Origin of the sequence: Xenorhabdus bovienii SS-2004 (assembly GCF_000027225.1) — a bacterium.
Lineage (GTDB): Bacteria > Pseudomonadota > Gammaproteobacteria > Enterobacterales > Enterobacteriaceae > Xenorhabdus > Xenorhabdus bovienii_C.
Map to the genome: position 1 here is coordinate 3,805,764 of NC_013892.1, position 230,686 is coordinate 4,036,449.

Annotated in this window: 215 protein-coding genes, 8 tRNA genes, 3 rRNA genes, 10 pseudogenes and 1 riboswitch (2 of these 237 only partly in view); of the genes and pseudogenes, 77 read left to right on the forward strand and 159 right to left on the reverse strand. The window is 45.9% G+C overall.

Annotation, left to right across the window (positions count from 1 at the left end; translation table 11 throughout):
- The 14 genes from XBJ1_RS16750 to XBJ1_RS16815 all read right to left on the reverse strand — a co-directional run.
- Positions 1–700, reverse strand: partial view of a host specificity protein J gene (locus XBJ1_RS16750; RefSeq protein ID WP_012990223.1) — the start only. It extends 2,486 nt beyond the left edge of the window; the window shows 700 of its 3,186 coding nt (coding positions 1–700); it begins with the start codon at positions 698–700; its stop codon lies off the left edge, out of view.
- 51 nt (positions 701–751) lie between these two features.
- Positions 752–1,327, reverse strand: a complete 576-nt coding sequence (locus XBJ1_RS16755; RefSeq protein WP_012990224.1) for a tail assembly protein — start codon at positions 1,325–1,327, stop codon at positions 752–754.
- Between the two features lie 58 nt (positions 1,328–1,385).
- Positions 1,386–1,847 carry a YebO family protein gene (locus XBJ1_RS16760; RefSeq protein WP_012990226.1) on the reverse strand — a complete coding sequence of 154 codons (462 nt, stop codon included), beginning with the start codon at positions 1,845–1,847 and terminating at the stop codon, positions 1,386–1,388.
- A gap of 69 nt (positions 1,848–1,916) precedes the next feature.
- Complete coding sequence (locus XBJ1_RS16765; RefSeq protein WP_012990227.1) at positions 1,917–2,618, reverse strand: C40 family peptidase; 702 nt, start codon at positions 2,616–2,618, stop codon at positions 1,917–1,919.
- Between the two features lie 65 nt (positions 2,619–2,683).
- Positions 2,684–2,992, reverse strand: coding sequence for a hypothetical protein (locus XBJ1_RS16770; RefSeq protein WP_012990228.1), 309 nt, complete (start codon positions 2,990–2,992; stop codon positions 2,684–2,686).
- Positions 2,993–3,054: 62 nt separating this feature from the next.
- Entirely contained in the window at positions 3,055–3,795 is a 741-nt protein-coding gene (locus tag XBJ1_RS16775; protein ID WP_012990229.1) for a phage minor tail protein L, read from the reverse strand.
- An 11-nt stretch (positions 3,796–3,806) separates the two neighbouring features.
- Entirely contained in the window at positions 3,807–4,139 is a 333-nt protein-coding gene (locus XBJ1_RS16780; protein WP_012990230.1) for a phage tail protein, read from the reverse strand.
- A complete protein-coding gene (locus XBJ1_RS16785; RefSeq protein WP_012990231.1) occupies positions 4,136–7,444 on the reverse strand; it encodes a phage tail tape measure protein in 3,309 nt (1,102 codons plus the stop codon). The genes XBJ1_RS16780 and XBJ1_RS16785 overlap by 4 nt, the downstream gene beginning before the upstream one ends.
- A 227-nt stretch (positions 7,445–7,671) precedes the next feature.
- Positions 7,672–8,019, reverse strand: coding sequence for a phage tail protein (locus XBJ1_RS16790; RefSeq protein WP_012990233.1), 348 nt, complete (start codon positions 8,017–8,019; stop codon positions 7,672–7,674).
- A complete protein-coding gene (locus XBJ1_RS16795) occupies positions 8,016–8,483 on the reverse strand; it encodes a hypothetical protein (RefSeq protein ID WP_012990234.1) in 468 nt (155 codons plus the stop codon). Before XBJ1_RS16795 ends, XBJ1_RS16790 begins: the two co-directional genes overlap by 4 nt.
- A 21-nt stretch (positions 8,484–8,504) precedes the next feature.
- On the reverse strand, positions 8,505–8,909 hold the full coding sequence (locus XBJ1_RS16800) for an HK97-gp10 family putative phage morphogenesis protein (protein WP_012990235.1): 405 nt from the start codon (positions 8,907–8,909) through the stop codon (positions 8,505–8,507).
- On the reverse strand, positions 8,902–9,294 hold the full coding sequence (locus XBJ1_RS16805) for a hypothetical protein (protein ID WP_012990236.1): 393 nt from the start codon (positions 9,292–9,294) through the stop codon (positions 8,902–8,904). The genes XBJ1_RS16800 and XBJ1_RS16805 overlap by 8 nt, the downstream gene beginning before the upstream one ends.
- Complete coding sequence (locus XBJ1_RS16810; RefSeq protein ID WP_012990237.1) at positions 9,281–9,607, reverse strand: phage head closure protein; 327 nt, start codon at positions 9,605–9,607, stop codon at positions 9,281–9,283. The genes XBJ1_RS16805 and XBJ1_RS16810 overlap by 14 nt, the downstream gene beginning before the upstream one ends.
- Before the next feature lie 9 nt (positions 9,608–9,616).
- The gene (locus tag XBJ1_RS16815; protein WP_012990238.1) at positions 9,617–9,919 is read right to left on the reverse strand and encodes a head-tail connector protein; all 303 of its coding nucleotides are present in this window, start codon (positions 9,917–9,919) and stop codon (positions 9,617–9,619) included.
- Between the two features lie 85 nt (positions 9,920–10,004).
- On the opposite strand from XBJ1_RS16815, the gene XBJ1_RS21925 reads away from it, so the two are divergent.
- On the forward strand, positions 10,005–10,211 hold the full coding sequence (locus XBJ1_RS21925) for a hypothetical protein (RefSeq protein WP_162467458.1): 207 nt from the start codon (positions 10,005–10,007) through the stop codon (positions 10,209–10,211).
- A 25-nt stretch (positions 10,212–10,236) separates the two neighbouring features.
- On the opposite strand, the gene XBJ1_RS16820 is transcribed toward XBJ1_RS21925, so the two are convergent.
- The 15 genes from XBJ1_RS16820 to XBJ1_RS16890 all read right to left on the reverse strand — a co-directional run bounded on the left by XBJ1_RS16820 (position 10,237) and on the right by XBJ1_RS16890 (position 20,948).
- Positions 10,237–11,241, reverse strand: coding sequence for an IS110 family transposase (locus XBJ1_RS16820; RefSeq protein WP_012987226.1), 1,005 nt, complete (start codon positions 11,239–11,241; stop codon positions 10,237–10,239).
- Positions 11,242–11,346: 105 nt separating this feature from the next.
- Positions 11,347–12,570, reverse strand: coding sequence for a phage major capsid protein (locus XBJ1_RS16825; RefSeq protein WP_012990239.1), 1,224 nt, complete (start codon positions 12,568–12,570; stop codon positions 11,347–11,349).
- A 9-nt stretch (positions 12,571–12,579) separates the two neighbouring features.
- Positions 12,580–13,179, reverse strand: coding sequence for an HK97 family phage prohead protease (locus XBJ1_RS16830; protein ID WP_012990240.1), 600 nt, complete (start codon positions 13,177–13,179; stop codon positions 12,580–12,582).
- Complete coding sequence (locus tag XBJ1_RS16835; RefSeq protein ID WP_038199412.1) at positions 13,172–14,401, reverse strand: phage portal protein; 1,230 nt, start codon at positions 14,399–14,401, stop codon at positions 13,172–13,174. Before XBJ1_RS16835 ends, XBJ1_RS16830 begins: the two co-directional genes overlap by 8 nt.
- A complete protein-coding gene (locus XBJ1_RS22065; RefSeq protein WP_012990242.1) occupies positions 14,391–14,552 on the reverse strand; it encodes a hypothetical protein in 162 nt (53 codons plus the stop codon). The genes XBJ1_RS16835 and XBJ1_RS22065 overlap by 11 nt, the downstream gene beginning before the upstream one ends.
- Positions 14,549–16,279 carry a terminase large subunit gene (locus tag XBJ1_RS16845; RefSeq protein WP_012990243.1) on the reverse strand — a complete coding sequence of 577 codons (1,731 nt, stop codon included), beginning with the start codon at positions 16,277–16,279 and terminating at the stop codon, positions 14,549–14,551. The genes XBJ1_RS22065 and XBJ1_RS16845 overlap by 4 nt, the downstream gene beginning before the upstream one ends.
- Complete coding sequence (locus XBJ1_RS16850; protein ID WP_012990244.1) at positions 16,276–16,770, reverse strand: phage terminase small subunit P27 family; 495 nt, start codon at positions 16,768–16,770, stop codon at positions 16,276–16,278. Before XBJ1_RS16850 ends, XBJ1_RS16845 begins: the two co-directional genes overlap by 4 nt.
- Positions 16,771–17,018: 248 nt before the next feature.
- Entirely contained in the window at positions 17,019–17,600 is a 582-nt protein-coding gene (locus XBJ1_RS22680; RefSeq protein WP_012990245.1) for a hypothetical protein, read from the reverse strand.
- Entirely contained in the window at positions 17,597–17,947 is a 351-nt protein-coding gene (locus tag XBJ1_RS16860; protein ID WP_038199413.1) for an HNH endonuclease, read from the reverse strand. The genes XBJ1_RS22680 and XBJ1_RS16860 overlap by 4 nt, the downstream gene beginning before the upstream one ends.
- A gap of 4 nt (positions 17,948–17,951) precedes the next feature.
- A complete protein-coding gene (locus tag XBJ1_RS16865; RefSeq protein ID WP_012990247.1) occupies positions 17,952–18,311 on the reverse strand; it encodes a hypothetical protein in 360 nt (119 codons plus the stop codon).
- Positions 18,312–18,398: 87 nt separating this feature from the next.
- The gene (locus XBJ1_RS16870; RefSeq protein ID WP_012987272.1) at positions 18,399–18,764 is read right to left on the reverse strand and encodes a hypothetical protein; all 366 of its coding nucleotides are present in this window, start codon (positions 18,762–18,764) and stop codon (positions 18,399–18,401) included.
- Positions 18,765–19,711: 947 nt separating this feature from the next.
- A complete protein-coding gene (lysC, locus tag XBJ1_RS20275; RefSeq protein WP_038199422.1) occupies positions 19,712–19,897 on the reverse strand; it encodes an Rz1-like lysis system protein LysC in 186 nt (61 codons plus the stop codon).
- Positions 19,860–20,240, reverse strand: a complete 381-nt coding sequence (locus tag XBJ1_RS21050; protein ID WP_012990251.1) for a hypothetical protein — start codon at positions 20,238–20,240, stop codon at positions 19,860–19,862. The genes lysC (XBJ1_RS20275) and XBJ1_RS21050 overlap by 38 nt, the downstream gene beginning before the upstream one ends.
- Complete coding sequence (locus XBJ1_RS16885; RefSeq protein ID WP_012990252.1) at positions 20,237–20,635, reverse strand: M15 family metallopeptidase; 399 nt, start codon at positions 20,633–20,635, stop codon at positions 20,237–20,239. Before XBJ1_RS16885 ends, XBJ1_RS21050 begins: the two co-directional genes overlap by 4 nt.
- Positions 20,622–20,948 carry a phage holin, lambda family gene (locus XBJ1_RS16890; RefSeq protein WP_012990253.1) on the reverse strand — a complete coding sequence of 109 codons (327 nt, stop codon included), beginning with the start codon at positions 20,946–20,948 and terminating at the stop codon, positions 20,622–20,624. Before XBJ1_RS16890 ends, XBJ1_RS16885 begins: the two co-directional genes overlap by 14 nt.
- 141 nt (positions 20,949–21,089) lie before the next feature.
- Between XBJ1_RS16890 and XBJ1_RS16895 the strand changes: the two genes are divergently transcribed.
- A complete protein-coding gene (locus XBJ1_RS16895; protein WP_012990254.1) occupies positions 21,090–21,383 on the forward strand; it encodes a DUF1883 domain-containing protein in 294 nt (97 codons plus the stop codon).
- Here XBJ1_RS16895 and XBJ1_RS16900 read toward each other — a convergent pair.
- The 9 genes from XBJ1_RS16900 to XBJ1_RS16945 all read right to left on the reverse strand — a co-directional run bounded on the left by XBJ1_RS16900 (position 21,372) and on the right by XBJ1_RS16945 (position 27,424).
- A complete protein-coding gene (locus tag XBJ1_RS16900; RefSeq protein WP_012990255.1) occupies positions 21,372–21,539 on the reverse strand; it encodes a hypothetical protein in 168 nt (55 codons plus the stop codon). The genes XBJ1_RS16895 and XBJ1_RS16900 overlap by 12 nt on opposite strands.
- Before the next feature lie 205 nt (positions 21,540–21,744).
- Positions 21,745–22,008, reverse strand: coding sequence for a hypothetical protein (locus XBJ1_RS16905; protein WP_012990256.1), 264 nt, complete (start codon positions 22,006–22,008; stop codon positions 21,745–21,747).
- 59 nt (positions 22,009–22,067) lie between these two features.
- Positions 22,068–22,143: transfer RNA gene (locus XBJ1_RS16910), tRNA-Phe, on the reverse strand.
- Positions 22,144–22,252: 109 nt separating this feature from the next.
- On the reverse strand, positions 22,253–23,032 hold the full coding sequence (locus XBJ1_RS16915) for an antitermination protein (RefSeq protein WP_012990257.1): 780 nt from the start codon (positions 23,030–23,032) through the stop codon (positions 22,253–22,255).
- Positions 23,033–23,034: 2 nt separating this feature from the next.
- A complete protein-coding gene (locus tag XBJ1_RS16920) occupies positions 23,035–23,889 on the reverse strand; it encodes a hypothetical protein (RefSeq protein WP_012990258.1) in 855 nt (284 codons plus the stop codon).
- Positions 23,889–24,869, reverse strand: coding sequence for a DUF7146 domain-containing protein (locus XBJ1_RS16925; protein ID WP_012990259.1), 981 nt, complete (start codon positions 24,867–24,869; stop codon positions 23,889–23,891). Before XBJ1_RS16925 ends, XBJ1_RS16920 begins: the two co-directional genes overlap by 1 nt.
- Positions 24,866–26,497: a DEAD/DEAH box helicase gene (locus XBJ1_RS16930; RefSeq protein ID WP_012990260.1), complete on the reverse strand. Its 1,632-nt coding sequence runs from the start codon at positions 26,495–26,497 to the stop codon at positions 24,866–24,868. Before XBJ1_RS16930 ends, XBJ1_RS16925 begins: the two co-directional genes overlap by 4 nt.
- A 419-nt stretch (positions 26,498–26,916) precedes the next feature.
- Complete coding sequence (locus tag XBJ1_RS16940) at positions 26,917–27,171, reverse strand: hypothetical protein (protein ID WP_012990262.1); 255 nt, start codon at positions 27,169–27,171, stop codon at positions 26,917–26,919.
- Positions 27,172–27,187: 16 nt separating this feature from the next.
- Positions 27,188–27,424, reverse strand: a complete 237-nt coding sequence (locus XBJ1_RS16945; RefSeq protein WP_012990263.1) for a hypothetical protein — start codon at positions 27,422–27,424, stop codon at positions 27,188–27,190.
- A gap of 117 nt (positions 27,425–27,541) precedes the next feature.
- On the opposite strand from XBJ1_RS16945, the gene XBJ1_RS16950 reads away from it, so the two are divergent.
- The 19 genes and pseudogenes from XBJ1_RS16950 (at position 27,542) to zur (ending at position 36,377) form a co-directional block, all read left to right on the forward strand.
- Entirely contained in the window at positions 27,542–28,285 is a 744-nt protein-coding gene (locus tag XBJ1_RS16950; protein ID WP_012990264.1) for a S24 family peptidase, read from the forward strand.
- Between the two features lie 246 nt (positions 28,286–28,531).
- On the forward strand, positions 28,532–28,735 hold the full coding sequence (locus XBJ1_RS16955) for a hypothetical protein (protein WP_012990265.1): 204 nt from the start codon (positions 28,532–28,534) through the stop codon (positions 28,733–28,735).
- Entirely contained in the window at positions 28,722–29,096 is a 375-nt protein-coding gene (locus XBJ1_RS16960; RefSeq protein WP_232503293.1) for a hypothetical protein, read from the forward strand. Before XBJ1_RS16955 ends, XBJ1_RS16960 begins: the two co-directional genes overlap by 14 nt.
- On the forward strand, positions 29,093–29,401 hold the full coding sequence (locus tag XBJ1_RS16965) for a hypothetical protein (RefSeq protein WP_012990267.1): 309 nt from the start codon (positions 29,093–29,095) through the stop codon (positions 29,399–29,401). The genes XBJ1_RS16960 and XBJ1_RS16965 overlap by 4 nt, the downstream gene beginning before the upstream one ends.
- 28 nt (positions 29,402–29,429) lie before the next feature.
- A complete protein-coding gene (locus XBJ1_RS16970) occupies positions 29,430–29,834 on the forward strand; it encodes a hypothetical protein (protein ID WP_012990268.1) in 405 nt (134 codons plus the stop codon).
- Between the two features lie 79 nt (positions 29,835–29,913).
- Positions 29,914–30,252 carry a hypothetical protein gene (locus tag XBJ1_RS16975; protein WP_012990269.1) on the forward strand — a complete coding sequence of 113 codons (339 nt, stop codon included), beginning with the start codon at positions 29,914–29,916 and terminating at the stop codon, positions 30,250–30,252.
- Positions 30,249–30,485 carry a hypothetical protein gene (locus XBJ1_RS16980; RefSeq protein WP_012990270.1) on the forward strand — a complete coding sequence of 79 codons (237 nt, stop codon included), beginning with the start codon at positions 30,249–30,251 and terminating at the stop codon, positions 30,483–30,485. Before XBJ1_RS16975 ends, XBJ1_RS16980 begins: the two co-directional genes overlap by 4 nt.
- The gene (locus tag XBJ1_RS16985) at positions 30,478–30,666 is read left to right on the forward strand and encodes a PerC family transcriptional regulator (RefSeq protein ID WP_012990271.1); all 189 of its coding nucleotides are present in this window, start codon (positions 30,478–30,480) and stop codon (positions 30,664–30,666) included. Before XBJ1_RS16980 ends, XBJ1_RS16985 begins: the two co-directional genes overlap by 8 nt.
- On the forward strand, positions 30,666–31,157 hold the full coding sequence (locus tag XBJ1_RS16990; RefSeq protein WP_012990272.1) for a hypothetical protein: 492 nt from the start codon (positions 30,666–30,668) through the stop codon (positions 31,155–31,157). The genes XBJ1_RS16985 and XBJ1_RS16990 overlap by 1 nt, the downstream gene beginning before the upstream one ends.
- Before the next feature lie 10 nt (positions 31,158–31,167).
- A complete protein-coding gene (locus XBJ1_RS16995; RefSeq protein WP_012990273.1) occupies positions 31,168–31,956 on the forward strand; it encodes an ORF6N domain-containing protein in 789 nt (262 codons plus the stop codon).
- A gap of 10 nt (positions 31,957–31,966) precedes the next feature.
- Positions 31,967–32,209, forward strand: a complete 243-nt coding sequence (locus XBJ1_RS17000; RefSeq protein ID WP_012990274.1) for a hypothetical protein — start codon at positions 31,967–31,969, stop codon at positions 32,207–32,209.
- Positions 32,182–32,799 (forward strand): hypothetical protein, encoded by a 618-nt coding sequence (locus XBJ1_RS17005; protein ID WP_143827698.1) that lies wholly within the window; start codon positions 32,182–32,184, stop codon positions 32,797–32,799. Before XBJ1_RS17000 ends, XBJ1_RS17005 begins: the two co-directional genes overlap by 28 nt.
- On the forward strand, positions 32,796–33,023 hold the full coding sequence (locus tag XBJ1_RS22685; RefSeq protein WP_012990276.1) for a hypothetical protein: 228 nt from the start codon (positions 32,796–32,798) through the stop codon (positions 33,021–33,023). Before XBJ1_RS17005 ends, XBJ1_RS22685 begins: the two co-directional genes overlap by 4 nt.
- Complete coding sequence (locus tag XBJ1_RS22690) at positions 33,013–33,237, forward strand: hypothetical protein (RefSeq protein ID WP_041573282.1); 225 nt, start codon at positions 33,013–33,015, stop codon at positions 33,235–33,237. The genes XBJ1_RS22685 and XBJ1_RS22690 overlap by 11 nt, the downstream gene beginning before the upstream one ends.
- Positions 33,237–33,585 (forward strand): annotated as a pseudogene (locus tag XBJ1_RS23075) (KilA-N domain-containing protein); the annotation flags it as partial. The gene XBJ1_RS22690 and the pseudogene XBJ1_RS23075, both read left to right, overlap by 1 nt.
- A gap of 241 nt (positions 33,586–33,826) precedes the next feature.
- A complete protein-coding gene (locus XBJ1_RS17025) occupies positions 33,827–34,144 on the forward strand; it encodes a hypothetical protein (protein WP_012990278.1) in 318 nt (105 codons plus the stop codon).
- A 5-nt stretch (positions 34,145–34,149) separates the two neighbouring features.
- Positions 34,150–34,413, forward strand: coding sequence for a pyocin activator PrtN family protein (locus XBJ1_RS17030; RefSeq protein WP_012990279.1), 264 nt, complete (start codon positions 34,150–34,152; stop codon positions 34,411–34,413).
- A gap of 827 nt (positions 34,414–35,240) precedes the next feature.
- Positions 35,241–35,540, forward strand: a pseudogene (locus XBJ1_RS17035) (DUF2628 domain-containing protein); the annotation flags it as partial.
- Positions 35,541–35,864: 324 nt separating this feature from the next.
- Complete coding sequence (gene zur / locus XBJ1_RS17040) at positions 35,865–36,377, forward strand: zinc uptake transcriptional repressor Zur (protein ID WP_038199451.1); 513 nt, start codon at positions 35,865–35,867, stop codon at positions 36,375–36,377.
- Positions 36,378–36,521: 144 nt separating this feature from the next.
- Here the strand turns inward: zur and lexA are convergent, their stop codons facing one another.
- Entirely contained in the window at positions 36,522–37,136 is a 615-nt protein-coding gene (lexA, locus tag XBJ1_RS17045; protein WP_012990285.1) for a transcriptional repressor LexA, read from the reverse strand.
- A 118-nt stretch (positions 37,137–37,254) separates the two neighbouring features.
- On the reverse strand, positions 37,255–37,626 hold the full coding sequence (locus XBJ1_RS17050) for a diacylglycerol kinase (protein ID WP_012990286.1): 372 nt from the start codon (positions 37,624–37,626) through the stop codon (positions 37,255–37,257).
- Positions 37,627–37,764: 138 nt separating this feature from the next.
- Between XBJ1_RS17050 and plsB the strand changes: the two genes are divergently transcribed.
- Complete coding sequence (gene plsB / locus XBJ1_RS17055) at positions 37,765–40,233, forward strand: glycerol-3-phosphate 1-O-acyltransferase PlsB (RefSeq protein ID WP_012990287.1); 2,469 nt, start codon at positions 37,765–37,767, stop codon at positions 40,231–40,233.
- A gap of 51 nt (positions 40,234–40,284) precedes the next feature.
- Here plsB and ubiA read toward each other — a convergent pair whose 3' ends face one another.
- From ubiA to pgi, 3 genes are all read right to left on the reverse strand, one after another.
- Positions 40,285–41,139: a 4-hydroxybenzoate octaprenyltransferase gene (gene ubiA, locus XBJ1_RS17060; RefSeq protein WP_038192634.1), complete on the reverse strand. Its 855-nt coding sequence runs from the start codon at positions 41,137–41,139 to the stop codon at positions 40,285–40,287.
- Positions 41,140–41,152: 13 nt separating this feature from the next.
- Positions 41,153–41,680, reverse strand: a complete 528-nt coding sequence (gene ubiC, locus XBJ1_RS17065) for a chorismate lyase (RefSeq protein WP_012990289.1) — start codon at positions 41,678–41,680, stop codon at positions 41,153–41,155.
- Between the two features lie 273 nt (positions 41,681–41,953).
- A complete protein-coding gene (pgi, locus tag XBJ1_RS17070; protein ID WP_012990290.1) occupies positions 41,954–43,600 on the reverse strand; it encodes a glucose-6-phosphate isomerase in 1,647 nt (548 codons plus the stop codon).
- A gap of 265 nt (positions 43,601–43,865) precedes the next feature.
- Between pgi and lysC (XBJ1_RS17075) the strand changes: the two genes are divergently transcribed.
- From lysC (XBJ1_RS17075) to XBJ1_RS17085, 3 genes are all read left to right on the forward strand, one after another.
- Entirely contained in the window at positions 43,866–45,239 is a 1,374-nt protein-coding gene (gene lysC / locus XBJ1_RS17075; RefSeq protein ID WP_012990291.1) for a lysine-sensitive aspartokinase 3, read from the forward strand.
- A gap of 306 nt (positions 45,240–45,545) precedes the next feature.
- Positions 45,546–46,376, forward strand: a complete 831-nt coding sequence (gene iclR / locus XBJ1_RS17080; protein WP_012990292.1) for a glyoxylate bypass operon transcriptional repressor IclR — start codon at positions 45,546–45,548, stop codon at positions 46,374–46,376.
- 154 nt (positions 46,377–46,530) lie between these two features.
- Positions 46,531–47,172 (forward strand): bifunctional 4-hydroxy-2-oxoglutarate aldolase/2-dehydro-3-deoxy-phosphogluconate aldolase, encoded by a 642-nt coding sequence (locus XBJ1_RS17085; protein ID WP_012990293.1) that lies wholly within the window; start codon positions 46,531–46,533, stop codon positions 47,170–47,172.
- On the opposite strand, the gene XBJ1_RS17090 is transcribed toward XBJ1_RS17085, so the two are convergent.
- The 10 genes from XBJ1_RS17090 to XBJ1_RS17135 all read right to left on the reverse strand — a co-directional run bounded on the left by XBJ1_RS17090 (position 47,173) and on the right by XBJ1_RS17135 (position 59,379).
- Positions 47,173–47,733 carry a hypothetical protein gene (locus XBJ1_RS17090; protein ID WP_012990294.1) on the reverse strand — a complete coding sequence of 187 codons (561 nt, stop codon included), beginning with the start codon at positions 47,731–47,733 and terminating at the stop codon, positions 47,173–47,175. It lies immediately after the preceding gene.
- A 260-nt stretch (positions 47,734–47,993) separates the two neighbouring features.
- Positions 47,994–49,715, reverse strand: coding sequence for a bifunctional isocitrate dehydrogenase kinase/phosphatase (gene aceK, locus XBJ1_RS17095; RefSeq protein ID WP_038199449.1), 1,722 nt, complete (start codon positions 49,713–49,715; stop codon positions 47,994–47,996).
- Between the two features lie 79 nt (positions 49,716–49,794).
- Positions 49,795–51,102 (reverse strand): isocitrate lyase, encoded by a 1,308-nt coding sequence (gene aceA / locus XBJ1_RS17100; protein WP_012990296.1) that lies wholly within the window; start codon positions 51,100–51,102, stop codon positions 49,795–49,797.
- A 48-nt stretch (positions 51,103–51,150) separates the two neighbouring features.
- Complete coding sequence (aceB, locus tag XBJ1_RS17105; RefSeq protein ID WP_012990297.1) at positions 51,151–52,749, reverse strand: malate synthase A; 1,599 nt, start codon at positions 52,747–52,749, stop codon at positions 51,151–51,153.
- A 307-nt stretch (positions 52,750–53,056) separates the two neighbouring features.
- The gene (gene metA / locus XBJ1_RS17110) at positions 53,057–53,986 is read right to left on the reverse strand and encodes a homoserine O-acetyltransferase MetA (RefSeq protein WP_012990298.1); all 930 of its coding nucleotides are present in this window, start codon (positions 53,984–53,986) and stop codon (positions 53,057–53,059) included.
- Positions 53,987–54,220: 234 nt separating this feature from the next.
- A 5S ribosomal RNA gene (gene rrf / locus XBJ1_RS17115) occupies positions 54,221–54,336 on the reverse strand.
- Between the two features lie 84 nt (positions 54,337–54,420).
- Positions 54,421–57,330, reverse strand: a 23S ribosomal RNA gene (locus tag XBJ1_RS17120).
- 162 nt (positions 57,331–57,492) lie between these two features.
- Positions 57,493–57,568 (reverse strand) — tRNA-Ala (locus XBJ1_RS17125).
- A 125-nt stretch (positions 57,569–57,693) separates the two neighbouring features.
- A tRNA-Ile gene (locus XBJ1_RS17130) sits at positions 57,694–57,770 on the reverse strand.
- 65 nt (positions 57,771–57,835) lie between these two features.
- Positions 57,836–59,379: ribosomal RNA gene (locus XBJ1_RS17135) — 16S ribosomal RNA — on the reverse strand.
- Together the 16S, 23S and 5S rRNA genes with 2 tRNA genes alongside form the textbook arrangement of a ribosomal RNA operon.
- A gap of 598 nt (positions 59,380–59,977) precedes the next feature.
- Between XBJ1_RS17135 and purH the strand changes: the two genes are divergently transcribed.
- Both purH and purD read left to right on the forward strand, forming a co-directional pair.
- Entirely contained in the window at positions 59,978–61,567 is a 1,590-nt protein-coding gene (purH, locus tag XBJ1_RS17145; protein WP_012990300.1) for a bifunctional phosphoribosylaminoimidazolecarboxamide formyltransferase/IMP cyclohydrolase, read from the forward strand.
- A gap of 15 nt (positions 61,568–61,582) precedes the next feature.
- Positions 61,583–62,866, forward strand: a complete 1,284-nt coding sequence (gene purD, locus XBJ1_RS17150) for a phosphoribosylamine--glycine ligase (RefSeq protein ID WP_012990301.1) — start codon at positions 61,583–61,585, stop codon at positions 62,864–62,866.
- A 46-nt stretch (positions 62,867–62,912) separates the two neighbouring features.
- On the opposite strand, the gene XBJ1_RS17155 is transcribed toward purD, so the two are convergent.
- The 6 genes from XBJ1_RS17155 to nudC all read right to left on the reverse strand — a co-directional run bounded on the left by XBJ1_RS17155 (position 62,913) and on the right by nudC (position 67,442).
- A complete protein-coding gene (locus XBJ1_RS17155; RefSeq protein WP_012990302.1) occupies positions 62,913–63,566 on the reverse strand; it encodes a DUF1481 domain-containing protein in 654 nt (217 codons plus the stop codon).
- Between the two features lie 50 nt (positions 63,567–63,616).
- Positions 63,617–63,889 carry a nucleoid-associated protein HU-alpha gene (gene hupA / locus XBJ1_RS17160; RefSeq protein ID WP_012990303.1) on the reverse strand — a complete coding sequence of 91 codons (273 nt, stop codon included), beginning with the start codon at positions 63,887–63,889 and terminating at the stop codon, positions 63,617–63,619.
- A gap of 184 nt (positions 63,890–64,073) precedes the next feature.
- Positions 64,074–64,664, reverse strand: a complete 591-nt coding sequence (locus XBJ1_RS17165) for a YjaG family protein (RefSeq protein WP_012990304.1) — start codon at positions 64,662–64,664, stop codon at positions 64,074–64,076.
- 76 nt (positions 64,665–64,740) lie between these two features.
- Positions 64,741–65,448: a deoxyribonuclease V gene (nfi, locus tag XBJ1_RS17170; RefSeq protein ID WP_012990305.1), complete on the reverse strand. Its 708-nt coding sequence runs from the start codon at positions 65,446–65,448 to the stop codon at positions 64,741–64,743.
- 4 nt (positions 65,449–65,452) lie between these two features.
- Positions 65,453–66,517, reverse strand: coding sequence for a uroporphyrinogen decarboxylase (hemE, locus tag XBJ1_RS17175; RefSeq protein ID WP_012990306.1), 1,065 nt, complete (start codon positions 66,515–66,517; stop codon positions 65,453–65,455).
- 154 nt (positions 66,518–66,671) lie between these two features.
- Positions 66,672–67,442, reverse strand: coding sequence for an NAD(+) diphosphatase (gene nudC, locus XBJ1_RS17180; protein ID WP_012990307.1), 771 nt, complete (start codon positions 67,440–67,442; stop codon positions 66,672–66,674).
- 289 nt (positions 67,443–67,731) lie between these two features.
- Here nudC and XBJ1_RS17185 point away from each other — a divergent pair, with 289 nt between their 5' ends.
- From XBJ1_RS17185 to thiH, 7 genes are all read left to right on the forward strand, one after another.
- Complete coding sequence (locus tag XBJ1_RS17185) at positions 67,732–68,394, forward strand: HAD family hydrolase (RefSeq protein ID WP_012990309.1); 663 nt, start codon at positions 67,732–67,734, stop codon at positions 68,392–68,394.
- Between the two features lie 441 nt (positions 68,395–68,835).
- Positions 68,836–68,960: riboswitch (TPP riboswitch) on the forward strand.
- Positions 68,961–69,117: 157 nt separating this feature from the next.
- Positions 69,118–71,091 carry a phosphomethylpyrimidine synthase ThiC gene (thiC, locus tag XBJ1_RS17190; RefSeq protein ID WP_012990310.1) on the forward strand — a complete coding sequence of 658 codons (1,974 nt, stop codon included), beginning with the start codon at positions 69,118–69,120 and terminating at the stop codon, positions 71,089–71,091.
- Positions 71,075–71,749, forward strand: a complete 675-nt coding sequence (gene thiE / locus XBJ1_RS17195) for a thiamine phosphate synthase (protein WP_012990311.1) — start codon at positions 71,075–71,077, stop codon at positions 71,747–71,749. The genes thiC and thiE overlap by 17 nt, the downstream gene beginning before the upstream one ends.
- Entirely contained in the window at positions 71,743–72,552 is an 810-nt protein-coding gene (locus XBJ1_RS17200; protein WP_012990312.1) for a HesA/MoeB/ThiF family protein, read from the forward strand. Before thiE ends, XBJ1_RS17200 begins: the two co-directional genes overlap by 7 nt.
- Positions 72,549–72,749, forward strand: coding sequence for a sulfur carrier protein ThiS (gene thiS, locus XBJ1_RS17205; protein WP_012990313.1), 201 nt, complete (start codon positions 72,549–72,551; stop codon positions 72,747–72,749). Before XBJ1_RS17200 ends, thiS begins: the two co-directional genes overlap by 4 nt.
- A 2-nt stretch (positions 72,750–72,751) precedes the next feature.
- Positions 72,752–73,519: a thiazole synthase gene (locus XBJ1_RS17210; protein ID WP_012990314.1), complete on the forward strand. Its 768-nt coding sequence runs from the start codon at positions 72,752–72,754 to the stop codon at positions 73,517–73,519.
- The gene (gene thiH / locus XBJ1_RS17215; protein WP_012990315.1) at positions 73,516–74,658 is read left to right on the forward strand and encodes a 2-iminoacetate synthase ThiH; all 1,143 of its coding nucleotides are present in this window, start codon (positions 73,516–73,518) and stop codon (positions 74,656–74,658) included. Before XBJ1_RS17210 ends, thiH begins: the two co-directional genes overlap by 4 nt.
- Positions 74,659–74,726: 68 nt before the next feature.
- Here thiH and XBJ1_RS17220 read toward each other — a convergent pair whose 3' ends face one another.
- The 6 genes from XBJ1_RS17220 to malT form a co-directional block, all read right to left on the reverse strand.
- A complete protein-coding gene (locus XBJ1_RS17220) occupies positions 74,727–75,323 on the reverse strand; it encodes a DUF1349 domain-containing protein (protein WP_012990316.1) in 597 nt (198 codons plus the stop codon).
- A 14-nt stretch (positions 75,324–75,337) separates the two neighbouring features.
- Positions 75,338–76,495: an MFS transporter gene (locus tag XBJ1_RS17225; protein ID WP_419184856.1), complete on the reverse strand. Its 1,158-nt coding sequence runs from the start codon at positions 76,493–76,495 to the stop codon at positions 75,338–75,340.
- Between the two features lie 126 nt (positions 76,496–76,621).
- Positions 76,622–77,260 carry an HAD family hydrolase gene (locus tag XBJ1_RS17230; RefSeq protein WP_012990318.1) on the reverse strand — a complete coding sequence of 213 codons (639 nt, stop codon included), beginning with the start codon at positions 77,258–77,260 and terminating at the stop codon, positions 76,622–76,624.
- Between the two features lie 13 nt (positions 77,261–77,273).
- Positions 77,274–78,335 carry a zinc-dependent alcohol dehydrogenase gene (locus XBJ1_RS17235; protein WP_012990319.1) on the reverse strand — a complete coding sequence of 354 codons (1,062 nt, stop codon included), beginning with the start codon at positions 78,333–78,335 and terminating at the stop codon, positions 77,274–77,276.
- On the reverse strand, positions 78,335–79,585 hold the full coding sequence (locus XBJ1_RS17240; RefSeq protein WP_012990320.1) for an aspartate aminotransferase family protein: 1,251 nt from the start codon (positions 79,583–79,585) through the stop codon (positions 78,335–78,337). Before XBJ1_RS17240 ends, XBJ1_RS17235 begins: the two co-directional genes overlap by 1 nt.
- A 203-nt stretch (positions 79,586–79,788) precedes the next feature.
- A complete protein-coding gene (gene malT / locus XBJ1_RS17245) occupies positions 79,789–82,518 on the reverse strand; it encodes an HTH-type transcriptional regulator MalT (RefSeq protein ID WP_038199456.1) in 2,730 nt (909 codons plus the stop codon).
- Positions 82,519–82,540: 22 nt separating this feature from the next.
- On the opposite strand from malT, the gene XBJ1_RS17250 reads away from it, so the two are divergent.
- The 3 genes from XBJ1_RS17250 (at position 82,541) to malQ (ending at position 87,483) form a co-directional block, all read left to right on the forward strand.
- Positions 82,541–82,819, forward strand: coding sequence for a hypothetical protein (locus XBJ1_RS17250; protein ID WP_012990322.1), 279 nt, complete (start codon positions 82,541–82,543; stop codon positions 82,817–82,819).
- Positions 82,820–82,957: 138 nt separating this feature from the next.
- Positions 82,958–85,366 carry a maltodextrin phosphorylase gene (gene malP, locus XBJ1_RS17255; RefSeq protein WP_012990324.1) on the forward strand — a complete coding sequence of 803 codons (2,409 nt, stop codon included), beginning with the start codon at positions 82,958–82,960 and terminating at the stop codon, positions 85,364–85,366.
- 8 nt (positions 85,367–85,374) lie between these two features.
- Positions 85,375–87,483, forward strand: coding sequence for a 4-alpha-glucanotransferase (gene malQ, locus XBJ1_RS17260; RefSeq protein WP_012990325.1), 2,109 nt, complete (start codon positions 85,375–85,377; stop codon positions 87,481–87,483).
- A 72-nt stretch (positions 87,484–87,555) separates the two neighbouring features.
- On the opposite strand, the gene malG is transcribed toward malQ, so the two are convergent.
- The 3 genes from malG to malE all read right to left on the reverse strand — a co-directional run bounded on the left by malG (position 87,556) and on the right by malE (position 91,356).
- Positions 87,556–88,446 (reverse strand): maltose ABC transporter permease MalG, encoded by an 891-nt coding sequence (malG, locus tag XBJ1_RS17265; protein WP_012990326.1) that lies wholly within the window; start codon positions 88,444–88,446, stop codon positions 87,556–87,558.
- A gap of 12 nt (positions 88,447–88,458) precedes the next feature.
- On the reverse strand, positions 88,459–90,021 hold the full coding sequence (gene malF, locus XBJ1_RS17270; RefSeq protein WP_012990327.1) for a maltose ABC transporter permease MalF: 1,563 nt from the start codon (positions 90,019–90,021) through the stop codon (positions 88,459–88,461).
- A 135-nt stretch (positions 90,022–90,156) separates the two neighbouring features.
- Positions 90,157–91,356 (reverse strand): maltose/maltodextrin ABC transporter substrate-binding protein MalE, encoded by a 1,200-nt coding sequence (malE, locus tag XBJ1_RS17275; RefSeq protein WP_012990328.1) that lies wholly within the window; start codon positions 91,354–91,356, stop codon positions 90,157–90,159.
- A gap of 396 nt (positions 91,357–91,752) precedes the next feature.
- On the opposite strand from malE, the gene malK reads away from it, so the two are divergent.
- Genes malK through malM form a run of 3 tightly spaced genes read left to right on the forward strand, consistent with a single transcriptional unit; the run spans position 91,753 to position 95,165 of the window.
- The gene (malK, locus tag XBJ1_RS17280) at positions 91,753–92,862 is read left to right on the forward strand and encodes a maltose/maltodextrin ABC transporter ATP-binding protein MalK (protein ID WP_038199458.1); all 1,110 of its coding nucleotides are present in this window, start codon (positions 91,753–91,755) and stop codon (positions 92,860–92,862) included.
- Positions 92,863–92,895: 33 nt separating this feature from the next.
- Complete coding sequence (locus tag XBJ1_RS17285) at positions 92,896–94,173, forward strand: maltoporin (protein WP_012990331.1); 1,278 nt, start codon at positions 92,896–92,898, stop codon at positions 94,171–94,173.
- A 23-nt stretch (positions 94,174–94,196) separates the two neighbouring features.
- Positions 94,197–95,165: a maltose operon protein MalM gene (malM, locus tag XBJ1_RS17290; protein WP_012990332.1), complete on the forward strand. Its 969-nt coding sequence runs from the start codon at positions 94,197–94,199 to the stop codon at positions 95,163–95,165.
- 220 nt (positions 95,166–95,385) lie between these two features.
- Here malM and XBJ1_RS17295 read toward each other — a convergent pair whose 3' ends face one another.
- From XBJ1_RS17295 to fkpA, 18 genes are all read right to left on the reverse strand, one after another.
- Positions 95,386–96,639: a polysaccharide deacetylase family protein gene (locus XBJ1_RS17295; protein ID WP_012990333.1), complete on the reverse strand. Its 1,254-nt coding sequence runs from the start codon at positions 96,637–96,639 to the stop codon at positions 95,386–95,388.
- A gap of 93 nt (positions 96,640–96,732) precedes the next feature.
- A complete protein-coding gene (gene rpoC, locus XBJ1_RS17300; protein WP_012990334.1) occupies positions 96,733–100,959 on the reverse strand; it encodes a DNA-directed RNA polymerase subunit beta' in 4,227 nt (1,408 codons plus the stop codon).
- Between the two features lie 130 nt (positions 100,960–101,089).
- Positions 101,090–105,118: a DNA-directed RNA polymerase subunit beta gene (rpoB, locus tag XBJ1_RS17305; RefSeq protein WP_012990335.1), complete on the reverse strand. Its 4,029-nt coding sequence runs from the start codon at positions 105,116–105,118 to the stop codon at positions 101,090–101,092.
- A 337-nt stretch (positions 105,119–105,455) separates the two neighbouring features.
- Positions 105,456–105,821 carry a 50S ribosomal protein L7/L12 gene (rplL, locus tag XBJ1_RS17310; RefSeq protein ID WP_012990336.1) on the reverse strand — a complete coding sequence of 122 codons (366 nt, stop codon included), beginning with the start codon at positions 105,819–105,821 and terminating at the stop codon, positions 105,456–105,458.
- Between the two features lie 63 nt (positions 105,822–105,884).
- Positions 105,885–106,382: a 50S ribosomal protein L10 gene (gene rplJ / locus XBJ1_RS17315; protein WP_012990337.1), complete on the reverse strand. Its 498-nt coding sequence runs from the start codon at positions 106,380–106,382 to the stop codon at positions 105,885–105,887.
- 338 nt (positions 106,383–106,720) lie between these two features.
- Positions 106,721–107,422: a 50S ribosomal protein L1 gene (gene rplA, locus XBJ1_RS17320; RefSeq protein ID WP_012990338.1), complete on the reverse strand. Its 702-nt coding sequence runs from the start codon at positions 107,420–107,422 to the stop codon at positions 106,721–106,723.
- A 3-nt stretch (positions 107,423–107,425) separates the two neighbouring features.
- Positions 107,426–107,854 carry a 50S ribosomal protein L11 gene (gene rplK, locus XBJ1_RS17325; RefSeq protein ID WP_010848553.1) on the reverse strand — a complete coding sequence of 143 codons (429 nt, stop codon included), beginning with the start codon at positions 107,852–107,854 and terminating at the stop codon, positions 107,426–107,428.
- A gap of 169 nt (positions 107,855–108,023) precedes the next feature.
- Positions 108,024–108,569, reverse strand: a complete 546-nt coding sequence (gene nusG, locus XBJ1_RS17330) for a transcription termination/antitermination protein NusG (protein ID WP_012990339.1) — start codon at positions 108,567–108,569, stop codon at positions 108,024–108,026.
- A 3-nt stretch (positions 108,570–108,572) separates the two neighbouring features.
- Positions 108,573–108,956, reverse strand: a complete 384-nt coding sequence (secE, locus tag XBJ1_RS17335) for a preprotein translocase subunit SecE (RefSeq protein WP_012990340.1) — start codon at positions 108,954–108,956, stop codon at positions 108,573–108,575.
- Between the two features lie 309 nt (positions 108,957–109,265).
- The gene (gene tuf, locus XBJ1_RS17340) at positions 109,266–110,450 is read right to left on the reverse strand and encodes an elongation factor Tu (protein WP_012990342.1); all 1,185 of its coding nucleotides are present in this window, start codon (positions 110,448–110,450) and stop codon (positions 109,266–109,268) included.
- A 69-nt stretch (positions 110,451–110,519) separates the two neighbouring features.
- Complete coding sequence (gene fusA, locus XBJ1_RS17345) at positions 110,520–112,628, reverse strand: elongation factor G (RefSeq protein ID WP_012990343.1); 2,109 nt, start codon at positions 112,626–112,628, stop codon at positions 110,520–110,522.
- Between the two features lie 80 nt (positions 112,629–112,708).
- Entirely contained in the window at positions 112,709–113,179 is a 471-nt protein-coding gene (gene rpsG, locus XBJ1_RS17350; protein ID WP_012990344.1) for a 30S ribosomal protein S7, read from the reverse strand.
- Between the two features lie 98 nt (positions 113,180–113,277).
- Positions 113,278–113,652: a 30S ribosomal protein S12 gene (gene rpsL / locus XBJ1_RS17355; RefSeq protein WP_004246896.1), complete on the reverse strand. Its 375-nt coding sequence runs from the start codon at positions 113,650–113,652 to the stop codon at positions 113,278–113,280.
- A 188-nt stretch (positions 113,653–113,840) separates the two neighbouring features.
- A complete protein-coding gene (gene tusB / locus XBJ1_RS17360; protein ID WP_012990345.1) occupies positions 113,841–114,128 on the reverse strand; it encodes a sulfurtransferase complex subunit TusB in 288 nt (95 codons plus the stop codon).
- A 19-nt stretch (positions 114,129–114,147) separates the two neighbouring features.
- Positions 114,148–114,507 (reverse strand): sulfurtransferase complex subunit TusC, encoded by a 360-nt coding sequence (gene tusC, locus XBJ1_RS17365; RefSeq protein WP_012990346.1) that lies wholly within the window; start codon positions 114,505–114,507, stop codon positions 114,148–114,150.
- Between the two features lie 26 nt (positions 114,508–114,533).
- Positions 114,534–114,929, reverse strand: a complete 396-nt coding sequence (gene tusD, locus XBJ1_RS17370; protein WP_012990347.1) for a sulfurtransferase complex subunit TusD — start codon at positions 114,927–114,929, stop codon at positions 114,534–114,536.
- Complete coding sequence (locus XBJ1_RS17375) at positions 114,929–115,651, reverse strand: helix-turn-helix transcriptional regulator (RefSeq protein ID WP_012990348.1); 723 nt, start codon at positions 115,649–115,651, stop codon at positions 114,929–114,931. The genes tusD and XBJ1_RS17375 overlap by 1 nt, the downstream gene beginning before the upstream one ends.
- Positions 115,652–116,036: 385 nt before the next feature.
- Positions 116,037–116,795 carry an FKBP-type peptidyl-prolyl cis-trans isomerase gene (gene fkpA, locus XBJ1_RS17380; protein WP_012990349.1) on the reverse strand — a complete coding sequence of 253 codons (759 nt, stop codon included), beginning with the start codon at positions 116,793–116,795 and terminating at the stop codon, positions 116,037–116,039.
- 238 nt (positions 116,796–117,033) lie between these two features.
- Here fkpA and XBJ1_RS17385 point away from each other — a divergent pair, with 238 nt between their 5' ends.
- A complete protein-coding gene (locus tag XBJ1_RS17385; protein WP_012990350.1) occupies positions 117,034–117,252 on the forward strand; it encodes a SlyX family protein in 219 nt (72 codons plus the stop codon).
- Between the two features lie 98 nt (positions 117,253–117,350).
- Here XBJ1_RS17385 and slyD read toward each other — a convergent pair whose 3' ends face one another.
- From slyD to kefG, 4 genes are all read right to left on the reverse strand, one after another.
- Positions 117,351–117,887 carry a peptidylprolyl isomerase gene (gene slyD, locus XBJ1_RS17390; RefSeq protein WP_012990351.1) on the reverse strand — a complete coding sequence of 179 codons (537 nt, stop codon included), beginning with the start codon at positions 117,885–117,887 and terminating at the stop codon, positions 117,351–117,353.
- A 145-nt stretch (positions 117,888–118,032) separates the two neighbouring features.
- Entirely contained in the window at positions 118,033–118,236 is a 204-nt protein-coding gene (locus tag XBJ1_RS17395; protein ID WP_012990353.1) for a YheV family putative zinc ribbon protein, read from the reverse strand.
- Between the two features lie 15 nt (positions 118,237–118,251).
- Positions 118,252–120,060 (reverse strand): glutathione-regulated potassium-efflux system protein KefB, encoded by a 1,809-nt coding sequence (kefB, locus tag XBJ1_RS17400; protein ID WP_012990354.1) that lies wholly within the window; start codon positions 120,058–120,060, stop codon positions 118,252–118,254.
- A 2-nt stretch (positions 120,061–120,062) separates the two neighbouring features.
- A complete protein-coding gene (kefG, locus tag XBJ1_RS17405; protein WP_012990355.1) occupies positions 120,063–120,611 on the reverse strand; it encodes a glutathione-regulated potassium-efflux system ancillary protein KefG in 549 nt (182 codons plus the stop codon).
- A gap of 118 nt (positions 120,612–120,729) precedes the next feature.
- Between kefG and XBJ1_RS17410 the strand changes: the two genes are divergently transcribed.
- A complete protein-coding gene (locus XBJ1_RS17410; RefSeq protein ID WP_012990356.1) occupies positions 120,730–122,682 on the forward strand; it encodes an ABC transporter ATP-binding protein in 1,953 nt (650 codons plus the stop codon).
- A 343-nt stretch (positions 122,683–123,025) separates the two neighbouring features.
- Here the strand turns inward: XBJ1_RS17410 and XBJ1_RS17415 are convergent.
- From XBJ1_RS17415 to XBJ1_RS20285, 3 genes and pseudogenes are all read right to left on the reverse strand, one after another.
- Positions 123,026–124,008, reverse strand: a pseudogene (locus XBJ1_RS17415) (IS30 family transposase).
- An 85-nt stretch (positions 124,009–124,093) separates the two neighbouring features.
- Positions 124,094–124,984 carry a LysR family transcriptional regulator gene (locus tag XBJ1_RS17420; protein WP_012990357.1) on the reverse strand — a complete coding sequence of 297 codons (891 nt, stop codon included), beginning with the start codon at positions 124,982–124,984 and terminating at the stop codon, positions 124,094–124,096.
- A gap of 875 nt (positions 124,985–125,859) precedes the next feature.
- Positions 125,860–126,111: pseudogene (locus tag XBJ1_RS20285) on the reverse strand (IS1 family transposase); the annotation flags it as partial.
- A gap of 205 nt (positions 126,112–126,316) precedes the next feature.
- Between XBJ1_RS20285 and murQ the strand changes: the two are divergent.
- Both murQ and murP read left to right on the forward strand, forming a co-directional pair.
- Positions 126,317–127,219, forward strand: coding sequence for an N-acetylmuramic acid 6-phosphate etherase (gene murQ, locus XBJ1_RS17430; RefSeq protein WP_012990361.1), 903 nt, complete (start codon positions 126,317–126,319; stop codon positions 127,217–127,219).
- A 29-nt stretch (positions 127,220–127,248) separates the two neighbouring features.
- On the forward strand, positions 127,249–128,697 hold the full coding sequence (gene murP / locus XBJ1_RS17435; RefSeq protein WP_012990362.1) for a PTS N-acetylmuramic acid transporter subunit IIBC: 1,449 nt from the start codon (positions 127,249–127,251) through the stop codon (positions 128,695–128,697).
- Between the two features lies 1 nt (position 128,698).
- Here the strand turns inward: murP and XBJ1_RS17440 are convergent, their stop codons facing one another.
- Positions 128,699–129,304, reverse strand: coding sequence for a LysE family translocator (locus XBJ1_RS17440; protein ID WP_012990363.1), 606 nt, complete (start codon positions 129,302–129,304; stop codon positions 128,699–128,701).
- A 172-nt stretch (positions 129,305–129,476) separates the two neighbouring features.
- Here XBJ1_RS17440 and XBJ1_RS17445 point away from each other — a divergent pair, with 172 nt between their 5' ends.
- From XBJ1_RS17445 to XBJ1_RS22790, 4 genes are all read left to right on the forward strand, one after another.
- Positions 129,477–129,695: a YheU family protein gene (locus XBJ1_RS17445; RefSeq protein WP_012990364.1), complete on the forward strand. Its 219-nt coding sequence runs from the start codon at positions 129,477–129,479 to the stop codon at positions 129,693–129,695.
- A 101-nt stretch (positions 129,696–129,796) separates the two neighbouring features.
- Positions 129,797–130,666, forward strand: a complete 870-nt coding sequence (locus XBJ1_RS17450; protein ID WP_012990365.1) for a phosphoribulokinase — start codon at positions 129,797–129,799, stop codon at positions 130,664–130,666.
- Between the two features lie 561 nt (positions 130,667–131,227).
- Positions 131,228–131,860: a cAMP-activated global transcriptional regulator CRP gene (gene crp, locus XBJ1_RS17455; protein ID WP_012990366.1), complete on the forward strand. Its 633-nt coding sequence runs from the start codon at positions 131,228–131,230 to the stop codon at positions 131,858–131,860.
- A gap of 15 nt (positions 131,861–131,875) precedes the next feature.
- The gene (locus XBJ1_RS22790; RefSeq protein ID WP_268987547.1) at positions 131,876–132,004 is read left to right on the forward strand and encodes a hypothetical protein; all 129 of its coding nucleotides are present in this window, start codon (positions 131,876–131,878) and stop codon (positions 132,002–132,004) included.
- Between the two features lie 144 nt (positions 132,005–132,148).
- Here the strand turns inward: XBJ1_RS22790 and XBJ1_RS17460 are convergent, their stop codons facing one another.
- Positions 132,149–132,724 (reverse strand): aminodeoxychorismate synthase component II, encoded by a 576-nt coding sequence (locus tag XBJ1_RS17460; RefSeq protein WP_012990367.1) that lies wholly within the window; start codon positions 132,722–132,724, stop codon positions 132,149–132,151.
- 303 nt (positions 132,725–133,027) lie between these two features.
- Complete coding sequence (gene ppiA / locus XBJ1_RS17465; protein ID WP_012990369.1) at positions 133,028–133,594, reverse strand: peptidylprolyl isomerase A; 567 nt, start codon at positions 133,592–133,594, stop codon at positions 133,028–133,030.
- Positions 133,595–133,932: 338 nt separating this feature from the next.
- Here ppiA and yihA point away from each other — a divergent pair, with 338 nt between their 5' ends.
- Both yihA and XBJ1_RS21930 read left to right on the forward strand, forming a co-directional pair.
- A complete protein-coding gene (gene yihA, locus XBJ1_RS17470; protein WP_012990370.1) occupies positions 133,933–134,556 on the forward strand; it encodes a ribosome biogenesis GTP-binding protein YihA/YsxC in 624 nt (207 codons plus the stop codon).
- 81 nt (positions 134,557–134,637) lie between these two features.
- Positions 134,638–134,844 (forward strand): hypothetical protein, encoded by a 207-nt coding sequence (locus XBJ1_RS21930; protein WP_162467458.1) that lies wholly within the window; start codon positions 134,638–134,640, stop codon positions 134,842–134,844.
- A gap of 25 nt (positions 134,845–134,869) precedes the next feature.
- On the opposite strand, the gene XBJ1_RS17475 is transcribed toward XBJ1_RS21930, so the two are convergent.
- The 4 genes from XBJ1_RS17475 to XBJ1_RS17490 all read right to left on the reverse strand — a co-directional run bounded on the left by XBJ1_RS17475 (position 134,870) and on the right by XBJ1_RS17490 (position 141,242).
- On the reverse strand, positions 134,870–135,874 hold the full coding sequence (locus XBJ1_RS17475) for an IS110 family transposase (protein ID WP_012987226.1): 1,005 nt from the start codon (positions 135,872–135,874) through the stop codon (positions 134,870–134,872).
- Positions 135,875–136,418: 544 nt separating this feature from the next.
- Positions 136,419–139,217 carry a DNA polymerase I gene (gene polA, locus XBJ1_RS17480; RefSeq protein WP_012990371.1) on the reverse strand — a complete coding sequence of 933 codons (2,799 nt, stop codon included), beginning with the start codon at positions 139,215–139,217 and terminating at the stop codon, positions 136,419–136,421.
- 409 nt (positions 139,218–139,626) lie between these two features.
- Positions 139,627–140,250 (reverse strand): thiol:disulfide interchange protein DsbA, encoded by a 624-nt coding sequence (gene dsbA / locus XBJ1_RS17485; protein WP_012990372.1) that lies wholly within the window; start codon positions 140,248–140,250, stop codon positions 139,627–139,629.
- Positions 140,251–140,267: 17 nt separating this feature from the next.
- Positions 140,268–141,242 (reverse strand): serine/threonine protein kinase, encoded by a 975-nt coding sequence (locus XBJ1_RS17490; RefSeq protein ID WP_038199481.1) that lies wholly within the window; start codon positions 141,240–141,242, stop codon positions 140,268–140,270.
- Positions 141,243–141,508: 266 nt separating this feature from the next.
- Between XBJ1_RS17490 and mobA the strand changes: the two genes are divergently transcribed.
- The 3 genes from mobA to XBJ1_RS17505 all read left to right on the forward strand — a co-directional run bounded on the left by mobA (position 141,509) and on the right by XBJ1_RS17505 (position 143,858).
- Complete coding sequence (gene mobA, locus XBJ1_RS17495; protein WP_012990374.1) at positions 141,509–142,096, forward strand: molybdenum cofactor guanylyltransferase MobA; 588 nt, start codon at positions 141,509–141,511, stop codon at positions 142,094–142,096.
- The gene (gene mobB / locus XBJ1_RS17500; protein ID WP_012990375.1) at positions 142,093–142,626 is read left to right on the forward strand and encodes a molybdopterin-guanine dinucleotide biosynthesis protein MobB; all 534 of its coding nucleotides are present in this window, start codon (positions 142,093–142,095) and stop codon (positions 142,624–142,626) included. The genes mobA and mobB overlap by 4 nt, the downstream gene beginning before the upstream one ends.
- Positions 142,627–143,381: 755 nt before the next feature.
- Positions 143,382–143,858, forward strand: coding sequence for a VapA/VapB family virulence-associated protein (locus XBJ1_RS17505; RefSeq protein WP_012990376.1), 477 nt, complete (start codon positions 143,382–143,384; stop codon positions 143,856–143,858).
- Positions 143,859–144,488: 630 nt separating this feature from the next.
- Here the strand turns inward: XBJ1_RS17505 and lsrG are convergent.
- The 4 genes and pseudogenes from lsrG to XBJ1_RS21060 form a co-directional block, all read right to left on the reverse strand.
- On the reverse strand, positions 144,489–144,788 hold the full coding sequence (lsrG, locus tag XBJ1_RS17510) for a (4S)-4-hydroxy-5-phosphonooxypentane-2,3-dione isomerase (RefSeq protein WP_012990378.1): 300 nt from the start codon (positions 144,786–144,788) through the stop codon (positions 144,489–144,491).
- Between the two features lies 1 nt (position 144,789).
- The gene (gene lsrF / locus XBJ1_RS17515) at positions 144,790–145,674 is read right to left on the reverse strand and encodes a 3-hydroxy-5-phosphonooxypentane-2,4-dione thiolase (protein ID WP_012990379.1); all 885 of its coding nucleotides are present in this window, start codon (positions 145,672–145,674) and stop codon (positions 144,790–144,792) included.
- Positions 145,675–145,704: 30 nt separating this feature from the next.
- Positions 145,705–146,046, reverse strand: a pseudogene (locus XBJ1_RS17520) (autoinducer 2 ABC transporter substrate-binding protein LsrB); the annotation flags it as partial.
- Positions 146,037–146,452 (reverse strand): annotated as a pseudogene (locus XBJ1_RS21060) (ATP-binding cassette domain-containing protein); the annotation flags it as partial. The pseudogenes XBJ1_RS21060 and XBJ1_RS17520, both read right to left, overlap by 10 nt.
- Positions 146,453–146,599: 147 nt before the next feature.
- On the opposite strand from XBJ1_RS21060, the gene lsrR reads away from it, so the two are divergent.
- From lsrR to XBJ1_RS17545, 3 genes are all read left to right on the forward strand, one after another.
- Positions 146,600–147,661 carry a transcriptional regulator LsrR gene (gene lsrR, locus XBJ1_RS17535; RefSeq protein WP_080515985.1) on the forward strand — a complete coding sequence of 354 codons (1,062 nt, stop codon included), beginning with the start codon at positions 146,600–146,602 and terminating at the stop codon, positions 147,659–147,661.
- 71 nt (positions 147,662–147,732) lie between these two features.
- The gene (gene lsrK, locus XBJ1_RS17540) at positions 147,733–149,325 is read left to right on the forward strand and encodes an autoinducer-2 kinase (protein ID WP_012990382.1); all 1,593 of its coding nucleotides are present in this window, start codon (positions 147,733–147,735) and stop codon (positions 149,323–149,325) included.
- Positions 149,326–149,503: 178 nt separating this feature from the next.
- Positions 149,504–149,776: a hypothetical protein gene (locus XBJ1_RS17545; protein WP_012990383.1), complete on the forward strand. Its 273-nt coding sequence runs from the start codon at positions 149,504–149,506 to the stop codon at positions 149,774–149,776.
- Positions 149,777–149,951: 175 nt separating this feature from the next.
- On the opposite strand, the gene gorA is transcribed toward XBJ1_RS17545, so the two are convergent.
- The 6 genes and pseudogenes from gorA to XBJ1_RS20310 form a co-directional block, all read right to left on the reverse strand.
- Positions 149,952–151,304, reverse strand: a complete 1,353-nt coding sequence (gene gorA / locus XBJ1_RS17550; RefSeq protein WP_012990384.1) for a glutathione-disulfide reductase — start codon at positions 151,302–151,304, stop codon at positions 149,952–149,954.
- Positions 151,305–151,460: 156 nt separating this feature from the next.
- Positions 151,461–152,303 (reverse strand): 23S rRNA (adenine(2030)-N(6))-methyltransferase RlmJ, encoded by an 843-nt coding sequence (locus tag XBJ1_RS17555; RefSeq protein ID WP_012990385.1) that lies wholly within the window; start codon positions 152,301–152,303, stop codon positions 151,461–151,463.
- 236 nt (positions 152,304–152,539) lie between these two features.
- Positions 152,540–152,800: a helix-turn-helix domain-containing protein gene (locus XBJ1_RS17560; protein WP_038199485.1), complete on the reverse strand. Its 261-nt coding sequence runs from the start codon at positions 152,798–152,800 to the stop codon at positions 152,540–152,542.
- Positions 152,801–153,297: 497 nt separating this feature from the next.
- Positions 153,298–154,374: a phage tail protein gene (locus XBJ1_RS22695; RefSeq protein WP_012990389.1), complete on the reverse strand. Its 1,077-nt coding sequence runs from the start codon at positions 154,372–154,374 to the stop codon at positions 153,298–153,300.
- A 381-nt stretch (positions 154,375–154,755) separates the two neighbouring features.
- Positions 154,756–155,259 (reverse strand): annotated as a pseudogene (locus XBJ1_RS23080) (phage portal protein); the annotation flags it as partial.
- Positions 155,260–155,283: 24 nt separating this feature from the next.
- A pseudogene (locus tag XBJ1_RS20310) lies at positions 155,284–155,391 on the reverse strand (DUF1240 domain-containing protein); the annotation flags it as partial.
- A 58-nt stretch (positions 155,392–155,449) separates the two neighbouring features.
- On the opposite strand from XBJ1_RS20310, the gene XBJ1_RS21070 reads away from it, so the two are divergent.
- Positions 155,450–156,144 (forward strand): IS1 family transposase gene (locus XBJ1_RS21070; RefSeq protein ID WP_143827693.1). Its coding sequence is split into 2 segments (ribosomal slippage): positions 155,450–155,705 and positions 155,705–156,144, totalling 696 coding nucleotides; the frame shifts between segments, so codons are not numbered across the junction.
- A gap of 261 nt (positions 156,145–156,405) precedes the next feature.
- Complete coding sequence (locus tag XBJ1_RS17580; protein ID WP_012990392.1) at positions 156,406–156,837, forward strand: carboxymuconolactone decarboxylase family protein; 432 nt, start codon at positions 156,406–156,408, stop codon at positions 156,835–156,837.
- A gap of 4 nt (positions 156,838–156,841) precedes the next feature.
- Here XBJ1_RS17580 and XBJ1_RS17585 read toward each other — a convergent pair whose 3' ends face one another.
- Complete coding sequence (locus XBJ1_RS17585; RefSeq protein WP_012990393.1) at positions 156,842–157,912, reverse strand: PLP-dependent aminotransferase family protein; 1,071 nt, start codon at positions 157,910–157,912, stop codon at positions 156,842–156,844.
- A 133-nt stretch (positions 157,913–158,045) separates the two neighbouring features.
- Here XBJ1_RS17585 and XBJ1_RS21075 point away from each other — a divergent pair.
- Together XBJ1_RS21075 and XBJ1_RS21935 are read left to right on the forward strand one after the other, a co-directional pair.
- Positions 158,046–158,818 (forward strand): annotated as a pseudogene (locus XBJ1_RS21075) (IS5 family transposase); the annotation flags it as partial.
- 38 nt (positions 158,819–158,856) lie between these two features.
- Positions 158,857–159,063, forward strand: coding sequence for a hypothetical protein (locus XBJ1_RS21935; RefSeq protein ID WP_162467458.1), 207 nt, complete (start codon positions 158,857–158,859; stop codon positions 159,061–159,063).
- A gap of 25 nt (positions 159,064–159,088) precedes the next feature.
- Here XBJ1_RS21935 and XBJ1_RS17600 read toward each other — a convergent pair whose 3' ends face one another.
- On the reverse strand, positions 159,089–160,093 hold the full coding sequence (locus XBJ1_RS17600; protein ID WP_012987226.1) for an IS110 family transposase: 1,005 nt from the start codon (positions 160,091–160,093) through the stop codon (positions 159,089–159,091).
- 245 nt (positions 160,094–160,338) lie between these two features.
- On the opposite strand from XBJ1_RS17600, the gene XBJ1_RS17605 reads away from it, so the two are divergent.
- Positions 160,339–161,295 (forward strand): IS110 family transposase, encoded by a 957-nt coding sequence (locus XBJ1_RS17605; RefSeq protein WP_012987297.1) that lies wholly within the window; start codon positions 160,339–160,341, stop codon positions 161,293–161,295.
- A gap of 82 nt (positions 161,296–161,377) precedes the next feature.
- On the opposite strand, the gene XBJ1_RS20320 is transcribed toward XBJ1_RS17605, so the two are convergent.
- The 5 genes from XBJ1_RS20320 to rsgA all read right to left on the reverse strand — a co-directional run bounded on the left by XBJ1_RS20320 (position 161,378) and on the right by rsgA (position 168,401).
- A complete protein-coding gene (locus XBJ1_RS20320) occupies positions 161,378–161,719 on the reverse strand; it encodes a GntR family transcriptional regulator (protein ID WP_012990394.1) in 342 nt (113 codons plus the stop codon).
- Complete coding sequence (locus XBJ1_RS17610) at positions 161,716–162,921, reverse strand: MFS transporter (RefSeq protein ID WP_012990395.1); 1,206 nt, start codon at positions 162,919–162,921, stop codon at positions 161,716–161,718. Before XBJ1_RS17610 ends, XBJ1_RS20320 begins: the two co-directional genes overlap by 4 nt.
- A gap of 12 nt (positions 162,922–162,933) precedes the next feature.
- The gene (gene mscM / locus XBJ1_RS17615; RefSeq protein ID WP_012990396.1) at positions 162,934–166,278 is read right to left on the reverse strand and encodes a miniconductance mechanosensitive channel MscM; all 3,345 of its coding nucleotides are present in this window, start codon (positions 166,276–166,278) and stop codon (positions 162,934–162,936) included.
- Positions 166,279–166,304: 26 nt separating this feature from the next.
- Positions 166,305–167,228, reverse strand: a complete 924-nt coding sequence (gene asd / locus XBJ1_RS17620; RefSeq protein WP_080516013.1) for an archaetidylserine decarboxylase — start codon at positions 167,226–167,228, stop codon at positions 166,305–166,307.
- A gap of 102 nt (positions 167,229–167,330) precedes the next feature.
- A complete protein-coding gene (gene rsgA / locus XBJ1_RS17625) occupies positions 167,331–168,401 on the reverse strand; it encodes a small ribosomal subunit biogenesis GTPase RsgA (protein WP_012990398.1) in 1,071 nt (356 codons plus the stop codon).
- A 111-nt stretch (positions 168,402–168,512) separates the two neighbouring features.
- Here rsgA and orn point away from each other — a divergent pair, with 111 nt between their 5' ends.
- From orn to XBJ1_RS17640, 3 genes are all read left to right on the forward strand, one after another.
- Entirely contained in the window at positions 168,513–169,058 is a 546-nt protein-coding gene (orn, locus tag XBJ1_RS17630; RefSeq protein ID WP_012990399.1) for an oligoribonuclease, read from the forward strand.
- Between the two features lie 229 nt (positions 169,059–169,287).
- Positions 169,288–169,363 (forward strand) — tRNA-Gly (locus XBJ1_RS17635).
- A gap of 497 nt (positions 169,364–169,860) precedes the next feature.
- Positions 169,861–170,394 carry a hypothetical protein gene (locus XBJ1_RS17640; protein ID WP_012990402.1) on the forward strand — a complete coding sequence of 178 codons (534 nt, stop codon included), beginning with the start codon at positions 169,861–169,863 and terminating at the stop codon, positions 170,392–170,394.
- Between the two features lie 44 nt (positions 170,395–170,438).
- Here the strand turns inward: XBJ1_RS17640 and XBJ1_RS17645 are convergent, their stop codons facing one another.
- Positions 170,439–170,720 (reverse strand): DUF1090 family protein, encoded by a 282-nt coding sequence (locus XBJ1_RS17645; protein ID WP_012990403.1) that lies wholly within the window; start codon positions 170,718–170,720, stop codon positions 170,439–170,441.
- Positions 170,721–170,968: 248 nt separating this feature from the next.
- Here XBJ1_RS17645 and XBJ1_RS21665 point away from each other — a divergent pair.
- Positions 170,969–171,211: pseudogene (locus XBJ1_RS21665) on the forward strand (IS1 family transposase); the annotation flags it as partial.
- A gap of 81 nt (positions 171,212–171,292) precedes the next feature.
- On the opposite strand, the gene XBJ1_RS20330 reads toward XBJ1_RS21665, so the two are convergent.
- From XBJ1_RS20330 to recQ, 4 genes are all read right to left on the reverse strand, one after another.
- A complete protein-coding gene (locus XBJ1_RS20330) occupies positions 171,293–171,472 on the reverse strand; it encodes a DUF805 domain-containing protein (protein ID WP_419184857.1) in 180 nt (59 codons plus the stop codon).
- 441 nt (positions 171,473–171,913) lie between these two features.
- Positions 171,914–172,714, reverse strand: a complete 801-nt coding sequence (gene yigL / locus XBJ1_RS17650) for a sugar/pyridoxal phosphate phosphatase YigL (protein WP_012990408.1) — start codon at positions 172,712–172,714, stop codon at positions 171,914–171,916.
- A gap of 21 nt (positions 172,715–172,735) precedes the next feature.
- A complete protein-coding gene (gene pldB, locus XBJ1_RS17655; RefSeq protein ID WP_012990409.1) occupies positions 172,736–173,746 on the reverse strand; it encodes a lysophospholipase L2 in 1,011 nt (336 codons plus the stop codon).
- A 27-nt stretch (positions 173,747–173,773) separates the two neighbouring features.
- Positions 173,774–175,600 carry an ATP-dependent DNA helicase RecQ gene (gene recQ / locus XBJ1_RS17660; RefSeq protein WP_012990410.1) on the reverse strand — a complete coding sequence of 609 codons (1,827 nt, stop codon included), beginning with the start codon at positions 175,598–175,600 and terminating at the stop codon, positions 173,774–173,776.
- 404 nt (positions 175,601–176,004) lie between these two features.
- On the opposite strand from recQ, the gene XBJ1_RS17665 reads away from it, so the two are divergent.
- Positions 176,005–176,490 (forward strand): thioesterase family protein, encoded by a 486-nt coding sequence (locus tag XBJ1_RS17665; RefSeq protein ID WP_012990412.1) that lies wholly within the window; start codon positions 176,005–176,007, stop codon positions 176,488–176,490.
- Positions 176,491–176,643: 153 nt separating this feature from the next.
- Here the strand turns inward: XBJ1_RS17665 and XBJ1_RS17670 are convergent, their stop codons facing one another.
- Both XBJ1_RS17670 and XBJ1_RS23085 read right to left on the reverse strand, forming a co-directional pair.
- A complete protein-coding gene (locus XBJ1_RS17670; protein ID WP_012990413.1) occupies positions 176,644–177,810 on the reverse strand; it encodes an MFS transporter in 1,167 nt (388 codons plus the stop codon).
- An 82-nt stretch (positions 177,811–177,892) separates the two neighbouring features.
- The gene (locus tag XBJ1_RS23085; protein WP_080515987.1) at positions 177,893–178,069 is read right to left on the reverse strand and encodes an IS1 family transposase; all 177 of its coding nucleotides are present in this window, start codon (positions 178,067–178,069) and stop codon (positions 177,893–177,895) included.
- A 507-nt stretch (positions 178,070–178,576) separates the two neighbouring features.
- Here XBJ1_RS23085 and rarD point away from each other — a divergent pair.
- Positions 178,577–179,467, forward strand: a complete 891-nt coding sequence (gene rarD, locus XBJ1_RS17675; protein ID WP_012990415.1) for an EamA family transporter RarD — start codon at positions 178,577–178,579, stop codon at positions 179,465–179,467.
- 37 nt (positions 179,468–179,504) lie between these two features.
- On the opposite strand, the gene corA is transcribed toward rarD, so the two are convergent.
- The 7 genes from corA to lptM all read right to left on the reverse strand — a co-directional run bounded on the left by corA (position 179,505) and on the right by lptM (position 186,212).
- Positions 179,505–180,455, reverse strand: a complete 951-nt coding sequence (gene corA / locus XBJ1_RS17680; RefSeq protein WP_012990416.1) for a magnesium/cobalt transporter CorA — start codon at positions 180,453–180,455, stop codon at positions 179,505–179,507.
- 91 nt (positions 180,456–180,546) lie between these two features.
- On the reverse strand, positions 180,547–182,721 hold the full coding sequence (gene uvrD / locus XBJ1_RS17685) for a DNA helicase II (RefSeq protein ID WP_038199494.1): 2,175 nt from the start codon (positions 182,719–182,721) through the stop codon (positions 180,547–180,549).
- Between the two features lie 56 nt (positions 182,722–182,777).
- Positions 182,778–183,494 (reverse strand): 5-amino-6-(5-phospho-D-ribitylamino)uracil phosphatase YigB, encoded by a 717-nt coding sequence (gene yigB / locus XBJ1_RS17690; RefSeq protein ID WP_012990418.1) that lies wholly within the window; start codon positions 183,492–183,494, stop codon positions 182,778–182,780.
- Entirely contained in the window at positions 183,494–184,408 is a 915-nt protein-coding gene (gene xerC / locus XBJ1_RS17695) for a tyrosine recombinase XerC (protein WP_012990419.1), read from the reverse strand. The genes yigB and xerC overlap by 1 nt, the downstream gene beginning before the upstream one ends.
- Entirely contained in the window at positions 184,405–185,109 is a 705-nt protein-coding gene (locus XBJ1_RS17700; RefSeq protein ID WP_049778834.1) for a DUF484 domain-containing protein, read from the reverse strand. Before XBJ1_RS17700 ends, xerC begins: the two co-directional genes overlap by 4 nt.
- 48 nt (positions 185,110–185,157) lie before the next feature.
- Positions 185,158–185,982 (reverse strand): diaminopimelate epimerase, encoded by an 825-nt coding sequence (gene dapF, locus XBJ1_RS17705; protein ID WP_012990421.1) that lies wholly within the window; start codon positions 185,980–185,982, stop codon positions 185,158–185,160.
- Between the two features lie 47 nt (positions 185,983–186,029).
- Positions 186,030–186,212, reverse strand: a complete 183-nt coding sequence (gene lptM / locus XBJ1_RS17710; protein ID WP_012990422.1) for an LPS translocon maturation chaperone LptM — start codon at positions 186,210–186,212, stop codon at positions 186,030–186,032.
- 79 nt (positions 186,213–186,291) lie between these two features.
- On the opposite strand from lptM, the gene cyaY reads away from it, so the two are divergent.
- The gene (gene cyaY, locus XBJ1_RS17715) at positions 186,292–186,609 is read left to right on the forward strand and encodes an iron donor protein CyaY (RefSeq protein ID WP_012990423.1); all 318 of its coding nucleotides are present in this window, start codon (positions 186,292–186,294) and stop codon (positions 186,607–186,609) included.
- A gap of 375 nt (positions 186,610–186,984) precedes the next feature.
- Here the strand turns inward: cyaY and XBJ1_RS17720 are convergent, their stop codons facing one another.
- A complete protein-coding gene (locus tag XBJ1_RS17720) occupies positions 186,985–189,585 on the reverse strand; it encodes a class I adenylate cyclase (RefSeq protein WP_071822530.1) in 2,601 nt (866 codons plus the stop codon).
- A gap of 638 nt (positions 189,586–190,223) precedes the next feature.
- On the opposite strand from XBJ1_RS17720, the gene hemC reads away from it, so the two are divergent.
- Genes hemC through hemY form a run of 4 tightly spaced genes read left to right on the forward strand, consistent with a single transcriptional unit; the run spans position 190,224 to position 194,318 of the window.
- Positions 190,224–191,165, forward strand: coding sequence for a hydroxymethylbilane synthase (gene hemC, locus XBJ1_RS17725; RefSeq protein WP_038199496.1), 942 nt, complete (start codon positions 190,224–190,226; stop codon positions 191,163–191,165).
- Positions 191,162–191,902 carry a uroporphyrinogen-III synthase gene (gene hemD / locus XBJ1_RS17730; protein WP_012990427.1) on the forward strand — a complete coding sequence of 247 codons (741 nt, stop codon included), beginning with the start codon at positions 191,162–191,164 and terminating at the stop codon, positions 191,900–191,902. The genes hemC and hemD overlap by 4 nt, the downstream gene beginning before the upstream one ends.
- A gap of 20 nt (positions 191,903–191,922) precedes the next feature.
- Complete coding sequence (gene hemX, locus XBJ1_RS17735) at positions 191,923–193,110, forward strand: uroporphyrinogen-III C-methyltransferase (RefSeq protein ID WP_038199498.1); 1,188 nt, start codon at positions 191,923–191,925, stop codon at positions 193,108–193,110.
- A 2-nt stretch (positions 193,111–193,112) separates the two neighbouring features.
- The gene (gene hemY, locus XBJ1_RS17740) at positions 193,113–194,318 is read left to right on the forward strand and encodes a protoheme IX biogenesis protein HemY (RefSeq protein WP_012990429.1); all 1,206 of its coding nucleotides are present in this window, start codon (positions 193,113–193,115) and stop codon (positions 194,316–194,318) included.
- Between the two features lie 726 nt (positions 194,319–195,044).
- Here hemY and XBJ1_RS17745 read toward each other — a convergent pair.
- The 19 genes from XBJ1_RS17745 to trxA form a co-directional block, all read right to left on the reverse strand.
- Positions 195,045–195,121, reverse strand: a tRNA-Pro gene (locus tag XBJ1_RS17745).
- A 43-nt stretch (positions 195,122–195,164) separates the two neighbouring features.
- Positions 195,165–195,251, reverse strand: a tRNA-Leu gene (locus XBJ1_RS17750).
- Positions 195,252–195,266: 15 nt separating this feature from the next.
- Positions 195,267–195,342: transfer RNA gene (locus tag XBJ1_RS17755), tRNA-His, on the reverse strand.
- Between the two features lie 96 nt (positions 195,343–195,438).
- Positions 195,439–195,515, reverse strand: a tRNA-Arg gene (locus tag XBJ1_RS17760).
- A 153-nt stretch (positions 195,516–195,668) separates the two neighbouring features.
- A complete protein-coding gene (gene thrP, locus XBJ1_RS17765; RefSeq protein ID WP_012990430.1) occupies positions 195,669–197,048 on the reverse strand; it encodes a bifunctional threonine/serine APC transporter ThrP in 1,380 nt (459 codons plus the stop codon).
- A 281-nt stretch (positions 197,049–197,329) separates the two neighbouring features.
- Positions 197,330–198,067, reverse strand: a complete 738-nt coding sequence (gene wecG, locus XBJ1_RS17770; RefSeq protein ID WP_012990431.1) for a lipopolysaccharide N-acetylmannosaminouronosyltransferase — start codon at positions 198,065–198,067, stop codon at positions 197,330–197,332.
- A complete protein-coding gene (gene wzyE / locus XBJ1_RS17775; RefSeq protein WP_012990432.1) occupies positions 198,064–199,482 on the reverse strand; it encodes an ECA oligosaccharide polymerase in 1,419 nt (472 codons plus the stop codon). Before wzyE ends, wecG begins: the two co-directional genes overlap by 4 nt.
- Positions 199,482–200,561, reverse strand: coding sequence for a TDP-N-acetylfucosamine:lipid II N-acetylfucosaminyltransferase (locus XBJ1_RS17780; protein ID WP_038199501.1), 1,080 nt, complete (start codon positions 200,559–200,561; stop codon positions 199,482–199,484). The genes wzyE and XBJ1_RS17780 overlap by 1 nt, the downstream gene beginning before the upstream one ends.
- Positions 200,558–201,808: a lipid III flippase WzxE gene (gene wzxE, locus XBJ1_RS17785; protein WP_012990434.1), complete on the reverse strand. Its 1,251-nt coding sequence runs from the start codon at positions 201,806–201,808 to the stop codon at positions 200,558–200,560. Before wzxE ends, XBJ1_RS17780 begins: the two co-directional genes overlap by 4 nt.
- Before the next feature lies 1 nt (position 201,809).
- The gene (gene rffA, locus XBJ1_RS17790) at positions 201,810–202,940 is read right to left on the reverse strand and encodes a dTDP-4-amino-4,6-dideoxygalactose transaminase (RefSeq protein WP_038199502.1); all 1,131 of its coding nucleotides are present in this window, start codon (positions 202,938–202,940) and stop codon (positions 201,810–201,812) included.
- 1 nt (position 202,941) lies between these two features.
- Entirely contained in the window at positions 202,942–203,670 is a 729-nt protein-coding gene (gene rffC, locus XBJ1_RS17795; protein ID WP_012990436.1) for a dTDP-4-amino-4,6-dideoxy-D-galactose acyltransferase, read from the reverse strand.
- Positions 203,648–204,529, reverse strand: a complete 882-nt coding sequence (gene rfbA, locus XBJ1_RS17800; protein ID WP_012990437.1) for a glucose-1-phosphate thymidylyltransferase RfbA — start codon at positions 204,527–204,529, stop codon at positions 203,648–203,650. Before rfbA ends, rffC begins: the two co-directional genes overlap by 23 nt.
- A gap of 18 nt (positions 204,530–204,547) precedes the next feature.
- Complete coding sequence (gene rffG / locus XBJ1_RS17805) at positions 204,548–205,618, reverse strand: dTDP-glucose 4,6-dehydratase (protein ID WP_012990438.1); 1,071 nt, start codon at positions 205,616–205,618, stop codon at positions 204,548–204,550.
- Positions 205,615–206,877, reverse strand: coding sequence for a UDP-N-acetyl-D-mannosamine dehydrogenase (gene wecC, locus XBJ1_RS17810; RefSeq protein WP_012990439.1), 1,263 nt, complete (start codon positions 206,875–206,877; stop codon positions 205,615–205,617). Before wecC ends, rffG begins: the two co-directional genes overlap by 4 nt.
- Positions 206,874–208,004 (reverse strand): non-hydrolyzing UDP-N-acetylglucosamine 2-epimerase, encoded by a 1,131-nt coding sequence (gene wecB, locus XBJ1_RS17815; protein WP_012990440.1) that lies wholly within the window; start codon positions 208,002–208,004, stop codon positions 206,874–206,876. Before wecB ends, wecC begins: the two co-directional genes overlap by 4 nt.
- A gap of 162 nt (positions 208,005–208,166) precedes the next feature.
- Positions 208,167–209,222, reverse strand: coding sequence for an ECA polysaccharide chain length modulation protein (gene wzzE, locus XBJ1_RS17820; RefSeq protein ID WP_012990441.1), 1,056 nt, complete (start codon positions 209,220–209,222; stop codon positions 208,167–208,169).
- Positions 209,223–209,254: 32 nt separating this feature from the next.
- On the reverse strand, positions 209,255–210,343 hold the full coding sequence (wecA, locus tag XBJ1_RS17825) for a UDP-N-acetylglucosamine--undecaprenyl-phosphate N-acetylglucosaminephosphotransferase (RefSeq protein WP_038199506.1): 1,089 nt from the start codon (positions 210,341–210,343) through the stop codon (positions 209,255–209,257).
- 331 nt (positions 210,344–210,674) lie between these two features.
- A complete protein-coding gene (rho, locus tag XBJ1_RS17830) occupies positions 210,675–211,934 on the reverse strand; it encodes a transcription termination factor Rho (protein WP_012990443.1) in 1,260 nt (419 codons plus the stop codon).
- A 683-nt stretch (positions 211,935–212,617) separates the two neighbouring features.
- On the reverse strand, positions 212,618–212,944 hold the full coding sequence (gene trxA / locus XBJ1_RS17835) for a thioredoxin TrxA (protein WP_038199518.1): 327 nt from the start codon (positions 212,942–212,944) through the stop codon (positions 212,618–212,620).
- Between the two features lie 135 nt (positions 212,945–213,079).
- On the opposite strand from trxA, the gene rhlB reads away from it, so the two are divergent.
- Both rhlB and gppA read left to right on the forward strand, forming a co-directional pair.
- Positions 213,080–214,363, forward strand: coding sequence for an ATP-dependent RNA helicase RhlB (gene rhlB, locus XBJ1_RS17840; RefSeq protein WP_012990448.1), 1,284 nt, complete (start codon positions 213,080–213,082; stop codon positions 214,361–214,363).
- Positions 214,364–214,371: 8 nt separating this feature from the next.
- On the forward strand, positions 214,372–215,880 hold the full coding sequence (gene gppA, locus XBJ1_RS17845) for a guanosine-5'-triphosphate,3'-diphosphate diphosphatase (RefSeq protein WP_012990449.1): 1,509 nt from the start codon (positions 214,372–214,374) through the stop codon (positions 215,878–215,880).
- A gap of 47 nt (positions 215,881–215,927) precedes the next feature.
- Here the strand turns inward: gppA and rep are convergent, their stop codons facing one another.
- The gene (rep, locus tag XBJ1_RS17850) at positions 215,928–217,958 is read right to left on the reverse strand and encodes a DNA helicase Rep (RefSeq protein WP_012990450.1); all 2,031 of its coding nucleotides are present in this window, start codon (positions 217,956–217,958) and stop codon (positions 215,928–215,930) included.
- Positions 217,959–218,758: 800 nt separating this feature from the next.
- On the opposite strand from rep, the gene XBJ1_RS17855 reads away from it, so the two are divergent.
- Positions 218,759–219,874, forward strand: coding sequence for a class II histone deacetylase (locus XBJ1_RS17855; RefSeq protein ID WP_012990452.1), 1,116 nt, complete (start codon positions 218,759–218,761; stop codon positions 219,872–219,874).
- 87 nt (positions 219,875–219,961) lie between these two features.
- Here the strand turns inward: XBJ1_RS17855 and ilvC are convergent, their stop codons facing one another.
- Complete coding sequence (gene ilvC / locus XBJ1_RS17860) at positions 219,962–221,440, reverse strand: ketol-acid reductoisomerase (RefSeq protein ID WP_012990453.1); 1,479 nt, start codon at positions 221,438–221,440, stop codon at positions 219,962–219,964.
- Between the two features lie 143 nt (positions 221,441–221,583).
- Between ilvC and ilvY the strand changes: the two genes are divergently transcribed.
- The gene (ilvY, locus tag XBJ1_RS17865) at positions 221,584–222,465 is read left to right on the forward strand and encodes an HTH-type transcriptional activator IlvY (protein WP_012990454.1); all 882 of its coding nucleotides are present in this window, start codon (positions 221,584–221,586) and stop codon (positions 222,463–222,465) included.
- A gap of 66 nt (positions 222,466–222,531) precedes the next feature.
- Here ilvY and ilvA read toward each other — a convergent pair whose 3' ends face one another.
- The 6 genes from ilvA to ilvL form a co-directional block, all read right to left on the reverse strand.
- Complete coding sequence (ilvA, locus tag XBJ1_RS17870; protein ID WP_012990455.1) at positions 222,532–224,079, reverse strand: threonine ammonia-lyase, biosynthetic; 1,548 nt, start codon at positions 224,077–224,079, stop codon at positions 222,532–222,534.
- Positions 224,080–224,081: 2 nt separating this feature from the next.
- Complete coding sequence (gene ilvD / locus XBJ1_RS17875) at positions 224,082–225,932, reverse strand: dihydroxy-acid dehydratase (RefSeq protein WP_012990456.1); 1,851 nt, start codon at positions 225,930–225,932, stop codon at positions 224,082–224,084.
- A gap of 84 nt (positions 225,933–226,016) precedes the next feature.
- On the reverse strand, positions 226,017–226,946 hold the full coding sequence (locus tag XBJ1_RS17880; RefSeq protein ID WP_012990457.1) for a branched-chain amino acid transaminase: 930 nt from the start codon (positions 226,944–226,946) through the stop codon (positions 226,017–226,019).
- A gap of 24 nt (positions 226,947–226,970) precedes the next feature.
- Positions 226,971–227,228: an acetolactate synthase 2 small subunit gene (gene ilvM, locus XBJ1_RS17885; RefSeq protein ID WP_012990458.1), complete on the reverse strand. Its 258-nt coding sequence runs from the start codon at positions 227,226–227,228 to the stop codon at positions 226,971–226,973.
- Positions 227,225–228,871, reverse strand: coding sequence for an acetolactate synthase 2 catalytic subunit (ilvG, locus tag XBJ1_RS17890; protein WP_012990459.1), 1,647 nt, complete (start codon positions 228,869–228,871; stop codon positions 227,225–227,227). Before ilvG ends, ilvM begins: the two co-directional genes overlap by 4 nt.
- Positions 228,872–229,004: 133 nt before the next feature.
- Positions 229,005–229,103: an ilv operon leader peptide gene (ilvL, locus tag XBJ1_RS20350; protein ID WP_071822532.1), complete on the reverse strand. Its 99-nt coding sequence runs from the start codon at positions 229,101–229,103 to the stop codon at positions 229,005–229,007.
- A 580-nt stretch (positions 229,104–229,683) separates the two neighbouring features.
- Between ilvL and XBJ1_RS17895 the strand changes: the two genes are divergently transcribed.
- A protein-coding gene (locus tag XBJ1_RS17895; protein ID WP_012990460.1) for a YifB family Mg chelatase-like AAA ATPase crosses the window boundary here: on the forward strand, positions 229,684–230,686 show its 5' portion. It continues 524 nt past the right edge of the window; only the first 1,003 of its 1,527 coding nucleotides appear in the window; it begins with the start codon at positions 229,684–229,686; the stop codon falls past the right edge of the window.

Sequence of the window (230,686 nt, forward strand, 5' to 3'; positions counted from 1 at the left end):
GTTTGGCATCAAACTGAACAAAGAGTAAGGCGGTTTCGGGGTAGCTCAGTTTGGCGTCAATCACCTCGGTGATCGCCTCTACCACCATCGTGTCAAATATGCGGACGCTGGTCTGTTTGGGGGTCAGGCGACGAATGCGAACCATCCAACCCGTCATCGCTTTCGGTAAATCAATGCGGTGTGACCTTGGGTATTTGGTTGTCGTCTTACCATCGGCAGCTGTCTTCAAAACTTCCTGATACGCCCCGCCATCGGTCGCCACATCTATCGCGTAGTCAATGACATAGCCGACCGTATCCCCATTGTCTTCTTTCTGTTCCTGTAATGGCCCCCACAAAAGCCGGATGCGAACCGCCGACAATTGGGTATTGGTCACAGATCGCACCCATGACTCAACTAACTCCGTGCCAACCGTAATATCATTCTCTACGGCAGGCATCCCCTTAATGTAATCCTGATGGGGCGTACCGGGGCGAAATTCCCATTTTAATCCTGTAAAGTTTGCCTGACCATCAGGACCAATAATCGGCGTGTTATCCACAAAGATATTGGTGCCGTCCAGACCCCCTGCAAACTCCCCTTCACCGAGTGCCAGTAAGATTTTGGCGTAAGAGGTCGATTGTAACGAATCCGGCGACTCGACCGGAGTGCGTGGACTTTCACCGCCGCCCTTACTGCCCTGAATAAGATGATTAGCCATATTTCACCCATAAAAAAAGCCGCCGCAGCGACCGGTTAAGACTATTGACGTCTATTGCTGATCTTCGGCATAGATACCCGCCGAGATAATGGCACCGCCTATTCTGCGTCTGCCGTACCCAATGGGAACCGGATTTCCCTGTGCGATGGAGTTGACTGGCCCACCAAACGCATAACTGGGTTTATTGTCGGGATCTTCCCGTCGAGCCAGTCCGCCCGGCATCGGTGATAACATCTGGACTACGCCCCCCAGCATCATGGAGACCCCGGACATCACGAGCGGAACCCCATACGGCGTTGCCCATGCAAATACCCCGGCCACCACCATCACTGCACCGAGAATAGTCTGGAAGATACCCGCCTTTTTGCTGCCAATGATCACCGGTACAATCCGAATGTCGCCCTCACCGGATAATTCCAGTTCATCACGGCTGATATTGCGTTTTCCGATGAATACGGCAAAAGTCAGCCCGCGCTCTTTAGCGGTTAACAGAAACTTTTCGAAGCCGTCAATAATGACAGACAGCGCCCTGATAGCCTCTATGGGGGATGAGACTGCCAGCTTATACTCTCGTCCGAATTGGGGTATCAGCACGCCAGAAAGCCGTATTGTTCGTAGTGTATTCATGAATTTACTCCATAAAAAAACCCTCCGAAGAGGGTTGATATTAAAGAATACCTGATATCTATTTTAGCCTTTCTTTATAAACATTCAGAAAAGACATTCTCTGATTTTCATTTAATTCAGACGATAACCTGTTAATCTCGGATTGAAACGCTTTCCTAGCCGAAAATATAGATAAATTTTTAGTTTCAATTTCTTCCATGAATTTCTTATATAGCTTTGCCATCTTCTCAACATTTGAATGATTAACGTACCCACTTTTGGACACCACATCACTAGATTGTAATTTTTTTAATTCATTCAAATAAAATGAACTAATATCTGAGTTTCCTTTATCACCAGATAACAATTCATTTTGTACTTTTAATTCTTGTAGTATTTTTTTCTGGATATCCAGTAATTCATTGGCTCTGGTTGCATACCGCATTATAAAAAAACTGATAGTGAATCCTATTAATGCACTAATTACTAATATAAACAAAATTCCTGCAAGTGAAAGTCCCGGATCGTAATGACTGTACATACACCCTCTCAATTTGTCCTATTTGCATAATAATGAGTGTAATCATTTAGAAACGAAAACCAAGCTATTTCATTTTATATAACGTAAAATGATGACCGTTCTCTCTTGCCAATATCCACTGTAAGACACTCGGTTGCTAAGCTGCCCATACATATGGTGGATCATCAGCCCATCACCGATATACACTCCGGCGTGGTTAGGTTCGTTGGCCTGTACCTGCATGATGATCACATCACCCATCTGCAAGTCACCACTGCATTCGATGAAGCCTGCTGAAACATAGTTCTTCATATACAAGTTTTCGCCACGCTCCCACCAGCCATTTGAGCGCTCAAAATCAGGGAGTTCAATATTGCGTTCCAGCCGATACCAATCACGGACAATGGCGTAACAATCCCAGATACCATGGACGAACGGGCGACCCAGCAAGGGCTTAATCCCCTCAGTCGGCATAATGGTACGAATATCACCCTCCGGCCATGAGACAATAATCCACGGCACTTGTGACAGGTCACATTGGGCAATATCTAACTGGCTGGGTTGTGTCGTGGCATCGGGGTGACTGTGGACAATGGCTATAATAGTGCCGGCATCCTCAGCCTCAGCGTAATCTTCCGGGTGCATACTGAACTGCTCTGTCGGAGACGGTGCGGTATTACGGCAACGGATATAGTGCTGTTTGCGACTATTTTGAATCACCAGACCACAGCATTCTTTTGGATATTCTGCTTTGGCATGATCCATGATAGCTTGAGTAATATGTGGGCGCATAGAGGCTCTCTGGGTAATAAAAAACCCAGCTGGGGCTGGGCTGATTTGCTTGTTCGAGATAGTGACTAAGAGCGAGTCTGAGATTTCTGTATGTCTTCATTTTCTTTCAGTTTTTTTTCTAATTGTTTTGCGTACTTCTCCAAATTGTGCATATCACATTTCGCTTTTTTGAGATATACCTCTACTTCACCTTTGCTGTATTGCTGTAATTCACTGGCAGATTTAACTGGGGTAGTTTTTGTTCTTTGAATTAATTCACTCAATCCCTTTTCTGAATACTTGGGGCATCCTTCATACCAATACTCTTTCTGAGCCATCGCATATGAAGATGAAAATAACAACACCGCAAAAACAAAAAGTGAACGATATTTCATACCATTATCCCATCCGCAATAAGTTAGATTGGTTATCATATCACCTATTTATCAGCAAATAATCACCGCCTTAACAACGCTGAACCGGGGAAGCCACCAAACGGAAGCTGATTGCCTTTCCCGAAGCGCAGCTCGCATCCTGTTGACAATAATCCAGAGCAGGCATCTCGTGATGGATCATCGGTTGGGTTCCCGTCCTCATCAAAATACCGATCACCGGTATAGTTACAGGGGGATTTGCGATATAACCCGCGCATACACCATGTACACAGACCATGAATCTGACGGGTCGGTATTCGTATCCCTTGCAGATCAGCCGGGGAAGACAAGGCAAAATGAATCTCTGTATTGTTTTCATGCGTCTTACTGTCAATATAGTAGACGTCTATTTTTTCCTGTGTAGGATCGGCTTCTGGGTTGCCATCGGCAAAATTACGGGCATCCAGATAATGCGCAAAGGTCATACGGATGGTGACACGCGCCTGCGCCATATTCTGATACGCCAGACACATGGCGCTGATAGTACTATCGAGATTGGCCACACTGAGTGTGGGTGAGGCGGCACTGCCATCACTACTAACCCCCAATCCTTCAATTTTGACAGGCCACGGCTTATACTCCTGCCCTTGCCACCAGATAGATTTCATCGGTAACTGATCAGCGCTTTCCAGTTCATCTTCTGTGTAGGGAATAGGGTGATTGTGAAAATACAGTTCTGGCCCACCAAAGGCTGAGCCATCGACCGAAAATAACAGGACTTTATTCCCCGGCTCAAGGCGCTGGAGATCTGAATTGATTGTCATAGAGAAACCTTCTACGGATGATAAACGCGGGTGAACGTGACGGATAACGTGAAATAAGCCCCACTGGCCTGTATATTGAATTTTCCGGCCTGATACAGTCCCAACTCAGATAGCGGGTTACGCCACTTGAACGAGCGCCAGCCCTGATGCTCCCGCAGAAAATCCATAATGGGCGCTATTTCTGACAGGACACCCACAAATGACAGCGGCCAACTCTCCCGCTGTGAGTTGATCCCATCGCCTGATGTTTGCTTATACCCATCACCGAACTGAACGGAACGTACCACGGGTTCAAACTCGCCAGCGGCACCCACTCGTGCGGGAAAATCGAATGTTTTTATCATCTTCTGCCTCCTTTGATGGCCACATTTAAATCACCGCCCTGACCTAAACTTTTATGCAGTAATGATTTGAATCGCTGATCGACAAATTTCGCAATATCCTGACCCGCTGATTCAAATCCGCTGGTTGTTTTCACTTCACTGTTCTTCTCTGGATGCACTACGATATCAACCTTGATGGTCGTTTGATTACCCGTGCCGCCTGCTGCACGAACACCGAGAGCACCATCAGGTCCCCGTTTTAATGGCAGAATAGCCTCCGGTCCCGCCTCCCCCATCAACCCCGCGCCATGGGCAAATTTAAATAATGTGGGATTACTCACAACCTGCCCACTGTAAGCACTGAGACTTGGGGAGGAAAGAACACCCCCTTTAGCAAAAGCTTTGATATTCTTGGGCAGCATCGGCACAGCCTGACCGTTCGCCAGTGTTGTTTCACCGCCACCCGTGCCCCCGAAAAACCCCGAGACCGCCTTGGTGATCAGTGCCTGCATCGCAATACGAACCAGATCCTGAATGATGGATTGTGCCAGTGATGCCGACAGTTCTTTCATGGATTCAGAGAAGGACTTTGTGCCCATCAGCATCCCGGTTAAGGCGTTCCCTGTCCGCTGTTCTACCACATCCAGCAGGTTCATTTGCATTGCCTGAAAGTCACCCTGAGAAGCATAAAGCTCTTTGGAAGCCGCAAACTGCGATTCCTTGGACTTATTCGTAGCCGCAGCCACCAGTGCCTCATGGCGCTCTCTGCTGATAAGCCCATTGCGATAATAGGCATCGTACAGCGCGGTTTGCTGTGTGAGCTGGTTTTGTAGTTGAATGACAGGATCAACTTCCCCGACCATATCAAGGCGGGGAGCCGCCAGCCCTTTAGCCTGTTCCGCCAGCTTTTCTTTAACCGAAGTCTGGTACAACGTTTTACTGGCTGACAGGTATTCCTGCTCGGTCAGTAACCGGGCATCATAAATGGCCTTGAGTTCCTGACTGGCTTCTTTTTCCTGACGGGTCAGGGCTTTTGCCGGGGCGTATTTCTCAGCCAGCTCTATACGTTGCTTCTGGTGGTTTTCGGCATTGAGGTTTTTTAGGCGTAACAATTCATTTTGGGAAACCAGACCCGACTTACCGACCTCAATGAGTTTCCCCTGAATTTCTCGCTCACTGAGAATAATGCGCTCTAAGCTGGTTGTATGGGCTTGCTCAATTTCCTTGCGCAATTGCTGATATTGATTAAGAACCTGTTTCCCTTTTTTATCGCCTTTATCATTGCCGCCCGCTCCTTCTCCTGTCCATGGGTTGTTGTTACCGCCTTCGGGTTTAGGGGGAGAGGGAGGCGGTACGTCAAATTTTCCTACAGAAAAGGTTTGCTCTCCATTCTTTATTGCTTCTTGCATTTGCTTTATTGACGCATAAGTATCTTCCAGCTTGCTCAGTGTTTCATTTCTTCCTTTAAGGAGAGTTTTAGAGCTTCGGTTAAAAAGACGACCAAATGCATTCTTTTCATGAGACTTGGCGAGATTAATTTTGATATTAGAATACCCCCCCATCTTACTTTCTAACTGTTTTTTCTCGCCCTGTAGTTTCTCTAGTTTTTCCTTCCAGTCATCAATCTTTAGCTGAACCTTAACCTTGGAAAGCCTTTGCAGCTCTTCAACAGTTTCAATCGTGGTGTCTTTTAATTGCCTCAGCCCCTCTCTCGTTTGGACGCTGTGGTTATACAGACCATACAGGGCAGAGCCTGCCAGTATCGCGGCACCGAATGAGCCGCCCAGTAGGGACAGTGCCCCGCTGGCTCCCGCCGCAGCGCCCGACATGAGGCGGGTCGAATAGGATAATTTACGGTTAGCCTCCGCCAGTTGCTTTTTTGCCGAGGTTTCCGTAATGATTGATTCCCTGATTTTACGGCTATTGGCGATATAATCCTTTTGATAATTAACATAAACGCCATTCTGCTTATTGATCACACTTTGCGTGGCCATCCATTGGCTTTGCTGGGCGGCTCGCTCACGTTCTGCCCTCGCGGATTCAATCGTGCGCTTAGCGGTTTCTGCCTGCTGTTTAGCGGCGTCACGGGTGGCTTTTTCCGTCGCTTTCCATGCGCTGACATTTTCCCGTAACCCCGCGGTCAGTTTAGTCGCCATAACAGGGATCAGGGTATGCAGGGCAACGGTAGCCACCATATTGAAGTTTTCTGACAGGCCATTGATGGCACTCGTTGCCCCCTGAATGCCCGAGCGCAAGGGGCCATCTGCACTGCTCCCTACCTTAACCGCCAGCCCTTCAAAGGCGCTGCTTAAAACATCCAGATCGGCACTGAGGTTATTGGCGCGGGTTGAGGCCTGTTCATACGCGACCTGCGTCCCGGTCAGTGACTGTTTTAGCTCCTCCAGCTTGCCTCTTCCCACGACTAATTTTGACGCGGCGCTGACATTGGCGCGCCCGAACAATTTGGCCGCCTCTGCCGTGGACAGCTTCTTGCTTTTCAGGTGATCCAGTGCCGCCCCCAGTCCCACCACAGACGGCTTGAGTTTTTTATCCGTGGATTTCTCCAGCGCCAGTATGACGTTACGGATAGCCGTACCCGCCTCTGCGCCTTTGATCCCCCCGGCGGCCAGTATCTGAATGACGGCATTCAGCTCTTCAAAACTGACTGAGGCCTGTGCCGCCATTGTGCCGCCGTTTTTAATGGCCTGCGCGGTTTCATTGATTTCGGATGAGCCGTATTTAGCCCCCGCTGCCAACACGTTGATATAACGGTCAGCCTGCTCTGCGGAGGCGCCAAACTGGTTCAATGATAAAGCCAGTGCCTTGGTCGCTTCCGGTAATTCGATACCTGACGCCTGCGCCAATATCACCGACTTTTCCGTCGCCTGTACCAATGCCTCGGTGCTTTTCAGCAGTTCCGGCTTGGCGGAGGCCATCAGTTTCAGCGCGGTGGCAATACGGGTTGCCCCAAATTCCGTGGTTCTGCCTAACTGCTGCGCGGCGTCATCCAGTGTCTTCAACTGCGCCCCCGTCGCCCCCGTAATGGCGGACAGATCAGAGAGCGCCTGTCCGTATTTACGGGTCGTATTGATAATAGACCCCAGCGAAAAGCCCACCCCGGACAGCAGCGCCAACTGACCGCCTACGGATTTAATCGACTTGCCCAGCGAGTGGTAAGCCGACTCGGCCTTCTTCGCGTCAGACTTCGCCTTACCGGAAAATTTTTCCGATTCCCGTCCGGCGTGACGATAGGCCTCCGTAATCTGCGACCTGAACGAGACGGCATTGACCAGCAGGCCAACGGTTAACGTCGATAAATTTGCCATAATTTAACCTAATAATTTCATGACCGCCTCACACTGCGCCTGTTCGGTATCGCGGGGAACTGGGACGGAAACAGGCAGGGCTTCACCCGGGCGGGGTCGGTTTTTCAGCCGGTAATACGCCTGCCACTCATTGAGCGTAGACGCAGGCAGGGACAGGATCTGATAGGGGTCTATCTCGCCGAGCTGCTCTGCGAGGGTAAACGCAAAATGCAGCAGCGGCGACCGGGTTAGTTTTTTTCGGCGTCCTCCAGCGTACCGATGGAATGCCGTTTCACCAGATTAATCGCCGCAATAATGGTGGCGTTATCGTGGGTATCCATCAGTTCTTCGGCTGTCGGTAAATCCCCGGCCGGGATCGGCTTACCTTTGTCATCCACCAGGCAATCCAGCACAATCTGGACATTCAGTCGGGAGGCTTCACGGCCATTGCCGGCCTCACTGAGTTTTTCCACGGCGTCTTCCAAATCCATCAATTCGGTAGCGGTCATACGGCGAAGGTTGACGGCGGTACCGAAAATCTCCACCGCTTTCACATGGGCGCGCGGGGCTAACAGGGCGGCTTTCAGGTTTTTCATGATTCACTTCCTTTGGTGAGGGTTGTGGCGATACCCCAGACGAGGTTGTTTTGTTTGCCCTTGACCGTGATTTGAATCACTTCACTGGCGGGGGCGTTGATGTCATTCATCTCCCAGCCGGAGAGCGCCAGAATCATGGTCGCCGTGCGCTTGTTCGGCAGGCCGATGTAAAACTGGACGGTTTCGCGGCGCTGGGCTGCATTCAGGAACGCCGTAAAATCGACGTTTTCAGGATCATCAATGAAACCTAATGATTTCTCGGGGCCTTCCGGCATGTCGGAAATAAATTGTTTGTTGGTGTCCATCAGCGTGGTGCAGTCGATAAAACCGCCGGAAAGACCCGTTGCGCCCAGCGCCTTACAGTTAATCAGGAATTTCATCTGATCAACGGTATCGCCGGGCTTGCCGAATTTCACAATCGTCCCCGCAGGCAGGACGGCATATTCGGGTGATGATGTTGCCATGGTGTATTACTCCAATGAAGGTTATTGACTGTAAACGGACAGGGCAGCGCGGATTTCTGCCGCGAGCACCTTTAAAACGGCGGACTGGTTGTAGTCCAGAGCAGGGCGTATAAACGGTTTAGGGACTTGTTTAATCGTCCCCATTTCCTGCGCTAATGCTTTCATCCGGTGAGCGTTGGCGGGGCCTACAGTGATCATTACCCCGCCCTTGTACTTCTTGGACTTGGCTGAACGGATCTGAATGCTGTCCCGCAGATGCGGCCCTTTGGCCTTTTTGTCATACCCGGCATGGGCGACCATGTCTTCTTTCACGATTTCCATCGCGGCTTTCCCGGCTTTACGCAGAATTTGGGTCTGGAGGTCGGTTTCCAGTGCCTGTAACTTGCGCCCCAGTTCTTCAAGGCCGGAAAGATGCGTGCTAATCATCGGGCACCTCCGCATAAGTGATAATAAAGTCACGGGTGATACGGTAACGTTTCTGATTTTCGGTCAGCTCTTCCATCGCCTGATGCAGTGTCCCGCGTGTCACCGCCTGCACCGGATAATTCCCGATATGACCATGCCGGACGGATTCCCATGCGAAACGGATTTTTTGCTCAATCTCTGCGGCTTTCGGGTAATTATTCAGGGTAATGATCCCGATCTGAAAGCGGGCTTCGACCAATCGCGTGGCCGCCAGTCCGGTATTGAATTTCGGGTCACTGATACGCTGGTAAGTGATCCCCTCCCTCACTGTGGACGGGAGTATCAGCGGATAAACGGGCAATAGCGTTAGCCGCTCTAAATCGGCCTTGAGTTCACGCTCTATCATGACGCACATCGGCCTCCGTGGTGATAATGGCGCGGTCTTGCCGGTTACGGTCAACCGTACGCACGGTAAAGAGCCGCCCCTGATGCTCAACCAGCCAGTTGGTGTCAATATCTGCTCTCGGCCTGACTGTGAACTGCTGAACCTCAATCACTTGTTGCTGATCGGCGGTACGGATTTTGCGGTTGGACATCGCCTCCGCCCGTGCCCACGTTTCGCTGGCATACTCGGATGTCACGGTTTCCGTCCCATAATCATCCCGTGTCACAACGGGGCGAAATAGCTTAATACGATGGCGCAGTGAACCCGCCTTCATGATGACCTCCTACAAGGGAATATAACGGTAAGGCTCCAGCAAGGACTTGAAACCTGCGGGTAAGGTCTGCGCCTCCCGGTTTTCATACCAGTACCCCACCGTCAGCATAATCGCCAGTTCCACATCCTCGGAGGCCAGCAGCCCGTCGGGATCCGTGTCCGGCACAACGTCGTCATAAAGACGGCGGTTCAGGTAATTTTCTGCCCGTTTGATGGCCGCACGGGCGTAAGTGTTCAGCAGACTATCTTCCGCGTCATGGTGGCTGTCGATACGGCATTGCTGTTTGAGTTTTTCCACGGTGGGAAAAGGCATCTTGCCTCCTGACACCTGCGACCTTGAGATCGCAGGCACAAAAATCTATGGTCCCCACCTTTTTTGCAACACTGATTTTTGATTGATGTTGGCTTGCTTAAATCTATCCGGCGTCACTATGGGCAGGGATGCCCGCGCCTCGATGAGTTCCGCACCTGATAAGCCTAAAAAACCGCACGGCTTCAGAGAGCCATTTTTTATGTCAGGATTCCATCAGGTCGATAAGCCGTTCATGTCATCAATAATCAGTCTTCGCAAAACCAGATTGGGAACTGCTTTAATTAACGATTAACCTGCCAGTCAGACTGGCGTCGTCGTTACCTTTCGAACACAGTTTGCCGTGTTGTGATTGCCCAGGCTATCCGGGCTAATTTGTTGGCCAGCGCACAGGCCACAACATTTGAGTGTTTTCGCTCAAGCTGAGCCTTTACCCATTCAGCCAGCCTTCCTGACTGATAATCGATTCTCTGGATAAAGACTCTGGCGCACTGGACAAGTAACCGTCGCAGATTTTTGTCTCCGCGTTTACTTATCCCTAAAAGCGTATTTTTGCCACCCGTGCTGTACTGGCGTGGTACCAGACCGGTTGAAGCAGCAAAATCCCGGCTACAGCCATACTGCTTACCATCGCCCAGCTGCGATGATAAGACGCTGGCAGTTATCGGACCCACGCCCGGTATTGTCTGAAGACGCTGTCCTGTTTCATCACGTCTCAGCTCCTGCTCCAGTGCCGTCTCAAGCTCGGTGAGCTGTTCGACAAGATAAAGATAATGGGCATGTAAACGCATCAGCAACTGTGCCAGATAGGGAGGAAGTTCGTTCTCTGCCAAGACGGTTGAAAGTCTTTTTATCACGGCGGTTCCGATCGGCATACTGATGCCAAATTCCAGTAAAAAAGCGTGCATCTGATTAGTGGTTTTAACCCTGTCTCTGACCAGTGATTCTCTGACCCGATGCAGGGCGCGCATAGCTTGTTGCGCCTCTGTTCGTGGTTGCACAAATCGCATGGAGGGACGAGATGCAGCTTCGCATATGGCTTCAGCATCCACAAAATCGTTCTTGTTGCTCTTTACAAAAGGACGAACAAATTGTGGAGAAATCAGCTTCGCTTCGTGACCAAAAGCAGCGATCCGGCGAGCCATAAAGTGAGCACCGGCGCAGGCTTCCATTACAACAGTCGCTGATGGCGATCCCGCTAAAAACTCCATCAGTCTGGCGCGGGTAAATTTTTTACGCAGCAGGGCCTTTCCTGATTTGTCCTGACAGTGAACGTGGAAAGAATGTTTGCCGAGATCAATACCAATAAGCGTAACGTTTTGCATGATGGTCTTCTCCTGAAAGAAACACCCTGCCAGCATACCGCTCACAGGGTGGTGGGGACCATCTCATTAACCGCTTCACGCGGCATGGGGTCACATCCGGTCAGGTCAGGCCGCGTTGCTGCCGCCTTTCCCGACCAGCGCTTTGATGGCCGCCGTGTCTTCCAGAATGCAGTCGAAACGGTGGAAGGCCAGAAACGCGGTCTGGTCATAATCGGCATAACGCTCAACCAGCCGTCTCAGGGTCATGTAAGTGACACGGCGGACAATAAAGCGGTTAAAGTCCCCACAATAGATGAACTTATTGCCCGCCCCCATGTCGGCAATCGCCTGATCAATCACGTAAGGCACCCCCAATACCGTGGAAGGCACTACCCCGGCAATTTCGGGCAACCACAGCGGGCGGTTCTGGGCATCCTCCATCTCGGTGATGACTTTCAGCGTGCTGTCATTGAACGCCCAGCGGAACGTCCCCGTATTGCGGTAGGCGGGGTCAAGGGCATGTTTCAGGCTGTTCATGTCTTTCCAGCTAAACTTGGTTGCTGCGTCTACCGTGCCCGTGACCGAGGTTTCCAGACCTTTGGGCTGTTGCGGACTGCCTGTCCCGGTGCCTTTCACCAGATATTTGGCCTCACCGCGTCCGATGCGCTGGGCAATACGGGCGGCCAGATAGGCTTCCATATCAATACCGGAGTCCAGCAACAGTTCATTGGACACCCGGATGATTTTGGACGACAGTTTCTTCGCCCCCAGTGACTCAGTGCCGAACAGCGTATCTTCTTCGCTGGCCGCCGTGTTTTCACCCAGCAGCTCACCCTCTTCCGCCGTGCCGTCCGCCGTCGCCCATTCGATGGTCTGCCCGGTGGAGGTGCTGAGGATTTGTGCCACGCTGGCAATGCCGCCATAGGCTTTCATCGCCTCCACCACCTTATTGAGCATCCGTGTGGGGACGGTATAGCCGCCTTTCTCGTCCGGCGTGGTGCCCTGTGCCCGCAATTCTTTCAACGCCTGACGCTCTTCGCTGCTCATCTCCCCCAGCCCGTGACGCAGGAACCGGTCAAATGCGGCGGCGCGGCGCTCTGCCTGCTCGGTTTCGGGGTTGCCCGGTTGTTGACGCTGCTCCGGCTCCGTATTGTCCACCAGTTGCTGGTCTAGATGGCGTAATTCCTCCTCGCGCTGGATTTGGGCGTCAATGCTGTCCAGTTCGGTTTTCGCTTTATTCCATTCGGTGCGCTGCTCGTCTGTCCACGCGTTATCCCCGATTTTGTCATGCAGGGTGCGCATTTGGGCGGCGATGGTGTTACGTTTTTGTTTTAATTCATGCAATTTCATACTCACATCCTATCGATTCAATAAAGTCAGAAGACGCTCACGCGCCCGTTTTTCGTTAATGGCTTTCTGGCAGATACCGCTGCTTCGGGCTTCTTTCCAAGCATTCAGGGATCGAACCGCCGAACCCGCTTCCTGATAGGCGGGGTAGGTCACCGGACTGACATCATACAGCCGTGAAAATTTGTGGATTTCGCGGATAACGATCCCTTCCTCATCCTCGTACCAGTGTTCACCATCACGGGCGACCCGAAAGGCAAACGAACTTTGGTTAATATCACCACGTTGCATGGGGGCCAGCACCAGATCACGAATGGTCTGTGTGTCAGGCGCGGCGATGTCGTACTGCAAGCCACGCTCATCCACCGAGACCGTTAATGTTCCTGCTGTACTGCGTCCTAAAATAAAATTAGGATCATGGTTAAACAGCCCCCGAATATCATCATTCAGTACCTCGTCAAACGCGCCGGGTTTAATAATTTCTCTGAATCCCCACAACGGCTCAGAGCGGCTATTGAACACCGAACCGTAACCAACAATGCGCGTCGGCTGGTTTTCCAGTTGTTCAGCACGTACCTCACCGCTGTAACAGCGCATTTCTCTGTCACTCATCGGGTTTGTCCTCGTGTTCAGGTTGGTTGGGTTGATTGCCGTTAACAGGATTGGCGGCATTGACACTGACCAGCATCTCGTCCAGCCCGTCCACCGGGTTCATGTCTTCAAAGGCGCGAGCCTCGTTGCGACTCATCCAACCATCGGTAATAGCAAAATGGTAGAACTGCGCACGTTCCTGCGGTGTACCGCGCAGTAATCCGGCCAGATTGAAGCGAACATAGAACCCCGCTATCCGTTCCTGCCGGGTAAACAGGCGACGGTTCAACTCTTGCTCCCAGTTCACCACCCACGGCATGACGGTATGGCGCACAAACTGGATAGCCTGATTGCTGATATTGGAAAACGTCGCTTTTTCCAAATCGTTAATCATGTGAGCGGGAACGTTAAATATGCCGGCAATCATGGAGCGATTGAGTTTCATCATGTCAATCAGCTGCGCGTCCACCGGGGAAACGGTCAGCGCTTTGTAATCCAATTCAGCGGGCAGCAGCATGGTTTTGTTCTCTTCGCTGCGCAGGGAAGCCGCGGCTTTTCGCCACATCAGTTTGAGCCGTTCCCAACCCTTATCACTGATTTCCCCTTTTACGGACACAATGCCGGCCGGACGGGCATTGCCGCCAAAAAACGCGCTGGTATATTTTTGTCCGCTCATGCCCATACCGATAGTTTCCGCATGTTGCAGGATGGGGCTTAAACCCATTTTCTGATTATTACCTAACGCGCGGATGTGGATCATATCATCGGGACTGATAGCGAAATTGCCCTCGTCGTTATAGACCCCGTAGGTGTAGCGTCCACCTGTGTTCAGCAGGGTGGTTTCCCACGGCATGCAGGCCTCCAGTGCAATCACATCGCCTTTTCGGTTGCGTTTCACCCACGTATAGCCATTGCCCCAGCCGAGGACATGGCGCTGCTTCAGTTCGCGCCATTTGTAGCTGGTTTGCCAGTCGTTCGGCTCATCATGGGTCAGATAAAACGCCGGATGTTCCCGCGCCATCTCAACCGATTTCCCGGTCTTGCGCATCACATGCAGGGGCATCTGTGCCACTGACGAGGCCAGTACATAAATACAGGCATAGACCGCTGCCAGCTTCATGGACGTTTCGGGGCTGACATACACATCGGCGCTGAACAGGCCGTCATGCTCGGCGGCCTCGGCCGTGAGCGGGGTCTTCGGGTTTTCCAGCGATTCACTGCGGAACAGGGCATCAAGCAACATGTTTCCTCCGGCGGGCGACGGTCAGGGCATAGGCAATCAACAAAACGCCCCCGATGATCAGGGTGTTTGCCAGCCCATACTTAAGGTAACAGCCGGCCAGCACTGCCCCGACACCCGCCAGCGCAGTGCCATCAATCAGTAAATTTTTCATAACATTAAAAGGTCATCCGGATCGAGGTTGGAAAGAAAGTCGGGTTCTTCATGCAGGATGGCGCGGCCCATCGCCATAATCAGGGCGACCGCCCCGTCAATTTTGCTGTCTTTTTGCTCCTTGATGGGGCGCACAATGTCATCATTCCCGCCCATGGTTTTCCCCACGACATTACTGATACACCATGACAGGATGGGATGACCGTCGTGATGAAAGCGCCCGGACTGGATAGCGGCTTCCAGCTCTTTCATCGGGTCACTCATGTGGGTGAAGTTCTGGGTAATGATGATGGGGTTAATGCCCTCGTCCGCCAGTGAGTGAGATAAACCCGTTGCCCCAAAGGGATCAATCGGGGCCTCATTAACCGGGTTCAGGTGACAGGCGAGTTTGGCTTCTTCAAGGATGTAACGGTAATCCACTTCTGCCCCCTCAGTCACGGTCAGCAGATCCATTTCCACCCACTTCTTAAAACGTTCAGCGGTACGGCGGTTCTCGGTCTGCTCTACGCTGTACACGCTGTCATACGGCACCCAAAAACGCGGGGCAATACTGTAGTAATGCCGCTTACCGTCAATCTCGCGGACAAAAAGCCGGGCCATGCTGTTCATGTCCAGCTTACGGGCAAGGTCAAACGCCAGAAAACAGGGTTGACCCTCAAATTGCTCTAAGGTGAGCGTCGTGTCTTCACACTGCTTCCAGCTCAGCATATTGAAATAAGCTTCCCGGGCAGACACCCAGATATTCAGGTGCTTGGTTTTGAAGACGCTGGCTAACCGGGGGTTATTCAGGGCGCGCTGCTGCTGACTGAGCAGAAAGTCCGCATAGATTGACACGCCCATATTCGGATTGGCTTTCCGCAGTACGTCCGGCGAAGTCCAGTCGTCCCCGTCGTCCACGGTGTAAATCACCCCGAACAGCTCCTCATTGGGCACATTGCCGGACAGTATCTCTATCACTTCACGGCGCTTGTCATAACAAGGCCCTTCAATGTTGTAACCCGCCGTGGTAATGGCCCACATCAGGGGCTGGCGGCGTGCCCCCATCCCCGTCAGCATGGTGGTGTAAAGATCATCGGTGTCATGCTCGTGGTATTCATCGACAATCGCGCAGCTGGGCGACTGCCCGTCACCGGGATTGCCGATCAGCGGTTCAAACCGGGCACCGTCTGCCGGGCGGTTCAGGTTGGAGGCATTCACTTCAATGCCGAACGCCTCAACCAGCATCGGGGTGCGCTTGCACATCAATCGCGCAGGCCGGAACACTTCCCACGCCTGTTTCTCCGTGGTTGCGCCGGAATACACTTCCGCCCCGAATTCGTCATCACAGGTAAAGCAATAAAGTGCCACGCCCGCCGAAATCGCGGACTTGCCATTTTTACGGGGAATTTCGGTGTAGACTTCCCGAAAGCGGCGTAACCGGCTGCCCTTATGCACCCAGCCAAAGACCGAGCAGATAATAAACAGTTGCCACGGCTCCAGCGTGATGGGCATGCGTTTAAATGCCCATTCCCCTTTGGTGTGGGGCAGCAATTGAATAAATTTGGCGGCCTGTTCAGCCCGATCTTTATCGAACCGGTACTTAAACCCTGTCGTCTTTTCCTGACTCAGGTTATCCAGATGCCGCCGGCAGGCATCTTTGACATGGCGGCCTGCGTCAATCTTACCGCGCACGACATCACGGGCGTACTGGCTGGCCGCATTAACATTGGGGTAAGATTTACGGCTCATGATGAGATCATCCTCATGAAAGGGTTGTCAGTTTTGGCCTTGCCCGCAGCGCCCATCAGACGCTGACGGCTGCTGGGATCTAACCCCAGCAGGGAGCCGGTCGTGTCCATTTCGGATTGCTGTTCTTTTTTGGCAGTCAGTTCCGGGTTTTTAATGGGTCCCCCGGTCGCACCGGTTACCGTGTTACCCTGTTGGGCAATATTGATAACCGCCTTGCGCCAGAACTGATACGCCACACACCAGCGTTCCAGTACAGCGAGATCCGTGACACAGAGTAACCCTTGGGTGCACAGCTCTTTGCTGGTCAGTTCCCACATCACCGCCGCCAGAGGCATTTCGTTTTCCATAAACCAGTCCGGCGGGGAAACCCCGGACAGGGGCGTAAAGGCCGGCTCATCCCGGTTTAGTTTTCGCTTGCCCGGATTGCCTGCCAGTTCTTTTCGTGCCGTCGGCTTGGGGCGACGACCTGATCTGCCCGCCGTTCCAGCCATACTCAGAACCTCCCGTATTCAAAAAACAGGGCAAGAGGGATAAAAAAGACTCCCGATTTAAATTTCATTTTTCGCGGGGATAAAAAAAGACTTAGGGAGGCGGTCCCTTGGGGCGAGAGTGGCAGGGATTTGACCCGCCCCTCCCCCTACGTGACTATTGCTTGTGAGATCATTTTATATTTAAATTAAAATCATCTCAGGGTAGCAGTCACCATGACCATTGCACTTGATATGATGCAATGATGAGATCAAATATAAATGTCGACCCCCTCACCCGCCATCTCATCAGTTACCGTGAAGGTTACGTTCAGTGTGGGGTGAACACCCTCAGAGTGAGTTTCAATCACGACCTGCTGCTGGTTCGACAGCAACATGCCATCCACGCTCAGGGCATAACCCTTGAAGTGACCACCCTTATACAGGCGTGACAGTTTCACCTGCTTTGGGGTGTCCGCTTTAACTGGATGGTCTTTTAGCTCTAACCACTTCTCAGCTCGACTAATGCTATTAAAATACATCCTTTCGGGCTTTAAAAAGCTGCACATCATATCGAGTGCGACACGAATATGACGCAGGGTTTCTGTTGCATAGGTGTGCGAGTCAGGCTTTCTATCCCATCTCTCTAGATAATCTATGCGATAAAGAATGAAGTTAATCTCTATATCAACCATTCGAACAAACCACTTTGGCGCGTCCTTTTCCTCACACTCAAATCGACGCATTTTAAGTTGCTTCATTTGATGTGATTTTTTAATAGCGGTTGCATAGTTCTTAGCAAAGATTGACGCCTGTTCTTTGTTCTGAGGTTCTGGTAAGTCAGGTAATATCATTTGTTACGCTCCGTTGCGGTCTTCGCCCTATGGCAAGACCAGCATAATAGAACCAGATTTGTTAACGCATCCGTGCCACCGTGTGCCTTGGGCTTGACGTGGTCAACAGTCACGCCTGTCACTGCCCGGCCATGGCGTAAGCATTGCTGGCATAAGTGTTTATCTCTCGCCTTGATGGTAGCTCTGAGCTTGTCCCACTTGCTGCCATAGCCGCGTTCATGTCGGCTCTTGCCTTGCTGATGGTTCTCCCAGCCGGTGTGAAGGTGATCGTTGCAGTAGCCACTTCGGTCAGTGGTGGTCTTGGGGCAACCCTGCTTGCGGCAGGCTCTCGGTATTCTTGGCGGCATCACATCACCACTTGGAGAACAATCCGCCTCGTTCACTCTCACGGGTGACGAACTGGCGTATCTCTTCACGGATTATCTGGCGGAGATGGTTATCATTATCCTTTATTACCGCTTGGGGTATGACCGCCTCTTTCATGTAAACCTTTCCGGTTACATCGAAGACCTTGAAGCTATCGGCAGCAATTCCAGCCTTAGCACCTGTATCTACTGACAGTGTCATACCTGCGTCATAGCGACGACCATTAATGCGATCCACTTGTTCAGCGATACGCTTTAGTTGTGTCTCAAGCTGGTTCAGTGTGTCAGTGTCATATTTGATACCAACAGTGATGTCATATGTTGCCGTGCCTGTACTTTGTGTCATGTTCTGTTCTCCAAAAAGAAAATGCCACCCTGTTAACTGATGGCCTTATTGATAACCTACTCTGCACCTTTATGTAGCAGTTCCACATCATCGTCTTAATAACGCAGAGCCGGGAAACCCATCAAATGGCAATGGTTTTAATTTCTCCAAATCTTTCTTAGTTGAAGGATTTAGTTTTATTGATGGTTCTCCTGCCTCCTGACACCAGATATTAAATTCGTGTACTGCGTGCATCAGGTCACTGTCCACAAGGGCAATATCCTTCATCTGACTTTGCATGAGATCCCTGTCAAACTCGGCAATTTCAGGTATCCGGTAGCCATCACTAAATGTCAGCCTTGAAGTTTCATCTCTCAGTTTATAAACACATTGGTGCCTTCGCGTGTGTAAAGCCTCTATCTTTTCTCTTAACACCTTACAACGCCCAATCGCTTCATAGTTCAGTTCTGTCATAGTGACCTCTATATGTGTGGTTAATCCAATATCCGATTATCGGACTTTGCTTTTCTACATAGCGATCACGACTCAATGAATCATGATGGCAATACAGGCCGTCTCTCCGGCTGTCACACCGCTTCTTCTGCCTACAGCGGATGTTGCTGATAATGACTGTCTGGGGCATTGATTATTTTTGATTCTGACCTGTACGCTCGATGCAAAGGGAACATGTCATGGCTAATACAGGCAGACGGCGATAACCCGACGCAGTGAAATGCAGATACAAAAAAGCCACCAGCGTTAACTGATGGCATGGGGTATTCCTTTAACCACTCAAGGGAATGGGTAAAGGAATATTGGCTTTAGTTTCAGAGAGTAACTAATTGTTAATTATTATTCGCTTGTTGTTGCGTGAAGATGGGTTTAGGAATTGCTGTAATTAATTATGTTGTTTTTGTTGGAGGTGGTTATGCCGATAAACCCACGAGATCCATTTAGAACCAGTTATCCCCTTGTGAGAAGCAGACGAGCTTTCCATGCCCAAGTGGGCACTACGCATTCACAGACTCATTTTCTCGGTGCTGATATTCTTGACGTATATTTAGAGTACTTAATTGTATGCAGATTCTTAAGTGCAGATAGTACCGGAGTTTTAACCATTAAAGCGAGGTTTCTCGACTTGACTTATGAACCTTATATTAATTTACCAAATGTAGAAAAATATCTATTCCTGCTTGGATTTACTCCCACTCTCGCAACTAGCGGAGTTAAATATACACAGACACGTTACTCAAAGGTTCAGAGCTTACCCGATTATGAAAAAAACGTTTTACCCGCAATAAAACAATTGTGGGCTGCGAATCCCCCATATTGATTTCCATTGAACAGGTATAAGGATAACAAATCTGATTACTCAGAGTCTCACCGACACTATGCCCCAATACACTCCTGCCACCCCAGAATCATTTGCTCTGGGGTGGCTTGCTCTCTTCTATTTCCCGTATCGCCTGTTTATCCAGATTGCACTGCTCAATGACCGTCAGTAACTGCTCATTCAGCAGCAGACTGTCACTCCATGTCATTTTGTCGGATATGGCCGGAGGCAGACAGTCAGCGAGCAGATGTGCCGGAATGGGTATCGGTGGCACCGGAACGTATTCGGTTTGTATGCTGCTGCAACCGGATAACAGCCCCATCAGGCACAAGGCGATTGGCACAATCATGACTGACAACAACCGCTTTGATGGCCGCTTTAGTCTGCTCAGAATCCACGGCTGACCGGCTCCGGCTTTCGCTATTAATTCGTGAGATATCATTGAATATCCTGACAGTCTGAAAGGTATTGGCGGTCATGACTTGTTGATGCTTATACTTCGTGTCCAGCTCGCTATAATCTTGAGCCTTTTGCTGATACTCACTGTAAAAGAACCAGAGCAGACCGGAGACAACCACCAGAGCGCCGAGGGTGAAGTGCTGGCTGTTAAATTTCATGCCAGTATCTCAATATGGGGCGCATCCAGAAATTTAGCCGGCTTATCATTGGGATTGTTCGTCCAAGTAATGCCAAACCGCAGTTTGATCCCCCGTTCTTCACCCGCCTGACGCATCGCATTCAATACCGGAAGCCAACAGGTATAATCATTCCAGTCAGCCCCCACCGGAAGCAGGTCGACCGCATGGCCGGTCAAATGGCGGGAGTTCATTGTCCGGCTTTTCTTTTCAGCAACCAGTTGCGTTTGGCGCTCAAGCGTTCTGAGGCCTTCAATCACGGTGAAATCGACCGGAGATAATGCCAGCGCACGACGAACAACTGCCACCAAGTCAGGATGAATGCCCTTAAGGTTATTTTCACTGCGTTGGCTTAACTTGAAGTTATTCGTTGTCATTGCTGACCCCCGCTCTTTTCTCTGCCGACTTACGCAGCAATTGACCAATAAAGTCTGTCCCCAAGTAGCCAATCACCACACTGCCGATGTAGGCCAGGTCAGGATTCAGACCCATGAAATTTAATACGTCACGAATGAACCACGCGAACATGGCACACATAAAGGCGTCGATTGAAACCTTTACCCAGCCGCCACCGTTATAGCGACCGCGAAAAAATGCCATCGTTCCGGCAAGAGTTGCCCAGATGCCTTGCTCTCTTACCGATATGAGCCACTCTCCGAGGTGTACCCATACATCAGGATTCTCTTTCATCTTCATATTCCACCCCATTTGAACAATGGGCGTCCGTGGGGTGAGCTATGGTCGCCCCTGTGAGTTAGTTAAAAGTAATAAGTTGATACTTAAGGTATGTTGTTAGATCAGCCAAAGATTAATCAACTGGAGGGATGGCTGATGACCTCTTACCTAAAGGAAGGTGAAATGTCTTACATTCACAGCCGAGAGTATCTAAAAGATGGCAATGTCGTGTCTGTCCAGTGTAGCCATCAGATAAACGTATTGGTTATGGATGACAACCAATACAGTAACTACAGGAATGGACGACAATATCGCTATTATGGGGGTTTTTATAAACAATTTCCTGCCAATATTATTCCCCCTCACTCTGGTTATTGGAATGTTGTTTTAGCTATGCCGCCTGGATATAGTGCCAATATTAAGCACACTATCAGTGTACTAAACGCATAAATATTCAGCTTTAGCCTGAAATAACGCAGCTTCAAGGGCGGTAATGATTTTTTGCTGTGTACCGTCCTTTATGTATCCAGTTGAAGCCATTCCCTCACCTTTTTCTTCATCACGATACCAGACCGTTTCGCCATTAAGTTCTATTGATACTTTCATTTATGCACCTCTAATGCGTGGTTGTGGACTCAACACTACTGTAAATGGATTAAGAACTCATTTTAACTATTGCCATTTGTAGCATCAGGCTTACAAACCAAGTATGCCGACCGCAATAGGAGATACGGAGGTACGGGAAGTGATTGCGGCGGCAAATTAGGTAATAAGCAATATCGAGCGCCCAGAGATAGACGCTCTGTATTGGTTACTGTATGGGGCCAGCTACAAGTCCACTTCGGCCTCGACAGACCGTGCGAACAGTGTCACCCGTCAGAGTGGTAATGTAGGCTTGGTCTGTTTTTTTGATGTCGTGATTAATCAGATTGCCGTTCTGGCTATGCTCGACACGGGCAATAACATTATCAGCGACATCTTTCGGGAAAAACTCCAGACGGTACATGTCTCCCAAGATCCATGACTCTTCTACTGAACGACCGTTTCTTTCTGTGATTAGCTTTAATGCGTACATGGTTAATTTCCTCATTGCGTAGGTAACAAAAAAGGCCACCTAAGTGACCTTCGATAATTTGGTGGAACCTCTCGGAATCGAACCGAGTCCTGATGCTCTTCAGGCATCCGCGCGAACCCTCTACGCCAAAGTTCCAGATGTGAAAAAGCCCCGCACTGGGCGAGGCTTAGAATTCGGAGTGAGTATAGTTACAAGTTCCCACTATTTGGAGATATTAAGCCAATGCCGGACAAAAAGCAACGGTTTATTTTGTCACCTCATTGAATGCAGCTTCGGCACGCTTCTCTTCCGAATAGCACTTATCCACCAGCACCCTATAAAAGGGTTTCCAGTTCCGCCGCCATGTTCTTTCGTTAAGCTCGGGTAAATAGGCCTTGATTGCCGTATAAGCCACTGATGATGGCACTCTGCTGTAACCCCGACCTGAGCATCGGGGGCAAATCTTATCAACCGGTACGCCCTGCAAGGCGGTCTTTTCCTCATCGACTACGACACCGCGCCCCTTGCAGCGACAACGACTTGACAGCGTACCCTTACCATTGCACTTCTGGCAAAGTTCACCCACTTGCTCTTTTTCAATCCACGGCGCCATAATCACTTCACCGTCCGCACGAATAATGCCGGGATGTTTTTCAACTTCTTTTATGCCGTAGATAAGCCCTTTCCCGCGACATTCCGAACACTGACAAGTAGACGCCGCTGAACGGGCATAATCTTCAAACGCCATCTTCGATAAGATAACCAGACAGGGCCCCAGTTTATTCCCTGCTGCTTTGGATATCAGCTTAGGAACAGTTCGCCTTGCGTATCGGGTCAGTTCTTCTACCGTACTGAACTTGTCTTCTTCACTGACCTCGTTCTTGGCAAAAAACGCCGCCATGCCGAACTTGGCTTGTGATCCCGCCATCCCCAAAGCCGCTGCGGTATCCATCCCTTTCATTCTGTCCGGTGCGGTACTGGTTGACGCATCACTGAACGTCGGTGTTTTCGGGTGAAAGTGTTTTAATGCTGATTCGAGTTTCATTATTATGCTGTCTCCCCCACCAGATTAAGAATAATCCTGTCCGTCAACTTACGATCATGGAACCGTTCTTCTTCCAGCACCCACTTACAAACGTCGATAGCCTCCTGACGGTTTACGGCTTGGATAGTGACCAGCTTCCCTTCAAGATAATCTTGTCTGTCATAGATGTGATACCTATCACTATCACCGTATCCGCCCGGATTAAGTTCTTCGGCCGCGACATTACGCATCTGATATAACCAGTCCCAATAAAGGAACTCACGAACAACATCAGACAAGGTGTGCGGTTCGGGGAGTTGTTCAGCAAACCCTTTCGCCGTCGCCTGACGCAATTTATCCGTTTCACAAATGCGATCACCGTGCATACACCCTTCCGCCCGTTCTGTTTCATTCCAGTAGTAGAAAGGTTCATAAATGTCTGCCAGCTCCCCCACCAGCATTAATTTCTCCGGTTCGGTCAGTTCCAGTGTGGCTTCATAGCTAGCAAAAGCAGCCCTCACCTGACTGGCCTTTTTGATTTGCTCCTTCGCGCTGTTTATATAACCTTGCGGGTTATCCATACTCAGGGTGCCAAAGGCTATCTGAAAAGGATGTGCACCCGATTTCATCAGGTAGTCAGAATATTTCTGCTGGGCTGCCTTGGGGGTGATTTTCAGCTTCTTCAAGCCTTCCTCGGCGGCCTCAAGGTGGGCGGGTTCATTGGTCTTGATAACCTCCAGTACCCACAGGTAAGCATCCACCTGTTTATTGCCGGTGATCTTCCGCTGAACAGGTAATGGTTTTACGGTCGCCAGCGCCGTGCTGTAACGAGGCTCAGGGATAGTGAAAAGGGTTTTGTGTGCTGTGTTGTCCATCATTATGCTGTCTCCCGCTGCTTTTTCATAAATGTCAATTCTCTGGCCTGATCCCCGTTCTGGAGCAGGTCGTTAAAATCCCCAAAATCAGGCCACCGGACACTGACCTTGTCTAAGTCGTTATTCGCCAGTAAATTCTTGTGCGCGCATTTCATCGCAGCGGCATGACCTGTGGCGCTCCAGTCCATGTCAGTGAAGATGATTAAATGCTTAACGCCCCGGGGAGTGAGAAACTTCTCCATGTGTCCGGCATTCATCGTTGACCACGTATTCACCCCATAAACCTGCTTACAGGACAGTGCCGTCTCGATGCCCTCAGCGATGCCCAGCGTGGAAGCCACAGGGAACATCCGAATGGCCACCGATTCAGCATATTTGAGATAGTTGTCTTCCTGTAAAGACATCATCTTCTTGGTCACATCTAAAGGCGCTTTCCGATCCCCGTCCAGATAGGTTCGGTGCAGGTAACACAATTGACCGCGTGAGTCTGTCGCCAATGCCCACATCGCCTGATAATTCCCTTGGCAGGTCGGCTGCTTTTCACAGAAGCGGATTTGCTCAAGGGGGTGATGGCTGTAAATCTCCCGGCTTTGAAGGTATTTTTCCGCTGAGGTGCCTTTCAGTTCCGGCATGCGTGAGTAAAGGGTGATTATCTTTTGGCGGTTATCTGCAACCGTGCTTGCTTTAGGTTTGGGTGTGACCTTATCGCGCTGGATACCCAATAGCTGATCAATCTCATCCGCCAGCACCTTAAATTCTTTTTTCTGCGTCAACCTGAGCAGTGCCCAGCCGTCCCCGGCATTGCAGGTACAGATGAATGTTCCGCGTCCGTCACGATCATCAATGCGAAACTTGCCTATCTGCTTACATATCGGACACTTTCCTTTAAAGTGCTTCTTGCCTGTCACGGGCGGTAAACCGTAGTATTCGAAAACTTTAGGCCAGTGGCCAATAACGGCATCGGTCGTATTTATTCTGTTCACAGCCTGTCTCCCTGATGTGATGATCTGCCTAATTTTTCACGGATATCACTGACCTTCTGACGGGCAACCTCAAGACGCATTTCCTGCTGCTCGTTGCTGGATGGTTGCACCTGTTCCGCTTTCTTGCGGGACTTCGCGAAGGCAATTTGTTTGTGCTTGATGAAATTACTGACTTCGGGGGTCATCTCTTGTGGGGTGTCATGGAGACCGCGAGGCCAAACGTCGAACTTGTCTTTAAAGGTGTTGGATACCCAACCGTCACTGATGGTCTTACCCTGTGAGGCGCGCTGGTTCTGGTAATACTTCAACTGCGAGTAGAAACTTTGCTTTTCGGCCTGTGTGTAGATACGCTCTTTCTTGCTGAGTTTCTGGATGGTGCGACTGGTATCGACATCAATGTTTTCACCCACCAATGGCTTAAAGCCACACTTGGGGCAGACATAGACCCCTGCTGGCTTCATGTAATGACAGGAGGAGCATTCTTTCGGTAACTTCTCCCGCTTTTCCTGCTCCCGGTAGCTGGAACTGGATTTCATGCCGTCATTCTTGCTGGGCAGTTCGTCGTATTCGATATCATCGGGGTAGCCGAGACGGTGGACAGAGCCGGAGTGATCCAGAATGATGCATCGGTCTTTACCCCTGGCAGTACGCAGGCCTCTGCCGATTGACTGCAACCAACGGATTTCCGACTTGGTGGGACGGGCGTAGATAATGCAGCGGACATCACTGTCAAAACCTGCCACGAGAACGCCGATATTGACGATGATTTTCGTTGCACCCTGCTCAAACCGATGGATGATCAAATCCCGTTCATCATGGGGCGTGTTGGCGGTCATGATCTCAGCATTCACTCCAGCGCGATTGAATTCGACCGTGATAAAGTTGGCGTGGCTGACATTGACACAGAAGCAGATAGTAGGCTGATTTTCGCCCAGCTTGAGCCAGCTACTGACCACATCCCCGACCAGATCAGCCCCGCACATGATTTCGGCTATCTCGTCTTCCTTGTAATCGCTGCCGTAGTCGTCACTGCGGGCAGACTTCACCTTGCTTAAATCGGGCTTGGTGGGGGCGTAAAACTCGTAAGGACTCAGGTCGCCACGCTGGATTAACTCTTTTATCGTGGTGGGCTTTATCAGCTTCTGATAATAGTGACCGAGGAACGGCGAGAAAGGTGTGCCGGATAATCCCACCACCTTACAATCTGTTTCAGAGGTCAACCGCGTAATCTCTGTCAGTATCTTTTTGCGTTTCAGGTGCGCTTCATCAATCACCAGCAAGTTAATGTCTTCGGGAAAGTCACGGCGGATCAGCGTGTCAGCCGACGCAATCTGAATCAGCTTTGACGGGTCTTGATTGGGGTGGTCACGCCAGATATAGGCGATTTCATTCTCCGGCAAGCCATACTCAATAAAGCGCTGGGCAGTCTGGTTGATCAGGACGGTGAACGGGCAGATCATCATGACTTTTTTGTTTTTTGAGACAAAACCGTCAACAATGAATGCTGACAGGGCGGTTTTCCCTGCTCCTGTGGGAGCATACACAAGAAAGCTGCTGTACTTTTTCCAGTCAGCCCTTAAAAGATTTAACCCTCTTTCCTGTGCGAAGTTAGGGGTGATTTCTAGCATGACGTCACCCCCTGTTTATTTTTTATAGTAACCGTGCAATACTTTTGCACAGGTAACTCTCCGTTGCCGACTGCAAGATCCGAATCAGTTCTACTCGCCAAAGTTTCTCTGTTCGGTTTCTTGCACCCTCTTACACTTTCCTTCTCAGTCAACATTGATACCCTCACTTGAATAATTTCCACTGCCAGAGGACAAGCCCTTTTCTTATTCTCGTTTAGACGTCTAGCCACCTGTCCCATTTTGTAACCCCTACAGTGATCTACATTAAGATCTGAGTTCTTCCTCTTGGCTGTGCCTTCCCTAACACCCCTTTCAAAGATCACCCCCCCCAACCCCCCCCTAGAAAGTTTTCCCCTCTTCCCCAGAAAGCAGATATAGCCATCTAAACATCTAAACATCTCATCCCCTTAACTTTTTGATTATTGATTTACTGTTAACGGCTGTGCTGTGTAACCTTGAGCGGCTCTCTCATACTTAGTGACAAACTCTCTGAGCCTGATATTTGCTGCCCGTCGTGCTGCGTTGTCCTTCCGGTATGACACTGACTCCTCATCCCATGCTGCTTGATACACTTCTGAGTACTTCGCGGTGATCTTTGCTCGGGTGCTGGCTCTCAGCTTCGCCAGTGTTTCTTGTATCCATGTGCCATCGTCAGGGTAGAAATGCGATGGCATGGTGACCTTGGTGAAATCAGGAAACATTTTTCTTTGGTGAATCCATAAAAATTAAATTTTCTTTTTTCACTGGGCTTAATCTATTGAATTTCTTAGTTCCATCCTCAATACGGCTAGCCATGCTCGGCGAGGCTCTACGAAATCCACCCGCAATCAAATTTAGATAACCGACGCTTGTCCCAACAACTTGAGCGAGATTGTTCCAATCATCTTTATCCGCTTCCTTTTTCCAGCGATGTAGATCATTTTTCATTTTTTTTACCTTTTAAGTTAACCTCAAGACCATACTTTATCTTTTTGATAAAAACTTGCAAGATTTTTTATCATCATGCATATTTATCAAATTGCTAATTAATGTGATTATCGTGATATGGAAACTAAAGACATAAGACGCAATAATTTGCGCACCCTGATGACACAACATGTGCGTCAAGGGACATCAAAAACAGCATTCGCAGAGTTGATAGGGATCCCACCCAGTCAGCTCAGTCAGCTAACGAGCGATAACGCGGTAAGAAACATAGGAGACATTATTGCTAGGCGCATAGAGGTGAATTTAGAACTACCAATTGGTTGGTTAGATATCCCTCAGCAACTCATTGATAACCGTGATAATAGTCACAAAGAAAGAAACAATGAAAACTATCACTTGCAAAACATTTCACATAAAGTTACTGATCTTTCATACAGGATTGAACAGCTCGATGTGGAATTTAGTTGCGGAGGTGGTAGATTGAATAGCGATTATCCCGATATAGTTCGCTCAATTGAGGTTGATCCTGAATATGCAAAACGGATGTTTGGTTGTAGACCATCAACATCATTAAAGCTAACAACTGCTCTAGGTGACAGTATGCTGGGAACGATTAATCCCGGTGAATTGGTCGTCTTAGATATAACGGTTAGTCGTTTTATGAGTGATGGTATTTATGCATTTACATACGGGGATGGGATGCACATTAAACGACTCCAACTTTTGAAAGACAGGATAGTTGTTATTAGTGATAATCAAATTTATGACAGATGGGAGATTGATTCTGAAAATGAATCAAAATTCCACATACATGGATTTGTTGTTGGTAAATGGAGGATGGATTATGCACGCTTGGGGTAATCAAAAATAAAAAGTTAGATCGGCAGAACCAGCTTTCGAGCTGGTTTTTTTACGCCTAAAAAACATAAAAGATAAATAAATTTATCAATATATATCAATAATTTATCAAATGACACAAACAAATTGCTAAATTTTTTATCAATTTGCTATTTACAAAATTTTATCTTTTAGATAAAGTCAGAGCCAGTAAAGTTATTTGAAAGTATCTCAATAAGTTTCACTCAGGACATCAACAAGGAATTAAAAATGATAAATAGGCCAACCCACACAGAAACATTAACAACTCAAAACTCATTAAAACTTGCAGAACGGTTACAAACTTATTTATTTACCTGGTCAGCATCAGAAAAAAATAAAGATACAGTACATTTAATTGAAATGGCCATAGATACCACAAATAAAATCATTGATAACTTAATTAAATCAACCGAGGTCAATGATGAACAATAAACTACAAGCAGCCGTCGAGATTGCAGAAGAAATTGAAGCCTCAATATTTCCCGTAGTGACTGCAATTCAAAATGAAGCCGAACCGGATACTTATTTAATGTGTCGTGGTGTACATCGTCAAACTTGTGATTTAGCCCAACGGTTAAGGGATATAAATAAAGAATATATCATGTCAGGTAATCAGGCATTCGATGAATTGGAAGGCGTTGCGAGTGAAATAGAAAACCTAAGAACATATATTTCTTTATTAGTTGATACGGATAAAAGTCTATCCGGTGCAGAATTACTTAGTATTGCATTGGTTGCGATCTTTCATATAGGTAAAGAAATAGCACGAGTACGAGGAGTGGAATACTCATGAATAATATCTTCTATCATACCCGTGTCAATAATGAACGATTAGAAAAGATGAGTGATAGCGATTTACAGTTATTAGCATCATCAAGCGAAGATGTCATTTATTCGATAACAAGTGGAATGAAATCTATTGCTAATTTAGCTAACGCGGCTGTTAATAGTGAAGAATATTCCCAAGATGATGCAATGACTGACCTTGATAGATTATCCCGATTGTTTTCTGTATTGACTCTTATTATCGAAGCTGAGCATGAAAATCACGTCAATGCAACCGATGAAATAAGAAAGAGAAAGAAATTTAGTAAATAAAAATTAATTCAATTAATAAGGAATTACCATGAAAATACTTAAACCCATTGAAACTGCAACCAACCAAGATATCCAAATTGAAACGCGTGAAGTCTATGTCGTTTGCGGTGCTAGCAAGGCTTATCTGAGTGAGAAAGGTGCACTGAATAAACTGGCTTATGTTCGGGCGCAAGAGCAGTTTAATGCAGAAGACAGGCCAAGTAACTTCCCTGCCCAAGAGGTCATTCAGGAAGACGGTACTTCTGCATTACGTCAAGGTGAAATGCGCCCTGAGTTTATGGAACGACATGCTCAGGTATTGGAAGAACTGAAAGCTGATGTTAGACAGGTAAGAGAAATTGCTCGACTTAAAAAGGAATGCAAGAAAGCAAAAGAGAAACTCCTAACAGTCTTGGATGATTTAGAAAACGCAGAAAATAAATACAAAAATTAAAAATAATAAAACAATAAACAAGTTTTAATTACAGCGCCATTGCTGGGGATTCGTTTACGCTAAATTCAGGAAATATAAAATGACACAATTAACGTTGCTTGAAAGAAAGCGAAAGGCATTTATACATGCCAAATTGGACACATTACAAAAGAAGCACAGTTCTCACTCTGTAATAGTCAAAGTGGCAGAAATTAATTACCGACTGGATTTAGACGAAGATGTATTAAATATAGCGTTAATTAGTCTCTTTGAGAAAAACGTAATTTTAAGTTTAAAAGGCAAACTTATAGCAGAGGACGCTCTCGTAAATTCATATGACAGCTTTTATACCAAGAACGGAGATCTAACCGCAGAGGGTAATGAGTTTATGAAAGAGCTTCTAAAAATCATTGCACAAAAAATGGAACTGATGAAATGAAAAATGAAACTTATTTAGATTTTGCTGAAACAGCCATCCAGAAAGAGAAAGAAGAAAAGTATGACCTTGCCGCCACATATTGGAAAAGAGCTAAATATTTAGCCGCTGATCTTAAGCATCGACTATGGGCTCAATATAATCAAGAAAATAACGAAGAAAGACATCTATTACATCACAGTCACATCACAGTATTAAGCAGGTACATGAATAAACAGGCGGCGAATAATGACTGAATATGAACAGGCAACAGAATCAGCGCAGAGTTTAGAACTAAAAGGCTTATTCCGTCGTGCTGCTGATAAATGGGGTGAGGCACTTTCATTATCCCGTAATAAAAAGCAAGAACAGGAATGTATCAAGAATAATTTACGATGTGTTCGAGAAGCAAAAATAACTATTAGGGAGGGGTTGTGATGAGCAATGCAGAAATGACACCAAAAGAAGTTATCGAATATTTAAAAGAAAATAACAAAGGTTGCCCAGCTTGTCTTTTAGATGAAGAAAGAGCGATAACCAACTACCCGCCATTAACTGATGCGGAAAAAATGGAATGCGCAGAGTACATGGTGAAAAGACAAAGAACCCTTATTGCTAAGGAATATTTAGTTTCATGCTACGAACGGTTCGGTTTAAACACCAATGGGAACTTTATATTTATTCACGAAAACGGCGGCGTTGAATTAGATGCCGAAGTTATTGAAACGCTGCTTATTCACCAAATCGAAAAAACGATTCTGGGGTTCAGACCCGATGAGAGATATATCGCTTTGTGGAGTTTCTATTTCAACATCGAGAAGAGCGAGAAAGAAAATAACTCCACATGGATGCGTGATTTTATCGATGGCGTATTTATCAACGGCATCAAGTTATTCGTCGCTGAACCGGCATCATTAACTGAACATTAAGAGACAGAACATGAGCAAGAAAAACGAATTAGTCACTATAGATTCAAACAAGCTGCCAGTGATCGAATGGCAAGGCGTTCGTGTTGTCACCACTGAAACATTAGCGGCTGGGTATGGTGCTAGTACAAAAAACATTCAAGACAATCTCTTGAACAACAAGTCACGGTTTATTGATGGCGTCCATTATTTCAAGCTTGAAGGGGATGAATTACGTCAGTTTAAGAAGGTACCCGATAACATCGGGTTGGTTAGTAAACATACAAGTCAGCAGATTCTATGGACTGAAAAAGGCGCTGCCCGTATGTCGAAAATCGTTGATACCGATGAAGCATGGTCTTTCTTTGAAAAAATGGAGTCAGCTTACTTTCACCAACAAAAGCCAGCAACCAATCCCCCTGCCTTGCCCGGTGATTACATTGCAGCTCTGGAAGCATTGCTGACAACTGAAAAAGAAAAGGTCGTCATTACTCAAGAACGTGATGAAGCTCGCCGCACCAAATCACAGATCAGTCGCAGTCGTGAGGCTCAGGCTCTCGGCAAACTCGGTGCTGCCACCCGCAAATGCAGAGAACTGGAAGAACGTCTGGGCGAAAGCACCAAGCACGCAACGATTACAGCGGTACAGAACGCCACAGAAAAAAAATACCAGTATGCCCCACTCCGTAAATGGTGCCGTGAAAACGACATCGAAGTTGTGAAGGTTCCCGACACCCGATACGGACATGTTAAGTCATGGCCTGCCGAATCATGGCTGGCTGTATACGGTATTGATCTCAAAAAATTGTTTGGCAAGAAGTGAGGTGATGAAAATGGAACAGACAAAACACATTGTGACCTATTTAGGTGATTACCCCTGCGGACATCGCCACACGCTGCGAATTTATACGGAGGCTCATGATGCATTGGACGCTATCGAAAAATCACAGGCGGTATTTACCGATGATCGCCTGATATCAACCAACCATACCCTCTTCTCTGTTATGCCGGAAGAATTCAATGAAAATACCATTGCTGGCATAGATCTGTGCCCAAACGCGGAGGTGAAATCATGATCATTGCTTCTGATTTGTTGCGCGCCGCTTTGGTCTGTGTGGCCAAAGGCGAAGATGCGGAAAAACGCCCCCAGTTATCGGGGGTGCACATTACCCGAAAACATCTTGAGGCAACTAACGGTCATGCATTGGTACGCATGGAACTCACAGAGAACGTCATTAACTTTGATGATGATACTGACGTCGATCTGATTATCCGGTTCTGTGGCGACATTCCAGAACAGGCTTGCTTTACCGACATCCAGTTAGGGGACGAACCAAAAGCCTTTCATTTGGGGGAAGATGAAGTGGCCTTTAGCCTTACTCGTCTGGAGATAATTAATGGACGCTTCCCTGATTTAGACAAAGCCATCCCGACCGAGAAACAGAATGTGATCCCGTACTTTGGTGCTAAGTATCTGGCCTACCCATATTTGATGTTTGGTAGGGGCGCGGTACTCATGGAACCCTCGGGCATGGAAGCCGCTTGTCGATTCCGGTTTGGCGCTTTCACAAACAAGCTTTACGGCAACCCTGTTTTTATCGTTCTGCCACTTTATAAAGACGCTTTCGAAGCTGCCGAGCAAAGGGTAAGAGAGTTGAAGCTATGAAAATCGAATATCAGGACAAGGGCAGCACAGCGCAAATAGTCATTTCCAGTTTCATTACAGAACGCCGAAAACACAACCGTTGTGTTGATGCTGCCCTGTTAGCCACACCTGTTCGGGCTTCTTCTTCCAGTGTGTTTTTCAGAAGAACGGTTATCACAGGCAAATCCAATCACATGATGCGCGCTTACAAAATCCTTTGCAAGGAGGCGGACAGTGACAGATAAGCAGTGCCAGATGGCAGACATTAACGATGTGCTTGTTAAGGCCACGTTCCACATCGACGACGGCAGGGATCATACGGATCAGATTATCCACCGCCTCAGACAGAACTTTTACATTCATGAGGGCGATTGCCCTCCCTTGCCACCAGCGCCAAAAGTGGCAGAAGTGAAATTAACACCGGTGAAGAAAGCGGGTAATAAGCGAGGTAAAGAATAATGAAAGGCAAATTACTTCCTGTGGTTGTTGGTGTTGAAATTCCCCTTGATGAATTCGGGCGCTACAACCTGAACACATTACATAAGGCCAGTGGAGAGGGTGAAGAAAAAGCACCAAACAGATGGCTGAGAACCAAGTACGCAAAAGAGCTTATTGCAGAATTGGAGGCTAAGTTACTGAAAAGTATTCAAACGCCAGATTTGGCGCTTGCTCAAAAAGCAGTCGATTCTGCTCACGGCGGCACATCGCCGGGCACTTACGCCCATGAGTTGATAGCGGTTTCTTACGCGGGATGGATTCGACCGGATTTCCAGCTTGATGTGAACCAGGCATTTATCGATTTCAAATCGGGAAATTCAGGTATCGGCATTAATGCCCTGCCGTCTCTCGATCACATGGTTGGACGATTTGATGAATTACGCCACCAGCTAGCAAAAGATGAGAAGAACGAAGCTGAGTTGCTTTCTGTGTGCAGCCAAATCATGAACGCTCGCAAAAAGACCAAAGGTAAGCGCCATAAGATGATTAGTGCACTGAAAGAGGCGGGACAAATGGCTATCTTTGATGATGAAAACAGCGGAGAAGAGTCATGATCAATAACTCATTCCACCTGACTCAAATCATCGCCTCGGTCTGGGGCGATCCTTCTGATATCACCGATGCAATCTGGCAGGCAGGATACCGTAAGCCAGAACGGGGAGAAAAGGAAATTGCCGCACTCACTATAGACATTATGGAAGGAGTGCCCGACATAGTGCCCTACAACTTAAGACCAAAAAATTTGGACGACATTCTTAGTTGGGAACTGAACGACATCATATTTGATGCGACATGGAGTGATAAGGTGACACCTGCGGGAGTGGCTAAAATAATTCTGGAGAACGGCTATCAGAAAGGAGGGGAATAGTGAAGATGAATACAGCCTTTTTGTTAATGGCAGAGTTTGAGACTTCACAAATTCCGCTGTCAGATATAGCGGAAAGATATTTCAAGATGAGTCCCGGAACAGCCGAACGCAAGGCAAACGAAGGAAAGCTGGGTATCCCTACATATAAGTTAAACGACAGCCAGAAGTCACCGAGAATCGTTCATGTGAATGATCTTGCTGCATACATTGATAAACAAAGAGAGCAAGCCTCAAAAGAACTGGAGAGGATACAGTTTAAAAGAAAATGAACTAACAAAACCCGTCAAAAACTATCCGGGTGCTGCTATCAAGGCACCCCAATAGCACCCCTAAACCGCATAACTAGTTGATTTATATTATTAGTAAATCCAATCTAACATGGGGGCAACGGAGAAACGGTTGAGAGAGAATTCAGCCTCTTTTTTGCTCACATGTTTAGTTGTATCAGTATTTTCAATTTTTTTATTTTGCTGCATTTTTGTACTTTCAAGGCGATATTTTCATTCTCTGAATCCCTTGCCGCTCCCTCATTTATAAGGAAGCTGATACAGAGAATAGGGGGAAATTTATGGTCTACTATAGCACAGAGAAGTTCCAGAGGGCGGACAGGAATCCATACAAGCTAAACAAAAAAACTCATTCAAACAGTAAGGAGTACTCTATGAATATCATGACATATAAAGTTTATGCCGCCAAAATTGAATACAGCGATTAAGGTCAATAATTAGTTAATAACACAAAGAAAATATCAATTATGTAATTAATAAAATCCGATATACTGTAAATAAAAACAGTATTGATAATGATTAACCTTATACTTTATCATTATCATCTTTAATGCACAGGGAAGATTATTTATTACTCTAAAGAGAAGAAAAAAGTAAACCTTTCACAAATAACATCCAAAAATAGAAATTACCGTTTGTGATTATTTTAAAAAATAGTTATTAAACTTAAAAAATATAATGATAATAAATAAGGGAACTCAATGGACATATCTAAATATTCTGAAAAATGGCAAGAACGTTTTAAGTTTTTTGAAAAAAATTGAGCTCCATCTACACAAGAGCATAGAGAAGCATTTAGAAAAACACCTTTTTTAAAACGTATTAAAATAAACATGAACTTTATTGCATTATTTTTCGGAATTTTCTATTACCTAATCATTGGATTATGGAAAAAAGGATTAACTTTATTAGGCCTTAACATTGCTGTATTTTCAATCATAGTAATTTTCTCAATAATATCAGGTATTGATATATCAGATAGTATTTTAAATGTAATGGGAGGAGCTTTTTCTCTCTTAAATGGGTATCTAGCAAATTATGCTTATTATCTAAAAGAAATAAAAGGCGATGATGGCTGGAATCCCTTTAAAGGCATTTTCACTAAATAACAATTGCCTTAATTTCCCTTACAAAATAGCGGTTTCTTTTAAGAAACTGCTATTATCTCCATACATGCCTTTTTTCTACCGCCAAAGAATTAAAATTTTGTTTTCAGCATATTTTATCGTTCTTATCAACGGATTAATTTTTATTTTTATCCTGAATAGCCACCACCATTAAACAAAGTATGACATAACATCAGGATAGTTAATCACCTTTTCACCGACTCGTTTAGCCATCAGCACCGTAACCGTCTGCTTGGATCCCACTTCCAGACTGAAAAACATGATAATATTACAACTATTGGCATCATGCTGAGTGTGAAAGGTGTAATGAAAACTATCAATCCAAAAAAGTTACTGACACAGGCTGAGACAATCTGCCTGTCACGAGGAGTTCGTTTAACACCTCAACGACTTGAAATTCTGCGTTTAATTTCAACGCAGCCAAGCGCAATAAGCGCTTATGATTTATTGGATCTGCTACGTGAAGTCGAGCCACAGGCAAAACCGCCAACGGTCTATCGTGGGCTGGAATTTTTGCTTGAACAGGGTTTTGTCCACAAAATAGAATCCACAAATAGTTATGTGATTTGCCATCATTTTGAGGAACCCAGCCATACGTCAGCCATGTTTATCTGTGAGAATTGTGGTTCCGTTACCGAACGGGATGCCAAGAATATTGAATCCGCTATTCAGCAGTTAGTTCAAGGAGTGGGGTTTCATTTACGTCACAGCGTGATTGAAGTCCACGGTTTGTGTTCCCCTTGCCATGAAATCGATTCCTGTACAGAACGCGATACATGTCAGCATAATCACAAAACTGAAGAGAATAAAAAGAAATAAGGCAAAATAACCTTAAGTTTGATTGAGGCGGTCATGGCCGATAAACACATTTATTTTCAAGCTTCCGTAAAACTTTTATTGAACGGGTACTACGAAAAAAATGACCGCCCCAGAATGGCAAAGTGCAATTATCCGCTTTTACAATCAGATCCAATCCCCGTTACGAATAATACCAACTGCCAATCCTTCAATGGTAAAACTCTGCTCACATAAATCCACAACGATAGGCTCGAATTCTGGGTTTTCAGCAATCAGCTCAATTTTGTTTCCTACTTGTTTGAAACGTTTGACTGTCACTTCATCTTCAATTCGCGCCACAATGATTTGGCCATTATGAACATCCTGTGTTTTATGCACAGCAAGTAAATCCCCATCCATAATGCCGATGTCCTTCATGGACATTCCGCTGACACGCAACAGAAAATCAGCATTTGGTTTGAATAATGCAGGATCAACTTTGTAATGACTCTCGATATGTTCCTGAGCCAGCAATGGTTCGCCAGCAGCAACACGACCGATCAGCGGTAATCCCGCTGCCCCTTCTTCTTCAAGAAGCAAACGGAGACCTCTGGATGCACCAGAGATAATCTCTATCACCCCTTTACGCGCCAATGCTTTTAAATGCTCTTCTGCCGCGTTAGGTGAACGAAAACCAAGACGTGCTGCGATTTCAGCACGTGTTGGTGGCATACCCGTTTGCGAAATATGGTCACGCACCAAGTTATAAACTTGCTGCTGTCTGGCAGTTAATGCTTTCATTTCGCCCCCTGTTTGTTTATACAGTCCGCCTGTGAGTATATACAGGTAAATTCGAATTGGGAACCTGCCAGCCCATAAAAGCCGCTAAATAACGTGTATTGACGAAAATCATGTCATATCAGTGCATAAAATACGACCAAAGGATCATTCCCCAGATAAACAACGCCAGAATTATTGTCAGAAATACTGCAGCTGATCCCATGTCTTTCGCCCTGCCCGATAATTCATGATATTCACTGCCAATGCGATCAACTACCGCCTCAATGGCGCTGTTAAGGATTTCCACAATGACCACCAGCATGACTGAACCGATGAGCAAAAGCCTCTCGGACATGCCAAAATCAAGGGAAAATGCAAGGATAATTGCTAATATGGCGACAATGACTTCCTGCCGAAATGCCGCTTCATTTTGCCACGCAGCCCTAATACCTTTCGCCGAGTACCCTGCCGCTTTAATGATACGAATCAAACCTGTTGATTGATTTTCCATAAAAAATTTTCTTCAATTAGCATAATATTTGTAAGGTCATATAACTTTTAGCTCCTATTATTGTCTTATTTCCACAGATCTCAAAATCCGTTTCTGGTATGCTTGCGGCGCGTTGCTAACAAGAGGCTTAAAGTTGTTATGTCAAGTTGGCGTAAAATATATTATAAATTATTGAATTTTCCACTGAAATTCTTAGTAAAAAGTAAGCTTATCCCCACGGATCCCATTGCAGAACTGATCCTTGATACGACACGGCCTATTTTATATGTGCTGCCGTATCACTCAAAAACAGACTTATTGACCCTGCGTCAACAATGCCTGGCGCAAGATCTGCCAGATCCATTGAATCCTTTGGAAATGGGTGACACCCTACTTCCAAGCTATGTCTTTATTGATGACGGCCCACGAGTGTTCCGTTGCTATGCACCTAAACATGAATCCGTGAAGATTTTTCATTCTTATCTGGATCTGCATCGCAATAATCCCGATTTGGATATTCAGATGGTGCCTGTTTCTGTGATGTTCGGCCGCTCCCCTGGACGCGAAGGGCAGGAAGGAAATACAGCGCCACAGCTGCGTTTACTAAACGGTGTGCAAAAGTTTTTTGCAATTTTGTGGCTGGGACGGGATAGTTTTGTGCGTTTTTCCACACCTGTTTCATTACTCAGCATGGCCAATGATCATGGCACAGATGATATCATTGCCAATAAACTTGCCCGCGTTGCACGGATACACTATTCCCGGCAGCGTTTGGCTGCGGTAGGGCCACGTTTGCCCGCCAGGCAGGATCTGTTCAACAAGCTGCTGGCATCCAAAGCCATTGAGAAAGCCATTGCCGATGAGACACGTAGCAAAAAAATCTCACCTGAAAAGGCGAAGCAAAACGCTATCAATATGTTGGAGGAGATTGCAGCAGATTTCTCTTCTGAAACCGTACGTTTGACCGATCGTATCTTGAGATGGACGTGGAACCGTTTGTATCAGGGCATTAATGTCCATAACGCCGAGCGGGTTCGCCAACTGGCGCAGGATGGTCATGAACTGGTTTATGTCCCATGCCATCGCAGCCATATGGATTATCTCCTGCTCTCATATGTGCTTTATCACCAAGGGCTGGTTCCACCACACATTGCTGCTGGCATCAATCTTAATTTCTGGCCGGCAGGCTCGATATTCCGCCGCCTTGGTGCATTCTTTATCCGCCGGACTTTTAAAGGAAACAAGCTCTATTCGACGATATTCCGTGAATATCTGGGTGAGTTGTTTTCCCGTGGTTATTCTGTTGAGTACTTCGTCGAAGGTGGGCGTTCCCGTACCGGCCGTCTGCTCGATCCGAAAACCGGCACCCTTTCGATGACATTACAGGCGATGCTGCGTGGAGATTCCCGTCCAATCACCATCGTGCCAATTTATGTTGGTTATGAACATGTAATGGAAGTCGCAACTTATGCTAAAGAGTTACGCGGTGCAACCAAGGAAAAAGAAGGCTTTTTTCAGATGATCCGTGGGCTGCGTAAACTGCGTAATCTGGGACAAGGTTATGTAAACTTTGGCGAACCCATTCCTCTGACACAATACCTTAACCATCATGTTCCCGACTGGCGTGATTCCATCGATCCGATAGACGCCCAGCGCCCGACATGGTTAACGCCGACTGTCAGCAAACTCGCTGGCAATATTATGGTCAACATCAATAATGCCGCAGCAGCAAATGCCATCAATTTATGCACTACAGCCTTGTTGTCATCACGTCAGCGAGCACTTACTCGCGAGCAGCTGATTGAGCAATTGAACTGTTATCTGCAATTACTGTGCAATGTTCCTTACGCTGACGATGTGACTGTGCCGAACAAAACAGCTGAAGAATTGCTGGATCATGCCTTGCTGATGAATAAGTTTGAGGTCGAAAAAGACAGTCTTGGGGATATCATTATCCTGCCTCGTGAAAGCGCGGTATTGATGACTTATTATCGCAACAATATCCAGCACTTGCTGATCCTGCCATCTTTGATTACCAGTATTGTGATGCATCATCGCCGCATTAGCCGCAGCGAACTACTCAGTCAGGTTGAGCTGGTTTACCCGCTGCTCAAACAAGAACTTTTCATGCGGTATAGTAAGGAATCTCTACCTGAAGTGGTCAACACACTGATTGATGAATTGGTGCGTCAATGCCTTATCTGCAACAAAGAACAGGATATGCTCGTTCTGAACCCTGAGCGCATTCGTCCAATGCAATTGCTGGCAGCAGGTATCCGTGAAACTCTGCAACGCTATGCCATTACGCTTTCTTTATTGAATGCCACTCCTGAAATCAGCCGTGGCGTGCTGGAAAAAGAGAGCCGGATGCTGGCACAGCGTCTGTCGGTACTGCATGGAATCAATGCCCCAGAGTTCTTTGACAAGGCCGTGTTTGCCAGCTCAGTCAATACGCTGCGCGAGGAAGGTTATATTCATGATAATAGTGATATAAGCACGACCAGCGCTCAAAAACTCTATCAAATGTTGAGTGAATTAATGTCCCCTGAGATCCGTCTGACAATTGAAAGTGCCAGTATGCCACCAGAGCAGAATGATACTGAACAGACAAACAAAGACCAACATTAAAGCATTACGCTGGAGATAAAGCTGAACGGGCGGGTTTATCCGCCCGTTATGTTAAACATAGCTGAAAAGAATACCGAGGAATAAGATAAAACCGACGTAGTTATTGTTCATAAATGCTTGAAAGCAGAGAGCCTTTTTTCGCCCAGAAATCAATTTCTGCTGATAAATGAAGAGCGAACCCGCTAGTAATAACGTCCAGTAGTACATCCCACCTAAATTCACTATGCAACCAACCGATACCAGAATACCGAGCATAATAAACTGCAAAATACCCAGAATCAGTTTATCAAAACGCCCAAAAAGCACGGCCGTCGACTTTACACCGATTTTCAGGTCATCATCACGATCAACCATCGCATACTGTGTGTCATAAATTACTGACCATATTATGTTAACCAAAAATAACAACCAGCATTCTAATGGTAAGGACTCACTTACTGCGGCAAAAGCCATTGGAATTGACCAACCATAGGCTGCCCCCAATACAATCTGTGGCAAGTTACTGACTCGTTTGACAAAAGGATAAACCCATGCCAGTGCCAATCCAATGAAAGATAAGGCAATCGTCATTTTGTTCAGCGTCAAAACCAGTGCGAAAGAGATCAGCCCCAGTGTAACAAACAAGATCTTGCTTTCTTTTTCGCTAACATCCCCACTGGGAAGTGGACGAGATTTTGTCCGTTCTACATGCCCATCAAATTTTCTATCTGCGAAATCATTAATGCAACATCCCGCAGCACGCATGGTATACACCCCAATAGTAAAAACTAACAAGATGTACAAATCTGGCATACCTTTTGCTGCGATCCACAATGCCCAATATGTTGGCCATAATAATAATAATACGCCAATGGGTTTATTGATACGCATTAAACGGCAATAGGCGAGCCATTTATTCTGCGTCATACTGGCCTCCAATCTATTTTCCCCCTTTGATTTTATTCATCTTATATACAGGTGATTCCGGCAGAAAAACCTCTGTGAGTAACAAGGATTTGCCTGATAGTCTCAATAAAGAACGCCGCGCCCAGTGCTGCCCTTGCTGGCCTATTTGAATATAATCCCGAGTCAAATTATTACCATTAAAAAGATATCGGCCAAGTGGAACTGTTCCTACATCGACCAGCCACTTATCCGTGCCAGTCAGAGTTTCCTCAGGGATCACAGTACGTCCCAGCAGCCACGGAATGTTATCTCCATACAAGACAATTTCACGCAACCAATACCTTTCACTTTTAGGTAAGTGCTCACTTTCATCTCCTAATTCTGCTGCTGTAATAAAGCATTCCCGAAAAGGTACAACTGATACCTGCTGACAATGTTCTTCAAAACGGCGCGTCATTGAACCGACTTCCATAAGCCAATCTAAAATATCTTCAGGAATATTAGAATCATCTGCCGAAAACCAGCGGATAGGTGCAGGAGTTAATATTGTGTCATCTGCCATGTCATTTTCCCATTGCGGGGCACATCATTTTCCCCGACAGCACAACGAATGGGGAGTGAGGATATCACGTTGCAAGTGAATAAAATAAAAAGTTGATAACAATTTATGTAAATCTTCATTGTTATCGCATATTTCAACGTGATTGAATGGGCTTATCTAAATATTAATGAGTAAAGAACAAGCAGAATGATGTTCGTAATCATAAGCGCCTCACCTCAATAGCCATGTTTATTGGAGGCGAGGCAATTTTATTAAGTACGATAAAAAGTCAGATTAGCGCCATGTTTTGAAACGATTAATCAGGCCATTGGTTGAACTATCATGGCTATTTATCGCTTCATCATCGTGCAATTCTGGCAGGATACGGTTCGCCAACTGTTTACCGAGTTCTACGCCCCATTGATCAAATGAGAAAATATTCAGAATAGCGCCTTGGGCAAAGATTTTATGTTCATACATGGCAATCAATGCGCCCAAACTGAATGGTGTAATTTCGCGTAATAGAATGGAGTTAGTCGGACGGTTGCCTTCAAAAACTTTGAATGGCACGACATTCGCCACGTCCTGTGCATTTTTTCCGGCTGCAACAAATTCCGCTTCCACCTGTTCGCGATTTTTACCAAAAGCCAGTGCTTCAGTTTGCGCAAAGAAGTTGGACAGTAGTTTGCTGTGATGATCACTGAGCGGATTATGGCTGATTGCGGGCGCAATAAAATCACATGGGATCAGTTTGGTTCCCTGATGGATAAGCTGATAAAAAGCATGCTGACCATTGGTGCCCGGCTCGCCCCAGATAATCGGCCCAGTTTGGTAATCTACCGGGCTGCCATTCCTATCAATACATTTGCCATTCGATTCCATGTTGCCCTGTTGAAAATAAGCGGCAAAACGATGCATATATTGATCATAAGGCAGAATCGCTTCAGTTTCTGCACCAAAGAAATTGTTGTACCAGATGCCGATCAGCGCCAGCAGGATCGGAATGTTCTGATCAGGAGAAGTCTGCTCGAAGTGTTTATCCATAGCATGAGCGCCACTCAGCAACTGTTCGAAATTCTCATAGCCAATGGAAAGTGCAATGGATAAACCAATCGCAGACCACAGTGAATAACGGCCACCGACCCAATCCCAGAATTCAAACATATTCAGTGGATCGATACCGAATTTACTGACTTCCTGCTCATTGGTCGAAAGTGCCGCAAAATGCTTGGCAACATGAGCCTCAATCTCCGCATTTTGCAGGAACCAATTGCGGGCAGAATACGCATTGGTCATAGTTTCCTGGGTGGTGAAAGTCTTGGAAGCAATCAGGAACAGCGTCGTTTCTGGGTTCAATGTTTGCAACGTTTCTGCGATATGGGTTCCATCCACATTGGAAACAAAGTGCATATTGAGGTGATTTTTATACGCTTTCAGTGCTTCAGAGACCATATAAGGGCCGAGATCGGAACCACCAATACCAATATTGACAACGTCAGTAATGGCTTGACCGGTATACCCTTTCCATTCTCCGCTGATGATGCGTTCACTGAATGACTTCATTTTTGCCAGCACCGCATTGACTTGCGGCATCACATCTTCCCCATCCACATTAATCGGGGTATTGCTGCGGTTACGCAGGGCAATGTGCAGCACAGCACGATCTTCAGTACAGTTGATTTTTTCACCGGAGAACATACTGCGGATAGCTCCGGACAGATCCGTTTCTTTCGCCAGTGTCTGTAATTTTGTCAGTGTTTCAGCGGTAATACGATTTTTGGAATAATCCACCAAAATCTGCTCGTCAAACGTAGCGGAGAATGCCGTAAACCGCGCTTTGTCCTGTTCAAACAAATCCCGCAAGTGGACGTTTTTCAATTGCTCAAAATGCTGATGCAATGCTTTCCAAGCTTCGGTCTGGCTAGGGTTGATGTTTTTCATGAATAATGGTCTCTATCAACTATAGATAAATAATAGGAATACACAGATTGTAACGACTTAACTCTGTGATGCGTCTCCCTTTCCTTTTAATTACTGATATTGGTCAAAATAGTCCATGATTTCCACCCCTAATTGCTGATATAGGTAAAAACGATAATTTTAGTTCCATCATGAAAGATATTGATGCTCAATGCCTAAACGTTGACTCAGCGTAGCTAACCCGATACTTCTAAAAGCCTATTCCTCGAACAGAAGGTTATCATCCATGTGTGCTGTTTCATCTACTTACCCACAGTATGTTGTCGCAAAATTCGGCGGTACCAGTGTGGCAGACTTTGATGCCATGAATCACTGTGCCGATATTATTCTGGCAAACGCAGATGTCCGCGTAGTCGTTTTGTCCGCTTCTGCGGGGGTGACTAATTTGCTGGTCGCATTGGCGACGGGCTGTGATAACGATAAACGTAAAAAGTGCCTGAAACAGATCCGTGACATTCAATATGCGATTATTGACCGATTAAATGACGTGAATGTGATATGTGAAGAAATTGATCGCCTGCTGGAAAATATCGAGATGTTGTCAGAAGCCGCATCATTGGCAACCTCTGAGGCGTTAACTGATGAATTGGTCAGCCACGGTGAAGTGATGTCCACATTGCTATTCGTAGAATTACTGCGTCAACGCAATGTAAATGCAGAGTGGTTTGATATCCGCAGGGTCATGCGAACGAATGATCACTTCGGACGAGCAGAACCAGACTCCCTTCAACTCCATATATCGGCGGTTGAGCTCCTTCAGCCTCGTTTGAATAATACAGTTGTTATCACACAAGGTTTTATCGGCAGAGAAGAAAAAGGCCGCACAACTACACTGGGACGTGGTGGCAGTGATTATACCGCCGCCTTACTCGGCGAAGCGCTGAATTTACAGCGTGTTGATATTTGGACGGATGTTCCCGGCATCTATACCACTGATCCCCGTGTTGCACCAACAGCCAAGCGCATCGATAAAATTGCATTTGATGAGGCAGCAGAGATGGCGACATTTGGTGCTAAGATCCTCCACCCAGCTACGTTGCTACCTGCCATTCGTTGCGGTATTCCTGTTTTTGTTGGATCAAGTAAAGATCCACAGGCCGGCGGCACACTGGTTTGTGACAAAACCGAAAACCCGCCCCTGTTTCGTGCACTGGCATTACGCCGCAAACAGACGTTATTAACCTTGCACAGCCTAAAAATGTTACATGCAAGGGGCTTTCTGGCGGAAGTTTTTACGCTGCTTTTACGCCATAACATTTCAGTAGATTTGATTACCACCTCAGAAGTCAGTGTCGCCCTAACGCTGGATACAACTGGCTCTACCAGCACCAATGGCAGTCTGCTGACTAATGCTCTGCTGACCGAACTTTCTACATTATGTCGTGTAGAAGTTGAAGAAGATCTGGCGCTGGTGGCAATTATCGGTAATGAGCTTTCACAGGCTAAAGGGTTGGGGAAAGAAATTTTTGGCACACTGGAATCTTTTAATATCCGGATGATCAGCTATGGCGCAAGCAGCCACAATGTATGTTTGCTCGTTCCCGGTCAAGATGCGGAATCAGTCATTCAGAAACTGCATCAGAATTTGTTTAAGGTGTGACAGAAAAAACCGCTAAAGCGGTTTTTTCTGATTTCGACAAAGAAGGTATTTAACCCTGCTTACCAATGTTTCGCCAATTCACACCCCGCTAATTCCTCCGAAACTGTGATATTCGCGGTGTGAGCTGACGTAATCAAGATGATCCGTCCTCAGCCTGATGTAGATAAATTGGATATCTCAGAGTGGTTCCACTCATCGGATGTGTTTTCCCCCTCGTTATCATCCATAATAAGAAAACGAAAATAAATTCCATTTTTGCTTTAGCAAAATCAGGGTTGCTACACAGACACTTTCAGAGGGTATTTTATGAGTACAGCCGTTGCCAACAAGCGTACCAAAAGAACCAAAATAACGGCAAATAGTACCGCTACAAGCGGTCAGGTTCAGTCCTTAAGCCGAGGGCTTACACTTTTGGAATATATTTCCGATTCACAAGTGGGTGTTGCCTTAACCGATCTGGCTATACAAGCTGGTTTGCCTAACTCCACCACTCATCGCCTTTTGACTACGTTACAGCAGCATGGTTTTGTCCGTCAGGTAGGCGATTTAGGATTATGGGTTATCGCTTCACATACCTTTGTTGTCGGTAGCAGTTTTCTGCAAAGTCGTAATTTGATGGTGTTGGTTCACCCAATATTACGTCAATTAATGGAAGATTCCGGTGAAACCGTCAACCTTGCCATCCTGAATCTTGATGAATATGAAGCCGTTATTGTTGATCAGGTGCAATGTAATGCGCTGATGCGGATGTCTGCCCCCATTGGCGGCAAGCTGCCGATGCATGCTTCCGGCGCAGGCAAAGCGTTGCTTTCTACACTACCTGAACAAAAACGCCTCCAATTACTCCATAAGAAAGGTCTTCATACCTATACCCAGCATACTTACACCACCGCAGCGGCTCTGAAAGAAAATCTTGAACAAATCCGCAAGCAAGGCTTTTCGCTCGATGATGAAGAACATGCTCTTGGGTTACGCTGCATTGCCGCCTGTATTTACGATGAACATCATGAAGCGTTTGCCGCCATTTCCATTTCCGGTTCAATTTCACGAATCTCTGACGATCGAGTCACTGAACTAGGCGCACTCGTGATGCGGGCTGCAAAAGAGATCAGTAGAGAATATGGCGGTATTAAGTAAATTGGGTCTAAATTTCCCTTAAAAGGTCTATTTGAACTGTTTGGTTCACTGCGAGCCCAACTATCGGGTGCAGAATAAGGTGCCAGTTGCATCACACTTTAATGACAGGGATTTTAAATTCCCTGTATTCTAATTTGGCGAGAGGAAAGTGCTAATGAATAATTGGAAAACAACCGCAGAAAATATCCTGACCGATGGCCCTCTCGTCCCTATTATTGTGATCAATGAGATTGAACACGCGGTTCCATTGGCAAAAGCACTGATTGCCGGCGGGATACGTGTACTGGAAGTCACCTTAAGGACCGAATGCGCACTGGAGGCCATCCGTCTTATTGCCAAAGAAGTGCCTGAAGCAATTATTGGCGCAGGTACAGTCATTAATCCTGAACAATTGGCTACGGTCACCGAAGCAGGCGCTCAGTTTGCCATCAGCCCAGGATTAACTGACCCGTTATTAAAAGCCGCAACTACAGGCTCAATTCCATTGATTCCGGGGATCTCTACGGTTTCAGAATTAATGCTTGGTATGAGTTATGGGATAAATTGCTTCAAATTTTTTCCAGCAGAAGCGAATGGCGGCGTGAAAGCGCTAAAAGCCATTGCAGGCCCATTCCCTCAAGTTCGTTTCTACCCAAGCGGTGGTATTTCATCCGACAATTACCGCGATTATCTGGCTCTAAATAGTGTTCTGAGTATTGGTGGTTCATGGCTGGTGCCTAGCAATGCACTGAAAAAAGGTGATTATGCCCAGATTACCGAGCTGGCACATGCTGTAATTGCCGGAGCCAAAGCGTAATTAATTGATTGCTTTTGATAATATCCATGTACCCGTGCCATTCCCCCGATCTGACAGCAGTGAAGTATACACCTTATAAACAGCACCAGATTGGTTTGCCAACCAACAGGTATCAAGGAAACCACCATGTACATTATTAAAATTGTTAAGCAGACGAATGACATTTCCCTCACGGATTTTGCCATCAAATTCATTAGCCGTATCTGTAAAAATATGCCATATTGCCGTATCGAGGGCGTTTACGGGTCTATCTGCGGTATAAACATTATAGAGTTCAGGAGAAGGTGCATAGCCACTCACTCTCAAATATCCTCCATTGTTTCGATAGAGATTCACTAGAAATACGGTATCACCACTGTAAATTTCCGTTCCTAAACTTTTGCTTTCCGCAGATAAAATCTGCCATGAACCCGAGCCTGTATCACGATTCGGTGAAACAGAAGTGACAACATTATATTTTTCTCCCAGTGATGTAGACTGCCCATAAACATCAAGATAACTACCATCGGCGTACCTATTTTTAATGTGAAGGATATCGCCGTATAAAATGACATTAGCCATTATTCTCTCCCTAAATATTGTTTAAAATGAATAGGAATATTCTTTTAATGGTTGTGATTATGATTATTTAATTACGGAATTAATTTTATTAAAACAGATTTCATAATCACAAAGAGGATCATATCATTGAAAGACAATAGATGAATAGCCAGTCATTTTTAATTAATAGTATGCAATCTCTAATTTTTATCGTTCAGTGAAACATTATTTTTATCCATGAAAAATGTGATATCACGACTTGTATTTTTTATTTCCTGAATTTAATTACGCTGACTGAACCTCTGTTTGCGTCGATAGGCAAAGACATCCTCCACATGCCCATTTTTAATGCGCTCTTGTAATGCCGACCAGTAATCCGCTTCGAATAAGTCACTATGACTTTCTGCAAAGTAACGCCGGACAAGGTTGTCACCACATAAAAAATGCCGAAACTCTTCTGGAAAAACATCGTTGGCAGCAACGCTGTACCAAGGTTCACTTGCCAGTTCATCTTCCGGATAACGTGGTGGAGGGATATTCCGAAAATTCACTTCAGTCATATAACAGATTTCATCATAGTCGTAGAAAATCACCCGCCCATGACGCGTAACACCAAAGTTTTTAAACAGCATATCACCCGGAAATATATTTGCTGCGGCCAATTGTTTAATAGCGTTCCCGTATTCTTCTATCACATCTTTCAACTGCACTTCGTCTACCTGTTCCATATAAATATTCAACGGGATCATTTTCCGTTCCATATAGAGGTGTTTTATCAGAACCTTATCACCCAGATCCTCGAGTTTTGCCGGGATTTCTTTTTGCAATTCTTCCATTAATTCCTGACTGATATGACGCTTCTCAATGACAAAGTTCTCAAATTCCTGCGTATCGGCCATTCTTCCCACACGATCATGCTCTTTGACCAGACGGTAACACTCCTGAACACGTTCTTGAGAGACTTCTTTCTGAGGAGCAAATTTATCTTTGATGACTTTAAATACACGATCAAATGAAGGAGAAGCGAAGACAAGCATTACCATGCCTTTCACGCCTGGAGCAATCGAGAACTGTTCTTGAGATGCGTTAATAAACATCAGATATTCACGATAGTATTCTGTCTTGCCATGTTTTTGGCAACCAATCGCCATGTATAATTCGGCCGTTGATTTTGTCGGCAGGATTTCACGCAGCCACTCAACTAATGCTGCCGGCAAAGGGGCGTAAACCATAAAGTAAGAACGTGCGAAACCAAAAACAATACTGGCGTCATTGCGGCACGTCAGGCAGGTATCAATAAAGATGCTGCCGGATTCGTTATGGTGGATGGGTAATAAAAATGGATAAACCGTGGTGCCCAGCCTGATTTTTCCCACCAGCCACGCCGCTTTATTACGGTAAAATAGTTCATTAGCAATCTGAAATGTCGCATGTAATAAATCATATTCAGAAAATGTTTTCTGTAAATATTGCATGATGTAATCAATATCTCGATCCAAATCTTCCCATTTAAGACGCAATGGCACATCATTTAATATCGTTCGCAACATTGACGCAATATTACTGTTAGGGGAAAAATCCCGCGACAATGGACGTGAAATATGACGAAAACGACAGGCGGGCTGGGAAGAAAAAATAAATAGATTTTCTGGCTTTAAGTTACTGTGTTGAAACAAACGGCAATAGACTGAATTAAAAAAACTTTCCGCAATCTCAAAACGAGGATAGTCCGGCAACAAACGGGTATAAACGGCTTTAGCTTTAGCTATGTAATCTTCGTCATATTGCAGTGTACCGTGAATGCATTTCAGCTGTTCCACGACCAAGCCAACATGATGGTCATACAGGTTGATTCGCTTTTTCATGGCTCGCTGTACTGCATGCCAATCCGCCTGCTCAAAACGTTGCTGTGCGCCTGAAGTCACTTCCAGAAATCGACCATATTGCGCATCGAATCCCTGCAAAATGGTTTGTGCAATTAAATGCGCAAGATCTATTTCCATCATCGCCACCTTATCCGACGCGTAAAGGGGAATTCCTCACAGAATCCCCCACCTGATAATATCAATGAGCCTGATAAATCTAAAATTGCTGTTCTTCTGTCGAGCCCGTAAGTGCGGTAACAGAAGACGTTCCTCCCTGAATAATCGTTGTCACTTTATCAAAATACCCTGTCCCAACTTCCTGTTGATGTGAAGAGAAAGTATAACCACGCTCAAGAGCTGCGAATTCAGGTCCCTGAACTTTTTCGACATAATGTTTCATACCTTCACCACGGGCGTAGTCATAAGCCAAATCAAACATGTTAAACCACATGCTGTGGATACCAGCCAATGTAATAAATTGGAATTTATATCCCATGGCAGACAGCTGCTCTTGAAAGCTCGCAATGGTTTTGTCGTCCAGATTCTTTTTCCAGTTGAAGGATGGAGAGCAGTTGTATGCCAGCAATTTGCCTGGGTATTCCGCATGAATGGCTTCCGCAAAACGGCGAGCAGCCTCAAGATCCGGCGTAGAAGTTTCGCACCAAACAACGTCGGCATATGGGGCATAAGCCAACCCACGGCTGATAGCCTGATCGATACCAGCTCGGGTACAGAAGAAACCTTCAGCAGTTCGCTTGCCAGTAATGAATTCGCTGTCATAAGGATCACAATCAGAAGTCAGCAAGTCTGCTGCGTCGGCATCAGTGCGTGCGACTAACAAGGTTGAAACTCCGGATACATCAGCAGCCAGACGAGCAGCCACCAGTTTCTGAATCGCTTCTTGAGTCGGTACGAGTACCTTACCCCCCATGTGACCACATTTTTTCACCGCCGCCAATTGATCTTCAAAATGAACAGCCGCTGCACCAGCCTCAATCATCGCTTTCATCAGTTCAAATGCATTCAGCACACCACCAAACCCTGCTTCAGCATCCGCGACAATCGGCAGGAAATAGTCGGTGTATTCCTGACTGTCCGGGTCGATACCATTTGCCCATTGGATCTGATCTGCACGGCGGAAACTGTTATTGATGCGTTTAATGACATTAGGTACAGAATCCACTGGATAAAGTGATTGATCGGGGTACATGCTGGAGGCAGTATTTGCATCCGCAGCAACCTGCCAACCAGAAAGATAAACTGCTTCAATGCCCGCCTTCGCTTGCTGAAGTGCCTGACCGCCAGTCAGGGCGCCAAGTGCGTTCACATAACCTTTCTTTGATTTTCCATGTAACAGTTCCCACAACTTTTTCGCTCCCATCTGCGCTAAAGTGTGTTCTGGATTAACGGAACCACGCAATTTAACCACGTCTTCAGCACTGTATGGGCGAGTAATACCTTCCCAACGTGAGTGTTTCCATTCTTGTTCCAATTGAGCGATCTGTTGTGTTCGGGAATTGTTCATTTTCTTCTGCTTCCTATTCTTAATTAATCGGATATTGTCGTTTTTGAATTAATCGAGTAATTGATAACCCGGCAAAGTCAGGAAATCGATTAGCTCATCCTGTGTAGTAATCCGTTCCATTAGATTAGAAGCCTCCATAAATCGCCCTTGGTTGAAATTCATCTCTCCAACTTCTTGTTTAATAATGCCCAGTTCTTCTTTCAGCATTTGCCTGAACAGCTCTTTTGTGACTTTTTTACCGTTGGAAAGTAATTTTTCATGGCGGATCCATTGCCAAATAGATGTGCGAGATATTTCCGCAGTAGCGGCATCTTCCATCAAACCATAAATCGGTACACACCCATTACCTGAAATCCATGCTTCTATATACTGCACAGCGACACGAATATTCGCTCTCAATCCTTCTTCCGTTCTCTCTCCCAAGCAAGGTTCAAGCAATTGTTCCGCTGTGATCGTTTCGTCTTCTTCACGGGAAACTGCCAATTGGTTCGGCCGCTCTCCTAAGGTGGTGTTGAAGACTGTCATCGCAATATCTGCAAGCCCAGGATGCGCTATCCATGTGCCATCGTGACCGTTCTTAGCTTCCAGTTCTTTGTCAGCCCTGACCTTGTCCATAATCCACTGGTTTTGTTCAATATCTTTGCTTGGTATGAATGCCGACATTCCCCCCATCGCAAATGCACCACGTTTATGGCAAGTTTTAATCAGCAAGCGAGAATAGGCACTCAGGAAAGGTTGTGTCATCGTGACCGACTGGCGATCAGGCAAAACACGATCAGAATGGTTTTTCAGTGTCTTGATATAACTGAAAATGTAATCCCAGCGCCCACAGTTCAGCCCAACAATGTGGTGACGCAGGTGGTAGAGGATTTCATCCATCTGGAATACAGCAGACAGTGTTTCAATCAGAACGGTCGCTTTGATTGTACCTTTTGGTAGGTTGAAGCGCTCTTCCGTAAAACTGAAAACATCGCTCCACCATTGAGCTTCGTGGTAGCTCTGAATTTTAGGCAAATAAAAATAGGGGCCGCTGCCATTTGCCAGCAGATTTTTATGATTTAGATAGAAGTAAAGTGCAAAGTCAAATAGACCACCCGAGATCGGTTCCTTCTTGTAAAGAACGTGTTTTTCTGACAGATGCAGCCCTCTGACCCGTGCAACCAGAACTGCCGGTTCAGATTTCAATTCATAACGCTTACCTTGCTCACTGGTATATGAGATCGTACCGTTAACTGCGTCCCTTAGATTAATTTGCCCACTAATGACTTTATCCCATGAAGGAGACAGTGAATCTTCAAAATCCGCCATGAAAACTTTAACATTTGAATTCAAAGCGTTAATCACCATCTTACGTTCTACTGGACCCGTGATTTCAACACGGCGATCTTTAAGATCGTCAGGAATTCCCTGAACTTTCCAGTCACTTTCCCTAATGGAAATTGTTTCCGAAATAAAATCAGGTAATATTCCATCATCTATTTTTTTCTGCCAGTGAATTCTCTCTTCCAATAATTTTTTACGCCTGTCAGAAAACTCAACAACTAGATCTTCTATAAAACCTATAGATTCAGGTAGTAATATCTGATTTTCAGCTTCACCAAAAAGCTTTGTAAAGGTTAAATCAGTTGTTAATGCTTGCTGTGTCATCCCCCACTCCTCGTCTTTAACATGTCCACTTGAATAAGAGTAAACAATATTAAAAATAAATCAAAAACCATTTCCATTATTTAAACTTAAGTAAATTAATTTAAATAAATCAAATGATTAAATGAATTTATTAAAAATAAAAACAGGGAAATAAGTTCCAATTAATTAGGAATAAAAGTGTTAACTTTTTGTTATATATAAGAAATAATCGGGGAAGGTAAATGATTCTAAAAAAATAGAAAATTAAAAAAATGAGAAATGGCTCGCTTCAGCTAATTCTCATTTTTATTTTTATTTTTTTACAAATTCAATCTAAAGTAGGATTCATATACGTCAGATCGTATGGCGTAATTTGGTAGACATAGTAATTAAGCCAATTTAAAAACAATAAGTGGCCGTGACTACGCCAAGATGCAACTGGTTTATTTTCAGGATCATTATTCAGGAAGTAATTGACCGGTAGCGCGGGTTCTAACCCCGCAGCCAGATCACGCCAGTACTCTGTCGCTAATGTATCAACTCCATATTCAGGGTGACCTGTCACAAATACCAACCTTTTGTCTTTACTGGCAAACAAATAAGCGCCAGCGTCTTCTGAACAAGCCAAAATATCTAGGTCGGTATGCTCACGGATCACTGTCTCTGGAAAATCCGCAAAACGTGAGTGAGGTGCCAAAAAGGATTCATCAAACCCTCTGGTCAATAACGCAAAAGGATCTAAGGTTATATGGGAGTAAACACCGGATAATTTAGTCGTTCTCGTATATTTAGGCAGGTTATAAAGAATATTTAAGGCAGCTTGAACAGCCCAACAAACAAAGAGCGTTGAAGTAACGTGATTTTTAGCCCAATTAACAATTTTTTCAATTTCGGCCCAATAAGTGACATCTTCAAATTCAACCAACCCCAAAGGAGCGCCTGTTACAATTAACCCATCGAAATTTTGATCTTTTATAGACTCAAAATCACAATAAAAGTTATCCAAATGTTCCTCTGGAGTATTTTTACATTGGCGACTATCAATACGCAACAATTGAATATCAACCTGTAACGGTGAATTAGATAATAACCTGATAAAGTGATTTTCTGTTTCTATCTTCTTCGGCATCAGGTTAAGTAACAGCACTTTCAAAGGGCGAATATCCTGAATATTCGCTCGTGTTGAAGTCATAACAAAGATGTTTTCATTACGGAGAATATTCACCGCAGGTAATTCATCCGGTACACGAATTGGCATTACTGAAACCTCGATTGTTAAATCACTTGTATACTTAGACTTCTAGATAGCCAAATTAAATCAAAAGACAAGATCAATGTCGAGTTATTGTACTCAAATTGAAATTATTTCATTTTATTCTATCGAATAAGAAAGGGTAATAAGAAAAAGAATAAAGCAGAAATTGAGTAAATAATAGAAAAATACAAACGCAAAAAAGCCACCCGGTGGGGTGGCTTCTCTGGCTAAATAGATGTCTGGCAGTGCCCTACTCTCACATGGGGAGACCCCACACTACCATCGGCGCTACGGCGTTTCACTGCTGAGTTCGGCATGGGATCAGGTGGGACCACCGCGCTATGGCCGCCAGACAAATTCTGTGTTCAATCCCGAACAAGCTGCTGTTTTTCATTTGAAACTGCGTCTCTCTCTCACCAAAACACCTTCGGTGTTGTCAGGTTAAGCCTCACGGTTCATTAGTACTGGTTAGCTCAACGTATCGCTACGCTTACACACCCAGCCTATCCACGTCCTCGTCTTGAACGTTCCTTCAGTATCCTCAAGGGACAAGGGAAGACTCATCTCAAGGCAAGTTTCCCGCTTAGATGCTTTCAGCGGTTATCTCTTCCGCACTTAGCTACCGGGCAGTGCCATTGGCATGACAACCCGAACACCAGTGGTGCGTCCACTCCGGTCCTCTCGTACTAGGAGCAGCCCCTTTCAATCTTCCAACGCCCACGGCAGATAGGGACCGAACTGTCTCACGACGTTCTAAACCCAGCTCGCGTACCACTTTAAACGGCGAACAGCCGTACCCTTGGGACCTACTTCAGCCCCAGGATGTGATGAGCCGACATCGAGGTGCCAAACACCGCCGTCGATATGAACTCTTGGGCGGTATCAGCCTGTTATCCCCGGAGTACCTTTTATCCGTTGAGCGATGGCCCTTCCATTCAGAACCACCGGATCACTATGACCTACTTTCGTACCTGCTCGAGCTGTCACTCTCGCAGTCAAGCTAGCTTATGCCATTGCACTAACCTCACGATGTCCGACCGTGATTAGCTAACCTTCGTGCTCCTCCGTTACGCTTTGGGAGGAGACCGCCCCAGTCAAACTACCCACCAGACACTGTCCGCGACCCGGATAACGGGCCTGCGTTAGAACATCAAACATTCAAGGGTGGTATTTCAAGGATGGCTCCGTGCAGACTGGCGTCCGCACTTCACAGCCTCCCACCTATCCTACACATCAAGGTTCAAGGTTCAGTGTCAAGCTATAGTAAAGGTTCACGGGGTCTTTCCGTCTTGCCGCGGGTACACTGCATCTTCACAGCGAGTTCAATTTCACTGAGTCTCGGGTGGAGACAGCCTGGCCATCATTACGCCATTCGTGCAGGTCGGAACTTACCCGACAAGGAATTTCGCTACCTTAGGACCGTTATAGTTACGGCCGCCGTTTACTGGGGCTTCGATCAAGAGCTTCGCGTTGCCGCTAACCCCATCAATTAACCTTCCAGCACCGGGCAGGCGTCACACCGTATACGTCCACTTTCGTGTTTGCACAGTGCTGTGTTTTTATTAAACAGTTGCAGCCAGCTGGTATCTGCGACTGGCCTCGGCTCGGGGAGCAAGTCCCGTCACCTGGCGCCAGCGTGCCTTCTCCCGAAGTTACGGCACCATTTTGCCTAGTTCCTTCACCCGAGTTCTCTCAAGCGCCTGAGTATTCTCTACCTGACCACCTGTGTCGGTTTGGGGTACGATTCACTGTTACCTGATGCTTAGAGGCTTTTCCTGGAAGCAGGGCATCAACCACTTCAGCACCGTAGTGCCTCGTTATCACGCCTCAGTGTTCACGGAAGAACGGATTTACCAATTCTTCCCACCTACACGCTTGAACCGGGACAACCGTCGCCCGGCTGGTCTAGCCTTCTCCGTCCCCCCTTCGCAGTAACACCGAGTACGGGAATATTAACCCGTTTCCCATCGACTACGCCTTTCGGCCTCGCCTTAGGGGTCGACTCACCCTGCCCCGATTAACGTTGGACAGGAACCCTTGGTCTTCCGGCGAGCGGGTTTTTCACCCGCTTTATCGTTACTTATGTCAGCATTCGCACTTCTGATACCTCCAGCATGCCTCACAGCACACCTTCGCAGGCTTACAGAACGCTCCCCTACCCAACAACACCTAAGTGTTGCTGCCGCAGCTTCGGTGCATGGTTTAGCCCCGTTACATCTTCCGCGCAGGCCGACTCGACCAGTGAGCTATTACGCTTTCTTTAAATGATGGCTGCTTCTAAGCCAACATCCTGGCTGTCTGAGCCTTCCCACTTCGTTTCCCACTTAACCATGACTTGGGGACCTTAGCTGGCGGTCTGGGTTGTTTCCCTCTTCACGACGGACGTTAGCACCCGCCGTGTGTCTCCCGTGATAACATTCTTCGGTATTCGCAGTTTGCATCGGGTTGGTAAGTCGGGATGACCCCCTAGCCGAAACAGTGCTCTACCCCCGAAGATGAATTCACGAGGCGCTACCTAAATAGCTTTCGGGGAGAACCAGCTATCTCCCGGTTTGATTGGCCTTTCACCCCCAGCCACAAGTCATCCGCTAATTTTTCAACATTAGTCGGTTCGGTCCTCCAGTTAGTGTTACCCAACCTTCAACCTGCCCATGGCTAGATCACCGGGTTTCGGGTCTATACCCTGCAACTTAACGCCCAGTTAAGACTCGGTTTCCCTGCGGCTCCCCTAAACGGTTAACCTTGCTACAGAATATAAGTCGCTGACCCATTATACAAAAGGTACGCAGTCACCCTGATAAATCAAGGCTCCCACTGCTTGTACGTACACGGTTTCAGGTTCTATTTCACTCCCCTCGCCGGGGTTCTTTTCGCCTTTCCCTCACGGTACTGGTTCACTATCGGTCAGTCAGGAGTATTTAGCCTTGGAGGATGGTCCCCCCATGTTCAGACAGGATACCACGTGTCCCGCCCTACTCGTCGAACTCACACCACCAGTGTCTTCAGATACGGGGCTATCACCCTTTACTGCCGGCCTTTCCAGACCGTTCTCCTGACGCTGATGCTGATGTTGGTTCTGGGCTGTTCCCCGTTCGCTCGCCGCTACTGGGGGAATCTCGGTTGATTTCTTTTCCTCGGGGTACTGAGATGTTTCAGTTCCCCCGGTTCGCCTCCGGACCCTATGAATTCAGGCCAGGATAGTGCAACGGATTGCACTGGGTTTCCCCATTCGGGTATCGCCGGTTATTGCGGTTCATATCACCTTACCGGCGCTTATCGCAGATTAGCACGCCCTTCATCGCCTCTGACTGCCTAGGCATCCACCGTGTACGCTTAGTCGCTTAACCTCACAACCCGAAGGTGTCTTCGGGTGTGCGTTTTGAGAGACTCACCAGTCCCGTCCATGACGGCACTGATTGTTTCAAATTTTCAGCTTGTTCCAGATTGTTAAAGAGCAAAAATTTCACAACACACGGGTGTTTTCCCCATGGGTTCTGAAATGATTTGTATGGTGGAGCTAAGCGGGATCGAACCGCTGACCTCCTGCGTGCAAGGCAGGCGCTCTCCCAGCTGAGCTATAGCCCCATACAGTGTTATCACCGGCCTGTCAGACAACTGTGCAGACCGTTTCCCCGCCCGCCGTTTCAACGCAGATAACACCGCTGCATCCGCACCGGGTCACCCTGGAAAGGGCCAGGAGTCAACGTGTCTGGTAGGCCTGAGTGGACTTGAACCACCGACCTCACCCTTATCAGGGGTGCGCTCTAACCACCTGAGCTACAAGCCTATACCGTGATACTCTATTTTCATCAGACAATCTGTGTGGACACTGCACAATCACTATCATTCAGGTAAGGAGGTGATCCAACCGCAGGTTCCCCTACGGTTACCTTGTTACGACTTCACCCCAGTCATGAATCACAAAGTGGTAAGCGCCCCCCCGAAGGTTAAGCTACCTACTTCTTTTGCAACCCACTCCCATGGTGTGACGGGCGGTGTGTACAAGGCCCGGGAACGTATTCACCGTAGCATTCTGATCTACGATTACTAGCGATTCCGACTTCATGGAGTCGAGTTGCAGACTCCAATCCGGACTACGACAGACTTTATGAGTTCCGCTTGCTCTCGCGAGGTCGCTTCTCTTTGTATCTGCCATTGTAGCACGTGTGTAGCCCTACTCGTAAGGGCCATGATGACTTGACGTCATCCCCACCTTCCTCCGGTTTATCACCGGCAGTCTCCCTTGAGTTCCCACCATCACGTGCTGGCAACAAAGGATAAGGGTTGCGCTCGTTGCGGGACTTAACCCAACATTTCACAACACGAGCTGACGACAGCCATGCAGCACCTGTCTCTCAGGTCCCGAAGGCACTCCGCCATCTCTGGCAGATTCTGAGGATGTCAAGAGTAGGTAAGGTTCTTCGCGTTGCATCGAATTAAACCACATGCTCCACCGCTTGTGCGGGCCCCCGTCAATTCATTTGAGTTTTAACCTTGCGGCCGTACTCCCCAGGCGGTCGATTTAACGCGTTAGCTCCGGAAGCCACGCCTCAAGGGCACAACCTCCAAATCGACATCGTTTACAGCGTGGACTACCAGGGTATCTAATCCTGTTTGCTCCCCACGCTTTCGCACCTGAGCGTCAGTCTTCGTCCAGGGGGCCGCCTTCGCCACCGGTATTCCTCCACATCTCTACGCATTTCACCGCTACACGTGGAATTCTACCCCCCTCTACGAGACTCTAGTCAACCAGTTTTAGATGCCGTTCCCAGGTTGAGCCCGGGGATTTCACATCTAACTTAATTGACCGCCTGCGTGCGCTTTACGCCCAGTAATTCCGATTAACGCTTGCACCCTCCGTATTACCGCGGCTGCTGGCACGGAGTTAGCCGGTGCTTCTTCTGCGGGTAACGTCAATCAACAACGCTATTTACGCTGTTGCCTTCCTCCCCGCTGAAAGTACTTTACAACCCGAAGGCCTTCTTCATACACGCGGCATGGCTGCATCAGGCTTGCGCCCATTGTGCAATATTCCCCACTGCTGCCTCCCGTAGGAGTCTGGGCCGTGTCTCAGTCCCAGTGTGGCTGGTCATCCTCTCAGACCAGCTAGGGATCGTCGCCTAGGTGAGCCTTTACCCCACCTACTAGCTAATCCCATCTGGGTTCATCCGATGGCGTGAGGCCCGAAGGTCCCCCACTTTGCTCCAGAGAGGTTATGCGGTATTAGCCACCGTTTCCAGTGGTTATCCCCCTCCATCGGGCAGATCCCCAGACATTACTCACCCGTCCGCCGCTCGCCGGCAGGGAAGCAAGCTTCCCCCCCGCTGCCGCTCGACTTGCATGTGTTAGGCCTGCCGCCAGCGTTCAATCTGAGCCATGATCAAACTCTTCAATTAAAAGTCTGATGCTCAAAGAATTGTTACTGTTATTTCGTAATGAATTAACTGTTTTAGTCACTCTTTAAGACTTTAAAGTTTTCGGCATCTTGCGATGCTGTCGATACTGTCTTGTGAGTGCCCACACAGATTGTCTGATTAAATTGTTAAAGAGCGGTCCGACCGGAGCAGGGCTCCGTGCCGTGAGGCTGCGTATCTTACGCTTTCCTCGCCGGGTGTCAAGCCTTTATTTTCAGGGCTTTTCTCCCGCTGTCCTCGGCGGCGTGTCTTCGCTCAGCGTCGGTCAGTGGTGGCGCATTATAGGGACTTTTCCGTGCCTGACAATAGTTTTTTTCATAAAAGATTATCGTTTGCTGCATTACACAGCAAAAGGCTGATTTATACCTACTTATACACAAATTTATCCACAAATGGATATTTCGGTAAAATTTGTCGAGCATCACGCAAACGTTTTCGTTACAATTATCGCAGGAAAAAACACCACGTGATTTTTTCTGATTGTTTTGAAATGTTATTGCGAATGCCATTTTTTCTCTCAATACCCGGTTTTTTTCTCAATAGCACAGTCTTGTTTTATGAAATTCAAGGGATCACACCAATGCAACAGCTTCGTCCAATCCGTCGTGCCCTGCTGAGTGTTTCTGACAAAGCGGGGATTGTTGAATTCGCCAAAGCCTTATCCAGTCGCGGTATCGAACTGCTTTCAACGGGCGGCACCGCACGCCTGCTGGCGGAAGCAGGGCTGAATGCCACTGAGGTTTCTGACTATACGGGCTTCCCCGAAATGATGGATGGACGAGTTAAGACGCTTCATCCCAAAGTACATGGCGGCATCCTTGGCCGACGTGGGCAGGATGATGAAGTCATGTCACTACACCAGATTTCCCCGATTGATATGGTAGTCGTCAATCTTTACCCTTTTGCACAAACTGTTGCGAAGCCAGATTGTCCTCTGGAAGATGCTGTTGAGAATATCGATATCGGTGGCCCAACAATGGTTCGTTCTGCCGCCAAGAACCATAAAGATGTCGCGATTGTGGTCAACAGTCAGGATTACGGCAAGATTATTGAAGAAATGGATAGCCATCAAAATTCCCTGACCCAGCTAACTCGTTTTGATTTAGCGATCAAAGCCTTTGAGCATACCGCGGCTTATGACAGTATGATTGCCAATTACTTTGGCAAACTGGTTCCTGCTTATCATGGTGAGACGAATCAGCCATCAGGCCGTTTCTCCCGTACACTCAATCTGAACTTCATTAAAAAGCAGGATATGCGCTACGGTGAAAATAGCCATCAAGATGCTGCCTTCTATATAGAGGAGCAAATTGCCGAAGCTTCTATTGCCACAGCAACACAGTTACAGGGTAAGGCACTCTCTTACAATAATATTGCTGATACCGATGCTGCTCTGGAATGTGTGAAAACGTTCGCCGAGCCAGCCTGTGTAATTGTCAAACACGCTAACCCTTGTGGCGTTGCGGTTGGTACAGACATTCATACAGCCTATGACCGTGCATTTAAAACTGATCCAACCTCTGCATTCGGTGGCATTATTGCTTTTAACCACGAGTTGGATGCCGATACTGCCAAGGCGATTATTGAGCGTCAGTTTGTCGAAGTTATTATTGCGCCTTCTATTAATGAAAAAGCTCTGCCAATTCTGGCAACCAAACAAAATGTTCGTGTTCTGGCGTGTGGCGAATGGCATTCGCCAGTTGCTGGTCTAGACTTTAAGCGCGTCAATGGCGGCTTACTGGTTCAGGATCGTGACTTAGGTATGGTGGCAGAAGCTGATCTGAAAGTGGTTTCCAAGCGCAAGCCAACAGAACAAGAAATGCGGGATGCGCTGTTCTGTTGGAAAGTAGCGAAGTTCGTCAAATCCAACGCAATTGTTTACGCCAAAGATAATATGACCGTTGGTATTGGTGCAGGCCAGATGAGCCGTGTTTACTCTGCCAAGATTGCAGGTATTAAGGCTGCCGATGAAGGATTAGAAGTTCAAGGCTGTGCCATGGCATCCGATGCCTTTTTCCCATTCCGTGATGGCATTGATGCGGCTGCGGCAGTCGGGGTGAGCTGTGTGATCCAGCCGGGTGGTTCCATTCGCGATGATGAGGTGATTGCTGCTGCTGATGAGCATGGTATCGCCATGATTTTCACTGGCATGCGTCATTTCCGCCATTAATAATAGGAGCGCCAGATGAATATATTGATTATTGGCAATGGCGGAAGAGAACATGCACTGGCATGGAAAGCAGCGCAATCTCCTTTGGCAGATAAGGTTTACGTTGCACCGGGTAATGCAGGTACTGCACTGGAAGCAAATCTGGAAAATATAGACATTGCTGCGACAGATATTGCTGGATTGTTGGCTTTTGCTCAAAGCCAACATATCGGTCTGACTATTGTGGGGCCAGAAACTCCGCTAGTTATCGGTATCGTTGATGCTTTCCAGCAAGCAGGGCTGACCATTTTTGGCCCGACCAAAGCCGCCGCCCAGCTGGAAGGCTCTAAAGCCTTCACTAAAGATTTTCTCGCCCGCCATCAGATCCCGACCGCGGCCTACCAAAATTTCACGGAAATTGAGCCGGCATTAACCTATCTGAAAAAGATGGGAGCCCCCATTGTCATTAAGGCAGATGGTCTGGCAGCCGGTAAAGGTGTTGTTGTCGCGATGACAATGGAAGAAGCACAGAATGCGGTTAAAGACATGCTGGCAGGAAATGCGTTCGGAGATGCCGGGCATCGTATTGTCATTGAAGAATTTCTGGATGGAGAAGAAGCCAGTTTTATCGTCATGGTAGATGGTAAAAACGTAGTTCCCATGGCAACCAGCCAAGATCACAAGCGAGTCGGTGATGGCGATACCGGCCCCAATACCGGGGGAATGGGAGCTTATTCACCTGCTCCAGTGGTAACAGATGAGGTTCACCAGCGTGTCATGGAGAAAGTCATCTACCCTACTGTAGAAGGAATGGCTGCCGAAGGTCATACCTACACCGGCTTTCTTTATGCAGGTTTGATGATCGATAAGCAGGGAGAGCCAAAAGTCATCGAATTTAACTGCCGCTTTGGTGATCCTGAAACGCAGCCGATCATGATGCGCCTGCGTTCTGATCTCGTCGAACTGTGTCTCGCTGGAGCACAAGGCCAGTTAAGCGGAAAAACATCCGAATGGGACACCCGTCCGGCATTAGGTGTCGTACTGTCCGCAGGCGGCTACCCGGCCAATTATGTCAAAGGTGACGTTATCAGCGGCCTGAATCAGGAAACGGATACAGACGAAAAGGTTTTTCACGCAGGCACTGCTTTCAAGGATAAAGACGTCGTAACAGCAGGAGGCCGTGTTTTGTGTGTCACCGCGCTGGGCGACGATATCGCAGAAGCACAGAAAAAAGCTTACTTGAGAGCTGAGAAAATTGGCTGGCAAGGATGTTTTTATCGGAAAGATATTGGATACCGAGCCATTGCCCGTCTGAAATAAGTTAATGCAGAACCGATAGAATAAACAACCGACGAAAGTGACAGAATTACAGTTTATCTTTCGTCGGTTCCCAACGACAAAAATCATCATTGGCTACCAATAGTAACTGTTTTCCTTCTGGCGCATCCAGCCATGCAATGGTCAATATGCCAGCACTATTCTTTTCCCTTCCCTTGAGCCATGCCCGATCTTCAGGCTCAAATTGAATGGATAATTGTTTCTCCGAACAAGTAGTTACTTTACCATCCTGCCAATGTCCCTGTACCAGATGGACATTTCCGGCAATTAAAGCGTCACTGATTTCTTTTATCCGTTTGGCATCAAACCGCAAACGGACAATCTCATCGTTGGAAAGTGGTTCATTGTGTTCTTTTGTCTGCCGCTGCATAAAAATAACCTTGTTATCTTTATCAATCCGCAATGTTTCTTCTATTGGATGACTATCAAGTACAGAGCGGCGGATCTGCCACAAATTACCGTAACGGTATTCATAGAAAGTCACAGAGGTATCTGTATTACGGTAAGGGCTGTAAACACTCATAATGACTTGAGGATTACTGTTTTGATCATTCAAGCGCCATAAACGGATAACACCTCCGTCTGTAATAAAACCACTGGCACTGAAGAGTGGAACCTTGGGTTGAACCGAGCAGGCGCTGAGCAATGAGATAAAACCCAATGCTAGCAGCCCCTGTAGCATCAACAAAAGGGGCGTTAAATTCCCCTCTATCTTCTTTTTTCGCAATACGATTACTTAACTGCGTCTTTCAGTGCTTTACCCGCAGAGAAAGCAGGTACGTTTGCTGCTGCAATTTTAATTTCATTACCAGTCTGTGGGTTACGACCAGTACGTTCTGCACGATGATTAACTTTGAAAGTACCAAAGCCCACCAGTTGCACTGAATCACCATTTCGCAGAGATTCAGTGATTGCATTCAGAGTTGATTCCAGAGCAGTTTTTGCCTGAGTTTTAGTCAGACCAGCTTGTTCTGCGATTGCATCAACTAATTCAGTCTTATTCATAGATTATCCTTACAGTGTGTTTATCGTTTGCAAAGCATCGAGTGCGACGGATATGCCGATTTGACAGCACCCCTGCATACACGCACCGATAGCCACTTCTTTTCACCCCCAATGTAGAACAGAGTGAGGGTAAATGTGAAGTCTTTAAATCCGGCAATTCAAGCACTAAGTCATGTTTTCTGAGTTATTGCTCCAAATTTATACCGATGTTGCTAACCTTAGTCTCGCGAAGGTCAGCCCTTAATCCTTTAATTAATTCTATATCCCGTTCTTCGCAGTCTGCCAATAAACGGTAAATTTCCCATTGAATATCCCATTCCTCTTCAATGGCAGGCAATGCCTTTAACTCATCCTCAGTCATTTCTCTACCGGCCTGCGTCATTTCCAGCATAGCAACGGTACGGATAGATGTTTCACTGACGGCTATTGCATGTTCTAACGTTGCACCGCTCAAACGAGAATGAATGACTTCACTTAATGCAATGCACGCATCAATTGCTGGATACACACCATAAATATCATAGCTATCTGCTGATGGAATAATGGTCTCTAATTTTTCCAGCTGACTATCAAAATTTACTTTTGCATCTTTGACGATCAATGTCTCCCACGCCAGATCTAAAATACGACGATACTGGGCGGGGTCAGCAAACCCTGTCTGACGACAAAACACCTGATAATTTGGATACATTCGCTCACATAGACTAGCCATAAAAGTCCAATGTTGCCAACTTTCAAATTTCTCTAATCGCAGGTGGATCGGGTTTCTTAACATTAGCCGTTACTCATGATGCCTAATTTGCGTCGAAGTTTACCTGAAAATCAAGAATATCCACACATTTCCGCTGCAATTATAGATTTTTCTGCATTGTTTGCTTAAAAAACAATCTATTTGAGGCAATCCCATCCGCCCAACGGGTCGGCTCAGGCAGTCTATATCCCTTCATGCACTGTTCAACCCAGAAGACCGCACTGTCAAGGCTGACCTTATGACCAATGGAAATATAGAGCGGATTGCACCTTTTTTTACTTCGCCATACAACGCCAATCTGCTCCGCATGATCCATCAATGATTGATAACTTCCCACCGCATCTCCCACAGGCGGGTGCTCACCACACAGACGGCTTTTAGCCACACCGATAGTCGGGATATCCGCCAATAAGCCAAAATGGCTGGCGACACCAAAACGCCGAGGATGAGCAATTCCCTGACCGTCTACCATTACCAGATCCGGCCGTAGGCTGAGTTTTTGCCATGCTGCCATCAGCGCGGGGTATTCACGAAATGAGAGTAGACCAGGAATATAAGGAAGCACAGTATCAATTCTGGCGACCTGATACTCTAGCAATTCAAGCGAAGGATAATGCAGGACAGCAATAGCGGCACGAGTCACCGTACCGTTTTTTTCAAACCCGACGTCAGCGCCGGCAATTAATTCTGGCATAAAAGGCGTAGACGCAGGCATTGCGGAAGTAGAAGTCGTCATGAAAGAATCATGACGGATAACCTGCCGTGCTTTTTCTATTTGTTCCTGGCGTAACGCCTTTGTATCAATCATAAAGTCATCGGTGATATTTTTCTGAAAGTCTGTGTACCGCTTCGACGAATGCGCCAGCATGTTCCGGTGGGACATCCTGATGAATGCCATGCCCCAGATTGAAAACATGCCCATTACCCGTACCAAAATCCTGCAAAATCGTCGAAACTTCCTCTTCAATTCGCGCTGGAGCAGCATACAGCATAGATGGGTCCATATTGCCCTGCAAAGCGACTTTATCGCCTACACGACGACGGGCATCTGCGATATTCGTTGTCCAATCAAGCCCAAGGGCATCACAGCCAGTTGCCACCATCGCTTCGAGCCATTGTCCGCCCCCTTTGGTAAACAAGGTGACAGGCACACGACGGCCATCATGTTCGCGGATCAATCCGTCAACGATTTTATGCATATATTGCAGCGAAAACTCCCGATAATCGCGATGAGACAGAACACCACCCCAAGTATCGAAAATCATGACAGACTGTGCTCCTGCTTTTATTTGCGCGTTCAAATATAGAATAACGCTGTTTGCCAATTTATCCAGTAACAGATGCAACGTAGCAGGTTGGGCATACATCATGGATTTTATTTTGGTGAACGCCTTACTGCTTCCCCCTTCGACCATATACGTCGCCAGTGTCCACGGACTACCCGAAAAACCTATCAGAGGAACTTGGCCTGCCAGTGCCTTACGGATCGCACGAACAGCATCCATGACATAGCCCAGCTCCATCTCCGGATCAGGTACAGGGAGTTTTTCCACATCTGTATGATTGAGAATCGGAGAGTGAAAACGCGGCCCTTCCCCAGTTTCGAAATACAGCCCAAGCCCCATTGCATCAGGAATAGTCAAAATATCGGAAAACAGAATTGCTGCATCCAGCGGAAACCGACGCAGAGGCTGGAGCGTCACTTCACAGGCCAGTTCAGTGTTTTTGCATAACGAGATGAAATCTCCCGCCTCCTGCCGCGTTGCTTTATATTCAGGCAAATATCGCCCCGCCTGACGCATCATCCATACTGGTGTGACATCAACAGGCTGGCGTAATAAGGCGCGCAGATAGCGGTCGTTTTTCAACTCATTCATGACAAGCTCCCTTGATTAATTGGCCGCAAAATTCTTTGGTTACGGTCGGTTTAACTTTCACTATAAAAAACCGACGCATTGTAACATGCCAGAAATCGAACTTCTGGCACAACTGCCAATAACATGCGCCATTCGCTCATCATCTCAGAGCAGTTCACATGTTACGGCATAGCGCAACCGTCTCTTCGATCAAACGGCGTGCAATCGTATCCGACTGAGGGATCAAGGGAAGGTCATCATAGCGATACCAATCTGCACTGATAAGCTCAACGGGATCATGTTGGATCTCACCGCTGTCATAATCTGCCAGAAACCCCATCATCAATGATTGCGGGAAAGGCCACGGCTGGGAAGCCACATAACGCAGGTTGCGGATCTTAATCCCACTCTCTTCCATAACCTCGCGGTGTGCTGCTTCTTCCAGCATCTCTCCCACTTCAACAAACCCGGCCAGCACCGTGTGAATACCATTGCGATGGCTCTGATGTTGCGCCAGCAGAATATGGTCATCACGACGGATACCAACAATAACGCAGGGCGCAATTTGCGGATAATAACGTTCATGGCAATGATTGCACAAACAGGCCCATTCATGCTGGCTATGCTGCATTTCATGGCCACAATAGCCGCAGTAATGGTGTGATCGATAAAACTCAGCCAGTTGGACGCCACGCCCTACCAGTTGAAACAATTTAGGGTGTTGAGAAACAACCATGCGGGGAGATGCCATCTCTGATGCCATCTTCTGGCACACCAGCCACACAGTCTCGCCTAACCACTCACCAATAGGCCGCGCCATATGGCCTTGTAATGACCATTGTCTGGCTGTCCCTGACGGCAATTCGCCCTGTGGCAGCCAAACTAGATTCTCAAGACTGATAACCCACCAGCCTCGTTCCATACCTGTCAGTTTTTGTTGAATCATCTACCGCACCATAGTTCCAATGACATTGTGTCCAAATTCAGCATCAGACAGGATACTCCTTTTCGTCGTATCCTGTCTGAACATCGCCCTAATTTAATCAATCTATATCAAAATCTATTTATTTCGAAATGAAAGGCCGTTATAACGCTCACATTTCCCAATCTGTCATCGATACTTTCCTTGACCAACAAATTTGGGGCAATATCATTCACTGGCATGTCAGTCGATGAGCTGAAATAAACACAATTTTGGAAGCGATATTCAAAAAAACCATTGAGGAATAATGACTATGTCACAGCAGATTGCGGTATTTGATCTGGATGATACATTGATTTGTGGGGATTCCAGCCTGCTTTGGACGGAATATTTGTGGGAAAAAGGCATTATTACCGATCATCGTTTTATCGAGGCAGACCAGAAAATGATGGCTGACTACAGTGCCGGTAAACTGGATATGCACGATTATCTGGCGTTCAATTTACAGTCACTGAATCAAGTACACCATGAACAGGTGGATATTTGGCTGACAGATTTTGTGGAAACCAAAATTAAACCCATCTCTTATCCCGCAGCCAAAAAACAATTAGATATCTATCGGCAACAGAACATTCCTATCATTATTATTTCTGCCACTGTTTCTTTCGTGGTGAAAAAAGTCGCGGCCGCATTGGGTGTGCTGACAGCTATGGGGATTGATATGGTCATGGAAAATGGCTGCTATACGGGCAGTATTTTGGGAACCCCTACCTTCCGTGAAGGAAAAGTCGTACGTTTGCAACAATGGTTGACAGAACAAAACTTATCACCTCAGCATATCTCCTTTTACACTGATTCCATAAATGACCTGCCGATGTGTTTATTTGCCAACGAAGTGTTTACTGTCAATGCTGATATACGGTTGCAAAAGGAAGCTGGAAATCATGGATGGAAACAGTTGAACTGGGTGTTATAAGAATTTGTTTCTATATCTAATATGTTTCAAATTGTAGGGTATAAATTCGTCGTTATTTTATTTATTACTTTATAGCGACGTTTTTCCCAAAAATTATAGCAATCTTCTCATATAAGATATTCATGATAATAAATATTAAATTAAATACAATAAATTATGAATTGATAATACACTTCATTAATAAAAAACCTCTATTCCACTATACAAAAACCATCAAACCACTCCTAATTAAAATATAATTAAACCATGATTTTCTGACGAAGTAATATCCGTTCCTATACTTATTTAAATGATGGATAATAAAAATCGCAATAACTTATGACACCCAAAACGGTATGGAGCTCAATTCAGGGATTGCAATTCAATTGAGTCTTAATCTCACACAAAAGTTGTAAGTTTTAGGTTGTAGTTTTCACAATCCGCTCTATACTCTGAGGTGTTTTTTTCTTGTCGGAGTGCCTAGCGTTCAACGTATATCACGATGAACACAGGCTGAGACCGTTGATTCGGGATCCGCAGAACCTGATCGGGCTAATACCCGCGAAGGGAACAAGAGTAATTACCCCGCTGACATATCCTCCTGTTTCTATAGAGATATTATTCAGCACCAACCATTACTCCCTGCGAGCTCCAGACAAGCAATTTTCTCAACTTAAGCCCATTCCAGCAGGCAACGCTCCCGTTCGCATGATGGACAGGCTATAACACAGTCAGGAATTTGCTATGTCTAATAATATTGTTATCCCAACTACTGATGTCATCCCTGCGGCCGATATCGCCCCCAAAACCTATCCTGCACGGCCACGCAAGGCACAACGGGATGCAGCACAGGAATTTATCAATTCCGTTCAAGGCGTTACCTTCCCCAACTCACGCAGAATTTACCTTGCCGGCTCCCGCAAAGATATTCAAGTTCCGATGCGTGAAATCCAGTTATCACCAACACTGATTGGCGGCACCAATGAAAATCCTCAATTTGAGGAAAACGAACCCGTGCCCATCTATGATACCTCTGGCTCTTATGGAGATCCCGACTCGGTGCTGGATGTGCGAGCTGGCTTGAAGAAAATCCGTCAGCTTTGGATCGAAGAGCGTAATGATACCGAGCCAGTCGCTGTTCTCAGTTCTGACTTTACCCAGCAGCGGCTTGCGGATGCCGGACTGGATCATCTGCGCTTCAACCAGCTTCCTCATCCATTGAAAGCCAGACAAAGCAAGCGTGTCACCCAATTGCACTATGCACGCCAAGGCATTGTCACACCCGAAATGGAATTTATCGCCCTGCGAGAAAATATGGGGCGTGAACGCATCCGCAGTGAAGTCCTGCTCCAGCAGCATCCGGGGCAAAGTTTCGGTGCAAACTTGCCGGACAACATCACGCCAGAGTTTGTCCGTCAGGAAGTTGCCGCTGGCCGGGCGATTATTCCCGCCAACATCAACCATCCCGAATCCGAGCCGATGATTATTGGCCGCAATTTTCTGGTCAAAGTGAATGCCAACATCGGTAACTCCTCCGTCACATCCTCCATTGAAGAAGAAGTGGAAAAACTGATTTGGTCTACCCGCTGGGGAGCAGATACGGTGATGGATCTCTCTACTGGCCGTTATATCCACGAAACCCGCGAATGGATCTTACGTAACAGTCCTGTACCTATCGGTACAGTGCCAATTTATCAGGCGCTGGAAAAAGTGAACGGCGTGGCAGAAAACCTGACATGGGAAATGTTCCGCGATACTTTACTGGAACAAGCCGAGCAAGGGGTGGATTATTTCACCATCCACGCAGGCGTCCTGCTACGTTACGTGCCGATGACGGCCAAACGTCTGACCGGCATCGTCTCTCGTGGAGGTTCCATTATGGCAAAATGGTGTCTCTCCCATCATCAGGAAAGCTTCCTCTATACCCATTTTCGCGAAATTTGTGAAATCTGCGCCGCCTATGACGTTTCTCTGTCTTTGGGAGATGGACTGCGTCCCGGATCAATTCAGGATGCCAATGATGAGGCGCAATTTGCCGAACTGCATACTCTCGGCGAGTTGACTAAAATTGCCTGGGAGTACGATGTTCAGGTGATGATCGAAGGACCGGGGCATATCCCGATGCAATTAATCCGCCGCAATATGACGGAAGAATTGGAACATTGCCACGAAGCGCCATTCTATACGCTGGGGCCACTGACAACCGATATCGCTCCCGGTTATGACCATTTCACCTCCGGCATCGGTGCGGCCATGATAGGCTGGTTTGGTTGTGCAATGCTGTGCTACGTCACACCAAAAGAACACCTTGGTCTCCCCAACAAAGACGACGTAAAACAAGGGCTGATTACGTATAAAATCTCGGCACATGCGGCAGATCTCGCCAAAGGCCATCCCGGAGCACAAATCCGCGATAACGCCATGTCAAAAGCACGTTTTGAATTCCGCTGGGAAGACCAATTCAATCTGGCTCTTGATCCTGAAACCGCCCGCGCCTATCACGATGAAACCCTGCCACAGCAATCCGGCAAAGTTGCTCACTTCTGCTCTATGTGTGGGCCAAAATTCTGCTCCATGAAAATCACGCAGGACGTGCGCGATTATGCAGCAAAACTGGAACAGGAAGCTGGCATGGAACAGATGTCAGAAGAATTCCTCGCTCATGGCAGCGAGCTGTATCACAGTGCTGAGGACATAAGCGATGAAAAATCAGCCTGAAGCCTCATCAATTCCACAAGCCCCTTTTGCCCCAACCGTGCACCGTTTGGGGCTTTATCCCGTCGTGGATTCCCTGACGTGGATTGAGCGGCTACTGAAAGCGGGTATCAGAACCCTGCAACTACGCATCAAAGATCTCCCCGAAGATCAGGTAGAAGAGGATATCCAATCCGCCATTGTATTGGGTCGCCAATACAATGCCCGCCTATTCATCAACGATTACTGGGATCTGGCCATCAAACATCGCGCCTATGGTGTGCATTTGGGGCAGGAAGATCTGGATATCGCGGATCTCAATGCCATCCGGCAAGCAGGACTGCGTCTTGGCATTTCCACCCATGACGAATATGAACTGGCGCGGACAAAAGCACTGAGGCCTTCCTATATTGCACTCGGGCATATTTTCCCCACCACGACGAAAGAGATGCCTTCAAAGCCGCAAGGCCTTTCGGCATTGAAACATCAAGTGGAAATAACCCCGGAATATCCTACCGTTGCCATCGGTGGGATTTCGCTGGATCGTGTGCCTGATGTCGTTGCAACAGGAGTGGGTGGCGTGGCATTGGTCAGCGCCATTACTAAAGCCAAAGATTGGCGGCAGGTAACTGACCAATTACTTCATTTGATTGAAGGAAGTGATCGGGAGCTCTTATGTTAAACGACCAAGAATTTATGCGGTACAGCCGTCAATTGCTACTGGAAGACATCGGCTCTGATGGACAGGAAAAATTAAAAGCAGGAAAAGTACTGATTGTCGGATTGGGTGGATTAGGTTCACCCGCAGCACTCTATCTCGCAGCGGCAGGCGTCGGCCACCTTTATCTGGCAGATGATGATACGTTGCATGTCTCAAACCTGCAACGCCAGATCCTCTATCGCACAGCAGATATTCCCGCAGGAAAGGCGGTTTTAGCAGCGAAGCAACTGAAGGCCCTGAATCCGCTGGTCGAAAATACCGTGCTGACCGAGCGGCAGGATCGTGAATCACTGGAAAATCTCGTCCGTCAGGCCGATCTGGTGCTGGATTGCTGCGATAACATGGCGACGCGCTATGCTATCAATGCCGCCTGTGTTGCAGAAAATAAACCGCTCATCAGCGGTAGTGCCGTTGGTTTCAGCGGGCAGCTTATCGTATTCGAACCCCCTTACTTGCACGGCTGTTATGCCTGTCTCTACCCTGATCAGGAAGAGCCGCATCGCAACTGTCGTACAGCCGGTGTTTTAGGGCCGGTTGTCGGGATGATCGGTACGTTGCAATCGTTGGAGGCAATCAAAATGCTGGTGGGTCTCCCCTCTCCCCTAAGTGGAAAACTACGGTTGTTTGATGGCAGACAGCAGAGTTGGAGCACGTTACAACTAACATTGTTATCGCAGTGTCCTGTGTGCGGAACCCATGCCGCAAAATCTGATCGCGCAGAAACCATTTCAGGCAAAACACGCTCAGGGAAAGAAGTCGCATGAACATTATCGTCAACGATCAACCGATCACACTGAGTACGTCGATGACGGTGCAACAGTTACTGGAGCATGTACAACGTCCCCAATCAGGCACCGCTTTGGCCATTAATCAAACTATTATTCCGCGCTCAGAGTGGAACAGCCATCAGATTAATGACGGAGATATTATCCTGCTGTTTCAAGCCATTGCCGGAGGTTAATTATGTTAAAAATCGCTGATACTTCCTTTCATTCCCGCCTGTTTACGGGAACAGGAAAATTCGCCAATGCAAATTTGATGATCGAGGCGATACGTGCCTCTGGTAGCCAATTGGTCACTATGGCGATGAAGCGCATCGACCTGCATGGCAATGACGACGGCATTCTTGCCCCACTGCAACAGTTAGGCGTTAAATTACTGCCCAATACCTCGGGGGCAAAAACAGCAGAAGAAGCGGTGTTTGCCGCTCACCTGGCACGGGAAGCGCTGGGAACTCACTGGATCAAGTTGGAAATCCATCCCGATGTAAAATATCTTTTGCCTGACCCGATAGAAACGCTGAAAGCTGCCGGGCAGTTGGTAAAAGAGGGATTCGTTGTTCTGCCCTATTGCGGCGCTGATCCTGTCCTGTGTCGCCGTCTGGAAGAAGTCGGCTGTGCTGCCGTGATGCCATTAGGCGCTCCCATTGGCTCAAACAAGGGGCTGCTGACGCGAGATTTTCTGCAAATGATCATCGAACAGTCCAACGTGCCTGTCGTCGTGGATGCCGGAATCGGAGCGCCAAGCCATGCACTCGCCGCTATCGAAATGGGTGCTGATGCGGTACTGGTCAATACTGCTATCGCCGTTGCCCGCAATCCCATCAAAATGGCACAAGCATTCAAGACGGCGATTGAAGCCGGCGAGCTCTCTCATCAGGCGGGTGTGGCAAGCCAGAAATCACATGCAGAAGCTTCCAGCCCACTGACCGATTTTCTGGGGGCGTTATGACAGACAACACAGTGACGACTGATCATACATTCCGCCAGCGCTGGCAGCAGTTGGATTGGGACGACATTACACTGCGTATCAACAGTAAAGCCACGCAGGATGTTGAGCAAGTATTAAACCGCGATCGTCTGACTCTGGATGATTTTATGGCCTTGCTCTCTCCCGCAGCCCTGCCTTTCCTTGAGCCGCTCGCCCAACGAGCTCAACAACTAACGCGTCAGCGATTCGGCAATACCGTGGGATTTTATATCCCACTCTATCTTTCCAATCTGTGCGCTAATGACTGCACCTATTGTGGTTTCTCCATGAGTAATCACATCAGACGCAAAACACTCAATGAACAAGAGATTAAAGCTGAATGCCAAGCCATCAAAAAGCTGGGGTTTGAACATATCCTGCTGGTCACGGGAGAACATCAGAACAAAGTTGGCATGGATTATTTCTGCCGCTATCTCCCCATGATCCGCAGCTATTTCAGTTCTATCACAATGGAAGTCCAGCCATTGGCACAGGAAGAATACGCTGAACTGAAAACGCTGGGGTTGGATGGCGTAATGGTCTATCAGGAAACCTATCATGCTCCCAGTTATCAACTGCACCATTTGAAAGGGAAAAAACAGGATTTTCACTGGCGGCTGGAAACCCCGGAACGCCTGGGACGTGCAGGTATCGACAAAATCGGGTTGGGTGCTTTGATCGGGCTGTCCCCTAGCTGGCGTACCGATTGTTACATGGTGGCAGAGCACCTGCTTTTCCTGCAAAAACAATTCTGGAAAAGCCGTTACTCTATTTCCTTTCCAAGATTGCGCCCCTGCGCAGGTGGCATAGAACCCGCTTCCCTGATGAGCGAAGCTGAACTGGTACAACTCATTTGTGCATTTCGCCTGCTGGCACCGGATGTGGAACTGTCCCTATCCACCCGTGAATCACCGTTTTTCCGCGATCACGTTGTACCGCTGGCAATCAATCATGTCAGTGCCGGCTCCAAAACCCAGCCGGGGGGTTATGCCGACGATCATTACGAACTGGAACAATTTGCACCTCATGATAATCGCTCGGTGGTTCAGGTTGCCGCAGCACTGGTGAAATCAGGTTTACAGCCAGTCTGGAAAGACTGGGATAATTATCTGGGACGTTAGTTTCTGAGAGCCTATATGATTAGGCTCTCCGTTTTATCTTTATATACGATGAAAACTGCCCGATTTTTCTAACTCAAATCATGCAGGTGTCTTTTCAGACATGATTTCAGGCTAAAATCGGAGAACTTTACCTGCAACCCTTCTCGTTCTGGCGAACAACACATTGCTCCGACAAAAACCCGCTGACTGCCAACCGCAAAAGGCGATAACCGCAGTAACGGCCACTTCACCCCATCAATGGAATATTGCAGCCTGATCACTCCCTCACTATACGTCAGCCTTAACCAGAATTTATCAGGATTCCCCGGAAATACGCCCATCGCCCAGTCAGAGCAAGAATTCGTTAGCACACTACCGATCGTTGCCTGCCCATCAGAATGCTCAACACCCGCTTTTAACCAATGTTGCTCATCCACCAGTAGCATAATGCCAGCCTGATCGTATAAATGTTCAAAACGCCCTTCGATACAAAGCTGGAAGGTAAAACCGGCTTCAATATGAACATCATCAACATAGCGACCAAAAACATGGCCGCTATGACGCTGAAAGCCATACCATGTATCACGCCAAAAATCAGTTTTAATATCTGTCGTCACATGGAGTATATCTTCTCGATGCTTCCACGAGGCAGGCTCATTAAGCCAATGGCAGTGCTGAAAATTCATCAATAGTTAACCTGTTATTTTCTGGCGGGATGAATCAATCCATAGCCCGCTAACAATGTAAGAGAAAGTAGAGCAATACAGGCAAAAGCGCCATGCAATGTGACCTGATGAGCCAAACCCCCGATAATTGCAGGCCCCAGCAGGATACCCGAATATCCCATCGTAGAGACGGCGGAAACTGCCTGAGAATCAGGCATGACTTTCTGCTGCCCTGAAGCAGTGAAAAACATCGGAGCCAGATTGGATAAACCCGCTCCTATCATCAGGAAAGAAATACCCAATACCATCATGCTGGATGCCAGATAGATCAGGACAAAACCCGAAGTAGCCAGAATTGCACTTGCCAAAAAAACCCGCCGGTATCCAAACATTGAGATAATTTTATCGCCCAGAAAGCGGCCACATGTCATGGTAATGGCGAAAAGCGTGTAACCAAGTCCCGCCTGATGGCTATCTATATTATGGACACTACTCAGCAAGATCCCACTCCAATCCAACATGGAGCCTTCCATCAGATAAACGACAAAGCAAAGAAAACCAAGCAGGATCACAATCCCACGCGGCAAGGCAAAAAATGGTGTATTACCCGTTTCTGTATGATCCAATAATCCGCTCCATGCTGGCAGCAACAACAGAATAATGAATAATGACACTGCGGCCATTACCTGAAATGGGGATATTCCCATCAATAACAGGAAACTGACTGACCCTGCACCCGCAATTCCCCCCAGACTGAACAACGCATGAAAACCAGACATAATTGGCTGCTGTGCCATTTTTTCAACATTGACTGCATGAATATTGATCACCACATCCGTCGCACCAATCCCCACGCCGAACATAAACAGCGCACAAGCCAGTGCCCAGGGGGTTGGCAATATACTTAACCCCGGTAGCATCAAAATTGCCAGCAGGGCAAACAAGGGAAAAATTTTCCTACAACCGAAACGGCTGGCCAGCATCCCCGCCAAAGGCATCGTGATAAAGGAACCAATGCCAAATACCAGTATGAGCAACCCCATGGCACCATCATCAAGTGCAAATCTCTCCTTAACCAAAGGAATAAGAGGTGCCCAAGCTGCCATACTGAATCCGGCAATAAAAAAAGCGAGCCGTGTCGCGATGATCGGCTGTTTTATCGAAGAAACTGCATATTCCTCAGACAACTTAATTCCTCCATAACCCTGTTCTCTAAAACCATCTGTTCCAAAACAATGTACTCTGACGCACAATCATGCCCTCCGCAGGTTTTGCTGGAGGGCATCAATATTTACATTGTTATCACACTGAAGTTATCATCACGCTGACAGCGAATTTATCCCAGAAAATTGCGGAATATCCGTCAATTCACCAATAATGCAAGTCGCCTGCCCGTACTGTTCAGCTACCGACAAATCATGAGGCCAAGCATATACCCACGGGATCCCTGCCTGTTTTGCCGCTGCGATCCCCAGATCCGTGTCTTCAATCACCAAAGTCTGCTGAACATCCATCCTTTTCAGCTTTAGCATAGCAAGGTAGGGATCAGGAAAAGGTTTAGTTCTTTCAACATCATCACCGGAAATCAAAGCAGGTTCATCAAACAAATCCAGTAACCCCAGATTCGCCAGACAAACGGCACGCGGTGCGGTGGAAACAAACCCAAAAGCAATGTCATTTTGCTGTAAGGCCGCGATTAGGCGAGTAACCCCCGGGCGTAGATAATGTGCAGATAACTTTTCCTGATAAACCGAGATAATCCTGTCGGTAATGCCTTGCTGCTCGGGTAATGGAACACCAATTTCATTCAGTGTTTCAGCCAGACTCAAACCAATTAATTGCTGTGGCTGAACATCACGCGTGTGATCAGGTGCCAGTTCACACAGCACATCAAAATGCAGTTGTTCACTATCGACAATGACCCCATCGATATCAAAAATGACATTGAATTTATCCATCAGAAATATTCCATTACTTAAAGTCAGCCAAACGGATCAATATTTTGCAGTTTGGTGTACTGAGCGGTACTTGGGCTTTCGCGGCAATATCACAGCCCACGGTGAGAAAAGCCTGCTGATAATCCTCAAAATCAAAGATCTGACTAATCAGGCGTTCGGCTGGGATCACACCATCCCGGATCATGGCGTAAGCACGCTCAAAACTGTTGTTCAAGGAGTCAATCGAGCCGATGACAGAAAGACTTTTGTCGGCAATTTTCAGAATATCAAGATTGGCATGTTTATCTTTTAAAGCGACATTCAGCAACTTACCACCTGCGGCTAAATGGTCGAAAACATATTCGGTCAGTTGTCCCGTAGTATCTACACATAAATCGATCAGGGCTGATTTATCACCGTATTCCTGCATCAACGCTTCATCAAAATCAGTATATAACCGACATTCTGCCGGCAGGTTGTTGATAGCAAATTGCACACGACTCGGGTTTTTCTCGATCATGAATGCCTTAACACCCCGTTCATGCAACGCCCAAAGATACAGCATTCCCATAGGGCCAGCACCGGCTACCACGGCCCGAATATTGGTATGGGTGATCCCCAGTTTATCCACTCCCGTCAGTGTGCAGCTCAAAGGTTCAGTCAACGAAGCCGCTTCCATACTGACATGATCATCAAGCTTAATCAGCGAGCTTTCTTTCGCCAAATACTGCTCGGCAAATGCCCCATCGTAAGAAACCCCCGCTTCCGTCCCTAGTTTCTTCTCGCAGTGATTGGGATTACCTGTCTGACACATTCTGCAATGTCCGCAGGAGTATGTCGGATTGATAACAACACGATCGCCAATCTGAAAGCGGGTAACATGACTGCCGATTTGCGTCACCACTCCCGTGGTCTCATGCCCCAATGTGGTTCCCGGCACCGCTACAGGATAAGAACCAGTAATAATTCCTATATCTGTGCCGCAAATCCCACATACTGCAATATCGACTACCACATCATCCGGTTCAATGCAGTGCAAGGGTTCAACTTGCTGAATCTGGACATTCCATACTTGGTTGAATTTCAGGGCTTTCATTATGCAACCTCTCTGTGCTTCGGTGCAGAAACCGTCAGTTCAGCGAATGCCAGATCCAATTTATGGAGAATTTCATGTAAGTGTTCCTGTGTACAAACCAAAGGAGGACGTACCTTAAGTGCCCGCCCTTTGCCATAACGGGAGCCGCGCAGGATCAATCGGTGACGGCTGGCGGTTTCAATCACCTGTGCCGCAAATTCTGGGGTTGGAGTATCAAAACCGAACATGTAGCCCATGCCTCTGACCCCCGTGATTTCAGGGTATTTATGCTGTAAGGCCAACAGTCCATCACGCAGGAAAGCCTCGTTCTGCTGCACATTTTCCAGAATCGCATCATCTTCAATAATATCAATGATTTCGTTGAGAGCGACTAAAGACAAGGGATTAGCACCAGAAGTACTGGAATGCTCAAATGATTCCAGCACATCCAGCGAGCTGCGCATCAGCACACCCCCTGTCGGAATACCAATACCCCCTGCCCCTTTCGCAAATACAATGATATCTGGCTCTAATTCCTTGGCATAACCTGTCGACGCAAAGAAAGTTCCGGTACGGCCAAACCCTGTCTGTATTTCATCCGCAATAATGATGATGCCGTGCTGATGGCAGATTTCCCTGATTTTGCGATAGAACTCCACGGGGAAAACGGTGTTGCCGCCATTGCCCTGAATCGGTTCAATAATCAGACATGCGATATTGTCACTGGAGCCCAACTGAATAAACTGTTCCAGATCGACATATTGGTTCTCTGTCTCATTCGGGTCAGGTTCTGCCATGACACTGGCAGGTGCTGGAATTTTTATCGAACCATCAATACTGATATGGAAATCTTTAATTCTGAACGCATTGCCAGAAATCTGCGCAGTCGCAAGAGACTGGCCGTGGTGGGCAAGAAAGAACGAAATAATGCCGGAGCGTCCTGTGGCTTTTTGGGCGATGCGAATGGCACCTTCAACAGCCCCAGAACCGGAAACATCCCGCAGCCACATTCGGTCAATGCCTTCTGGTGTATGTTTCACCAATTTGGTCAAAATATATTGTGACATTTCTCGCGTATAAGCAGAACTTAAATGCGTACATCTATCAATCTGTTGCTTGAGTTTTTCCGCAACTCTGTGGTTAGTGTAGCCAAGCGGCAAATTAAACGTACCTGATGCCGCATCAATATGCTTTTCGCCATCAATTTCCAAATAAGGACCGTGACCAACAAAACGGGAAAGCATATCGTCAAGATGTTTTCTATTTTCCATAATTACTAACCACCATTAGTTATTTTTAACAATTATGAGCGTACCAAATGTAATGAGATTAGCTTAGACCCATTTAAACGTGACATCCATCACATAAAACCCATAAAAAAATATAAGGTTATTTTAAAAATTAATTTATATTTAAATTGCATATAACTTAGTGTTAATATTTATTTATGTTATTAGCGAAAACATTACTAAACTTAAATATTCATTGATGCAACACTCAACCCCATCATTTGCATCAAATGTTGAGCCTGTTGAATAGCATCCTGCCGATGGGTAATACCCATTTTTTGATACAGATTACGGATATGCGTCTTGATCGTGGTCGCGGCGACCTCCAGTTCTGCGGCAATTTGATCGTTACTGTAGCCGGAATAAATCAACCCCAATACCTGCCATTCACGCTGAGTCAGCGGGCTATTTCGGATAAGTTCCGGTACATCAGGGTGTGTAAGAAGCTGCTCAACAAACGTTTCATCAAAATGGGCGAATTTATGCCGATGCTGGCGATTAATTTCCCGCAGGATACGCTGGGCACGGTGTTGCTCAAGTTCAGGCAGAATATTGAGCTGAATAAGCTGGCGCAATTGTTGAGCCATCAACTCACCTTCAAGTACAAAGTGACTAATAAATCCCGTGCGGTTAGCCAAACTCAGGGCTTCCATCAAAACAGCCTGTGCTTCAGCCTTGTACCCAAGCTGCCAGTGCAACAGATTGCACAGCAGCAGGTTGCGGTTCAAATCGCTTATCAGCAGCAATTCCCTCGCGTACTTATTCAGCGTTCCCAAGATAGATTCCGCTTCCTCATACTGACCAAGCAGGATCTGTGCACGGGCGATATTGCGCCATTGATTCTGATTGAAATGGTTATTGAAACTTTCTGGCCGTTCCGCCTGTACCAACCACTGAGTCGCCGAGCTGCTATCTTCCAAATTCTGCCAGATAATGACGCGTAGCTTGTCGGTATTGGTTCGCCAGTCACGATGATAATGCCCGTTATTCAACAGATTTTCGCAGCGGGACAGGTAACGGCGGGCATTATCAATATCCCCTCGGATCAAGGAACATTTCGCCAGTTGGGTTAGGCATTGTAATTGCTGCTGAGGCTGGACGCTGGATAACACTTCCAGGCCTCGACGCGCCGCTTCTTCAGATTCGTCTATCCGCGCCCAACACCACAAAAGCTGTGAGCGAATGCGCAACAGGAATTCGTGCATCGGCAACTGTTCCAAATGCTGCTCACTAATCAAATCAAAAGCGTGATTTTGAATTTCATAGGCCGCCTGCAAATAGCCCTGAGCCAATAAGATCTCACTTTGCTGCAACAACGCCCACAAAGCATAGTGATAAACATGACAGCGTCGGGCAAGTTGCTCCGTTTGCTTCATCAGTGCCAATGCATGGGATAATTCTCCTTTACAATGCAGAACTTCCCCTTTCACCGACATCGCAACAATCCGGCCATATTCATTGTCGGGCAAAAGGGCTGCCAGAGCCTTCTCAGCCAGAGTATCAGCATCGTCCGGCCGGCCATCATTAATCGCAACTTGGGCACGCAGGGCATCAAATTCTGCCAGCAATTCCGGCTCTATAATGATTTGTTTCTGCTTCAGCGACTGTTCTGTCTGATTCAATAAAGCGTTCACTTCATAATAACGATGCTGGCTCTGTGCCAGCCATGCCTGTAACAGTACCAGACGCGGATTTTCCAGTAATTGCTCATATGGCAATGCATTCATGCACTCTTCCAATAGTGACAGTTTGCTGTGGTTAAACAGATCCCAAGCATGTTGCAGCAAAATATCACGTAACAGTACGGTATCTCCGGCAGCCAGCGCATGGTGAATGGCTTCCCCCGGAAAACCCTGCATCAGCCAGCCTTCTGCCGCGGCTCTGTGCAATTCTGGCAATTTCGCTGCCATCTCCCACTGGCATCGTTGACGCAGGAATGAGGCAAACAGAGGATGAAAACAGAACCATTCGCCAGAATCATCCATACGTTGGATAAACAGCCCCTGACGTTCAATATCTTCAAGGCGTTGCTGGCCGTTATCCTCTCCCGTCAGACAAACAATCAGACCATCATTCATCGAACGCAGGATAGAACTGCGCAGCAGGAAATCCCGCGTAGCCTGATCCACACGATTTAACACCTCATCCACAAGATAATCTGCGAGATGGCTGGCATTAATCCCTGAAAGGCGTTTTGCCGACATTTCCGCCGTATTGCCTGATTGACGGGCAGAAAGAGCAATAAGCTGCAAGGCCGTCGCCCAACCCGCGACGTCATTGCATAACTGTTTGCAATTATCCGCATCCAGTGGGCTGGCCAGTCTTTTATCAAAAAACTGCTGGGTTTCCCGATAATCGAAAGCCAATTGCTGGCTGTCGAACTCCAATAACTGTTCACGCACACGTAGGTTAGCTACACCCAACGATGGCAAATGACGGGATAGTATTGTCAAAGTCAGATTTTCAGGCTGGTGACGGAGGAAAAAGCGCATGGCTTCGTGAATGAGGTTATTCTCTATCAGGTGATAATCATCAATCACCAGAAAGATCGGCTGTTTCCACTCACTAAGTTCAATAAACAACTGCGCAAATAATGCGGGTAAATTGGCATACTGATGTTTCTGAGCCAGCACGTCACTTTTTACACAATGCCCCTGTGTTGCCTGCTGAATAGCCGCGATCAGGTAGCTGGCAAAACGTTCCGGCTGATTGTCACTGTCATCCAGAGAATACCATCCCAGATTACTCTGTCCGGCAGCCCATTGTGACATCAATGTAGTTTTGCCATACCCTGCGGGGCTGGTTATCAATACCAGACGATAGTGCTGTACTTCACTGAGCAGTTCTAACAGACGCTCACGCATGACCATATTATTAAGGCGAAGGGGGCGACTGAGTTTCGATGGGATAAGCATTGGTTTCTTCCCTTCATAAGCAATGAATAAAACTGATACCAAAACCCTGTTCAATGTTATTGATTCATTTTCACCACTAACATTCATTAATGCCCAACCAAATTTAGAGAAACGTCTGTCTTTTGCAAACAGGTTGATTGATTTCATTGTGTTAAGTTGCACCCTGTCACATTCTTTGCTTGCAATTTTTCCTGTTCCCAATGAAATTGCGAAAAGCCTCGAAAAAACAGGACAAGTAGGAAATTTTTCCTATCAAGTTGTTGGTCAATTTCTTCAGCCACCCGCCTTGCTGTTTATTTAATTACAGCCAATGGCTACGCCCTTGCACTCCTCCCTGTGAATATCCCCGTAGGATGATGCCTACCGCTTCAAGAATCTTCAGCATATCCCGATAAATCACCTCCATATTTTCCTTATTCAGTGACAGGATGAAGACTTCATGCAACAGCCCAAATTAGATAGAGCCGTCTTTCAGGCCGCGCTTACACGCCAGTGGCAGCGCTTTGGCCTTAGTTCAGCACAGGAAATGACCCCACATCAGTGGTGGCAGGCCATCAGTGCTGCACTATTAGAATTACTTCCCTCTTCCAGCCCGAACCATGGTCATCAGTTGCATAACTCTAAGCGTCATGTGAACTATATTTCGATGGAATTTCTGATAGGCCGTCTGACAGCCAACAATTTGCTGAATCTTGGCTGGTATGACGATGTTCAGGCTTATCTGGCAGAGGATGGGCTGACTTTGAGTGATTTACTTGAACAAGAAGCTGATCCTGCATTAGGCAATGGTGGTCTGGGTCGGCTGGCAGCCTGTTTTCTTGACTCAATGGCAACGATTGATCAACCCGCAACAGGCTATGGCCTTAATTATCAGTATGGCCTGTTCCGGCAATCCTTTGATCAAGGATTACAAATTGAGGCACCTGATGACTGGAAGCAAGGCTCCTATCCGTGGTTTCGCCATAATGCCCAATTGAAAGTTGACGTGGGTTTTGGCGGGAAAATCGTGATGACAGACGAAGGTCATGAAACTTGGCTTCCTGCCTTTACCTTGATTGGCGAAGCTTGGGATCTGCCGGTCGTTGGCTATGGTAATGGCGTCACACAACCCCTGCGCCTGTGGCAGGCAACACACGATAACCCTTTTGATCTGTCACTTTTCAATGACGGGCAGTTTCTGAATGCTGAACAACAAGGCATCGAAGCCACCAGCCTGACCAAAGTGCTTTACCCGAACGATAACCATCAGGACGGAAAACGCCTGCGCCTGATGCAGCAATATTTCCAGTGTGCCTGTGCGGTGGCCGATATTCTGCGTCGTCATCAGCAGGCGGGCCGCAAGGTGGAAGAATTACCACGCTACGAAGTTATCCAGCTTAACGATACCCACCCGACTATCGCCGTCCCTGAAATGATGCGTCTCCTGCTGGATGAGCACAGATTGGATTGGGAAACCGCATGGGAAATTACGGGGCAGACTTTCGCCTATACTAACCATACTTTACTACCAGAAGGTTTAGAGCGTTGGGATGAGCATCTAGTCAGTGAACTATTGCCACGTCATCACCGCATTATTCAGGAAATCAACCGTCGCTTCCAGAAAACCGTGGAGCAAACCTGGCCCGGCAATCAACAGGTGTGGGAAAAATTAGCCGTTACTCACGGAAATCAGGTAAGAATGGCTAACCTCTGCGTAGTGGCCTGTTTTGCTGTCAACGGTGTGGCAGCACTGCATTCATCCCTAATCGTGACGGATCTGTTTCCAGAGTATTATCACTTATGGCCGAAAAAGTTCCATAACGTAACCAATGGCGTCACACCGCGTCGCTGGTTAAAACAGTGCAATCCAGCACTCTCCTCACTGATTGACCAAACCTTGAATCATGAATGGGTTAATGATCTTGAGAGCCTGAAACAACTCGAACCTTATGCCAACGATACAGCTTTCTGCGAAGCTTATCGCAGCATCAAACAGGAAAATAAAATCCGGTTGTCCAACTACGTCAATAAAGTCATGGGGCTTAAGATTGATCCCCACGCCATTTTTGACGTGCAGATAAAACGTCTGCATGAGTACAAGCGCCAACATTTGAACCTGCTGCATATCCTCTCACTGTATCGGCAGATTCAGGAAAATCCGTCACTGGATGTCCACCCCCGCGTCTTCCTGTTTGGTGCCAAAGCAGCTCCGGGATACTATCTGGCAAAAAATATTATTTCAGCCATTAACCATGCGGCTGAAAAGATCAATCATGATCCGATCGTCCGTGATCGTATCAAAATTGCCTTTATTCCCGATTACAACGTTTCCACCGCAGAATTGATGATCCCAGCCGCCGATGTCTCAGAGCAAATTTCTACCGCAGGTAAAGAAGCCTCCGGTACAGGCAACATGAAACTGGCCTTAAACGGTGCACTGACCATCGGTACGTTAGATGGCGCCAATGTTGAAATCGCCGAACAAGTCGGCAATGATCATATTTTTATCTTCGGGAATAATGTTGAAGAAGCAAAAGCCTTACTGAAAAGTGGCTACAATCCACGGCACATCCTCCAGCAGAACCCTCATCTACAAGGCATACTGGATGCACTTGCCAGTGGTGAATTCAGCCACGGAGACACACAAGCATTCAATCTCATGCTGCATAGCTTGGTTGATGGCGGTGATCCTTATTTGGTACTGGCGGATTTTGACTCCTACTGCCAGGCCCATAAGCAGATTGATACCCTATACCGTAATCCTCAACACTGGACACACAGTACTATTCTCAATACTGCCCGCATGGGTAAATTCAGTTCTGACCGAGCTATTCAAGATTACCAACAGCGTATCTGGCAGGCCAAATAAGGTTCATCATGGAAAATAAACACCTCGACAATTTGGCAACAGAGGCTGGCATAGCCGCCGAATATATTAATGCCTACGGGAAACCGCAGGCTATCCCTGCCGAAATTCGGCATCGGATATTGGCAGCCATGTATACAGACCCACCGGCCAATAGGCCGGTTTCTGATGCATCTATTCTTACCCTGCCTGTGGTTAAAGTGATGACTCAAGGTCAGACAATCACTTTACCTTTGAGCAGTACAGAAAATTATCGATGGCAAATACAGACAGAGCAAGGAGAGACATTTCAAGGGGACTGCCAATATCAAATCACTCTGCCGACCAACCTCCCTCTGGGCTATCACACACTGACATTAATGCCAGTAAAATCAATATCAGTAACAGAACCTCATAGCCAACACCCGGTTATGCAGATTATTGTGACGCCAGAACGTTGCTACGAGCCAGAGACACTGATAAATGGCGAAAAACTCTGGGGAGCCTGTATCCAGCTCTATACCTTGCGTTCAGAAAATAACTGGGGAATCGGCGATTTTGGCGATTTGAAATATATGCTGCAAGAACTGACGCAACGGGGTGGCGCATTTATCGGCCTGAATCCACTTCATGCCATGTATCCAGCCATGCCTGAAGACGCCAGTCCCTACAGCCCTTCTTCCCGTCACTGGCTCAATATCATTTATATTGATGTGAACCAAGTAGAAGATTTCACATACAGTGTCGAAGCTCAAAAATGGTGGCGATTGCCGGAAACTCAACTCAAGCTCCAGCATGTCCGCCAAACAGGATTAGTCGATTACACCAGCGTGATGACATTAAAAATAACAGCGCTGCGTCTGGCTTATCAACAGTTTCAAACCCGATCCGCTACAGATCCCCTGCATATTGCTTTTCAACAATTTGTTACCAAAGGTGGTAAAAGCCTTTATTCTCAAGCAGCCTATGATGCTCTGCACCGTAAACTCTACGACGAAGACAGCGCTTACTGGGGCTGGCCGGTATGGCCAGAAAAATATCGTGAACCTGATAGCGATACGGTGAAAGAATTCTGCCAGTCACATTGGCCGGAAGTGGAGTTTTTCCTCTGGTTACAATGGCTGGCCGATACCCAATTAGCTGGCTGCTTTACCGAAAGCCAGCACAATCATATGCCCATCGGCATTTATCGTGACTTGGCTGTTGGTGTTGCACAAGGCGGCTCAGAAACATGGTGCAACCGAACGGTGTATTGCACCAAGGCATCTATTGGCGCACCACCGGACATACTCGGCCCACTCGGACAAAACTGGGGCTTACCTCCGATAAACCCCCATGTATTACGAGTCCAAGCCTATCAGCCTTTTATTGAATTACTGCGTAGCAATATGCGCCACTGCGGGGCATTACGTATTGATCACGTTATGTCACTACTCAGACTATGGTGGATACCACAAGGAGAAACTGCCGATAAAGGGGTTTATGTCCATTATCCAGTTGACGATTTGCTGGCGATACTGGCGCTGGAAAGCCAACGCCATCACTGTATGGTGATTGGCGAAGATTTAGGGATCGTGCCAGAAGAAATTGTCGGCAAATTACATACCCGAGGTGTCTATTCCTATAAGGTGTTCTATTTTGAACGGGATGGGCACGGAGAATTCCGCTCACCCGATGAGTACCCCACGCAGGCAATGGCAACCATTACTACCCATGATTTACCTACATTACGCGGATTCTGGCAAAACAAGGATTTGATATTGGGGGAATCGATCGGCTTATACCCAGATAAAACTCTACTTGATGGGTTATATGATGAACGTAAGCGTTGTAAGCAGAAGTTATTGGACGGTCTGAACCGCCATGGTTATTCATCTGCATCACTGAGTATGACAGACACGCCAGCTCCGATGTCAGCCTCTATCAATCAAAACATACATCACTACATTGCCCACAGCACCAGTGCCTTATTGGGATTGCAGCCCGAAGACTGGCTAGATATGGAACTCCCCGTCAATATTCCGGGAACGTCCACAGAGTATCCCAACTGGCGGCGCAAACTAAGCATTACGCTGGAAGCTATGTTCCAAGATGAACATATCAACCAATTACTTCAAACGGTAGGAGAGTACCGAAGGTAAATTCCGTAATCACTTAAACCACCATCGATAGAACAACTATCGATGGTGGTTTAGCTTTTTAACTGAACATCATCATCCCTTCACACTCCCTGATGTTAGCCCACCGACTAACCAGCGCTGTGCAAGCAGGAACATCACGGTGATAGGGATTGCAGAAAGCACCGCTGCGGCAGCAAAATCCCCCCATAGGGAGTTTTGTGGATGAAGGTACTGTTGCATTCCTACTGCCAGAGTATAACTGTCTACATCCCGCAACAGCAGTGACGCCACAGGAACTTCGGTTATGACACCAATAAAAGACAGGATAAACACCACCGCCAGTATTGGTACGGAAAGCGGTAATAATATCAAACGAAAAACTTGCCACGATGTCGCACCATCCAACATTGCGGCTTCTTCCAGAGACCCATCTAACGTTTCGAAATAACCTTTGATCGTCCATACATGCAGTGCAATCCCTCCCATATAGGCAAAAATCACACTACCGTGAGTATTAAGCCCCATAAATGGAATATAGGCACCTAATCGATCAAAAAGCGCATATAGCGCCACCAGCGAAAGTACCGGAGGGAACATCTGGAAAATCAACATCCCTTTTAACAAAGTGCTTTTGCCACGAAAACGCATTCGAGCAAAGGCATAAGCACAGGTCGTTGACAGAGCCACAATCCCCGTAGCCGTAATGAATGCAATTTTTACTGAATTCCACAGCCATTGTATGACGGGGAATGGTGGGGGGGTGATACGTCCATCTGGGGACTCTACGCTATAACCAAGCGCCAGTTTCCAGTGTTCCCATGAAATTGTTTCAGGGATAAGACTACCTGTGGCAAAATTTCCAGGTCGCAAAGAAATAGCAATCACCATCAACATTGGCAATAAAATCAATGCAATAAAAGACAGCATTAACATATGTGTTGCCCCTACCCGCCACCGTTGTGATTTTGGTTGCACCATCGCCATTACCCGTTCTCCTCAATCAAATTTAATACGAGTCGCTTTCAGATTAATGATGGCTAATGCCCCGACCAAAAGAAAAATCAACGTAGCAATAGCCGCAGCCAAACCAAAATCCTGTCCTCCGCCCCCTTCAAAAGCGATACGATAAGTATAATTCACTAAAAGATCGGTATAACCCGCAGGGGTTGTTGTACCAATGCGATCCGGCCTGCCATTGGTCAGCAACTGAACTAAAACAAAGTTATTAAAATTAAAAGCGAAACTGGCAATTATCAACGGAGTCAGCGGCTTAATCAGCAATGGAAAAGTAATTCTGGAAAAATTATGTAATGGCCCGGCCCCATCAATAGCCGATGCCTCATAAAGATCATCAGGAATTGACTTCAGCAGCCCCATGCAAAGGATCATCATATAGGGATATCCCAGCCACGTATTCACTATAATCAACATCGTTCGCGCCAGTGTTGGGTCGGTAAACCACTCCGGTTTCAAACCAAACAGCCCGTTAAGCAGCAGGTTGATTTCCCCAAAACTCTGGTTAAATAACCCCTTAAAAATCAGGATGGAAATAAACGAAGGAACAGCGTACGGCAAAATAAGCAGTACACGATAAATTGCCCGTCCTTTGAGCGCCTCCCACTGCACAATACACGCAAGGATCATACCCAGCGCCACCGTCAATATCACCGTTAGCAGGGAAAAGATCACAGTCCAGACAAAAATCGAAAGAAAGGGTTTTTGGATACCGTCATCCTGAATAACCCGCAAAAAGTTTTTCCAACCGACAGAAACCGTGAATCCCGGGCTTAATGTTCCCTCACTCCAGACGCCCTCAGCGTTCGTGGCTTGATAGAACCCTGTATCCATATTTGGTCGGTATTCTGTCCCCGTTTGATTATTGGTCAGGGTGATGCCGTCTTCCCCAATGGAATAGAGGGGATGTATGCCGGAGAATTGACGCAATGAACTCATACGTAACTTACTGCCATCCGGCAGAACAGTAACAAGCTGACCTAACGCCTGCCGGTACTGGGTTATGGTTCGCAATGCAGCGGCATCACTCTCAAAAACCTTTTCCTGCTTATGCAAAGGCAGAATGACCTCTTCCCCCGCAGATGTAGATAAAGAAAAAGGATCAGACACCAGTAATTGAGAGCTATCAGGAACACTCAAGGCCAGTACCCACTGTTCAGATTCAGGATAAAGTTTGAAATTAAGTGTCTGACCTGCCTGATATTGACGACTCATCAACACCGTTTGAGCCCGTTCAAAAGTCAGTTGATTTGTACTGCTATAGTTCGTGAAAGCAATAGCAACAGTACAAATAAGTGGAAACAATACAAACAGGCTCATGCCCGCAATTCCCGGATAGGTATAACGCCAAGCATAAGACTTACGATTGGCAAAGACATAAATACCACTTCCCAGTAATACCAGTGTCAGCATGGCAAACAGATATTCACCCTGGGCATACATCAATACAATCAAATAACCGGTAAAAAATAGGCACAGACTGACTCCGAACCATTTTAGGACAGGATGCGACCACCATTCTGTTTTGTCCAATCTCGCTGACATCATGCACTTCCTGTTACTAAGAGCCTATCCCAATAGACACTAACGCTCCTTCTATACCATTCATCTTTCAAATTGCCGCCAACAAAGCGGCAACTTGAAATCTATTGGGTATAAAATCAGGAACCTGTTATTCGTTTATTTAGCTATTCGATTTTCTGCATCATTAAGCGCAGCATCAATAGATTGCCGACCATTCACTGCATTAAGAACAGCACTGCGCATGGCATACCAAAAACTACTCATTTGCGAAACATTTGGCATAATTTCACCTTGCTGAGCATTTGCCATCGTGGCAGCAATACGTGGATCTTTCGCAAGGATATCCTGATAAGATTTCAGCGCCACAGCCCCCAACGGTTTGTCCTTATCCACGGTTGCCAAGCCTTCGTTGGTCAGCAGATAATTTTCCAGAAACTCCTTCGCCAATTCTTTATTAGGACTAGCTGCATTGATTCCGGCGGTTAAGATGCCAACAAACGGTTTAGAGGGTTTTCCTTTAAAGGTTGGTAATAAAGTAACACCATAATTGATCTTACTTTTGTCGATATTCGTCCAAGTCCACGGGCCATTGATGGTCATTGCTGTTTTGCCTTTATTGAAGGCGGCTTCAGCGATGGAGTAATCGATATCAGCACTCAAATGTTTGTTTTTCACCAAATCAACCAAGAATTGCATTCCCGCTTTGGAACCCGCATTATTCACGCCGCTATCTTTGGTGTTATAAGCACCATTCTCCACTTTGAAAGCGTAGCCCCCATCAGCAGCAATCAGTGGCCAAGTGAAATAAGGTTCCTGCAAATTAAACATGATTGCGCTTTTATTCTGCTTTTTCAGTTCATTATCCAGCGCAGGGATCTCTTCCCATGTCTTTGGCGGAGATTTCACTAAATCTTTATTGTAGATAAGAGAAAGCGCTTCAACTGCAATGGGATAACCAATCAGTTTGCCATCATAACGAACCGCATCCCAGGTAAAAGGAAATAACTTGTCCATGAACGGTTGGTCAGGTGTCACTTCGGCCAATAAACCAGATTGGGCATAGCCACCAAAACGATCATGCGCCCAGAAAATGATATCTGGTCCATCACCGTTCGCTGCTATTTGAGAATATTTTTCTTCGAATTTATCGGGATGCTCAACAGCAACAGGAATGCCAGTTTCTTTTGCAAATTTCTCACCAACCTGTGCCAGCCCGTTGTATCCCTTATCACCGTTGATCCAAATCACCAGCTTGCCTTCTTCCAGCTTTGCAAAAGCAGGGGCAGAGAGTATCCATGTTGTTAAAACGGAAAGCATCAGAGCGCGAGATCCCACTTTCAGAGTTGTTTTTGTCATCATTCCGTCCTTTTCGTCGTTTGCAGGTTCAAGATGAATTTCTCGTTACACCGCTAGAAAATGGTTCCCAGTGTGCAATCAACAGAAAGCAAGCTCATCCTCCCCTGTTCTACGCCTCACCACAAATGAGTGTGAAGTTGATTACAAAAATACTGAAAATCAGTATGTTAACCTTAAAGAGACATCGATTTTTGGGATTAAAATCACATCTTGCTCAGTGATTTTTCACAGAATATCCCAATCACATTAATCTCATCCTCCTTATGCCTCCCCCATAAAAAATTATGGGATGGAGGATTTTTATTCCTGTTATTTTGCACACAATTTTGCTACCAGTTTTTCACTAAGTTTTTTACTACAAACATAAAACTAGGGTGGCAACTCCGAGGGGAACACATGTCCAGCGTCACACTCCGCGATGTATCTAAGACTTATGGTGAAACTGTCATTTCCAAAAACTTCAACCTTGAGATTGAAGAAGGGGAATTTGTTGTTTTTGTTGGTCCATCAGGATGTGGAAAATCAACACTGTTAAGGATGATTGCAGGTCTGGAAGACATTACCTCCGGTGATTTACTGATAGCAGGGCAGCGAATGAATGATGTTCCTCCTGCCAAACGCAGTGTAGGTATGGTTTTTCAATCCTACGCGCTATACCCCCATTTGTCTGTTGCTGACAATATGTCATTCGGCATGAAACTGGCCGGGATCAAAAAAAGCGATATTCAGAAGCGAGTTCAACAAGTTGCAGAAACTCTTCAGCTCGCCCATCTGTTGGATCGTCGCCCCAAAGCACTATCTGGAGGGCAGCGTCAGCGAGTTGCCATTGGCCGCACTCTGGTCGCTGAACCGAATATATTTCTTCTGGATGAACCACTCTCCAATCTGGATGCTGCGCTGCGTGTCCAGATGCGCATTGAGATTTCACGCCTGCATCAACGCCTGCAACGTACGATGATCTATGTTACGCATGATCAAACCGAAGCCATGACTCTGGCGGATAAAATCGTCGTTCTGGATGCAGGCAACATTGCTCAGGTCGGTAAGCCACTCGAAATTTATCACTACCCTGCCAACCGTTTTGTTGCGGGCTTCATCGGTTCCCCAAAGATGAATTTCCTACCAGTCAAAGTCTCTGCCACAGCAATCGATCAAGTACAGATTATTTTGCCTAACGGGCAGCCTGTCTGGCTACCCGTTGAAAGTAAGGATGTCACTGTCGGTAGCAATGTATCTCTAGGTATCCGCCCCGAACACCTGTTGCCTAATGATGTGGCCGACGTAACGCTGGAAGGAACAGTGCAAATCGTAGAGCAACTGGGGAATGAAACTCAGGTTCACATCCGCATACCTGCAATTCACCAAAATTTGGTTTACCGCCAGCCTGATGTTGTTCTCGTGGAAGAAGGAGCAACCTTCACTATCGGGTTAGCTCCCCATCGCTGTCATCTATTCCGCGAAGATGGCACTGCATGTCAGCGTTTGCATAAAGAGCCCGGAGTCTGAACCCGTGCCATAAAAAATAACAGGAGAATCATTATGCGTATCTTACCTCTTTCATTGGCCATACTGACTGGTTTGTTATCCATGCAGGCCACTGCGGTGGAGTTCCACGGTTATGCCCGTTCTGGCATTGGCTGGGCAGGTAAAGGAGGAGAACAGAAATGTGTCCAAAGTACCGGTGCACAGAGTAAATACCGTCTGGGTAATGAGTGTGAAACCTATGCAGAACTAAAATTAGGGCAAGAGTTATGGAAAGAGGGTAACAAGCGTTTCTATTTTGATACCAATGTGGCCTATTCCGTTGCACAGAAAGATGACTGGGAATCAACCAACCCAGCTTTCCGCGAAGTCAACGTTCAGGCAAGTAACGTCATTGACTGGCTGCCTGGTTCGACGCTATGGGCAGGTAAGCGTTTCTACCAGCGACACGATGTGCATATGATCGATTTTTACTACTGGGACATCTCCGGCCCTGGAGCAGGTCTACAGGATATTGATTTGGGATTTGGTAAACTTTCCCTTGCCGTGACCCGCAATACGGAATCCGGTGGTTCGGTTGGCTGGATCGCCGATAAACGCGATGAAATTCCGACTTCCAATGATGTTTTCGACGTACGACTGGCTAATTTACAGGTGAATGAAGGCGGCACTCTAGAGCTTGGCATCGACTATGGACGTGCCAATGCACGCAAGGGTTACCATCTGGATCAAAAAGCATCTAAAGATGGTGTAATGCTGACAGCTGAACATACTCAAAGCATGTTAGGTGGCTTTAATAAATTTGTCGTACAGTACGCCACTGATGCCATGACTTCCTACAATAGTGGTCATTCAGAAGGTGCCAGCGTAAATAATGATGGGAATATGTTACGCATCCTGAATCATGGTGCTATCAATATTACGGATAAATGGGATCTGATGTATTTGGCCATGTATCAGAATATAGATCGCGATAATCGCAACGGCAACACATGGTACACCGTTGGTGTCCGCCCAATGTACAAATGGACGCCCATCATGAGTACTTTGCTGGAAGTCGGCTATGATAATGTGAAATCTCAACGCACCAAAGACACCAACAATCAATACAAAATCACGCTGGCACAGCAATGGCAGGCAGGTGACAGTATCTGGTCACGCCCAGCAATCCGTTTGTTTGCAACTTATGCCAAATGGGATGAAAAATGGGGCTATGCAAACAAAAATGGCAGTTACACGAAAGGTGTTGCCTACAGTGATTCGTCATCACATCGTTTCAGCCGTGGTAACAGTGATGAATTCACCTTTGGCGCCCAATTCGAAGCTTGGTGGTAATGGATTCAGACAAGGCTAATACAATGAAAATAAAACTGCTTTCAGTTTGTCTCAGTACTCTGCTTTGCTATGCACTTCCCGCAGCGAGCTATGCAGCACCTGATACAGCAATGCCTGACAGTTCTGACAATATAGTTGTGCCCGATAGCAAACTGCACAATACCACAGCACCTGCGCTGACTATATCGTCCTTACAGAAATTAAAGTGGTTGCCAGCTAATACTCATGCCACACAGACTATTATCCTGAATAGTGCATCATCCCGGATTCATGAAGGGGATATTCAAGGAGCGGTAGCTGCATTTGCATTGCCAGCCAATCAGGGTGCATTAGAGATCACCCTGAATAGCCTGATAAAGGATAAGCAGGTTTATTCGCCTAATGTGTTAGTACTTGATGAGCAATTGCGCCCCGCAGCCTTTTACCCAAGTCATTATTTTCAATATCAACGACCGGGCATCATGTCAGTTGACAGGCTTGAAGGGACGTTAAAATTAACCCCCGCATTAGGGCAACAGCAAATTTACCTGCTGGTTTATACCACCCGTGCTGATTTACAGTCATCTACACAAATGGTCGATCCAGCTAAAGCCTATGCTCAGGGAGTAGGTAATGCCGTACCTAATATTCCTGATCCGATGGCTCGCCATACGGAAACAGGAATATTAACGCTAAAAGTGAAATCAGAACGCGATGCCGGTAATGTCCTGATTGGTCAGGCCTTCTCAGCACCAGCGCCAAAACCTGTCATAGTCGGCTCCATGCAAACAGCAACGACGGCCGTTACCGCACTACAACCTGTTGTGCCGGCTATTGCACCCAAAAACAAACCAGTTCTGGGTGATACCGAAAAATATTTCAATAACGCCATTAAGAAAGCGATTAATGACGGTGATATTGATAAAGCACTACATCTGCTGGATGAGGCTGAACGCTTGGGATCAGCAACCGCAAGAGATACCTTTATCAAAAGGATAAAAAATCTCAAATAGGCTCAATTTATTATTGGGGTTATAGTAAGAAATGAAATATTCATTTTACAATCTATAATCCCTTTATTAACCAGATACTCTATTAGAATTTTTGCCAAAAAATAAAGAGACAGAATAATAAATAAAAATATATTGTAATTCCAAAAGGATAACTACATATCATTCAATAATTCATATTCCACATCCGATTATTAATAAGTTATAAAAGTATTTCATCCCATTAATTAGCAATTATTTTTTCCATTTTTTCAATAGAATCGGTTCGTAATATATATAAACGCTTCAGTGAAAATGGGTTATCTCCCAGTTTTACTTTACCCTGTTTGGTTGTGACCGCTAAATGAAACCCTGCATTTCGGGCTGCATCTATAGCTTGCTGGTTATATCCACCAAAGGGATAAGAGAGATAGAGAACATGGGGATTGAATTGTGATAACGCACGACGAGAACGTTCAAAATCATATAGAATAGTGTGGTATGAACGGCTGAATAATATTGGTCCTTTGTTTTTCCCCAGACGATGCAAAAAGTGGGTATGGGACTGAAAATCAAACACATCCTTTGTAGCATATAATGTAGAAAGACTCATAAATTGCAGGTTTTCAGAATTCCATTCCTGCGGATACCGCTTAATTCTGGATGAAATAATAAAAAGGGTCGCTTTCTGCCCATTCTTTTTCAAGATTGGGTAGGCATAACGGTAAATGGATTTCAATCCATCATCAAACGTCAGACCAACCACTTTTGCAGGTAAGTTGAGAGTCCCGTTCAGGTAACCTTCCAACTCATACAATGAAATCGTGGTGTAACCTGCCTGTTTCAAATAATCCATTTGCTCGCGAAAAGCCGATAAAGAGGTCGTTGTTGAGGTATGGAGAAAACGCTTGTTCTCTTTATCTTTCAGAATATGGTGATAAGTCAGCAAAGGAATACCATGATCCAATTCGGCATCCTGACCACTAATGTAACCGACGCGACCCCCCAGATTCACTTCATACCACGTCTGATATGAGGGATCTTTCAGTTTGTCTAAAATTGGATAGCGGAGATTAGCATTCAGAATCGCAATCGATGAACTATTAACTTCAGGCGTGCTATAAACCCGAATATCCTTAAAAATCATTAAATTTTCGCTAGTTTTTTTATCAAGAGTAGCGAGCGAACCATTGAAAGATACAGATTGTTTGACTTCTTTTAGATTTTCTTTATCAATATAGCCTTGACCATTACCAAAATGAAATTCGTAATGATCGTTCTGCTTGCCTTGTTCCTGAGCCGCTTTTAGAAAATGACCTTTCTTTAATAATCCAACCTGCACAATATGTTCACCTACCCGAGCATATATTTCACTGTCTTTAGTCACCTCCATGTAACGATAGTTTGATAAATTGTGGTGCTGTGCTAATACAGAATTGGAAAAGAAACTAAAAAACAGTAATAAAGCGACTTCAATAACATAGACGATTTGTCTCATTTTATTTTCCATCCAATAAAAAATGCCCTCCACCAAGAGAGGGCATTTTATGATTAGCGATGTGTATAGAAGATGATTCTATACATCATGATACTACTCTTTATCGCTGCTGCTACCGAAACCTGCATTCAACAATTCAGCAAGGTTTGCAGTCGCTTCATCAACACTGACTGGTGGCGCTTCAACCACTTCGTTTGCGTGACGACGGCGGATGCGCTCCTGATGGTACGCATAACCTGTACCCGCAGGGATCAGACGACCAACAATGACGTTCTCTTTCAGGCCACGCAATTCATCACGTTTACCTGCAACAGCTGCTTCAGTCAGTACGCGCGTTGTTTCCTGGAACGACGCCGCAGAGATGAAGGATTCTGTTGCCAGTGATGCCTTGGTGATACCCAACAGGTCACGATGGAAGGTAGCCGCTAATTTGCCATCCAGTTCCAGCTTACGGTTCGCGACTTTAACACGCGCGTATTCAACCTGCTCGCCTTCGAGGAACTCAGAACTACCCGCATTCGCGATAGTCACTTTACGCAGCATCTGACGAACGATAACTTCGATGTGTTTATCGTTAATCTTAACGCCTTGCAGACGGTAAACTTCCTGTACTTCGTTGGTGATGTAGCGGGCAACCGCGTGAACGCCACGCAGACGCAGAATATCGTGTGGAGATTCTGGGCCATCGGAGATCACGTCACCACGTTCAGCAACTTCACCTTCGAATACGTTGAGCTGACGCCATTTAGGGATCATCTCTTCGTAAGCATCACTACCATCCAATGGGCTGATTACCAGACGACGTTTACCTTTGGTTTCTTTACCGAAGGAAACAATACCGCTGATTTCTGCCAGGATCGCAGGCTCTTTCGGACGACGTGCTTCGAACAGATCCGCAACGCGTGGCAGACCACCGGTGATATCTTTAGTACCGCCAGATTCCTGAGGAATACGCGCCAGCGTATCACCCGCAGAGATAGACATGCCATCTTCCAGCTGAACAATCGCTTTACCCGGCAGGAAGTACTGAGCAGGCATATCAGTACCTGAGATCAGAACATCTTTACCCTGAGCGTCAACGATTTTCAGTGCCGGACGCAGGTCTTTACCGCTACCTGTACGTTCTGCACTGTCCAGAACCACCAGTGATGACAGACCGGTCAATTCGTCCGTCTGACGAGTAATGGTCTGGCCATCAACCATGTCATAGAACTGGATGATACCGGACACTTCACTCACGACTGGCATGATGTGTGGATCCCAGTTCGCAACGGTTTCGCCGCCAGTCACTGTCTCGCCATCACCTTTCGACAATACCGAGCCGTAAGGGACTTTGTAGCTTTCTTTGGTACGGCCGAAATCATCAATCAGACGCAGTTCTGTATTACGAGAAGTAATAACCAGTTTGCCTGCTGAGTTAGTGACGTATTTCGCGTTGAACAGCTTCAGATGACCTTTGTTACGTACCTGAATGCTGGATTCTGCTGCCGCACGAGATGCCGCACCACCGATGTGGAACGTACGCATCGTCAACTGTGTACCTGGTTCACCGATTGACTGTGCCGCGATAACACCAACTGCTTCACCTTTGTTGATGATATGACCACGGGCAAGGTCACGGCCGTAACAGTTTGCACAGACGCCGAAGTCTGTCTCACAGCTTACTACGGAGCGTACTTTCACGCTGTCAACGGAGCTTTCTTCTAACAGATCACACCATTTTTCATTCAGTAGAGTGTTACGTGGAACCAAAATATCCGCTGTACCTGGTTTTAGGACGTCTTCAGCCGTCACACGACCCAGTACACGCTCACGCAGTGGTTCTTTAACATCACCACCTTCGATAACCGGAGTCATCAAGATACCGTTGTGAGTACCACAGTCATCTTCAGTCACGACCAAGTCTTGAGCAACGTCAACCAGACGACGAGTCAGGTAACCGGAGTTCGCCGTTTTCAATGCGGTATCCGCCAAACCTTTACGAGCACCATGGGTTGAGATGAAGTACTGGAGTACGTTCAAACCTTCACGGAAGTTCGCGGTGATTGGGGTTTCGATGATGGAACCATCTGGTGTTGCCATCAGGCCACGCATACCCGCCAGCTGACGGATCTGAGCGGCAGAACCACGAGCACCGGAGTCAGCCATCATAAAGATGCTATTGAAAGAAACTTGCTGTTCTTCTTCGCCATCACGGTTAATAACAGCTTCAGTAGACAGGTTTTCCATCATCGCCTTGGCAACACGTTCGTTTGCCGCAGCCCAGATATCGATAACTTTGTTATAGCGTTCGCCCGCAGTTACCAGACCTGACTGGAACTGTTCCTGAATTTCGGCCACTTCCGCTTCCGCTTCTGCAATGATGCCTTCTTTCTTCTCAGGAATAACCATGTCATCAATACCTACGGATACCCCTGAACGGGCAGCGTAAGCAAAACCGGTATACATGGTCTGGTCAGCTAAGATAACGGTTGGTTTCAGGCCCAGAATGCGGTAACAGGTGTTCAGCATCTTGGAGATAGCTTTTTTGCCCAACGCCTGGTTAATCAGCGAGTAAGGCAGACCACGCGGTACAATCATCCACAGGATGGCACGACCGACGGTGGTATCCACCAGACCCGTATTGGTGGTGACATTGCCTTCACCATCTCTCACTTCTTCAGTGATACGAACTTTGACACGGGCGTGCAGAGAAGCCAGACCGGCGCGATAAACGCGTTCAGCTTCTTTAGGACCGGTCAAAACCATGCCTTCGCCTTTGGCGTTAACACAGTCACGAGTCATGTAGTACAGACCCAATACAACGTCCTGAGAGGGAACGATGATTGGCTCACCGCTCGCTGGAGACAGGATGTTGTTGGTAGACATCATCAGCGCACGCGCTTCTAACTGGGCTTCCAGTGTCAGCGGTACGTGAACAGCCATCTGGTCACCATCGAAGTCGGCGTTATAGGCCGCACACACCAGTGGGTGCAACTGGATTGCCTTACCTTCGATCAGAACTGGCTCGAATGCCTGGATACCCAAACGGTGAAGGGTCGGTGCACGGTTCAGCAGAACTGGGTGCTCACGGATCACTTCATCAAGGATATCCCATACGACCGCTTCTTCACGCTCAACCATTTTCTTGGCGGCTTTGATAGTCGTCGCCAGACCACGCAGTTCCAGCTTGCCGTAGATGAATGGCTTGAACAGCTCCAATGCCATCTTCTTAGGAAGACCACACTGATGCAGACGCAGGTATGGCCCTACGGTAATTACAGAACGGCCTGAGTAGTCAACACGTTTACCCAGCAGGTTCTGACGGAAACGACCTTGTTTACCCTTGATCATGTCTGCCAAGGATTTCAGAGGACGCTTGTTAGAGCCGGTGATCGCACGACCGCGACGGCCGTTATCCAGCAGCGCATCAACCGCTTCCTGCAACATACGTTTTTCGTTACGCACGATGATGTCTGGCGCAGCCAGATCCAGCAGGCGTTTCAGACGGTTATTACGGTTAATAACGCGACGATACAAATCGTTCAAGTCTGAAGTTGCAAAACGGCCGCCATCCAGTGGAACCAATGGACGCAAATCCGGTGGCAAAACTGGCAGAACGGTCAGAACCATCCACTCTGGCTTGTTGCCAGACTGAATGAATGCTTCCAACAGTTTAATACGCTTGGTCAGCTTCTTGCGTTTAGTTTCAGAGTTAGTTTCGTTCAACTCTTCACGCAAGGTTTCACATTCGTTTTCCAGATCAAGGTTTTTCAGCAAAGCCTGGATCGCTTCTGCGCCCATTTTTGCATCAAATTCATCACCGAACTCTTCCAATGCATCCAGATACTGTTCTTCTGTCAGGATCTGTGCACGCTCAAGGCTGGTCATGCCGCCTTCAACAACCACATAGGATTCGAAGTACAGTACGCGTTCAATATCGCGCAGTGGCATATCCAGCAGCAAACCGATGCGGGATGGCAAAGATTTCAGGAACCAGATATGAGCGGTTGGAGATGCCAGCTCGATATGACCCATACGGTCACGACGAACTTTAGTCTGGGTCACTTCGACGCCACACTTCTCACAAATCACACCACGGTGTTTCAAACGCTTGTATTTACCACACAAGCATTCGTAATCTTTTACTGGCCCGAAGATACGTGCGCAGAAAAGACCGTCACGTTCAGGCTTGAACGTACGGTAGTTAATGGTTTCCGGCTTTTTTACTTCCCCGAATGACCACGAACGGATCATATCTGGAGAGGCCAGAGCAATTTTGATCGCATCAAACTCTTCGGTCTTAGTTTGCGCTTTCAGAAACTTCAATAAGTCTTTCACGAAATGGCTCCTGTCGGAGTTAGACCTGTTAGGTGAGTGGCCCATGCCACTCCCCCCTATGACCAGTGTAACCACTGGCTGGTAAACTGCCCGGCATATTCATACCGGACAGTACCAGCGGGAAAACGATTTATTCGTCTTCCAGCTCGATGTTGATACCCAACGAACGGATCTCTTTCAGCAATACGTTGAAAGATTCCGGCATGCCTGGCTCCATCTGGTGGTTACCATCCACGATGTTTTTATACATCTTGGTACGACCGTTAACATCATCGGACTTGACGGTGAGCATTTCTTGCAGGGTGTACGCAGCACCGTATGCTTCCAATGCCCACACTTCCATCTCACCGAAGCGCTGACCACCGAACTGTGCTTTACCACCCAGCGGCTGCTGAGTAACCAAGCTGTAAGAACCGGTAGAACGGGCATGCATCTTGTCATCAACCAAGTGGTTCAGTTTCAGCATGTACATGTAACCGACAGTAACCTGACGCTCAAACTGCTCACCAGTGCGGCCGTCAAACAGCGTGATCTGACCGGAAGTCGGCAAGCCAGCCAGTTGCAACAGCTCTTTGATTTCAGTCTCTTTCGCACCGTCGAAGACCGGTGTTGCGATTGGCATACCTTTTTTCAGGTTTTCAGCCAGACGCAAAACTTCTTCATCAGTGAAAGTATTCAGGTCAACTTTCTGACGGGTATCGTCACCAAGGTCATAGGCTTTCTGGATGAATTCACGCAGTTTGGCAACTTCCTGCTGTTGTTTTAGCATGGCATTGATCTTGTCACCAATGCCTTTGGCCGCCATACCCAAGTGAGTTTCCAGAATCTGACCGATGTTCATACGTGATGGTACACCCAGCGGGTTTAATACGATGTCTACAGGTGTTCCGTTTTCATCGTAAGGCATATCTTCGATCGGGTTGATCTTAGAGATAACACCCTTGTTACCATGACGACCAGCCATCTTATCACCAGGCTGGATCTGGCGTTTAACAGCCAGATATACTTTAACGATTTTCAGCACACCCGGTGCCAGATCATCGCCCTGAGTGATCTTACGGCGTTTAGCATCCAGTTTTTTCTCGAACTCAGTTTTCAGTTCGTCATACTGTTCTGCCAGCTGTTCCAACTGATTCTGTTTTTCTTCATCAGCCAGACCCAGCTCTAACCAGCGCTCGCGCGGCAGTTTACTTAATTTTTCTGCTTCAACTCCACCGGCAACCAGTACGGAGTGAATACGCGCAAACAGACCCGCTTCGAAGATACGCAGTTCTTCTGTCAGGTCTTTTTTCGCCTGACGCAACTGCATTTCTTCGATTTCCAACGCACGCTTGTCTTTTTCTACACCGTCACGGGTAAAGACCTGCACGTCGATAATAGTACCGGCAACACCGTTTGGCACACGCAGTGAAGAGTCTTTAACGTCAGATGCTTTCTCACCGAAGATCGCACGCAACAGTTTTTCTTCTGGCGTTAATTGGGTTTCACCTTTCGGTGTCACTTTACCAACCAGAATATCGCCGCCTTTCACTTCCGCGCCAATGTAAACGATGCCGGATTCGTCCAGTTTAGACAGTGCAGCTTCGCCCACGTTAGGAATGTCAGCAGTGATCTCTTCAGGCCCCAGTTTGGTGTCACGAGACACACAAGCCAGTTCCTGAATGTGAATGGTTGTGAAACGGTCTTCCTGAACAACACGCTCAGATACGAGAATGGAGTCCTCGAAGTTATAACCATTCCATGGCATGAACGCCACGCGCATGTTCTGACCCAGCGCCAGTTCACCCAAATCAGTGGATGGGCCGTCAGCCAGTACATCGCCACGCTCTACCAATTCACCCAGAGAAACACATGGCATCTGGTTGATACAGGTGTTCTGGTTGGAACGCGTGTATTTGGTCAGGTTATAGATATCGATGCCAGCTTCACCCGCGTACATTTCGTCTTCGTTAACTTTAATAACGATACGGGATGCATCCACGTACTGAATCACACCACCACGCTTGGCGACTGACGTTACACCGGAGTCAACAGCAACTGCACGCTCCATGCCTGTACCAACCAGCGGCTTGTCAGCACGCAGAGTCGGAACTGCCTGACGTTGCATGTTCGCACCCATCAATGCACGGTTGGCGTCATCGTGTTCAAGGAATGGGATCAAAGAAGCACCGACGGACACGATCTGCTGTGTCGAAACGTCCATATACTGAACCTGATCACGGTTGAACAAGCTGGATTCATCATAATGACGGCAAGTCACCAGATCTTCTACGAAGTGGCCTTCTTCATCCAGCACGGTGTTAGCCTGTGCAATGACGTAGTTACCTTCTTCTATAGCAGACAGATAATGAATTTCATCGGTTACTACGCCGTCACGCACCAAACGGTAAGGGGTTTCAAGGAAACCATACTCATTGGTACGAGCATAAACGGATAGTGAGTTAATCAGACCGATGTTTGGACCTTCAGGCGTTTCGATAGGACATACACGACCGTAGTGGGTTGGGTGTACGTCACGTACTTCGAAGCCTGCACGCTCACGGGTCAGACCGCCTGGGCCCAATGCAGAGATACGACGTTTATGAGTAATTTCAGACAACGGGTTGTTCTGATCCATAAACTGGGACAACTGACTGGAACCAAAGAACTCTTTTACCGCAGCAGAAATTGGTTTAGCGTTGATCATGTCCTGTGGCATCAGGGTATCCAGATCGCCCAGTGACAGACGCTCTTTCACAGCACGTTCTACACGAACTAAGCCAACGCGGAACTGGTTTTCTGCCATTTCGCCAACAGAACGGATACGACGGTTACCCAAGTGGTCGATATCGTCCACTTCGCCTTTACCGTTACGAATATCGATGAGCTTCTTCATCACATCGGTGATGTCTTCTTTGCTCAGGATACCGGAACCTTCAATTTCTGTACGATCCAGAGAACGGTTGAACTTCATGCGGCCAACCGCAGACAGATCATAGCGGTCTTCAGAGAAGAACAGGTTCTCAAACAGATTTTCTGCGGCTTCGCGTGTTGGTGGCTCACCCGGACGCATCATGCGGTAAATTTCAACCAGCGCGCTCAGACGATCATTGGTTGGGTCAACACGCAGAGTTTCGGAGATGTATGCACCGTGATCCAGATCGTTGGTAAACAGAGTCTCGATGGTTTTGTGACCAGACTGGCTCAGACGCGCCAGCAGATCCAGAGAGAGCTCCATGTTAGCAGCGCAGAGGATTTCACCCGTATTTTGATCGATGTAATCTTTTGCGACGACTTTACCCGCGATATATTCGACAGGAACCTCAATACGGTCTACCTGATCTTTTTCTAACTGACGGATATGACGTGCGGTGATACGACGGCCTTTTTCAACATAAAGTTTGCCGTTTGCTTCAATATCAAATGAAGCCGTTTCACCACGCAGACGTTCTGGAACCAGAGTCATCTGCAATTTGTTATCGCGAATTTCGAAGATCGTTTTGTTGAAGAACAGGTTCAGAATGTCTTCAGTACTATAATTCATTGCACGCAGAATAATCGAAGCCGGCAGTTTACGACGGCGGTCGATACGCACAAACAGATTATCTTTAGGATCGAATTCGAAATCCAGCCATGAACCACGGTAAGGGATGATACGCGCGTTATACAGTACCTTACCGGATGAATGGGTTTTACCCTTATCGCTGTCAAAAAAAACGCCTGGGCTACGATGCAACTGAGATACGATAACACGCTCAGTACCGTTGATAACGAAAGTCCCGTTATCAGTCATGAGTGGAATTTCACCCATGTAGACTTCTTGTTCTTTAATGTCTTTGACTGTGCCTTCTGGCGCTTCGCGCTCATAGATCACCAGACGCAGTTTAACGCGCAGCGGTGCGGAATAAGTCACACCACGGATCTGACACTCTTGCACATCAAAAACAGGCTCACCAAGACGGTAGCTTACATATTGCAGCTCGGAATTGCCGCTGTAACTCTGAATTGGGAACACAGAACGGAAGGCCGCTTCCAGTCCATTTTGGCCTTCAGGATCTTGCTCGATAAACTTCTGGAACGAGTCAAGTTGGATAGAAAGGAGATATGGAATATCCAAAACTTGTGGACGTTTACCAAAATCCTTACGAATACGTTTTTTCTCGGTATAGGAGTAAACCATAGGGTTCCTCAGCTCGCTGATCAGTGACCCACTCTGCCCGCCCTTTAGGACAGCACTCTGCAACACTATTTGTTCGAACAGAAAATAGAATATTTTCCGTAATACTCATTGCTATTACTCTTAAATCATTTCATTGCGCTACCTGACTACCGAGCTACCCGAGTGGATCGTAGCTGAGAACGCAGTATATTAAGTCGTCAATAGGAAAGAGTATTTTGGGTTGATTAGCAGCCAAACAGTGTGAAATGCTACTAACTCCCTACAGCGCAAAAAGGCTGGCGATTAAAAATCGCCAGCCATCAGCCTTTAAAGTCAGGCTGCAAACTTAAAACTGATCTTACTTGATCTCAACAGAAGCACCAGCTTCTTCCAGAGATTTTTTCAGAGCTTCAGCGTCGTCTTTGCTGATGCCTTCTTTCAGAGCAGCTGGTGCGCTTTCAACCAGGTCTTTCGCTTCTTTCAGACCCAGGCCAGTTGCGCCACGTACTGCTTTGATTACAGCAACTTTGTTAGCGCCAATGCTAGACAGAATTACGTCGAATTCAGTTTTTTCTTCAACGGCTTCAGCAGCACCGCCAACAACAGCTACAGCTGCAGCAGCAGAAACGCCGAATTTTTCTTCCATCATAGTGATCAGTTCAACAACGTCCATTACAGACATTTCTGCAACTGCGTCCAGAATTTGTTCTTTAGTGATAGACATAACAAGTGTTCCTAAAATTCAGAAAAAGTTTATACGTTAAAAAGCAACGAAGGAAATAGGCTATTAAGCAGCTTCTTTCTGATCGCGTAGCGCAGCCAGAGTGCGAACCAGTTTGCCTGCAGAGGCTTCTTTCATGGTTGCCATCAGGCGTGCGATTGCTTCTTCGTAAGTTGGGAGTGTTGCCAGGCGATCGATATTTTCACCTGAAATAAACTCACCTTCAAAGGCTGCTGCTTTAATCTCGAATGCTGGGTTCGCTTTCGCGAATTCTTTGAACAAACGAGCAGCTGCGCCCGGATGTTCGCTAGAGAAAGCAATCAAGGTTGGACCAACAAACGCTTCTTTCAGGCACTCATAATCCGTACCTTCAACAGCACGACGCATCAGGGTGTTACGAACAACACGCATGTAAACGCCAGCTTCGCGACCTGCTTTACGCAGTTCAGTCATTTTACCTACGGTAACGCCGCGAGAATCCGCAACAACCGCAGACAGCGCGCCTTTGGCTACTTCGCTGACTTCAGCAACAATCGCTTGTTTGTCTTGAAGATTTAGTGCCATTAGCTTCTTGCTCCTGGATTAACCGGGAAAACCCGGGACTCACTTCACTCAAAGCACCAAGCGTGCCTGAGCGCTGAAACACGGTGAGCAGAATCCAGAAAATAAATTTCATTTGGCTCTGTCACCGTCTACGCAGGATATTAAGTAATCACTTACGCCTGCGGTCTTGGACGGGGCTTGGATTAGGCCAAGCTCCAACCGAAAACTGTTTTCTACCTAATATAGGTTTTATATAACGACTTATATTAGTTGTTATATACAATATAAGGCAAATTTTAAGCGTCAGATTTTAGACAAATCTGACGCTAAGGTAAAGCGTTATTCACTTTCAGCCTAAATTAGGCTGTTGCGTTCAGACCAGACTGGTCGATCGCAACACCTGCACCCATGGTGGTAGACAGGCTAACTTTCTTGATGAAAATACCTTTAGCTGAAGATGGTTTTGCTTTTTTCAGCGCAACTACCAAGGCTTCCAGGTTTTCTTTCAGTTTGTCAGCGTCAAAGTCAACTTTACCGATGGTGGTGTGAATGATGCCGTTTTTGTCGTTACGGTAACGAACCTGACCTGCTTTAGCATTCTGTACAGCTTCAGCGACGTTAGGAGTTACAGTACCCACTTTCGGGTTTGGCATCAGGCCGCGAGGACCCAGAATTTGACCCAGTTGGCCAACAACGCGCATTGCATCTGGAGATGCGATAACTACGTCGAAATTCATCTCGCCTTTCTTAATCTGATCAGCCAGATCGTCCATACCTACCAGTTCAGCGCCAGCAGCTTTAGCCGCTTCAGCGTTTGCGCCCTGAGCAAATACAGCAACACGTACTGAACGACCAGTACCGTGTGGCAGAACAGTTGCGCCACGAACGTTTTGGTCAGATTTACGAGCATCGATACCAAGATTAACAGCTACGTCAACGCTTTCTACGAATTTGGCAGTTGCCAATTCTTTCAGCAGAGCAACAGCTTCGTTGATGTCATATTGTTTAGTTGCATCAACTTTACCACGGATAGTGCGCATGCGCTTGGTCAGTTTAGCCATTGATTAACCCTCCACTACCAGGCCCATGGAACGAGCAGTACCTTCGATTGAACGCATCATCGCGTCAACGTCAGCACCAGTCATGTCCGCAGCTTTAGTTTCCGCGATTTCGCGGATCTGTGCGCTGGTTACTTTACCAACTTTTTCTTTGTTTGGTTTACCAGAACCCGATTTAACGCCAGCTGCTTTTTTCAGCAGAACAGCAGCTGGTGGGGTTTTGGTAACGAAAGTGAAAGAACGGTCTGCGTAAACAGTAATAACAACTGGAATTGGCAGGCCTTTTTCAATGCTTTCAGTTTTCGCATTGAACGCTTTACAGAATTCCATGATGTTAACACCCTGCTGACCCAGAGCTGGACCAACTGGTGGGCTTGGGTTAGCCATACCCGCTGCAACTTGCAGCTTAACGTAGGCTTGTACTTTCTTAGCCATCTATATTTCCTCTATATGGGTATTATCGCCTCAAAAAGAGGCTCCCCTAACGATTCAGGCCCCGTCTAAAAGACCAGGCCACTAAAAACAATACTTAAAAATAAAAGGCGCGAAATTGTATGATAATTTCACACCCTTTGCAAGCCAGGCTGCTCAATTAAGCATCAGATTAGGCTTTCTCTACCTGACTGAAATCCAACTCGACTGGCGTAGCACGGCCAAAGATAGAAACCGAAACTTTCAAGCGGCTCTTTTCGTAATCGACTTCTTCCACTACGCCATTGAAATCTGCAAACGGGCCATCGCTGACACGAACCATTTCGCCTGGCTCGAACAAGGTTTTTGGCCGTGGTTTATCACCAACCTGCTGAAGACGATCCATAATAGCATCGACTTCTTTATCACTGATCGGAGCCGGACGGTCAGATGTACCACCGATAAAACCCATTACGCGCGGTACACTACGAACCAGATGCCAAGTTGCATCGTTCATTACCATTTGTACCAAGACATAACCTGGGAAGAATTTGCGCTCGCTCTTACGGCGTTGGCCACTGCGGATCTCAACAACTTCTTCTGTCGGCACCATAACTTCGCCGAAAGAATCTTCCATACCATCTAATTTGATATGTTCACGCAGAGATTGAGCAACACGACCTTCGAACCCAGAAAATGCCTGTATGACATACCAACGCTTTTTTGGGGATTCAGACATTTTTTAAAACCTCAGGCCTGTAATAAATGAAACTAAACGCACCAGTATACCATCCAGCCCCCACAAAATCAGAGACATGACAGCTGTCACCGCTGCAACAATCAATGTTGTGTGCAGAGCTTCTTGGCGTGTTGGCCAAATGACTTTACGCATTTCAACGCGGGCTTCACGGGCAAATGCTAATGTGGCTTTACCTTTCGCAGTCCAGAATGCAACTGCTCCTGCAAGAGCAACAATAGCCACGACGGCTATCGCGCGCAGAGCCAGGTTATACTCCCGGTAATAATAATTACCCACAATAGCAACTACTAGCAGCACAGCCACCAGTAACCATTTTGCTATATCAAGACCACGCCTGCTTTCTTGAGCATTGCTATTCGCACTCATAAACCAACCTGTAACTATGATGTAAATAGATAGCCAGCTTGCCTCGCAAGAGCAAAACAAATCAGACCGAACCCAAAGATAATTGTAATTGTATCTGACTTGGCACCATAATTCAGTAGGACTTTTCGTATCTGCATGATAACAAAGCCCATCCGTTGTATCAGAGCCTATCTCACCAATAATTCGCTACAACCATTGAGTAATGATCCATTCATTATCAGACAACTATTGATGAGATAGGTTCTTCTTAAGACAACGTATAAAAAGGGCATCTGTCGATGCCCTTCCAGAATGAACACATAAAAAAAATTATGCAATCACTTTAGCAACAACACCAGCACCTACAGTACGGCCACCTTCACGGATTGCGAAACGCAGACCTTCGTCCATTGCGATTGGAGCAATCAGGGTAACGATCATGTTGATGTTGTCACCTGGCATTACCATCTCAACGCCTTCTGGCAGTTCGATAGTTCCGGTTACGTCAGTTGTACGGAAGTAGAACTGAGGACGGTAACCTTTGAAGAATGGAGTATGACGGCCACCTTCATCTTTGCTCAGAATATAAACTTCTGATTCGAATTGAGTGTGCGGCTGGATTGAACCTGGTTTAGCCAGTACCTGACCACGTTGGATTTCGTCACGCTTAGTACCACGCAGCAGAACACCTACGTTCTCACCAGCACGGCCTTCGTCCAGCAATTTGCGGAACATTTCAACGCCAGTACAAGTTGTTTTCACTGTATCTGTGATACCAACGATTGAAACTTCGTCACCCACTTTAACGATACCACGCTCTACACGACCAGTAACTACAGTACCACGGCCAGAGATGGAGAATACGTCTTCGATTGGCAGCAGGAATGGCTTGTCAATGTCACGCTCTGGCTCTGGGATGTAGGAATCCAGTGCATCTGCCAGTTCGATAATTTTCGCTTCCCACTCTGCTTCACCTTCCAACGCTTTCAGAGCAGAACCACGGATGATTGGCGTATCATCGCCTGGGAAATCGTACTGAGACAGCAGCTCACGGACTTCCATTTCAACCAGTTCCAGCAGCTCTTCATCATCAACCATGTCACATTTGTTCAGGAACACGATGATGTATGGAACGCCTACCTGACGACCCAGCAGGATGTGCTCACGAGTCTGTGGCATTGGGCCATCAGTTGCAGCAACAACCAGAACTGCGCCATCCATCTGAGCAGCACCCGTGATCATGTTTTTAACATAGTCGGCGTGGCCTGGGCAGTCAACGTGCGCATAGTGGCGAGTTGGGGTATCGTATTCTACGTGAGAAGTAGAAATGGTGATACCACGCGCTTTTTCTTCTGGTGCATTATCGATCTGATCGAATGCACGAGCGCTACCGCCGTAAGTTTTCGCCAGAACAGTGGTGATTGCTGCAGTCAGGGTAGTTTTACCGTGGTCAACGTGGCCGATAGTACCAACGTTAACGTGCGGTTTTTTACGTTCAAACTTTTCTTTAGACACGACTCTATTCCTTAATATCGCTCCCTCATCACGAAAATAAGGGAGCCAAAAGATAGTAAACCCGAAAACTTATCTAGCTTTACGAGTTTCGATAATAGCCTGAGCGACGTTGCTAGGCGCTTCGTTGTACTTCAAGAACTCCATGGAGTAAGAAGCACGACCTTGGGTCTGAGAACGCAGGTCAGTAGCATAACCAAACATTTCAGATAATGGTACTTGAGCACGAACAATTTTGCCCGTTGCTAGATCATCCATACCTTCGATCATACCACGGCGACGGTTCAAGTCACCGATGACGTCGCCCATGTAGTCTTCTGGTGTTTCCACTTCAACTTTCATGATTGGTTCCAGCAGAACTGGTTTCGCTTTCATGAAGCCTTCTTTAAATGCCATGGATGCAGCAATTTTAAAGGCGATTTCCGAGGAGTCAACGTCATGGTAAGAACCATCAAACAGGGTAACTTTAACGTCAACAATTGGATAACCAGCCAGAACACCGCCTTTCAGCTGTTCACGAACGCCTTTATCTACGCCTGGAATATATTCTTTAGGAACAACACCACCGACGATTGCGTTCTCGAACACGTAACCTTCGCCACCTGGTTCCAGAGGCTCAACACGTATCCAAACGTGACCATACTGACCACGACCACCTGACTGCTTAGCGTGTTTACCTTCCTGCTCAACAGTATTTCGGATAGTTTCACGGTAAGCAACCTGAGGTTTACCTACGTTCGCTTCAACGTTAAATTCGCGACGCATACGGTCAACCAGAACATCAAGGTGCAGTTCGCCCATACCCGCGATAATAGTCTGACCAGTTTCTTCGTCACTGGTTACGCGGAATGATGGGTCTTCCTGAGCCAGACGGCCTAAAGCGATACCCATTTTTTCTTGGTCAGCTTTAGTTTTTGGTTCGATGGCAACAGAGATAACTGGTTCTGGGAATTCCATACGCTCCAGAATGATCGGAGAGTTCAGGTCACAGAGAGTATCACCTGTAGTGACATCTTTCAGACCGATCGCAGCAGCGATATCGCCTGCGCGGACTTCTTTGATTTCTTCACGTTTGTTAGCATGCATCTGAACGATACGGCCAAAACGTTCTTTCCGGTCTTTCACTGGGTTAAGTACTGTATCACCAGAGTTAACAATACCAGAGTAAACACGGAAGAAAGTCAGGTTACCCACGAATGGGTCAGTCGCGATTTTGAACGCCAGTGCCGAGAAAGGTTCTTCATCGCTGGAATGACGCTCTGCCGGGGTATCTTTACCGTCTGGCAGCATGCCTTTGATAGACTCAACGTCAGTTGGCGCTGGCAGGTAATCGATAACTGCATCCAGCATCGCCTGAACACCTTTGTTCTTAAATGCAGAACCACAGGTAACCAGGATAATCTCGCTAGCCAGAACGCGCTTACGCAAAGCTGATTTGATTTCTTCTTCAGTCAGCTCTTCACCACCCAGATATTTGTCCATCAGTTCTTCTGATGCTTCTGCAGCGGATTCGATCAAGTTCTGGTGCCATTCCTGAGCCAGCTCAACCATGTCAGCAGGGATCTCTTCGTACTCGAAAGTCACGCCCTGATCTGCTTCACTCCAGTTGATCGCTTTCATTTTCAACAGGTCAACAACGCCGGTGAAGGTATCTTCAGCGCCGATTGCCAGTTGAAGTGGAACAGGGGTCGCAGCCAAACGGGTTTTGATCTGTTCTACTACGCGCAGGAAGTTTGCCCCCATACGGTCCATTTTGTTAACGAACGCGATACGTGGAACATTGTATTTGTTAGCCTGACGCCATACAGTCTCAGACTGCGGCTGAACACCACCAACTGCACAGTAAACCATTACTGCGCCGTCAAGAACTCGCATGGAACGTTCTACTTCGATAGTGAAGTCAACGTGGCCTGGGGTGTCGATGATATTGACGCGGTGTGGCTCATACTGTTTAGCCATACCAGACCAGAATGCAGTTGTCGCAGCAGACGTGATTGTGATACCACGCTCCTGCTCCTGCTCCATCCAGTCCATTGTCGCTGAACCTTCGTGAGTCTCACCAATTTTATGGTTCACGCCTGTGTAAAACAGGATACGTTCAGTTGTCGTGGTTTTACCGGCGTCGATGTGAGCACTGATACCGATATTACGGTAACGTGCTATAGGTGTTTTACGAGCCATGTTTTCCTCTCTCGTGGGCGTTCAATTTTGAGAACGGGTAGCCCCGAGAAGCTACCCAGAACATATTCACTACGAAGGAATTACCAACGGTAGTGTGCGAACGCCTTGTTAGCTTCTGCCATACGGTGAACGTCTTCACGTTTCTTAACAGCAGTGCCTTTGTTTTCAGCCGCATCAGATAATTCATTCGCCAGGCGCAGAGCCATCGACTTATCACCGCGTTTACGAGCAGCATCAACGATCCAACGCATTGCCAGAGCATTACGACGAACCGGACGAACTTCAACTGGAACCTGATAGGTAGAACCACCAACACGGCGGGACTTAACTTCGACAGTCGGGCGCACGTTATCCAGCGCCAGCTCGAATGCTTCCAGATGACCTTTACTAGAACGCTGAGCCAGGGTCTCGAGCGCACTGTATACAATTGCTTCTGCGGTAGATTTTTTACCGTCTACCATCAGGATATTCACGAATTTGGCCAGCAATTCAGATCCGAACTTTGGATCTGGCAGAATTTTACGTTGACCAATTACACGACGACGTGGCATGGAAATACTCCGTTTCGAATTTCAGGGTTGTCCAAAACTCTATGAGTTTATTTTGACATTAAAGTGAAAAATGTTTGGCCTTACTTAACGGAGAACCATTAAGCCTTTGGCTTCTTCACACCGTACTTAGAACGACCTTGCTTACGGTCTTTAACACCGGAACAGTCCAGTGCACCGCGAACAGTGTGGTAACGCACACCTGGCAAGTCTTTTACACGACCGCCACGGATCAGGATAACGGAGTGTTCCTGCAAGTTGTGGCCTTCACCACCGATGTAGGAAGAAACTTCGAAACCGTTAGTCAAACGAACACGGCATACTTTACGCAATGCTGAGTTTGGTTTTTTAGGGGTGGTAGTATATACACGAGTACATACGCCACGTTTCTGCGGGCAAGCTTCCAGAGCAGGAACGTTGCTTTTCACAACTTTCGAGCTACGAGATTTGCGAACCAGCTGGTTAATAGTTGCCATTATTAAAAAAACTCCTGGTTTTTTTGCTTCGTAAACACGGATTTTATCCTCTGTCAGCCATCATGACAAAACATGAGGACGCGGAATTTTATTGCTGACTTGACGAGGTGTCAAGAAATATACAGCTTTTCTATGCTGGTAAAATACCTGCAATGACAAGGTATTTACTGACAAAGTTCAGATAATGTCTACCAGCCAAAATTTTGCGGATGTTTCGCTGTTAAGCTAACAAAGCCTTTGTAGTCTATCACCTGTACACGGTCTGAAATCTGCTCAACAAGCCCCCGTGCAGTCAGATCTTCCTGCAAAGCATAAACACCGGCTCCCGTACGGATCAATTCAGCCAGATAGCGATTGTCATTGATCCCCAGCAGCACGCCATTTTGCATTAACAGAACATCATCTGCATCAGAAACAAGGCTCAGCATTGCATTGAAATCATCATGGTAAGGTGAGCGACTCACAGTATATAACATGTTACCCCTCCGCAATAGATTAAAATTTCAACACAACATCATATTCTGATAGTACTTCACGTATTGCAGCCGCCGGGAGAAATTCCGCCTCCAGCACAAGATCGCTTGCTGGGCTGCCTCCCCGAGCGTTCAAATCATCGAGGCAAATGTAGCATTTATCAATGTCATACAGGGGCAGTATCTTAAATGTTGAGATGTAATCACGCGCCAGAATTGTCTCTGGCTGCTGATTGGTCAACAGTTGGAACACGCCATCAGAAATAAAGAATACACCGATTTTCTCAGTCAATGCCGATGTTGCAAGCAGCGCATCCAGCCCTTCCCTGCCAGCAGAAGATCCGTGGGGAGCTTCAGTAAAAACGAAGGCGATTTTTTTCATCAGAACCCTCAATACTAGGTATGCTCCTAAAACTGTACCACGCGATCACACAGCATCATGGCTTCGGCCAACGAGCCCAATCCACTAAGCTCAAACCCATCCGCCAGATTCGCGGCAGACAGATTGAGTTCGTTGGCCTGCTGTTCATCAGCGACACCGCGACGCAATGCCGCAGCAACACAAATAAACAAGTTGCATTGGTGCTGGGTAGCCATTGCCTGCCACGCCCTGACCAGATCGAACTCATCACTGGCGGGAGCCACCAGTCGATTGCCATTTTGGACACCTTCGCGATAAAAAAACACGCTGTGCAGTTTATGGTCTGAAGCAACCAGCGCCTGAGCAAATTGATAGGCACTGCTGGCTTGCTGAGTACCATAAGCCGGTCCAGTTACCAACAGGCAATAAGACAGCGATGACATTATTTCTCCGAACTTGCGTATTCACCATTTTTAAACTGGCGAATATAAAGGTATACGGTATGTTTAGAAATATTCAGACGATCAGCAACCTGATTAATCGCATCTTTAATATCAAAAATCCCTTTCTCATAGAGATTCAGGACAACCTGTCTGTTTTTCGCATTATTGGAAACATTGCGATCAGCGTTTACTTCTTCGATAGTAAATTCCAGTGTCTGTGCCACAAGATCATCTACTGAAGAGGCAAAATTAACGTTTGAAGACACCTCATGCGTTTTTTCAGGAATAAAGGTTTGAATAATCTCAGAGAAAGGCACATCCAGGTTCATATTAATACACAAAAGCCCAATGACCCGACGAGAGCGATTACGAATGGCAATCGTGACGGATTTCATCAATGCACCGCTTTTTGCCCGCGTGAAATACGCTCTGGAAACATTACAGTCTTCATCTGTAATATCGTGCAGCATCCGTAATGCCAAATCCGTAATGGGAGAGCCAATTTTACGGCCGGTATGCTCACCATTAGCTATTCTGACAGCTGAACATTTAAGATCCTCCAGTGAATGAAGAACAATTTCACAATGCCCACCAATCAGCATAGCCAAACCATCAACAGCAGCTTCGTAAGATTTTAAAATTTCATGATCCGTTTCACTGAACGGTTGGTTTTCCAGTAAATCAATATCACTGTTATCACCGGATAATAGTGGGGTAGACATGCAATACACCATCCTTCAAGCTCAGACTTTGCCTCACCGAAAATATCAGGGCGAGATTTATTATAAAATCACATTAATGCAACTTAACAGAAAACATTTTAAATGTTCTGTGTTCTATTCAGAATAATGACGTTAAAACCACATTGAATTGCCGTCAAGCCCTTGCTGCACAGACCGCAGAGTTTTATCACAGCTTTTATACTCAATATACCTGAAATATGAAAAAGTTATTTCATTTAATACCGTTAAAAAATAATAAATAGCTAAAATTATTTTTCTGTCGTCATGGTTTATTACTTACCAAGTCGAGATAAATACCGAGATAACAAAACAGGGGCTATCTGATCAGCCCCTGCTATCACATTACGTCTAATTATTGTGGAAATTATTTTGCCTTGGCAGCCGGCTTGATATCCAGCAATTCAATATCAAAGACTAAAGTAGAATTAGTAGGGATACTAGGAAGACTTGTCTTACCATAAGCCAAATCCGGTGGAATGACCAGAGTGATTTTCCCGCCTTTTTTCACATGCTGTAAACCTTCTTTCCAGCCGGGAATAATACGATCCAAACCAATTGTCAGGGGTTCTTTGCGCTCATAGGAGCTGTCGAACACCTTGCCATCGATCAAACTTCCTTTGTAGTTTACAACCACCGTATCTTTTTCCGTTGGTGTTTTACCACTCCCTTCCTTCTCTATTTTATAGAGAAGCCCGGTTTTAGTTTTTACAACCCCCGATGTCTTGGCAAACTGCTGACTGTATTTAGTCCCTTTTTCAGCATTTTCATCGGCTTCTTTCTCTGCCTTGGCCTGTGCTGCACTTTTCACTTTAGCTTCAAAAGTGCCAAGGATCTGCTGAATTTCTTGATCATTCAGTTTGCTTTTATCCTTTAATGCATCTTCAACACCAGCCAATAACTGAGACTGATCTAACTTAATACCGAGCGATTCCTGCTCTTTTAACGAAGCGCCCATGTAGCGGCCCAGAGAAGAACCCAATGCATAAGCGTTTTGCTGATTTTCTGTTTTAAACGCACTATTCAGTTTTACTTCGTTTTCTGTATTAGCAGACAATGCCTGCGGTACACTAAATGCCATCGCCAGTGACGCTGCCAATAAAGTTGTTTTTAACAATGATTTCATCCTATTCTCCAATCAGTTTTTTGGGATTCACCGTCCGCAAAGCTACGTGAACGAACTCACTATAACTGTCTGCGGAAACCGAACACAATACTCGTCATACATTGGCTTCAGAACCATTAAAACAAAAAGGTTTCATGGCAACCCTCTTTTATAGAATGTTTTGAGTATTATAGTGCCAATTTGATTAAAATAATCATTCCGACACGAAATTAACTAACCAAAGATAAGAGGGAAGATAGTGTTATTATCCGAATTTGAACAAAAATTTGAACAGTTAGAAACCAAACTGGCCTACCAGGAAGTCACTATTGAAGAACTAAATAAAGAAGTGAGAAAACAGCAGATAGAAACTGAAAAGCTCAAAAAACAACTACAGTTAATGTCCGAACGCCTGAAAACCCACCAGTCGTCGATCATCGCGCCACTCTCAGAAGAAACACCGCCCCCTCATTACTAATACTGTTCCCGCCTTTTCAGGCAGAAAAATACTTGCCAAGGAAGGCGGGAACACAAAAAAGAGAAGCTCATCTGCGCTTCCCTTTTTCTGCTTAACGATTAATGGCAGCCGCCGCCACAGCATGCATGTTCTTCATGATCATGATCGTGGTCGTGATCACCACAGCCACCCTGACCATGCACATGGCCGTGAGCCAATTCTTCTTCGGTCGCTTCACGGACAGCAACGATTTCAACGTTGAATTTCAGATTCTGTCCAGCCAGCATGTGGTTGCCGTCAACGACAACTTCATCACCTTCCAGAGCGGTAATTTCAACTGGCACAGGTCCCATGTCTGTATCAGCCAGGAAACGCATACCCACCTGCAATTCATCAACACCAACAAAAACATCTTTTGGTACACGTTGAACTAAATTTTCATCATACTGACCGTACGCATCATTTGCTTCGACGCTAACATCAAACCGTTCACCCGCCTCACGCCCTTCCACCGCTTTCTCTAAACCGCTGATCAGAGAACCACGGCCATGCAGATAGTCTAACGGTGCGCTCACCGGAGACTCATCAACCAAAACACCCTCTTCTGTTCTTACTTGATAAGCCAGGCTGACCACCAAGTCTTGTGCTACTTTCATGACATCTCCTACATACCCGAGGGGAAAAAACCCCGTGAGGGAAAATTTTTACGGCTAAAAAAATGCTGCTGATTGTAACGGAATTCTACTTATCTGTACCTAGCGACAGCAAAATTTATCCATTATTTGTTGTTCATATATTTAATTATTGTGGTGTGAAGATACCGATAACCTGTTCCTGCTCTCTAACATGAGGCGCCACGGTTTCATCGGTTTGCCGCTGCACATGCCCACAATGAACACACTCCACAATATCGACTTTATTTTCCTGCCACATCGCCAGTGTGTCCCGCGACTGACACTTGGGACAAACCGCTCCTGCAATAAAACGTTTACGACTGATTGACATGACTCACCCCCATTGCTATTTATATTCGTCCCAGCCTTCCGGCCGGCGACGCTCATTAAGCATTTCCCGTTCAAACAGTTCTTCCAATTCCCTGCGGGCTTCTTTCACACGGGATATCTGCGCCACATCGCCATGTAACTGAGGCATCAGCTCACGCAACATACGCATATCCAGTCGTCGGAAATGCTGCTGTGCACGATAAGCCTGATGTGGATGCATTCCAGTCTTAATCAATGCCTTACGACCAAGCTCCAGGGCACTGGAAAACGTTTCACGGCTGAAATCTTTGACATCGTTCTGCAACAGCTCATGAGCTTCCAGACGCCCTCTCGCCCGCGCAATAATATGCAGCTGAGGAAAATGCTTCTGACACAGATGTACTATCGCCATGGTTTCTTCCGGTTCATCACTGGCAATCACGATAGCCTCGGCGTTTGCCGCTCCCGCAGCACGCAGCAGTTCCCGCTCTCTCGCATCGCCATAATACACCTTATAGCCATAACGACGCAGCGTACTGATGGCGCTGGCATCACGTTCCAATACCGTGATCCGGATTTTATTCGCCATCAGAAGGCGCCCCACTACCTGCCCAAAACGGCCGAATCCCACCAGAATCACTTGCGGCTCATTATCCTCCACAAATGGCTGTTCACTGCTTTTTTCTTCCTGAGCATTATAATGCCGAGCCAAAATACTTTGGATCAACTGCATCACCAGAGGCGTCGTCATCATCGACAATGTGACGACAACCAGCAAAAGTGACATTTGATTCTGATCCAGCACTCTCTGCCCCAGTGCCGTTGAGAATAAAACAAATGCAAATTCCCCGCCCTGACTCAGCACGCCGGAAAACTGAAAACACGATGCTTTTTTCAGACCAGCAAACCTGCCGATCACATACAGTATGAAAGTTTTTATCAGAACCAGCCCCAAAACACTGAACAATACCCCTGACAAATGAGTCAACAATACGCCCATATTCAAGGACATTCCGACGGAAATAAAAAATAGCCCCAGCAGCAGCCCTTTAAATGGCTCAATAGAAATTTCCAGCTCATGGCGATATTCACTGTCAGCCAACAAAACCCCAGCAATAAAAGTCCCGAGCGCCATTGAAAAACCCAGTTCCTCCATGAAAATCGCTGCTCCCAGCACCACCAACAGCGCTGCTGCCGTGAACACCTCCCTGACACCAGATTTCACTACTAACCGAAACAGTGGGCGCAGCAGATAACGCCCTCCCAGCAACATGCCCGCAAAAGCAACAAATTTCAGCCCGACCCGATACCAGTCACTCGATGCCGTACTGCCAGCCAGCAGAGGGATCAGAGCCAGAGAGGGGATCAAAGCTATATCCTGAAACAACAGAATAGAAAAACCGAGTTGCCCGCCTTCACTATCGGTCATTCCTTTCTCTTCCATCAACTGTAGCGCCATGGCTGTCGATGACATAGCAAGGCCTATTCCACCGATAACGGCAGCCTGCCATGCAAAATTCGTCAGACACAGGAATAAAATCAGCACCAGCGCAGTCAATACAACCTGAGCAGTACCCGCACCAAAGATAGATCGCCTGAGCTGCCAGAGTTTTGCCGGATTCAGCTCAAGGCCAATGATAAACATCAGGAAAACAACACCCAGTTCAGAGAAATGCAGAATTTCCTCGACATCCTTGATAAACCCCAGCCCCCACGGGCCAAGCACAATCCCGACGATCAGATAACCTAATACCGCCCCAATCTTGAATTTCTGGGCAAGGGGAACAGCCACAACAGCAGCAGACAAAAACAGTGTTCCGGCGCTTAACAGCGCTGAATTCTCCATAATTACATTCCTCCCAAAGACAAAGGCGATTTCAGCCATTTCCGATAAGCCTTCGCGTGACTGGCGAGCACTTCAGGTCGTTGGCGCCTGGCCCAATAAATGATCATGGGTGATAACCAATGCATATGACACATCGATGCCGTTAATTCGAAAGGACGGAGAATTTCTTCCATCGGATAGAGGTTATACCCACCTTTCCGGTAAGCGCCTTCGGGTTCTCCTGTGGTGATGACAGAGCGCCAATATTTACCTGTCAGCGCCAACTCTGATCCGCTAACAAAGTCACGGCTCAACACACGATCCATCCACTCTTTCAGTAAAGCAGGGCAACTATAAGTATATAATGGATGCTGAAAAACAATGATTTCATGCTCACGCAGCAATTTCTGCTCTAACGGCACATCAATAAAAAAATCGGGATAGCAGCCGTATAGGTCGTGAAGAGTAACATGCTCCAACGCCCGCACGGGCTGTAGCAAAACATTATTAGCCACAGAGATCTGTGGTTCTGGATGGATATATAACAGCAATATTTTAGGCGGCAATAGCATCATTCCCCCGGGACGTGTCAGGACACCTCTTTTCCGCTACCATGCATATCAGGCGATCAAATCGAATACATACAACGTGTAATTATTAACTTAACATACTCTATAACAGACAACCTCTATGATTGTTTTCTCATCTCTGCAAATCCGTCGCGGCATTCGCGTCCTACTGGACAATGCCAGCGCAACCATCAATCCCGGTCAAAAAGTGGGATTGGTGGGTAAAAATGGCTGTGGTAAATCTACCCTGCTTTCATTACTGAAAGGTGAACTCCAGTCTGAAAATGGCTCCGTCACATTTCCCAACAACTGGGCGCTGGCGTGGGTGAATCAAGAAACGCCGGCTTTGGAAATTTCAGCACTGGAATATGTGATAGACGGTGACCGTGAATTCCGACAACTCGAACAGAAGCTGAAAATCGCCAATGAACAGAATGACGGTCACGCCATTGCCCATCTTCACGGCCAGCTTGATACCATTCAGGCATGGACAATTCGTGCACGAGCATCCAGCCTGCTGCATGGCCTGGGATTTTCCCAAACCAAGTTAGAACAGTCAGTCAGTTCATTTTCCGGTGGCTGGCGTATGCGGCTCAATCTGGCTCAAGCGCTGATTTGTCGTTCCGACCTGCTGCTGCTCGATGAACCGACCAACCACCTGGATTTAGACGCGGTCATCTGGCTCGAAAAGTGGTTGAAAAACTATACCGGCACTTTGATTCTGATATCTCACGATCGGGACTTTCTCGATCCGATCATTGATAAAATCCTGCACATTGAACAGCTGATCTTGGCTGAATACACCGGCAACTACTCCTCCTTTGAGCGGCAACGCGCGGCTAAACTTGCCCAGCAACAGGCTCTGTATCAAAGCCAGCAGGAAAAAGTTACTCACCTGCAAAGCTACATTGACCGTTTTCGTGCCAAAGCCTCCAAAGCGAAGCAGGCACAAAGCCGTATCAAAATGCTGGAGCGCATGGAACTCATCGCGCCTGCTCATGTCGATAACCCATTTCGTTTCAGCTTTCGCCAGCCAGACAGCCTGCCAAGCCCGCTTTTGGTCATGGAAAAAGTCAGTGCCGGATATGGTGAAAAAACCGTGCTAGATTCGATAAAATTAAATCTCGTACCGGGATCACGTATCGGCCTGTTAGGGCGCAACGGGGCGGGTAAATCTACACTGATCAAACTTCTGGCGGGTGGACTTGCCCCACAGCGGGGCGAGATCGCCTTAGCCAAAGGTATCAAACTCGGGTATTTCGCCCAACATCAGCTGGAATACCTACGAGCAGATGAATCCCCGCTGCAACATTTGGTCAGAATCGCACCACAGGAAACAGAACAGCAGCTCCGTGACTATCTGGGTGGCTTTGGCTTCAAAGGTGATCAAGTAACCGATCCGAGTGGGCGTTTTTCCGGTGGAGAAAAAGCCCGGCTGGTATTAGCGCTGATTGTCTGGCAACGACCGAACCTTCTACTGCTTGATGAACCGACCAACCACCTTGATCTGGATATGAGACAGGCGCTGACTGAAGCGTTAATTGATTTCGACGGTGCGCTGGTTGTGGTATCGCACGACAGACATTTATTACGCTCCACAACCGATGAACTTTATCTGGTACATGATGGCGAAGTAGAACCGTTCACCGGCGATTTGGAAGACTACCAGCAATGGCTGACTGAACAACAACGCCAACAAACGCGGGAAAATCAGGAAAAGGAAAAAGCGACCTCAAGTCCTGATGCTTCAATGAATGGCGCTCAAAATTACAGTGCTCAGGAGCGCAAAGATCAAAAACGGCGTGAGGCTGAATTTCGCAACCAGACGCAGCCATTACGCAAGCAACTTACTGCCCTTGAAAAACAGATGGAAAAATTGGGCGCAACATTGGCCGGATGGGAAGAAAAGCTGTCAGATAACACAATCTACGAAAATGATCGCAAAACTGAATTAACCGAATGCCTGCAACAACAGACTCAAACCAAATCCAAGTTAGAAGATGTGGAAATGGAGTGGCTGGATATTCAGGAACAACTTGAACAGATGAGCGAAACATTTAACGTGAATCAGTAAATTAATTTATTTTATTTAACTTTTGGAAATGATTGGGCATTGATATTCAATGCCCAAATCTTGAAAAAAGCTGGCCCTTGTTTACAAAACAAAAAAGTAAACACATGCAGACGAACAGCTATTCTATTGACAGTAAAAAATGATAACTCATTTATCTAGAAAGGTTATTTACACTTGAAAAACACCTGAGCGTCTAATTAGCATTTCAGACTCCTTATTAAGAATAATCTTACCACTCAACTCCCAAATATCATTTCCGTAAAAAATTTCATAACAACAATCGAGAGAAAAACGATCAATAGTAAAACGATGCCTTACTAACTGACTTACTTGGATTCACATATTAAGCGCAACACCGTAATGGACGAAGTAAATGAGAGGGTATTCCTTTAAATAACTCATTCGGTGTTTTGTAATCTCGTGTTTTACGAGGACGATTATTTAATCGGTTTGCCACAAGGTTAATCTCCCGCTCTGACACCTTATTAAAATCAGTTCCTTTTGGGAAGTAATCTCTGATTAATCCATTCGTGTTCTCATTTATCCCTCTTTCCCAGGGGGAATACGGGTGAGCAAAATAAATTTTTGTCTCTAAATTTTTACTGATCAGTTCGTGTTCGGCAAATTCGAGGCCGTTATCAAAGGTCATTGTTTTAATTTTATGTTTTATCAGTGATAAATGTCTTGTTGCCGCTTTTGCGACCCCTTCTGCTGTTTTATTTTCAAGTTTAATTATAATAGTAAATAACGATTTTCGTTCAACTAATGTCAATAATGCACTTTTATGATTTTTACCCACGATAGTATCTCCTTCCCAATCACCAATACGCTGCTTTTTATCAACAAGTTTGGGGCGCTTATCAATACTGACTCTGTTTTTAATTTTTCCTCTGCGCTCATAACTTCCATAGCGTTTACGATACGGTTTTTTCGCAATCCTAAGATGTTGCCATAAATTACCATCATTAAGTTTATCCTTATAAATCAATCGATAAACTGTTTCATGATGCAAAGATATTATATTTTCCCTTTTGAGATAACCGACTGTTTGTTCAGGACTTAAATCTTACCAAATTAACTGTTTGATCCACATTTCTATCTCTGGTTTCACTTTTACTGCTTTTGTAGCACACTGTCGGCGCGCTACGGCCTTAAGCTGAGCTTGTTCAGGCGTATATTTCTTTGCCTCCCGATTTGTCTCAATTCCCGGCTAATCGTTGATGGGTTTCGATTGAGTGACTTTGAAATCTCCCGTTGTGAAAAACCGGCTTCTTTCAGGCTGAAAATCTGATATCTTTCTGTTTCGGTCAGTTGTTTATAGGCCATAGCGCATTTTCCTTTGGCAAGAAAGATGCCTACTATAGCAACTGACCGCCTTTCTTAGAAATTGCACTTATTATGCGAATCCAAGTTACAAATTAGCAACCAATGCAGAAAAACTTTCAACATCATCAATCAGATGATCATCTATTGATTTACCCCATATTACGCCGAGTTCTATTTTTTTATCCGTTTCAACAATTTCCAGCAAATTCATATAATACTCAGGGATCGAGCTGATAATACGTTGAGGAACACACGCATATGCACTATTTTTTGTAATCATTTCCATGATGAGCATAATGTCATTAGTCTTTAATAACAAATGCTTACTGTCACCCGTATAAACAGGGAATACGTTAAGGCAATCGGTTAACTCAACAATATCTTTTTTTTCTGATGAATAAACCGGAACATTCCCATTTCCAAATTGACTTTTCTCCGTTCTAAATTTAGGTATCAGGTGGCTCCTTCTTTTAAAAATATAGATCAATTTTTCAGTAAAAATCTTTTTCGGCTCCAACTGAGTTATCGCAACCAGAGGCATCACCGCGACATGTAGCATTCCTGCATTCAACAAACTGATCTGCTGTTCAACCGACAGCCCGGTCATCAGCGCCAATATGACATTCCCTTTCTTATCCGCGATCTGCTTTTCTATCTGAGAATAGTTATGGATAGGAAAACAAGATCCAACATATAAATGCCTGATAATATCTTCCTTTGAATCAAAATGAACTCTGCTTTTAAACTGCTCATAGTGAGATAAAAATTTTCGGGCATTCTCCAGCGTCTTATGCCCGAAGTCTGTCAATCTCGTTCCATTTGGCCCCCTTATGAATAATGAAGCACCAAGAATATCTTCCAACCCGTGTATTTTCTTTGTCAAGGCAGGCTGAGAAAGATAAAGCCTCTCTGAAGCTTTATGATAATTAAGAGTCTCAGCCAAAACGATAAAAGCTTCAAGATTGCGTATATCCATGTTCTCTCGCTCAATGATTGTTTAATAGCTACAAAACATTACAGATTCATGGTGATAGCATTTTAACTTAGCGTTTTGCTAAAGGTTTTATCAGGACAACTGGTCAAAATGTTAACTAACAAAATGTTAGTTAATAAGGGCACAATTAGCAAAAGATTTATTAATGCGGCATTTTAATTTACTACATAAACAATTGCAACAGAAACTAAAAATCCAAATACACAACTGACGGTACAGCTCGAGGAAAATTTCAATCTATACCTGCCAATACACCATACACATAATCACATTACTGGTTATTTTATATGTCGTACAATTTTGACTATCACCAGAAAAAAATAATGACCTGCAAGTTATCAATTGATAACTTTTATCTATTGGCAACCCACATTATGGAATACCAAATCCATTAAAAGTAAAATATCATACTACTAAACTATTGTGTGAGTAATTTAATTAACAGACATAAAGAAAAGCAGATATACCTGTCTTACTCGTATATTGGAACAAACCATAGATAATTCACATTCACTTTATTACATTATCTATTTTAGATCTTTAATTTTATGGCTATTTTTATATTTACTCTTATTACGTGTTAATAAGCCCCAGCTTTAATTAAAAGTATTATATTAAATACAACTATAAATGGTAAACACCATCATAAAACGAGTAAAAATAATTTAAAAAAATACAGTTACAGTGACAGTCAGTATGAGTAATGATGTTTTTATTGCATATTGATATTGGTAAATAGTATCTATTTTTATTTCAAGTTTTGAGGGTTTTTGATATCAGAATATTCTGTATTAGTAAGTTATTTTATGGTGGTGATGTATTGGGTTTTAGTGATATGTAGGTTATATGTTAAATGGTTAGATTGAGCATTGAAAATAGTGTTTACGCTCAATGAAAGTGCCTATCACTTTGTTATGCATTTCCTCAGATTCAGAGTAACCCATCGTTTTGCGGTTCAGCCTTTTGATTCGTGTACGATGCGTTAAATTAGTTCTCTCTATACGTTGGGTAAACGTCTTTCCGGTAAGGTGATCTTCCTCAGGAAGGCGGCCATACACCCTATAATCATCCGTACAGTAAAGCCGAATATTAAAGGGGGATAAAACTTGTCGAATGTTTTCATGGCGGTGGCTATGGCGACGTTTAGAACACGGACGGTGTCGTGAATACCGCCGTTATTCATCTTGATATTAAAATACATTAAGAAAGATTTTATCTTTATATCCAATGAATTTTATATTAAATCCAGTACGATAATCATGCTCCCCATGAATAGCATATTCACTTTTCCATCACATACAACAGGAACAAATAATGAAAATCGATCTGAGCAATATGGTGACAGAAAGCCGTAACCCTGCCAGTACCCATATTGATGAGCTATCCACACTCGATATGCTGCGCGTTATCAATGATGAAGATCAAAAAGTGGCGCTGGCCGTTGCAGAAACGCTGCCACAGATTGCCCGGGTGGTCGATAAAGTGGCCGAGGCATTTCGTCACGGCGGACGATTGATATATAGCGGAGCCGGAACTTCCGGGCGTCTGGGCATTCTGGATGCGAGTGAGTGTCCCCCGACTTATGGTACAAAGCCGGAGTGGGTGGTCGGTTTAATTGCCGGCGGGCATCAGGCGATTTTGAAGGCAGTCGAAAATGCGGAAGATAATCAGCAATCAGGCGTAGAGGATCTTAAGGGACTACACTTCAATGAAAAGGATGTGCTGGTCGGGATTGCCGCCAGTGGCCGGACGCCTTATGTGTTGGGTGCGATGAAATATGCCAGATCGGTTGGAGCAACCATAGCCTGCATCAGTTGCAATCCGGACAGCCCGATGACGCAGTTGGCTGATATCGCCATTACGCCCGTTGTGGGGCCTGAAATCGTGACGGGTTCTTCCCGTATGAAGGCAGGCACAGCTCAAAAGCTGGTGCTGAATATGATCACAACCGGGGCCATGATCCGCATGGGTAAGGTGTATGGCAATTTAATGGTGGATATAGAAGCCACCAATGCTAAGTTGATCGAACGTCAGAAGAATATTGTCATGGCCGCCACTGAGTGCAGCAGAGAAATGGCAGAACAGGCTCTGAGTGCCTGTGACGGTCACTGCAAAACCGCAATCGTGATGATTTTATCGGGAACCTGTGCCGAAGATGCTAAAAGGTTACTGGCAGAACACCAAGGGTTTATCCGGCCCGCTATCTCAAAATCCTGATGATCATTGTTTCTTTGGAGAGATCATAGATGGCTAAAATCAGCCAGGAAATGCTGGTAGAAATACTCAGGGCGATGGGTGGCGCGGATAATGTCGTCCATTGTGGCAATTGCATGACTCGCCTGCGCTTAACACTGCATGATGATTCACTGGTCGATAAAACTGTCTTAAATAAAATTTCAGGGGTTTTAGGTGTCATTGAAAATGACGAACAGCTCCAGATTGTCCTTGGCCCCGGCAAAGCACAAACCGCAGCGGATAGGTTGAACGGGCTATTGAGTACTGCTGATCACTCCGCCGCTGGACACCAGCCCGCAGATTTGAAAGAGATTGCGTCTTCCAATAAAAAGCAGCTCAAAGAAAAACAAACCCGTTCAGTTCATAAGTTTCTGGCTAAATTCGCCACCATTTTTACCCCGCTGATCCCCGGTTTTATCGCCGTTGGCCTGTTATTGGGGTTTGCTACCTTGCTAGAACAGATTTTCATTCAGGGAACCGGACATCCCAATGCCGTATTGGTTGAGATGGTCGGCTATATGAAAGTTTTCAGCAAAGGGATGTTCAGTTTCCTGAGTATTCTGATCGGTTATAATGCGCAGAAAGCCTTCGGTGGCTCCGGCGTCAATGGTGCCATTATCGCTTCCCTGTTCGTGCTGGGTTATAACGCCAGCGCCACCAGCGGCTTCTATTCCGGTATCAGTGATTTCTTTGGCTTCGCCATTGACCCGCGCGGGAATATCATCGGTGTACTGATTGCCTGCATTCTCGGCGCTTGGGTGGAAAAACAGATCCGCAAAATGATGCCCTCTGATCTGGATATGATCCTCACTTCCACCCTTACCCTTCTTATCATGGGCGCTGTCGCGTTTATTGTCATCATGCCTGTGGGAAGCTACCTGTTTACGGCGATGTCATGGCTGTTCATGCATCTGAACGGTAATCCATTCGGTGCGGCAATTCTGGCAGGGTTATTTTTAATCGCGGTGATGTTTGGTGTACATCAGGGCTTTGTTCCCGTCTATTTTACGTTGATGGATGTGCAAAACTTTAACTCGCTGTTCCCGATTCTGGCGATGGCGGGAGCAGGACAGGTCGGCTCTGCGCTGGCGTTATATATGAAAGCCCAAAAAGGTTCGCTGCTACGCACTCAAATCAAAGGCGCCATCATTCCGGGTTTTCTGGGGATCGGAGAACCACTGATTTATGGAGTGACACTGCCTCGCGTCAAACCCTTTGTCACGGCTTGTTTCGGTGGCGCAATCGGCGGCTTTTTTATCGGTCTGGTTGCCTGGCTGGGAGTCCCTGTCGGGCTGAATTCTGTTTTCGGCCCATCGGGTCTGGTCGCCCTGCCCCTGATGACGTCCGATAGTGGCATCTTCACGGGCATGGCAGTGTACGGTGCAGGTTTAATCATCGCTTATATCAGTGGTTTTATACTGACATTTTTCTTTGGCAGTAAAAATATTGATTTAAGCTGATTCAGCTAATCCAAAGCAAAGGGACACAGACAGCAGTAAGAATACCCATGGTGATATTGAAAATAAACCAGGCATTGCGGCTTTTCAACAGGGAGCCAATCAGCGAGCCCAGAACAATCCACACTGTACCAGCGATCATATTGGAGATCAGCATCACCACACTGATCACGACCACTGAGTGGTTATATAAGTCTCCCTGTAGGCTGTAACTGCCGACGGCACCCAATCCCATCATCCACGCCTTGGGGTTCAGAAACTGTAATAACCAGCCTTGATGGCTTTTGATGGGAACAGCCGCCAAATTTGCCGTTTCCAACCGTTTATAATGTGCTGTCGACGTTTTCCACGCCAACCTTAATAAATACAGACTACCGAGCACTTTCAACACGGTGTGCATCGCCGGATACAACAGCAGCACTGCTCCCACGCCAAAAGCAGACAGCAGAAGGATGGTCTGTATGCCAAGAAGGATACCCACCCAAAGCGGTAACGAACGACGGAAACCAAAATTAGCACCCGATGAAGTCAGCAGCATATTGTTCGGGCCCGGTGTAATCCCAGAGATTAATAAGAAGGTGCTTAGTGAGAATATCAGACTTGCGGTCATGGGGGGATTGTTCCTCTTACCCAAATGGTTAACATTTCCTTTCGACGAAAATAACAGTATGTTATTCACTACACAAGATGACTAATTATGAAAATTAATCCCTTATGAGTGAGCACTTTTCTCCCCTGAGCAGGGCCGCCAATCCCCATTTACAAACTCAGGAGCAACCACAATGATGATCCCGTGGCAACAACTGGCACCCGAAACCCTACTCGATCTGATCGAAAGTTTTGTCTTGCGGGAAGGCACCGATTACGGTGAAGATGAAAAAACGCTGGAGCAAAAAGTACAGGATGTAAAACGTCAGCTTGAACGGGGAGAAGTCCTACTGGTTTGGTCTGAACTGCATGAGACCGTCAATATCATGCCCAAAGAGATGTTTCGCCCTTAGCGCCTTCTTTTTATCAGGCTGTTCCGTTTGCCTTATTTTGCTCTGTATTGCTGATTACGAGAAAGATAGTCCCAACTTTTTTGGATAAGGAGTCTGTTCTTATGTCTGCCAAACACCCTGTCATTGCAATAACGGGTTCTAGCGGAGCCGGAACAACAACGACCAGTGTGGCGTTCCGCAAGATTTTTCAACAACTTGAAGTTACTGCCGCACTCATCGAAGGGGATAGTTTCCACCGTTACACCCGTCCTGAAATGGATGCCGAGATCCGTAAGGCGAAGGAGCAAGGCAGACATGTCAGCTATTTTGGGCCAGAAGCCAATGATTTCAGCATGTTGGAAAAGACATTTTACAACTATGGTGAAACAGGCACTGGCCGCTGCCGGAGATATCTCCACACCTATGATGAAGCCGTGCCTTACAATCAAGTACCGGGTACATTCACGCCGTGGGAATCACTGCCATCAAACACCGATATTCTGTTTTATGAGGGGTTGCATGGTGGCGTTGTTACTCCACAGTATAATGTCGCCAGCTATGTTGATTTGCTGATTGGTGTCGTCCCCATCGTCAACCTTGAGTGGATACAGAAACTTATCCGTGATACCAGCGAACGTGGCCATTCAAGAGAGGCGGTCATGGATTCCGTGGTGCGTTCGATGGATGATTATATCCGCTATATTACGCCACAGTTTTCCCGTACTCATATCAATTTCCAGCGAGTTCCCACCGTTGATACCTCTAACCCTTTCTCCGCCAAGGCTATTCCATCTCTGGATGAAAGTTTTATCGTGATTCGTTTCCGTGGCCTGAAACAAATTGATTTCCCTTATTTACTATCAATGCTTCAGGGATCATTTATTTCCAGTATAAATACCATTGTCGTTCCCGGCGGAAAAGTGGGGCTGGCCATGGAATTAATTATGGCTCCGTGGGTTCAGCAATTACTGGAAGGCAAAAAAATTTCTTGATTTAAACGCAATTTAATTTTTAATTAAACAGGTAACAAAAAATAACGTTGCCTGTTTTACGAAAATAAACATTTCAGTAACAATAAAAACAGATTATAAAGAGAAAATTCAGTAAGGTAAAACGCGTAAAAGCAGTACGATATTTACCAAAGTACCCACAGCCTCTTACACAATAAAAAAGTCATTCAGCCGTTCCCGTCTTTATGTTGTTTCTCCTTTTCCCTTTGGAAATACTGGCATTATTCGATTTCCTATAAGTCGTAGAGCAATAAAGACGACGCTCCAAATAGATTTCTGTTAATCTGGCGGGCTGAAGCGATACAGGGGAAGACAGAAACGTTTTCCTGTGTTACAAACGAGGTTACAAGCGAAGCTGGCAAGATATATAGGTTAAGATTAAGACACCCATATTTTGGTATGATTATAATCTATATAAAATTCCCGCTTGTCAGTTTTTCAGCAAGTTAATATGTTAAACTATTGACTTTATAAAGCCAGCCGGGTGAGGAAAAACTGTTCCTCACGTCATCAAGGCGGAAATAACAACAGAGGATAAAGCGAATGGTTCTCGGCAAGCCACAAACAGACCCTACTCTTGAATGGTTTTTGTCACACTGCCATATTCACAAATATCCATCCAAGAGCACGCTTATTCATCAAGGCGAGAAAGCAGAAACGCTTTACTATATTGTTAAAGGTTCAGTCGCTGTTCTAATAAAAGATGAAGAAGGCAAAGAAATGATTCTCTCTTATTTAAATCAGGGAGATTTCATTGGTGAACTTGGATTGTTCGAAGAAGGAAAGCTGCGTACTGCATGGGTACGAGCTAAAAGTGCCTGTGAAGTCGCTGAAATTTCCTACAAGAAATTTCGCCAGCTCATTCAGGTCAATCCTGATATTCTGATGCGTCTATCCTCTCAGATGGCAAGACGCTTACAAACAACCTCAGAAAAAGTCGGTAATCTGGCATTTCTGGATGTCACAGGTCGTATTGCCAAGACGTTAATGAATCTGGCCAAACAGCCTGATGCGATGACCCATCCTGATGGTATGCAAATAAAAATTACACGTCAGGAAATTGGCCAGATTGTCGGGTGTTCCCGCGAAACAGTTGGCCGCATTCTCAAGATGTTAGAAGATCAAAACCTGATCTCTGCTCATGGCAAAACCATTGTAGTATATGGAACCCGCTAATTTCTGAAATTACTCTTGAAACTGAGCCAGCGCAACCCTTATCCTGCACTGGCTTTTTTGTTGCTTCCTTTGTCTTATCAGTGCAATGGCAGCATCAAGCCCCGTTACGCCGCTTTCTGTAATACTTCACTGGCCTTGCCCTGATATTCCGCTGGGACAGACGTGATTTCCCCCACCTTATTTTTATATTTGCCATATCACAGTGAAATAATAGTCACCAAATATGAATAAAAAATCACATAAGGGCAAATAAAAAACAGCCGGTGAGGAAAATGCGATGGTATTTGGTTAATATCTGAGAAAATTATTCAACAAATCATGTCCCTGTTCACTGAGAATGCTTTCAGGGTGAAATTGCACACCTTCCAATGGCAAAGTACGGTGACGTATTCCCATAATTTCATCTACATTACCGTTATGCTGACTCCATGCGGTCACTTCAAACGATGCTGGCAGGGTTTCAGCAGCAATCACCAGAGAATGATAACGAGTAACAGTCAGTGGACGGTTCAATCCTTTGAATACTCCTTGTTGATTATGGTGGATCAAGCTGTTTTTTCCGTGCATCACCTCGCGGGCTTTGACCACACTCGCACCAAAAGCCTGCCCAATAGCCTGATGCCCTAGGCACACACCGAGGATTGGCAATTTGCCGGCAAAATGCGCAATGGCCTCTAGTGAAATCCCTGCTTCATTTGGCGTACAAGGCCCCGGCGAAATCACTAAATGTGTGGGCGCCAACTTCTCGATATCTTCAAGCTGTAATTCATCATTACGCTTAACTAAAACATTTGTCCCTAACTCGCAAAAATATTGATATAAATTGAATGTAAAAGAATCGTAGTTATCTATTATTAATAGCATAGGAGTATATCCTATTGATTTTTATAGTTTTATATATTGCCGCTACCCTAGCGGGCATTGTGCATTCTGTATTTCGATAAAATCAGGTAAAGCAGCATCAACAGCAGCGGGACGCTCATCATACCACAGACGTATTTTTAAAATAGTAGGATACAAACAGCAGCATTCACCCGTGGTGAGAGCTTGACGTGAAAAGATAACGCAGGTGAGAGGGGAAGACGGCACTCAAAAAGCGAATGGCACAATATAAATACCGTCTTATTTTCTAGGTTTCAGGCAGGAAAACACTGTTTTCCTATTGAATTAAGGTGCAACTTTGGCAGAAAGGATCACAATCGGTTTCACGGGTACATTTTGATAAGGGCCAACATTTTCTGTCTTGACCTGAGAAATTTTATCAACCACATCCATACCTTTTATGACTTTACCAAAGACAGCATAACCAAAATCACGCTGACCGTGATCAAGGAAGGCGTTATCAGTGACATTAATGAAGAACTGACTGGTTGCACTGTCTTTATCTGCGGTGCGTGCCATCGCTATCGTACCACGCAGATTACGCAAACCATTATCTGCTTCATTTTTGATTGGTGCTTTGGTCACCTTCTGCTTCATATCTTTCGTAAAGCCACCCCCCTGAACCATAAACCCGGGAATGATGCGGTGAAAAATGGTGTTGTTATAAAATCCTTCATTGACATACTCAATGAAATTTTTTGTAGTGATTGGCGCCTTGTTACTATCCAGCGCAAGCTCTATTTCCCCTGCTGATGTTACCAGCTTCACATGAGTTTCGGCAGCCAATGCCGGAGTTGCCATCACACTGATAGCACATGCAGCCATAAGCGACACAAAAATACGTTTAAACATTAATGGTTCCTTTATTTTTGAGGTCAATAACAAAACTCATAACAACAAAACTTATTAAGTGTAATTCCCTATAGAACTAAGTTCCAAAGATTTACCTACATTTACGAGTAAGCAGCTATTTGTTGAGATGAATTCTGTCTGAATAGCTATTATGGTCTCATAACCTGAATTTTGTTTATGTGGGGAATAACGTTATAAATGGCGAGAAATATAGAGTATTCAACCAAAGGGTATACAATACAGATATCGCGCAATTAGTAGTTATACCTGTCCACAAGCCGCTGCTCTAGGTATAATCAGCGCGCTGTTTTCGTGTATTCCTCAGGGAGATAACCATTTTGACCATCAAAAACTACAACTATCACATGACCCACTTTGTCACGAGTGCACCTGACATTCGCCACCTGCCTCAAGATGTGGGTATTGAGGTCGCGTTTGCCGGTCGGTCGAATGCGGGTAAATCCAGCGCCCTGAATGCACTGACTAAACAAAAGAGCCTTGCTCGCACCAGTAAAACCCCGGGGCGTACTCAGCTTATCAACCTGTTCGAAGTGGAAGACGGTATTCGGCTGGTTGACTTACCGGGTTATGGCTACGCTGAAGTGCCAGAAGAGATGAAACGCAAATGGCAGAACGCACTGGGAGAGTATCTCCAGAAACGTGAGTGTCTGCTGGGGTTGGTGGTTTTGATGGATATCCGTCATCCACTGAAAGATCTGGATATGCAGATGATCGAATGGGCAGTCGTGATGCAAGTACCTGTTATGGTTTTGCTGACGAAAGCGGATAAACTGGCATCCGGCGCCCGTAAAAGCCAATTGGCGAAAGTCCGTCAGGAGCTGACTTCTCTGGGTGGCGAGATTCAAATTGAAAATTTCTCTGCCCTGAAAAAAATCGGCATCGACCAACTTGAGCAGAAACTTGACTACTGGTTCAACCAGCCTGCCATTGAGGTGGAGTGAGCTTCACCTACCCCCTAAAGCCGTGCTTCGCGCATAAAAATCTATGGTCCCCACCTTTTTTGCAACACTGATTTTTGATTGATGTTGGCTTGCTTAAATCTATCCGGCGTCACTATGGGCAGGGATGCCCGCGCCTCGATGAGTTCCGCACCTGATAAGCCTAAAAAACCGCACGGCTTCAGAGAGCCATTTTTTATGTCAGGATTCCATCAGGTCGATAAGCCGTTCATGTCATCAATAATCAGTCTTCGCAAAACCAGATTGGGAACTGCTTTAATTAACGATTAACCTGCCAGTCAGACTGGCGTCGTCGTTACCTTTCGAACACAGTTTGCCGTGTTGTGATTGCCCAGGCTATCCGGGCTAATTTGTTGGCCAGCGCACAGGCCACAACATTTGAGTGTTTTCGCTCAAGCTGAGCCTTTACCCATTCAGCCAGCCTTCCTGACTGATAATCGATTCTCTGGATAAAGACTCTGGCGCACTGGACAAGTAACCGTCGCAGATTTTTGTCTCCGCGTTTACTTATCCCTAAAAGCGTATTTTTGCCACCCGTGCTGTACTGGCGTGGTACCAGACCGGTTGAAGCAGCAAAATCCCGGCTACAGCCATACTGCTTACCATCGCCCAGCTGCGATGATAAGACGCTGGCAGTTATCGGACCCACGCCCGGTATTGTCTGAAGACGCTGTCCTGTTTCATCACGTCTCAGCTCCTGCTCCAGTGCCGTCTCAAGCTCGGTGAGCTGTTCGACAAGATAAAGATAATGGGCATGTAAGCGCATCAGCAACTGTGCCAGATAGGGAGGAAGTTCGTTCTCTGCCAAGACGGTTGAAAGTCTTTTTATCACGGCGGTTCCGATCGGCATACTGATGCCAAATTCCAGTAAAAAAGCGTGCATCTGATTAGTGGTTTTAACCCTGTCTCTGACCAGTGATTCTCTGACCCGATGCAGGGCGCGCATAGCTTGTTGCGCCTCTGTTCGTGGTTGCACAAATCGCATGGAGGGACGAGATGCAGCTTCGCATATGGCTTCAGCATCCACAAAATCGTTCTTGTTGCTCTTTACAAAAGGACGAACAAATTGTGGAGAAATCAGCTTCGCTTCGTGACCAAAAGCAGCGATCCGGCGAGCCATAAAGTGAGCACCGGCGCAGGCTTCCATTACAACAGTCGCTGATGGCGATCCCGCTAAAAACTCCATCAGTCTGGCGCGGGTAAATTTTTTACGCAGCAGGGCCTTTCCTGATTTGTCCTGACAGTGAACGTGGAAAGAATGTTTGCCGAGATCAATACCAATAAGCGTAACGTTTTGCATGATGGTCTTCTCCTGAAAGAAACACCCTGCCAGCATACCGCTCACAGGGTGGTGGGGACCATCTCATTAAACGCCCCAGTCAAAAGAAATGACTGGGGCAGCTAATATTCAGCTAAATCCGATTACGTGAAGTAAAAGGTCTGAAAGATAGAACATCTTACCTCTGTACCCTACGCGAATAACTCTACCCTATTTTTTTCACTAGAAAAAGATTTTTTTTGTAATTAATTTTCATATGATACTGCGATTCAGTCGCAATTATTTCGCTAAATCGGGTCATTACATCATTTTTTATGTAGTTTAATTACATATTTGTGAGATCTAGATCTAATCTCAAACCTAAGCTAAATTCTTGTTACAAGCCCTTTCGCGGCATTATGCGGATAATTTCAGGTCGTTAAATAAACAGTCATTCCATCAAAATACCTCAATAAAAAATTATCCCCATAAAATTCTGCACCATAACAAAAAAGCCACTTTTTTTGCGGCTATTTTGTTTACTTTTCAGATTTTTGACTGAAAAGTGGCTGTTTTCATCCGTTAATCAGTGAGCTTGATCCCAGTTGATCCCAATTCCCACATCCACTTTTAACGGCACATCAAGCTGCATACTTTTTTCCATCAACTCACTGATTTTCTGCTCCGCTGTCGCCAGTTCTGATTCATGAACCTCAAATACCAGTTCATCGTGCACCTGCATAATCATACGTACATTTGGCTGCTCACTGACGATCCAATTATCCACCGCGATCATTGCCAATTTGATGATATCTGCCGCCGTTCCCTGCATTGGAGCGTTAATCGCCTCGCGTTCAGAAGCCTTGCGACGCATGGCATTGCGCGATTTGATATCTGGCAGGTAAAGTCGACGCCCTTCCAACGTTTCAACAAAACCATGCTCAGCCGCCTGCTGGCGTGTACGTTCCATATAGGCCAGCACCCCCGGATAGCGTTCAAAATAGAGATCCATATAGCGTTGAGCTTCTCCGCGTGGAATACTTAACTGACGGGATAGGCCAAACGCACTCATGCCATAAATCAGACCAAAATTGATCGCTTTCGCACTGCGGCGCTGTTCGCTGGTCACTTCTTCCAATGGCACGCCAAAGACTTCAGCCGCCGTCGCACTGTGAATATCCTTACCCTGCGCAAAAGCCTCCAGCAAGCCCTTATCCTGTGACAGATGCGCCATAATCCGCAATTCTATCTGCGAATAGTCCGCCGCCATGATGCAATAACCTTCCGGTGCAATAAATGCCTGACGGATACGTCTCCCCTCGTCATTACGGACAGGAATGTTTTGCAGGTTAGGATCACGGGAAGAAAGACGCCCGGTCGCTGTCACTGCCTGATGATAAGAGGTATGAACTCGTTTAGTGAGCGGGTTAACCATCTGCGGCAGCTTGTCGGTATAAGTGGATTTCAGTTTTGCCAGACCGCGATGTTCCAGAATCACCCGCGGCAGTTCATGATTATCTGCCAGTTCTTCCAACACTTCTTCATTAGTCGATGGCGCCCCATTTGGCGTCTTTTTCAATACAGGCAGGTTCAGTTTTTCAAAGAGAATGACCTGCAACTGTTTTGGGGAAGCCAGATTGAACTCTTCACCGGCCAGTTCATAAGCAGCTTTTTCCAGTTCTCCCAGCCGCGCAGTAATTTCCGTTGAGTGTTCAGCCAGAGTTTGGGCATCGATCAGCACACCGGTTCGCTCTATGCGAGAAAGCACTGGCACCAAGGGCATTTCGATGTTCTGGAAGACGCTTTTCAACGTCGGTACACTGTCTATCTGTGGATACATGACTTGGTGCAGCCGTAAAGTCACATCCGCATCTTCAGCCGCATATTTTGCCGCTTCTTCCAGCGGGATTTGATTGAAGGTAAGCTGTTTTTTGCCCTTGCCCGCGATTTCTTCAAAAGTTGTGGTTTTATATCCCAGATGACGATCTGCCAGGCTATCCATATCATGCCGTCCACTCACACTGTTCAGGACATACGACTCCAGCATGGTATCAAAAACAATGCCATTCAAAGCGACGTCATAACGTGCCAGCACCCCACGATCAAATTTCAGGTTTTGCCCGATTTTAGGCAGGTTTGCATCTTCCAGCAGGGGTTTTAATGCCGCCAGAACTTCATGCAGATCCAGTTGTTCTGGTGCATCGAGGTAATCATGCCCCAGTGGCAGATATGCCGCTTCAACCTCTGATTCTCCCACCGCAATAGCAAAAGACATGCCCACCAGATTAACGGTCAAAGTATCAAGGCCATCTGTCTCAGTATCAAAAGAGAAGGCTGGAGCCTGTTTCAGCTTCACAATCCACTCATCAAGGGATTTTCGGTCAAGGATAGTTTGATAATTTTCCGGCGAAATATTGACAGCTGCCGGAGCGCTGCTGATAGTGGCTGATTTAGCAGCAGAGACTGTCGCAGCGGATTTTTGACTATTACCTTCCAACCAACTGCCATTCTGTACATCGCTCAACCAACGTTTGAATTCATAACGGCTGAACAGCGCCAACAGCTCATCACTGTCAGGGGCTGTAACCGCAAGCTCCAGACAGGTTTTATCCAGCTCAACATCCGTTTTAATCGTTGCCAATTGATAAGAAAGGTAAGCCACCTCTTTGTGCTGCGCCATTTTCCCACTCAGCGTTTTAGCGCCACGGAAGCTGAGTGTCGCGATCTCATCAAGTCTGGCATAGATATCATCCAGACTACCGATACCCTGCAATAATCCCAGCGCTGTTTTCTCACCGACACCCGGTACGCCGGGAATATTATCGGAGGAGTCTCCCATCAGAGCGAGGAAATCGATGATCAATTCAGGTGGAACACCATATTTCTCAGAAACCCCTTCCGGCCCCAGAATGGTGTTAGTCATGGTGTTAATCAGCGTGATATAAGGCGTAACCAATTGAGCCATATCTTTATCGCCCGTACTGATCAGAACAGAACGCCCTTCTTTTTCCGCCTGCAATGCCAGTGTACCAATGACGTCATCAGCTTCGACGCCCGGCACAACCAGAATCGGCAGCCCCATTGCCTCGACCATTTTGTGCAGCGGCTCAATCTGCTCACGTAAATCATCCGGCATCGGGGGACGATGAGATTTATATTCAGCAAATAACTCATCACGGAACGTTTTACCCTTGGCATCAAACACGACCGCCACATGACTGGGTTTATACTGGATGATTAAGCTGCGCAGCATATTCAGGACACCATACATGGCGCCCGTTGGTTCTCCCGCACTATTGGTCAGCGGAGGAAACGCATGGTATGCACGATAAAGGTATGAAGAACCATCAACCAAAATCAGGGGATTGTCTGCTATCTGTGCCATAAAATTTTCTTCGTCGTTCTGTGGGATGATTAAAGAATAGAATGCCATATTGTGTCGTTATAGACGAATTTTGCGATAATTTTCTCGTGCTGACAGGCTTTTTCTGACAAATATTCTGATGAATGAATTGTGGATAACTTTGTGCACAAAAAATTGGCACATAAAACAGATTTATGTTTATCCCCCTAAAAAATGAGCAACAGGAGGTAAAAATCAATGGATTACGCGGAGTATTAAAGAAATATTACAATGACTTAAAAATCACTGACTTGTGGATATAACCAAAGTTTATGTTATGAAAGGGGCTTTTCAGCAAGTATTGTGCCAGCTTTATTGTGACTGGCACAATACACATGTTATTTTATATTAATACTAACGTGCCTGTTTAATTACAGCCGTGGCTTCCGACTCATTTTTTTGTCACCAGATAATTCACTACATCAGAAAAACCCTTGGCATACCCAGCCATTGTCGTCGACTCAATACCATCATTTTTAACCTGGTACTTGCCATTCACATAAATAGCAGGAACGCCTTGAAGTTGCAGACTGCTGACGGCCTGACGCTCTTTGGCTGCCACAGACTTCACGATAAAGCTGTTTAACGCCGCATCATACTCTTCACCTGACACACCCGCCTTGATAAAAGCACTACGGATATCGGCCTTACTATTGATAGTATGGTTTTTCTGGATACCCTCAAACAAAATCGGGGAGATTTTATCCTCAATTTTCATGACAATGGCAACCGCCCACGCATCTGTCAAATCTTTCCCCAAAGGCCCGATAAAATCGACGTGGTAACGCTCATGAGTGACACCTGCTGGCAAATTCTTCTCAACGGTACTAGGAACATGGTAAATATTTTCAAACTGGTAACAGTGGGGACAATAAAAGGAGAAAAATTCTAAAACCTGTGGCTGATTAGCCACTGGATTTTTTAATTCAACGTATTGTTTATCTTCAGAAAAACCAGAGGCACTGGCATTAAATGCCATAAATATTCCCACCAGTGCTAACCAAAATGTCTTCATAATGTTCTCCAGTAAAATTAATACATCGGATTTAGCTGTAAAGGTGATTCCTGTAACAGCCGAATTTGTTCAGAAAAAAGACTAACTTGACCATGCCAGAAGTCGCTGTCGGCCATCCACGGAAAAGCTTTTGGAAAAGCCGGGTCTTGCCAGCGACGGGCAACCCAAGCCAAATAATAGACCATTCTCATCGCACGAAGTGGTTCTATCAGTGCCAATGTCTTTGGATCAAAATCCGTAAACTGGCTATATGACTCAAGCAGGATATCCAATTGGATCAAGCGTTCTTGCCGTGAGCCATTGAGCAACATCCACAAATCCTGAATCGCCGGGCCATTACGGGCATCATCAAGATCCACGAACCATGCCTCATCACGCCACAGAATATTGCCGGCATGGCAATCTCCATGTAGCCGTATCTGCCCATCAAAATACCATGCTCCTTCCACCGTTTGATTTAACTCATCCAACGCAGCAAAGAAGACTTTTTTATGTTTAGCCGGAATTAATTTACATGCAGATAAATAGTGGTATGGCTGATATAAATATTCATCTAAGCCAATGGTTGGACGGGAAGAAAATATTTTCTGGCGACCAATCTGATGTATTTGCCCCAGCAATCGCCCGACACCTTCCAACTGATCAAAGTTATCAGATTCATACTGACGCCCACCCACACTGGGGAAAATGGCGAAGAAGAACCCACCATGTTTCAGTACCGTCTGGCCGGCAAACACCAGAGGCGCCGCAACTGACAAATCTGCCTGCTGTAATGCCAGTGCAAAATCATGCTCTTCTTGGATCTGCTGCTGACTCCAGCGCTGTGGACGGTAAAATTTCACGACATAACGTTTACGATTTTCATCCATAAACTGATAGACGCGGTTTTCATAGCTATTCAGTTCAGTTAAGCCAGAATCAATATACAGACCCGACTGCACCAACGCATCCATGATTAAGTCTGGTGTAATATTCTGGAAGTTAAAAGCCATTTGTTCCGTCACAACCCTGCTCTCTCTTCATTAATCTTTAATAATGCCTCTGGTACGCAGCAAAGCAGTCTTAAAATTTTCTTCATTTTTAATTCCTTATAAATGGCTATACAAATTAGCAAGGATAATGATTTAGAGAAAGAATTGGTCTGTCAATAAGCGTAAAGGTTATACTCCCCTCCATGAAAGCATTGTTACATATTGATTTACAAAGGTTATAAACCAAATAATTGAATATTTCATTGCCAAATATCAGGTGAGTTAACATGACGCATCCAAAAATGAGTGGCGCAATTCTGGCCGGAGGACTATCCACCCGCATGGGGGGAGATGATAAAGGATTACTGCAATTCGACGGCACACCATTATACCAACACATTGCCACAAGATTGCAGCCGCAGGTGCAAGAGCTGTTGATTAACGCCAACCGTAATCAGGCGGTTTATCAGCAGAGTGGTTATCCCATCATACCGGATATCATCACCGATTTTTCTGGGCCGCTGGCAGGTATGCTGGCAGTATTGAAGAAGGCCATTCATGAATGGGTGATCTTTGTCCCCTGTGATGTACCAGATTTCCCCGATGACCTTGTGGAAAAACTGTGGCGTTATCGTCAGCATTCATGGGCAGTTTATGTCCATGATTGCCAACGTGCCCATCCCACACTGGCTTTAATGCACCGCAGCTTGATCCCCCGACTGGAAAGCTATCTGGCATTGGGAGAGAGAAAGCTGATGTTTTTTATGCAAATGATTAAGGCAAAAGCGGTTTATTTTCCCTATCCCAGCGCCTTCACCAATTTAAATACACCGGAAGAATACCAGCATTGGGAATATTTTCAGGAGTCAGCATGAAACCAACGACATTGCCGCTGCTCGGCATCACCGCCTACAGTGGAACAGGTAAAACAACACTGCTCAAACAGATCATTCCGCTATTGCGCCAACAACATATCCGGGTGGGATTGATTAAGCACACTCACCATAATATGGATGTCGATCAACCGGGCAAAGACAGTTATGAGCTGCGTAAGGCAGGAGCAGCACAAACGTTGGTCGCCAGCCAGCAGCGCTGGGCATTGATGACAGAAACACCAGACTTGCCAAAGCTGGATCTGCACTATCTCGCCAGTCGGTTCAACGCTGATTCTCTGGATCTGGTTCTGGTCGAAGGCTTCAAGGAAGAGGCCATTGCAAAAATCGTTCTCTATCGCCACGGCCTGAATGTTGCCTTTGATCAGATCATGGATACCCATGTTATTGCTATTGCCAGCGATATCCCGCTGGCAACATCGCTTCCTCTGCTTAATATCAACCAGCCACAGCAGGTGACAGCATTTATTGTGGCATGGTTGAGGGCAGGCAGCGCTAGCAAGCCTGGCTAAGAACCATCAGAACTGGCAGATAAGGAAGAAATGTATTTCCTTATGAACACATGTAATGTACGGCGCTTCCGACATAAATGAAGCTGATGAGAGTTGATTTCAGAAATCATCACTAGGAATAGAGATAAGCAACGAAACTTTTTGGATAACAGCCCACAAATTATGTTGTAAGTTGCATATATTATACAGAATTGTCCAGTTTATCCGTGCTATTTATCTTCCGGTATTAAACCAATAAAAGAGGTTTTTTTCTTGGCTCGGCCATTAATGCTCCAATTATATATAAAATAAAATTAACACTGGCGATTCCATATAATAAGTGCAACACCATTATTATCGAAAATAATTAATTAATTATGTGTATTTCTTCTTTTTTTAATTCCATATGGCATGATTTTTTTAAATATTCTCAAATAAGTTTGTTTCACCAATATTACTTTCATGTTGAAAATATCCAGATCTGTACTATGATTTTATTATGAATAAATTCTAATTATATTTTGCTCTTGACGCTTATTGAAAATTTGTTTTTGTTGTTTTTTATAAAACAAGTCTCAGTCAAAGACAAATTCATAAATTATGCTAATTTTTTAACAAACTGGAATCTGGGAGGGCGATGAAATTACGTAATAAAGATTAAAATGTTTATTGCTATATTAAATATGACTTAACTATTATTTTTTTCTGACATCTAATCAGAAAAAATATTTAAGTTTTAAATTAATCTTTCTCGATTTATAAATCTGGGGGATAGGATGAAAAAATCATTATCTACTGAATCAGAATCTTCCTTGCTTGTTGGAAAAGGACTGAAAATTATCGAATCTTTATCTGAGGAAACAGCAGATAGGTTAAAGCACAAAACGACAGATGATTCGATCACAAAGTTATCTGAATCAAACACACATATATATTATGAGGCTACTTTGTCCTTAGTTAGTTACTTTTTTTACTATACATGTACCCTAGATGTTCAAGGTGCGAAAACATTTTACGGAAAAGCAGGAGGAATAGGATCTGTGGGAAAAGGAAAATTTTCCGGTGAGTTTTTTTTTGGTACGAATGATATTAATCTAATTTATCAGAAAGCAACATTCTTTGTTGCAATGATAACACCTTTAACTATAAGTATGGCTTTTCTAGATCCACCTATAGATAAATTGGCACAGTTTAACGGATCCGGATTAGGCACGATATCTGCCACAATCACAGGAGCGGGTTATTGGGAATAACATACAGGATTTTAAGCGATTACTCTTTATTTTAGATAGAAAAAAGGCTTCATTTGTGATTTGATAATCGGCACCAAACCATACATCAAAACCACGTAATGAAGCCTATGACGACGATTATCACGATAAAGAACCCACTAAGACAATTCTTTAGTTATTATTTTATCTTTAGCTAACCCATTTTCTCGCCAGAGAGTTTATCTGTAAATCAGAAAAAATATTTATTCTATTTCTCTGTTACGTTTATCAAATATATTCATACTTTAAAAAATAACACGTTGATATTAGCAAATAACCGCTAATTTGCCGAGTGATTCCATATGGCAGACATATTGCACATGAAATTCTATATCATCATTATGCTGTTCCGACTTTTCTCTGGCATGCTCTATCATTATTATTACTCCCCTGATAAACAGATAATGATAATCGCTCCGATTTTCTACTATGCAGTTGAAGGGGGCTTCATATCTTTATGAATGACATCTAATTTTACTTGATGATGCCAATGGTACATAAAGCTAAAAATTCAAAAAAGTGCAAATATGAGCAGCATTAAGCAACTGCATTTTCAGAAAACAGCCCACAGATTATGTTGCGGGCTGTGCATATATCAATCATGTTATAACGCTATTTCCCTTCCGGTATCAAGCCAATAAACGTTGTTTTTTTCCTTGGCTCGGTCATCAACGCTTCCAATCTCTCGACACAACGCAAGTAATGAGGTGTTTTTTTATGGGCAGCCACTGATGCTTCATCGGCATAAGCTTCATAAACATAAAAGCGGGTCGGAATATTTTCATCTCTCAGCACATCAAAGCGTAGGTTGCCCGGCTCTTTGACCGAACCAAGGTGATTATCGCGAAAGACCTCGATAAATTCGTCGAGCTTGTCGGCTTTAACGTTGATTTCAACTAACGTGACTTGCATATTATTCCCCCTTAGCCTTTTCACTCAGGAACAATTCATAAGCCTGTGCTGGCTTTTCATTGTGATGAACCACCGCCTGAACCGCTTTCAGCATGGCTACCGGCGCTTCGGACTGGAAGATATTCCGTCCCATATCAACGCCGGACGCACCCTGATCAATCGCTTGATAGCACATCTCCAGTGCTTCTATCTCTGGTAATTTCTTACCGCCTGCAATCACAATCGGCACAGGACAGCCCGCGGCGATCCGCTCAAAACCGCTGTCAACATAATAGGTCTTGATAATATTCGCCCCTATTTCAGCGGCAATACGGGTCGCCAGTGAGAAATAACGCTGGTCACGCGCCATATCCTTCCCGACGCCTGTCACGGCCATTGTCGGCATACCATAGCGCATTCCCTGATCCACCAGCTTGATGATGTTCTTGATGGATTGATGTTCATGCTCAGAACCAATATAAACTTGCGCCGCCACAGCGCATACATTCAGCCGAAGCGCATCTTCCATCGCTACAGCCACCGCTTCATTGGATAACTCAGTCAAAATCGAATTAGCGCCGGATGCACGCAGTACCACCGGCTTATTGGTTGCAGGTGGAACCTGACTGCGCAGAATACCGCGGGTACACATCAATACATCAGTGTGCTCAAACAGCGGGGCGATATTGATATCAATACGCTCCAATCCCGTAGTCGGCCCCTGAAAATAACCGTGATCAAACGCCAGCATCACCGTTTTATTAGTCGTTGGATTGAAAATCCGCGACAAACGCGACTGCATTCCCCAATCCAGCGCACCGCTGCCTTTCAATTCAAACAGAGTGTTCTTTTGTGGTGTATCAATACCAAAATCTTTACCGTCTTTGATGTCATCTAAATCTGCCATTTCTCTCTCCAGAAGGTGTCAGCCCATAAATTAGAAATCGTATTGGTTGATGTTTTCGCTGGTAAAAATTACACGCTCCGGCATCACAACAATACCGTTGCCTTTCGCTTCGTAGCGGTATCCCTGTACGCTGTTGGGTGAGATCGCCAGTTTACCGATATCTGGAATATCTAACTGCTCCCCTACATTCAGATCGCCTTTTTTCAGCATTTCATTGGCAACATGAATGGCTATCTTGCCCTGCTTAACGACATCCCACAGGCCGAACTGTTTGACCGTGCCGTTTTCAACGTAAGGTCGCATCACATTCGGCGTACTGAACCCGACGATCGCTATATTCCGGCGTTTCAGGTTTTCCGCGGCCTGTGCAGCCCGCGTATAATTTCCACTAACTGCTTATCCGCCACATTCAGGTTGCCAGCAGGGGTATTCAGATCCATCGAACAATTCAGCTGGTTCAGTAATTGCTGCATCCGGCTTTTGCTGACCTGATGTTTAGGCAGACGGAATAAAATGTTTTCCTGAACAAAAAGACTGGGAAATAACAAAGGTTCCTGTGGCACCAGATAGATGCCCAATTGATGCGCTTAGCAGGTGTCAGATGACTGATAGTACGACCATCCAGCATCAGCGTCGATTGACCTGCGCCATTGCCGCCGAGCAAAGCATGAACCTGCCCCGCAATCAGGGTGAAATCAATATGTTTCAATACCGCCAGACCGGAAAATTGCTTACTGACTCCACGAACCGCCAAAAGAGGGACATAGCAATTGAACATTTATCAATTTAAAATACTTTTGTTCACAACTCTAATTCATAATCTGAAGTTTTTGCAATATTTCCATCACATTTTGTGAAAAAATCAGATCTCTATCAAAATATGTTCAAATTTTTGCGATCGCCCTCTAGCACATCAGAGGCTTTTATGCTTAATTCTTTGCCAGTGGATAAACAAGTTGTTATGTCGATCAAACCAACCAAGAAGCAATCAGTATCAGAGAGAAGCGGGTTATCCGAGGAACTTTCTTATTCAGATAATAACCATTCAGGTCATGGCTATTCAGGAAACAGCATGAGTGAAGAAGAACTACTGGCTCGCATAGCCTGGTTTTACTATCACGATGGTCTGACTCAAGGAGACATCGGTGAATTGCTCGGCCTCAGCCGCCTCAAAATCTCCCGCCTACTGGAGAAAGGGCGGCAGACGGGCGTGATCCGCGTGCAGATCAATTCACGCTATGAAGGGTGTCTGGAATTGGAAGATACGCTGCAAAAACGCTTTAATCTCAAGCAGGTTCGTGTACTGCCGGCTCTTGACGAAATAAATATCAACACCCGTCTTGGCGTCGGCGCTGCCCACCTGCTAATGGCACTGATTGAGCCTAGTCAGCTACTGGCTATCGGATTTGGCGAAACCCCGATGTGTACTTTACAGCACCTGAGTGGGTTTATTTCGTCCCAACAAATCCGGCTGGTGACGTTGTCTGGCGGCGTCGGACCTTATATGACGGGGATTGGTCAGCTTGATGCAGACTGCCCTGTCAGCATCATTCCTGCACCGCTGCGGGCGTCAACTCACCAAGTCGCCGCTACGTTCCGCGAAGAACGCAGTGTGCGGGATGTGATCCTGACTGCCTGTGCCGCAGATATCGCCGTGGTGGGAATCGGAGCGATCAACCAGCGACAGCAGGCGACCATCATGCGTTCCGGCTATATCAGCGACGGAGAACAATTGATGTTTGGCCGCAAAGGCGCGATTGGGGATATCCTCGGTTATTTCTTCAATGCAGAAGGTGAGCTGGTCAGCCATATCGATATCCATCAGGAACTGATCGGTATCTCCCTGCCAGAACTGAAAACGATCCCGAATGTGATCGGTGTGGCGGGTGGTATTGAAAAAGCCGGTGCCATCATTGCCGCACTGAAAGGCGGCTATATTAGCTCGCTGGTAACCGAAGAACAGACCGCAAGAGCCATGCTGACGTAATCGACTAACACTGCTTATCCATCCCCTGTGCCCTATCGAATAAAAAGATAACGACAGACGAGGATAGCATCATGAATCAACGCGCTCACGCTCACCCATCAGGGAAGTATCTGATGGCGCTTGATGCAGGAACTGGCAGTATCCGTGCAGTAATATTTGATCTCGAAGGAAATCAGGTTGCCGTTGGACAGGCTGAGTGGATACACCAGCCTGTACCGAATGTCTCAGGTTCAATGGAATTCGACCTGAAAACCAACTGGCAACTGGCGTGTCAATGTATTCGCCAGGCACTGCAAAAGGCGGAACTGCCTGCCAGTGCGATTCAGGGCGTTGCCGCCTGCTCAATGCGGGAAGGCATTGTCCTGTATAATCGCAGTGGCGATCCCATCTGGGCCTGTGCCAACGTCGATGCCCGCTCTGGCCATGAAGTCAGCGAATTGAAGGAGCTTTACGACAATACCTTTGAGTATGATGTTTACCGTTACTCCGGCCAGACACTGGCGCTGGGAGCGATGCCCCGTCTGCTGTGGCTTGCGCATCATCGCGCGGATATCTATCGGCAGGCCAGTACACTCACTATGATCAGCGACTGGCTGGCTTATATGCTCAGTGGCGAGCTGGCGGTTGATCCCTCCAACGCTGGTACAACGGGAATGCTGGATTTAGTCAGCCGCAACTGGCGCCCTAACCTATTGGAAATGGCCGGACTGCGTTCCGATATCCTTTCCCCCGTCAAAGAAACCGGCACCCTGCTCGGTTACATCACCGAAAAAGCGGCAGCAGATTGCGGGCTAAACAGCGGCACGCCCGTCATTATGGGCGGCGGCGATGTCCAGCTCGGCTGCCTCGGCATTGGTGTCGTCAAACCCGCTCAGACCGCCGTACTCGGTGGCACTTTCTGGCAGCAGGTCGTCAACCTGCCAGCTCCGATCACCGATCCCAACATGAACATCCGCATCAACCCGCATGTCATTCCCGGCATGGCACAGGCGGAATCCATCAGCTTTTTCACCGGCCTGACCATGCGCTGGTTCCGCGATGCCTTCTGTGCGGAAGAAAAACTAATGGCGGAACGGCTGGGTGTTGATGCTTACAGCCTGATGGAAGACATGGCGGCACGCGTTCCCGCAGGAGCTTATGGCATCATGCCGATTTTTTCAGACGTAATGCGCTTTAAATCGTGGTATCACGCAGCTCCTTCCTTCCTCAACCTGTCGATTGATCCGGAAAAATGCAACAAAGCGACGCTATTTAGAGCACTGGAGGAAAATGCGGCCATTGTCTCGGCCTGTAATCTTGATTTGATTGCAGGTTTCTCTGGAGTGAAGCCAGACTCGCTGGTCTTTGCCGGCGGTGGTTCCAAGGGCAAACTCTGGTGCCAGATCCTCGCCGACGTAACAGGATTACCCGTGCGGGTTCCTGTGGTTAAGGAAGCAACCGCATTGGGCTGTGCAATTGCGGCCGGTGTGGGAGTTTCATTGTATGACTCACTGCCTGAAACCGGAGAAAAACTGGTGCGCTGGGAGCGGGAATATCAGCCGGATTTGACACATTGGGATATTTACCAAAAAGCGAAAAAAAATTGGCAGGCGGTGTACGCAGACCAACTTCATCTGGTAGATGACGGGCTGACAACATCGCTGTGGAAAGCCCCGGGATTGTGAGCAACAACTTACTCCCACCACCAATTCAGTAAATCTGGGACTAAACAGGTAAGCAATACGTTAGTTATGATCAGGTTGCCCTGTTTCTTATTCAGCACGTTAATGACAACATTAAATTTAAGATGGATTTGTTTCGCCGCATTGTTTATGCCTATCCGCTAGGCAATAATGACTCGCATTGCCATTACTGGTTCAGGAGGAAGGAGATAAGGGACTTGCTCCGGGCTTTGAAACTAAGTATGGCGAGTATCTGGGGATTGACTTCCTTCTTTTTGGTCAAAGTATGGGGCTGAGTGAAAAGCTGCTCAGAAAGCTATTGATGGACTTAACCAAAGAGACCCAGTTGATAGAATCAACTTACCGAAATTCTTTTATGTCGAAGGAGGCGATCAAAGCGACACTTCAATGCTATCAGCAGCGCCTCAATCGAATGCAAGTGCTTGATACTTAATCTACGAAGAATATCCTCCAGCGAGGAACATTATCAGGACTTTTAGCGAACGTGAACAGTCTGTTTGGAAGCTCTATTTATTGAATATATGACCGTAAATTTAATAGGTTATGAGTCTGACAACTCATAACCTTAAAATATTGGATTTCAACGATGACATAAAAAAGAAATAAAATTATCTCATTGTCACAAATTCTTCTGCTGCCGTCGGGTGGATCGCCACGGTATTATCAAAATCCTTCTTCGTCGCGCCCATTTTCAGCGCAACCGCAAAACCTTGCAGGATTTCATCCATACCAAAGCCGATACCATGAATACCGACAATCTTCTCATCCGCTCCCGTACAAACCAATTTCATCCGGCATGGCTGACGATGTTGCGTCACGGCAGTATACATCGCAGTAAATGACGAAGTATAAACCTTAACCTGATCATCACCATACTGTTCCCTTGCCTGCGGCTCCGTCAGACCTACCGTACCGATTGGCGGGTGGCTGAATACCACCGTTGGCACATTGGTGTAATCCAGATGCTCTTCCGGCTTGTTATTAAACAGACGTTCCGATAGACGACGACCTGCCGCAATTGCCACCGGCGTCAATTCCACTGCGCCCGTGTTATCGCCTACCGCATACACACCTTTGACATTGGTATTCTGATATTTATCGACTTGAATATAACCTTTCTCATTCAACTCAACACCAGTGACGGCCAGATTCAGATTATCGGTCATCGGCTCGCGACCAATCGCCCAGATCAACGTATCAACCGTCTGCTCTCTGCCATCCTGCAATTGCAACGTCAGGCTGCCATCAGCATGTTTAATCACGGCTTTTAATATCGCTTCCGTATGCAGTGTCGGCCCTTCATTCTTGATAACTTCCAGCAAGGTCTCGACAATCAGCGGATCGAAAGAACGCAGCGGCGCATGTTTGCGCACAAACAGATGCGTTTCACTGCCCAGCGCCTTCAAAACACCAGCAATTTCCACAGCGATGTAACCTGCACCTACCACAGCAACACGCTTTGGCATTTCATCCAGTTCAAAGAAACCATCAGAATCAATACCATATTCCGCTCCCGGAATCGTAGGACACACCGGACGCCCACCCGTAGCAATCAGGATATGGTTAGCGGTGATTTTTTCTCCATTGACCTCGACTGTATGTGCATCAACAAAACGGGCAAATCCATGAATAACATCGACCTTATTATTGCCCAGCACACGCTCATAAGACTGATGAGTACGATCAATGTAGGCAGTACGACTGGCAATCAATGTCTTCCAGTCAAAACGATTTACCGTGGTATCAAAACCATAATCAGGACCATATTGATGAATAGATTCCGCAATCTGGGCGGCATGCCACATCACTTTCTTTGGTACACAGCCCACATTCACACATGTTCCGCCCAGCGCTTTCGCTTCAATCAGGGCGCATTTCTGCCCATACATGGCAGCACGGTTCATGGAGGCAATACCACCACTGCCACCACCAATTGCAATATAATCGTAATGTTTACTCATCTTAGGTCACTTCCGTCTAATCAATTAACTTACCAGTACAAGCTAAAGTTCAACCTAGTCTATTATGACAAAAAGTTATCACTGACTCTGGATGGTTCTGGCTTTCATTACTATAGGCAACAACTATTTGATGATAATGCAGTTTTGAACAAATACCTATTCAGGCACAACCCATGCCACAGAAGTATGACCTGTTCCTTCAGGAACCAGTACTTGATGCAGCCAAGGCAATACCGCTTTCATCTGCTGTTCCAGCTTCCACGGCGGATTAATGACGATCATACCGGACGCCGTCATACCACGCTGATCACTATCAGGACGTACCCCAAGCTCGATCTGTAAAACCCTGCGAATGCCTGTTGACTCCAGATCCTTGAGCATACGTTTAATTTGCTGACGCAGTACAACCGGATACCACAGCGCGTAAGTACCGGTCGCAAAGCGCTTATATCCTTCCAAAATACCTTTGACGACATTCTGGTAGTCAGATTTCAGTTCATAAGGGGGGTCAATCAGCACAAACCCGCGGCGGCTTTTGGGTGGTAGTTTTGATTTCAACTGCTGATAACCATCTTCCCGCAGGAGGCGAACACGTTCATCACGGGAAAATTCACTACGTAACAAAGGAAAATCACTGGAATGCAATTCACTCAAGTTAAGCTCGTCATATTCCCGCAATAAATGGCGGGCAATCAGCGGGGAACCTGGATAATAACGCAGAACACCATGCGGATTCAGCGCCTTTACCGCGCTCATATACGCCGTCAATTCCTCGGGAATATCATCACGCTGCCAAATACGGGCAATACCTTCCAGATACTCCCCTGTACGCTCGGCATGTTCCCCGCTCAACTGATAACGGCCTGCGCCTGCATGGGTATCCAAATACAGGAAAGGTTTCTCTTTTCCCTTCATTGACTCAATGATCAGGCTTTGCACAGTGTGCTTCAGCACATCCGCGTGGTTGCCGGCATGGAAACTGTGACGATAACTTAGCATTAAACTTATTTCCTATTGATTTTTAAATGGATTTTAATTCAAGAAAAGACAAATTATTCATTTTATTACCCCAGATATTACCCCACGCTTCATTGCACTAATACAAAAACATAATAAAGCATAGTAACAAAGTAATGGATGAATATTTATTTTGGAAGAGATGAAAACCGAACCAAAGGAACACACTGAGTGGGGTAATCGTTACCCCACGGAGATATTTTTTAACTAAATTTCCGCTAATTAGAAACTTTTCGGGCAGTTCGTTTGATAAGTTGACCGTTACTATCAAAATATCGACTTGGCCAGATTTCTGAGGGATGTATTTCGAGGTAATTAGCGATAATCCATTCACCTTTCGGCCAAGGCCGACTAAGTGTATTCGCTAATGTCGATGAACTGAGTCCCGATTCACGGGAGACAGCCGCTAAGGTTGTACCACGTTTACGTAATTCAGCAATAATATCGGCTTGATGCCAGTCATTTCTAACGTTACTTATTCCTGCTACTCCTTCCATTAATTGATCATTGATGGTGGCGATCCAGACAGGGTTTGCAGACTGGGTAACTATAACCAGCGAGGCCGAAGCCTCCCCTGCCTGAACCACCATTGAAAGGGTGATAACAGACGCACTGGTAGAAACTTCCTACCAGTGTATATAGTTACACAAGGCTGCAAAACCTTGACCATTGGATTTTGCCAATAGCGGGGCTACTTTTAACTGATTGGTTTATCTGACTCAATAAGCGTATCAGTATAAACGCTTAACTTTTTGCGCTATATCCTATTGAATGCTTTAGGTCGCTGTTGTTACTCACTCAAGGGAAAAGCCAAAGTTCATCAGAAATACGATATGCAGGTTAATACACTTATCTGCTCTGGCCTTGTGAAAGGACATGTGATTAATACAGTTTATTGTTTGACGTCCGTGTCCACATACCGGAAGATTCAGTTCAGAATCATCGACAACAATCCACAGCAAAATTAAACCTGTAATTATTCTCCCTTAGCAGGAGGCATTTGCACTCGAACAGAAACAAACCTGCCTTCGGGGATATCAATCAAATCACCATCCGCGTAGCCTTCACGTATATTTCTGGCGAAAGAAGGGACGTCTGAGTGTTCACGGTGGTAGGTCATTAATTTGATTGAGCCATCAGGAAGGACTTCGTGGTTGACCCAAATCAATGGAAGGTCATTCTGACACCGTGGGATTTCGATACTGCCTATTGCTTCATCATTACTAAACCCGATAACACCTTTGATGAGATAAGTGCCCTTTGATAGACACTCAACAATAGTATTTTCGGATTTATTGTTGATAGTATATTTGCCATCTGAGTAAATTAGAATTGTAGGGGCTGATTTCTTAATGCAGCCATTATTACCTATAGTAGTATTAACTTCTGACCAAACTTTTCCCCCTACGCGATCCTCTCCATTAACAAAATAATAGGCATACAAATCGCCTGACGAGCGAATATATATCTGACCCGTATCATAATCTAGCAATCCAAAATTAATTCCTTTTGCATATCCACTAGCAGAGCCGCTAGCACTAAACACCCCAATATATTTGGAGTCAGGAATACCATCAAATTTTATAACGTCATTCAGAGCATGGACATCCTTTGAATTCAATATAATATCATTCGTTAATGATTTATCATTGATTTTTCTATTATTAGGTACGGAATTTTTTGCTAGATTTATGGTTTCCGTTAGACCAATATTCTTTACGAACTCATCTTTATTCGGAATATCCGCTCCGTTCTGCGCTTTCTCTAAATAGAGATCGGAGTTGTTATTGAGAGCATTTTGATTGGCGATATTCGCTAAATCATAGGCTTTTTTAACAGCTTTAGAGGTTGCCGCAGTCATTTCACTATCACTATCCACATCATTACTGAGAGTCACAAACCCTCTGTCAGTCAGGGTTGCATAGGGATGATTACGACTTGCGGCATGTTGATCAATGGCTGCTTTGATTGAATCTTTGACATATTCCGGTGTGGTAACTGTCACTAAATTGCTATCTTCGGAAACAGGTGTATCAGGCTTCTTATCTTGCATAGTAATTCCCTCATTTAATCAACAATACACATTGCTAAATAACATGAAGGCGGTGGGATACTACTCCGCCTGTGAACATCAATAAATGGTTCATCAATATTGGAGAGTACGGATTGACTAATATTTGATAGATTGCATGTTTTGGTGGCAGGATGACATAAAATGATAAGTGAAGAATTAATAAAATATATTTAATGACTGATAAAACTTGGTGAAGTAAAGGCGATACCTCACCTTTTAACGCATTGATTTTATTGTTCTCATCTTGATAGGGAATTACTTATATCTAAACTCCGTCAAAGTTAGCCAATCTCTGCTGTTGCTCATCATTGAGACTGAACGCAAAGTCTTCATGCTCAATCTGCCATGTGCCAAAGCTCATCAGGAACGCGATTGCAGGGTCGATTTTATTCGCGGACTTCTTCTTGTTCGGTTCGATATTGGCGTTCGCGGGAACGGCTCAACATCCAGCCCCGCGCCCTGCAATTGGGTGCGTAGGTGCGTGGCGTTCCATGTATCAAATCCCACTAACTTGATATCAAGGTGCTGACTGTCTTTGAGAATGTCGTCCCGAATACGGTCATAATCAATGCAGTCGCCTTGTGTGGTACGTATCCCCCCCCAGACAATCACCGCATACGCATTGCCATTCAGCAGGCAATGACGCATCAGGGTGCGTTTGAACTGATACGGCGTCTGGCAGTCATTCGGACATTCATTCAGCAAATAATCGACCGGATGGTCACTCAACCATTCGCGGAATTCTTTGCCGTTCTGGTGCTGTACCCGATAGAGATAGCAAGGCATGGAAGCCACCGCTTCGCTAATGACGGTAACAGCGTTCATCACAGCGGGTAAACCTTCTGCCATAGACGGGGAAACATGAAGACAGAATATTTACAAAATTTTTCATTCACAAAGTGATAAATCTTTCACGTAAGTTGTTGGTGACATCCACGATATTTTATCACATGTCAAATAACCAACATTTTTTAACTTATAATCAACATAAAAAGAGGTCATGTATTAAATGGTTAGTTGCTGTGATATGCTTCCGGCTTTTTAAGGATGAAGTATGGCCAAAGTTGATGTCTATTGCCGTTATTGCCACAAATCAGGACAGGTCAAAGGACATGGGAAAGGAAATGGCGGACATCCTCGTTATCGCTGTTATAGCTGCTGTAAGGTCTTTCAGTTGGCGTATACCTATCAGGCCTGCAAACCCGGCGTTAAAGAACAGATTGTCGATATCGCGATGAATAACGGGGGAATTCGTGACACCGCTCGGATCCTGAAAGTCGCCACCGCCACCGTCATGAAAACATTAAAAACCTCAGACCCCGAAACGTAACGACACTTCCCCTTGCGGAATGTGGCATCCAGATTGTCTGTGAAATCGACGAGCAATGGTCGTTTGTCGGCAATAAGAAAAACCAACGCTGGCTTTGGTATGCTTGGGAACCCCGCCTGAAGCGAATAGTGGCTCATGTTTTTGGCGATCGCAGTCGAAAAACGTTAGACAAGCTGCTTACCCTCTTATCTTCCTTTACTATTCGGTTTTACTGCACGGATGACTATGTTGTTTATGACCCACTTCCCGAGGAAGAGCACTTGACTGGAAAGGCGTTTACTCAGCGTATAGAGAGAACGAATTTAACGCATCGTACCCGAATCAAAAGGCTGAATAGAAAAACCATTGGGTATTCAAAATCGGAAGAAATGCACGATAAAGTGATAGGAACCTTTATTGAACGTGAACATTATTTTTAATACCTAATCTAATCATTTAATACATGACCCATAAAACCGCCGATCAAAAATTATGATCAGCGGTTTTTATATTTATAAATAATCACTATTCTACGCATTCGACATATTATTTCTCTGAATATGTGTGACTGTTTATCTGCTTTTTATCTAAGCCAAATAACTTGTCATGGCTAAAAAGACTTATCTTGTCCCTTATCCGAATTGATGGATTGTTATATCGTTTACCACATTCACAAAGACATGAGATAAGGGGTTTTATTAATGAGTAGTTTGCGCCTTGCCTATTATGATTTATCACCAGAGTTGTTACAGGGTTTTCGTACAATAAAGCAAGAGTTGGAAGAAAGTCCATTGGGGCTAGCACTGATTGAATTAATCTATTTGCGTATTTCCCAAATCAATGGCTGTGCTTTCTGTTTGAACAAACATAGTCAATCCTTGCGGGAAAATCAGGAAACTGAACGCCGTTTGTCTGAACTGGCAGGGTGGCGTGTCAGCGGTCAGTTTACCTTGCGTGAAAAGGTGGCTTTGGAATGGACTGAATCCCTCACCCATGTTGTTACAACACATGCGGATGACTATGCTTATTTACCACTGAAAGACCATTTTACGGATAAAGAAATCGCTGATTTGACCTTCGCGATTGCATTAATGAATGGAATGAATCGCCTTGCAATCGGTATGCGTCAGTGATCGTTTAATTACTGGATCTTGATGCAGTAGGCAGACATTTTTGCAGTAATTGAGCATGTTTCAAAGCATTTTCGGGAGTGGTTTCATTGGCAAAACTAAACAGTAATCCCTTGCCACAATCTGAGCTCAATCTTCGTGCGGACAAGGCGGTAATGCCAAGCCCATGCTCTCTGGCGAGTTGAGCCAGTGCTACATCATCTTCATAATGCGCAAGTCTTGCCAGCAAATGGAGGCCACCTGCGGGAATATCGAACCTCAGGCGGCTATCAAAAACTTGATTCAAACTCTCAATGACTATCTGGCGTCGCTGCGCATAGGCAGTGCGCATTTTACGTAAATGACGGGCGAAATGACCTCCCTGCATGAAATCCGTGACGACGGCTTGCTGTAATAAAGGACAGCCATCTTGCCGAGTGTGGCATACAGCATTAAAGCTCGTTAACAAATGGGGAGGAACGACGAGATAGGCAAGCCGGAGTGTTGGCGTCAGAACTTTACTGAATGTGCCGATATACAAAACATTGTTAGATCCCAAACTGGCCAGCGCAGGATGAGGGCGTCCATCATATTGATATTCACTGTCATAATCATCTTCGATGACAAAGGCATTATTCTGTTCTGCCCACGCTAAAAGCATCTGTCTTCGTGCCATTGACAGTGTAACGCCTAATGGGCTTTGATGTGCTGGTGTAACCAGAGCAAATCGTGCATTTGGGGCGAGTTCTTGAGCCACCGCAATATTCATGCCCTCTTGATCGACTGGCACGGGAATAATTTCAGCGCCTATTTGAGATAGAAAATGTTGACTGGGAGGAAAGCAGGGATCTTCGAGCCAAATTTGATCCCGTGGTTGTATCAGGGTGTGAGCAATTAGGTTGAGAGCGCCGCGATAGCCAGCGGTGATAAAAATCTGTTGTGGAGAGCAGCTCACCCCACGTGATAATTGAAGATAAGCCGCAATGGCTTCTCGTAACGGTAAATAGCCCGCAGGTTGCGGGTAAGACATATATCGGCTTTGCAAACGCAGTTGTTTGACGGTGAGGGTATTCCATAATTTGCGGGGAAAGAGATCCAACGCTGGTAGCCCTAGTTGATAAGGTGAGGGATGAATGGATGAAGCAGAATCGAATAAAGATATACTAGGCCGTGTCCCTTAATGTAAATCGGTAGTATTATCATCTAAACGGTTTTCAATATAGGAAAAGATGATGGCACGCTACGACATTCCTGATGAAGCATGGATATTGATAGAATCTTGTTTGCCCCTGGTTCATTCAGAACGGGCAGGACGTCCCTATGTTGAACACCGCCGTGTGATGAATGGGATGTTCTGGGTGCTATGTTCAGGGGCACCGTGGCGCGACTTACCGGAACGCTATGGGCCTTGGAAAACGGTCTATAACCGATTTAATCGTTGGTCAAAATCAGGCATTATCAACAAGATATTTAATCGTTTACTGTCCATTCTGGATGAAAAAGGGTTGATTGACTGGGCTGAAATTTGCCTGGATGGCAGCAATATTCGCGCGAGTAAAGATGCCGCAGGCGCGAAAAAAAACATCCCGATATCGCTGACGATCATGCGCTGGGTCGCTCACGCGGTGGTTATGGCACCAAAATCCACCTGGCAACCGACCGAAAGGGATTTCCCCTCAACCTGATAGTGACCGCTGGGCAAGCTCATGAAAGTCAATCCGCCATTCCGTTGCTCGATGGCATTGGCGTCCAACGCAAAAATGGTTTCATGAAACGGCGCGGTAAAGCGGTACTGGCAGATAAAGGCTATTCGGGCGGAAAACTCCGTGGTTATCTGCGAAAATTGAGGATAAAGAGCATTATTCCTTATAAAATCAATGAAAAAGGTAGTACTGATGGTCGCACGCAATTTGATAAGCAGGCTTATCGTGACCGGAATGTGGTCGAACGCTGTTTCGGTTTTCTGAAAGGAAATCGGCGTATTGCAACCCGCTATGAAAAATCTATGGTCCCCACCTTTTTTGCAACACTGATTTTTGATTGATGTTGGCTTGCTTAAATCTATCCGGCGTCACTATGGGCAGGGATGCCCGCGCCTCGATGAGTTCCGCACCTGATAAGCCTAAAAAACCGCACGGCTTCAGAGAGCCATTTTTTATGTCAGGATTCCATCAGGTCGATAAGCCGTTCATGTCATCAATAATCAGTCTTCGCAAAACCAGATTGGGAACTGCTTTAATTAACGATTAACCTGCCAGTCAGACTGGCGTCGTCGTTACCTTTCGAACACAGTTTGCCGTGTTGTGATTGCCCAGGCTATCCGGGCTAATTTGTTGGCCAGCGCACAGGCCACAACATTTGAGTGTTTTCGCTCAAGCTGAGCCTTTACCCATTCAGCCAGCCTTCCTGACTGATAATCGATTCTCTGGATAAAGACTCTGGCGCACTGGACAAGTAACCGTCGCAGATTTTTGTCTCCGCGTTTACTTATCCCTAAAAGCGTATTTTTGCCACCCGTGCTGTACTGGCGTGGTACCAGACCGGTTGAAGCAGCAAAATCCCGGCTACAGCCATACTGCTTACCATCGCCCAGCTGCGATGATAAGACGCTGGCAGTTATCGGACCCACGCCCGGTATTGTCTGAAGACGCTGTCCTGTTTCATCACGTCTCAGCTCCTGCTCCAGTGCCGTCTCAAGCTCGGTGAGCTGTTCGACAAGATAAAGATAATGGGCATGTAAGCGCATCAGCAACTGTGCCAGATAGGGAGGAAGTTCGTTCTCTGCCAAGACGGTTGAAAGTCTTTTTATCACGGCGGTTCCGATCGGCATACTGATGCCAAATTCCAGTAAAAAAGCGTGCATCTGATTAGTGGTTTTAACCCTGTCTCTGACCAGTGATTCTCTGACCCGATGCAGGGCGCGCATAGCTTGTTGCGCCTCTGTTCGTGGTTGCACAAATCGCATGGAGGGACGAGATGCAGCTTCGCATATGGCTTCAGCATCCACAAAATCGTTCTTGTTGCTCTTTACAAAAGGACGAACAAATTGTGGAGAAATCAGCTTCGCTTCGTGACCAAAAGCAGCGATCCGGCGAGCCATAAAGTGAGCACCGGCGCAGGCTTCCATTACAACAGTCGCTGATGGCGATCCCGCTAAAAACTCCATCAGTCTGGCGCGGGTAAATTTTTTACGCAGCAGGGCCTTTCCTGATTTGTCCTGACAGTGAACGTGGAAAGAATGTTTGCCGAGATCAATACCAATAAGCGTAACGTTTTGCATGATGGTCTTCTCCTGAAAGAAACACCCTGCCAGCATACCGCTCACAGGGTGGTGGGGACCATCTTGTATCTTTAATCTGGTTTATTATGGTTAAGTTAGATTGGTAACAATCATGCAGTCAGATAACCATCAAGGGATTAAGCCCGTTAATGAGCTTTCGACGCATGATTGTGACTTTTCTTCGAGAAACCCGAACAGTTGCTTGAAACACAATTCGTATTTGCAAGAATGGGAGCCGAAGAACCATGACTAAAACGATTTGTATCGGTATTGATGTTGCCAAAGCTTCACTTGAAATTGCACTTGGTGCTCAGGGAACCGTAATGACATATCCAAATACCCCTGAAGGTCATGATGAACTAGCGGCTACACTGACCAACTATGAGATTGATTTAGTTGTATTAGAAGCAACAGGGGGTTATGAGGTATCCGTTGCTTGTGTTTTACAGACCATAGGGCTGGCTGTTGCTATCGTCAATCCCCGACAAGCCCGTGACTTTGCTAAGGCAATGGGTAACTTAGCCAAAACCGATAAAATAGATGCTCAGGTGCTGGCACAGTTAGCCCTGGTTTTATCTCAACGAACAGACCGGGATAAAATAGTCAGGATATTGCCCTCTGCTCAGCAACGAGTCTTGCAAGCCATGATCGCACGTCGTCGCCAATTGGTCGTACTTTCCATCTCAGAACGCCAAAGGTTGGGGAATTGCCATCCAGACATTCGAGAAAGCATCACTTTAATGATCAGCTTTATACAGGAACAGCTTAAGGTCATTGAATCTGCCTTGTCTAAACACATTAAAACCTATCATCGTTCCAAACTCGATTTATTATCTACAGTAAAAGGCGTTGGGCCTGCCACAATAGCCACTTTGATCGCTGATGTACCGGAGTTGGGTAAGTTAACACGCCGGGAAATTAGTGCCTTGATTGGTGTTGCACCGTTTAATCGAGATTCTGGATTTTTCCGGGGGAAACGAACAATCTTTGGAGGAAGAGCAATGGTGCGTCGAATGCTATATATGGCCACGTTAACGGCAATTAGATTTAACCCCGTTCTCTGCGCTTTCTACAAGAGATTGACCGAAGCAGGCAAGCCAAACAAAGTCGCCATCGTTGCGTGTATGCGTAAATTACTGGTCATTCTCAATGCAATGATAAAAACAAATAGACCGTGGGACGAATCATTCCACACGGTGTAAAGTGAAAGACAGTTGCTCATTAACCGCCCGAAACTATTTATCCATGGTGAAATTAGGCTGTATTCGACTCTTTTACAAGCGGTTATATAATTAAGGGACACGACCTAGTCACATCGATAGACGATGATATAAGTGTTTCAGGAGGCTGTAATACTCTGTCCGCAAGCTTTGGGGACACAATCGTACCTGCCTGCCCTCGGGACTCTAGATAGCCTTCGTTCAGTAATAGCGTATAGGCAGATTCCACTGTACTGCGTGAAACTTGCAGTTCACTGGATAACGTACGAATAGACGGAACACGTTGTTCAGGTCTCAATATGCCCTGATTAATCGCCTGAATAAAACGCTGGTATATTTGGCGGTATAAGGGTAAAGACACATGGTGTTGTAATAGTTTGTCAATTTGAAAAAGAGTTGTCTTCATTTCACCCTTCCATGCATAGCCAGATAAGCCAATAAACCACCCAATACTATTGTTGCCATAATTAACGGTGTTTGTTTGGTAAGGCTGGATCCCAGCAGAGTACCAAAACAGACGTACCCGACAGGCACGGCAAGAAAGCGCGTAGAAGAAAACAGCGTTATTATCCGGCTAAACAGATTCTCTGGCACTTGGCGCTGAATTAAAGTGACTTCAACAGGTGCGGTAAAACCAATGCAACAGCCGATAGCAAATAGCTGGGCAAAAAGAATATATTGCCCACTGAGCAGGCTTAGGGTTATCAAACACAGTACAAACAGACTGTAGCCAGAAAGGATAATATGGTTGTTGGCAAAATGTTTGCCGTAAATACCGTACAGTAAGGAAGAAAACGTTGTGCCTAAGCCAAAGCAGGTCATGGAAACACCAAGGCTGACGACGGAATTAAACTCGACTTTATTCACATAAGGTAAATAAACGATCAGGAATGGAGCGATGACAAAATTGACCACTGAACTCAGGATAAGAATAGAAAACAGTTCCTTTTCTGACTTAACGTATTTGAGTGCTTCGAGGAAATAGTGGTGTGGCAGAGAAGGAATCTCAGTAACTTCATTGATATTGGTGACAAAGTGTTTCTTCAGAATAATCAGCCCCAGCGCAACCACTAAAAAACTGACTGCATCGAAGTATAGGGCGTTGATTGTACCGAACAGGGCAATAATCAATGAACCCAATACAGGTCCAGTGAGGTCACAAATATTTTCAATGGTACTGTTGATTCCATTGATCAACTCATGTTCACTTTTATTCTGTTTAATCTCCTTTGCCAGCATTACGTCTTTTGCTAAACGTCCCGGAGAATCTAAAATTGTCGAGAATATAAGCAGAATGGCTAACAGGTAAAAGTGCATGATATCCATTGTATAAAATACGGGTATCAGCAAGACGCTCAGGAAGTTCACCAAATCAGATAAGACTGAAATACGGAAGGCTCCGTATTTATCTACTAGTTGTGCGCTAAAGAAAATGGATAATATCAACGGCACTATTTTGGCAGACATCACGGCTGCGACCAGCAGTGGGCTGCCTGATATTTCTAGAATCAGCCACGGAATGGCAATATCTGTAATGGCGTTTCCCAAGATCGAAACGCCATTTAAAGCCAGTAATCCACTTATCTGAAAAGGTATACGCCTCATCATCTCGAATTGAGCTTATAGTTCTCCCGGTTTACGCGGTGGATTGCGACCCGAAATATTGGTTGTGGCACTGCGGATTTCTTGTCCGAAGATATCAACACGTGCCTGAAATGGCGGGAATGGCAAGGTAATGCCATGTTTGTGGAACTCCTGCAAAATATATTGATGCACTTCATGGCGGGCGGGCATACGATGCCCCATCTCCGCTGCGTAAGCGCGCAATTCGTAAATTTGAATACCGTTTTGTAAATCAACCAGATACACTTCTGGCATCGGGTTATCAAGAATTAATGGTGACCGTCTGGATGCGGTCATTAATATGTCAGTCGCTTCTGCGGAATCAGTTTCAGCCGGCACTGGGATTGTTAAGACGATACGAGTGATCGTGTCAGACAGTGACCAGTTGATGAATTGCTCGGTAATAAATGCTTTGTTGGGAACAATAATTTCTTTTCTGTCCCAGTCTGACAGCGTTGTTGCCCGCGTATTGATCTTCGTGATGCTGCCAGTCAAATTACGGATAGTGACGGTATCGCCAATCCGGATGGGTTTTTCAAACAAGATAATCAGGCCAGAGATAATATTGGCAAAAATTTCCTGTAACCCAAAACCCAGACCCACACCCATCGCAGCAATCAGCCATTGAAGCTTTGACCATTCAATACCAACCAGTGAGAAACCCACAATCCCACCAATCAATGTAAGGCCGTATTTGGTTAGTGTCGTGATGGCGTAACCTGTGCCTGGTGTGAGTTCAAGATGCTGCAACAGGGCAAGTTCCAGTAGCGCGGGTAGGTTGCGGACAAGCTGCGTGGTGATGACGATAACTAAGATCGCAATCAGAACTGATCCCATGGTAATTGGCTGGATGGTATTGACCCCGTTGACCGTCGTGCTGACGTCCCACAACCGGATATTCTCCAGAAAAGAGAAAGCAGAATGTAATTCTGACCACAGCAGAATCAGTGAAACCAACGCAATCATCGTCAGGATCGAGCGCACCAGCCCCAAAGATTGGGCGCTGATGGCATCCAGATCGATCACGGGTTCTTCAACTTCAATGGAGCCTTCCACGCTGCTATTAATATTAGCCGTCTCTTCTTCGCTTTTAGCGCGTTGAGCCAAGATCTCTGCACGGCGTTGTTTTGCCCGCTCAAAGGCGAGTTTTCGCCGCTGGATCAGCATCCAACGACGAATAATATGGTAGATAACCAGCAGGGATAACCAGATGGCGACAGAGGTTTCTAAACGCCCCAGCAGCGCCTGTGAAGTTTGCAGATAGCCGAGTATAGCCGCAAGAGCGGCCAAGATCGGGGCAGATAGCAGTATCCACCACAGAACAGAGTTGATGATATTTTCGCCCGCGCCGTGTTTGTCCATATACAGCGGTACTCCGGCGCGTTTTAAGCTGCTGGTCACCAGACTCAGGGAAACGCACAGCATCAGGAAACACAGTCTGCCGAGTGTCGCGGCAAATTCGCGCTCACTATAATTATTGAATGTGATCAATGCCATCATGAGAGGCACGATCAAGAAAATAGACAGACGATAAAAACGCATTGCCCGTTTTATGCGTTCTTCAGGCCAGCGGAAGTGGGAGATGAACAGACCATTCGGATTGGCAAATGCCGCACTGAGCATGAAAACCCACAGGACTGGCGTTGTCTCACTGACACCGAGCCCAATCGCGGTAGCCATCGGGTACTGCCATGCATTTTGCAGCCCATAACCAATGGCTGACCAAAGTATCGGCAGGGGTAATGCAGCGACAATAGACCAGAAAACGGTACGCAGGGTAAGGGAGAAATGATCTTGTGTGACTTTGCCAATACGGTTGCTGGAACGCTCAAGGAACGCATGATATTGACGATGTGAGCTGATACTGAAAATCACCAGCAATAGCGTACCCAGTAAATAGAGCAGGGTATCTTTGGTGGTCAGCATAACGTGAATTGCGACCCCTAGCTGAGATAACGTATCCAGAGAGAGCAGCCGTGTCAGAGCCTGAACGACAAGCAACGGATAGTCTAGTGAAATAGGATTGACATCCGTGACCCAGAACAGGTATCGATGGGTGGCATCCTTTATCTCTTTTAAAGCTTCATTTAACTGGTTGGTTGCGACTTTGAGTTTCGTGAGTTCCAATATTTCATTGTCATAACCTGAAAGCAGGGAATTCAATAACTCTTTTCTGGTACGGATAAGAGATTCATAGACCTGCTTCTGCCCTGATGTCAGGCTTTGAGATGAAGGCAATGCCTGACCATTTTCCTGTTGGGAGCGCTCCTGCATTTCCTCATATTTCAGTCTTTCGACCCGCAATTCCACAATATTTCGGTCAAGTTGCTGGTATTTCGGCACATCAGGGATGCGGGTTAATTGAGTTCTTAATGCTTCACCAAGTGCGGTTGAATCACTCAGCCATTCCGCCTGTTCACGGATGGTATTGAGTGTTCGGCGTACTTGCAGAATATCGTTAGCAGCTTTGCGTTGCTGTGAGCCAATGGCCTCCATGCGTTGGGTTTGTTGACTGAGCAGTTGTGACAGCTGGCGGTTTTGATGGAGCTCATCCAACAAAAACTGCGGTAGTTTTCCGCCCGCCTGCTCTGCCAGCATTTCGGTATGTTCAAGAGCCGATTCTGCTTTTTGCTGGCGTTGAATGTTTAATTGGTTGCGTAATTGCTGGAGTTTGAGATCCAGACGTTGATAACGTTTTTTAAATAAATCTGCCCGCATGCGGGCAATTTCCTGCCGATTATTAGCAGAAAGCTGTGACATCTCCAGTTCATTAGTGACCGCTTTGCGGGCACTGACTTCGGCTTGAGCGAGTTTCAGCTGTGCTTCGGTCAGCGGTGTCGGAGGCGTACCCAAGGATTGGAGGCGGGAAGTTGCCACCGCCAGCAGACGCCTCGCTTCAACCTGCTGTTGGGGCAACAGGTTCATTGAATCACTGATTTCCCGGATCTTATCCTGTTCCTGCTGTAGCTGACGCTCTTGCTCCAACAACTGGCTACTGGTCTGGAGAGTCTGCTGCTCTAACTCGCCGATAGACTGATTGGCCGGAATGGAAGGGACAATATCACTTTCAGTAAGAGTTTTCTGACGCAATTCTTTGATGATCTTGGGAAAATCATCAATAGTTTGTTGGTATGTCTGGCTGCGTTCATCGGTGGACTTAGCATCGTTAAGCCAGTTTATTGCCCCTTGAAGTGCCTGTGCGATTTCAGCATCCTGTGGATTTTTACTGCCTCCAACCTGTTTTAGCTCTTGTTTCAGTTGGGTTTCATCCAACTGTGCTATCGAAGCGAAAGCCGGATTCGCAAGAAACAGGCTGAAAAGTAAACTGATAATCAGGCGCACAATAAGGGGCTCCTTGGTGATAAAAATTAGCTGATGATATCTTTGTTTATAGATTCATCATCTGCATTTGCTGCCTGCTCTTCATTTGCCGTAACAGACTGTGCCAACAGGTCACCCATCAGGGTTTGTGAGCCGCTGTATAAATTATTGGCAAATTGAATCTGATTGGGTGCAAACAGGTTGATCACCGTTGAACCCAGTTTGAAACGCCCCATTTCTTCTCCTTTCTTGAGAGAAATCGCGCCTTCCTGACCTGCTGCTGGGTAAGCCCAACGCTTGATGATGCCTTCACGCGGGGGGGTGACACAGCCGCTCCAGACGGTTTCGATACTGCCGACAATAGTTGCACCAACCAGAATCTGTACCATTGGCCCGAAAGCTGTATCAAACAGGCAGATGACCCGCTCATTACGTGCAAACAGATTAGGGACATTTGCTGCGGTCAATGGATTGACTGAGAACAGCTCGCCTGGAACATAGATCATCTCTTGCAGTACGCCGTCACACGGCATATGGACACGGTGATAATCTTTGGGTGATAAGTAAGTTGTGACGAAATGGCCATTGCGGAACTGTTCAGCAAGTTGATGCTGGCCGGCCAGCAGAGCTTCTACGGTATAGTAGTGACCTTTAGCCTGAATAATTTGATCGTCACGGATCATCCCGAGCTGGCTGATGGTTCCGTCTGCTGGCAGCGCCAACTGGTGAGCTTCATTGACGATGGGACGAATGCCCTCTTTTAATGGGCGAACAAAAAATTCATTGAATGTTGAGTAAGCTGTGAATGAAGAATTTTCGGCTTCATTCATATCTACTTTATAGACTTTGGCGAAAGATTGAATTGCAAACTGTGTCAACCAGCCCGCCTTTTTATTGGCGAACCAGCCTGCCAAATTAGTAATACATTGTTTTGGCAGTAAATATTGCAATTTAATTTTAATATTATCCAGCACATCAACCTCTTGGATTTTTGATAGGCAAATTGGGCAAAAGTCTACTATTGTACCCGCCATTATGTTGAATGTCAGGGTAACGTATCGTTAATTATTGTCTTATTTTTGGCCATCCGTGAAATTTCTTCGTGGTTTGACCTGCGCCATACTTTCTAAAATTCGATGGTAATTTTCGAAACGCTCTTCTGCAATTGCTCCCTGCTCCAGTGCTGCATTCAAGGCACATCCGGGATCAGTCTGATGTTTGCAATCACGGAATTTGCATTCGCCAATGTATTCACGGAATTCAATGAAACCTTGTGTTACCTGTTCTGGCGTTAAATGCCATAATCCAAATTCACGGACGCCCGGAGAGTCGATAACGTCGCCTCCCTGTGGGAAGTGATACAGGCGTGCGGTTGTGGTTGTATGCTGACCCAGGCCGGAGTTATCCGATACTTCATTGACCAGAATATCTTTTTCATTGTCTGGTAACAGGGTATTCAGCAAGCTGGATTTTCCAACCCCAGATTGCCCCGCAAAGATGCTGATTTTATCCACCAGCTGGGAAACCAGCTCGGATACGCCTTCTCCGGTATGGCTGGAAACTTCCAGTACGCGATAGCCAATGTGGCGGTAAATATCCATGACACTGTTGACCCATGCACGGCTTTCGGCATCCAACAGATCGATTTTATTGAGCACGATCAGAGGCTCAATATTAAGTGTTTCACACGCAACCAGATAACGATCGATAATATTCAGCGAAAGTTCGGGCAAGATGGCGGAAACAATCATGATTTGGTTGATATTGGCTGCAATGGGTTTAATGCCATCGTAGTAATCAGGGCGAGTAAGGACGGAGGTGCGTTCATGCACAGCTTCCACGATCCCATTGACCTTGACATCAGTTTGGAGCTGTAATGTGGGTCGCCATACGACACGATCACCCGTGACCAGTGAACGAATTGTCCTGCGAATATTGCAGCGCTGTATGGACGCATCTGCGGCTTCAATATCGGCATGCTGCCCGAATCGGCTGATAACCAGTCCTTCCTGTGGCTCGCCAAACAGGCTGTCATCCATTTCTGGTTTATGAGTGCCAGCCTTGTTGAGCGGCTGTTTCAGCCTGCGCTGGTGATTGGCCTGCACACGGCGTTGTTGCCCTTTGGAGAGTTTATTCTTAGCCACCTAACCTCACTTAATTTCATCTATTTTGCTGATTATCGCTGTGAGTGATCAAAAACGTTATGATACACCACTAATACAGACTATCTGTTTTGAAGGAAACTAGGATATATCATGTCAAAAAGTGAGAACAATCTTATCTGGATAGATTTAGAGATGACCGGTTTGGAGCCAGAGCGCGATCGCATAATTGAAATCGCGACCATTGTCACCGACTCGGAACTGAATATCCTTGCGGAAGGGCCGGTTATTGCGGTGTATCAGCCTGATGAACAACTGGCATTGATGGATGACTGGAACGTGCGGACGCATACTGCAAGTGGGCTGGTTGAGCGAGTGAAACAAAGTCAGTTTGGTGATGCGGAAGCAGAAAAAGCGACGATTGCTTTTCTGGAGCAGTGGGTTCCTGCGGGAAAATCTCCTATTTGCGGGAATAGTGTGGGTCAAGATCGCCGTTTTTTGTTCCGTTATATGCCAGAGTTGGAGAAATATTTTCATTACCGCTATCTGGATGTCAGTACGCTCAAAGAATTGGCTCGCCGCTGGAAGCCTGAAATGTTGTCGGGATTCAGCAAGAAAAATACTCATCAGGCATTGGACGACATTCGGGAATCAATTGCTGAGTTGGTTTACTACCGCGAGCACTTTATCCAGAAATAAAAAGTGTGTTTGGTGCACGAGGTTTACGATAATTAATCTCTGGATTGATGATGAAACAGATTTCTTGCTGATTTAATCATCAATCAGAGCAAAGAACGCGATTTTTTGTGTTTGGGGGCTTGTCAGGGCAATGATTTTTCGTATAATGCGCTCCCCGTACCGATGAAGAATTTCAACAGTACGGCATACCGAAAGTATTACACCAAAAGTACCATACATCGATATGTAAGCGGGAATAGCTCAGTTGGTAGAGCACGACCTTGCCAAGGTCGGGGTCGCGAGTTCGAGTCTCGTTTCCCGCTCCAATTCTTATTATGTAAACCTCCACGCAAGTCTGCTTTCCTTTCACATTAGTGATGATTTATTTCATCTATTATTTGCTTACCATATTTTCCTATTTGTAACAAAAAAAATTTCTAGTACAATTACTATACTTTTTCGCTGTATAGAGCACCGATGATAGTGTTCTTTAAATGCAGGAAGAACAAAAAGGGGGTTGAATTTTTTATCTTGTAAGTTGCACTTAAAAGATTAAATAGCAATTGTAAAACAGTTGCTTGTAAGTAATGTAGCAACTTCTTCACAACTCAAGATATACCCTCATGACATATTGTAAACTCCAAAAGATCAGTCTGCTGATTGAAAGCAGAGGGGGACTCTTTCAAATTAGGTTTATCAATATTACGACATGAGCAATAGTGATAAGACCGATGTTATAGCTTTAATAGTAATGAGTTGATTGCCAAGGGTAAAATTCTAAAAACCGTTTTCTCATATCAAATTTGATTATGAAGGGGGAATGATGTTTGTCCATGTTGCCAACAAGAATATTATTATCATATTTGCGTTAATATTGGGAATTTCCATTGTATTTTTATCTTTTAATAACAGCAGGTTGAGTCTTATTGGTTATGTTGATAAACATTGTCAGAAGAATACGGCCTGTTTGATCGATGTGAATAAAATCACGTCTTTTGATTGGGATAAAATGTATATCATCGATAAAGGAATGGGTCGTGAGGATATTGAATATATCATCGGTGCAGCATTTACGGGGAAAGCCAGTCTTTTTTATAAAATTATCTTTGTTAAAAATCAGAAGGTGATTTATTCGGATGAATATTACCCCCATGCAGAGTCTTACGAGAAGAAATTTCTTAAACCCGATTTTAATTATCCTTATGATGTAACAGGAAATGATTTTATCTATTATGCGATTTCCAGAGATAACTCGATCCTTTCGGTGGAAATTGAAAATAAGCCATTTATGGGCGATAAAGTTTATTACAAAATCTCCCCTTCTAATGCACAGCAAGTCAGGGGAAGAAGCTTGTAGTTATACCCTAGCTATTGGTTGATAGGTGTTTTGGTGCAGGTCTGCTATTTCTTCTTGGTCTGCACTTTTTTAAGTCTATCTTTTGTCGGCTCTGGGTTGTGTTGTGGATATTTTAAGCGTTTTTCCAGCTCACAAGTGGCCTTTATACTTTCTAAAGTGCGCGTCAATCCTGCAATCAGGCGTTTATCTCCATCTGCCTGTGCGTATTTAAGTTGTTTCTCCAGTGTTTTTTTCTTTATTTCACATCCCGTCTTCTCTTGGCTTGCATAGGCAGCACTCATACTGAAAACGATCAATGCAGATAAAACTATAGTCTTCGATATCATGAATCATTCCTGGGGTGATTTTAGGGACTTACCCAAAATTTTATACACAGATCTTGATTTGATCCTGAAAATTCAACTGAGGCTACAACTGATAGGAGGGAAATGGGGTCATGTATTGAATGGTTAGTTGTTGTGATAACTCCAGCCTTTTTATGGTGAAACATGGCTAAAGTTGACGTTCACTATCGTTATTGTCACAAACCAGAAGACGTAAAAGGACATGGAAAAGGAAATGAAGGGTATTCCCGTTATCGCTTCTGTCCCCCCTTAACATTCGGTTCCACTGCACGGATGATTATGCTGTTTATCATTGCCCTCTGGAAGAAAACCATCTTGTTGGAAAGATGTTTACCCAACGAATAGAGTGAAATAATCTTACCTATCGTACCCGACTAAAAAGGCTGAATAGAAAAACAATCGGCTACTCTAAATCGGAAGAGATGCATGACAAAGTGATAGGGACATTTATTGAGCGAGAAAACTACGTTTAGCAAGTGATCTAACTATTCAATACATGACCGTTTTATGAGTATGCAAAACCAATTTCTCAATTAGTGATACACTTTTAGATATTAAAGCATTCCTTTAGGATCTGCTCCAAAATCGTTATTTCCTTTAGATCCTTCCAAGCAGAAGAATACCAATAACGCGATGCTTAAAATCGGAACAAAAGCCAGTAAAAACCACCAACCGGAGCGATTAGTATCATGGAGACGACGGATCACCACTGCAAGTGAAGGAATAAAAATCACTGGCGACGTTTTATCATCTGGACTCAGGATACAATGGAGTATGAGCTAAATACTCTATTGGAGTGTTATGGTGAGCAATTTGCAATTAACTTTTATTGAGTACTTATAATAAAAATCATTAAGATAAATATATTTTAGAGTTTAAATTCACCAGAAAATAATTAAATAATTAAATGATTAAATGATTAAATGATTAAATGATTAAATGATTAAATGATTAAATGATTAAATGATTAAATGATTAAATGATTAAATGATTAAAACCATTATATTTGGAATAACAATAACTATTAAAAATAATATCAGAACAAGTATTTATCATTTATAAAAAATAATATAACTAATCATTGTATATAATAAAAATATCATTTCCAAAAATGGCCAGAAAAAAACAGCACCCCATCAGGTGCTGCTCTCAATCAACATTCCGAACCATTACCATCAGACTTGATACATGTTCCGCAAATAGTATGAAACGGCATCATCAGCATTAGCGCCAATCACTTCCATTTCAGGCAAGATGTCTTTCAGGCGTTGGTGTGCGCCCTGCATAATACAGCCTTTACCCGCCACAGATAACATTTCTTGATCATTCATGCCGTCACCAAAAACAATGCAGTCACTCAATTGATATCCGATGGCCTGACAGACTTGTTCCAGCGCATGGCCTTTAGATACACCACCCGCCATCACTTCCAGACAATTCCTCAGTGAAAAGCTGACATTAACGCTATCTCCCCAACGCGCTTTAATAGTTTCTTCCAACTGTTCCAAATAGTCATGATCTTCACTAACGTAATAGACCTTGCACACGCCATCCGTGGGGAAATTATCACGCGGAAAAATCTGATACTGAAAAACAGATTCCTGAAAAAACTCATTCTGTTCAGGGCTTTCACGGTTAATGAACCAATCATCATTACGGTAATAATTGGTGAGGGTATTAGGGTTATCGAACTCCATTAAGCACAAATCAAGAGCAATCTCAGGCGCCAGATTATGGCTGAATACCAATTTTCCCTGAGTATTATGCACCCTCGCCCCGTTAGAGGTAATCATATAAGCATCAATGCCCAAACCATCGCGGATCTGCCCTACATCAATATGATGACGGCCTGTCGCAAAAATAAAGTGAATCCCTTTATTCATCAGTAAATTCAGCGTTTCTTTGGTATACGGCGTTAATTTGTGGTCAGGAGACAATAATGTGCCATCCAAGTCTGAAGCAACAACATGATACATGGTTATAGTTCCTAAACTAAATCAGTGCTGGTCAAAAAAATCACAAATTGCATTAAGAGCCTGCGCCCGCAATGCATCTTTTTCGAACAGGATTTCGTGATGTGCCCCTTGGATGACCAGAGGTTTTCTTCCTGCTTTTCCTGTTCCGGCTTTTTGTCGAGATTCACAAAATGCCAGTAACTCCCGATTATTAACGATCTTATCTTCACTCGCTTTTAAAACAATAAGCGGAGTCTGAATTACCCCTGCATTTTCAATCAGTTCGTCTCCCATTTGCATACTTTCACGCATCCAGTGGTAAGTCGGCCCTCCGAGGCGCAATTCAGGATAATCGGCATAATAGCGTAAATAGCGCTGATAACGTGCATAACTGTGGGTTAACAGGTTGATAAGATAGGGCAACGGACGCCACTGCCCTGTTGATACCGCGTAGCTGTTACGCCTTTTAGGATAAGGTTCAGCCTGATTGACCAGAAAATTTGCCAACCAGCGCGGCATCGGTAAGTTGATGCCAAACATCGGTGCACACAGAGCTACCGCCCGAAAATCAGGCTCTTGACGTACAAGTTCTTGCCGTAATAGAAAACGGCTGAGGATCGCGGCTCCCATTGAATGAGCCAACGCATAATAACCGTGAGACTGACGCGGGGTAATTTCCAATTCAACAAATTTGGCTAGATCATCCACATAGTGATCAAATTTTTCAACGTGGCCTTTTTGGGGATCATCAAGCATTCGCCCTGAACGCCCCTGCCCACGGTGATCAATAATAAAAATGTCGTAGCCCAAGTGGTAAAAATCGTAGGCTATTTCAGGATATTTCACATAGCTTTCACTGCGGCCCGGCAGGATCAACAACGTTTTATCGTGATGGAGAGAACGGAAAGAGACATAACGAATAGGGATATCATCAACACCCATAAATTCCCGTTCGTCTCTGGTTTTCCAGAAATCCAGTAATAGTCCATTCGTAAACGCAGAGAACTGAGGTTCGCGGTTTAACCAGCTTGCTTTCAATATCTCAGGCGCCATTCATCATCCTCTATTAATATCTTCTGGTTATTCAAAACCTTCAAAATGATCACGGATGAGCGCCATGAAAACATCGCCAAAACGCTCCAGTTTACGCTGCCCAACACCATTAATCAGCAGGAGCTCATTAGGTGTTATCGGGCATTGTTCTGCCATTTCAATCAGCGTAACGTCATTGAAAACGACAAAAGGTGGAATGTTATTTTCGTCAGCAATGGATTTACGCAATTTGCGCAATTTGGCAAATAACTTACGATCATAATTGCCACTGTATGATTTGTTTTGCTGATTCCGGCTTTTCAGGCTTTGGATACGTGGTACCGCAAGTTGTAAAGACGCTTCTCCCCGCAAAACAGGCCGTGCCGCTTCTGTTAATTGTAACGCCGAATAATTGGCTATATTTTGGCTAATCAATCCCAGATGAACAAGCTGACGCAGGACACTCATCCAATGTTCCTGACTCTGTTCTTTACCGATACCGTAAATGGGCAATTTGTCATGGCCAAAATCACGAATGCGTTGGTTATTTGCACCACGCAATACTTCTACAATATAGCCAATACCAAAACGTTGTCCAACGCGGTAGATACAGGAAAGCGCTTTTTGCGCATCCATCAGACCATCGTAACGTTTTGGTGGATCAAGGCAAATATCGCAGTTGCCGCATGATGTCTGCTGGCTTTCACCAAAATAGTTGAGTAGTACCAGCCGACGGCAAGTCTGGGCTTCCGCAAATGCGCCCATGGCATTCAATTTGTGCCGTTCAATATCCTGTTGCTCACCTGCCGGTTTTTCTTCCAGGCAACGACGCAACCATGCCATATCCGCCGGATCGAAAAACAGTATCGCTTCCGCCGGTAGGCCGTCTCTCCCCGCCCTGCCTGTTTCCTGATAATAGGATTCGATATTGCGCGGAATATCAAAATGCACCACAAAACGTACGTTAGGTTTGTTGATCCCCATACCAAAAGCGACGGTTGCCACAACGACCTGCAAATCGTCACGCTGGAAAGCGTCCTGCACCCATGCCCGTTGATTGTTATCCAGCCCAGCATGGTAAGGGGCAACACTCAGCCCCCGCTTTTGCAGGCGTTCAGCGGTTTCTTCCACTTTAGTTCGACTGTTGCAGTAAATGATCCCACTTTTTCCCTGCTGACCACGCACAAATGACCATAGTTGATCGAGAGGTTTATATTTCTCAACCAATGTATAGCGGATGTTGGGGCGATCAAAACTGCTGAGGTGGATAAGCGGATCGTGCAGTTCCAGCAGGCGAGTAATGTCCTGACGGGTTGTTTTGTCCGCCGTTGCTGTCAGTGCAATAAATGGAAGTTCAGGAAAGCGTCGGCGAAATTGCCCCAGCGCGCGATATTCTGGCCGGAAGTCATGCCCCCATTGAGAAATACAGTGTGCTTCATCAACAGCCAGCAGCACAGGGTGCCAATCATGCAATTGATCGAGAAAATTATCTGTTACCAGCCGCTCAGGCGCGATATAGAGAAGCTTGATGCTTCCTTGACGGCAGCGTTGAATGATATCAACCTGCTGCTCACGGTTTTGGGTTGAGTTCAAACATTCCGCTTCTACGCCGTTCGCCCTCAGTTGATCAACCTGATCTTTCATCAGCGAGATCAATGGCGAAACCACCAACGTCAGCCCATTGTTGATCAGGGCAGGGATCTGGTAACACAGCGACTTACCGCCACCGGTTGGCATGACGACCAGACAATCACGCCCATCGAGAACAGCATCAATAACCTGCTGCTGTCCGGGACGAAATTGCTGATATCCGAATGTTTTTCGTAATACTTGTTCAGCCAGCGATGCCGTGCTGATGACTTCTGCGGTAGACACGCCTTCCCTCAATCATTTAAAAAAAACAGGCAGTAAAAAATACAGACGCGATTCAGGTGCCTGTACATACTATGCTATCTCACTGTTGAAACAATGACAGCATATCATTCAGCATGGTGTCGATGCCAAAACGGATCTTCCCGAAATCATCATCGATCATGGATTCTCCATATCCACTGAAATCACTGGGTATAAAAACGGCTATCCCAAAACTAAAACGTCACCTGTTTATTCTACACACTGAATGGTGATTTTCTGTAGTAAGTTTTCCTTCAATAAATTGTTTTTCGAGGTGCTTCGCAAACTGGTAAGATGAGTTATAAAAGCATAAACTTAACAAATTATTAACCATAAGGTTCTGTTCAACATCAGCTTACTGACTTTTTAACATCAGGAAATCCGACATGGAAACAATACAGCGATCAACCCAGCCATTAACACAGGAAGAAGCCCGTAAGATTATTGGTGATTTATTTGTTTATCACATGCCATTCAACCAATTGCTGGGATTCGAATTACTCCGCTTTGATCACGACTATGCAGAGCTTCAATTTCGCAATCAAGATAAGCTGGTCGGCAACATGGCCCAGAAAATCCTGCACGGTGGCGTGATTGCCTCAATATTGGATGTTGCCGGTGGCCTGATTTGCGCAGGCAACGCTCTGACGGCAATGGAAACCATCACGATAGCAGAAATGGAAAAACGCCTGCCGACCATCGGAACTATTGATTTGCGTATTGATTATCTGCGTCCGGGACGCGGTGAAGTGTTCACCGCCAGCAGCAATATCGTCCGTAGTGGCAACAAAGTATCAGTTGCCAGAATTGAACTGCACAATGAGCGGCAGGTGCATATCGCCAGCGCAATGGCGACGTATTTGGTTGGGTGATACTTTTTATTGACTCCCAGAGGAGAAAAATAAAGTCATTTATTTTATTATAAAACAATCTAAATATTCCGCGTGTTTTGATAAAATCACCATACGTGAATTTTCTCATTTTAAATGGCACCCTTTTTCAATTCACGCGGCGCGCTACAGTAGTTATTGGCTGGATTCAGTATTAATTATTTTAAAATCATTGCTTTTCATACTATAAAATTGAAGACCTAATGAAATTACCATAGAAAATACCGCGAAATAGATTAAAACCATAGTTCCCATTCCCAGAGATATAACTACTCCACCTATTATCGCTCCTACCGAGCTTCCTAGGTAGTTAATCGAACTATTGAGAGCTATGGCAGCACTTCCGTGTTTAGGTTGATAAGATAATAAAATATGTTGCTGAGGTGCCCCTGATGCCCATCCCATAGCACCCCATATAAAGAACGGTAAATATTTTATAAATGATAGATTAATCATTATCGGAATACACATGACAGAAATCATTAAAATAATTAATATAAATGCCATTAAAATTTTTGGCTTCTTAAAGTAGTCAATTATATATCCAATCGATAAACTTCCAAATAATCCCCCCAGACCCCAAGCCCATAAATACATTGTTAAATTATTTGAATCATTAATGTCTTGTAATAATGGAGATAAATAGGTGTATAAGCCTAAACTTGCAATACTTGCAAAAAATGTTATTAGTACAGTGATTGTGACCCTTTTATCCAAAAACATTGCGATTCTTTCTGTTATTGCAGGTGGTGCTGTGACTGGAACGTGTGGTAGAAATTTTAGAATACTTAACGCAGCAATAAAACTCAGAATAACGACAAACCACATTGCAGATTGCCAATTAAATTGGTCGGCGATATAAAGACCTATAGGAACACCTAACACAGTTCCCATGCTCATTCCACCTATTGTTAGGCCAAGTGCTCTTCCTTTTTTGTCTATAGGAACCAACAGAGTCGAGCCGGCTACAGCTAATGGTGAAAACAAACCAGCACCAACACCTGCAATCGCTCTGGATATCAAGAATACAGAAAAATTTGGGGAAAGAGCCGTTAATGCGTTTGCAAGTCCAAAAATTACTATAGCGGTTAATAGAACCTTTTTTATAGGTTTTCCTGCTAAAAGAGATGCAAATAGTGGGGCTGATATTGCATAACATAAAGTAAATATACTTACAGATTGTCCGATTTGAGAGGCGCTTTTTTGATAGGTTTCACTGATCCCCGGTACAAGCCCTGCTATAATATACGCATCAAACCCTAGAGCAAACATACCTATAGCTAAAAAAATAATTTTTTTCATATTGTGCTACCTTATGCTCATGTAATTCAAAATAACAAGTACTCTTGGTTATAATTCATTAAATTAGAGTAATGTTTTTTTATCAAAATAATTTGCATTTCATGCCAGTAGCGCCATCAGACGCATCAGTGAATTCCCGTTGCCAGGAATGACGGCAGGACTGGCAAAGATAACGTTGATGACCAGAGCGAGAGCGCCCATTACGGTGACCCCCTTTAACTGCACAACAAGATGGGCAGGTCACATCAATCTTTGCCATCTGAATGTTCGCCAAATAGGCAGACTATACAGGATTCAATAAATTGATGTCATGACTGAAATGAACCATTGTGTTATCGATTTCTTATTGATGAAAATAGCACTCTAAATAAAAAAACCGATTTTACTATCATATAAACACCTACTATCGGGATAGAGCATTAGATAATTTAATGATAAAAAATAGTCAGTTACATTGATTGTATAAGATTAGAACAGGCTAATTTCTAGATAAATTACGTTTAGTCCATCAACCACGAAAGTTCATTTTTTAATCCACTTCTGAACACACAAACTTTGAGATGAAAAATGAGTTAGATTGTATAAATATAGTGAATTATTTTTTAATAAATACAAATTAAGTATAAAACGCCATTAAATTGAGTGGCAAAATTTTATTCATCCCTCACAGCATTAACCCCTTGTAAATCATTCATCCCAGTGACACATTGTATGAGTGCTAACAATTCACAAGCTCTTCTGATTTTATTTTACATTCAAGGATATTATGACTGACCAACAGACTGCCAAAGGCGTTCTATATGCCTTGGGCGCTTATCTTATCTGGGGGCTGGCTCCCATCTACTTCAAGACCATACAACAGGTACCGCCCGATGAAATCGTGTCGCACCGTGTTATATGGTCTGTGTTCTTTATGGTGCTACTGCTAACGCTGACACGCCACTGGCGTAAAGTGTGGGTCGTTGCCCGTCAACCGAAAAAACTGCTACTGTTAGGTATCACCGCTTTCACTATTGCCAGTAATTGGCTTGTCTATATCTGGGCAGTCAATAATGGGCATCTGCTGGAAGCAAGCCTCGGGTATTTTATCAATCCACTGGTTAACGTGCTGTTCGGCATGATATTTCTTGGCGAGCGTTTCCGCCGGATGCAATGGGTTGCGGTAGGGCTGGCCTTCACCGGCGTATTAATTCAGTTATGGCAATTTGGCTCTGTACCCGTGGTTGGACTGTACTTGGCGATGACATTTGCCGTTTATGGGCTGATCCGTAAAAAATTGGGCGTTGATGCCCAAACCGGCATGATGATTGAAACTGTCTGGGTATTTCCGGTCGCGATGGTCTATCTTCTCTGTTTTACCAGCAGCCCAACCAGCAATATGCTAGATAACACGCTATCACTGAACATGCTGTTGATTGCCGCGGGTATCATTACCACTGTTCCGCTACTGTTTTTCACCGCAGCCGCTGCTCATCTGCGTTTATCCACACTGGGATTTTTCCAGTATCTTGGTCCAACGCTGATGTTTTTGCTGGCAACGCTGGTTTATGGTGAACAAATTGGTCCGGAGCGCCTGATCACGTTTGGTTTTATCTGGGCTGCATTGATCCTGTTTACGCTGGATGCTCTGTACACCCAGCACCGCTTGCGCAAGTAGCCGAATTATCCCTCCGCCCACCAATGGGCGGGGATTATTACAGCCAGTTTTTCCGCTTGAAATAAAGGTAAGGTGCTAATCCCGCGGCAATCATCACACCAATGGCCGCAGGGTAACCAAATGTCCAGTGTAATTCCGGCATAAATTCGAAGTTCATACCGTAACTGGAAGCCACCAGCGTTGGCGGCAGGAATACGACGGAAACAACCGAGAAGATTTTGATAATGCGGCTCTGTTCGATATTGATGAAACCCATAGCCGCCTGCATCAGAAAGTTGACTTTCTGGAACAGGGATTCGTTATGCGGCAACAGAGATTCGATATCTCGCAGGATTTCGCGGGCCTGTTCAAGCTGATTAGCGGGCAGGCGGGCGCGACGCACGAGGAAGTTGAGCGCGCGCTGGCTATCCATCAGACACAGACGGACTTTCCAGCCGATATCTTCCTGCTCGGCAAGGTTTGAAAGCGCTGAGTCAAATTCATCCCCCTGCTTGCCTTCCATGATAACTCGACTCAGGGATTCCAGTACGCTGTAAATATTTTCAATCACATCTGCCAACTGTTCGATCTTAGTTTCGAACAAATCCAACAGTAGCTCATAGGCATTCCCGTCAACCATAGTCTGGTTGCGGGCGCGCATTCGGTATAATCGAAATGCAGGAAGTTCACGCTCTCGCAGTGTGTAGAGACGACTGTCACGGATGGTAAATGCCACTGTCGAGTTACCAGCATGATCTTCGGCATCTTCAAAGTAGAAGAATGAGTGGACGTGCAGACCATCTTCATCTTCAAAAAAGCGTGCCGATGCCTCAATATCATCCAATTCAGTGCGGGTTGCCAGTACTTGCCCCAGTTCATTCTGAACACGGAGACGATCTTCATCTCCCAGCCCCACTAAATCTACCCACATAGAGTCAGATAACTGATCACCGTTTTCAAGCTCAAGACGGAGCAGGCGATTATTCTCTAATTTAAATGCGTTCAGCATGTACCATAAGTCTCCTTATACTCCCTACGTTTATCGTAAGGCGCGAATGTTACGCTTAGACGAAAAAGCCTGTCAACATTCGACCGGATTATTATTGGCCTGTTTCAAGTCTGGCATAAGCAGCAACCAGCCACTTGATACCTTCACCTTGAAACGCGATTTGCAGGCGGCAATGTTCCCCACTGCCTTCGATATTGATAATCGTTCCTTCACCAAATTTCGGATGATGTACACGCTGACCAAGTGCGTAACCACTGTCGCCGGCACTGATAGGTGTTCCCAGCTGCTTATGGCTGACCGGACGTGATACGGTTGCCCGCAGACGAACTTCAGCAACACATTCCGTCGGCAGTTCCCCGACAAAACGAGACGGGCGATGATACACTGCCTTGCCATATAAACGACGGGTTTCGGCATAAGTCAGTGTCAGTTTTTGCATCGCCCTTGTCACGCCCACGTAGGCCAAACGACGTTCTTCTTCCAATCGCCCGCCTTCGTCAAGAGACATTTGGCTGGGGAACATTCCCTCTTCCATACCGACGATGAAGACCTGCGGAAATTCCAAACCTTTCGCAGAGTGCAGGGTCATCAACTGTACGGCATCCTGATAAACATCCGCCTGCCCTTCCCCCGCTTCGAGTGCCGCATGGGACAAAAAGGCCTGCAATGGCATCAAGTCTTCATCTTCATCCTTAAAACTGAACTGGCGGGTTGCAGTAACCAGTTCTTCAAGGTTTTCGATACGCGCCTGTGCTTTTTCGCCTTTTTCCTGCTGATACATCGCCCACAGGCCGGAGTCACGGATAATGCGGTCGGTTTGTACGTGCAGCGGCATCTCCTGCGTTTCCGTTTCCAACGCGTCAATTAATTCAATAAAACGCTGCAATGCAGATGCAGCACGCCCCGCCAACACTTTTTGCTGAAGCAGCAGCAGACAGCTTTCCCATAGCGTTTTCTGCTGATCACGCGCCACTTGACGCACAACATCGAGCGTTCTATCCCCGATACCCCGCGTCGGCGTATTGACCACACGCTCGAAAGCGGAATCATCATAACGGTTCGATACTAAACGTAGGTAAGACAACGCATCCTTGATTTCCTGACGTTCAAAGAAGCGCTGGCCGCCATAAATGCGGTAAGGCATAGAAACCTGCAATAACGCCTCTTCCAACACACGGGACTGGGCATTACTGCGATACAGGATCGCACACTCTTTCAGTGCACCGCCGTTATCCAACCAATGCTTGATACGGCTGACCACATAACGTGACTCATCCAGTTCATTGAAAGCACAGTAAAGTGCAATCGGTTCACCTTCCCCGCCTTCTGTCCACAGACTCTTACCCAATCGGTCGTTGTTATTAGCAATCAGAGCGTTAGCCGCTTTGAGGATATTGCTGGTGGAACGATAATTCTGTTCCAGACGAATGGTTTCTGCGGCGGGAAAATCCCTGAGAAAACGCTGGATATTTTCCACCTGCGCCCCACGCCAGCCGTAAATCGACTGATCATCATCACCGACAATCATCACCTTGCCGCTATCTCCTGCCAGCAGGCGGATCCAAGCATATTGAATACTGTTGGTGTCCTGAAATTCATCCACCATAAGATTAGTGAAACGCTCACGATAATGTTGCAGGATCTGCGGTTTGTTCAGCCACAATTCATGAGCACGCAGCAGTAATTCGGCAAAATCTACCAATCCGGCGCGGTCACACGCTTCCTGATAGGCTTGGTAAATTTTCATCCATGTCGTTTCTACCGGATTGCCGTAGATTTCGATATGCTGAGGGCGCAGTCCTTCATCTTTTTTACCGTTGATGTACCACATGCCCTGACGGGCTGGCCACTGTTTGTCATCCAGATTCATCGCCTTGATAATACGCTTGATCAGTCTGTGCTGATCTTCACTATCGAGGATCTGGAAATCTTGCGGCAGATTGGCGTCAAGGTGATGAAAACGCAGCAGGCGATGAGCCAGACTATGGAATGTTCCGATCCACATTCCCCCTTGGCTGGTGCCAATCAGGTTTTCAATCCGGTGGCGCATTTCAGCCGCTGACTTATTGGTAAAAGTCACTGCCATGATGGAAAAAGGTGACGCATTTTCAACTGACAGTAACCAGGCGATCCGGTGAACCAGCACGCGCGTTTTACCACTGCCAGCCCCAGCCAGCACCAGCATATTGGTACGCGATGCCGTAACAGCTTCGCGTTGTTTATCATTCAGGCTTTCGAGCAGATAAGAAACGTCCATAATTACCATCAATTGAGAACAGTCACTTTTGTCACTGTTTTTTTTATACAGATCACAATATGAAATTATATCAGTGCGATCAAAGAAGCCAAATCAGAAATCTCAACATGTGGAACCCGGCGCCCTTCGGGCTCCTGCATCAGGTTTCTATTTTCGAGGTTAATCCAGCAGGCCTGCATGCCACTGCACAGAGCACCTTCCACATCAGTTTTCAGATTGTCGCCAACATGCAGGATCTGGCTTATTGGCAGGTTCAGCCGTTCAGCCGCCAGATGATACATATCTGGGTAAGGTTTAGCCCGCCCGTCCACCCCCGCTTTGAGGACAAACTCAAAATAAGGTTCAAGCCCGCACGCAGCAGGTTCGGCATTCCCATTAGTGATCGCCACCAACGGAATTTTTTTCGCCAGTACAGATAAAGTATTATAGGTGGATTCCGGCACGATGATCTGATTACGCCAATAAGTAAAGCAGGACATAAGTTCATCCGCACCACGCAGGGTCTCCTCACGATTGAAACCGTGGTGGCTGAACATCAATTCTACTGACTGGCGGCGCCAAGATGTCACGTCATGGTAAATTTCAGGCTCCGACTCAAGAACCGCCTGACGGTACACATACAGATCTTCTCTCTCAAAATGATTGAACTTGACATCGTACTGCCTGATAAAACACAACACTTCTTTTTCGGTTTTATCGATTACTGGATGATTATCGTAAAGCGTATCATCCAGATCGAATGTCATCGCAGCAAACGGCGCGAGAGGCCGATAAAAACGCATTATGATTTTCCTCGTTTGGCTCTGGGATGGGCCACATCATAGACTTTGGCCAGATGCTGGAAATCCAGATGGGTATAGATCTGGGTCGTCGATAAATTCGCATGACCCAGCAACTCCTGCACTGCACGGAGATCACCACTGGATTCCAGAATATGCGTGGCAAAAGAGTGGCGTAGTTTATGGGGATGGATATGGCTGTTGACCCCTTGGCGAACGCCCCACTGTTCAAATCGTTTTTGTACATTACGGGCAGAGATCCGTTTTCCGCTTTTGGTAGAAATGAAAACGGCATTATCTTCCGGCTCAAACAATTCCCGCATTTCAAGCCAGCGCTGGAGCCATTCCAGTGCTATGCGACCCACGGGTACTTTACGTTCTTTACTGCCCTTACCCTGCACCCAGACTTCACCACTTGCCAGCTCCAGATGCCGGCAATCCAGGCCAACCAGTTCTGACAAACGCAAACCTGCACCATACATCACTTCCATCATCGTCCGGTCACGAACGGACAATGGATCATTCAGGTTGATATTGAGTAACTGATTGACTTCGTCCACATCCATGTTTTTGGGCAAATGGCGCTTTTTACGCGGTGCACTAACGGCTTTGGCAGGATTGGCATCCAGTTCCCCCTGTATTACCATCCAATCAAGGAAAGTACGCAGAGAAGAAAGACGCAGAGCCAGGCTGGCAGACTGCAACCCCGCCCGACGGCTGCGGGAAGCAAACATTCTGACTTTAGCCGGATCAAGTGCCTGCCACTCATGTATCCCCATATCCAGTGACATAGATGCCAGAACCACCAAATGACGACGGTAGTTAGTGATCGTCAATGGGCTTAAACGACGCTCAACCCGCAGATAATGCAAAAAGGTTTCTACTGGTTCAAGCAGCAAGTCAAGCGGCTGAGTCATACTCGTTCTACCCAGCGGGACAATAATTCCGGTAGCAATTTCGCCAGATGATCAAGTAGATCGGTTCCCACACCTTCATGATAGTGCTGTTTATTGCGGCTGTTGAAAATCACCATGCCCAGCTCCCCCCGTGAACCCAAAAGGGAGATAGCGACTGAACCTACATAGCGAGCCTGTGGTATCAGCAGTAAAATTTCTGGACCATACAGTGTGCCAAGATAATGGTTACTGTCACCAAATCGCTGAATGCGGACAGGCTCAAAAATATGACGCGAGATAGCCAGCTCCGGCGCATTCAGCGGCGCACCAAGACGCCATTTATCACTGAATAACCGAACATAACTATTACTCAACCCAAAGGTTTTCGACCATGAACTCAAGCGGGAAAGAAAGTCCTGCAAACTTTTGGCAGCGGAGAGATCAGCGAGTAATTGCAGCAGACGGCAAAACAGTATTTCATTCTGTTTCGCCTGCTCCACCAAATGTAACAAATCGTCTTCCAGATGACAGATGCGCTTTCTCTGGCGATCCATGTGCCATTCCATCAGGGAGACACATTCACGCACCGGATGAGGAACGCGTATCTTATCGACTCTATTGGCATTGCGGATAAAAAACTCAGGATTATTCAGCAAATAATCCACTACCGCCTGATCATTCAGCCAATTTTCCAAGTGCAGTGGATCGTCATTTTTACCCATTTTCCAATGCCCCATATTTCAATAATGACTCAGATAAAACTGAATCCATCACAAATGAATCGTACCTTCATAAACGTGAGTTGCAGGCCCTATCATATAGAGTGGCTTGCCCGGCCCGTCCCAGCAAATTTGCAGGAAACCACCCGGCAGATCAACGCGAACCTGACTATTCAGCAGATCTTGCTGGATACCGACGGCGACGGCTGCACATGCACCGCTGCCACAAGCCCGTGTCTCTCCTGCACCACGTTCAAAGACACGCAATCGAATATGACTACGATTCATGATCTGCATGAAACCAATATTCGCCCGCTCAGGAAAACGGTCATGATTTTCCAATACTGGCCCCAAAATCTCCACTTCTGCGGTGTCGACATCTTCAACCTGTATCACACAATGAGGATTTCCCATCGACACGACACCGCAGAGCACGGTGCGTTCAATGGCACGGATAATATAGGTTTTCTCCGCCTTAATGGCACGAAAAGGAACATGCTGTGGTTCAAAGTCCGGTTCTCCCATATTGACACAGACCTGATCATCATTGGTGATGCTCAGTACCATCCGGCCTGTTTGCGTACTGACCTTAATATCACGCTTATTGGTCAATCCTTTCAAGCGAACAAAACGGGCAAAGCAGCGCGCTCCGTTGCCACACTGGGAAACTTCACTACCATCAGCATTAAAAATGCGATAGTGAAAGTCTAAGTCAGGATCGTAGGGAGCTTCAACGATCAGTAATTGATCAAAGCCCACGCCAGTACGTCGATCAGCCAAACGGCAGATTAATTCTGGCGAAAAATAAACATTCTGGGTCACTGCATCAACGACCATAAAATCATTGCCAAGACCATGCATTTTGGAGAACTGCATATACTACTCCAACATAGACTGCTCCAAGAGAAACCAGATTATCGGTGCTATTTTTGTTGAGTATCCGATTGTGTATTGTGTTCTGGCTGTGCTTTATTTTCCTGATCTGCGGGAGCCTGTGTCACAGTCGGCTCTGCCGGCGGGAAATAAAGAGGACCTTTCAAGCCACAACCAGAAACCGCAAGTAATGTTATGATAGCCAGTGACCAACGGAATTGTTTTTTCATCATAATAATTAATGCCTGTAATTCATGCGTCAATACTCTCTATAATCGCAGTTAGACCCTGAAAAGCAAATAGGAAATGAACATGAACGATAGCGAATTTCATCAATTGGCCGATCAATTGATGCAGCGTATTGAAGAGCAACTAGATAACTACGATGGCGATGCCGATATTGACTGTGAAACAAACGGCGGCGTAATGACGCTAACTTTCGAAAACGGCAGCAAAATCATTATCAACCGCCAGGAACCCTTTCATCAAATCTGGTTGGCAACCAAAAGTGGTGGCTACCACTTTGATTATCAGGAAAATCGATGGATTTGTGACCGTAGTGGTAACGATTTTCTATCCATGCTGGAACAGTCGATCACAGAACAGAGTGGCGAATCATTTCAGTTTTAGAATTTGTTTTGCTACTACGCAGATAATTTACCGCTTATGCCGTATTGAAATACGGCATTTTTATTACCTTCCATAAACCTAATCGCTGTAGATCACCATAAAACCAATTGCAATAATATAAAATATAAAATATAAAATACAACAAGTCATTAATATAAGTCTGAAATATAGATATTAAAGAAAAATATTATTACTAATTAATTAATTTTTTATATTAACATCAAATTAATTAACGATGTTTTTATTATAGTAAAATACAATATAAATCTATATTTAATTAATTAAATAAATAAATAAATAAATAATAAAAATACGTTTTAAATGTAATATATAATATGCCGGAAATTCACGTATTTTTAAATTATTCGTTTTATATCAATAGGGATACAACGAATGACAAGGATCATGTGACCTACACGAATCATCCAGAAGTACATCAACACTGTACGCTGTATCATTAAGTTTCGTATTATCCGGTGGAAACACTCCATCTATAAATGGAGAGACATGAGTACGCTCACCTTTCCTGATGATTTGATAGAACTGTGGTAAGTTGAAGTTGATAAAACTCGAGCCATAAGTAAAACGATCATGCGAGGAAGAATAAAAACGGCTGACGTCACAGACTAGTTCTTCTTTGCTGCCCTCACAATGGGAATAAATTTCTACCCGATTTGACTCATCAAGAATATAAATATTGAACCCCTGACTTTTTTCAATATCTTCGAAGAAAAATTGAATAATTCCTTCACAGGCAAACCCATCGATCACGGGAGGTAAATGCTTTTCTTTGTTATCTATCTTAACGGGCAGGCCGTGCAATTTAGTATTGGAAATCGCGCCATAGAATTCCACAGCATTTTCTAATTTCTGTACCGAAACGTTTAACCGTTCAAAAAACAAACCCCATGTCTGGCCTGAAATGCGTAACGCCTTAAAGCGATTGGGATCCTGACGGTTACTACACAGACGCAACTCTATACATTCTGAAACTAACTGCTGGACGCGAGTTCGGATCAATCCACGCAAATGCTCGCTATAGCAGAACACATCAACCTCAGCGGGTGGTGCCGCATCCTGATGCATTTTGCCCAGTATGGTTTTCAGCGCTTCCAGCATGGATTGTTCGCCACTGAAATGCAATGTCCTCACTTCATTCCACGAGTTACGGTAAAGCAGGTCGATGCTCCCCACCAGACATTGCTGCAATTCACCAAAACTGAAAACATCCAGCTTTCTGAAATCAAAATGCACGATCCGATTGGAAAAATCCGTAGTGGGATCTTTTTCCAAATTAACAATAATCGCCAGATGACGAATCTCACAGGGGCTATATAACGCTTTCGGCGTCGGCGCAGGCAGGCGGATTGGAAAATGGGTAGCGATATCGTTCACCAAATCACACAGATTATTCCGGTCACATTGCGACTTCCCGTGATGAATATGGATACGAGATTTTTTAGTCAGCAGGCCGTTAAAATAGGTCCACGCCACCAATTTATTTAAATAGCGGTTATATTCCAGTGGCTGGTGGCCGATGATCGATTCTATCGTGGGCGCGTGATTGTAAAGATACCAGCCGCTACGGTTTACACGCCCGGGCGGAACATAGATGAACGTCAGATCCTGTTCTGTCAGATCCGGTGAAATTTGTGGATTCACCAGAGTGACTTTACCGGGCAAAGCTTCAAATGCTGCATACAATTTACGGGTCAGTACACCGATATCCTGTGGGCTGGCACTCACACTTAAATTGTTACGCCGGGCAAAGCGGATCAAATTGCGATAACTCATCATCATGGTATCCAGTAATTCATTATGAGCATCACGCACTAGCCCGATTTTCCATGAATTACGGTTATCCAGCATTGCCAATTTGCCGGCATCCCAACCCCACTCATGCGCCAGCTGCGACATGACCTGATGACGCCATCCTGTACAGCCTTTATCCTCGTGGCTTTCCAGCATCTTTTCGCAAACTTTCAGGTAAAAACAACGACGCGCTAGATCCAGACGTGTGAAATCGTTCGTTGCGGTGAGATAACGGGTTACACGCTCAAGCATCATGCTATAAGAATCAAGACCGAAGGAAACAATAGAACCATCATGGAAATGTTGCTTCATCTCCATTGACAGCAATTTTCCGTTCGGATATTCCCATGAGTAGGCCTCCAGCAGCAGACTTTTCAAAACTGCTTTATAAGGAGAGTCAACACTCTTGTAGAGCTGCCACAGGCTTGCCCCAAAATATTCTTCTGCTGACAGTTCACTCAATCCGCCCAGATCCAGCCACTCGTTTGGCGTCAAAACACCTTGGGCATAAAGAGACAGCACATATTCGTCATACTGCCCCTCTTCTTCCACCGGAACCATCATCCACAGCAAACGTTTACCTGCCATGCAGACCGCTGTGCGATAAAATTCATCCAGCAGAAGGATGTGCTGGGTTGTTCCGCAGTCTTCCCCGTTCAGGCTGCCACAGGCATTATGACGAAAGCGATTTTCATCAACCAGAAAAAATGTCACCTCAATACCCAGCGACCCCGCCCACTGTTCTATCAGAGTGCATTTCTGTTCCAGTAACGCTTTTTCATTATGATCCAGCCAGGATTGATGACAGATCCAGATATCCAGGTCAGAAGAACAGCTTTGCCCTATAGAAGAGGTGCTGCCCATCGAGTAAATACCCGTAATCGGCAGCTCACCGTTGGGAGCGAGTGACAAAATATCAGCAGACTGACATGCCAGATCATTAATCCAAAATTGCTGAGATTCATCAGGCGTGAAGAAACAAACGCCATGAGGAACGTTGCTTTTGATATAACCGGGCATCATTGGATGATGATAATGCAATAATACCGGAATTAAATTATAGACCTGCTTAAAAACGGGACTCATTGAGCTGGTCGCGCGCTCTAACTTAAGCTGGTTAATTGCATCCAGTCGCTGCTTCAATGTTTCAATATAGAGATACAAGAGTTTCGCCTGATTGAGTTCCAGTGCCTAAAGTAGCCCCCGTTTCCGATAAAGCATCGTATTGCAAGATGACTTTTAAAAATTTTTACAAAATTATTGTCGGAAACGTGATCAATTTAACACCTTGCAGTCGAAGCGTAAAGTACGCAATACCACCTTTCCGCCCTCTCCGCAATAGACGATAATCAACTAACTCATTGTAAAATATTACATTAATCACAGAATAGACATAATAATACGTTTTTTGAAAAAGGGATTATAGTTGATTATTTTTCATATAAGTTATGTAAAGCATTGTAATACCATAAGGTTTACATAAGTGCTTAAACTAATAATATTTTTAATTAGTAAATACCTCTCCTTCCGTTTTTTCCATCAGGATAAATTTCAAATAGTAATCTGCTTTTAAATCAATCTGTTTGTTTATTTTCTCTATTTAAATAAAATATTATTTTAATATTTAAAATTATTTTTATCTCACAACCTGTATATCTATAATCTATCCAGGTTTTTTCTGGCTTTTACCTAACTGGAAAAAAATGTATTGAAATGTTAAAACTGACTCTATCTTCTCGCAATTTAGCGGCTCAAAAGCCCCTAAATACCGTTATTAATACGATTATCCAATATAATTATCAATGACAATGAAAATCATTCGTATCGCGACCCGCCAAAGCCCGTTGGCTATGTGGCAAGCCCAATATGTCCAAAAGCAACTGGAACAGTTTCATCCAGAACTGAAAGTGGAGCTGATTCCAATGGTGACACGCGGAGATGTGATCCTCGATACTCCACTGGCAAAGGTGGGTGGTAAGGGGTTATTTGTAAAAGAGCTGGAGTTGGCACTGCTCGAAAATCGGGCTGATATTGCCGTCCATTCTATGAAAGATGTCCCTGTGGAATTTCCTGACGGCTTGGGGTTGGTCACAATTTGCGAACGGGGTGATCCAAGGGATGCCTTTGTTTCAGTAAAATATACCTCGCTTGATGAACTGCCCATTGGCAGTATCGTCGGTACATCCAGTTTACGCCGCCAATGCCAGCTTCGTCAGTTACGTCCTGATTTGGTGGTTCGTGACCTGCGAGGCAATGTAGGTACCCGTCTGGGCAAGCTTGATAACGGCGATTATGATGCCATTATCCTTGCAGCTGCGGGTCTTAAGAGATTAGGGTTGGAAGATCGCATTCGTATGCCATTGGAACCGGAGTTACTCCTTCCCGCAGTCGGTCAGGGTGCCGTCGGTATTGAGTGCCGCCTTGATGATAAGCAAACCCGTGAGTTACTTGCTCCCTTGAACCATACAGGAACAGAAATCTGCGTTCTGGCAGAACGCGCCATGAATACCCACCTTGAGGGTGGCTGTCAGGTACCCATTGGCAGCTATGCTATCTGGCAGGGAAACAATATCTGGCTGCGCGCACTTGTCGGAGCTCCCGATGGCAGTATAACTGTTCGTGGTGAAAAAACCGTATCACCAGAAGAGGCTCGTCGCGCGGGGGTGGAATTGGCAGAAGAATTATTGGAAAAAGGTGCGCGCCAGATTCTGGCTGACGTCTACCAGAGGAATCCTCCTGAATGAGCATTTTGATCACCCGCCCAGATCCCGCAGGAGAGCAGTTGGCCAAGCGACTGAGGGCTATGGGAAAAATAGCCTTCAGTGCGCCACTCATTACGATTTATCCCGGGGGCGATTTGCCGTTGCTGTCACAGAAACTCCAACGGCTGTCGGCGGGTGATTTAGTCTTCCTGTTGTCAAAAAACGCTGTTCACTACGCTAATGAACAGCTTCTGCAAGAAGGCCTATCATGGCCTGATAAGCTATCCTATTATGGTATCGGCAAATCAACTTCCCTGATGTTTCATCAAAAAACCGGGTTGGAGATCCTCTGGCCTGAACAGGGTGAAACGAGTGAAGACCTACTGCAACTCCCCATTTTACAACGGGTGAATGATAAAAAGATTTTATTGCTGCGGGGTAATGGGGGGCGTGAAGTTATTGCTTCGACATTAATAAATCGGGGAGGGAAAGTCGATTATTGTGAGTGTTATTCACGCCAGCCTATCAAATATCATGTCGCTGATTTCAGTCGCCATTGGCAACAATATGGTATAAAAACCCTCGTTGTGACCAGTGGCGAAATGCTGCAACTATTATATAACTTAGCCACAGATGATGATGGCAAAGCGTGGTTATTGAGTTGCTACTTGATTGTGGTCAGCGAACGCCTTGCCAATATTGCCCAGACACTGGGTTGGCAGACGATAAAAGTAGCCAAGAGTGCAGATAATGACGCCTTAATGCAGGCACTAGAATAAACCAATATGGGATGTCCATTATGACGGAACAAAAGCAATCCACTGATGCGGTTGAAACAAAACACCCTCAGCAACCTGAAACGGCTCCCCATAAACCCAAACGTTGTGGGTGGGTGGGAAATACACTCTCAGTTGCCATTATGTTGGCTATCGGTGCAGGTGGCGTTTACCTTTACCATCATGGCAAGCAACAAAATGCAGTATTAACAGCCGAAAACCTTGCTCTTCAGCAGCAGGTTGCCTCTCTCGTACAACAACAGTCTGGCGACAAACAAGATTTTGCTACCCAGTTTCAGAAGCTAGAGAGTGACTTGCAACAAGCCAAACTGCAAAATAAACAAACAGACAGCCGTATGGTGGAGCTTCAGACCCGCATATCAGAGATTTCAAATACGGATCTCGAAAACTGGCGCCTGACACAAGCAAATTATCTCGTGAAGATGGCTGGCCGCAAAATATGGACCGAGCAAGACACGACCACTGCAATCGCACTGCTGAAAGACGCCGACCAAAGCCTTGCCGAGATGGATGATCCCAGCCTGCTACACGTCCGCCAAGCCATTATGGAAGATATCAATACTCTCTCTAAAATCAATCAGCTTGATTTAGATGGCATTATTCTTACTCTGAACCGCTTATCCAATCAGATCGATAATTTACGGCTGGAAGATAATGGAGAACAAGAAGCGCCAATGGATGAAGGCGATACAGGAATTAGTGCCTCACTCTCTGACTGGCGTAAAAATCTGAGTAAGAGCTGGGACAGCTTTATGGAGAATTTCATTACTATCAAACGTCGTGACAGTTCCGCAGTACCATTATTGGCGCCGAACCAAGACGTTTATCTGCGCGAAAACATCCGCTCCAGGCTGCTGGTGGCAGCACAAGCAGTTCCCCGTCACCAGAATGAAGTCTATAAACAATCATTGGAAGCCGTTTCAAGTTGGGTGAGGTCTTATTTCGATACAGCGTCCTCAGATACAAAAACCTTTTTGCAGGATATTGATTCGCTGGCGCAGAAACCACTTTCCATTGAACTCCCTGAACACCTGAGCAGTCAGCCAATACTGGCAGACCTAATGCGCAAGCGTATCTACAACTTACCGCATCAGTCGGACACTCAAGTTCAGCCTCAATCAGAAGTTCAACCTCAACCGAAGCCCGCAGAAACATCTGGTCAGGCAGCAACACCTGTTCAGGAGGGTTGAACATGCTGAAAGTATTATTGCTGTTCATTATCCTCATCGTAGGCGTTGTGCTCGGCCCTGTGTTGTCCGGGCATCAGGGATACGTTTTGATCCAAACAGACAATCACAATATCACCACCAGCGTCACTGCGATGGTGATTATGTTTGTTCTGTTACAATTCTTGCTGATTTTAATCGGTTGGTGTTACCGCAGGTTAAAACGTACCAGTACGTTCACCCATAGTTGGCTCTTTGGCGGATACAAGCGCAGCCGGGCACGTTTACAGACCAAACAGGCTCTGCTCAAATTGGCCGAAGGGGACTTCAAGCAGGTTGAACATTTGATGACCCGTAATGCTGACCATGCGGAAAGCCCCGTCGTCAACTATTTACTGGCCGCAGAAGCCGCCCAGCAGCGTGGCGATTACCACCGAACTATCCAGTATATTGAACGTGCCGCAGAAGTCGCCGATAAAGATCAGTTACCTGTCGATATTACCCGAGTCCGTATCCAACTGGCACAAGGCGAAGTTCATGCCGCCCGTAATGGTGTGGATAAGCTGCTGAACCACGCACCGCGCCATCCTGAAGTACTGCGACTGGCGGAGCAGGCTTATACACAGTCAGGAGCCTACCAATCCCTCATTGATATCCTGCCCTCTCTGATAAAGGTTGGTTTGTGTGATGAAGAACATATTCATCAATTGCGCCAGCAAGCCTACATCGGGTTGATGAATCAGATCATGGCAGAAAAAGGCAGTACCGGATTGAAGGCATGGTGGAAAGATCAAAACCGCAAACTCCGCAATGATATCGTGCTGCAAGTCGCCATGGCCGAACATCTGATTGAGTGTAATGATCACGACACTGCACAGCAGATTGTCCTCAATGGGTTGAAACAGCAATATGACGAACGCCTGCTACTGTTAATTCCACACTTAAAGGCAGATGAGACCGAAGCCTTACAAAAATCACTGGCATATTTATTAAAGCGGCATGGAGCGACACCATTGCTGAACAGTACACTTGGACAGGTAGCCTTACACCACAGTCAGTGGGCTGAGGCTGAAACCGCATTCAAGGCGGCTCTTGTACAGCGTCCTGATGCCCATGATTATGCTTGGCTTGCCGATGCGTTAGATAAACAGCATAAGCGTGAAGAAGCAGCTCAGACACGTAGTAAAGGCTTTATGCTGACTCTGAAGCGTGAGAGTGATGCAGAAGAATAAAACGCCTTCATTTTAGATGAAAATTCACCAAGGTTAACGGTTGCAATATCTATCGATATTATTGAATCGTTAACCTTGGTGCATCATGCAAATCTCAGGATACAAGCAAAAAAAAACACCTATCAAAAAAGACAGGTGTATAAATACAATCAGGTCTACAGACGGATAGTGCCTCACTCAACGTTGTGTCCGGTTGGTGATGAAAAGACTAAATGCTTATTCATCTATAACGTGGACCATAGGCACTGATAATCAGCTCTACATCATCCCGAGGTTTATGAAGCCTATGCTGTCATAAGGAGTGGGATGAGTATCTACAATTCTTTATAAGCACGTTTCGTGCCAACTTTTAGTAATCTGGTTAATTCTCTCTTACTCAAGGTGTATCAGATCCCCGACAACAGGCATTCGACTTTTCACCAAGAATAGTCGAACAATACCGTCTCTCATTTGAGACGCCCTTTCAGCAGTTTACATATAGAAGATAATAATCAATGAGTTAAATGTCTCCAAACAGAGACGCTTAATGGTATGGTTTGTCGCAGAAATACAACATCATACATAAAATACATTTAAAAACAAATAGTTACAACAACTATAAAAGTGCAAAATGACAAAAAGAAATGAAGGGCTTTTTGATAGTTGGGAAATAACGGTTAGGAATAGCATTTCTACCAGAAATGCAAAAAGAAAAAGCCCTGCTATATGCAGGGCTTTCTCAGAATCTGGTCGGCGAGAGAGGATTCGAACCTCCGACCCACTGGTCCCAAACCAGTTGCGCTACCAAGCTGCGCTACTCGCCGAAATGTACTTCTCTTACTCTTACAACATCTTTCATTTTTCTTATGGTGCGAAGGGGGGGAATTGAACCCCCACGTCCGTAAGGACACTAACACCTGAAGCTAGCGCGTCTACCAATTCCGCCACCATCGCGTGTCATAAAAAAAATGGGGTGGCTAATGGGACTCGAACCCACGACAACTGGAATCACAATCCAGGGCTCTACCAACTGAGCTATAGCCACCATAACAACTATCTTTTCGAAAGTTATCTTTTCATAAACTGCTTACAACGTTGTTCACCACGATAACCCACTGCCACTGCTCTCGTACGCTTTAAATGGTGCGCCCGACAGGATTCGAACCTGAGACCTCTGCCTCCGGAGGGCAGCGCTCTATCCAGCTGAGCTACGGGCGCTTAACGCCGTTGCGGTGGAGGATAGTACGGATTTAATGTCGAACTGTCCAGTGCTTTTTTTAAGGAAAAGATTTGTTTGATTACACTTCAATCATTTCGTTGATAAAGTCAGCACATTTCCACCGCAAAGGGTTTTCTTGATCAAAAATCAATCTAACGAACTATTTTGCGTTTGTCGCAAATAAATTTCCCCAGCCAATAAGCCAGTGACACAAGTAGTAAAAATGCGCCACCTACCATCAGTGAAAAACGCGTATCCGGATTAATTGCCATCCCTATCAGAACACAACTCAGAAATACCAGAGTCAGGTAATTGACATAAGGGAAAAGGAGCGATTTAAACCGATGCTGTTTTAATGCTTCCTGATTCTGCTGGCGGAAACGCAACTGGCTTACCAGAATGACAAACCACGGTACCATACCGGGCAATACGCTGGCACTATAAACGTAAACGAATACCGACTGTGGATTCGGGATCAGGTAGTTCAGGCTGGAACCTGCAATCAGGCAACCAATGGTGATCGCAATACATCTCACAGGTACGCCATTTTTTGACAATTTCAGCAATGAAGCCGGTAACTGGCGATTCTTCGCCAAGGCATACAGCATTCGGCCACCACTATACATGCCGCTGTTACATCCCGAAAGCGCAGCAGTCAGCACCACGAAGTTAATGACAGCTGCGGCAGAAGCAATCCCTACTTTGGAAAAAACCATAACAAACGGGCTGCCATGCGTACCAGCTTCTGTCCACGGAAACAGGGTCACAACAATAAAAATCGCACCGACATAAAAGATCAGAATACGCCACAGAATATTGTTAATAGCCTTTTTAAGTGTGACCTGTGGGTTTTTAGCTTCCCCTGCTGTAATGCCAACCAGTTCCACTCCCTGATACGAGGCCACCACGATACAGAGGGCAAACAAGAACCCTTTCCAGCCACCCGAGAAAAAGCCGCCATGTGCGGTCAAATTATCCAAGCCAATAGGCTGCCAGTCATTACCCAGTCCGAAAAAGATCAAACCGATACCAATCAGGATCATGACGATAATCGTGGTCACTTTGATCATGGCAAACCAGAATTCCAGCTCCCCATACAAACGCACGGCCGCCAAGTTCGCTAGAGCAACCAACCCGACAGCAACCAATGCAGAAACCCATTGGGGCAGATCGGGGAACCAGAATTCTGCATAGACCCCCACAGCGGTGATTTCTGAAATTCCCACTGAAACCCACATAAACCAGTAGCCCCAAGCCGTCAGACATCCCCAATAAGGACTGAGGTACTTATGTCCAAACGCAGCGAATGAGCCAGTGACGGGTTCAAGGAACAGCATTTCCCCCATCGAACGCATGATGAAAAAAACAAAAATCCCAGCGATGATGTAAGCCAACAGAACCGAAGGTCCCGCCCATTTCAACGTGCTGGCAGAACCCATGAACAGTCCAACGCCGATTGTGCCACCTAGCGCAATCAGCTCAATATGACGTGCCTCAAGTCCCCTTTGCAGGCTTTGTTTTGAATCACTCATAAAACTCCCTATCCATTTTTATGATGTCTCTATTTGCAAGCAGAAAATTACAGGAATTGATAATCAATCATTGTAAAAAAGGCAGGGATCAAAACACGTTTTGTCCATCAGTGAAATAAAAAATTATAAAATCGAGTCAAAGCCTGTTTCATTATGCATAGTGAATAGCAGACAAAATGGATGTATGGAATGGAAGAAATTAGCGAGGCAGGTCAAACCCACGATATCCATCCTAATCACTGATGTTGATACAGTGGGTCAATAATAGCCAAATAACGGGTTTACAGCTTACCACCGTAATAATAGCCCAGAAATTTCAATAGCTTGATTTGCCTCCGGATGCGGCTTGGCTGCGATAACAGACGATAAAGCCACTCCAATCCCAAATTTTGCCAAATTTTCGGTGCACGTTTGACATGTCCGGTAAAGACATCATACGTTCCCCCTATGCCCATATACAGTGCGTCAGAATACACTTTACGGCAATCACGCATGAAAATTTCCTGTTTAGGCGACCCCATTGCTACCGTAACAATGGCAGCACCACTGGCATGGATACGCTCAAACACCGCATCACGCCCTTCCTGGGTAAAATAACCATCCTGACTGCCAACAATATTAACACTCCACTGACTACGTAGTTTGTTTTCTGTCTGCGCCAGAACATCAGGTTTTCCACCCACCAGAAATACCGGCGTACCTTCCCGGCCTGCGCGTTCCATCAAAGCTTCCCATAAATCTGCTCCCGCAATGCGGGACACCTGCGCACCGGGATATTTACGGCGAATAGCACGCACGATACTAATGCCATCGGCATATAAGTATTCAGCCTCATCCAGCAATATGTTCAACACATTGTCTTTTTCCGCAGTAAGGACTTTTTCTGCGTTAATCGCAACCAATGTGCCTGTTTTTACCTGCCCATCCTGAAAAAGGTGATCGAGGAAATGCGACATTCCACGAAAGCCCCAGAGACTGAGGCCACGGATACGGTATTTTGGAATGTTATTCAGTGTCATTTTTCTTCCTTAACATCCGCAATAACGGATATTTTCTGCGACGCAGGCATATTGCTGATGACAAATTTTCGAACCAACCCCACGCTTTCAAACAGCCAATACAGCAATTTTGCGACCACCAGACACAGGCCAAAGACGAGACAAAAAAACACCACCCGAGAAACAAAAGAATCCATTCCTTCACGAGCGAGGACAATAATATTAAAAATCGCCCCAAAACAGAAAGCCTGCAAAATTGCCGCCTTATAGCGATTAGATTCCTGTTTCCCCGCTTCATAGACCCAGTCAAACCATTTGATAATCAATCCGACAACAATCGCGCCAAAGGGAATAAAGAATACGCCGCCCATCACTACCAATGAGCCTATCAAGGTTGGAGAGATCGCCAGACCAGAGTGATTATCCAGCACATCCCACGTAAAGTAGTTTGCAGTATTCAATATCAGATTAGGTCTGTCCGGCCACACCCAACTTGGAATAAAAACATAGAAATCACGGGCAATCGGCGCCAGTCCCTGAAAATCAATTTTGCCGTAATTATCCAGCAGCAAAGCGAGGTTTTCCCACGGAGAAAAGGTATCCCTCGTAAGGTACAGGAAAGTATAAAATGCTTCCGAACCACTCACATCCAGCCCATAACGTTTCAATGCCAGCCAGAACATGCCGACGATCCCGATAACACCCGCCAAAAGTAGCATCCACAAAGTGATCCAGCCACGGACAATTCCAATAAACAGGAATAACGCAAAAGCCAGAATAATGTTAGCCCGTGTTCCCCCAACTATCACATAAGTCAGGATACCAAACCCGACTGTCGCCACCAAAAAGCACAACCAGCGGGTTTTAGTCGGTTTCAGGAAAAACACCACCAGCATGGCCGGAATAAAAAAGTAGAAAAACCGCTTGAGTGCCACACCGGAAACTTGATTGGAAAATATCTGGCTATACGACTGTAGCTTAAACAGCAAAAAGCCGTTTTGCATAAAGAACGAGCCAACTGTGAAGATAGCAATGCTGGCCAACAACAGCCACGTCAGGTTAGTTTCCACCCGATTCATGGTGAACAGCGGCCGACGAGACACGACCGAAGATGGTGTGCTAGACGAGGCAGTTTTACAGGCTGGCGTCTTATAACGGAGACGTGTTTTATAACTGACATAATAAATAGCATAAAAACAGCCAGAAGCCAGCATCGCGTACAACAATGCGTCTACAGGGACTATCTGCACCTCAAAATGGAACACCAACATACAGGTCAACGGAAAGCCAAAATAGAATGTCAGCAAATAAAGCAGTGAAAAAAAGATATTGAAGTTAAAGCGTACGCGCTGGAACTCTTGATATGTCAGGGTTAGGATAAAGAACAGCGAGATCACGTAAACAACAAATAACCCGCTGAATTGCGCCAAAGTCATTAATACTCTCCCAATGCAGCCGATAGGGCGGCTTTCCACCCTTCAATGAAATTGGGATCAAAAAAGGCAATCGCCTTTTTATCGAGGGACAGCATTTGACGCTGTGCTTCCTGCACCCAGTGTTTATTCAGTTCATCTCCATCAAACAGTACGGGGATCTGCTGTTCTGTCAGATCGTGCCAGAATGGGTTCTGACGGCTCAAGACAAACGGAATACCAAATTGAATTAACAGGCAAAGGGTTCCGACCCCCTGCTGGCGATTGAAAATGAAATAGCCCAAATCGCATTGACGCAGCAATGACAGATAGTCGTCAAAAGCCATTTTATTTTTCAAAATATGGACGTTTTCCGCCCGAAACAGCGACAATGCGGTTTGCTCCACGTTTTGGACATAAGCCCGATTATTGCCGGGATAGCCCATTGGCATAATCACTCTCGCCTCATTGCCAAATTGACGGTGAATCTTGTTTAACGCTTCAATGTGGCGGTTAGATTGATCACCGGAATTACCCAGCAGAATGGTGATCCCTTCTGGCGAGCATAGTTTTTCCGTTACGATCAGTGATGGCTCCATACGCGTTGGAAAATAGAGCAGTGTTGACGGTACATTGGGATTGGACTGGCTAAAATACTGGAGATCACCACGCGTGGCAAAAACCTGCCCCACCCGCTTCTGTGCCAAACGACGAAGCTGATAGAACAAACGGAATTTTAGCTGGCGGGAGTCTTCATATAAGTCAGCCCCCCAAGCGTGCCACCAGAATTGATGGCGTTTGATTTTGCCAACCCATAAAGCCAGCCACAAAGCCGCATTGAACTGGCCGTGGAAAAAGAAACGGGTCTTTCTGTCTGCCTGCGCTTTCTCTATCACAGCACGCGCCAAAGCAGCTTTGCTGCCATAAACCGTGATCGCCAAGGCCGGGTAATTAGATAGCCATGTGTGGTCTTTGGACACCACCATAAAACACGGTTTAGCTGGAAAAATCATTTCCTGAGCCAAGACGTCATTAAAGAAACGCAATACCGTTTGATTGTGATGTGGAATATCCGATCCCAAGACGTGAATTAGGATTGTCATGCTCGCCTGCGATAAATAATAAATACGCTACAACAAAGGATGAAATAAATAATGTAAGTTGCCATGTATGACTGCGCCGCCCCTAGTGCTCCATTTTCAGGTATCAGCCAATGAGAAAAGCCGGCCAGCAGCAGAAATTGACTGATTTCAGTCAGTACATAAAAACGCAGCGCCGCTTTCGCTATCACCAGATAACCAAAAACATAAGCGCCAACTTTCAAAACGTCGCCCACCAGCTGCCATGCGAATAGATCCCGCATCGCGGTGAATTTATCTGAAAACAGAAGCCAGATCACAAAATCACGCAACAGCCAAACTGAAAAGCTGGCTGCAGCAACGGCGGGTAACACAAACTTCAGTGCTTTGACGATTTCGCCAGTAATTTCTTGCTTACTCTCCAATCGGGAGAGTGTCGGCAACAAATAGACGGTGAAAGAGGCGGTGATAAACTGCAAATAGGCATCCGAAATGCTGCTCACCCCCTGCCAAATTCCGACCTCCTCCCAGCTATAACGCTCTGCCATCAGATTTCGCATCATGATATAAGCCACTGGCAGCGTAATGGACGTCAGTAGCGCCATCAGCGTAAATTTTCCCAGATGGCTGGCAATCACACGATCCCACATGGGCTTTAATGCTGAAAACGTAATCACTTTACTGCGCAGGATCATCAACCCTGCCGGCAGAACCACCAAAGCCGGCACCAAAGCCAAACCCGCTAGTGCGCCTTCATAGCCTCCCAGCCAATAACAGAGGCCATAGGCAATCATTCCTGTCAGGCTACCCAGAATAATCGACAGTGCGTTGCCCTGAGCATCCCTGAAACCTTTCAGAATGGACAGAAAATAGTTGGCGTAAGCAATGCCCATTTGGATCAATGCAAGCGCCTGCACAACTGTTTTGTAATTATTGTGACCAAACAGGCCGATACTGATGGCGTCAGTGAACAAGAGAAAAATAACGGCCAACAGGGTGGAAAACCCCAGAATAATCGAAGACGAAGTACCCAGTATCGCCCTAAGTTTTTCCGGCTGCTGATGGTGTTCCGCCACGTATTTGGTGACACCGTTAAAAATCCCCGCACCAGACAGCACGCCCAGTACGGTAATCAATTGGCGAAAGTTGCCCGCCTGCCCAACACCCGCTGGGCCGAAGGACACCGCCAGAAGTTTAATGACCAGCAGCCCCACACCGATTTTGATTAGTGTGGAACCCGCCGTCCATACAGAAGCTTTAGCAAGTGACATATCAGGCAAAAAATTCCTTGATACGGTTGATAACTACCTGCTGCTCTTCATCAGTAATGTTATAAAACATTGGCAAACGCACCAACCGCTCACTGTCGCTGGTCGTAAAGCGATCTTCTCCATGGAAACGGCCACATTTTTCACCCGCCGGGCTCGTATGTAATGCTACGTAATGGAACACGGTCAGAATATTTGCTTCTTGCATATAGCGGTTGAATGCGCCGCGCTCCTCGACATCCTTTAGTTTGATATAGAACATATGAGCATTATGTTCCAGACCCTCCGGCACAACGGGCAAGGTCAGATGCCCCGCTTCTGCGAATGGCTGCAATGCCTGATAATAGTTATCCCACAGGGATAAGCGACGCTGGTTGATATTCTCAGCAATTTCCAGCTGCCCCCAAAGGTATGCAGCTTGCAAATCAGACAGCAAATAGCTGGAGCCAATATCGCGCCACGTGTATTTATCCACCTGTCCACGGAAGAATTGGCTACGGTTAGTCCCTTTTTCACGAATGATTTCAGCCCGGGGGATCATTGATTCATCGTTGATTAATATCGCCCCCCCTTCACCGCCGGAAGAGTAGTTCTTGGTTTCGTGAAAACTGAAACAACCGATATGGCCAATAGTACCGAGTGCGCGGCCTTTATAGGTGGACATCACGCCTTGGGCTGCATCTTCCACCACATACAGGTTATATTTTTCCGCCAGCGCCATGATGGTATCCATTTCACAGGCAACACCCGCATAATGCACTGGCACAATGGCACGGGTTTGGTCTGTAATGGCAGCTTCAATCTTGGTTTCATCCATATTCATCGTGTCTGTGCGGATATCCACGAAAACGATGGTTGCACCACGCAGGACAAAGGCGTTGGAGGTCGAAACAAAGGTGTAGCTCGGCATGATGATTTCATCACCCGGCTGGATATTCAGCAAAATGGCCGCCATTTCCAATGCCGCTGTACAAGATGGTGTCAGCAGCACCTTCAGACAGTTAAAATGCTGTTCCATCCACTCTTCACAGCGTTTAGTGAAGTGACCATCGCCGCATAATTTGCCACTGCCCATCGCCTGTTGCATATATTCCAGTTCCGTGCCGACTACTGGTGGTTTATTAAATGGAATCATCTCATCCTCTGTATAACCAATATGCGGTGCTTTCAATTGTTGCACCACTACGTGTATAAAGACGCAAGGCAGTGATGTTGCTGATTTGTGTTGCCACTCTCAGCCGCTGTATCTGGTGGTTTTCACACCACCGCTGCGCCGCCGACATTAATTTTTTACCAATGCCCCGGTGATAATTGCCCGGAAGGGCTGCCAGTAAGCCAATACGGGCTTCATGGCTACCGATATCTCTCAGGGTGACAAAGCCGATAATTTGACCGCACTCATCGTTGACGAGCAAGCATTCATGGTCAAAAGTACCCAAAACGGCTTTTTCAACCCAAGCCGCGTAAAACCGACCGCTATCATCAGGCTGATACCAAGGCACCCGAAAGCGGCTGGCCTTGAATACACTGGCTGCGGCTGCCGTCAATACAGGTATATCCTGCGATGTTGCAGAAATCAGCGCTTGTTCCGACTGAATTCCGGTTGCATTTCTGTAACTCATCGCGCCAGAATCCACCGGCAGCAAAAAATCCGCCTCACCTTCCACCAGTGAAAAGCCCAAAGCAGATAATCCGTCAATGATATCCGTCTGCCGGGCAGGGACTTTCGCCTGTACCAGTGCATACTCATCTAACTGAGCTGTCGTCAGCACTGACGCCTGCGGTGAAAAATTCAAACGGGCAGTGGACAAACCGAAAAATTGGCTATCCCATGCCAGTGGTTCAATATTGGCGTGAATAGACATGGAGCAAGTCCATCAGGTATTTGCCGTAGCCCGTTTTTGCCAACTCGGCAGCCGCGGCTTTTAACTGTTCATCATCCAACCAGCCGTGACGCCATGCGATCTCTTCCAGGCAGGCGATTTTGAATCCCTGCCGTTTTTCGACGGTCTGCACAAAAGTACTGGCCTCAATCAGGCTGTCATGGGTGCCGGTATCCAGCCACGCAAACCCGCGCCCCAATAGTTCAACGTTCAATTCGCCGCGTTCCAGATACATTTGGTTAATGCTGGTGATTTCCAGCTCGCCACGGGCAGAAGGCTTCACTTGTTTGGCTAAATCCACCACTTTGTTGTCGTAGAAATAAAGCCCGGTGACTGCCCAGTTTGATTTCGGCCGGGCGGGTTTTTCTTCAATCGAAAGGACGCGGTATTGCTCATCAAACTCCACGACACCAAACCGTTCAGGATCCATCACTTGGTAACCGAATACCGTTGCTCCAGTCTGACGGGCAACGACACTTTGCAGTTTCGGACTAAACGCCTGACCAAAGTAGATATTATCTCCGAGCACCAGACAGCAGGCATCATTGCCAATGAATTCTTCACCAATGATAAATGCCTGTGCCAAGCCATCAGGAGAAGGTTGCACTGCATAGCTCAGGCGAATACCAAACTGTTCGCCATTGCCCAATAAGCGTTTGAAAGCAGGCAAGTCTTCCGACGTGGAAATAATCAGGATATCGCGGATCCCTGCCAGCATTAAGACCGACAGTGGATAGTAGATCATCGGCTTATCATAAATGGGCAATAACTGCTTTGAGACGCCGCGTGTTATTGGATACAGACGAGTGCCGGAGCCTCCCGCGAGTATAATTCCTTTCATGTCATCTCCCAGACAGGTTTATTCATTCGCCAGACCAAGACGTTCACCCGCATAAGAACCGTCCTGAACCCGACGCCACCAATTCTCATTCTCCAGATACCATTGCACAGTCTTGCGAATACCAGATTCGAAGGTTTCCTGAGGAGTCCAACCCAATTCGCGCTCAATTTTCGCCGCATCAATGGCATAACGCATATCATGCCCCGGACGATCCGCCACATGGGTAATCAGGTCACGGTAACAGACAATACCTGCGGGTTTGACAGGACGCAGCTCTTCCAGCAGTTCACAGATAGTCTCTACAACATCAATGTTTCTGCGCTCGTTATGCCCACCAATGTTATAATTTTCACCCGGTTCTGCCGTGGTAGCCACGAGATGCAGAGCGCGCGCGTGGTCTTCCACATACAACCAGTCACGGATCTGCTCTCCCTTGCCATAGACAGGCAATGGCTTTCCTGCCAATGCATTCAAGATGATCAGAGGGATCAGTTTTTCCGGAAAGTGATAAGGGCCATAGTTATTCGAACAGTTGGTGATCACGGTCGGTAAGCCATAAGTACGACGCCAGGCTCTGACTAAATGATCACTGGATGCTTTTGACGCGGAATAAGGGCTACTCGGTGCATAAGGTGTAGTTTCTGTGAAAAAACCCTCATCGCCATGCAAATCACCATACACTTCATCGGTTGAAATGTGATGGAAACGGAATGCAGCCTGTTTTTCCTGATCCAGTTGCTGCCAGAATGCGCGGGATGCTTCCAGCAAGACATAGGTACCCATAATATTGGTTTCGATAAAGGCGGCAGGCCCATCAATGGAGCGATCCACATGACTTTCGGCCGCAAGGTGCATGACGGCATCCGGCTGGTACTGCTGAAATACACGATCCAATGCATCACGCTGGCAGATATCAACCTGCTCAAAGGCATAACGCGGATGATCAACCACCGATGCCAGTGACTCAAGATTACCCGCATAAGTCAAACTATCAACAACAACAACGCTGTCTTCGGTATGATTGATAATATGGCGAACAACAGCAGAACCAATGAAACCCGCACCACCCGTAATCAGAATACGTTTCAACGCCAAACTCCTTTTGTATCAACAACCCATTTTTGTTTTATTTCTCTGCCGGCAATTGCCTTGAACTGGCTGTGATCCACCAGCATCAAAACAACGTCGGCTTCATTCAATGCTTGTTGCATATCGATTAATTCCACACTCTCTTTCAGCGAATTCGGCAATTCATGAACATTCGGCTCAACCGCCACAGTTTGACCAACATGCCACTGTGCCACCATCTTCGTGATATGAACAGCGGGGCTTTCCCGTAAGTCATCAATGTTCGGTTTAAAAGCCAGACCAAAACAGGCGATTTTGATTTCATCCGCCCGCTTGCCGCTCTCCACCAGACAGCCCGCTACTGCGGCTTTCACTTGATCAACCACCCAAAGCGGCTTGCCGTCATTCACCAGACGCGCGGTATGAATCAAGCGAGATTGTGCCGGGTTCTGGGACACGATAAACCACGGATCTACCGCGATACAGTGCCCGCCTACGCCAGGGCCTGGTTGCAGGATATTGACGCGTGGATGACGGTTTGCCAGACTGATGAGTTCCCAGACATTAATCCCCTGTTCGGAACAGATCAGGGAAAGTTCGTTGGCAAAGGCAATATTGACATCACGGAAACTGTTTTCAGTCAATTTGCACATTTCTGCCGTTTTGGCATTAGTGACAACGCATTCGCCTTCAAGGAAAATTTTGTACAGCTCGCTCGCCCTGCGGGACGATTTTAATGTCATGCCACCCACTACACGATCGTTCTTGATCAATTCCACCATGACTTGACCCGGTAGAACACGCTCAGGACAGTACGCGATATCAATGTCTGCATTTTCGCCTGCCTGCTGTGGGAATGATAGCTCAGGACGTGCCGCTGCCAGCCATTCTGCCATCTGTTCGGTTGCACCAACGGGAGAAGTGGATTCCAAAATGATCAAATCCCCTTTTTTCAAAACTGGCGCTATCGATTCTGCCGCAGAACGCACATAGGCCATGTCTGGCTCATGCTCGCCCTTAAACGGCGTTGGTACTGCAATCAGGAAAGCATCCGCAGCCTGCGGACAAGTCACGGCCTTCAGGTAACCGCCTTCAACAGCGGTTTTCACCACTTTGTCCAGATCAGGTTCAACAATATGAATCGCGCCACGGTTAATTGTCTCTACCGCATGTTGGTTGACATCCACACCGATGACGTTTTTTTTGCGGGAAGCGAATGCCGCAGCAGTTGGCAAGCCGATATAACCAAGGCCGATCACAGAAATTGTTTCAAAGCTCATAATGTCACCTGATTTTTCCTCAATGCTTCAAGAATTCGCTGGCAAGCCTGACCATCACCATAAGGGTTATGAGCGCGGCTCATTTGCTGATAAGCGATGTCATCCGTTAATAGGCGCGTGACTTCCTCAACGATGGTCTGCGTTTTTGTTCCCACCAGCCGCACTGTACCCGCATCGACGGCTTCTGGCCGCTCCGTGGTGTCACGCATAACCAGAACGGGTTTCCCTAAAGAAGGGGCTTCTTCCTGAATCCCACCAGAGTCTGTCAGAATCATATAGGCATGATTCATTAAGTAGACAAATGGCAGATAGTCCTGTGGATTAATGAGAATAACGTTATCCATGTCATGCAGAATGCGTTTAACAGGCTCGCTGACATTCGGGTTCAAGTGAACAGGATAAACGACCTGAACTTCAGGGTGTGCTCTGGCTACCTGTGCCAACGCTTCACAAATACGCTCAAATCCGCCACCAAAGCTCTCACGGCGGTGGCCTGTCACCAGAATCATTTTTTTATTCGGGTCAATAAAGGGGTAAAGCTTAGCAAGTTGGCCACTCAGCGCGTCATCACTCACAATGCGATCACGTACCCACAGCAGAGCGTCAATAACCGTATTACCTGTCACAAAAATAGAGTTTTCGCTAATGGACTCTTTCAGGAGATTATTTTGAGAGTTTTCTGTCGGCGCAAAATGATACATCGCCAGATGACCTGCGATTTTACGGTTGGCCTCCTCCGGCCACGGGGAGTAAAGATCACCAGTTCTCAAGCCAGCTTCAACATGGCCTACCGGAATGCGCTGATAGAAAGCGGCCAAGCTGGTCGCCATTGTGGTCGCGGTATCACCATGCACCAACACTACATCTGGTTTGAACTCTTCTAATACTGGCTTCATGCCTTCAAGGATACGACACGTGATATCCGTAAGATCCTGCCCTTTTTTCATAATATTGAGGTCAAAATCTGGCGTGATATCAAACAAATGCAGTACCTGATCCAACATCTCCCGATGCTGTGCAGTCACACACACTTTTGCGTCAAAGGCAGCATCCTTGGCCAATGCGTGTACCAAAGGAGCCATTTTGATAGCTTCCGGCCGAGTACCAAACACAGTCAACACTTTCACAGTGGCTCTCTTATTTTGTCAATCATTACTGATGCTTCCAGAAAAGGGCGCTTTTTTACCGCCATTTCTATCCCTGCTTCCGATATATGTGTATGTAGCATACAGACCATCGGAAATAGTCATTATTTTGTATTCCCCGAATAAAACTTATTTGAGCTGATTTTATGTGTGCGAACGCCTTGTCAGCGCGACTCCAGCTCCGACCAACAGACCAATAGCTCCCCACATAATCATCATGAATACACGGCGGGGACTGTCTCGGTTGACAGGCACCTCAGGGGTTCTGAGGTAACGGTAGGTCTGGAAAGTATTTTGCAGAGTCGGGCCAACATTCAATGTAGCCAACATCGCTATGTTTTGATCATAATCAATGCTGTAATTAGGCCCAGTGGCTTCCAAGGTTTCAATTTGTGATTGCAGTAATGGCGCCCCCATCATAAACATCTGGGATTCAGGTAATTCTTCAATGGGAATGTCTGTTTGATTACGGTTGATGCCTTGTTTTTCAGCTATTTTCAATGATTGCTGTAAGACATTCAGTTTGCGATTGTACATCGCCTTGGCGACCATTTCCTGACGTTTGACCAGCGCTTTCATCGACTGGATACGGGTTGCCCACGCACCTTTAATCTCATTGTTCAGGTGAGTACTCGCACGTTGATTGGCAAACGCCATATACTCTCGCAGAAACTGATTAGCATTCACTGCCGTTTCTGCCGTCAATTTTATGACTTCATTCGGTAATTTTTTATCATCACGCCGTACCACTTGAATCGTATTAATTAACTCTTCCAGCAATACCGCATCTGCTTTCTCATTACCTTCTCTGTACTGTTTGTAATAATTAGACTGAAGCCAGAATTCGCGGCGGGTATCATACGCCACCACCTGTGTGATGAATTCCTTGTATGCACCATCTGAAATAGTCGGCAGTTGTACCTCTGGAGAGGCATTGATGTGAGTATCCAGATTGCGCAAAAATTGTTGTTGTGAATAGTAACTCCCCAGATCATTGGTCGTCGGTAAATCCACAATAGCGGTTGCGCTCCATTTCTGCTGCATCAGGTACGACGCACCTAAAGCAACGGCAGCGAAAATCATTGCCAGTGCGATAATCCATATCTTTCCGCGCCACAGAGCATGACACAGTGCACGAATATCCAACTCATGCTCTATAACAGATTGATCCTGCTTAGATTTCGTTTCTGAGTTTATCACTGCCCAAAACCTCTTTGATAAGCCAAATGTTTTTAGTGATGGCTGACTGCCCGGCGCATACGACGCTTGCACCGTTTAATAAAACGGGCTACCCGCCATGCTCGTTTGATGCAATAGCCATACAACATAAATGCAAGCAAAAACAATGCCAACATAACCCACTCAGGCACAAAACTCAGGTGTTCACCAATGATCCCTATCGATGCCAATAAAGCAGCGGCCACGGTAATTAAGATAAATGCCTGACGGGAAGTGAAACCCGCACGCATGATCAAGTGGTGAATATGCTGGCGATCGGGCGAAAACGGACTCATACCCTTGCGTAGTCGGCGATACATAATGGCAACCATATCCATTAATGGGATCGCGATAATCCACAATGCAGTCACTGGATTAATCGAACTGTGTTCGCCCTGAGTTGTTTCAGTCAGCAACCAGATAATGGTAAAGCCGATCAGAGTGCTTCCCGCATCTCCCATAAAAACTTTGAAACGTTTCCCGAGTAGCCCCAGATTGAGAAAAATATAAGGTAATATTCCCGCGATAAACGCAAAACACCAAAACGCCAGTGCCGTATTACCGTTTACATATAGCAAAATTCCCAATGCCCCGAAAGAAACACTGGACAGACCACCCAACAAGCCATCAATCCCATCAACCATGTTAAAGGCGTTAATGGCAGCCCAGACAGCAAACAAAGTAACAACGTAGCTGAATGGACCCAGTGTCATTTCCCATGAACCAAAAGCGCTGCCCAAACTTTCAATTTTGAGATCAGCAAAATACATCATGCTGATGCCAACCAGTGCCTGAATTGCTGCCCGAATTTTCACACTAATATCAAAACGGTCATCTAACGCGCCGATAAAAACCAATATTCCCGCACAAGCCAGATATAACCATTTATGAGGTATAAATTCTTTTGTTATAGCAAAAGCAAAAAAAACGCCAAAAAAGACAGAGATACCACCTACCAGAGGGATTAATCCATGGTGGCGCTTGCGGTAATTCGGCTTATCAACAAGGCCGATAATTTTTGCCACCTTGCGTGCCACAAACAGAAACACGGATGAAAATATAAATATGCAAAAAATTTCGACACTCATACTGGGAATATTCACAATAACAACTCTCTGTAAAATAATGATGGATCATCTATTATTCATTGACTTATGGATGTTCCATTCGACACCAAATCCATAAGTTCCCTGTTAATAAAGAAGACATTCTGTCTATGTATAAAAATAAAGCAAATAGATAATGTAAGCTGTAGAGCATGACTAATAATGGTTTCCTAAGCATTTGTAAATGATTGCGCCCAGAAAACACTCACTTAATCTGATGAAAAAGATGCAAAATATGTACCATTTCAGGCGAACAGGTTAATCCCTTGATAAAAAAACGCCACATTCTTGTGGCGTTTTGACGAAATGACTATTTATCAGTTACAAACTATGAACGTTTCATAAAGTCGAAGAATTCTTCGTTTGTTTTTGTCATAGCCAGCTTGTTGATAAGGAATTCCATCGCATCAGCTTCGCCCATCGGATGGATGATCTTACGCAAGATCCACATTTTTTGCAGTTCATCCTGCGTAGTGAGCAATTCTTCTTTACGTGTACCAGAGCGGTTGTAATCAATGGCAGGGAAGACGCGTTTTTCAGCGATCTTACGGGACAGGTGCAGTTCCATGTTACCTGTACCTTTAAATTCTTCGTAAATAACTTCGTCCATCTTGGAACCCGTATCAACCAGCGCAGTTGCGATAATGGTCAGGCTACCACCTTCTTCAACGTTACGAGCCGCACCAAAGAAACGCTTTGGACGATGCAGTGCATTAGCATCCACACCACCGGTCAGTACCTTACCGGAAGCAGGAACTACAGTGTTATACGCACGAGCCAGACGGGTAATGGAATCCAGCAGGATAATAACGTCTTTTTTGTGCTCAACCAGACGTTTTGCTTTTTCGATAACCATTTCAGCCACTTGTACGTGACGAGAAGCAGGTTCATCAAAGGTTGAAGCAATCACTTCACCTTTTACCAGACGCTGCATTTCAGTGACTTCTTCTGGACGCTCATCGATCAGCAGAACCATCAAGACGCAGTCTGGGTAGTTGTTGGCAATGTTAGCCGCAATGTTTTGCAGCAGCATGGTTTTACCTGCTTTTGGCGGAGCAACAATCAGGCCACGCTGCCCACGGCCAATAGGTGCTGCCAAATCCAGAACACGTGCAGTCAAATCTTCAGTAGAACCATTGCCACGCTCCATGCGCAGACGATTGTTGGCATGAAGTGGAGTCAGGTTCTCAAACAGGATTTTATTACGGGCGTTTTCAGGCTTGTCAAAGTTAACTTCGTTAACTTTCAACAGGGCAAAATAGCGTTCACCTTCTTTTGGTGGGCGAATTTTACCTGAAATGGTATCACCAGTACGGAGGTTAAAACGACGGATTTGGCTAGGAGAAACGTAGATATCATCGGGACCTGCAAGGTAGGAGCTGTCTCCGGAACGGAGGAAACCAAATCCATCCTGCAATATCTCCAGTACCCCATCTCCGAAAATATCTTCTCCACTCTTCGCATGCTGTTTGAGAATAGAAAAAATAATGTCTTGTTTGCGCATACGAGCCAGGTTTTCCAGCCCCATATTTTCGCCGAGAGTAATCAACTCAGATACCGGCGTATTCTTTAATTCGGTAAGATTCATAATGGTGGGTTCTTTAACTCGGGGTATATCTCGAACTATGAACGTGAATGGTATGGCAGCGTTATCGGTGCCTGTTTATTTGTACCAGAAACGAATAAAACCTTTTAACATATTAACTAATATTACAAGGCAATAGTTTGAAGTACTCAGATTGATTTCAAAATAAGGCTGACAAACTGTCAAAACACGGCTGAGATAATAGTAACGAAACGTGGTTAATTTCAAATATAAGAACTATCTCATCATAAAAACTATCTTATCGTAAGCATTATCTCAATGTGAGTACTGTCTCAGTAAACACAACTTCAGCAAATACTATCTCAATAACGATTGAGATATAAAAAAGCGCGACATAAAGATGCTTAACATAGAGACGCTGTCAGCACCAAGCTATATACCGAATGATTCCCGTATATATGCTCTCAAATACTTTGCCAAATGCGATATGCCATCAGATACTTCAGATGAACCAGAGATAACAGATTTATCAGACACTACAGATTGTTTAGTATGTAACATGCTTAATGTCAATTCTTTATATAGATTGAAGAATCCACTGATGCAATGCTTCATACAAGCACATGACTGCTAACTTACCATGCTTCGTTGCAGACGTCTAGCGGTCAGTAAGATAAATCACTTTATCCGCTAAACGCCCGTGATTACTGTGATCAGACTCTAAATTAGATATGTGAGTCTAAAAACGCTTTCAGTTGCGTTTTTGACAAAGCCCCTACTTGCGTTGCGACCTTTTCACCATCTTTAAACAACATCAGTGTTGGAATACCGCGAATACCATGAGCTTTTGGTGTTTGTTCGTGATCATCAACGTTCAGTTTGGCAACTGTCAGTTTGCCTGCGTATTCTTCGGAAACTTCGTCTAAAATAGGGGCAATCATTTTACAGGGACCACACCATTCAGCCCAGAATTCGATGAGAACTGCGCCTTTTACATTTAATTTTTTTGCATCAAAATCCGCATCAGCCAAATGGATGATACGATCACTTATAATCTTCTCGTTCATTATTTTTGCTCCAAAGTAAAATTTTTTACGGTCCCAGTGTACATTAACCAACATAAACGTGTCTTTATTTCAGCGGATACACTTTCTTAAAGCAATAGTTAACTGATATTCTACCACACTATGAGCAAAACACATTTGACAGAAAAGAAGTTTTCCGACTTCGCATTGCACCCCAAGGTCATTGAAGCCCTTGATAAAAAGGGCTTTTCCAACTGCACGCCAATACAGGCGCTAACTTTGCCTTTTACTGTCGAAGGCCGAGATGTTGCGGGGCAGGCACAAACCGGAACGGGCAAGACGCTGGCATTTCTGACGTCTACTTTTCATTATTTACTGACCCATCCTGCTGCGGCAGATCACAAAACCAATCAGCCAAGGGCGCTGATTATGGCCCCCACCCGCGAATTAGCCGTCCAGATTTACTCTGACGCGGAGGAGTTGGCAGAAGCCACGGGACTGAAAATGGGGCTTGCCTACGGTGGCGACGGCTATGATAAGCAGCTTAAGGTTCTGGAATCTGGCGTCGATATCGTGATTGGCACAACAGGTCGTTTAATCGATTACACCAAACAAGGATATGTCAATCTTAATGCTGTTCAGGTTGTGGTACTGGATGAAGCCGATCGCATGTACGATTTGGGCTTTATCAAAGATATCCGCTGGCTGTTCCGCCGGATGCCTGTTGCCGCTCAGCGAATGAATCTGCTGTTTTCCGCTACCCTGTCTTATCGAGTGCGTGAACTCGCCTTTGAACAGATGAATAGTCCTGAATATGTGGAAGTGGAACCCTTACAGAAAACGGGGCATCGCATTCAGGAAGAGCTGTTTTATCCTTCCAATGAAGAAAAGATGCGTCTGTTACAGACCCTGCTGGAAGAAGAGTGGCCAGATCGCTGCATCATTTTTGCCAATACCAAACACCGCTGCGAAGATATCTGGGCCCATCTGGCTGCCGATGGGCATCGTGTTGGTCTGCTGACGGGTGATGTTGCGCAGAAAAAACGTCTGCGTATTTTGGAAGAATTCAGTCTGGGAAATCTGGATATTCTGGTCGCCACTGATGTTGCTGCCCGCGGTCTGCATATTCCTTTTGTAACCCATGTATTTAACTATGATCTGCCGGACGACTGTGAAGATTACGTCCACCGCATTGGCCGTACGGGTCGCGCAGGAGAAAGCGGGCATTCAATCAGTCTGGCATGTGAAGAATACGCTCTGAATTTAACGTCGATCGAAGAGTATATCCAGCATCAGATCCCTGTAAGCAAATATAACAGTGATGCACTGCTGATGGATTTACCTGTACCCAAGCGCCGTAACCGCGCTCGTTCAGGAGGGCACCCACGGCGCACCAATATGTCGCGCCGTGGAAATCCGACTCGCAACCGTAAACATCCAGGCTGAGTAATACTATGCTGAGTTCTTCTTCGCTCTATGCCGCTATCGATTTAGGCTCAAACAGTTTTCACATGCTGGTTGTCCGTGAAGTATCTGGTAGCATTCAAGTGGTCACCCGTATCAAGCGCAAGGTCAGGCTGGCCACTGGGTTGGATAAAAATAACCATTTATCACAACAGGCAATGGAGCGGGGATGGCAGTGCCTTCGCCTATTTTCCGAATATTTGCAGGATATCCCTGCCTCGCAGATCCGCGTTGTCGCTACGGCAACATTGCGATTGGCTGTAAATTCGGCTGATTTTGTCGGGAAAGCCTCTGAAATATTGGGCAATCCAGTCAAAATCATCAGTGGTGAAGAAGAAGCTCGGCTGATTTATCAAGGTGTTGCCCACACGACAGGTGGGTCTGAAAAGCGTCTTGTGGTGGATATTGGTGGTGGCAGTACAGAATTGGTTACAGGCACCGGAGCAAAAGCCAATCAGTTGTTCAGCCTTGAAGTGGGTTGTGTCACCTGGCTGGAACGCTACTTCAATGATCGCAGCCTGACAGAAGAAAACTTTGCACAGGCAGAATCCGCTGCCCATCATATTCTCGCCCCTATCACCACGACCCTGCTTAAGCAGGGTTGGCAGATTTGTGTTGGTGCCTCCGGTACAGTGCAGGCGTTGCAGGAAATCATGATCGCACAGGGAATGGATGAACTTATCACCCTGCCGAAGCTACAACAGCTTAAATACAAGGCGATTGAGTGCGGCAAGCTGGAAGAGCTTGAAATCGACGGGCTGACATTGGAACGGGCATTAGTTTTCCCTAGCGGGCTGGCAATTTTAATTGCCATCTTTCAGGCACTGAACATAGAAAGCATGATCCTTGCGGGAGGTGCACTGCGTGAGGGGCTGGTTTATGGGATGCTGGATTTCCCCATTGAGCAGGATATCCGTACAAGAACCCTGTGCAATATTCAACATCGTTTTCAACTGGATATTGAACAAGCTCTGCGTGTCAAACAACTGGCCGAACATTTTTGTCAGCAGGTCGCCACGGTATGGAATCTGGATGCCCGATGTCGCGAGTTGTTGACCAGCGCCTGTCTACTTCATGAAATCGGCTTATGTGTCGATTTTCGCCAAGGCCCGGCTCATTCAGCGTATCTCATCAGTCATTTGGATCTTCCCGGTTATACTCCCGCCCAAAAAAGATTACTGGCAACGCTGTTGAACAATCAAAGCGGCCCTATAGATCTGGCCTCACTCAGTCAGCAAAATGCCTTGCCACCGTTACAGGCACAGCAATTATGCCGCTTGTTACGTCTGGCTATTATTTTTGCCAGCCGTCGGCAAGATGATACTTTGCCGGCCTTGCGGCTGCGGGTTGAAAATGAGACGCTCACCATCACCCTGCCCTATCAGTGGCAAATGCAGCATCCACTCAGGGCTGAAGCCTTACATCAGGAAATCCAGTGGCAAAGTTATATTCAGTGGACATTGTTCCTTGAAGAGCAGAATAACTCCCATCTCGGATAATCTACCTATCCCTGTATTCAACGCGAATACAGGGTATTCATCAGATTTTATTTATCGCTGTTTTTCTGACCAAGCCCCAAACGGGATTTGATATCAGCAAGACGCGATTGCCCTTGCTTCATTCGATCTTCTGCACTGATCATCTTTTTGCCTCTCGGCCAGTGCAAATCATCCTGCGGCAACTCCAGCAAAAATCGGCTCGGTTCAGGCCGAATCAGCTCACCATACTGACGACGCTCTTTGCTGAGGGTAAAAAATAGCTCCCGCCGCGCTCGGGTGATCCCGACATAAGCCAGACGTCGCTCTTCGTCGATATTATTTTCATCAATGCTGCTTTGATGCGGCAACAAACCTTCTTCCATACCCACCAGAAAAACATAAGGGAACTCTAACCCCTTGGATGCATGCAATGTCATCAGCTGAACCTGATCCAATTCCTCATCGTCTTCCCCACGTTCCAGCATGTCTCGCAGGGTAAAACGCGCCACAACTTGCGACAGCGTCATCGGTTCATTCAGGTCATCCCCTTCAAACATTTCACTCATCCAAGTAAAAAGCTGATTGACGTTTTTCATCCGCATTTCAGCCGCTTTTGGGCTAGGTGACGTTTCATACAGCCAGCTTTCATAGTCCATACCGCGCAGCAAATCCCGCACTGCCAGCAATGGCTCACGCTCGGCCTGGCGGGAAATTTCATCCATCCAGTGGGTAAAGTGCTGTAGCGCAGCCAGCCCGCGACCTGTCAGACTCTGCTCCAGACCGAGATCAAAACTGGCGTGATACAAGCTTTTGTTACGCTGATTTGCCCACTCGCCCAATTTCTGGATTGTCATCGCGCCGATTTCTCGACGTGGGGTATTGACGATCCGTAGAAATGCACTGTCATCGTCGGGATTAGTCAACACCCGCAGATAAGAGAGTAAATCCTTTATTTCAGGGCGGGAAAAGAATGAAGTTCCCCCAGAAATGCGATAAGGAATACGGTTTTGCATCAGCATTTTTTCAAAAATACGAGACTGATGATTGCCTCTATATAGAATGGCGTAATCTTTATATTCGGTTTTATTAATAAAGTGATGAGCGAGCAACTCTCCCACGACTCGCTCTGCTTCATGATCTTCATTATTTGCTTCGATCACCCTGAGCGGATCACCATAGCCCAGTTCTGAAAACAGTTTTTTCTCAAATACATGGGGATTATTAGCAATCAGAATATTCGCGGCCTTCAATATCCGCCCTGATGAACGATAATTCTGTTCCAGTTTGATCACGTTCAACTGAGGAAAATCCTCATTCAGCAGGATCAAGTTTTGTGGGCGCGCACCACGCCATGAATAGATGGATTGGTCATCATCACCCACTACGGTAAAACGTGCCCGATTGCCCACTAATAGTTTCACCAATTGATACTGACTGGTGTTGGTATCCTGATATTCATCCACCAGCAGATAACGAATTTTATTTTGCCAGCGTTCCCGAACCTCTTCATTCTGCATTAACAGCAACGTCGGTTTGGTAATCAAGTCATCGAAGTCGAGAACGTTGCAACTGTTCAAATGCAGATCATAACGGCGATAACACTCCGCAAATTGATGCTCCTGCGCCGAACGAGCCTGTCTAATCACCTGCTCGGGTGACATCAGATCATTTTTCCAGTTGGAAATACTGGAGTTCAGTTTTTGCAATAGATCCTTATCTTCTTCCAGCAAATCCGCCGTCAGATCTTTCAGCAGTACCCTCTGATCCTGATCATCGAACAGCGAAAAGTTACTCTTCATACCCAGCGCTTTGTATTCACGCTTGATGATTTCCAGACCCAGAGTATGGAAAGTCGAAATCATCAGCCCTCTGGTTTCCTTGCGCCCCAAAGTCTGCGCGACACGTTCTTTCATTTCCCGTGCCGCTTTGTTGGTGAAAGTCACTGCGGCAATATGACGTGCCTGATAACCACAGGCACGGATCAGGTGGGCAATTTTATTGGTGATTACTCTGGTCTTGCCGGAGCCTGCACCTGCCAGAACCAGACAAGGCCCTGTGACAAATTCAACCGCTTGTTGTTGACTAGGATTTAATCGCATACTTTTTAGGGGGTTATATCAGGATAAACATCAGAGGTAAGAAGTGTAGCAGAAAGGGCATTTTCTTTACATAAATTGGTTATCGAGAGACGAAATAATTAAGTTATTCTATTTTTTAACCCTCACTTATATGACAATTATTTTTCAAATTATATTGAAATAAAAAACAACAAACTCTTTATATAATAAACAATTAAAAAATTTAAATATTTATTTTTAATATTAAATTAATAAAGATAAGTGAGATAAAATAGAATACCTATAGATATTACTCATATATAATTTCGAACCAATATTTTTTACAATTATTTATTATACTTTCAATGACTATATTATTAAGAAAAAATAAACTTTTACGATATTCTATTTACATTAATATTATCCCTCTCCTTAATACTAATAAACACCAACCTTAATCTTAGTGATATAAATTTATATCTTATTGTTATTTAACACTTATTATTTTATATCTGTACATACTGGCAAAAAAACCCAATTATATATTATTCATTAGCTTGTCAAATCATGATAATAAATATTTATTTCATTGCTTTCATTTAAATATCAATAAATTAAAGAGTACAAAAAATTTTATATTTAATAACAATTTTAATTAGTCGCGGATTCATTATTATTTATAATCTAATTTTGTGATATAGATTGAAATTTTTTTTATAAAAATAGATTTATTACCTTCTTCTATGCAATAGTAAATCTCTACTTACAGTAACACATAATATCTGTTTAACTTAATTAGCACTATCATCTTATTATCATCGAATCAATAAAATGGGTGTAATATGCTACGTAAAACTGGCTTTTTCTTTGATGAACTCTGTTTCTGGCACAATATGGGTTCCATGCATACCTTCATATTTCCCGTAGGTGGATGGATACAGCCGCCGTGCGGGGCAGGACATGCCGAATCACCAGAAACCAAACGCAGAATGAAAAGCTTAATGGATGTTTCCGGTTTAAGTCACTCATTAGAGCTAATGAGTGCCGAGCCTATTGATGAAGCAACGTTAAGGCTCGTTCACACAGAATCTTATTTACAGCGCTTTAAGTATCTGAGCGATAACGGCGGCGGTACATTGGGGTCTGAAGCATCACTGGGTGCAGGCAGTTATGAAATTGCCAAACTGTCCGCAGGGCTAACCTATGCAGCAGTAAAAGCCGTCTTGCAAGGTGAATTGGATAATGCCTACAGCCTTTCTCGTCCCCCCGGCCATCATTGCCTACCCGATCAAGCCATGGGCTTCTGTTTCCTCGCCAATATTTCTCTTGCGATTGAAAAAGCAAAAGAACAACTGGGCCTTGGCCGGGTAGCCGTCGTCGACTGGGATGTGCACCACGGTAATGGAACACAACATATCTTTTGGCAACGGGATGATGTACTGACAATTTCACTGCATCAGGATCGCTGCTATCCGGCAGGTTACAGCGGCGAAAGCGATATCGGCGAAGGTCCGGGTGAAGGGTTCAATATCAATATTCCACTGATGGCTGGTGCGGGTCATGACAGCTACATGTATGCCATGGATCAAATTGTCATGCCGGCACTGCGACGTTACCAGCCTGAGCTGATTATCATTGCCTGTGGCTATGATGCCAATGGCTTTGATCCGCTGGCACGGATGCAGCTGCATAGTGACAGTTTCCGTGAGATGACGCGTAAAATGCAGCAGATAGCGGATGAGTTCTGTCATGGCAAACTGGTGATGGTACACGAAGGCGGTTATTCCGAAGCCTATGTGCCTTTCTGTGGTTTGGCCGTAATGGAAGAATTGTCTGGCGTTCGCACTGAAGTCATTGATCCGGCTCTTGCCATACTCGAATTGCAGCAACCGAGAGCACCTTTTGAAACTTTACAGCGTCAGGCAATCGATGATCTGAAACAACAGCTTAGCCTGTAAATTCCCATAAAAAACAACGCCTGATAGAATCTCATCGGGCGTTATTTTATGGAGGTTCATCTCTATCAGATCGACCTGATAAGCAAATTATCCACCCACTGCAATGCGTTGCATATCGGTCATATAACCACGCAGAGTACGGCCAATAGTCTCAATCGGATGGTGACGAATCGCTTCGTTAACATCACGTAATTGGGCATTATCGATACTGCCGTCTGCCACGGGTTTACCCATGTCCCCTGCCTGCAAGGTAGCCATAAATTTTTCTTTCAGTAGTGGAACCGCAACGTGAGAGAACAGGTAATTACCATATTCCGCCGTATCAGAAATCACCACATTCATTTCATACAGACGCTTACGAGCAATGGTATTCGCAATCAATGGCAGTTCATGCAGCGATTCATAATAGGCTGATTCCTCAATAATGCCGGCATCCACCATAGTTTCAAACGCCAGCTCCACCCCAGCTTTGACCATCGCTATCATCAGCACGCCATGATCAAAGTATTCCTGCTCGCTGATATTGCCGCTGTGATCCGGGTAGTTTTCGAATGGTGTCTGGCCTGTTTCTGCACGCCAAGTCAGCAGGTTTTTATCGTCATTTGCCCAGTCTGCCATCATAGTAGAAGAAAACGTTCCAGAAATGATGTCATCCATATGTTTCTGGAACAACGGTGCTAAAATAACCTTCAACTGTTCGGAAAGGGCATAAGCACGCAGTTTTGCTGAGTTGGACAGGCGATCCATCATCAATGTTATGCCGCCTTGCTTCAGGGCTTCCGTGATGGTTTCCCAGCCAAATTGAATCAGCTTACCGGCATAACCCGGCTCTGTTCCCTCTGCCACCAGCTTGTCATAACAAAGCAGAGAACCCGCCTGTAACATACCGCATAAAATGGTCTGTTCACCCATTAAGTCCGATTTTACTTCAGCCACGAAAGAAGATTCCAGTACACCAGCGCGATGAGCCCCCGTTGCGGCAGCCCATGCTTTCGCGATGGCCATGCCTTCACCTTTCACATCGTTTTCCGGATGCACCGCAATCAAAGTAGGGACACCGAAACCACGTTTATATTCTTCACGAACTTCCGTACCCGGGCATTTAGGCGCAACCATCACGACGGTGATGTCTTTACGAACCAGCTCACCCACTTCCACGATATTGAAACCGTGAGAATATCCCAGTGCAGCACCTTCTTTCATCAAAGGCTGAACTGCCTGAACCACCGTAGAATGCTGTTTGTCTGGTGTTAGGTTAATGACCAAATCGGCCTGTGGGATCAACTCCTCATAGGTGCCGACCTTGAAGCCGTTTTCCGTTGCCTTACGCCATGATGCGCGCTTTTCTTCAATCGCTTCTTGACGCAATGCATAGGCAATATTCAAACCAGAATCACGCATGTTTAGACCCTGATTAAGTCCTTGCGCACCACAGCCGACAATGACTACTTTCTTGCCTTTTAAATATCCTGCTTCGTCAGCAAATTCTTCCCGCGCCATAAAACGACATTTGCCTAACTGCGCTAATTGCTGGCGCAGGTTCAACGTATCAAAATAATTAGCCATGGTGACTCCGATGTTATTGTTGTGAGGTCGTTTGCATCGTTCCAATATATGCCATGAAAGCTATTGCTTAAATTGATATATTAACAAGATTATGTTGCATTTTATGCAACAGCAAATTTGTTACGGTAGAAGGCCAAAATTCGATGGATATACGTGATTTAAAACTGTTTTTACATCTTGCAGAAAGTTGTCACTTTGGACGCACGGCCAAAGCTATACATGTCAGTCCATCCACACTTTCACGCCAAATCCAACGACTTGAAGAACTATTAGGACATCCGTTATTTCTGCGGGATAACCGGACAGTCAAGCTCACTTTCGCAGGTGAACAGCTAAAACAATTTGCCCAACAGACGCTCCTGCAATATCAGCAGTTACGCCATTCATTAAATCACCAGAGTCCCTCATTGAGCGGTGAATTACGTCTGTTCTGTTCAGTTACGGCGGCTTATAGCCATCTCCCGCAGGTGCTGGATAAATTCCGGGCAGAGCACCCCTTGGTAGAAATAAAACTAACAACGGGAGATGCCGCTGATGCCGTCGATAGGATCCAATCTGATCAGGCTGATTTAGGCATTGCAGGCAAACCGGAGAAACTGCCCCATAATGTCAGCTTTACCAAAATAGGTGAAATCCCTTTGGTATTGATTGCCCCTTCCCTGCCTTGTGCCGTGAGAACACTTGCCACACAGGAACAACCTGACTGGAATGCCATTCCTTTTATTCTGCCGGAACATGGGCCTTCACGTACACGCATCGAACTTTGGTTTCGCCGGAATAGCATCCCTAATCCTTTGATTTACGCCACCGTTTCAGGCCATGAAGCCATTGTTTCGATGGTTGCGTTAGGTTGCGGTATCGCGCTGATCCCGGCGGTTGTCGTCGAAAATAGCCCAGAACCTGTACGCAATCGTGTGTCCCTGTTAGAGAATATTGCGCTGGTCGAACCGTTTGAGTTAGGCGTCTGTACGCTGAGTAAGCGCTTACAGGAACCATTGGTTAAAGCATTTTGGGGGATGTTGTGAACAATTCTTTATTCTGAAAATAGCACCTGCCAAGGTGCTATTTTTTAAGCCGATGATCAAAGAATCTTATTTCAACAATAGGTTAAAAGAAGGATTATTCGTTTCATCATGGTATTCATAACCCAAATCCTCAAGATGGCGATCAAAACGTACTTCCGCACCTGAAAGTTCAAAGGCAGCCAATACGCGACCGTAATCCATCCCATGGCTGCGGTAATGGAATAGTGTGATATTCCAATGTGTTCCCAGTGTCTGCAAAAACTTTAATAAAGCGCCCGGCGATTCAGGAAATTCGAAACTGTATAGCCGTTCCTGTAATGGCTTGGCAGGACGGCCACCGATCATGTAACGAACATGCAGTTTTGCCATTTCATCATCGGTAAAGTCAGCGACCTGATAACCCGATGCTTTCAACTCATTGATGATTTCAAGACGTTCTGCATTGCCTCGATTCAGCCGTACGCCAACAAAAATGCAGGCTTCAGCAGGGTTAGTCGCATCTGAATAACGGTAACTAAATTCTGTCACAACACGTGTTCCCAGCGTCTGGCAAAAATTCAGGAAACTTCCTTTTTGCTCAGGTATTGTGACAGCCAGTAGTGCTTCACGCTGCTCTCCCAGCTCGCAGCGTTCAGAGACGTAACGCAGGCCATGAAAATTCACGTTGGCACCTGAGAGAATATGTGCCAGCCTTTCTCCCTGAATCTGATGCTGCTGTACGTATTTCTTCAAACCCGCCAGAGCCAGAGCACCGGAAGGTTCGGCAATTGCCCTGACATCCTCAAAAATATCTTTCATGGCGGCACAGATGGCATCACTATCCACCGTAATGACATCATCGACATACAGTTGGCATAAACGGAATGTTTCATCACCGATACGCTTGACTGCAACACCTTCCGCAAACAGCCCCACTCTCGGTAAGTCAACCGGACACCCTGCTTCCAGTGCCGCTTTCAGACACGCAGAATCTTCGGTTTCCACTCCGATGACTTTCATTTCCGGTACAAGTTGTTTGATCAGCACTGCGACACCCGCAATCAAACCGCCACCACCAACCGGCACAAAAATGCGATCAAGGTGGACGTCCTGCTGTAAAAGTTCCATTGCCAGTGTTGCCTGCCCCGCGATCACGGCAGGGTGATCAAACGGTGGTACAAAAGTATAGCCGCGCTCTTTTGCCATCGAGATGGCTTTGGCTTTAGCTTCATCAAAATTAGCACCGTATAACAGGACTTCACCGCCAAAACTGCGGACTGCATCAACTTTGATGTCTGCCGTGGCAATCGGCATGACAATGATGGCTCTGGTGCCCACTTTGCTGGCAGAAAGTGCCACACCCTGTGCATGATTGCCCGCAGAAGCGGTAATCACGCCTTTCGCTTTCTGCTCCTCAGTCAAACCCGCAATCATCGTGTATGCACCGCGCAATTTGAAACTGTGTACTAACTGACGATCTTCCCGTTTAACTAAAATGGTATTTGCTAAACGGGCAGAGATTTTTTCCATTTCTTGCAGCGGGGTAACCTGAGCGACATCATAAACCGGTGCACTCAAGGCGGCTTTGAGGTATTCCGCTCCCTTTGGCTCAGCATTAAGAGGATAAACTGCCACAGTCAGCCCCCTAATTTTGCTTTATCGCGTACAGCGCCTTTATCGGCACTGGTCGCCAGTAAAGCATAAGCACGCAAGGCAAAAGAAACCTGACGATCACGGGATTTAGGTGTCCATGCCTGATCTCCACGAGATAGTTCAGCCTGTGTACGTACGGCCAGTTCTGTTTCGTTAACATCCAGATGGATTTTACGGTTCGGAATATCAATGTCGATGATATCTCCATCATAAACCAACCCAATCACGCCACCACTAGCCGCTTCAGGGGAAGCATGCCCAATCGACAACCCAGATGTTCCGCCTGAAAAACGACCATCAGTGATAAGAGCACAGCTTTTGCCCAGTCCCATCGATTTCAAATAGGTGGTTGGATAGAGCATTTCCTGCATACCGGGACCGCCTTTCGGGCCTTCATAGCGGATAACCACAACATCACCCGCAACGACTTTGCCTCCCAGAATCGCCTCTACTGCATCATCCTGGCTTTCATAAACCTTCGCTGGGCCACGAAAAGTCAGGCTTCCTTCATCCACCCCAGCGGTTTTTACGATACAGCCATTAGCCGCAACGTTACCAGACAGCACTGCCAAACCACCATCTTGGCTATAAGCATGAGTGCGTTCACGGATACACCCTTCCTTACGATCTGTGTCCAATGACGGCCAACGGCAATCCTGCGAAAAGGCTTTAGTGGTTCGAATACCTGCTGGCCCCGCAGAATACATGCTCTTAACACCTTCATCCTGTGTCAGCATGATGTCGTACTGAGCTAACGTTTGCGGCAGATCCAGCCCCAAAACATTTTTCACATCACGATTCAAAAGCTCCGCACGATCCAGTTCACCGAGGATCCCGATGACTCCCCCTGCACGATGTACGTCTTCCATATGATATTTCTGGGTGCTTGGTGCCACTTTACACAAATGAGGTACTAGACGAGACAAACGATCAATGTCCGCCATAGTGAAATCAACGTCACCTTCCTGCGCCGCCGCCAGCAGATGCAGTACCGTGTTGGTCGACCCGCCCATCGCAATATCCAGTATCATCGCATTTTCAAAGGCAGCTTTGGTCGCGATATTACGAGGTAAAGCGCTATCATCATTTTGCTCATAATAGCGTTTGGTCAGTTCGACGATGCGTTTGCCCGCATTTAAAAACAACTCCTTGCGATCCGCATGAGTGGCAAGCAGTGAACCATTACCCGGCTGCGAAAGCCCCAATGCCTCAGTCAGACAATTCATGGAGTTAGCCGTAAACATGCCTGAGCAGGAACCACATGTCGGACAAGCTGAACGTTCTATCTGATTGCTTTCTTCATCACTGACATTGGGATTAGCTCCCTGAATCATCGCATCAATCAGATCCAGTTTGATGATCTGATCAGACAGGCGGGTTTTACCGGCTTCCATCGGGCCGCCAGAAACAAAAATAACCGGGATATTCAGGCGCATTGATGCCATCAACATGCCCGGTGTGATTTTGTCACAGTTGGAGATACACACCATCGCATCCGCACAGTGGGCATTGACCATATATTCCACAGAATCAGCAATCAACTCACGCGAAGGCAAAGAATAGAGCATTCCGCCATGCCCCATCGCAATACCATCATCAACTGCAATCGTGTTGAACTCTTTCGCGACGCCTCCTGATGCCTCAATCTGTTCTGCTACTAGTTTTCCTAAATCTCTCAGGTGAACATGCCCGGGCACGAACTGAGTAAATGAGTTCACAACCGCAATAATAGGTTTTCCAAAATCCTCATCGGTCATACCCGTCGCACGCCATAAAGCTCGTGCTCCCGCCATATTACGGCCATGAGTTGTCGTGGCAGAACGGTATTTAGGCATTGTTTTCACTCCCGTGTCTTATCTAATTAGTATCAGCAATCAAAACAGGCAGGGAACGAGCCGCCTGTTACATTTTGTCTTTTTTTATTCAGGATTAACGGCGTCCAGCCAGCCCCATTTATCTTCTGTCGTACCATCAAATAAGCCAAAGAAGGCATTCTGGATTTTTTTAGTGATTGGCCCACATTTACCAATACCCACCTGAATGCCATCAACACTACGAACCGGCGTAATTTCTGCCGCTGTCCCCGTCATGAATACTTCATCAGCTAAATAAAGCGATTCACGGGTAAGTATTTGTTCACGCACTTCCAGACCCAGATCCTGTGCCAGTTTGATAATGGCATCACGGGTAATCCCCGGCAGTGCTGATGACGCAAATGGAGGCGTAAACAGTACCCCATCTTTCACTTCAAACAGGTTTTCTCCCGCACCTTCTGAAATATAGCCATGAACATCCAGTGCAATACCTTCCTGATAGCCGTGGCGTCGTGCTTCACTGCCCACCAGCAGAGAAGAAAGATAGTTACCACCCGCTTTTGCCCCTGTTGGGATCGTATTTGCTGCCACACGATTCCATGAAGAAACCATCGCATCAATACCCTGATCCAGCGCTTCTTCGCCTAAATAAGCCCCCCACGGAAAAGCCGCAATAATGATATCTGTCTTATAACCGTCTGGAGGATTGACCCCCATTCCAACATCACCGATAAAAACCAATGGGCGAATGTAAGCGCTGACTAATTTATTTTTACGAAGTGTTTCACGACAGGCTTCCATTAATTCATCAACGCTCTGGCTCACGGGCATACGGTAAATCTTGGCTGAGTCATGCAAACGCCGCATATGTTCACGATGACGAAAAACAACGGGCCCTTTGTGAGAGTTATAGCAACGAACGCCCTCAAATACGGAAGTTCCGTAATGCAGGGCGTGAGACATAACGTGGACTTTCGCATCAGCCCAAGGAACCATTTCACCGTTGAACCAAATATAATCAGCTTGCTTTGTCATTCTTCAATTTCCTTCAATTGCGCTTTATGCGCTTATAAATTGTGATTCTTTGTGTCGGATCTCAACACCAGCAACGTCGACTAATTTCATCAGTTGAGAAAAAAGTAAATTTACAGAGCGTTGGCTGGCGACTGTGAGTTCAATGCTTACATTATCACTATCTGTTGTATGATCCATATTCAAAGCACATATCTGAAATCCACGATGACGGGTAACTCTCAGAATTCGTTCCAAAATCTCAGGGCAAAACCGTGCCTGAATAGCAAGTTGATGCTGCATCATAATGACTTCTCCAACATGGTTGCATTGCTTGAGCCTGGTGGAACCAATGGCCAGACATTCTCTAATTCGTCAATGGATACATGTAATAAATACGGACCTTCGCTGCTGAACAAAGCATCCAGCGCTGCATCGATTTGGGTTTTGTCAGTAATTTGTTGACCAGGAATATCAAAAGCTTTTGCCAAGGCAATAAAATCAGGATTATCGTTTAAGATCGTTTCGCTATAGCGTTTGTCAAAAAACAGTTCTTGCCACTGCCGAACCATGCCCAGACGCTGGTTATCCAATAAAATAATCTTGATTGGCAACTGCTTACGTTTGATGGTACCTAACTCCTGTACATTCATCATGAAAGAACCATCACCGGATATGCAGAGCACCATATCTTCCGGACGAGCCATCTGGGCGCCAATAGCCGCTGGAATGCCAAAACCCATCGTGCCTAATCCACTGGAAGTAATGAAATTTGCCGGCCTATCAAATGTCATGTGCTGCGCTGTCCACATCTGATGTTGCCCAACGTCAGTTGTGATTATCGCGTTGGATGGCTTGCGTTCAGATACCTGTTTTAATAGTGATGGCGCATAAATACTTACGCCTTGATAGTCATAATGCCATGTATGTTCGCTTTTTAAGCGTTTGATTTCCTGTTGCCAGGATTCAATCGATAAAGGTTGCTGTAAGTGGGGCAACAATGTTTTTAAATTCCCCGGTAATGAAACATGTGCCTGACGTAATTTATTGAATTCAACAGGATCGATATCTACATGGATCACTTTGGCATGAGGGGCAAAAGTATTTAATTTCCCTGTCACACGATCATCAAAACGGGCTCCAGCAGCAATCAATAAATCACAGGATTGAACGGCAAGATTGGCAGCCTTTGTGCCATGCATCCCCAACATCCCTAAATAATATTTATGCTCGGCATCCGCAGCTCCCAAGCCTTTCAGCGTGGAAACAACGGGTAATCCCGTTTCGGTAACAAAACGCCGCAGTTCAGGTACTGCATCAGCCATGCCAATACCACCACCTACATACAAAATGGGTTTTTGGGCCATGAGCATCATGTGACGAGCCTGTTCCAGTTCTTGTTCAGGGGGGAAAGATTCGGACACAACAGGCATCAGGTAAGGTGCTAAATCGCTTTGAGCTAACTGAATATCTTTCGGTAAATCAATCAGTACAGGGCCGGGGCGGCCACTTGTTGCTATAGTAAAGGCTTCGGCTATGATCTGGGGTAATTTATCCAGAGAATCGACCAGAAAACTGTGTTTTGTACAAGCAAGGGAAAGCCCCAACATATCGATTTCCTGAAAGGCATCAGTGCCAATCAATTCAGAACTCACCTGACCGGTGATAGCCACAACTGGAACAGAATCCAGCAGCGCATCCGCCAATCCGGTGATTAAGTTTGTTGCCCCCGGCCCTGATGTCGCGATGCAAACCCCAGGTTTACCATTCGCCCTTGCATAGCCGATTGCTGCCATCACCGCTCCCTGTTCATGACGACATAACAAGTGTTCAATTCCCCCGTCATACAGCGCATCATAAATCGGCATGATTGCTCCACCAGGATAACCAAAAACCTTTTCAATTCCCTGTGTTCGTAATGCTTGTACAACCCATTGCGCCCCGTTCATTGTCATTCCTCTGTTGTATTTAGCTTGTAAATGGCTTGCTGTGATGTTGTTTTGTTATGCGTTTCTACGTGTCAAAAAAAACCCCCGCGCCTTTCGGTGCGGGGGTTTTTGTGAAATCTGGCTATTTTTCTGTTTAAGCCTTCCTTCGTCCAAGTGCAGCCCCGCACGGTGGGATAATAATCACCACCACGCTCACGATAATTAGGCTAATCACTAGGACAAATGCGTTCATAATTTTTTTCGTTTAAACTCGTATGCTCAACGTATCTTTAAGAGTTATCACTTTCCATGATTATTGACAACGATTAATTTTATTTTTTTCACAGGAAAATTATTTTAACCATATTTTTCATATAGATAAATGTTTAAACAGATAAATACACTGCCGTTTATGCTTCTTGCTATCAGAAAAAATTGCCATCTGCATATTTAATAAAATTATTAATACAAAAATAATAAAAATTCGACTTAATCATCTTTTTATAGGAAGTAACATCCAAGCAGATATTTTTTATCTATGCCCATGATTATGCACAAATGGGACAACAGATAATTCATTAATATAAATCATATATAATAACTAACGAATAATATCATACAGATTTCATTCACTCTCTTTATAAAAAGCACCCAAAAACATTAAATTATTAATATATAACAAAATATTAATTAGAAAAACCAAATGGTCAATGAATTTCAAAATACCAATAACAGTAAATATATTTACGAGTCTCTTCGCAAAATAACAACAAAATACTTTTTATTATTTTTTATCAATTCATGATAGCGACTTTCTTGCTAAGGAGAGCACCATGACACTCGCCGTCATTTATACTCGGGCAACAATAGGCGTTGATTCCCCCATTGTCACGATAGAAGCACATATCAGTAATGGCCTGCCCGGCTTAACGCTTGTTGGTCTACCTGAAACTACCGTCAAGGAAGCGAGAGATCGGGTCAGAAGCGCGTTGCTCAACAGCGGTTTTACTTATCCACCAAAAAGGATCACCGTTAATCTGGCACCTGCCGATCTCCCTAAAGAGGGGGGAAGATATGATTTACCTATCGCCATCGCGATTTTGGCAGCATCAGAACAGATACCGACAGATAAGCTGCATAATTATGAATTTTTAGGGGAGTTAGCACTATCTGGCGAAATACGCCGAGTCATGGGTGCCATCCCCGCCGCACTGAGTGCGAAAAGAACAGGAAGACAATTGATTTTGTCCATAGAAAATCAAGCTGAACTGGCTATCTTATCCCAGAATGAAACATTAGTGGCCAATCACTTACTTCAAGTCTGCCACTTCCTGCGAGGAGAAACCGCCATTTTATCCTCCCCGCCTCCCATTACGTTACAGGCCGACCCCCTTGTTTTAGATATACGGGATATTATCGGGCAAGAGCAAGCCAAGCGTGCACTGGAAATTACTGCCGCTGGGGGCCATAATCTTCTTCTACTTGGCCCTCCCGGCACAGGCAAAACTATGCTGGCTAGCCGATTGTGTGGCTTACTACCGCCCTTAACTCACTTAGAGGCTCTAGACGTCGCTGCAATCAATAGCCTGACGGGTAACTCGGTTAATCCCCAAAAGTGGCATACACGCCCATTTAGAGCGCCTCATCACAGTTCATCAATGGCGGCTCTCGTTGGTGGAGGTTCAATTCCTAAACCAGGGGAAATTTCACTTGCGCATAATGGTATATTATTTTTGGATGAATTGCCTGAATTCAGCCGAAGCGCCCTAGATGCGCTACGTGAGCCATTAGAATCCGGCGAAATAGTTATATCCCGTGCAAGAGCGAAAGTCTGTT

Excerpts from the sequence above, each read along its gene's own strand:
- XBJ1_RS16755 (WP_012990224.1), bottom strand. The coding sequence starts at position 1,327 with ATGAATACACTACGAACAATACGGCTTTCTGGCGTGCTGATACCCCAA.
- XBJ1_RS16760 (WP_012990226.1), bottom strand. The coding sequence starts at position 1,847 with ATGTACAGTCATTACGATCCGGGACTTTCACTTGCAGGAATTTTGTTT.
- XBJ1_RS16765 (WP_012990227.1), bottom strand. The coding sequence starts at position 2,618 with ATGCGCCCACATATTACTCAAGCTATCATGGATCATGCCAAAGCAGAA.
- XBJ1_RS16770 (WP_012990228.1), bottom strand. The coding sequence starts at position 2,992 with ATGAAATATCGTTCACTTTTTGTTTTTGCGGTGTTGTTATTTTCATCT.
- XBJ1_RS16775 (WP_012990229.1), bottom strand. The coding sequence starts at position 3,795 with ATGACAATCAATTCAGATCTCCAGCGCCTTGAGCCGGGGAATAAAGTC.
- XBJ1_RS16780 (WP_012990230.1), bottom strand. The coding sequence starts at position 4,139 with ATGATAAAAACATTCGATTTTCCCGCACGAGTGGGTGCCGCTGGCGAG.
- XBJ1_RS16785 (WP_012990231.1), bottom strand. The coding sequence starts at position 7,444 with ATGGCAAATTTATCGACGTTAACCGTTGGCCTGCTGGTCAATGCCGTC.
- XBJ1_RS16790 (WP_012990233.1), bottom strand. The coding sequence starts at position 8,019 with ATGAAAAACCTGAAAGCCGCCCTGTTAGCCCCGCGCGCCCATGTGAAA.
- XBJ1_RS16795 (WP_012990234.1), bottom strand. The coding sequence starts at position 8,483 with ATGGCAACATCATCACCCGAATATGCCGTCCTGCCTGCGGGGACGATT.
- XBJ1_RS16800 (WP_012990235.1), bottom strand. The coding sequence starts at position 8,909 with ATGATTAGCACGCATCTTTCCGGCCTTGAAGAACTGGGGCGCAAGTTA.
- XBJ1_RS16805 (WP_012990236.1), bottom strand. The coding sequence starts at position 9,294 with ATGATAGAGCGTGAACTCAAGGCCGATTTAGAGCGGCTAACGCTATTG.
- XBJ1_RS16810 (WP_012990237.1), bottom strand. The coding sequence starts at position 9,607 with ATGAAGGCGGGTTCACTGCGCCATCGTATTAAGCTATTTCGCCCCGTT.
- XBJ1_RS16815 (WP_012990238.1), bottom strand. The coding sequence starts at position 9,919 with ATGCCTTTTCCCACCGTGGAAAAACTCAAACAGCAATGCCGTATCGAC.
- XBJ1_RS21925 (WP_162467458.1), top strand. The coding sequence starts at position 10,005 with ATGTTGGCTTGCTTAAATCTATCCGGCGTCACTATGGGCAGGGATGCC.
- XBJ1_RS16820 (WP_012987226.1), bottom strand. The coding sequence starts at position 11,241 with ATGCAAAACGTTACGCTTATTGGTATTGATCTCGGCAAACATTCTTTC.
- XBJ1_RS16825 (WP_012990239.1), bottom strand. The coding sequence starts at position 12,570 with ATGAAATTGCATGAATTAAAACAAAAACGTAACACCATCGCCGCCCAA.
- XBJ1_RS16830 (WP_012990240.1), bottom strand. The coding sequence starts at position 13,179 with ATGAGTGACAGAGAAATGCGCTGTTACAGCGGTGAGGTACGTGCTGAA.
- XBJ1_RS16835 (WP_038199412.1), bottom strand. The coding sequence starts at position 14,401 with ATGTTGCTTGATGCCCTGTTCCGCAGTGAATCGCTGGAAAACCCGAAG.
- XBJ1_RS22065 (WP_012990242.1), bottom strand. The coding sequence starts at position 14,552 with ATGAAAAATTTACTGATTGATGGCACTGCGCTGGCGGGTGTCGGGGCA.
- XBJ1_RS16845 (WP_012990243.1), bottom strand. The coding sequence starts at position 16,279 with ATGAGCCGTAAATCTTACCCCAATGTTAATGCGGCCAGCCAGTACGCC.
- XBJ1_RS16850 (WP_012990244.1), bottom strand. The coding sequence starts at position 16,770 with ATGGCTGGAACGGCGGGCAGATCAGGTCGTCGCCCCAAGCCGACGGCA.
- XBJ1_RS22680 (WP_012990245.1), bottom strand. The coding sequence starts at position 17,600 with ATGATATTACCTGACTTACCAGAACCTCAGAACAAAGAACAGGCGTCA.
- XBJ1_RS16860 (WP_038199413.1), bottom strand. The coding sequence starts at position 17,947 with ATGCCGCCAAGAATACCGAGAGCCTGCCGCAAGCAGGGTTGCCCCAAG.
- XBJ1_RS16865 (WP_012990247.1), bottom strand. The coding sequence starts at position 18,311 with ATGACACAAAGTACAGGCACGGCAACATATGACATCACTGTTGGTATC.
- XBJ1_RS16870 (WP_012987272.1), bottom strand. The coding sequence starts at position 18,764 with ATGACAGAACTGAACTATGAAGCGATTGGGCGTTGTAAGGTGTTAAGA.
- XBJ1_RS21050 (WP_012990251.1), bottom strand. The coding sequence starts at position 20,240 with ATGAAATTTAACAGCCAGCACTTCACCCTCGGCGCTCTGGTGGTTGTC.
- XBJ1_RS16885 (WP_012990252.1), bottom strand. The coding sequence starts at position 20,635 with ATGACAACGAATAACTTCAAGTTAAGCCAACGCAGTGAAAATAACCTT.
- XBJ1_RS16890 (WP_012990253.1), bottom strand. The coding sequence starts at position 20,948 with ATGAAAGAGAATCCTGATGTATGGGTACACCTCGGAGAGTGGCTCATA.
- XBJ1_RS16895 (WP_012990254.1), top strand. The coding sequence starts at position 21,090 with ATGACCTCTTACCTAAAGGAAGGTGAAATGTCTTACATTCACAGCCGA.
- XBJ1_RS16900 (WP_012990255.1), bottom strand. The coding sequence starts at position 21,539 with ATGAAAGTATCAATAGAACTTAATGGCGAAACGGTCTGGTATCGTGAT.
- XBJ1_RS16905 (WP_012990256.1), bottom strand. The coding sequence starts at position 22,008 with ATGTACGCATTAAAGCTAATCACAGAAAGAAACGGTCGTTCAGTAGAA.
- XBJ1_RS16915 (WP_012990257.1), bottom strand. The coding sequence starts at position 23,032 with ATGAAACTCGAATCAGCATTAAAACACTTTCACCCGAAAACACCGACG.
- XBJ1_RS16920 (WP_012990258.1), bottom strand. The coding sequence starts at position 23,889 with ATGATGGACAACACAGCACACAAAACCCTTTTCACTATCCCTGAGCCT.
- XBJ1_RS16930 (WP_012990260.1), bottom strand. The coding sequence starts at position 26,497 with ATGCTAGAAATCACCCCTAACTTCGCACAGGAAAGAGGGTTAAATCTT.
- XBJ1_RS16940 (WP_012990262.1), bottom strand. The coding sequence starts at position 27,171 with ATGCCATCGCATTTCTACCCTGACGATGGCACATGGATACAAGAAACA.
- XBJ1_RS16945 (WP_012990263.1), bottom strand. The coding sequence starts at position 27,424 with ATGAAAAATGATCTACATCGCTGGAAAAAGGAAGCGGATAAAGATGAT.
- XBJ1_RS16950 (WP_012990264.1), top strand. The coding sequence starts at position 27,542 with ATGGAAACTAAAGACATAAGACGCAATAATTTGCGCACCCTGATGACA.
- XBJ1_RS16955 (WP_012990265.1), top strand. The coding sequence starts at position 28,532 with ATGATAAATAGGCCAACCCACACAGAAACATTAACAACTCAAAACTCA.
- XBJ1_RS16960 (WP_232503293.1), top strand. The coding sequence starts at position 28,722 with ATGATGAACAATAAACTACAAGCAGCCGTCGAGATTGCAGAAGAAATT.
- XBJ1_RS16965 (WP_012990267.1), top strand. The coding sequence starts at position 29,093 with ATGAATAATATCTTCTATCATACCCGTGTCAATAATGAACGATTAGAA.
- XBJ1_RS16970 (WP_012990268.1), top strand. The coding sequence starts at position 29,430 with ATGAAAATACTTAAACCCATTGAAACTGCAACCAACCAAGATATCCAA.
- XBJ1_RS16975 (WP_012990269.1), top strand. The coding sequence starts at position 29,914 with ATGACACAATTAACGTTGCTTGAAAGAAAGCGAAAGGCATTTATACAT.
- XBJ1_RS16980 (WP_012990270.1), top strand. The coding sequence starts at position 30,249 with ATGAAAAATGAAACTTATTTAGATTTTGCTGAAACAGCCATCCAGAAA.
- XBJ1_RS16985 (WP_012990271.1), top strand. The coding sequence starts at position 30,478 with ATGACTGAATATGAACAGGCAACAGAATCAGCGCAGAGTTTAGAACTA.
- XBJ1_RS16990 (WP_012990272.1), top strand. The coding sequence starts at position 30,666 with ATGAGCAATGCAGAAATGACACCAAAAGAAGTTATCGAATATTTAAAA.
- XBJ1_RS16995 (WP_012990273.1), top strand. The coding sequence starts at position 31,168 with ATGAGCAAGAAAAACGAATTAGTCACTATAGATTCAAACAAGCTGCCA.
- XBJ1_RS17000 (WP_012990274.1), top strand. The coding sequence starts at position 31,967 with ATGGAACAGACAAAACACATTGTGACCTATTTAGGTGATTACCCCTGC.
- XBJ1_RS22685 (WP_012990276.1), top strand. The coding sequence starts at position 32,796 with ATGAAAATCGAATATCAGGACAAGGGCAGCACAGCGCAAATAGTCATT.
- XBJ1_RS17025 (WP_012990278.1), top strand. The coding sequence starts at position 33,827 with ATGATCAATAACTCATTCCACCTGACTCAAATCATCGCCTCGGTCTGG.
- XBJ1_RS17030 (WP_012990279.1), top strand. The coding sequence starts at position 34,150 with ATGAATACAGCCTTTTTGTTAATGGCAGAGTTTGAGACTTCACAAATT.
- zur (WP_038199451.1), top strand. The coding sequence starts at position 35,865 with ATGAAAACTATCAATCCAAAAAAGTTACTGACACAGGCTGAGACAATC.
- lexA (WP_012990285.1), bottom strand. The coding sequence starts at position 37,136 with ATGAAAGCATTAACTGCCAGACAGCAGCAAGTTTATAACTTGGTGCGT.
- XBJ1_RS17050 (WP_012990286.1), bottom strand. The coding sequence starts at position 37,626 with ATGGAAAATCAATCAACAGGTTTGATTCGTATCATTAAAGCGGCAGGG.
- plsB (WP_012990287.1), top strand. The coding sequence starts at position 37,765 with ATGTCAAGTTGGCGTAAAATATATTATAAATTATTGAATTTTCCACTG.
- ubiA (WP_038192634.1), bottom strand. The coding sequence starts at position 41,139 with ATGACGCAGAATAAATGGCTCGCCTATTGCCGTTTAATGCGTATCAAT.
- ubiC (WP_012990289.1), bottom strand. The coding sequence starts at position 41,680 with ATGGCAGATGACACAATATTAACTCCTGCACCTATCCGCTGGTTTTCG.
- pgi (WP_012990290.1), bottom strand. The coding sequence starts at position 43,600 with ATGAAAAACATCAACCCTAGCCAGACCGAAGCTTGGAAAGCATTGCAT.
- lysC (WP_012990291.1), top strand. The coding sequence starts at position 43,866 with ATGTGTGCTGTTTCATCTACTTACCCACAGTATGTTGTCGCAAAATTC.
- iclR (WP_012990292.1), top strand. The coding sequence starts at position 45,546 with ATGAGTACAGCCGTTGCCAACAAGCGTACCAAAAGAACCAAAATAACG.
- XBJ1_RS17085 (WP_012990293.1), top strand. The coding sequence starts at position 46,531 with ATGAATAATTGGAAAACAACCGCAGAAAATATCCTGACCGATGGCCCT.
- XBJ1_RS17090 (WP_012990294.1), bottom strand. The coding sequence starts at position 47,733 with ATGGCTAATGTCATTTTATACGGCGATATCCTTCACATTAAAAATAGG.
- aceK (WP_038199449.1), bottom strand. The coding sequence starts at position 49,715 with ATGGAAATAGATCTTGCGCATTTAATTGCACAAACCATTTTGCAGGGA.
- aceA (WP_012990296.1), bottom strand. The coding sequence starts at position 51,102 with ATGAACAATTCCCGAACACAACAGATCGCTCAATTGGAACAAGAATGG.
- aceB (WP_012990297.1), bottom strand. The coding sequence starts at position 52,749 with ATGACACAGCAAGCATTAACAACTGATTTAACCTTTACAAAGCTTTTT.
- metA (WP_012990298.1), bottom strand. The coding sequence starts at position 53,986 with ATGCCAATTCGTGTACCGGATGAATTACCTGCGGTGAATATTCTCCGT.
- purH (WP_012990300.1), top strand. The coding sequence starts at position 59,978 with ATGCAACAGCTTCGTCCAATCCGTCGTGCCCTGCTGAGTGTTTCTGAC.
- purD (WP_012990301.1), top strand. The coding sequence starts at position 61,583 with ATGAATATATTGATTATTGGCAATGGCGGAAGAGAACATGCACTGGCA.
- XBJ1_RS17155 (WP_012990302.1), bottom strand. The coding sequence starts at position 63,566 with ATGCTACAGGGGCTGCTAGCATTGGGTTTTATCTCATTGCTCAGCGCC.
- hupA (WP_012990303.1), bottom strand. The coding sequence starts at position 63,889 with ATGAATAAGACTGAATTAGTTGATGCAATCGCAGAACAAGCTGGTCTG.
- XBJ1_RS17165 (WP_012990304.1), bottom strand. The coding sequence starts at position 64,664 with ATGTTAAGAAACCCGATCCACCTGCGATTAGAGAAATTTGAAAGTTGG.
- nfi (WP_012990305.1), bottom strand. The coding sequence starts at position 65,448 with ATGATTGATACAAAGGCGTTACGCCAGGAACAAATAGAAAAAGCACGG.
- hemE (WP_012990306.1), bottom strand. The coding sequence starts at position 66,517 with ATGAATGAGTTGAAAAACGACCGCTATCTGCGCGCCTTATTACGCCAG.
- nudC (WP_012990307.1), bottom strand. The coding sequence starts at position 67,442 with ATGATTCAACAAAAACTGACAGGTATGGAACGAGGCTGGTGGGTTATC.
- XBJ1_RS17185 (WP_012990309.1), top strand. The coding sequence starts at position 67,732 with ATGTCACAGCAGATTGCGGTATTTGATCTGGATGATACATTGATTTGT.
- thiC (WP_012990310.1), top strand. The coding sequence starts at position 69,118 with ATGTCTAATAATATTGTTATCCCAACTACTGATGTCATCCCTGCGGCC.
- thiE (WP_012990311.1), top strand. The coding sequence starts at position 71,075 with ATGAAAAATCAGCCTGAAGCCTCATCAATTCCACAAGCCCCTTTTGCC.
- XBJ1_RS17200 (WP_012990312.1), top strand. The coding sequence starts at position 71,743 with ATGTTAAACGACCAAGAATTTATGCGGTACAGCCGTCAATTGCTACTG.
- thiS (WP_012990313.1), top strand. The coding sequence starts at position 72,549 with ATGAACATTATCGTCAACGATCAACCGATCACACTGAGTACGTCGATG.
- XBJ1_RS17210 (WP_012990314.1), top strand. The coding sequence starts at position 72,752 with ATGTTAAAAATCGCTGATACTTCCTTTCATTCCCGCCTGTTTACGGGA.
- thiH (WP_012990315.1), top strand. The coding sequence starts at position 73,516 with ATGACAGACAACACAGTGACGACTGATCATACATTCCGCCAGCGCTGG.
- XBJ1_RS17220 (WP_012990316.1), bottom strand. The coding sequence starts at position 75,323 with ATGAATTTTCAGCACTGCCATTGGCTTAATGAGCCTGCCTCGTGGAAG.
- XBJ1_RS17230 (WP_012990318.1), bottom strand. The coding sequence starts at position 77,260 with ATGGATAAATTCAATGTCATTTTTGATATCGATGGGGTCATTGTCGAT.
- XBJ1_RS17235 (WP_012990319.1), bottom strand. The coding sequence starts at position 78,335 with ATGAAAGCCCTGAAATTCAACCAAGTATGGAATGTCCAGATTCAGCAA.
- XBJ1_RS17240 (WP_012990320.1), bottom strand. The coding sequence starts at position 79,585 with ATGGAAAATAGAAAACATCTTGACGATATGCTTTCCCGTTTTGTTGGT.
- malT (WP_038199456.1), bottom strand. The coding sequence starts at position 82,518 with ATGCTTATCCCATCGAAACTCAGTCGCCCCCTTCGCCTTAATAATATG.
- XBJ1_RS17250 (WP_012990322.1), top strand. The coding sequence starts at position 82,541 with ATGAATAAAACTGATACCAAAACCCTGTTCAATGTTATTGATTCATTT.
- malP (WP_012990324.1), top strand. The coding sequence starts at position 82,958 with ATGCAACAGCCCAAATTAGATAGAGCCGTCTTTCAGGCCGCGCTTACA.
- malQ (WP_012990325.1), top strand. The coding sequence starts at position 85,375 with ATGGAAAATAAACACCTCGACAATTTGGCAACAGAGGCTGGCATAGCC.
- malG (WP_012990326.1), bottom strand. The coding sequence starts at position 88,446 with ATGGCGATGGTGCAACCAAAATCACAACGGTGGCGGGTAGGGGCAACA.
- malF (WP_012990327.1), bottom strand. The coding sequence starts at position 90,021 with ATGTCAGCGAGATTGGACAAAACAGAATGGTGGTCGCATCCTGTCCTA.
- malE (WP_012990328.1), bottom strand. The coding sequence starts at position 91,356 with ATGACAAAAACAACTCTGAAAGTGGGATCTCGCGCTCTGATGCTTTCC.
- malK (WP_038199458.1), top strand. The coding sequence starts at position 91,753 with ATGTCCAGCGTCACACTCCGCGATGTATCTAAGACTTATGGTGAAACT.
- XBJ1_RS17285 (WP_012990331.1), top strand. The coding sequence starts at position 92,896 with ATGCGTATCTTACCTCTTTCATTGGCCATACTGACTGGTTTGTTATCC.
- malM (WP_012990332.1), top strand. The coding sequence starts at position 94,197 with ATGAAAATAAAACTGCTTTCAGTTTGTCTCAGTACTCTGCTTTGCTAT.
- XBJ1_RS17295 (WP_012990333.1), bottom strand. The coding sequence starts at position 96,639 with ATGAGACAAATCGTCTATGTTATTGAAGTCGCTTTATTACTGTTTTTT.
- rpoB (WP_012990335.1), bottom strand. The coding sequence starts at position 105,118 with ATGGTTTACTCCTATACCGAGAAAAAACGTATTCGTAAGGATTTTGGT.
- rplL (WP_012990336.1), bottom strand. The coding sequence starts at position 105,821 with ATGTCTATCACTAAAGAACAAATTCTGGACGCAGTTGCAGAAATGTCT.
- rplJ (WP_012990337.1), bottom strand. The coding sequence starts at position 106,382 with ATGGCACTAAATCTTCAAGACAAACAAGCGATTGTTGCTGAAGTCAGC.
- rplA (WP_012990338.1), bottom strand. The coding sequence starts at position 107,422 with ATGGCTAAACTGACCAAGCGCATGCGCACTATCCGTGGTAAAGTTGAT.
- rplK (WP_010848553.1), bottom strand. The coding sequence starts at position 107,854 with ATGGCTAAGAAAGTACAAGCCTACGTTAAGCTGCAAGTTGCAGCGGGT.
- nusG (WP_012990339.1), bottom strand. The coding sequence starts at position 108,569 with ATGTCTGAATCCCCAAAAAAGCGTTGGTATGTCATACAGGCATTTTCT.
- secE (WP_012990340.1), bottom strand. The coding sequence starts at position 108,956 with ATGAGTGCGAATAGCAATGCTCAAGAAAGCAGGCGTGGTCTTGATATA.
- fusA (WP_012990343.1), bottom strand. The coding sequence starts at position 112,628 with ATGGCTCGTAAAACACCTATAGCACGTTACCGTAATATCGGTATCAGT.
- rpsG (WP_012990344.1), bottom strand. The coding sequence starts at position 113,179 with ATGCCACGTCGTCGTGTAATTGGTCAACGTAAAATTCTGCCAGATCCA.
- rpsL (WP_004246896.1), bottom strand. The coding sequence starts at position 113,652 with ATGGCAACTATTAACCAGCTGGTTCGCAAATCTCGTAGCTCGAAAGTT.
- tusB (WP_012990345.1), bottom strand. The coding sequence starts at position 114,128 with ATGTTATATACTGTGAGTCGCTCACCTTACCATGATGATTTCAATGCA.
- tusC (WP_012990346.1), bottom strand. The coding sequence starts at position 114,507 with ATGAAAAAAATCGCCTTCGTTTTTACTGAAGCTCCCCACGGATCTTCT.
- tusD (WP_012990347.1), bottom strand. The coding sequence starts at position 114,929 with ATGTCATCGCTGTCTTATTGCCTGTTGGTAACTGGACCGGCTTATGGT.
- XBJ1_RS17375 (WP_012990348.1), bottom strand. The coding sequence starts at position 115,651 with ATGTCTACCCCACTATTATCCGGTGATAACAGTGATATTGATTTACTG.
- fkpA (WP_012990349.1), bottom strand. The coding sequence starts at position 116,795 with ATGAAATCATTGTTAAAAACAACTTTATTGGCAGCGTCACTGGCGATG.
- slyD (WP_012990351.1), bottom strand. The coding sequence starts at position 117,887 with ATGAAAGTAGCACAAGACTTGGTGGTCAGCCTGGCTTATCAAGTAAGA.
- XBJ1_RS17395 (WP_012990353.1), bottom strand. The coding sequence starts at position 118,236 with ATGTCAATCAGTCGTAAACGTTTTATTGCAGGAGCGGTTTGTCCCAAG.
- kefB (WP_012990354.1), bottom strand. The coding sequence starts at position 120,060 with ATGGAGAATTCAGCGCTGTTAAGCGCCGGAACACTGTTTTTGTCTGCT.
- kefG (WP_012990355.1), bottom strand. The coding sequence starts at position 120,611 with ATGCTATTGCCGCCTAAAATATTGCTGTTATATATCCATCCAGAACCA.
- XBJ1_RS17410 (WP_012990356.1), top strand. The coding sequence starts at position 120,730 with ATGATTGTTTTCTCATCTCTGCAAATCCGTCGCGGCATTCGCGTCCTA.
- XBJ1_RS17420 (WP_012990357.1), bottom strand. The coding sequence starts at position 124,984 with ATGGATATACGCAATCTTGAAGCTTTTATCGTTTTGGCTGAGACTCTT.
- murQ (WP_012990361.1), top strand. The coding sequence starts at position 126,317 with ATGAAAATCGATCTGAGCAATATGGTGACAGAAAGCCGTAACCCTGCC.
- murP (WP_012990362.1), top strand. The coding sequence starts at position 127,249 with ATGGCTAAAATCAGCCAGGAAATGCTGGTAGAAATACTCAGGGCGATG.
- XBJ1_RS17440 (WP_012990363.1), bottom strand. The coding sequence starts at position 129,304 with ATGACCGCAAGTCTGATATTCTCACTAAGCACCTTCTTATTAATCTCT.
- XBJ1_RS17445 (WP_012990364.1), top strand. The coding sequence starts at position 129,477 with ATGATGATCCCGTGGCAACAACTGGCACCCGAAACCCTACTCGATCTG.
- XBJ1_RS17450 (WP_012990365.1), top strand. The coding sequence starts at position 129,797 with ATGTCTGCCAAACACCCTGTCATTGCAATAACGGGTTCTAGCGGAGCC.
- crp (WP_012990366.1), top strand. The coding sequence starts at position 131,228 with ATGGTTCTCGGCAAGCCACAAACAGACCCTACTCTTGAATGGTTTTTG.
- XBJ1_RS17460 (WP_012990367.1), bottom strand. The coding sequence starts at position 132,724 with ATGCTATTAATAATAGATAACTACGATTCTTTTACATTCAATTTATAT.
- ppiA (WP_012990369.1), bottom strand. The coding sequence starts at position 133,594 with ATGTTTAAACGTATTTTTGTGTCGCTTATGGCTGCATGTGCTATCAGT.
- XBJ1_RS21930 (WP_162467458.1), top strand. The coding sequence starts at position 134,638 with ATGTTGGCTTGCTTAAATCTATCCGGCGTCACTATGGGCAGGGATGCC.
- XBJ1_RS17475 (WP_012987226.1), bottom strand. The coding sequence starts at position 135,874 with ATGCAAAACGTTACGCTTATTGGTATTGATCTCGGCAAACATTCTTTC.
- polA (WP_012990371.1), bottom strand. The coding sequence starts at position 139,217 with ATGGCACAGATAGCAGACAATCCCCTGATTTTGGTTGATGGTTCTTCA.
- dsbA (WP_012990372.1), bottom strand. The coding sequence starts at position 140,250 with ATGAAGACATTTTGGTTAGCACTGGTGGGAATATTTATGGCATTTAAT.
- XBJ1_RS17490 (WP_038199481.1), bottom strand. The coding sequence starts at position 141,242 with ATGGCTTTTAACTTCCAGAATATTACACCAGACTTAATCATGGATGCG.
- mobA (WP_012990374.1), top strand. The coding sequence starts at position 141,509 with ATGACGCATCCAAAAATGAGTGGCGCAATTCTGGCCGGAGGACTATCC.
- mobB (WP_012990375.1), top strand. The coding sequence starts at position 142,093 with ATGAAACCAACGACATTGCCGCTGCTCGGCATCACCGCCTACAGTGGA.
- XBJ1_RS17505 (WP_012990376.1), top strand. The coding sequence starts at position 143,382 with ATGAAAAAATCATTATCTACTGAATCAGAATCTTCCTTGCTTGTTGGA.
- lsrG (WP_012990378.1), bottom strand. The coding sequence starts at position 144,788 with ATGCAAGTCACGTTAGTTGAAATCAACGTTAAAGCCGACAAGCTCGAC.
- lsrF (WP_012990379.1), bottom strand. The coding sequence starts at position 145,674 with ATGGCAGATTTAGATGACATCAAAGACGGTAAAGATTTTGGTATTGAT.
- lsrR (WP_080515985.1), top strand. The coding sequence starts at position 146,600 with ATGCTTAATTCTTTGCCAGTGGATAAACAAGTTGTTATGTCGATCAAA.
- lsrK (WP_012990382.1), top strand. The coding sequence starts at position 147,733 with ATGAATCAACGCGCTCACGCTCACCCATCAGGGAAGTATCTGATGGCG.
- gorA (WP_012990384.1), bottom strand. The coding sequence starts at position 151,304 with ATGAGTAAACATTACGATTATATTGCAATTGGTGGTGGCAGTGGTGGT.
- XBJ1_RS17555 (WP_012990385.1), bottom strand. The coding sequence starts at position 152,303 with ATGCTAAGTTATCGTCACAGTTTCCATGCCGGCAACCACGCGGATGTG.
- XBJ1_RS22695 (WP_012990389.1), bottom strand. The coding sequence starts at position 154,374 with ATGCAAGATAAGAAGCCTGATACACCTGTTTCCGAAGATAGCAATTTA.
- XBJ1_RS17580 (WP_012990392.1), top strand. The coding sequence starts at position 156,406 with ATGAGTAGTTTGCGCCTTGCCTATTATGATTTATCACCAGAGTTGTTA.
- XBJ1_RS21935 (WP_162467458.1), top strand. The coding sequence starts at position 158,857 with ATGTTGGCTTGCTTAAATCTATCCGGCGTCACTATGGGCAGGGATGCC.
- XBJ1_RS17600 (WP_012987226.1), bottom strand. The coding sequence starts at position 160,093 with ATGCAAAACGTTACGCTTATTGGTATTGATCTCGGCAAACATTCTTTC.
- XBJ1_RS17605 (WP_012987297.1), top strand. The coding sequence starts at position 160,339 with ATGACTAAAACGATTTGTATCGGTATTGATGTTGCCAAAGCTTCACTT.
- XBJ1_RS20320 (WP_012990394.1), bottom strand. The coding sequence starts at position 161,719 with ATGAAGACAACTCTTTTTCAAATTGACAAACTATTACAACACCATGTG.
- XBJ1_RS17610 (WP_012990395.1), bottom strand. The coding sequence starts at position 162,921 with ATGATGAGGCGTATACCTTTTCAGATAAGTGGATTACTGGCTTTAAAT.
- orn (WP_012990399.1), top strand. The coding sequence starts at position 168,513 with ATGTCAAAAAGTGAGAACAATCTTATCTGGATAGATTTAGAGATGACC.
- XBJ1_RS17640 (WP_012990402.1), top strand. The coding sequence starts at position 169,861 with ATGTTTGTCCATGTTGCCAACAAGAATATTATTATCATATTTGCGTTA.
- XBJ1_RS17645 (WP_012990403.1), bottom strand. The coding sequence starts at position 170,720 with ATGATATCGAAGACTATAGTTTTATCTGCATTGATCGTTTTCAGTATG.
- yigL (WP_012990408.1), bottom strand. The coding sequence starts at position 172,714 with ATGTATCATGTTGTTGCTTCAGACTTGGATGGCACATTATTGTCTCCT.
- pldB (WP_012990409.1), bottom strand. The coding sequence starts at position 173,746 with ATGGCGCCTGAGATATTGAAAGCAAGCTGGTTAAACCGCGAACCTCAG.
- XBJ1_RS17665 (WP_012990412.1), top strand. The coding sequence starts at position 176,005 with ATGGAAACAATACAGCGATCAACCCAGCCATTAACACAGGAAGAAGCC.
- XBJ1_RS17670 (WP_012990413.1), bottom strand. The coding sequence starts at position 177,810 with ATGAAAAAAATTATTTTTTTAGCTATAGGTATGTTTGCTCTAGGGTTT.
- XBJ1_RS23085 (WP_080515987.1), bottom strand. The coding sequence starts at position 178,069 with ATGGCAAAGATTGATGTGACCTGCCCATCTTGTTGTGCAGTTAAAGGG.
- rarD (WP_012990415.1), top strand. The coding sequence starts at position 178,577 with ATGACTGACCAACAGACTGCCAAAGGCGTTCTATATGCCTTGGGCGCT.
- corA (WP_012990416.1), bottom strand. The coding sequence starts at position 180,455 with ATGCTGAACGCATTTAAATTAGAGAATAATCGCCTGCTCCGTCTTGAG.
- uvrD (WP_038199494.1), bottom strand. The coding sequence starts at position 182,721 with ATGGTAATTATGGACGTTTCTTATCTGCTCGAAAGCCTGAATGATAAA.
- yigB (WP_012990418.1), bottom strand. The coding sequence starts at position 183,494 with ATGCGTTTTTATCGGCCTCTCGCGCCGTTTGCTGCGATGACATTCGAT.
- xerC (WP_012990419.1), bottom strand. The coding sequence starts at position 184,408 with ATGACTCAGCCGCTTGACTTGCTGCTTGAACCAGTAGAAACCTTTTTG.
- XBJ1_RS17700 (WP_049778834.1), bottom strand. The coding sequence starts at position 185,109 with ATGGGTAAAAATGACGATCCACTGCACTTGGAAAATTGGCTGAATGAT.
- dapF (WP_012990421.1), bottom strand. The coding sequence starts at position 185,982 with ATGCAGTTCTCCAAAATGCATGGTCTTGGCAATGATTTTATGGTCGTT.
- lptM (WP_012990422.1), bottom strand. The coding sequence starts at position 186,212 with ATGATGAAAAAACAATTCCGTTGGTCACTGGCTATCATAACATTACTT.
- cyaY (WP_012990423.1), top strand. The coding sequence starts at position 186,292 with ATGAACGATAGCGAATTTCATCAATTGGCCGATCAATTGATGCAGCGT.
- hemC (WP_038199496.1), top strand. The coding sequence starts at position 190,224 with ATGACAATGAAAATCATTCGTATCGCGACCCGCCAAAGCCCGTTGGCT.
- hemD (WP_012990427.1), top strand. The coding sequence starts at position 191,162 with ATGAGCATTTTGATCACCCGCCCAGATCCCGCAGGAGAGCAGTTGGCC.
- hemX (WP_038199498.1), top strand. The coding sequence starts at position 191,923 with ATGACGGAACAAAAGCAATCCACTGATGCGGTTGAAACAAAACACCCT.
- hemY (WP_012990429.1), top strand. The coding sequence starts at position 193,113 with ATGCTGAAAGTATTATTGCTGTTCATTATCCTCATCGTAGGCGTTGTG.
- thrP (WP_012990430.1), bottom strand. The coding sequence starts at position 197,048 with ATGAGTGATTCAAAACAAAGCCTGCAAAGGGGACTTGAGGCACGTCAT.
- wecG (WP_012990431.1), bottom strand. The coding sequence starts at position 198,067 with ATGACACTGAATAACATTCCAAAATACCGTATCCGTGGCCTCAGTCTC.
- wzyE (WP_012990432.1), bottom strand. The coding sequence starts at position 199,482 with ATGACTTTGGCGCAATTCAGCGGGTTATTTGTTGTTTACGTGATCTCG.
- XBJ1_RS17780 (WP_038199501.1), bottom strand. The coding sequence starts at position 200,561 with ATGACAATCCTAATTCACGTCTTGGGATCGGATATTCCACATCACAAT.
- wzxE (WP_012990434.1), bottom strand. The coding sequence starts at position 201,808 with ATGTCACTTGCTAAAGCTTCTGTATGGACGGCGGGTTCCACACTAATC.
- rffA (WP_038199502.1), bottom strand. The coding sequence starts at position 202,940 with ATGATTCCATTTAATAAACCACCAGTAGTCGGCACGGAACTGGAATAT.
- rffC (WP_012990436.1), bottom strand. The coding sequence starts at position 203,670 with ATGTCTATTCACGCCAATATTGAACCACTGGCATGGGATAGCCAATTT.
- rfbA (WP_012990437.1), bottom strand. The coding sequence starts at position 204,529 with ATGAAAGGAATTATACTCGCGGGAGGCTCCGGCACTCGTCTGTATCCA.
- wecC (WP_012990439.1), bottom strand. The coding sequence starts at position 206,877 with ATGAGCTTTGAAACAATTTCTGTGATCGGCCTTGGTTATATCGGCTTG.
- rho (WP_012990443.1), bottom strand. The coding sequence starts at position 211,934 with ATGAATCTTACCGAATTAAAGAATACGCCGGTATCTGAGTTGATTACT.
- rhlB (WP_012990448.1), top strand. The coding sequence starts at position 213,080 with ATGAGCAAAACACATTTGACAGAAAAGAAGTTTTCCGACTTCGCATTG.
- gppA (WP_012990449.1), top strand. The coding sequence starts at position 214,372 with ATGCTGAGTTCTTCTTCGCTCTATGCCGCTATCGATTTAGGCTCAAAC.
- rep (WP_012990450.1), bottom strand. The coding sequence starts at position 217,958 with ATGCGATTAAATCCTAGTCAACAACAAGCGGTTGAATTTGTCACAGGG.
- XBJ1_RS17855 (WP_012990452.1), top strand. The coding sequence starts at position 218,759 with ATGCTACGTAAAACTGGCTTTTTCTTTGATGAACTCTGTTTCTGGCAC.
- ilvC (WP_012990453.1), bottom strand. The coding sequence starts at position 221,440 with ATGGCTAATTATTTTGATACGTTGAACCTGCGCCAGCAATTAGCGCAG.
- ilvY (WP_012990454.1), top strand. The coding sequence starts at position 221,584 with ATGGATATACGTGATTTAAAACTGTTTTTACATCTTGCAGAAAGTTGT.
- ilvD (WP_012990456.1), bottom strand. The coding sequence starts at position 225,932 with ATGCCTAAATACCGTTCTGCCACGACAACTCATGGCCGTAATATGGCG.
- XBJ1_RS17880 (WP_012990457.1), bottom strand. The coding sequence starts at position 226,946 with ATGACAAAGCAAGCTGATTATATTTGGTTCAACGGTGAAATGGTTCCT.
- ilvM (WP_012990458.1), bottom strand. The coding sequence starts at position 227,228 with ATGATGCAGCATCAACTTGCTATTCAGGCACGGTTTTGCCCTGAGATT.
- ilvG (WP_012990459.1), bottom strand. The coding sequence starts at position 228,871 with ATGAACGGGGCGCAATGGGTTGTACAAGCATTACGAACACAGGGAATT.
- ilvL (WP_071822532.1), bottom strand. The coding sequence starts at position 229,103 with ATGAACGCATTTGTCCTAGTGATTAGCCTAATTATCGTGAGCGTGGTG.